The 216,455-nt window shown below is 74.0% G+C and carries 182 protein-coding genes, 1 tRNA gene and 3 pseudogenes; 84 read left to right on the top strand and 102 right to left on the bottom strand.

Annotation, left to right across the window (positions count from 1 at the left end; translation table 11 throughout):
• Positions 1 to 91: 91 nt before the first annotated feature.
• The 10 genes from ABWI07_RS20960 to ABWI07_RS20915 form a co-directional block, all read right to left on the bottom strand.
• Positions 92 to 1,249, bottom strand: a complete 1,158-nt coding sequence (locus ABWI07_RS20960) for a 4-hydroxybenzoate 3-monooxygenase (protein WP_149258613.1) — start codon at positions 1,247 to 1,249, stop codon at positions 92 to 94.
• Between the two features lie 51 nt (positions 1,250 to 1,300).
• Positions 1,301 to 2,113 carry an IclR family transcriptional regulator gene (locus ABWI07_RS20955; RefSeq protein ID WP_235036691.1) on the bottom strand — a complete coding sequence of 271 codons (813 nt, stop codon included), beginning with the start codon at positions 2,111 to 2,113 and terminating at the stop codon, positions 1,301 to 1,303.
• Positions 2,114 to 2,141: 28 nt separating this feature from the next.
• Positions 2,142 to 2,531 (bottom strand): 4-carboxymuconolactone decarboxylase, encoded by a 390-nt coding sequence (pcaC, locus tag ABWI07_RS20950; RefSeq protein ID WP_200841785.1) that lies wholly within the window; start codon positions 2,529 to 2,531, stop codon positions 2,142 to 2,144.
• Positions 2,528 to 3,301: a 3-oxoadipate enol-lactonase gene (gene pcaD, locus ABWI07_RS20945; RefSeq protein ID WP_353819545.1), complete on the bottom strand. Its 774-nt coding sequence runs from the start codon at positions 3,299 to 3,301 to the stop codon at positions 2,528 to 2,530. The genes pcaC and pcaD overlap by 4 nt, the downstream gene beginning before the upstream one ends.
• Positions 3,298 to 4,518, bottom strand: coding sequence for a 3-carboxy-cis,cis-muconate cycloisomerase (gene pcaB / locus ABWI07_RS20940; protein ID WP_353819544.1), 1,221 nt, complete (start codon positions 4,516 to 4,518; stop codon positions 3,298 to 3,300). The genes pcaD and pcaB overlap by 4 nt, the downstream gene beginning before the upstream one ends.
• A complete protein-coding gene (gene pcaG, locus ABWI07_RS20935) occupies positions 4,508 to 5,071 on the bottom strand; it encodes a protocatechuate 3,4-dioxygenase subunit alpha (RefSeq protein ID WP_149258614.1) in 564 nt (187 codons plus the stop codon). Before pcaG ends, pcaB begins: the two co-directional genes overlap by 11 nt.
• Positions 5,071 to 5,796: a protocatechuate 3,4-dioxygenase subunit beta gene (pcaH, locus tag ABWI07_RS20930; protein ID WP_268843219.1), complete on the bottom strand. Its 726-nt coding sequence runs from the start codon at positions 5,794 to 5,796 to the stop codon at positions 5,071 to 5,073. The genes pcaG and pcaH overlap by 1 nt, the downstream gene beginning before the upstream one ends.
• A gap of 80 nt (positions 5,797 to 5,876) precedes the next feature.
• Positions 5,877 to 6,863, bottom strand: a complete 987-nt coding sequence (locus tag ABWI07_RS20925; protein WP_200841787.1) for a sigma-70 family RNA polymerase sigma factor — start codon at positions 6,861 to 6,863, stop codon at positions 5,877 to 5,879.
• 99 nt (positions 6,864 to 6,962) lie between these two features.
• Complete coding sequence (locus ABWI07_RS20920) at positions 6,963 to 8,048, bottom strand: zinc-dependent alcohol dehydrogenase family protein (RefSeq protein WP_353819543.1); 1,086 nt, start codon at positions 8,046 to 8,048, stop codon at positions 6,963 to 6,965.
• A gap of 13 nt (positions 8,049 to 8,061) precedes the next feature.
• Positions 8,062 to 8,559, bottom strand: coding sequence for an XdhC family protein (locus tag ABWI07_RS20915; RefSeq protein ID WP_149258618.1), 498 nt, complete (start codon positions 8,557 to 8,559; stop codon positions 8,062 to 8,064).
• 179 nt (positions 8,560 to 8,738) lie between these two features.
• On the opposite strand from ABWI07_RS20915, the gene ABWI07_RS20910 reads away from it, so the two are divergent.
• Genes ABWI07_RS20910 through ABWI07_RS20900 form a run of 3 tightly spaced genes read left to right on the top strand, consistent with a single transcriptional unit; the run spans position 8,739 to position 10,849 of the window.
• On the top strand, positions 8,739 to 9,293 hold the full coding sequence (locus tag ABWI07_RS20910) for a universal stress protein (protein WP_160160876.1): 555 nt from the start codon (positions 8,739 to 8,741) through the stop codon (positions 9,291 to 9,293).
• A gap of 60 nt (positions 9,294 to 9,353) precedes the next feature.
• Complete coding sequence (locus ABWI07_RS20905) at positions 9,354 to 9,995, top strand: adenylate kinase family protein (RefSeq protein ID WP_149258620.1); 642 nt, start codon at positions 9,354 to 9,356, stop codon at positions 9,993 to 9,995.
• The gene (locus ABWI07_RS20900; protein WP_353819542.1) at positions 9,992 to 10,849 is read left to right on the top strand and encodes a 1-aminocyclopropane-1-carboxylate deaminase/D-cysteine desulfhydrase; all 858 of its coding nucleotides are present in this window, start codon (positions 9,992 to 9,994) and stop codon (positions 10,847 to 10,849) included. The genes ABWI07_RS20905 and ABWI07_RS20900 overlap by 4 nt, the downstream gene beginning before the upstream one ends.
• Before the next feature lie 42 nt (positions 10,850 to 10,891).
• On the opposite strand, the gene ABWI07_RS20895 is transcribed toward ABWI07_RS20900, so the two are convergent.
• The 4 genes from ABWI07_RS20895 to ABWI07_RS20880 form a co-directional block, all read right to left on the bottom strand.
• On the bottom strand, positions 10,892 to 11,965 hold the full coding sequence (locus ABWI07_RS20895) for an acyl-CoA dehydrogenase family protein (protein WP_353819541.1): 1,074 nt from the start codon (positions 11,963 to 11,965) through the stop codon (positions 10,892 to 10,894).
• Positions 11,962 to 13,155, bottom strand: a complete 1,194-nt coding sequence (locus ABWI07_RS20890; protein WP_353819540.1) for an acyl-CoA dehydrogenase family protein — start codon at positions 13,153 to 13,155, stop codon at positions 11,962 to 11,964. The genes ABWI07_RS20895 and ABWI07_RS20890 overlap by 4 nt, the downstream gene beginning before the upstream one ends.
• Positions 13,156 to 13,341: 186 nt before the next feature.
• The gene (locus ABWI07_RS20885; RefSeq protein ID WP_353819539.1) at positions 13,342 to 13,758 is read right to left on the bottom strand and encodes a nuclear transport factor 2 family protein; all 417 of its coding nucleotides are present in this window, start codon (positions 13,756 to 13,758) and stop codon (positions 13,342 to 13,344) included.
• Positions 13,755 to 14,153 (bottom strand): nuclear transport factor 2 family protein, encoded by a 399-nt coding sequence (locus ABWI07_RS20880; RefSeq protein WP_149258625.1) that lies wholly within the window; start codon positions 14,151 to 14,153, stop codon positions 13,755 to 13,757. Before ABWI07_RS20880 ends, ABWI07_RS20885 begins: the two co-directional genes overlap by 4 nt.
• A gap of 81 nt (positions 14,154 to 14,234) precedes the next feature.
• On the opposite strand from ABWI07_RS20880, the gene ABWI07_RS20875 reads away from it, so the two are divergent.
• Positions 14,235 to 14,828 (top strand): TetR/AcrR family transcriptional regulator, encoded by a 594-nt coding sequence (locus ABWI07_RS20875; protein ID WP_353819538.1) that lies wholly within the window; start codon positions 14,235 to 14,237, stop codon positions 14,826 to 14,828.
• 18 nt (positions 14,829 to 14,846) lie between these two features.
• Here the strand turns inward: ABWI07_RS20875 and ABWI07_RS20870 are convergent, their stop codons facing one another.
• Positions 14,847 to 16,880, bottom strand: coding sequence for a HelD family protein (locus ABWI07_RS20870; protein ID WP_353819537.1), 2,034 nt, complete (start codon positions 16,878 to 16,880; stop codon positions 14,847 to 14,849).
• Positions 16,881 to 17,034: 154 nt separating this feature from the next.
• Here ABWI07_RS20870 and ABWI07_RS20865 point away from each other — a divergent pair, with 154 nt between their 5' ends.
• On the top strand, positions 17,035 to 17,838 hold the full coding sequence (locus ABWI07_RS20865; RefSeq protein WP_149258628.1) for an SDR family NAD(P)-dependent oxidoreductase: 804 nt from the start codon (positions 17,035 to 17,037) through the stop codon (positions 17,836 to 17,838).
• Between the two features lie 108 nt (positions 17,839 to 17,946).
• Positions 17,947 to 18,792 carry an ATP-binding cassette domain-containing protein gene (locus ABWI07_RS20860; protein WP_149258629.1) on the top strand — a complete coding sequence of 282 codons (846 nt, stop codon included), beginning with the start codon at positions 17,947 to 17,949 and terminating at the stop codon, positions 18,790 to 18,792.
• Here the strand turns inward: ABWI07_RS20860 and ABWI07_RS20855 are convergent.
• Complete coding sequence (locus tag ABWI07_RS20855; RefSeq protein WP_353819536.1) at positions 18,725 to 21,940, bottom strand: acetyl-CoA carboxylase family protein; 3,216 nt, start codon at positions 21,938 to 21,940, stop codon at positions 18,725 to 18,727. The two genes, ABWI07_RS20860 and ABWI07_RS20855, sit on opposite strands and share 68 nt — an antisense overlap.
• A 196-nt stretch (positions 21,941 to 22,136) precedes the next feature.
• On the opposite strand from ABWI07_RS20855, the gene ABWI07_RS20850 reads away from it, so the two are divergent.
• Positions 22,137 to 23,369, top strand: coding sequence for an ROK family transcriptional regulator (locus ABWI07_RS20850; protein ID WP_353819535.1), 1,233 nt, complete (start codon positions 22,137 to 22,139; stop codon positions 23,367 to 23,369).
• A 25-nt stretch (positions 23,370 to 23,394) separates the two neighbouring features.
• Positions 23,395 to 23,988 carry a TetR/AcrR family transcriptional regulator gene (locus ABWI07_RS20845; protein ID WP_149258632.1) on the top strand — a complete coding sequence of 198 codons (594 nt, stop codon included), beginning with the start codon at positions 23,395 to 23,397 and terminating at the stop codon, positions 23,986 to 23,988.
• Positions 23,989 to 23,991: 3 nt separating this feature from the next.
• Here ABWI07_RS20845 and ABWI07_RS20840 read toward each other — a convergent pair whose 3' ends face one another.
• Positions 23,992 to 25,425 carry an aldehyde dehydrogenase family protein gene (locus tag ABWI07_RS20840; protein ID WP_353819534.1) on the bottom strand — a complete coding sequence of 478 codons (1,434 nt, stop codon included), beginning with the start codon at positions 25,423 to 25,425 and terminating at the stop codon, positions 23,992 to 23,994.
• Positions 25,426 to 25,597: 172 nt separating this feature from the next.
• On the opposite strand from ABWI07_RS20840, the gene ABWI07_RS20835 reads away from it, so the two are divergent.
• The gene (locus tag ABWI07_RS20835) at positions 25,598 to 26,779 is read left to right on the top strand and encodes an acyl-CoA dehydrogenase family protein (RefSeq protein ID WP_353819533.1); all 1,182 of its coding nucleotides are present in this window, start codon (positions 25,598 to 25,600) and stop codon (positions 26,777 to 26,779) included.
• A 59-nt stretch (positions 26,780 to 26,838) separates the two neighbouring features.
• On the opposite strand, the gene ABWI07_RS20830 is transcribed toward ABWI07_RS20835, so the two are convergent.
• From ABWI07_RS20830 to ABWI07_RS20820, 3 genes are all read right to left on the bottom strand, one after another.
• Positions 26,839 to 27,630 (bottom strand): enoyl-CoA hydratase/isomerase family protein, encoded by a 792-nt coding sequence (locus tag ABWI07_RS20830; protein ID WP_149258634.1) that lies wholly within the window; start codon positions 27,628 to 27,630, stop codon positions 26,839 to 26,841.
• The gene (locus ABWI07_RS20825) at positions 27,627 to 28,592 is read right to left on the bottom strand and encodes an alpha/beta hydrolase (RefSeq protein WP_149258635.1); all 966 of its coding nucleotides are present in this window, start codon (positions 28,590 to 28,592) and stop codon (positions 27,627 to 27,629) included. Before ABWI07_RS20825 ends, ABWI07_RS20830 begins: the two co-directional genes overlap by 4 nt.
• Positions 28,593 to 28,664: 72 nt before the next feature.
• A complete protein-coding gene (locus ABWI07_RS20820; RefSeq protein ID WP_149258636.1) occupies positions 28,665 to 29,480 on the bottom strand; it encodes a gamma-glutamyl-gamma-aminobutyrate hydrolase family protein in 816 nt (271 codons plus the stop codon).
• Positions 29,481 to 30,092: 612 nt separating this feature from the next.
• Here ABWI07_RS20820 and ABWI07_RS20815 point away from each other — a divergent pair.
• Complete coding sequence (locus ABWI07_RS20815) at positions 30,093 to 31,148, top strand: globin domain-containing protein (RefSeq protein WP_353819532.1); 1,056 nt, start codon at positions 30,093 to 30,095, stop codon at positions 31,146 to 31,148.
• A 6-nt stretch (positions 31,149 to 31,154) separates the two neighbouring features.
• Here ABWI07_RS20815 and ABWI07_RS20810 read toward each other — a convergent pair whose 3' ends face one another.
• Positions 31,155 to 31,955 (bottom strand): helix-turn-helix domain-containing protein, encoded by an 801-nt coding sequence (locus tag ABWI07_RS20810; protein ID WP_149258874.1) that lies wholly within the window; start codon positions 31,953 to 31,955, stop codon positions 31,155 to 31,157.
• A gap of 117 nt (positions 31,956 to 32,072) precedes the next feature.
• Here ABWI07_RS20810 and ABWI07_RS20805 point away from each other — a divergent pair, with 117 nt between their 5' ends.
• On the top strand, positions 32,073 to 32,477 hold the full coding sequence (locus ABWI07_RS20805; protein ID WP_149258638.1) for a PaaI family thioesterase: 405 nt from the start codon (positions 32,073 to 32,075) through the stop codon (positions 32,475 to 32,477).
• A 34-nt stretch (positions 32,478 to 32,511) separates the two neighbouring features.
• Here the strand turns inward: ABWI07_RS20805 and ABWI07_RS20800 are convergent, their stop codons facing one another.
• The 3 genes from ABWI07_RS20800 to ABWI07_RS20790 form a co-directional block, all read right to left on the bottom strand.
• On the bottom strand, positions 32,512 to 33,234 hold the full coding sequence (locus tag ABWI07_RS20800; protein WP_235036695.1) for a dienelactone hydrolase family protein: 723 nt from the start codon (positions 33,232 to 33,234) through the stop codon (positions 32,512 to 32,514).
• 70 nt (positions 33,235 to 33,304) lie between these two features.
• Complete coding sequence (thyX, locus tag ABWI07_RS20795; protein WP_353819531.1) at positions 33,305 to 34,102, bottom strand: FAD-dependent thymidylate synthase; 798 nt, start codon at positions 34,100 to 34,102, stop codon at positions 33,305 to 33,307.
• 92 nt (positions 34,103 to 34,194) lie between these two features.
• Positions 34,195 to 34,953, bottom strand: a complete 759-nt coding sequence (locus tag ABWI07_RS20790; protein ID WP_353819530.1) for an SDR family NAD(P)-dependent oxidoreductase — start codon at positions 34,951 to 34,953, stop codon at positions 34,195 to 34,197.
• 60 nt (positions 34,954 to 35,013) lie between these two features.
• Here ABWI07_RS20790 and ABWI07_RS20785 point away from each other — a divergent pair, with 60 nt between their 5' ends.
• The 4 genes from ABWI07_RS20785 to ABWI07_RS20770 all read left to right on the top strand — a co-directional run bounded on the left by ABWI07_RS20785 (position 35,014) and on the right by ABWI07_RS20770 (position 39,064).
• Positions 35,014 to 35,475 carry a MarR family winged helix-turn-helix transcriptional regulator gene (locus tag ABWI07_RS20785; RefSeq protein ID WP_353819529.1) on the top strand — a complete coding sequence of 154 codons (462 nt, stop codon included), beginning with the start codon at positions 35,014 to 35,016 and terminating at the stop codon, positions 35,473 to 35,475.
• Between the two features lie 78 nt (positions 35,476 to 35,553).
• Complete coding sequence (locus ABWI07_RS20780) at positions 35,554 to 37,602, top strand: molybdopterin-containing oxidoreductase family protein (RefSeq protein WP_353819528.1); 2,049 nt, start codon at positions 35,554 to 35,556, stop codon at positions 37,600 to 37,602.
• Positions 37,603 to 37,662: 60 nt separating this feature from the next.
• Positions 37,663 to 38,181, top strand: coding sequence for a DinB family protein (locus ABWI07_RS20775; protein ID WP_353819527.1), 519 nt, complete (start codon positions 37,663 to 37,665; stop codon positions 38,179 to 38,181).
• Positions 38,182 to 38,242: 61 nt separating this feature from the next.
• Positions 38,243 to 39,064: a GrpB family protein gene (locus tag ABWI07_RS20770; RefSeq protein ID WP_353819526.1), complete on the top strand. Its 822-nt coding sequence runs from the start codon at positions 38,243 to 38,245 to the stop codon at positions 39,062 to 39,064.
• 46 nt (positions 39,065 to 39,110) lie between these two features.
• Here ABWI07_RS20770 and ABWI07_RS20765 read toward each other — a convergent pair whose 3' ends face one another.
• A complete protein-coding gene (locus tag ABWI07_RS20765; protein ID WP_200841788.1) occupies positions 39,111 to 39,512 on the bottom strand; it encodes an NUDIX hydrolase in 402 nt (133 codons plus the stop codon).
• 73 nt (positions 39,513 to 39,585) lie between these two features.
• Here ABWI07_RS20765 and ABWI07_RS20760 point away from each other — a divergent pair, with 73 nt between their 5' ends.
• On the top strand, positions 39,586 to 40,839 hold the full coding sequence (locus ABWI07_RS20760) for a DUF1266 domain-containing protein (RefSeq protein WP_353819525.1): 1,254 nt from the start codon (positions 39,586 to 39,588) through the stop codon (positions 40,837 to 40,839).
• 10 nt (positions 40,840 to 40,849) lie between these two features.
• On the opposite strand, the gene add is transcribed toward ABWI07_RS20760, so the two are convergent.
• Positions 40,850 to 41,875 carry an adenosine deaminase gene (add, locus tag ABWI07_RS20755; protein ID WP_200841789.1) on the bottom strand — a complete coding sequence of 342 codons (1,026 nt, stop codon included), beginning with the start codon at positions 41,873 to 41,875 and terminating at the stop codon, positions 40,850 to 40,852.
• 98 nt (positions 41,876 to 41,973) lie between these two features.
• Between add and ABWI07_RS20750 the strand changes: the two genes are divergently transcribed.
• Positions 41,974 to 42,948, top strand: a complete 975-nt coding sequence (locus tag ABWI07_RS20750) for a helix-turn-helix transcriptional regulator (protein WP_353819524.1) — start codon at positions 41,974 to 41,976, stop codon at positions 42,946 to 42,948.
• A 30-nt stretch (positions 42,949 to 42,978) separates the two neighbouring features.
• Here the strand turns inward: ABWI07_RS20750 and ABWI07_RS20745 are convergent, their stop codons facing one another.
• The 4 genes from ABWI07_RS20745 to ABWI07_RS20730 form a co-directional block, all read right to left on the bottom strand.
• Positions 42,979 to 43,383, bottom strand: a complete 405-nt coding sequence (locus tag ABWI07_RS20745; protein ID WP_353819523.1) for a ChaB family protein — start codon at positions 43,381 to 43,383, stop codon at positions 42,979 to 42,981.
• A 73-nt stretch (positions 43,384 to 43,456) separates the two neighbouring features.
• Positions 43,457 to 44,374 carry an SDR family oxidoreductase gene (locus tag ABWI07_RS20740; protein ID WP_353819522.1) on the bottom strand — a complete coding sequence of 306 codons (918 nt, stop codon included), beginning with the start codon at positions 44,372 to 44,374 and terminating at the stop codon, positions 43,457 to 43,459.
• A gap of 69 nt (positions 44,375 to 44,443) precedes the next feature.
• Positions 44,444 to 44,590, bottom strand: coding sequence for a GPGG-motif small membrane protein (locus ABWI07_RS20735; protein ID WP_165959128.1), 147 nt, complete (start codon positions 44,588 to 44,590; stop codon positions 44,444 to 44,446).
• A 258-nt stretch (positions 44,591 to 44,848) separates the two neighbouring features.
• A complete protein-coding gene (locus ABWI07_RS20730) occupies positions 44,849 to 47,014 on the bottom strand; it encodes an anthranilate synthase component I (protein WP_353819521.1) in 2,166 nt (721 codons plus the stop codon).
• Between the two features lie 363 nt (positions 47,015 to 47,377).
• Here ABWI07_RS20730 and ABWI07_RS20725 point away from each other — a divergent pair, with 363 nt between their 5' ends.
• The 11 genes from ABWI07_RS20725 to ABWI07_RS20675 all read left to right on the top strand — a co-directional run bounded on the left by ABWI07_RS20725 (position 47,378) and on the right by ABWI07_RS20675 (position 58,397).
• The gene (locus tag ABWI07_RS20725; RefSeq protein WP_149258649.1) at positions 47,378 to 47,629 is read left to right on the top strand and encodes a DUF3311 domain-containing protein; all 252 of its coding nucleotides are present in this window, start codon (positions 47,378 to 47,380) and stop codon (positions 47,627 to 47,629) included.
• Positions 47,630 to 47,633: 4 nt separating this feature from the next.
• The gene (gene mctP, locus ABWI07_RS20720; RefSeq protein ID WP_353819520.1) at positions 47,634 to 49,244 is read left to right on the top strand and encodes a monocarboxylate uptake permease MctP; all 1,611 of its coding nucleotides are present in this window, start codon (positions 47,634 to 47,636) and stop codon (positions 49,242 to 49,244) included.
• A 169-nt stretch (positions 49,245 to 49,413) separates the two neighbouring features.
• Positions 49,414 to 50,532 (top strand): exonuclease/endonuclease/phosphatase family protein, encoded by a 1,119-nt coding sequence (locus ABWI07_RS20715; RefSeq protein ID WP_353819519.1) that lies wholly within the window; start codon positions 49,414 to 49,416, stop codon positions 50,530 to 50,532.
• Positions 50,529 to 51,479, top strand: coding sequence for a DUF6772 family protein (locus ABWI07_RS20710; protein WP_353819518.1), 951 nt, complete (start codon positions 50,529 to 50,531; stop codon positions 51,477 to 51,479). The genes ABWI07_RS20715 and ABWI07_RS20710 overlap by 4 nt, the downstream gene beginning before the upstream one ends.
• 14 nt (positions 51,480 to 51,493) lie before the next feature.
• On the top strand, positions 51,494 to 51,832 hold the full coding sequence (locus ABWI07_RS20705; protein WP_353819517.1) for a hypothetical protein: 339 nt from the start codon (positions 51,494 to 51,496) through the stop codon (positions 51,830 to 51,832).
• Between the two features lie 11 nt (positions 51,833 to 51,843).
• Positions 51,844 to 53,358: an ABC transporter substrate-binding protein gene (locus ABWI07_RS20700; RefSeq protein ID WP_353819516.1), complete on the top strand. Its 1,515-nt coding sequence runs from the start codon at positions 51,844 to 51,846 to the stop codon at positions 53,356 to 53,358.
• On the top strand, positions 53,355 to 54,416 hold the full coding sequence (locus tag ABWI07_RS20695) for a LacI family DNA-binding transcriptional regulator (RefSeq protein ID WP_353819515.1): 1,062 nt from the start codon (positions 53,355 to 53,357) through the stop codon (positions 54,414 to 54,416). The genes ABWI07_RS20700 and ABWI07_RS20695 overlap by 4 nt, the downstream gene beginning before the upstream one ends.
• A complete protein-coding gene (locus ABWI07_RS20690; RefSeq protein WP_353819514.1) occupies positions 54,416 to 55,342 on the top strand; it encodes an ABC transporter permease in 927 nt (308 codons plus the stop codon). Before ABWI07_RS20695 ends, ABWI07_RS20690 begins: the two co-directional genes overlap by 1 nt.
• Positions 55,343 to 55,391: 49 nt before the next feature.
• Complete coding sequence (locus ABWI07_RS20685) at positions 55,392 to 56,270, top strand: ABC transporter permease (protein ID WP_353819513.1); 879 nt, start codon at positions 55,392 to 55,394, stop codon at positions 56,268 to 56,270.
• A gap of 25 nt (positions 56,271 to 56,295) precedes the next feature.
• Positions 56,296 to 57,330 (top strand): ABC transporter ATP-binding protein, encoded by a 1,035-nt coding sequence (locus ABWI07_RS20680; protein WP_353819512.1) that lies wholly within the window; start codon positions 56,296 to 56,298, stop codon positions 57,328 to 57,330.
• A complete protein-coding gene (locus ABWI07_RS20675; protein WP_353819511.1) occupies positions 57,327 to 58,397 on the top strand; it encodes an ABC transporter ATP-binding protein in 1,071 nt (356 codons plus the stop codon). Before ABWI07_RS20680 ends, ABWI07_RS20675 begins: the two co-directional genes overlap by 4 nt.
• Here the strand turns inward: ABWI07_RS20675 and ABWI07_RS20670 are convergent.
• From ABWI07_RS20670 to ABWI07_RS20605, 14 genes are all read right to left on the bottom strand, one after another.
• Positions 58,382 to 58,777: a phosphomannose isomerase type II C-terminal cupin domain gene (locus tag ABWI07_RS20670; protein ID WP_235036696.1), complete on the bottom strand. Its 396-nt coding sequence runs from the start codon at positions 58,775 to 58,777 to the stop codon at positions 58,382 to 58,384. The two genes, ABWI07_RS20675 and ABWI07_RS20670, sit on opposite strands and share 16 nt — an antisense overlap.
• Positions 58,774 to 59,430 (bottom strand): TetR family transcriptional regulator, encoded by a 657-nt coding sequence (locus ABWI07_RS20665; RefSeq protein ID WP_353819510.1) that lies wholly within the window; start codon positions 59,428 to 59,430, stop codon positions 58,774 to 58,776. The genes ABWI07_RS20670 and ABWI07_RS20665 overlap by 4 nt, the downstream gene beginning before the upstream one ends.
• A gap of 125 nt (positions 59,431 to 59,555) precedes the next feature.
• Positions 59,556 to 62,450, bottom strand: coding sequence for a M36 family metallopeptidase (locus ABWI07_RS20660; RefSeq protein WP_353819509.1), 2,895 nt, complete (start codon positions 62,448 to 62,450; stop codon positions 59,556 to 59,558).
• 335 nt (positions 62,451 to 62,785) lie between these two features.
• Positions 62,786 to 63,532: an ATP-binding cassette domain-containing protein gene (locus tag ABWI07_RS20655; protein WP_149258656.1), complete on the bottom strand. Its 747-nt coding sequence runs from the start codon at positions 63,530 to 63,532 to the stop codon at positions 62,786 to 62,788.
• On the bottom strand, positions 63,529 to 64,560 hold the full coding sequence (locus ABWI07_RS20650) for an ABC transporter permease (protein WP_200841790.1): 1,032 nt from the start codon (positions 64,558 to 64,560) through the stop codon (positions 63,529 to 63,531). The genes ABWI07_RS20655 and ABWI07_RS20650 overlap by 4 nt, the downstream gene beginning before the upstream one ends.
• A 16-nt stretch (positions 64,561 to 64,576) precedes the next feature.
• Complete coding sequence (locus ABWI07_RS20645; protein WP_149258657.1) at positions 64,577 to 65,710, bottom strand: sugar ABC transporter substrate-binding protein; 1,134 nt, start codon at positions 65,708 to 65,710, stop codon at positions 64,577 to 64,579.
• A 1-nt stretch (position 65,711) separates the two neighbouring features.
• Complete coding sequence (locus ABWI07_RS20640; RefSeq protein WP_353819508.1) at positions 65,712 to 66,872, bottom strand: aldose epimerase family protein; 1,161 nt, start codon at positions 66,870 to 66,872, stop codon at positions 65,712 to 65,714.
• A gap of 48 nt (positions 66,873 to 66,920) precedes the next feature.
• Complete coding sequence (gene araA, locus ABWI07_RS20635) at positions 66,921 to 68,441, bottom strand: L-arabinose isomerase (RefSeq protein WP_353819507.1); 1,521 nt, start codon at positions 68,439 to 68,441, stop codon at positions 66,921 to 66,923.
• A gap of 11 nt (positions 68,442 to 68,452) precedes the next feature.
• The gene (locus tag ABWI07_RS20630) at positions 68,453 to 69,127 is read right to left on the bottom strand and encodes an L-ribulose-5-phosphate 4-epimerase (RefSeq protein ID WP_149258660.1); all 675 of its coding nucleotides are present in this window, start codon (positions 69,125 to 69,127) and stop codon (positions 68,453 to 68,455) included.
• Positions 69,127 to 70,782, bottom strand: coding sequence for a ribulokinase (gene araB, locus ABWI07_RS20625; RefSeq protein WP_353819506.1), 1,656 nt, complete (start codon positions 70,780 to 70,782; stop codon positions 69,127 to 69,129). The genes ABWI07_RS20630 and araB overlap by 1 nt, the downstream gene beginning before the upstream one ends.
• A gap of 40 nt (positions 70,783 to 70,822) precedes the next feature.
• Complete coding sequence (locus ABWI07_RS20620) at positions 70,823 to 71,812, bottom strand: LacI family DNA-binding transcriptional regulator (protein ID WP_149258661.1); 990 nt, start codon at positions 71,810 to 71,812, stop codon at positions 70,823 to 70,825.
• Between the two features lie 238 nt (positions 71,813 to 72,050).
• Positions 72,051 to 73,280, bottom strand: coding sequence for an acyl-CoA dehydrogenase family protein (locus ABWI07_RS20615; protein ID WP_353819505.1), 1,230 nt, complete (start codon positions 73,278 to 73,280; stop codon positions 72,051 to 72,053).
• A 109-nt stretch (positions 73,281 to 73,389) separates the two neighbouring features.
• Positions 73,390 to 74,373, bottom strand: a complete 984-nt coding sequence (locus ABWI07_RS20610) for a glucosyl-3-phosphoglycerate synthase (RefSeq protein ID WP_200841791.1) — start codon at positions 74,371 to 74,373, stop codon at positions 73,390 to 73,392.
• Between the two features lie 155 nt (positions 74,374 to 74,528).
• Entirely contained in the window at positions 74,529 to 75,965 is a 1,437-nt protein-coding gene (locus ABWI07_RS20605) for a helix-turn-helix domain-containing protein (protein WP_149258664.1), read from the bottom strand.
• Between the two features lie 150 nt (positions 75,966 to 76,115).
• On the opposite strand from ABWI07_RS20605, the gene aceA reads away from it, so the two are divergent.
• The 5 genes from aceA (at position 76,116) to ABWI07_RS20580 (ending at position 81,852) form a co-directional block, all read left to right on the top strand.
• The gene (aceA, locus tag ABWI07_RS20600; protein ID WP_149258665.1) at positions 76,116 to 77,399 is read left to right on the top strand and encodes an isocitrate lyase; all 1,284 of its coding nucleotides are present in this window, start codon (positions 76,116 to 76,118) and stop codon (positions 77,397 to 77,399) included.
• A 238-nt stretch (positions 77,400 to 77,637) separates the two neighbouring features.
• Entirely contained in the window at positions 77,638 to 79,155 is a 1,518-nt protein-coding gene (locus tag ABWI07_RS20595) for a M1 family metallopeptidase (protein ID WP_149258666.1), read from the top strand.
• A 105-nt stretch (positions 79,156 to 79,260) separates the two neighbouring features.
• Positions 79,261 to 80,049: an ABC transporter permease gene (locus ABWI07_RS20590; protein ID WP_149258667.1), complete on the top strand. Its 789-nt coding sequence runs from the start codon at positions 79,261 to 79,263 to the stop codon at positions 80,047 to 80,049.
• Positions 80,042 to 80,860, top strand: coding sequence for an ABC transporter permease (locus ABWI07_RS20585; protein ID WP_235036698.1), 819 nt, complete (start codon positions 80,042 to 80,044; stop codon positions 80,858 to 80,860). The genes ABWI07_RS20590 and ABWI07_RS20585 overlap by 8 nt, the downstream gene beginning before the upstream one ends.
• Positions 80,860 to 81,852 carry an ABC transporter ATP-binding protein gene (locus ABWI07_RS20580; protein ID WP_235036699.1) on the top strand — a complete coding sequence of 331 codons (993 nt, stop codon included), beginning with the start codon at positions 80,860 to 80,862 and terminating at the stop codon, positions 81,850 to 81,852. The genes ABWI07_RS20585 and ABWI07_RS20580 overlap by 1 nt, the downstream gene beginning before the upstream one ends.
• On the opposite strand, the gene ABWI07_RS20575 is transcribed toward ABWI07_RS20580, so the two are convergent.
• Together ABWI07_RS20575 and ABWI07_RS20570 are read right to left on the bottom strand one after the other, a co-directional pair.
• Entirely contained in the window at positions 81,801 to 82,466 is a 666-nt protein-coding gene (locus tag ABWI07_RS20575; RefSeq protein ID WP_353819504.1) for a response regulator, read from the bottom strand. The genes ABWI07_RS20580 and ABWI07_RS20575 overlap by 52 nt on opposite strands.
• Positions 82,463 to 84,091 carry a sensor histidine kinase gene (locus ABWI07_RS20570; RefSeq protein WP_149258669.1) on the bottom strand — a complete coding sequence of 543 codons (1,629 nt, stop codon included), beginning with the start codon at positions 84,089 to 84,091 and terminating at the stop codon, positions 82,463 to 82,465. The genes ABWI07_RS20575 and ABWI07_RS20570 overlap by 4 nt, the downstream gene beginning before the upstream one ends.
• Before the next feature lie 158 nt (positions 84,092 to 84,249).
• Between ABWI07_RS20570 and ABWI07_RS20565 the strand changes: the two genes are divergently transcribed.
• The 3 genes from ABWI07_RS20565 to ABWI07_RS20555 all read left to right on the top strand — a co-directional run bounded on the left by ABWI07_RS20565 (position 84,250) and on the right by ABWI07_RS20555 (position 87,174).
• A complete protein-coding gene (locus ABWI07_RS20565) occupies positions 84,250 to 85,095 on the top strand; it encodes an ABC transporter ATP-binding protein (protein ID WP_200841792.1) in 846 nt (281 codons plus the stop codon).
• Entirely contained in the window at positions 85,085 to 86,044 is a 960-nt protein-coding gene (locus tag ABWI07_RS20560) for an ABC transporter permease (protein WP_200841793.1), read from the top strand. The genes ABWI07_RS20565 and ABWI07_RS20560 overlap by 11 nt, the downstream gene beginning before the upstream one ends.
• Before the next feature lie 74 nt (positions 86,045 to 86,118).
• Positions 86,119 to 87,174: an ABC transporter substrate-binding protein gene (locus ABWI07_RS20555; protein WP_353819503.1), complete on the top strand. Its 1,056-nt coding sequence runs from the start codon at positions 86,119 to 86,121 to the stop codon at positions 87,172 to 87,174.
• A gap of 98 nt (positions 87,175 to 87,272) precedes the next feature.
• Here ABWI07_RS20555 and ABWI07_RS20550 read toward each other — a convergent pair whose 3' ends face one another.
• Positions 87,273 to 87,743, bottom strand: a complete 471-nt coding sequence (locus ABWI07_RS20550; RefSeq protein ID WP_149258671.1) for a hypothetical protein — start codon at positions 87,741 to 87,743, stop codon at positions 87,273 to 87,275.
• A gap of 179 nt (positions 87,744 to 87,922) precedes the next feature.
• Between ABWI07_RS20550 and ABWI07_RS20545 the strand changes: the two genes are divergently transcribed.
• The 5 genes from ABWI07_RS20545 to ABWI07_RS20525 all read left to right on the top strand — a co-directional run bounded on the left by ABWI07_RS20545 (position 87,923) and on the right by ABWI07_RS20525 (position 92,717).
• Positions 87,923 to 88,657, top strand: coding sequence for a hypothetical protein (locus ABWI07_RS20545; protein ID WP_353819502.1), 735 nt, complete (start codon positions 87,923 to 87,925; stop codon positions 88,655 to 88,657).
• A gap of 4 nt (positions 88,658 to 88,661) precedes the next feature.
• Positions 88,662 to 89,387, top strand: coding sequence for a hypothetical protein (locus ABWI07_RS20540; protein WP_353819501.1), 726 nt, complete (start codon positions 88,662 to 88,664; stop codon positions 89,385 to 89,387).
• Between the two features lie 176 nt (positions 89,388 to 89,563).
• Positions 89,564 to 90,973: an aldehyde dehydrogenase family protein gene (locus tag ABWI07_RS20535; RefSeq protein WP_353819500.1), complete on the top strand. Its 1,410-nt coding sequence runs from the start codon at positions 89,564 to 89,566 to the stop codon at positions 90,971 to 90,973.
• Between the two features lie 103 nt (positions 90,974 to 91,076).
• The gene (locus tag ABWI07_RS20530; RefSeq protein ID WP_149258674.1) at positions 91,077 to 91,826 is read left to right on the top strand and encodes a hypothetical protein; all 750 of its coding nucleotides are present in this window, start codon (positions 91,077 to 91,079) and stop codon (positions 91,824 to 91,826) included.
• A gap of 36 nt (positions 91,827 to 91,862) precedes the next feature.
• Positions 91,863 to 92,717: a helix-turn-helix domain-containing protein gene (locus ABWI07_RS20525; protein WP_149258675.1), complete on the top strand. Its 855-nt coding sequence runs from the start codon at positions 91,863 to 91,865 to the stop codon at positions 92,715 to 92,717.
• 12 nt (positions 92,718 to 92,729) lie between these two features.
• On the opposite strand, the gene ABWI07_RS20520 is transcribed toward ABWI07_RS20525, so the two are convergent.
• The 3 genes from ABWI07_RS20520 to ABWI07_RS20510 all read right to left on the bottom strand — a co-directional run bounded on the left by ABWI07_RS20520 (position 92,730) and on the right by ABWI07_RS20510 (position 95,151).
• Entirely contained in the window at positions 92,730 to 93,059 is a 330-nt protein-coding gene (locus ABWI07_RS20520) for a DMT family transporter (protein WP_149258676.1), read from the bottom strand.
• The gene (locus ABWI07_RS20515) at positions 93,059 to 93,928 is read right to left on the bottom strand and encodes an LLM class flavin-dependent oxidoreductase (protein WP_200841794.1); all 870 of its coding nucleotides are present in this window, start codon (positions 93,926 to 93,928) and stop codon (positions 93,059 to 93,061) included. The genes ABWI07_RS20520 and ABWI07_RS20515 overlap by 1 nt, the downstream gene beginning before the upstream one ends.
• A 74-nt stretch (positions 93,929 to 94,002) precedes the next feature.
• Complete coding sequence (locus ABWI07_RS20510) at positions 94,003 to 95,151, bottom strand: RsbRD N-terminal domain-containing protein (protein WP_149258677.1); 1,149 nt, start codon at positions 95,149 to 95,151, stop codon at positions 94,003 to 94,005.
• A gap of 127 nt (positions 95,152 to 95,278) precedes the next feature.
• Here ABWI07_RS20510 and ABWI07_RS20505 point away from each other — a divergent pair, with 127 nt between their 5' ends.
• Complete coding sequence (locus ABWI07_RS20505) at positions 95,279 to 96,073, top strand: class II aldolase/adducin family protein (protein WP_353819499.1); 795 nt, start codon at positions 95,279 to 95,281, stop codon at positions 96,071 to 96,073.
• Here the strand turns inward: ABWI07_RS20505 and ABWI07_RS20500 are convergent.
• Positions 96,042 to 96,587 carry a MarR family winged helix-turn-helix transcriptional regulator gene (locus ABWI07_RS20500; RefSeq protein WP_353819498.1) on the bottom strand — a complete coding sequence of 182 codons (546 nt, stop codon included), beginning with the start codon at positions 96,585 to 96,587 and terminating at the stop codon, positions 96,042 to 96,044. The genes ABWI07_RS20505 and ABWI07_RS20500 overlap by 32 nt on opposite strands.
• A 56-nt stretch (positions 96,588 to 96,643) precedes the next feature.
• Here ABWI07_RS20500 and ABWI07_RS20495 point away from each other — a divergent pair, with 56 nt between their 5' ends.
• Entirely contained in the window at positions 96,644 to 97,045 is a 402-nt protein-coding gene (locus tag ABWI07_RS20495; RefSeq protein WP_149258680.1) for a VOC family protein, read from the top strand.
• Here the strand turns inward: ABWI07_RS20495 and ABWI07_RS20490 are convergent.
• On the bottom strand, positions 97,039 to 98,472 hold the full coding sequence (locus ABWI07_RS20490) for an ATP-binding protein (protein ID WP_353819497.1): 1,434 nt from the start codon (positions 98,470 to 98,472) through the stop codon (positions 97,039 to 97,041). The genes ABWI07_RS20495 and ABWI07_RS20490 overlap by 7 nt on opposite strands.
• Positions 98,469 to 100,115 (bottom strand): NAD(P)/FAD-dependent oxidoreductase, encoded by a 1,647-nt coding sequence (locus ABWI07_RS20485; protein ID WP_353819496.1) that lies wholly within the window; start codon positions 100,113 to 100,115, stop codon positions 98,469 to 98,471. Before ABWI07_RS20485 ends, ABWI07_RS20490 begins: the two co-directional genes overlap by 4 nt.
• A gap of 131 nt (positions 100,116 to 100,246) precedes the next feature.
• On the opposite strand from ABWI07_RS20485, the gene ABWI07_RS20480 reads away from it, so the two are divergent.
• Entirely contained in the window at positions 100,247 to 101,302 is a 1,056-nt protein-coding gene (locus tag ABWI07_RS20480) for a Gfo/Idh/MocA family oxidoreductase (RefSeq protein ID WP_353819495.1), read from the top strand.
• A 13-nt stretch (positions 101,303 to 101,315) separates the two neighbouring features.
• Here the strand turns inward: ABWI07_RS20480 and ABWI07_RS20475 are convergent.
• A pseudogene (locus ABWI07_RS20475) lies at positions 101,316 to 102,550 on the bottom strand (RNA-guided endonuclease InsQ/TnpB family protein).
• Between the two features lie 274 nt (positions 102,551 to 102,824).
• On the opposite strand from ABWI07_RS20475, the gene ABWI07_RS20470 reads away from it, so the two are divergent.
• Positions 102,825 to 102,953 (top strand): hypothetical protein, encoded by a 129-nt coding sequence (locus ABWI07_RS20470; protein ID WP_268843220.1) that lies wholly within the window; start codon positions 102,825 to 102,827, stop codon positions 102,951 to 102,953.
• A 246-nt stretch (positions 102,954 to 103,199) separates the two neighbouring features.
• Here the strand turns inward: ABWI07_RS20470 and ABWI07_RS20465 are convergent, their stop codons facing one another.
• The 7 genes from ABWI07_RS20465 to ABWI07_RS20435 form a co-directional block, all read right to left on the bottom strand.
• Positions 103,200 to 104,222 carry a coiled-coil domain-containing protein gene (locus ABWI07_RS20465; RefSeq protein WP_353819494.1) on the bottom strand — a complete coding sequence of 341 codons (1,023 nt, stop codon included), beginning with the start codon at positions 104,220 to 104,222 and terminating at the stop codon, positions 103,200 to 103,202.
• A gap of 197 nt (positions 104,223 to 104,419) precedes the next feature.
• Complete coding sequence (locus tag ABWI07_RS20460; protein WP_149258685.1) at positions 104,420 to 104,860, bottom strand: HNH endonuclease; 441 nt, start codon at positions 104,858 to 104,860, stop codon at positions 104,420 to 104,422.
• A 25-nt stretch (positions 104,861 to 104,885) separates the two neighbouring features.
• Positions 104,886 to 104,956 (bottom strand) — tRNA-Asn (locus tag ABWI07_RS20455).
• 92 nt (positions 104,957 to 105,048) lie between these two features.
• Entirely contained in the window at positions 105,049 to 106,047 is a 999-nt protein-coding gene (locus ABWI07_RS20450) for a GNAT family N-acetyltransferase (RefSeq protein WP_149258686.1), read from the bottom strand.
• A gap of 79 nt (positions 106,048 to 106,126) precedes the next feature.
• On the bottom strand, positions 106,127 to 107,113 hold the full coding sequence (gene meaB / locus ABWI07_RS20445; RefSeq protein WP_353819493.1) for a methylmalonyl Co-A mutase-associated GTPase MeaB: 987 nt from the start codon (positions 107,111 to 107,113) through the stop codon (positions 106,127 to 106,129).
• A gap of 56 nt (positions 107,114 to 107,169) precedes the next feature.
• Complete coding sequence (gene scpA, locus ABWI07_RS20440; RefSeq protein ID WP_353819492.1) at positions 107,170 to 109,392, bottom strand: methylmalonyl-CoA mutase; 2,223 nt, start codon at positions 109,390 to 109,392, stop codon at positions 107,170 to 107,172.
• Positions 109,389 to 111,212, bottom strand: coding sequence for a methylmalonyl-CoA mutase family protein (locus tag ABWI07_RS20435; RefSeq protein ID WP_149258689.1), 1,824 nt, complete (start codon positions 111,210 to 111,212; stop codon positions 109,389 to 109,391). The genes scpA and ABWI07_RS20435 overlap by 4 nt, the downstream gene beginning before the upstream one ends.
• 224 nt (positions 111,213 to 111,436) lie before the next feature.
• Here ABWI07_RS20435 and ABWI07_RS20430 point away from each other — a divergent pair, with 224 nt between their 5' ends.
• Positions 111,437 to 111,646 carry an HGxxPAAW family protein gene (locus ABWI07_RS20430; protein WP_149258690.1) on the top strand — a complete coding sequence of 70 codons (210 nt, stop codon included), beginning with the start codon at positions 111,437 to 111,439 and terminating at the stop codon, positions 111,644 to 111,646.
• 2 nt (positions 111,647 to 111,648) lie between these two features.
• Entirely contained in the window at positions 111,649 to 111,831 is a 183-nt protein-coding gene (locus tag ABWI07_RS20425; RefSeq protein WP_149258691.1) for a hypothetical protein, read from the top strand.
• Positions 111,832 to 111,870: 39 nt separating this feature from the next.
• On the opposite strand, the gene ABWI07_RS20420 is transcribed toward ABWI07_RS20425, so the two are convergent.
• Positions 111,871 to 111,999, bottom strand: coding sequence for a hypothetical protein (locus tag ABWI07_RS20420; protein ID WP_268843221.1), 129 nt, complete (start codon positions 111,997 to 111,999; stop codon positions 111,871 to 111,873).
• Between the two features lie 188 nt (positions 112,000 to 112,187).
• Between ABWI07_RS20420 and ABWI07_RS20415 the strand changes: the two genes are divergently transcribed.
• Both ABWI07_RS20415 and ABWI07_RS20410 read left to right on the top strand, forming a co-directional pair.
• Positions 112,188 to 113,276, top strand: a complete 1,089-nt coding sequence (locus ABWI07_RS20415; protein ID WP_149258692.1) for a carboxylate-amine ligase — start codon at positions 112,188 to 112,190, stop codon at positions 113,274 to 113,276.
• A 213-nt stretch (positions 113,277 to 113,489) separates the two neighbouring features.
• A complete protein-coding gene (locus ABWI07_RS20410; RefSeq protein WP_149258693.1) occupies positions 113,490 to 114,437 on the top strand; it encodes an anti-sigma factor RsbA family regulatory protein in 948 nt (315 codons plus the stop codon).
• 7 nt (positions 114,438 to 114,444) lie between these two features.
• Here the strand turns inward: ABWI07_RS20410 and ABWI07_RS20405 are convergent, their stop codons facing one another.
• Complete coding sequence (locus ABWI07_RS20405; protein WP_353819491.1) at positions 114,445 to 115,362, bottom strand: phosphotransferase; 918 nt, start codon at positions 115,360 to 115,362, stop codon at positions 114,445 to 114,447.
• Complete coding sequence (locus tag ABWI07_RS20400) at positions 115,283 to 116,230, bottom strand: DMT family transporter (protein WP_149258694.1); 948 nt, start codon at positions 116,228 to 116,230, stop codon at positions 115,283 to 115,285. The genes ABWI07_RS20405 and ABWI07_RS20400 overlap by 80 nt, the downstream gene beginning before the upstream one ends.
• An 80-nt stretch (positions 116,231 to 116,310) precedes the next feature.
• Between ABWI07_RS20400 and ABWI07_RS20395 the strand changes: the two genes are divergently transcribed.
• Positions 116,311 to 117,225 carry a LysR family transcriptional regulator gene (locus tag ABWI07_RS20395; RefSeq protein WP_149258889.1) on the top strand — a complete coding sequence of 305 codons (915 nt, stop codon included), beginning with the start codon at positions 116,311 to 116,313 and terminating at the stop codon, positions 117,223 to 117,225.
• Here the strand turns inward: ABWI07_RS20395 and ABWI07_RS20390 are convergent.
• Positions 117,220 to 117,750 carry a DUF2269 domain-containing protein gene (locus ABWI07_RS20390; protein ID WP_149258695.1) on the bottom strand — a complete coding sequence of 177 codons (531 nt, stop codon included), beginning with the start codon at positions 117,748 to 117,750 and terminating at the stop codon, positions 117,220 to 117,222. The two genes, ABWI07_RS20395 and ABWI07_RS20390, sit on opposite strands and share 6 nt — an antisense overlap.
• Before the next feature lie 260 nt (positions 117,751 to 118,010).
• Here ABWI07_RS20390 and ABWI07_RS20385 point away from each other — a divergent pair, with 260 nt between their 5' ends.
• From ABWI07_RS20385 to ABWI07_RS20365, 5 genes are all read left to right on the top strand, one after another.
• Entirely contained in the window at positions 118,011 to 118,454 is a 444-nt protein-coding gene (locus tag ABWI07_RS20385; protein WP_149258696.1) for a DoxX family membrane protein, read from the top strand.
• Positions 118,455 to 118,515: 61 nt separating this feature from the next.
• The gene (locus ABWI07_RS20380) at positions 118,516 to 119,145 is read left to right on the top strand and encodes a GNAT family N-acetyltransferase (protein WP_353819490.1); all 630 of its coding nucleotides are present in this window, start codon (positions 118,516 to 118,518) and stop codon (positions 119,143 to 119,145) included.
• Positions 119,146 to 119,434: 289 nt separating this feature from the next.
• Positions 119,435 to 120,211 carry an SAM-dependent methyltransferase gene (locus ABWI07_RS20375; protein WP_353819489.1) on the top strand — a complete coding sequence of 259 codons (777 nt, stop codon included), beginning with the start codon at positions 119,435 to 119,437 and terminating at the stop codon, positions 120,209 to 120,211.
• A gap of 201 nt (positions 120,212 to 120,412) precedes the next feature.
• The gene (locus tag ABWI07_RS20370) at positions 120,413 to 121,717 is read left to right on the top strand and encodes an acyltransferase family protein (protein ID WP_353819488.1); all 1,305 of its coding nucleotides are present in this window, start codon (positions 120,413 to 120,415) and stop codon (positions 121,715 to 121,717) included.
• Between the two features lie 119 nt (positions 121,718 to 121,836).
• Positions 121,837 to 123,000, top strand: a complete 1,164-nt coding sequence (locus ABWI07_RS20365; RefSeq protein WP_160160877.1) for a PucR family transcriptional regulator — start codon at positions 121,837 to 121,839, stop codon at positions 122,998 to 123,000.
• Positions 123,001 to 123,007: 7 nt separating this feature from the next.
• On the opposite strand, the gene ABWI07_RS20360 is transcribed toward ABWI07_RS20365, so the two are convergent.
• From ABWI07_RS20360 to ABWI07_RS20350, 3 genes are read right to left on the bottom strand one after another with little or no spacing between them, the layout of a single operon-like run.
• On the bottom strand, positions 123,008 to 123,907 hold the full coding sequence (locus ABWI07_RS20360) for an alpha/beta hydrolase (protein ID WP_353819487.1): 900 nt from the start codon (positions 123,905 to 123,907) through the stop codon (positions 123,008 to 123,010).
• An 11-nt stretch (positions 123,908 to 123,918) separates the two neighbouring features.
• Positions 123,919 to 124,803, bottom strand: coding sequence for a DMT family transporter (locus ABWI07_RS20355; RefSeq protein WP_149258701.1), 885 nt, complete (start codon positions 124,801 to 124,803; stop codon positions 123,919 to 123,921).
• Complete coding sequence (locus tag ABWI07_RS20350; RefSeq protein ID WP_353819486.1) at positions 124,803 to 126,893, bottom strand: bifunctional phosphatase PAP2/O-acyltransferase family protein; 2,091 nt, start codon at positions 126,891 to 126,893, stop codon at positions 124,803 to 124,805. Before ABWI07_RS20350 ends, ABWI07_RS20355 begins: the two co-directional genes overlap by 1 nt.
• Before the next feature lie 231 nt (positions 126,894 to 127,124).
• On the opposite strand from ABWI07_RS20350, the gene pfkB reads away from it, so the two are divergent.
• From pfkB to ABWI07_RS20315, 7 genes are all read left to right on the top strand, one after another.
• A complete protein-coding gene (pfkB, locus tag ABWI07_RS20345) occupies positions 127,125 to 128,063 on the top strand; it encodes a 1-phosphofructokinase (RefSeq protein ID WP_149258703.1) in 939 nt (312 codons plus the stop codon).
• A gap of 63 nt (positions 128,064 to 128,126) precedes the next feature.
• Positions 128,127 to 129,281 (top strand): mannitol-specific PTS transporter subunit IIC, encoded by a 1,155-nt coding sequence (gene mtlA, locus ABWI07_RS20340; protein WP_149258704.1) that lies wholly within the window; start codon positions 128,127 to 128,129, stop codon positions 129,279 to 129,281.
• Positions 129,281 to 129,598, top strand: coding sequence for a PTS sugar transporter subunit IIBC family protein (locus ABWI07_RS20335; protein ID WP_353819485.1), 318 nt, complete (start codon positions 129,281 to 129,283; stop codon positions 129,596 to 129,598). Before mtlA ends, ABWI07_RS20335 begins: the two co-directional genes overlap by 1 nt.
• Positions 129,591 to 130,073 carry a PTS mannitol transporter subunit IIA gene (locus ABWI07_RS20330; protein WP_353819484.1) on the top strand — a complete coding sequence of 161 codons (483 nt, stop codon included), beginning with the start codon at positions 129,591 to 129,593 and terminating at the stop codon, positions 130,071 to 130,073. Before ABWI07_RS20335 ends, ABWI07_RS20330 begins: the two co-directional genes overlap by 8 nt.
• Positions 130,070 to 131,110, top strand: a complete 1,041-nt coding sequence (locus ABWI07_RS20325; protein WP_149258707.1) for a zinc-dependent dehydrogenase — start codon at positions 130,070 to 130,072, stop codon at positions 131,108 to 131,110. Before ABWI07_RS20330 ends, ABWI07_RS20325 begins: the two co-directional genes overlap by 4 nt.
• Positions 131,111 to 131,121: 11 nt before the next feature.
• A complete protein-coding gene (locus ABWI07_RS20320) occupies positions 131,122 to 131,400 on the top strand; it encodes an HPr family phosphocarrier protein (protein WP_149258708.1) in 279 nt (92 codons plus the stop codon).
• Between the two features lie 66 nt (positions 131,401 to 131,466).
• Complete coding sequence (locus tag ABWI07_RS20315; RefSeq protein WP_149258709.1) at positions 131,467 to 132,228, top strand: DeoR/GlpR family DNA-binding transcription regulator; 762 nt, start codon at positions 131,467 to 131,469, stop codon at positions 132,226 to 132,228.
• A 73-nt stretch (positions 132,229 to 132,301) separates the two neighbouring features.
• On the opposite strand, the gene ABWI07_RS20310 is transcribed toward ABWI07_RS20315, so the two are convergent.
• Genes ABWI07_RS20310 through ABWI07_RS20290 form a run of 5 tightly spaced genes read right to left on the bottom strand, consistent with a single transcriptional unit; the run spans position 132,302 to position 137,082 of the window.
• A complete protein-coding gene (locus ABWI07_RS20310; RefSeq protein WP_149258710.1) occupies positions 132,302 to 133,612 on the bottom strand; it encodes an ABC transporter substrate-binding protein in 1,311 nt (436 codons plus the stop codon).
• Positions 133,530 to 134,720 carry a branched-chain amino acid ABC transporter permease gene (locus ABWI07_RS20305; RefSeq protein WP_353819483.1) on the bottom strand — a complete coding sequence of 397 codons (1,191 nt, stop codon included), beginning with the start codon at positions 134,718 to 134,720 and terminating at the stop codon, positions 133,530 to 133,532. The genes ABWI07_RS20310 and ABWI07_RS20305 overlap by 83 nt, the downstream gene beginning before the upstream one ends.
• Positions 134,721 to 134,724: 4 nt before the next feature.
• Positions 134,725 to 135,603 (bottom strand): branched-chain amino acid ABC transporter permease, encoded by an 879-nt coding sequence (locus tag ABWI07_RS20300; protein WP_149258712.1) that lies wholly within the window; start codon positions 135,601 to 135,603, stop codon positions 134,725 to 134,727.
• Positions 135,603 to 136,310: an ABC transporter ATP-binding protein gene (locus ABWI07_RS20295; protein ID WP_149258713.1), complete on the bottom strand. Its 708-nt coding sequence runs from the start codon at positions 136,308 to 136,310 to the stop codon at positions 135,603 to 135,605. Before ABWI07_RS20295 ends, ABWI07_RS20300 begins: the two co-directional genes overlap by 1 nt.
• Entirely contained in the window at positions 136,303 to 137,082 is a 780-nt protein-coding gene (locus ABWI07_RS20290) for an ABC transporter ATP-binding protein (protein WP_149258714.1), read from the bottom strand. Before ABWI07_RS20290 ends, ABWI07_RS20295 begins: the two co-directional genes overlap by 8 nt.
• A 238-nt stretch (positions 137,083 to 137,320) precedes the next feature.
• Here ABWI07_RS20290 and ABWI07_RS20285 point away from each other — a divergent pair, with 238 nt between their 5' ends.
• Complete coding sequence (locus ABWI07_RS20285; protein WP_149258715.1) at positions 137,321 to 137,923, top strand: TetR/AcrR family transcriptional regulator; 603 nt, start codon at positions 137,321 to 137,323, stop codon at positions 137,921 to 137,923.
• 29 nt (positions 137,924 to 137,952) lie between these two features.
• Here ABWI07_RS20285 and ABWI07_RS20280 read toward each other — a convergent pair whose 3' ends face one another.
• Together ABWI07_RS20280 and ABWI07_RS20275 are read right to left on the bottom strand one after the other, a co-directional pair.
• Positions 137,953 to 139,599: a long-chain fatty acid--CoA ligase gene (locus ABWI07_RS20280; RefSeq protein WP_235036704.1), complete on the bottom strand. Its 1,647-nt coding sequence runs from the start codon at positions 139,597 to 139,599 to the stop codon at positions 137,953 to 137,955.
• A gap of 231 nt (positions 139,600 to 139,830) precedes the next feature.
• Positions 139,831 to 140,838: a PP2C family protein-serine/threonine phosphatase gene (locus ABWI07_RS20275; protein WP_353819482.1), complete on the bottom strand. Its 1,008-nt coding sequence runs from the start codon at positions 140,836 to 140,838 to the stop codon at positions 139,831 to 139,833.
• Between the two features lie 288 nt (positions 140,839 to 141,126).
• Here ABWI07_RS20275 and ABWI07_RS20270 point away from each other — a divergent pair, with 288 nt between their 5' ends.
• Positions 141,127 to 141,990: a CE1 family esterase gene (locus tag ABWI07_RS20270; RefSeq protein WP_353819481.1), complete on the top strand. Its 864-nt coding sequence runs from the start codon at positions 141,127 to 141,129 to the stop codon at positions 141,988 to 141,990.
• A gap of 66 nt (positions 141,991 to 142,056) precedes the next feature.
• On the opposite strand, the gene ABWI07_RS20265 is transcribed toward ABWI07_RS20270, so the two are convergent.
• The 4 genes from ABWI07_RS20265 to ABWI07_RS20250 form a co-directional block, all read right to left on the bottom strand.
• Positions 142,057 to 142,263 (bottom strand): MbtH family protein, encoded by a 207-nt coding sequence (locus ABWI07_RS20265; RefSeq protein WP_149258718.1) that lies wholly within the window; start codon positions 142,261 to 142,263, stop codon positions 142,057 to 142,059.
• Between the two features lie 15 nt (positions 142,264 to 142,278).
• Complete coding sequence (locus ABWI07_RS20260; protein ID WP_353819480.1) at positions 142,279 to 143,544, bottom strand: lysine N(6)-hydroxylase/L-ornithine N(5)-oxygenase family protein; 1,266 nt, start codon at positions 143,542 to 143,544, stop codon at positions 142,279 to 142,281.
• Between the two features lie 14 nt (positions 143,545 to 143,558).
• Positions 143,559 to 144,578 carry an iron-siderophore ABC transporter substrate-binding protein gene (locus ABWI07_RS20255; protein WP_200841798.1) on the bottom strand — a complete coding sequence of 340 codons (1,020 nt, stop codon included), beginning with the start codon at positions 144,576 to 144,578 and terminating at the stop codon, positions 143,559 to 143,561.
• A 69-nt stretch (positions 144,579 to 144,647) separates the two neighbouring features.
• Positions 144,648 to 156,695 carry a non-ribosomal peptide synthetase gene (locus ABWI07_RS20250; RefSeq protein WP_353819479.1) on the bottom strand — a complete coding sequence of 4,016 codons (12,048 nt, stop codon included), beginning with the start codon at positions 156,693 to 156,695 and terminating at the stop codon, positions 144,648 to 144,650.
• Between the two features lie 85 nt (positions 156,696 to 156,780).
• Between ABWI07_RS20250 and ABWI07_RS20245 the strand changes: the two genes are divergently transcribed.
• The 5 genes from ABWI07_RS20245 to ABWI07_RS20225 all read left to right on the top strand — a co-directional run bounded on the left by ABWI07_RS20245 (position 156,781) and on the right by ABWI07_RS20225 (position 160,967).
• Entirely contained in the window at positions 156,781 to 158,082 is a 1,302-nt protein-coding gene (locus tag ABWI07_RS20245; protein ID WP_353819478.1) for a salicylate synthase, read from the top strand.
• Between the two features lie 24 nt (positions 158,083 to 158,106).
• A complete protein-coding gene (locus ABWI07_RS20240; RefSeq protein WP_149258721.1) occupies positions 158,107 to 158,889 on the top strand; it encodes an Fpg/Nei family DNA glycosylase in 783 nt (260 codons plus the stop codon).
• Positions 158,890 to 158,952: 63 nt separating this feature from the next.
• On the top strand, positions 158,953 to 159,432 hold the full coding sequence (locus ABWI07_RS20235; RefSeq protein ID WP_353819477.1) for a macro domain-containing protein: 480 nt from the start codon (positions 158,953 to 158,955) through the stop codon (positions 159,430 to 159,432).
• Positions 159,433 to 159,537: 105 nt separating this feature from the next.
• Positions 159,538 to 160,167, top strand: coding sequence for an exonuclease (locus tag ABWI07_RS20230; protein ID WP_353819476.1), 630 nt, complete (start codon positions 159,538 to 159,540; stop codon positions 160,165 to 160,167).
• Between the two features lie 68 nt (positions 160,168 to 160,235).
• Positions 160,236 to 160,967, top strand: coding sequence for an isochorismatase family protein (locus tag ABWI07_RS20225; RefSeq protein ID WP_353819475.1), 732 nt, complete (start codon positions 160,236 to 160,238; stop codon positions 160,965 to 160,967).
• A gap of 46 nt (positions 160,968 to 161,013) precedes the next feature.
• On the opposite strand, the gene ABWI07_RS20220 is transcribed toward ABWI07_RS20225, so the two are convergent.
• Together ABWI07_RS20220 and ABWI07_RS20215 are read right to left on the bottom strand one after the other, a co-directional pair.
• Entirely contained in the window at positions 161,014 to 161,793 is a 780-nt protein-coding gene (locus ABWI07_RS20220; RefSeq protein WP_353819474.1) for a DUF6069 family protein, read from the bottom strand.
• 5 nt (positions 161,794 to 161,798) lie between these two features.
• Positions 161,799 to 162,797 carry an RNA polymerase subunit sigma-70 gene (locus tag ABWI07_RS20215; protein ID WP_353819473.1) on the bottom strand — a complete coding sequence of 333 codons (999 nt, stop codon included), beginning with the start codon at positions 162,795 to 162,797 and terminating at the stop codon, positions 161,799 to 161,801.
• 310 nt (positions 162,798 to 163,107) lie between these two features.
• Here ABWI07_RS20215 and ABWI07_RS20210 point away from each other — a divergent pair, with 310 nt between their 5' ends.
• Positions 163,108 to 163,689, top strand: a complete 582-nt coding sequence (locus ABWI07_RS20210; protein ID WP_353819472.1) for a DUF6939 family protein — start codon at positions 163,108 to 163,110, stop codon at positions 163,687 to 163,689.
• Between the two features lie 390 nt (positions 163,690 to 164,079).
• Positions 164,080 to 165,741 carry a TROVE domain-containing protein gene (locus ABWI07_RS20205; RefSeq protein WP_353819471.1) on the top strand — a complete coding sequence of 554 codons (1,662 nt, stop codon included), beginning with the start codon at positions 164,080 to 164,082 and terminating at the stop codon, positions 165,739 to 165,741.
• A gap of 38 nt (positions 165,742 to 165,779) precedes the next feature.
• Here the strand turns inward: ABWI07_RS20205 and ABWI07_RS20200 are convergent, their stop codons facing one another.
• From ABWI07_RS20200 to ABWI07_RS20175, 6 genes and pseudogenes are all read right to left on the bottom strand, one after another.
• Positions 165,780 to 166,403: a GyrI-like domain-containing protein gene (locus ABWI07_RS20200; protein ID WP_353819470.1), complete on the bottom strand. Its 624-nt coding sequence runs from the start codon at positions 166,401 to 166,403 to the stop codon at positions 165,780 to 165,782.
• A complete protein-coding gene (locus ABWI07_RS20195) occupies positions 166,387 to 166,980 on the bottom strand; it encodes a PadR family transcriptional regulator (RefSeq protein WP_353819469.1) in 594 nt (197 codons plus the stop codon). The genes ABWI07_RS20200 and ABWI07_RS20195 overlap by 17 nt, the downstream gene beginning before the upstream one ends.
• A gap of 95 nt (positions 166,981 to 167,075) precedes the next feature.
• Entirely contained in the window at positions 167,076 to 170,657 is a 3,582-nt protein-coding gene (locus ABWI07_RS20190) for a protein kinase domain-containing protein (RefSeq protein ID WP_353819468.1), read from the bottom strand.
• Between the two features lie 54 nt (positions 170,658 to 170,711).
• On the bottom strand, positions 170,712 to 174,266 hold the full coding sequence (locus ABWI07_RS20185) for a serine/threonine-protein kinase (protein ID WP_353819467.1): 3,555 nt from the start codon (positions 174,264 to 174,266) through the stop codon (positions 170,712 to 170,714).
• A 105-nt stretch (positions 174,267 to 174,371) separates the two neighbouring features.
• Positions 174,372 to 175,940, bottom strand: coding sequence for a (2,3-dihydroxybenzoyl)adenylate synthase (locus ABWI07_RS20180; RefSeq protein WP_353819466.1), 1,569 nt, complete (start codon positions 175,938 to 175,940; stop codon positions 174,372 to 174,374).
• A 35-nt stretch (positions 175,941 to 175,975) separates the two neighbouring features.
• Positions 175,976 to 176,083: pseudogene (locus ABWI07_RS20175) on the bottom strand (aspartate 1-decarboxylase); the annotation flags it as partial.
• A 73-nt stretch (positions 176,084 to 176,156) separates the two neighbouring features.
• Between ABWI07_RS20175 and entS the strand changes: the two are divergent.
• Positions 176,157 to 177,401: an enterobactin transporter EntS gene (gene entS, locus ABWI07_RS20170; protein ID WP_353819465.1), complete on the top strand. Its 1,245-nt coding sequence runs from the start codon at positions 176,157 to 176,159 to the stop codon at positions 177,399 to 177,401.
• A 12-nt stretch (positions 177,402 to 177,413) separates the two neighbouring features.
• Here entS and ABWI07_RS20165 read toward each other — a convergent pair whose 3' ends face one another.
• Genes ABWI07_RS20165 through ABWI07_RS20155 form a run of 3 tightly spaced genes read right to left on the bottom strand, consistent with a single transcriptional unit; the run spans position 177,414 to position 182,828 of the window.
• The gene (locus tag ABWI07_RS20165) at positions 177,414 to 180,776 is read right to left on the bottom strand and encodes a non-ribosomal peptide synthetase (protein WP_353819464.1); all 3,363 of its coding nucleotides are present in this window, start codon (positions 180,774 to 180,776) and stop codon (positions 177,414 to 177,416) included.
• Between the two features lie 52 nt (positions 180,777 to 180,828).
• Positions 180,829 to 181,845, bottom strand: coding sequence for a FecCD family ABC transporter permease (locus tag ABWI07_RS20160; RefSeq protein WP_235036706.1), 1,017 nt, complete (start codon positions 181,843 to 181,845; stop codon positions 180,829 to 180,831).
• Positions 181,842 to 182,828: a FecCD family ABC transporter permease gene (locus tag ABWI07_RS20155; protein WP_353819463.1), complete on the bottom strand. Its 987-nt coding sequence runs from the start codon at positions 182,826 to 182,828 to the stop codon at positions 181,842 to 181,844. The genes ABWI07_RS20160 and ABWI07_RS20155 overlap by 4 nt, the downstream gene beginning before the upstream one ends.
• A gap of 190 nt (positions 182,829 to 183,018) precedes the next feature.
• Here ABWI07_RS20155 and ABWI07_RS20150 point away from each other — a divergent pair, with 190 nt between their 5' ends.
• From ABWI07_RS20150 to ABWI07_RS20125, 6 genes and pseudogenes are all read left to right on the top strand, one after another.
• Positions 183,019 to 183,693 (top strand): TetR/AcrR family transcriptional regulator, encoded by a 675-nt coding sequence (locus ABWI07_RS20150; protein WP_235036707.1) that lies wholly within the window; start codon positions 183,019 to 183,021, stop codon positions 183,691 to 183,693.
• Positions 183,686 to 184,588, top strand: coding sequence for an ABC transporter ATP-binding protein (locus ABWI07_RS20145; protein WP_353819462.1), 903 nt, complete (start codon positions 183,686 to 183,688; stop codon positions 184,586 to 184,588). The genes ABWI07_RS20150 and ABWI07_RS20145 overlap by 8 nt, the downstream gene beginning before the upstream one ends.
• Positions 184,585 to 186,222: an ABC transporter permease gene (locus ABWI07_RS20140; RefSeq protein WP_353819461.1), complete on the top strand. Its 1,638-nt coding sequence runs from the start codon at positions 184,585 to 184,587 to the stop codon at positions 186,220 to 186,222. The genes ABWI07_RS20145 and ABWI07_RS20140 overlap by 4 nt, the downstream gene beginning before the upstream one ends.
• Positions 186,223 to 186,337: 115 nt before the next feature.
• Positions 186,338 to 186,733 carry an STAS domain-containing protein gene (locus ABWI07_RS20135; RefSeq protein WP_353819460.1) on the top strand — a complete coding sequence of 132 codons (396 nt, stop codon included), beginning with the start codon at positions 186,338 to 186,340 and terminating at the stop codon, positions 186,731 to 186,733.
• A 78-nt stretch (positions 186,734 to 186,811) separates the two neighbouring features.
• A pseudogene (locus ABWI07_RS20130) lies at positions 186,812 to 187,171 on the top strand (oxygenase MpaB family protein); the annotation flags it as partial.
• Positions 187,172 to 187,184: 13 nt separating this feature from the next.
• Positions 187,185 to 187,814: a TetR/AcrR family transcriptional regulator gene (locus ABWI07_RS20125; RefSeq protein ID WP_149258739.1), complete on the top strand. Its 630-nt coding sequence runs from the start codon at positions 187,185 to 187,187 to the stop codon at positions 187,812 to 187,814.
• 31 nt (positions 187,815 to 187,845) lie between these two features.
• Here the strand turns inward: ABWI07_RS20125 and ABWI07_RS20120 are convergent, their stop codons facing one another.
• The 7 genes from ABWI07_RS20120 to ABWI07_RS20090 form a co-directional block, all read right to left on the bottom strand.
• Positions 187,846 to 189,612, bottom strand: coding sequence for a sensor histidine kinase (locus ABWI07_RS20120; protein ID WP_353819459.1), 1,767 nt, complete (start codon positions 189,610 to 189,612; stop codon positions 187,846 to 187,848).
• Positions 189,613 to 189,913: 301 nt separating this feature from the next.
• On the bottom strand, positions 189,914 to 190,588 hold the full coding sequence (locus tag ABWI07_RS20115; RefSeq protein ID WP_149258741.1) for a response regulator transcription factor: 675 nt from the start codon (positions 190,586 to 190,588) through the stop codon (positions 189,914 to 189,916).
• Entirely contained in the window at positions 190,579 to 192,384 is a 1,806-nt protein-coding gene (locus tag ABWI07_RS20110) for a sensor histidine kinase (protein ID WP_149258742.1), read from the bottom strand. Before ABWI07_RS20110 ends, ABWI07_RS20115 begins: the two co-directional genes overlap by 10 nt.
• Before the next feature lie 118 nt (positions 192,385 to 192,502).
• Positions 192,503 to 193,180: a GntR family transcriptional regulator gene (locus ABWI07_RS20105; RefSeq protein ID WP_353819458.1), complete on the bottom strand. Its 678-nt coding sequence runs from the start codon at positions 193,178 to 193,180 to the stop codon at positions 192,503 to 192,505.
• A 162-nt stretch (positions 193,181 to 193,342) separates the two neighbouring features.
• A complete protein-coding gene (gene dinB / locus ABWI07_RS20100; protein WP_353819457.1) occupies positions 193,343 to 194,518 on the bottom strand; it encodes a DNA polymerase IV in 1,176 nt (391 codons plus the stop codon).
• Positions 194,519 to 194,660: 142 nt separating this feature from the next.
• A complete protein-coding gene (locus tag ABWI07_RS20095; RefSeq protein ID WP_353819456.1) occupies positions 194,661 to 197,585 on the bottom strand; it encodes a glycoside hydrolase family 48 protein in 2,925 nt (974 codons plus the stop codon).
• Positions 197,586 to 197,695: 110 nt separating this feature from the next.
• Positions 197,696 to 198,733: a LacI family DNA-binding transcriptional regulator gene (locus ABWI07_RS20090; protein ID WP_235036710.1), complete on the bottom strand. Its 1,038-nt coding sequence runs from the start codon at positions 198,731 to 198,733 to the stop codon at positions 197,696 to 197,698.
• Between the two features lie 295 nt (positions 198,734 to 199,028).
• Here ABWI07_RS20090 and ABWI07_RS20085 point away from each other — a divergent pair, with 295 nt between their 5' ends.
• Together ABWI07_RS20085 and ABWI07_RS20080 are read left to right on the top strand one after the other, a co-directional pair.
• Positions 199,029 to 200,522, top strand: coding sequence for a cellulase family glycosylhydrolase (locus tag ABWI07_RS20085; protein WP_149258745.1), 1,494 nt, complete (start codon positions 199,029 to 199,031; stop codon positions 200,520 to 200,522).
• A gap of 43 nt (positions 200,523 to 200,565) precedes the next feature.
• Positions 200,566 to 202,281: a glycoside hydrolase family 6 protein gene (locus ABWI07_RS20080; RefSeq protein ID WP_353819455.1), complete on the top strand. Its 1,716-nt coding sequence runs from the start codon at positions 200,566 to 200,568 to the stop codon at positions 202,279 to 202,281.
• Positions 202,282 to 202,430: 149 nt separating this feature from the next.
• Here ABWI07_RS20080 and ABWI07_RS20075 read toward each other — a convergent pair whose 3' ends face one another.
• The 4 genes from ABWI07_RS20075 to ABWI07_RS20060 all read right to left on the bottom strand — a co-directional run bounded on the left by ABWI07_RS20075 (position 202,431) and on the right by ABWI07_RS20060 (position 206,753).
• The gene (locus ABWI07_RS20075; RefSeq protein WP_149258747.1) at positions 202,431 to 203,498 is read right to left on the bottom strand and encodes a lytic polysaccharide monooxygenase; all 1,068 of its coding nucleotides are present in this window, start codon (positions 203,496 to 203,498) and stop codon (positions 202,431 to 202,433) included.
• Between the two features lie 143 nt (positions 203,499 to 203,641).
• Positions 203,642 to 204,469, bottom strand: coding sequence for a carbohydrate ABC transporter permease (locus ABWI07_RS20070; protein ID WP_149258748.1), 828 nt, complete (start codon positions 204,467 to 204,469; stop codon positions 203,642 to 203,644).
• Positions 204,466 to 205,455, bottom strand: a complete 990-nt coding sequence (locus ABWI07_RS20065) for a carbohydrate ABC transporter permease (RefSeq protein ID WP_149258749.1) — start codon at positions 205,453 to 205,455, stop codon at positions 204,466 to 204,468. Before ABWI07_RS20065 ends, ABWI07_RS20070 begins: the two co-directional genes overlap by 4 nt.
• Positions 205,452 to 206,753: an extracellular solute-binding protein gene (locus ABWI07_RS20060; protein WP_149258750.1), complete on the bottom strand. Its 1,302-nt coding sequence runs from the start codon at positions 206,751 to 206,753 to the stop codon at positions 205,452 to 205,454. The genes ABWI07_RS20065 and ABWI07_RS20060 overlap by 4 nt, the downstream gene beginning before the upstream one ends.
• A gap of 246 nt (positions 206,754 to 206,999) precedes the next feature.
• Between ABWI07_RS20060 and ABWI07_RS20055 the strand changes: the two genes are divergently transcribed.
• Positions 207,000 to 210,446 carry a glycoside hydrolase family 3 N-terminal domain-containing protein gene (locus ABWI07_RS20055; protein WP_149258751.1) on the top strand — a complete coding sequence of 1,149 codons (3,447 nt, stop codon included), beginning with the start codon at positions 207,000 to 207,002 and terminating at the stop codon, positions 210,444 to 210,446.
• Positions 210,443 to 211,966 (top strand): glycoside hydrolase family 43 protein, encoded by a 1,524-nt coding sequence (locus ABWI07_RS20050; protein ID WP_353819454.1) that lies wholly within the window; start codon positions 210,443 to 210,445, stop codon positions 211,964 to 211,966. Before ABWI07_RS20055 ends, ABWI07_RS20050 begins: the two co-directional genes overlap by 4 nt.
• Here the strand turns inward: ABWI07_RS20050 and ABWI07_RS20045 are convergent.
• Positions 211,963 to 213,168: an ROK family protein gene (locus ABWI07_RS20045; protein ID WP_353819453.1), complete on the bottom strand. Its 1,206-nt coding sequence runs from the start codon at positions 213,166 to 213,168 to the stop codon at positions 211,963 to 211,965. The two genes, ABWI07_RS20050 and ABWI07_RS20045, sit on opposite strands and share 4 nt — an antisense overlap.
• A gap of 89 nt (positions 213,169 to 213,257) precedes the next feature.
• On the opposite strand from ABWI07_RS20045, the gene xylB reads away from it, so the two are divergent.
• Complete coding sequence (gene xylB / locus ABWI07_RS20040; RefSeq protein WP_149258754.1) at positions 213,258 to 214,640, top strand: xylulokinase; 1,383 nt, start codon at positions 213,258 to 213,260, stop codon at positions 214,638 to 214,640.
• A gap of 10 nt (positions 214,641 to 214,650) precedes the next feature.
• Positions 214,651 to 215,808, top strand: coding sequence for a xylose isomerase (gene xylA / locus ABWI07_RS20035; protein WP_200841800.1), 1,158 nt, complete (start codon positions 214,651 to 214,653; stop codon positions 215,806 to 215,808).
• Positions 215,809 to 216,455 lie beyond the last annotated feature (647 nt).

Raw genomic sequence — 216,455 nt, 5'->3', positions numbered from 1 at the left:
TGGTCTTCTTGGTCGTTGATCCATCTACCGGAGACCTCACTCATCTCCAGACACGACATGCCGACCTGGGACAAGACTTCCTAAACACGGCCTAGTCGAGGGGAAGGCCGGTGTAGTTCTCCGCCAGCGAGGTCATGGCGGCCTCCGAGGAGACAACGTAGTCCAGGTGGGAGCGCTGGAGCCGGCGCTCGAAGGCGGTCGCGGCCGGGTCGGCGTGCAGCAGCGTGGTCATCCAGTACGAGAAGTGCTCGGCCCGCCACACCCGCCGCAGGCACGCGTCGGAGTAGCCGTCCAGCAGCGCGTGCGATCCCGAGGCGTACCGGTCGGCGAACGCCCGCGCCAGGACGGTCACGTCCGACACCGCCAGGTTGAGTCCCTTCGCCCCGGTCGGCGGGACGATGTGGCCCGCGTCCCCGGCGAGGAACAGCCGGTCGTGCCGCAGCGGTTCGGCCACGAAGCTGCGCATCGGCGTGATCGACTTGTCGGTGACCGGGCCCTCGCGCAGCCTCCAGCCGTCGTCCGTCGCGAACCGCGCCGCCAGCTCGTCCCAGATCCGGGCGTCGGGCCACGCGGCGATGTCCTCGTCCGGCGGCACCTGGAGGTAGAGGCGGCTGACGTGCGGCGAGCGCAGGCTGTGCAGCGCGAACCCGCGGTCGTGGTTGGCGTAGATCAGCTCGTCGGTGGAGGGCGGGACGTCGGCGAGGATCCCGAGCCAGGCGAAGGGGTAGTCGCGCTCGAACGTCCGCAGCCCCGGGACCGCCGGCCGGCTGACGCCGTGGAACCCGTCGCAGCCGGCGATGTAGTCGCAGTCGAGCGTGCGGGTCCGCCCGCCGCTGCGGAAGGTCACACTCGGCGCCGAGGCGTCCAGGGCGACGACCTCCGCCTCGAAACGCACGTCGCCGCCGTCGGCCAGCCGCCGGGCGACCAGGTCCTTGACGATCTCGGTCTGCGCGTAGACGGTCACGGTCCGGCCGGTGAGCCCGGTCAGCGGGATCCGGTGCCCCGCGCCGCCGAACCGCAGCTCCAGCCCGTGGTGGACGAGGCCCTCGCGGTCGAGCCGCTCCCCCGCGCCGCTCTCGCGCAGCACGTCGGTCGTGCCCTGCTCCAGCATCCCGGCCCGCTGCCGATGCTCCACGTAGTCGCGGTCGCGCCTCTCCAGGACGACCGAGTCGATCCCCTGGAGGTGGAGCAGGTGCGACAGCAGCAGTCCCGCCGGGCCTCCGCCGATGATCGCGACCTGGGTACGCATCGATCCTCCTCGTGTGGGTCCGCCCGCATGTTCGCGGACGTCACCGCAGGTTCAGGCGCCGGAATTCCGCTCAGCGGAAAAGCTTTCCGAGTGTCCGCTCCAGTGCGCGGCCACGTCCCGGGACAGGGCGCGGACCGCGGTGGTCAGCGGCGGCAGCAGCCGCCGCAGGTCGGCGCTGCGGGTGCTCGACACCAGCGACATCGCCGCGACCACCTCGCCCGCGCCGTCCCGCACGGGGGCGCCGACCGACGACGCGCCGAGCGTCATCTCGTCGCGGGTCACCGCGTAGCCGGAGCGGCGGACCTGCTCGACGCAGCGCCGAAGCTCGGCCGGGTCGGTGATGGAGCGCGCCGCGTACCGGGGCAGCTCACCGGCCAGGACCTCCTCCCGGACCGCCGGCGGCGCGAACGCCAGCAGCACCTTCCCGACGCCGGTGGTGTGCAGCGGCAGCGTCGCGCCGACCTGGGTCACGACCGGCACCGACCGCGTCCCGCGCAGCCGCTCCACGATCAGCACCCGCGCGTCGCGGAGCACGCCGAGCTGGACGTTGTCGTGGGTGGCCTCGTACAGGTCCTCCATGTGCGGGAGGGCCAGCTCCCGCAGGCCGGTGACCGCCGGGGCCTGGCTGCCGATGCGCCACAGCCGGGTGCCGATGCGGTACGTGCCGTCCGGGACCCGCTCCAGGAACCCGCCGCCGACCAGCTCCCCGACGAGCCGGTGGCCGGTCGCCAGCGGGAGGCCGGCGCGGCGGCAGATCTCGCTCAGGTTGAGGCGGACGCCACCCTGCGCGAAGGCGTTGAGGATGGCCATCACCTTGCCCGCCACGCTGACCGGCCGCGCGCGTTCCGCGCTGTCGTCTCCCACGTGGCCCCTCCGCCCGGGCTCACGCCCGTCACCGGTCTTCGCTGAGCACCCGCTGGGCTACGGCGAACGCCGAGTTCGCGGCGGGCACTCCACAATAGATCGCCGTCTGCAGGAGCACCTCCCCGATCTCGTCGGGGGTCAGGCCGTTGCGGAGCGCGGCGCGCACGTGCATGGCCAGCTCGTCCAGGTGGCCGCCCGCGACCATGGCGGTCAGCGTGATGCAGCTGCGGGTCCTGCGGTCCAGGCCGGGGCGGCTCCACACCTCGCCCCACGCGTAGCGGGTGATCAGGTCCTGGAAGTCGGCGGTGAAGGCGTCCTTGCGGGCCTCGGCGCGGTCGACGTGGGCGTCGCCGAGCACCTCGCGCCGCGTCCTCATGCCCCGCTCGTGCCGCTCCCCGTCGGACAGGCGCTCGCTCATCGGCGGGATCCCTTCCAAGTGCGGTCCAGGTGCGCGGTGATCGCCTCGGTGACCTCGGCCGGGCGCTCGGCGTTCGCCAGGTGCCCGGCGCCCTCGACCACCGTCAGGACGGCGCCGGGGATGCCGGCGGCGAGCCGGTCGGCGTGGCCGCGCGGCGGGGTCGGGCCGTCCTGCGCGCCGGCGACCACCAGGGTCGGCGCGCGGATCTCGCCGAGGCGCGCGGTCGCGTCGAACGCGGCCAGGGCGTCGCAGCAGCCCGCGTAGCCCTCGGCGCCGGTCGCGCGCAGCATCGCCGCGTAGGGCTCCGCGCCGGTGAAGGACGGCGTGAACCAGCGTCCCGGCGCCGTGTCGGCGACCGGGCCGACGCCCTCGCGGCGCACGAGCGCGGCGCGCTCGTGCCAGGCGGCCGGGTCGCCGAAGCGCGGGGAGGTGCAGCACAGGACCAGGCTCGCTACGCGGTCCGGGGCGCGCAGCGCGAGGGCCGTCCCGACCGCGCCGCCGAGCGAGACCCCGGCGTAGGCGGCCCGGTCGACGCCGAGGCCGTCCAGCAGCGCGGCGACCCCGTCGGCGAGGTCCTCGACGGTGAACGGGCCGCCGGGCGGGGGCGCGCCGCCGTGGCCGGGGAGGTCGTAGCGCAGCACGCGCCAGCCGCGGGTCAGCGCGGGCATCTGCGGCAGCCACAGGTCCGTGGTGGTGCCGAGGGCCGGGCCGAGGACGACGACGGGCGCGCCGTCCGGCCCGTCGAGGCGGTACTGGGGTACGGCGGTCATGTGCGGCTCCTGCGGTACGCGTCGAGGGCCCGGCCGACGAGGACGGCCGCGGCGCCGGTCCCGGGGTCGTCGCCGAGGACGTCCAGGAGGTCGTCGAGGTCGGCGCGCATCCGCTCGGCGGACACCTCCAGGCCCTCCAGCAGCTCGGCGGCCGTCTCGGCGGCGCCGCCCGTCAGCCGCAGGCACTCGCGCAGCGGCTGCCACTCGGCGTGCCACTCCCCCGCGGGCCGCTCGTGCGGCGCGGCCTGCGCGGCGAGGACCACCTGGACCTGGGCCGGGACCTGCAGGGCGGCGGACCGGACCAGCGCCGACAGCGCCGGGTTGCGCTTGTGCGGCATCGACGACGAGCCGCCCCTTCCCGCCCCCGCCGCCTCGGCGGCCTCGCCGACCTCGCTCTGCGCCAGCAGCCAGACGTCGGTGGCGATCTTGCCGAGGGCGCCGGCGGCCACCGCCAGCGCCGCCGCGAGCCCGGCGACCGGCGTCCGGCGGGTGTGCCACGGCAGGACGGGGCAGGCCAGCTCCGTCTCCCGCGCGTAGGCGGCGACGAGGTCGAGCGCCCGGTCGCCGAAGGCGTCCAGGGTCCCCGCCGGGCCGCCGAGTTGGACGGGCAGCGGCACCGCGGCGAGGCCCTCCCGGGCCTCCAGGCAGCCCATCAGCCAGCCCGCCGCCTTGGCGCCGAACGTCGTCGGCAGCGCCTGCCGGCCGAGCGTGCGGGCCGGCATGGGGGTGTCGCGGTACCGCGCCGCGAGCCCGGCCAGCGCGTCCAGTGCCCGGTCGAGGTGGGCGAGGACGACGCGCCTGGCGCGGGCCGCGACGAGCATGGCGCCGGTGTCGGCGATGTCCTGGCTGGTGGCGCCCTTGTGCACGTGCTCGCCCGCGGGACCCGCGAGCGCGCGCAGGTCGGCGACCAGCGGCACGACTGGGTTGCCGGAGCCGCGCGCCCGGCGGGCGATGCCGGGCAGGTCGAACCGGTCCGCGTCGGCGGCGGCGGTGATCGCCTCCGCGGCGGGGCCGGGGACGAGACCGAGCCGGGCCTGCGCGCGGGCGAGCGCCGCCTCCGCGTCGAGCATGGCCGTCAGGTAGGCGAGGTCGCTGGTGGCGGCCTCGGCCTCCGTCCCCGCCCGGACGGGCGACAGCAGCCCCGCGTCCGGCGCCGGGCGGCGGCCCTCCGCGGAGCCGTGCGCGCCGGGCGGCGGCACGTCCTCGTCAGAAGGCAAGGAACACCGTCTCCCGGTCGCCCTGGAGGCGGACGTCGAACCGGTACTCCCGCTCGCCCTCGCGTTCGGCGACCAGCGTGGCGCGCCGCTCCTCCGGGACGGCGCCGAGCAGCGGGTCGCTCGCGCGGGCGGCCTCGTCCTCGGGGAAGTACAGCCGGGTGAAGACCGGCTTGAGCAGGCCGCGGGCGAAGACCAGCACGGCGATGTAGGGGGCGCCGCCGCCCACCGCGCCGGGCTTGACGGTGCTGAACCAGTAGCCCCCGGCCGCGTCGGTGCCGCACCGGCCGAAGCCGGAGAAGCCGTGCCCCTCGCGCACGATGCCGCCGGGGCGCCGCGCGATCTCGCCGTTCTCGTCTGCCTGCCAGATCTCCAGCAGCGCGTCCGGCACCGGCTGCCCCGCGCCGTCCAGGACGCGCCCGCGCACCCGGATCGCGTCGGGACGCCACGGCGGGACCACCTGCGGGCCCGCCTCGTACGGCAGCGCGTACCCGAAGAAGGGGCCGACCGTCTGCGACGGCGTCATGGCCGAGGGCGGGAGGGAGGGCGTGCTCATCAGGCCTCCGTCGGGGTGTCGCCGAGGACGATGTCCCACTGGTAGCCGAGGGCCCACTCCGGTGTGGTGGTGTCCAGGTCGAACCGCGAGACCAGCTTCCGCCGGTCCCGCTCGTCGGGGATCGACTGGAAGATCGGGTCGTGGGCGAACAGCGGGTCGCCGGGGAAGTACATCTGGGTGACCAGCCGCTGGGTGAACGCCGTGCCGAACACCGAGAAGTGGATGTGGGCGGGCCGCCACGCGTTGTGGTGGTTGCCCCACGGGTAGGCGCCCGGCTTGATCGTGACGAACCGGTAGCGGCCGTCGTCGTCGGTGAGGCAGCGTCCGGCGCCGGTGAAGTTGGGGTCGAGCGGCGCCGGGTGGACGTCGCCGAGGTGGTTGTACCGCCCCGCCGCGTTGGCCTGCCATACCTCCACGAGGGCGCCGCGTACCGGGCGGCCCGCGCCGTCGAGGACGCGGCCGGCCACGACGATCCGCTCGCCGAGCGGCTCGCCCGCGTGCTGGACGGTGAGGTCGTGGTCCCGCCGCCCGAGTTCCTGGTGGCCGAAGACCGGGGAGGCCAGCTCGACGCTGTCCGGGCCGAGCTTCGGCATGACCAGGTCCTGCGAGGGGGCGCGGAGCACGGTGCTCTTGTACCCCGGGTACAGGTACGGCGGGTGCGTCATGCCCTCATCCCTTCTGCTCAGCCTTCCCCATTCCCACTCCGCGGGGGGACGTCGCACCATCCCCGCGGTCTCCACCCTCGCAGCCGGCCCGGCGCGCACCGTCTCGCGGCTTCCGCCCAGTGGAAGGGCAAGGGCAGGGCTCAGAGGGCTTCGGGCAGACCGAACAGCGGGAACAGGCTCGTGTCGAAGAACACCGAGACGTGCGCGACGCCGTCACCGGTGATGGACAGCACCTGCAGCTGGTAGGCGCTGTGCACGCCGTCGGCGTCGCGCTTGTAGAGGCCGAAGGCGGGCTGCCCGTTCGCGGCGGCGGGGACCATCCGGATGTCGCCGGGGCCGGGGCTGCACTGCGCCCTGATGAGCCGGACGGCGGTCTCGGCGCCGACGAACCACTCGGGGAAGGGCGGCATCTCCCAGATGACGTCCTCCTTGAACAGCTCGATCAGGCCGCCGATGTCGGCGTCCTCGAACGCCTTCGCATAGCGCTCCAGGAGGTCGCGCTGCCCGGGGTCGGTCGGCTCGACCAGCTCGTCGCGCAGGGGCGCGTTCTCCTCCAGCTGCGCCCGCGCCCGCTGGAGCGCGCTGTTGACCGCGGCGGTGGAGGTGTCGAGCAGCTCGGCGACCTCGGCGGCCCGCCACTTCAGGACGTCGCGCAGGATCAGCACGACCCGCTGCTTGGCGGGCAGGTGCTGCAGCGCCGCGACGAACGCCAGCCGGGTGCTCTCGCGCGCGGTGACGATCGTCGCCGGGTCGGCGGCGTCCGCGCCGAGCAGGGCGTCGGGGGCGGGCTCCAGCCACGGCACCTCGTCCGAGGCCACCACGGGCCGCTCGGGCTCCTCGCTCGGCGCCCCGAGCCCGGACGGCATCGGCCGGTGGCCGCGCTGGTCGATCGCGGTCAGGCACACATTGGTGGCGATCCGGTACAGCCAGGTGCGCAGCGACGACCGGCCCTCGAAGCCGTCGTAGGAGCGCCACGCCCGCAGGTAGGTCTCCTGGACGAGGTCCTCGGCGTCGTGGATCGAGCCGAGCATCCGGTAGCAGTGCGCCAGCAGCTCCCGCCGGTAGGGGTCGGCGAGGGCCAGGAAGTCGCGGTCCGTCTCTATGGTGTTCGGCATGGTGGTCGTCACCTCTGCTGGGCGGCATCGCCGTGGCGGCGAGGGCGGCGGGCGCCACCGCCTCCGACCGTAGGCGGGCCCACCGACAGAACACGTGCGTCCCTTCGGATCCTACGCGCGAAGCCCGTGACCATGGCCGGAACCGTGGTCGGAAGACCGCCGCCGCCAGGGTTCGATCACCGTGATGCCCGCGCCGGACATCCCGGCGAGGGCGGCCGGAGCGTCCTCCAGCGCCAGGACGCGGCCGACCAGCAGGTCGGGGCGCAGCGTCCCGGCGCGGACCAGCTCCATCATCGGGCCGTAGGCGTGGGCGGCCATCCCGTGGCTGCCGACGATCTCCAGCTCCCAGCCGATCACCCGCTCCATCGGCAGGTCGGCGCGGCCCGCGCCGGGCGGCAGCAGCCCGACCTGGACGTGCCGGCCGCGCCGACGCAGCGACCCGACCGAGGCGCGCGCCGTGGCGGGGCTGCCGAGCGCGTCCAGCGACACGTGGGCGCCGCCGTGGGCGGCCTCGCGCACGGCCTCGGCCACGTCGTCATGGGCGGAGGCGTCGACGACGGCGGCCGCGCCGCACCGGCGCGCCAGCTCCAGCGCCTGCGGCGACACGTCGACGGCCACGACCCGCGCGCCGGCCGCCGCGGCGACCATGACGGCCGACAGCCCGACGCCGCCGCAGCCGTGCACCGCGAGCCACTCGCCCGCGCGCACCCGGCCCTGCGCGAGGACGGCGCGGAACGCGGTGGCGAACCGGCAGCCGAGCGCGGCCGCGGTGGTGCAGGCCATCTCGTCCGGGAGCCGGACCAGGTTCACCTCGGCGGCGTCGATCGCGACGTACTGCGCGAACGACCCCCAGTGCGTGAAGCCGGGCTGGGTCTGGGCCTCGCAGACCTGCTGGTCGCCCGCCGCGCAGGACGCGCAGCGTCCGCAGGCGCACACGAACGGGACGGTCACGCGGTCGCCGGGCCGGAAGCCGGCGACGCCCGCGCCGGCCTCCTCGACCGTGCCCGCCAGCTCGTGCCCGGGGACGTGCGGGAAGGAGCGGATGTCGGGGTCGTGGCCCTGCCAGCCGTGCCAGTCGCTCCGGCAGACGCCCGTGGCCTCGACCCGGATCACCGCGCCGCCGGGCGGCACCCGCGGGTCGGGCAGCTCGCGGATCTCCAGGGGGCCGCCGAAGGAGTCGTAGGCGACCGCCTGCACTAGGGCGCCCGCACTAGAACTCGAAGCCGCCGGGGCGGCCGTTCCGGTCGGCGATCAGTCCGGCCAGGGTCGCGACGGCGATCTCGGCGGGGGTCCTGGAGCCGATGTTCAGGCCGATCGGGCGGTGCACGCGGGCGATGTCGGCCGCCGGGACGCCGAGTTCGGTGAGGGCCGGGATGTGCGGGGCGGGATGCCGCGGGTTGCCCATGACGCCGACCCACCGGACGGGCTGGGTCAGCACGTCGCGCAGGACGGGCCCGAGCTCGGGCCGGTGGTGGTCGGTGACGACGACGTCGGCGGTGGCGTCCAGGGGCGGCAGGTCGGCGGTGCCGTCGCGGTCCTTGTCGGGGTCGACGAGGAACGTGCGGTAGCCGAGGTCGGCGGCGTAGCGCAGGAGGTGGTCGGCGACGGGGCCGGCGAACACCGCGACCAGGGTCCGCTCCCCCGTGTCGGGCTGGACGTCGCCGTGCGCGACGGCGCAGGAGGAGTCGTGCTCGTGCGGTGCGGCCATACCCGAAGTCTGCCCCGCGCGGCGCCGGATGGTCCAGGGGCCACGCCCTCGCCCGCCGGCTCGCCGCGGTCCGCCGGAGAACCGCCGCGAACCGCCGCCGCGGAAACGTGGAACTCGCGCGTAGGAACGGGTATGCCTTCTGTCTAGACTGCTGTCACCCGGCGGCCACAGGAGGGACCGTGATCGCGAGACCGGAGGGCGGGCCCCGCGTCGTGGTGGGGGTGGACGACTCCGCGGGCGCGCGCTGCGCCCTCTCCTGGGCGATCGGCGAGGCGCGGCTGCGCCGGCTGCCGCTGCTGGTCGCCCACGCCGCGCCGCTGCCCCCGCACGTGTCGGCCGCGGGCCAGCTCGGCTGCGGGATCACCGAGGCGCTGCGCGCCTCCGGAGCCGAGCTCGTCGCCCGGCTCCTGGCGGAGGTGTGCGGCGGCCCGCCCGAGGGCGTGGACATGACCGCCCTGGCCCTCGTCGGGGAGCCCGGCGCGACCCTCGTGCGACTGGCGGGCGACGACGACATCCTGGTCGTCGGGCGTGGGGACCGGGGCCCGTTCTCGCGGCTGCTGCGGCCGTCGGTGCGCCTGCACTGCGCCCGCAGGGCCCGCGCGACCCTGGTGTGCGTCCGCCCGCCCGCGTTCGACACGCTGCTGGAGAGCCTGGCGGTGCGGGACGAGTCGCCCGAGAGCGTCCCCGACTCCCGTTTCCGGCGCCTCGGCCGCCGCCTGCGCCTCCCCCTCTGACCGCACCCCCGCCGACCGCGCCTCCACCGCCGACCGGGACGGCGCGCATAGGCTCTCCCCATGCGCAAGTACGTGATCATCGGTGCTGCCGGCAGCGGCAAGGGGACGCAGTCGGGGCTGCTCGCGCGCGATCTGGACATCGTCCACATCAGCGTCGGCGACATCTTCCGCTGGCACGTCAAGAACCACACCAAGCTCGGCGCGCAGGTGCGGCGCATCATGGCGGCCGGCGAGCTGGTCGGCGACGACCTCGCGGAGAGCGTCGTGCGGGAGCGGCTGGCCCAGCACGACTGGAACTACGGGTTCGTCATCGACGGGTTCCCGCGCAGCCGGCGGCAGACGGAGTTCTTCCTGGAGAGCTACGACATCGACGGCGTGATCCACCTGGACCTGCCGGACGACGAGGTCCGGCGCCGGGTGCTGGCCCGGCGGCTGTGCGCCGAGTGCGGGATGGACTACAACCTGATCGCGGACCGTCCGACGCAGGAGGGGCGCTGCGACGTGTGCGGGGGCAAGCTCGTGCCCCGGGAGGACGACACGGAGGAGGCGCTCACCGAGCGGCTGCGCGACTTCCACGAGAGGACCGACCCGATCCTGGAGCTGTTCGGCCGCAAGGAGTACGTGGTCACCGTCGACGCGCGGCCGGGCATCGAGGAGGTCCAGCGGACGCTCCGCGAGAGGCTCGGCCTGCCGATGCCATGACCCCTCCTCCCGAGCCGGCCTCCCCCGTGGTGGAGCTGGCGGACGAGCGGGCGGCGCGCCGGGGCCTGCGGCTCTTCCTGAAGCGCGACGATCTCGTCCACCCGGAGCTGCCGGGCAACAAGTGGCGCAAGCTCCGGCACAACATCGGGCCCGCGCGCGAGCACGGGACCCTCCTGACCTTCGGCGGCGCCTACTCCAACCACATCCGCGCCGTGGCGGCGGCGGGCGGGATCCACGGGTTCGCGACCATCGGCGTGATCCGCGGGGAGGAGCACCTGCCGCTGAACGCCTCGCTCGCGCACGCCGAGCGCATGGGCATGCGCCTCACCTACATGGACCGCACCACCTACCGGCGCAAGCACGAGCCCGACGTCGTCGAGGCGCTGCGCGAGCGGTGGGGCGACTTCTACCTCCTGCCCGAGGGCGGGAGCAACGCGCTCGCCGTCCGGGGCTGCGCCGAGCTGGGCGCGGAGGTCCCGGGGTTCGACGTGGTGTGCTGCCCGTGCGGGACGGGAGGGACGCTGGCCGGGCTCGCCGCCGGCCTGGCCCCGGGCCAGCGCGCCGTCGGGTTCGCGGTGCTCAAGGGCGGCTTCATGACCGCGGAGGTGGCGCGCCTCCAGCACGAGGCCTACGGCGGGCGGCGCGGGGACTGGAGCGTCGAGGACGGCTTCCACTTCGGCGGCTACGCGCGGACGACCCCGGATCTGGACGCCTTCGCCGACGACTTCGCCCGCCGGCACGGGGTCGTCCTCGACCGGATCTACACGGCCAAGATGATGTTCGGCGTGCTCGCGCTGGCCGAGCGCGGCGCGTTCCCGGAGGGCGCCCGGATCCTGGCGGTCATCACCGGCTAGGCGGACGGCCCCGTGTCCGGGGCGGGGCCGTCCGTCCCGGCGTCAGGCCGGAGGCAGGTCCACCAGCTCGGCGAGGGCCGCGCGGTGCCGGTCGGGGGTGCCGAGGGCGATGGAGTCGGCCTTGGCGCGCTTCAGGTAGAGGTGCGCCGGGTGCTCCCAGGTGAAGCCGATGCCGCCGTGCATCTGCACGCACTCCTCGGCGGCCTTCACGGCGACCGCCGAGCAGTGCGCCTGCGCGACGGCGACCGCGACCGGCGCGTCCGCGTCGTCCGTGGCGACGCAGGACGCGGCGTGGCGGGCGACCGCGCGGGCCTGGGTGATCGAGGTCCACAGGTCCGCGAGCCGGTGTTTGAGGCCCTGGTAGGAGCCGACCGGGCGGCCGAACTGGTAGCGCGTCTTGACGTAGGCGACGGTGTCGTCCAGGCAGCGCTCGGCGAGCCCGAGCTGCTCGGACGCCAGCATCGCGGCGCCGGTCCGCAGCGCGGCGGTGACGGCGCCGGTCCCCTCGGCGACACGCCGCGCGGGGGCGCCGGAGAAGGCGAGGTCGGCGAGCCGGCGGGTCATGTCGAGCGAGGTGGCGGCGGTGCGGCGGGCGTCGGCGGCGTCCACCGCGTACAGGCCGTCGCCGGCCGGCACGAGGAGCACCTCGGCGGCCATGCCGTCGGCGACGCTGGTGACCTCGCCGGTCAGCGCTCCGTCCGCGACCCGGACCGTCGCGGGGACGTCGCCCGGCGCGGCACTGAACGGCACCGCCAGGACCGCGACGGCCTCCCCGGCGGCCAGCCGCGCGAGCAGCTCCCGCTCCCCGGCGGCCTGCAGCGCCGCCGTGGCGATCACGGCGCTGGTCAGGAACGGGACGGGCGCGGCGGCCCGGCCGAGCTCCTCCATCACGACGGCGGTCTCGCGCCAGGTGGCGCCGGCGCCGCCGAGCTCCTCGGGGACCGGCAGCCCCGCGCAGCCGAGCCCGCCGGCGACGGCCCGCCACAGCGGCGCGTCGTAGGGCTCGTCCTTCTCGGCGCCGGCGAGGACGGAGGTCCAGGGCGCCTTGTCGTCCAGCACCTGCCGGACGCTCGCGCGCAGGTCGTTCTCGATCTCCCCGTACAGCAGGTCGCTCATCTGGGCAGGTCCTTCCAGGCCACGTCCTTGTCGACGCGGATCTCGCCGGGCAGGCCGAGGACGCGCTCGGCGATGATGTTGCGCAGGATCTCCGAGGTGCCGCCCTCGATGGAGTTGCCCTTGGCGCGCAGGTAGCGGTAGCCGGGCGAGCGGCGGGTGAAGTCGACCTCGGTGGGGCGGCGCATCGTCCAGTCGTCGTAGCGCAGGCCCTCCTCGCCGAGCAGCTCCAGCTCCAGGCCGGACACCTCCTGGTTGAGCTTGGCGAAGGCCAGCTTCGCGCCCGACCCCTCGGGGCCGGGCTGCCCGGCGGTGAGCTGCTGGCGCAGCCGCTCCCCGGTGAGCCGGGCGGCCTCGGTCTCCACCCACGCGCGCAGCAGGGCGTCGTGCAGGCCGGGGGTGCGCAGTTCGGGGCGGTCCCGCCAGAGCGCGGCGACGACGCCGATCATGCCGCTCTCGCGCGGCATGGCCTGGCCGCCGATCGCGACGCGCTCGTTCATCAGCGTCGTGGTGGAGACCTGCCAGCCCTGCCCGACCTCGCCGAGCCGGTGCTCGTCGGGGATCCGGACGTCGGTGAGGAACACCTCGTTGAACTCGGCCTCGCCGGTGATCTGCCGCAGCGGCCGGACCTCGACGCCCGGCGCGGTCATGTCGCAGACGAAGTAGGTCATGCCGCGGTGCTTGGGGACGTCCGGGTCGGTGCGGGTGACGAGGATCGCCCAGCGCGCCTCGTGCGCCATGGACGTCCACACCTTCTGGCCGTTGACCGTCCAGGCGTCGCCGTCGCGGACCGCGCGGGTGCCGAGAGCGGCGAGGTCTGAGCCGGCGCCGGGCTCGCTGAACAGCTGGCACCACAGCTCCTCGCCCGTCCACAGCGGGCGCAGGAAGCGGCGCTTCTGCTCCTCGGTGCCGAAGGCGAGGATCGTCGGGGCGGCCATGCCGAGCCCGATGCCGTTGCGCTCGGGGTGGTTGGTGGGGGCGCCGGCCTCGGCGAAGGCGCGGTCGACGGCGGGCTGCAGGTGCCGCGGCGCGCCCAGCCCGCCGAGCCCCTCGGGGTAGTGGACCCAGGCGAGCCCGGCGTCGAACCGGGCCCGCAGGAACTCCAGCGGCTCGGTCGCCGAGGGGTCGTGGCCGGCGAGGAACTCGCCGACCAGCCGGCTCAGTTCGCCGGCGTCGGGCGGTGCTGTGCTCACGGGGCCTCCGCGCGGGGCGTGGGTGGCGGCGGCCACCCGGAACGGCACATACCAACCGGTCGGTATGGCGAGTCCACCCTAGGAACGGCCGGGACGGCCAGTCAACCGCCCGCGCCCGGCGGTTCCGGACGACTCTCCCCCGGCACGGCATGTCCGCACCGGGTCCCGCTCGGCCCGTCCCCCGGCTCAGCCGTCCCGCATCGCCCGCGCGAAGGCCGGATGGTCGTGGTAGTCGCGGGTCTCGGCGATCAGCCCGTCGCGCACCCGCAGCACCTGGATGTTGGCGACCCGGAACGCGCGGCCCGGGGGGACCACGCGGCCGTCGTAGCCGAACTCCGCGACGATCACCTCGGGGTCGGCGGTCTCGTGCACCACCACGTCGCGGGCGCGCAGTTCGAGGGGCCCCCGCGCGGCGGCGCGGAAGTGCCGGTCTATCTCTGCGCGCCCCTCCAGGCGCGGCGGCGCGGGCGGGAGGGCGAACGGCTGCTCGACGACCGCGTCCTCGGCGTAGAGGACGGCGAGCTCGTCCCAGCGCCCGGCCGAGATGCCCGCGCTGAGCCGCGCGAACACCTCGCGGGGGGTCGGGGCGCCCGGAGCCGTCACGCCATCGCCTCCTCGAAAGCGCGGTGGTGGGCGTAGTCGCGGGACTCCACGATGTGCCCGTCGCGCACCCGCAGGACGAAGATGTTCGGCACGACGAACTCCCGCCCGTTCTCGGTGTTGCGGCCCGCGTACTCGAACTCCGCGATGATCACCTCGGGGTCGGCGGTCTGGTGCACCACGATGTTGCGCGCCTGCATCTCCACCGGCAGCGTCTCCAGCCGGGCGAAGTGCCGGCGCAGCGCCTCGCGGCCCTCCAGGCGCGAGGCCGGGTGGGCGAACGGGTGCACGACCACCGCGTCCTTCGCGTAGAGCTGCGGCAGCCCCTCCGGCCGCCGCGCGATGATCCCGTCGATCAGCCGCTGGAAGACGGCCCGGGGGCTGGCGAACTCTGACATGCGATCTCCCCTACAATCGGAGTACGTGCTCCGGATGAGAAAATACGGAGCCGATACTCCACTTGTCAACGGAAGGCCGCGATGACTGCACCCGCCTCCGGCAGACCGCTGCGCGCCGACGCCCTGCGCAACCGCGCCAAGGTCCTCGCCGCGGCCGAGGAGGTCTTCGCCGTCCAGGGGACCTCCGCCCCCACCGAGGAGGTGGCGCGCAAGGCGGGCGTCGGCATCGGCACGGTGTTCCGGCACTTCCCCACCAAGGAGTCGCTGCTGGAAGCAGTGCTCGTCGCGCTGCTGGAACGGCTGGCGGCCGAGGCGCGGGAGTTGCGGTCCGCGGCCGACCCGGGAGCCGCGTTCTTCGGCTTCTTCTCCCGGGTGGTCTCGCAGGCGGCGACCAAGCAGGCCGTCACCGAGGCGCTGGCCGAGGTCGGCGTCGACGCCCGGGAGGCCACCGGGCGCGCCGGGCCGGGCCTGAGGGCCGCCATCGGGGTCCTCCTCGAACGGGCGCAGGACGCCGGCGCCGTCCGGGCCGACGTCGGCCCCGGCGAGGTCATGGCGCTGCTGGCCGGCATGTCCTACGCCGCCGGACGCGCCGGGGCCCGCGACGACGTCCTCCGCATCGCCTTCGACGGGCTGCGCCCGCGGGAGTGCCGGGACCGGGCGGCGGGCCGGACGTAGGGGCCGCCCGGCCGCCGGCTACGGTTCCGCCAGCTCGGCGGGGAGGTCGGCCTCGTGGAGCACGGTCAGCGTGGTGACGGCGCGGGTCAGCACCACGTACAGGCGGGCGAGGCCGCGCGCCTCGGCGGCGGCGATGGCGGCGGGCTCGGCGACGACCACATGGTCGTACTCCAGGCCCTTGGCCAGGGTCGCGGGCACCACCAGCAGCCGTCCGGTGCCCTCGGACTCGGGCCCGAGGACCTCGTGCTCCAGCCCGGCGGCCTCCAGCGCCGCCTCGTGCTCGTCCGCCCGCGCGTCCGGGACGATCAGGCCGACCGAGCCGGGGCGGGCGAGGGCGGCGCGCGCGGCCTCGGCCGCCCCGGCGACGACGTCGGGGACGCGCCGCACGGTGAGCGCCCCGGCGCCGGGGCGCAGCGAGCGCGGCCGCTCCAGGTCGGGCGCGACGTGCGGGAGCAGGCGGGCGGCGAAGTCGAGGACGGTCCCCGGAACGCGGAACCCGAGGGTCAGCTCGGTGACCTGCCCGTCCTGCCCGAGGTGGGTGAGGACCTCCTTCCACGAGCGCGCCGACCACGCGGTCGTTCCCTGCGCGAGGTCGCCGAGGACGGTCGCCGAGCCCGTCGCGCAACGGCGGCCGAGCGCCCGCAACTGCATGGCGGACAGGTCCTGCGCCTCGTCCACCACCAGGTGGCCGAGCGAGGCGGTGCGCTCGATGAGGTCGTTCAGCTCGTCCAGGAGGGCCCGGTCGGCGGCGGTCCACTTGGCGGAGCGGTGCGAGCGGGCGGCCTTGCCCCGCAGGAGGACGGCCTGCTCGTCCTCGTCCAGCACCCCCTTCGCGGCCCTGCGCAGCAGCTCGGCGTCCGACAGCAGCCGGTGCAGGACCTGCTCGGGGGTCACCTTCGGCCACACCGCGTCGAGGACCTGCCTGACCGGCCTGCTCCGCGCGACCTGGTCCTGGACGCGGTCGTCGGGGGCCTCGCCGCGCCGCTCCATCCGCACGAGGACCTGGTGCGCGAGCCGCTGCGCGAACGCGGCCCGGCCCGCGCCGTAGCGGGTCGTCCCGCGCAGCGCGGCGGCGGTCTCGCGGATCTCGTGGTCGGCGAGCCGGTATCGCGCCGCGCCCCGGGTGACGACGAGCCCCTCCTCCGGTTTGCGGACGTGCAGCCACAGCGCCTTGCGCAGCACGTCGGCCATCCGGGCGTCGCCCTTGAGGGCGGCCGTATCCGCGGGCTCGCCGGCCAGCGGCGGGCCGAGCAGGTCGTCGATGGTGGCCTGCTCGACCCGGACCTCGCCGAGCGCGGGCAGCACCGCCGCGATGTAGGCGAGGAACGCGCGGTTCGGTCCGACGATGAGGACGCCGGACCGCGACAACCGCTCCCGGTGCGTGAACAGCAGGTAGGCGGCGCGGTGCAGCCCGACGGCCGTCTTGCCGGTGCCGGGCGCGCCCTGGACGCAGACGCTGCGGGGCAGGTCGGCGCGGACGATCACGTCCTGCTCGGGCTGGATGGTGGCGACGATGTCGCGCATCGGGCCGGTCCGGGGCCGCTCGATCTCCTCGGTCAGGATCCGGGACGGGCCCGTCCCCGGCGGCGTGCCGCCACCGTCGAGGGGCTCGTCCTCGAACGCGGTCAGCTCGCCGGCCCGGAAGCCGAAGCGCCGGCGCAGCCGCCAGCCCATCGGGTCCGCCGGTCCGGCCTGGTAGAAGGCCCGCGACACGGGGGCCCGCCAGTCCAGGACGAGGGGCCGCCCCTCGTCGCCGTCGTGGACGTGCCGCCGCCCCACGTACATCACGGCGGGGAGGTCGGGGCCGGCCTCGCCGCCGCGGTCCATCCGGCCGAAGAACAGCGGGGTTCCGGGGTGGTCGGCGAGCGCTCTGACCCGCTGGTCGAGGAGCGACTCGAGGAACTGCTTGGAGACCCAGTCGGCGGCGACGTCGGCGCTGAGGCCTTCGGCGTGCTCGCGCATCCGGCGCAGCGCGGCGCGGGACTCGGCGAGGTGGGCGCGTTCGGCTGCGAGGACCGCGGTTTCGGAAGGGTCGGCGGGCTCGGCGGGCATGCGGACAGACCTCCGGCTGCGAGGGTGGTGGGGGGCGAAACCCACGACCTTACCGATCCGGAGCGGGCGGCGCTGGACATTTCACGGGACGCGCTTCCGGGGGCGGCGGCGCTGCGCCTTGCCGGTGGGCGCGGGGTGTGTGACGTTGGTACGCATGGCGACTCTCACCGGACGGTCCGCTCTGGTCACGGGAGCCTCGTCGGGCATCGGCGCCGTGGTGGCGGAGGCGCTCGCCGCCGCCGGGGCCCGGGTCGGCCTGGTGGCGCGGCGCAAGGACAGGCTCTCGGAGGTGCTGTCCCGGTGCCGCGAGCACGCCCCGGAGTCGGCGATGTGGGCGGCCGACCTCGCCGACCTCGACGCGGTCGCCGACCTCGCCGCGGAGGCCGAGCGCGAGCTCGGCGGCGTCGACGTGCTGGTCAACAACGCGGGGATGCCGAAGCGGCGCCGCGTCCAGGACCTCTCGGCCGCCGACGCCGACGAGGCGATGCGGCTCAACTACCTGTCCCCCGTGCGGCTCACGCTGGCGCTGCTGCCCGGCATGCTCGCGCGCGGCGGGGGGCACCTGGTGGCGGTCGGCTCGGTCGCGGCGCGGCTCGGCCCGCCGCACGAGGCGGCCTACTCCGCGTCCAAGGCCGCGCTCACGGCGTTCTGGGAGAGCATGGCGGTCGACCTGGACGGGACGGGCGTGGGGGTCCACGTGATCCAGCCCGCGCTCATCGCCGGGACGGAGCTGTTCACCCTCCCCGGCAACGAGCCGCCGCTCAGCGACGTGTCGGACGCCCTGCCGCCGCAGGAGGTGGCCGCTGCCGTGCTGGAGGTCCTGGAGAGCGGGCGGTTCGAGCGGTACGTGCCCGACTGGTTCGGCGAGATGGCCTCCGGCAAGGCCGCCGACGTCGAGGCGTTCGTCGCCGGGGTCAAGGAGTGGACCCGCGACCGCCTGGCGACGCACCCGTCCTGACCCGCGGCGCCCTGACCCTCCGCGGTCCGTTGCCGCCGCCCGCGCTCCCTCAGTAGGGTGTGGCCTCCCAGTGATCCACATCACACGAGGCGCGAGGGGGCGGGTGCCATGGCCGCTGCGCGGGGCCTGCGGGTGCGCGACGTGACGGTCCGGTTCGGGCGGCTGACGGCGGTCGACGGGGCGGGGCTCACCGTCCCGTCCGGCGCGGTCACCGGCCTCGCCGGCCCGAGCGGCGCGGGCAAGACGACGCTCTGCGACGTGATCACGGGGCTGCGGCGCCCGGCGGCGGGGAGCGTGCTGCTGGACGGCGCCGACCTGACCCGCAGCGCGGCGCGGGAGCGGGCCCGGCGCGGCATCGCCCGCACCTTCCAGCAGACGGGCGCGGCGGGCGCGGCGACCGTGCGCGAGAGCGTCCAGGCCGCCGCGGCCAGGCACGCGATGACGCGGGAGCACCCGGGCCGCACGGCGCGGGACCGGTGGCGGCGCCGCTGGGACGCGCGCCGCGGCGCGGGCGCCGTCGCCGCCGCCCTCCTCGCCCGCCTCGGCATCGAGGACCATGCGGACACGCCCGTCCGCGACGCGCCGCCCGGCGTCGCCGGGCTGGTGGACCTGGCGCGGGCCCTCGCCGCCGAACCGGCCGTGCTCGTGCTGGACGAGCCGTGGGCGGGCCTTCCGGTGCGGCACGCGCGGGCGCTGGAGGTCTTGCTCCGGGACCTGGCCGAGGAGGGGCTCGCGGTGCTGGTCGTCGAGGAAGAGATCGAGGCCCTGCTCGGGGTGTGCGACGTCCTGCACGTGCTCGACGGCGGCAGGATGATCGCGGCCGGCCCCCCGGCGGAGGTGCGGGCCGATCCCCGGGTGCGCGACGCCTACCGCGCCGGCCCGGACCTCACCACGTGTCGATCCACGGGCGGGGACGGTCGTCGGCCGGCGGTGCGGCGGCCAGCACTGCGGTGATCCACCGCCGCGTCTCGGCCGGGTCGATGACGTCGTCCAGCTCGAACACCGTGGCGGCGTGGAGCGCCTTGCCGTACTCGTAGGCGGCGGCGACCATCTGCTCGAACATCGCCTGCGGGTCCTCGGCGGCTTCCAGCTCCTTGCGAAACCCGAGCCGGACGGCGCCCTCCAGCCCCATGCCGCCGATCTCACCGGTGGGCCAGGCGAGGGTCGCGAGCGGCGCCTTGAACCCGCCGCCCGCCATGGCCTGCGCGCCGAGCCCGTACCCCTTGCGGAGGACGACCGTGACGATCGGGACGCGCAGGTTGGCGCCGATGACGAACAGGCGGCTGAAGTGCCGGACGGTGGCGGTGCGCTCGGCGTCCGGGCCGACCATGAAGCCCGGGGTGTCGCACAGCGACACGACCGGCAGGCCGTGCGCGTCGCACAGCTGCAGGAACCGGGCGGCCTTGTCGGCGGCGTCGCGGTCGATGGCGCCGCCGAGGTGCGCCGGGTTGCTGGCGATCAGGCCCAGCGGGCGGCCCTCGATCCGCATCAGCGCGGTGATGATCCCGACGCCGAACGCCCGGCGCAGCTCCAGCACCGACCCGTTGTCGGCGAGGTGGGCGACGGCGCGGCGGACGTCGTAGGCGCGCATCCGGTTCTCCGGGACGACGTGCCGCAGGATCCGCTGGTCGTCGCAGGTCCAGTCGTCCACCGGGCCCCGGAAGTAGGACAGGTAGCGGCGGGCCGCCCGGACCGCCTCGGCCTCGTCGTCCACCACGATGTCGATGACGCCGTTCGGTTCCTGGTCGCCGACCGGGCCGATCTCCTCGGGCGTGAAGACGCCGAGGCCGCCGCCCTCGATCATGGCGGGGCCGCCCATGCCGATGTTGGCGTCGCGGGTGGCGACGATGACGTCGCAGCAGCCGAGCAGGGCCGCGTTCCCCGCGAAGCAGCGCCCGCTCGCGATGCCCACCGACGGGACGGCGCCGCTGAGCCGCCCCATCGCGTGGAACGTCGTCACGTCCAGGCCGGAGACGGCGGTGGTGTCGGTGTCGCCGGGGCGTCCCCCGCCGCCCTCGGCGAACAGCACCACCGGCAGGCGGCGGCGGTGGGCGATGTCGAGCATCCGGTCGGTCTTGCGGTGGTTCTGGTGGCCCTGCGTCCCGGCGAGGACCGTGTAGTCGTAGGACATGACGACCGCCTGCGCGCCGTCGACGTCCCCGATGCCGCAGACCATGCCGTCGGCGGGCGTGCGCTCGATGAGGTCGTCCAGGGAGCGGCGCTGCCGCTGCGCGGCGATGGCGAGGGCGCCGTACTCGACGAACGTGCCGGGGTCGCACAGGTCGCCGATGTTCTCCCGCGCGGTGCGGCGGCCGCGCGCGTGCCGCTTGGCGACCGCCTCGGGGCGGGCGGCGTCGAGCCCGGTCTCGTGGCGGCGCAGTGTTTCGGCGAGGTCGGCGCGGATGAGGTCCAGGTCGGCCGCCCCGTCCTCGGCGGCGTGGTCGCCGCCCGCCTCGGCGGGCTCGGTGAACAGCAGCGGCGCGCCCTCGGCGACGGTCTCGCCGGGCGCCGCGGCAAGAGCCCGGACGATGCCCGCCTCCCCCGCGCGGACGACGTGCTCCATCTTCATGGCCTCGAGGACCAGCACCGGCGCGCCCGCCCGGACGAGGTCGCCTTCGGACACCTCCACGCTCACGACCGTCCCCTGCATCGGCGCGGGGACGGCGACCGTGCCGGGCGGCGCGTCCGGGGCGGCCGGCGCCTGGGGCGCTCCGGCGGCCGGGGCCGTCTCGACGTAGTACCGGCGGTGCTCGCTCTCCAGCAGTTCGGGCAGGTGGTCGGCGACGAAGGACGTGCGGGCCCCGCCGGCGGTGAATCCGGGGTGGCGCAGCACGCCCTGCAGCAGCGGGATGCTCGTGGCGACGCCCGCGATCTCGAACTCGCCGAGCGCGCCGTGGGCTCGGGCGGCGGCCGAGGACAGGTCCTCGGCGCGGGCGATGACCTTGGCGAGCAGCGGGTCGTAGCGCGGGCTGGTGCGGTAGCCGGCGTACCCGTGGGTGTCGACGCGCACGCCGGGACCGGACGGCGGCGCGAACGCGGTGAGCGTCCCGGCGCTCGGGCGCGGCGTCCCGTCCGCGGCGATCGTCTCGGCGTTGACGCGCACCTGGACGGCGCAGCCGGTCGCCGGCGGCGGCGCGGCCAGGCCCACCCCGGCGAGGTCCTCCCCCATCGCCAGCCTGATCTGCGCCTTCACCAGGTCGACGCCGGTGATCTCCTCGGTGACGGTGTGCTCGACCTGGAGCCTCGGGTTGGCCTCCAGGAACCAGAACTCCTCGCCGTCGACGAGGAACTCGAAGGTGCCGAGCCCGGCGTAGCGGACCCGGGCCGCCAGACGCAGCGCGGCGTCCAGCAGCGCGTCCCTGACGGCTCCGGGCAGCGCCGGCGCGGGGGCGATCTCGATCAGCTTCTGGTGGCGGCGCTGGACGCTGCAGTCGCGCTCCCACAGGTGGGTGACGGCGCCGGACCCGTCGCCCGCGACCTGGACCTCGATGTGGCGCGCGCTCGGCACGTGCTTCTCGGCGTACAGCTCGCCGCTGCCGAAGGAGGCGAGCGCCTCCGACCGGCACCGCTCGTAGGCGTCCGCCACCGCCGCGGGATCGGTGACGACGCGCATGCCGCGCCCGCCGCCGCCCGCGAGCGCCTTGAGCACGACGGCGCCGTGCTCGCGGGCGAACGCCTCCGCGCCGGCGGGACTCACGGCGCCGGGCGTGCCGGGGGCCACGGGGACGCCCGCCTCCCGTGCCAGGCCGCGCGACGCGGTCTTGTCGCCGAACAGCTCCAGCAGCGCCGGCGGCGGCCCGACGAAGGTGAGCCCGGCCGCGGCGCAGCCGGCGGCGAAGCCCGCGTTCTCGCTCAGGAAGCCGTAGCCGGGGTGGACGGCGGTGGCGCCGGCGTCCTTGGCGGCGGCGATGAGCGCGTCCGCGTCGAGGTATCCCGCGGCGCCCTCGCCGGGCAGGACGCGCGTCTCGTCGGCGCGTCTGGTGTGCGGTGAGGCCGCGTCGTCGCGGGTGCGCACGGCGACCGTCCGCAGCCCCAGCTCGGCCGCGGCCCGGACGACCCGCAGCGCGACCTCTCCCCGGTTGGCCACAAGGATCCCGCCCACCCGGCCTCCTCACCTCGCCTGAGCCGGTCGGCCCTCACTCTAGAGAGCGGGGCGCGGGGGGCCGCGCCCGGATGCCCCGGCGCGCGCGGACGACGGGATCGGGGCCTGTTCCCCACCGTCTTCCAAGCGGACATAATGGCGGGTCACGACCTGGGAGGCCGCGGGGAGGCGACCTGCCGCGGGACGAGGGGGGCCGATGCCGGAACGGCGCCGGAGGACCGTGCGCGACCTGCGCCGCGCCAACCGGTCGGTGCTGCTGCGGCGGCTGTACTTCGACGGGCCGCTCAGCCGCCAGGACCTCGCCCGCGAGACCGGGCTCAGCCCGGCCTCGGTCAGCAACGTGGTCAGCGAGCTGATCGGCGCCGGGCTCGTCGTGGAGGCGGGCAGCGTCGAGTCCGACGGCGGCCGACCGCGGGTGCTGCTGAAGGCCGCGGCCGGGTACGGCCACCTCGTCGGCGTCGACGTCGGCGAGACGCGCGTGGTGGTCGAGCTGTTCGACCTGGCGCTGACCCGGCTCGCCAAGGCCGACCTGCCGCTCGGGGACGGCGGGCACGACGAGCGCGCCGTCGTCCGGCACATCCTGGACGGCCTGCCGGCGGTGATCGACGGCGCGTCGGTCGACCCGGCGTCCGTCATCGGGGTCGGCGTGGGCGTCCCCGGCGTGGTCGAGCACGGCCCGGAGGCGGTCGTGCACTGCCAGACCATCGGCTGGGACGGCGTGCCGCTGGAGCGGATGCTGCGCGAGGGCACCCGCCTGCCGCTGTTCGTCGACAACGGCGCGACGTCGCTCGGCCAGGCCGAGATGTGGCTCGGCGCCGGGCGCGGGCACCGCGACGCCGTCGTCGTCCTCATCGGCTCCGGGGTCGGCGCCGCCGTGATGATCGACGGCTCGCCGTACCGGGGCGCGGCGGGCAGCGCGGGCGAGTGGGGCCACACGACGTCCCGGGTCGGCGGCGCGCGGTGCCGGTGCGGCTCCCGCGGCTGCCTGGAGGCCTACGTCGGCGCGACCGCCCTGCGGGAACGGTACCGGGCGGCGGGCGGCCCGGCCGGGACGGGCGAGGAGGCGGCCCTCACCGCGCTGCTGGCCGACCCGTCCGCGGCGGCGGCCGCCCTGCGCGACGACGTCGCCGAGCACCTCGGCGCGGGCATCGCCGACCTGGTCAACCTGTTCGGCCCGGAGAAGATCATCATCGGCGGCTGGGCCGGGCTGCTGATCGGCGGCCGGATGCTGGACCGGATCACCGCGGCGGCCGCCGCCTACGCGCTGCGGCACCCGTTCGCGCGGACCTCCGTCGACCTTTGCCGCCTCGGTCCCGAGGCGGTCGCCGTCGGCGCGGCCACCCTCCCGCTCGCGCACCTGCTCGACGGCGGCGACCCGGCGGGCGCACAATGGCCCGGCGGCGGCCCGCGGGGGATAATGGTCTTCTGACCAGCACCCTGGAGGGCGACGACACATGGGCACCGCCGGCCGTTCCGTGCGCGAATCCCTGCTGGACGCCGCGGCAGACCTCCTGGTGGAGCGCGGCTACCGCGCCGTCCGGATGCGCGACGTCGCCGCCGCCGCCGGGGTCAGCCGGCAGACCGTCTACAACGAGTTCGGCGACAAGTGGGGCCTCGCGCAGGCGGTCGTGATCCGCGACAACGAGCGCTACCTCGACGGCATCGACGCCGTGCTGTCCGAGCACGACGACCTGTACTCCGCGGTGGTCGCCGCGGTGGTGTTCTCGCTGGAGACCTCCGCCGACGACCAGCTGAAGAAGGCGGTGCTCACGGGCGCGGGCGGCGACGAGATGCTGCCGCTGCTCACCACGCAGGCGGAGCCGGTGCTGTTCGCCGCCAGCGCCCGCATCGCCGAGCACGCCCTGCGCCAGTGGCCGGATCTGGACCGGGAGGCGCTCACCGAGATCGCCGACGCGGCGGTGCGCCTGACGATGAGCCACATCATGCTGCCGTCCGGGCCACCGGAGGTGTTCGCCCACTTCGTCGCCCGCATGGTGACCCGCTACATGGCCGCCACCGCGCGGCCCTCGGTCCGCGACGGCGGGTGACGGTCAGGGGACGTCGCTCCGGATGTGGACGACCTTGACCGCGGTCATCTCGTCCAGGAGCCCGGGGCCGTAGCCGAACCCGTGGCCGCTGGCGCGGCGCGGGGTGGCGGCGCCGCCGGGAGCGCCGCCGAACACCGCGTTGATCTTCACGGTGCCGGCGTCCAGCGTGCGCCAGGCTGCCTGCGCGTGCGCCATGTCGCGGGTGAGGACGGTCGCGGCGAGGCCGTAGCGGGAGCGGCGCGCGGCCTCCAGCGCCTGCTCGAACCCGGCCACGGTGCGCACGGGCGCGACGGGGCCGAAGGTCTCCTCCGCCATGACCGCCATGTGGTCGGCGCAGCCGGCGAGCACGGTCGCCGGGTAGAAGCAGCCGGGTCCCCCGGGCAGGCGCGCGCCGGTCAGGGCCCGCGCCCCGTCGGCGAGGGCCTTCTCCACCTGCTGGTGGACCTGGGTGCGGTGGCGCTCGTCGACGAGCGGCCCGAGCTCCGTGGACGGGTCGGCGCCAGGCCCCATGCGCAGGTCCCGCGCGCGGGCGGTGAGCGCGTCCAGGAACGGCTCGGCGACGGCCTCGTGCACGTAGACGCGCTCGACCGAGGTGCAGATCTGGCCGGCGTTGGCGAAGCAGCCGAGCGCGGCCTGCTCGGCGGCCCATGCCGGGTCGACGCCGGCGTCCACGATCAGGGGGTCGGCCCCGCCGTTCTCCAGGACGGTCCTCGCGCCCCTCCGGGCGGCCAGTTCGGCGATGCGGCGGCCGGCGCGGGTGGAGCCGACGTGCGCGACGACGTCGGCGCCCAGGTGCCCGGCGAGGGCCTCGCCGACCGCGCCGCCGCCGGTGACCATGTTCAGGACCCCGTCGGGCAGGCGCCCCGCGATCAGCTCGGCGAGCATCGCGCCGGTGTGGGGCGTCCGCTCGGACGGCTTGTGGACGACGGTGTTGCCCGTCGCCACGGCCGCGCCGACCAGGCCGCAGGCGATCGCGACCGGGTCGTTCCACGGCGTGATCGCGGCGACGACGCCCCACGGCTCGCGGACCATGAAGTCGGCGGCGTCCCGACCGCCCTGGAGGCTGCGCCCGCCGTGCAGCGGGCCCAGTTCGGCGTACTGGCGCAGGGTCCCGATGCCGGCCTCCACGCCGCCGAGGGCGTCACCGGTGGGCTTGCCCATCTCCGCGGTCACCAGGGCGGCCAGCTCGTCCATGCGCTCCTCGACCGCGCGCGCGGCCGCGTGCAGCGCCGCGCCCCGCTCGGCGGCCGGCACAGCGGCCCAGCCGGGCGCGGCGCCGCGGGCCGCCGCCACGGCCGTGTCCACGTCCGCCGCCGACGAGGCCGCCACCACCCCGAGCGGTTCGCCGGTCGCCGGATCGGTCACCGTGAACGTCTCGTCCCCGGTCCCCTGGCTCCACCGTCCGCCGGCCAGCATCCACCTGTCGCGCGGCCGCATGGCCTCCCCTTCCCGTCGTCGGATCCCTCCGCCGGTCCCCCGGTGCCGAGGTCCCCGTCTCGCCTACCCCGCGAAGCGGCGTTCATGACCACCCCTCGTCAGTGACCACTTACTTCGGTCGGCTACCGTGAGCCGGGCGAGAGTCGACGAGGGAGCTTGCGAGGGAGGCGCGATGGACTTCGACCTGCCGGAGGGCGCGGCCGCGGTGCGCGAGGGCGTGCTGGCGGTCGCCGGGAAGTACGACCAGGACTACTGGAGCCGGTGCGACGCGGACAAGCGCTGGCCGGAGGAGGTCTGGCGGGAGCTGGTCGACGGCGGCTGGCACAGCCTGGCGGTCCCCGAGGAGTACGGCGGCGGGGGCCAGGGCCTGCTGGAGCTGGCGGTGGCCCTGGAGGCCCTCGCCGAGGGCGGCGCGGGCGGCGCCGCGTCCTTCATGTACCTGCTGACGCCCGCGTTCGGCGGGCTCACCATCGCCCGCCACGGCACCGCCGAGCAGAAGCGCGAACTCCTGCCGAAGATCGTCTCCGGCGAGATCGAGACGTGCTTCGCCGTCACCGAGCCGGACGCGGGCAGCAACGCGATCAACATCTCCACCCAGGCGCGCCGCGACGGCGACTCCTTCGTCGTCAGCGGCCAGAAGATCTGGATCTCCGGCGTCGAGCGCGCCGACCTCCTCGTCCTGGTCACCCGGACGATCCCGGCCGCGGAGGCCCGGCCCCGCACGGCCGGCTTCACCGTCCTGCTCGTGGACGTCAAGAAGGCCGTGGCCGACGGCACGCTGACCTACCGGCCGATCCCCAAGCTCGGCACCAACACCGTCGCGTCCAGCATGGTCTTCCTGGACGGCGTGCGCGTGCCCGCGGACCGGGTCCTCGGCGAGCCCGATCAGGGCTTCGCCGTCCTGTGGGACATCCTCAACCCCGAGCGGATCCTCGCCGCCGCGGGCGGCGTCGGATCCGGCGGGCTGGTGCTGCGGATCGCCTGCGAGTACGCCGTCGAGCGCGCCCCGTTCGGCAGGCCGATCGGCGCGCACCAGGGCATCGCGTTCCCGCTCGCGCGGATCAAGGCGCAGCTGGAGCTGGCGCGGCTGATGACCTACAAGGCCGCCTGGCTCTGGGACCGGGGCCGGCCGTGCGGCTCGGAGGCCAACATCGCCAAGCTCACCGCGGCCGACGCGGCCTGGCAGGCCGCCGACCGCGCGTTCCAGACCCACGGCGGCATGGCGTACTCGCTGGAGTACCCGATCGCCAGGATGTTCCGGGACGCCCGCATTGGCAAGAACATCCCGGTCGCCGAGGAACTCGTCCTCGCCCACATCGCCCAGCACGAGCTGGGGCTCCCCAAGTCGTACTGACCGGGGCCGTGGGCGGTCCGGCCGGCGCCGGGCCGCCCCGGGGACCGCCGGGCCGCGCCTCAGCCGAAGCGGGGCGGGCGCTTCTCCCGGATCGCCGCGACGCCCTCGCGCACGTCCGGGCCGGTGAACCCGAAGAACTCCATCGCCAGGGACGCGTCGAACGTCGGCCCGGCGAGGCGCAGCCAGTTGTTCAGCGCGTGCTTGGTGAACGACAGCGCCTCGGCGGGCCCGGCGGCGAGCCGCCCGGCGATCTCCAGGGCGCGCTCGTGCACCTGCGCGTCGTCCACGCACAGCGAGACCAGGCCGATGCGCTCGGCCTCCTCGCCGGTGAGGACGTCGTTGAGCAGCAGGTAGTACTTGGCCTTCGCGAGCCCGCACAGCAGCGGCCACACGATGGCCGCGTGGTCGCCGGCCGCCACGCCCAGCCGCGTGTGCCCGTCGATGATCTTCGCGGTGCGGCCCGCGACGGAGACGTCGGCCAGCAGCGCGACCGCGAGCCCCGCGCCCACCGCCGGGCCCTGCACGGCGCTGACCACCGGCTTGGAGCAGTTCACCACGTTCATCACGATGTCGCGGGCCTCGCGCATGATCCGGCGGCGGGACGCGTGGTCGGTCATCATCTCCTCGATCATGGCGAGGTCGCCGCCGGCGGAGAACGCCGTCCCCTCCCCGCGCACGAGGACCACGCGCACCTCGTCGTCGGCGTCGGCGTCCCGCCAGATCTCCGCCAGCTCGCGGTGCCCGGTGGTGTCGACCGCGTTCAGCTTGCCCGGCGTGCTGAGCGTGACCCGCAGCACCCCGTCCGCCGCCCAGTCGATCCTCAGCCGCTCGTACGCGTCGTACCGCGTCATGCCGCACTCCCCTGCCGCGAGTGGTCGTCGAATGCCGCGCGCAATCGTCGCACAGCGAACTCCACGGCCTCGGCACCGGCGTCGAAGATCTCGGGCAGCAGGAAGAAGGAGTGCACGACGCCGTCGTAGCGGCGCAGCTCCGCCGGCACGCCGGCGGCGGCGAGCCGGCGGGCGTACTCCTCGGCCTCGTCGCGCAGGATGTCGTACTCGGCGGTGATCACGGTGGCGGGCGCGGCGCCGGCCAGGTCCGCGGCGCGCAGCGGGGCGAGCCGGGGGTCGGACGGGTCGGCGCCGTCCCGGTAGAGGTCCATGAACCGGGCGAGCGACCCGGCGTCCAGCCCGTACCCCGTGCCGTACTCCCGCCAGCTCGGGGTGTCCATCGCCGTGTCGGTCACCGGGTAGACGAGCAGCTGGTGGGCGAGCCGCACCCCGGCGTCCCTGGCCAGCAGCGCGCACGCGGCGGCGAGGTTGCCCCCGGCACTGTCGCCGGCGACCGCGACGGCCCCGTGCCGCACCCCGTACCGGCCGGGCCCGCGCGCCACCGACGAGACGACGGCCCAGGCGTCGTCCACCGCCGCGGGGAACGGGTGCTCGGGGGCGAGCCGGTAGCCGACGCTCAGCACGGCGCACTCCGCCGCGGCCGCCAGGTCGCGGCAGAAGGCGTCCACGTTGTCGACGCCGCCGAGCACCCATCCCCCGCCGTGCAGGTACACGACGGCGGGCAGCGGCCCCCGCTCGGGCGGCTCCGGGCGGTACAGGCGCACCGGCACGGGCCCTCCCGGGCCGGGAACCTCGATGTCGCGGACCTCCGGAAGCTCGCGCCGCTCGACCGGGAACGCCGCGCCGATCCGCTCCCGCATCTCCTCGATCGCGGGCTCGGCGTCCCCGCCCCCTCCCGGCGGCGCGGCCGTCCACGAGGCGAGCAGTTCCAGAAAGCTCACGGTCTGCGGGTGCAGGGGCATGCGGCGGCCTCCGGGGGTCGGCGGGAATCCTCCCCACGGCCTCCCCGGTGGCCCGCCGATCAATCCCCGGCCTCAGCGGCCGGCGGCACCGGCATCGGCCGCCTGCCGCACCGGCGCCGGCGGCGCCGCGGGCGCCTGCCCGCGGCCCGCGGCCTCGGCGACGAGGGCCTCGAACAGCCGCCGGTCGTCTCCTTCCTCGGGGTGCCACTGGACCGCGAGCCCGAAGCGGTGCCCCTGGAGCTCCACGGCCTCGACGACCTGGTCCTCGGCCCACGCGACGGCGGTCAGGCCCTTGCCGAGCCGGCTCACCGCCTGGTGGTGGCAGGTGGGCACGTCGGCCGAGCCGCCGAGGATGCCGCCGATCCGGCTCGTCTCGCTGATCCGCACCCGGTGGGAGCCGACCAGCCCGGCCTGCGGGGCGTGCCCCTTGTGGCCCACCGCCTCCGGCAGGTGCTGGACGAGGGCGCCGCCGCGCACGACGTTCAGCACCTGCATGCCCCGGGAGACGGCCAGGAAGGGCAGATCGGCGGCCACGACGGCGCGGGCGAGGGCCAGCTCGAACCGGTCGCGCTGCGGCTGCGGCGGCCCGGTCTCGTAGTGCCGGAAGGCGCCGTACAGCTCGGGATCGACATCGGCGCCGCCCGCCAGCACGACGCCGTCCAGCCGGGAGACCAGGGTGCCCAGCCCGCGCAGGGTCGCGGCCGGCGGCAGCAGGACCGGGACGCCGCCGGCCCGTTCGACCGAGCGCGCGTACGGCACCGGCAGCAGCGCGGCCTCGCGCACCCAGCTCCCCCAGCGGGCCGGCTCCTGGTAGGCGGTGATGCCGATGAGCGGCGGCGCGCCCTCACCGGCCGCGGGGCGCGGGGCCCCGCACGCGGCTTGCGACATGTGTGTCTCCCCCTCTGCTGAGCACCGGCCGCGGGGGCGGCGGCCGCTATGGGTGATCCGCCTGTCGGCCGCACGTCACCGTGCGTCACCCGCCCCCTCGCGCCGCCCGGCCCCGGGGCCCTCCTCCCGGCCAGCTTGCCGCACGGCACGCACGTCCGCCGTGGAAAGCGGCGAGATCGGCGCACCGCGCCGCCGCGGGCCGCCGCGCGGCCATTGGCGGCGCGCAGCAGGAAACACGAAGAATTCTGAAATCTTCTCCCGGGATAGGGGTTCTTCCTCCCCATCCGACCGGTTCCTCCTGAACGTCGGAACACAGATCCGATACTGATCAGTATGCGTTGACTGCGGCACTTACCGGGAGTCACGGAGAATTGAACCTTCGTTACTGACAGTAGCGATCACGAGGCTCTTCGCGAGCAATCCATTGAACACCTGCGGAGATTGGTGAGAGAATCTCACCGAGTCGGGCAGCGAACGCGCACGGATCGACCGTCGCACCCGCCGTCCGGCCGCCGGAAACAGCCCGAAGGGAAGGCGTGCCGCCGAATGCCATCGGAAACTCGCGTGATCAAAGAATGCTTCGCACGCCTCGAGGCCGACCCGGCGGGCGCCATGAGCTTTTTCTACGGCCGCCTTTTCGCGGCCCGGCCCCGACTGCGGTCCCTGTTCCCGCCCGCGATGGGCGGCCAGCACGACCGGTTCTTCCACGCGCTCAGCCGGATCGCGTGGAGCCAGGACAACCCGGAGGAACTCGCCCGCCACCTCGAGGGCCTCGGGCGCGGCCACCGCAAGTACGGGGTGCTGCGCGAGCACTATCCGGACGTCGAGGAGGCCGTGGTCGCGACGCTGCGCACCTTCGCCGCCGACGTCTGGACGGCCGAGGCCGAGACCGCCTGGCGCACCGCCTACCGCTCCGCGGCCGAGGCCATGGCCGGCGCGGCGGAGCGGGACGCCGCGGACGCCCCGCCGTGGTGGGTCGCCGAGGTCGTCCGGCACGACCGCCGCGCCTTCGACCTCGCCGTCCTCACGCTGCGCCCCGAGCGCCCCCTGCCGTTCGCGCCCGGGCAGCACGTGAGCGTGCAGTCGGCCCGCTGGCCCCGGGTCTGGCGGCCCTACTCGATCGCGAACGCGCCCCGCCGGGACGGGACGGTCAGCCTGCACGTCCGGGCCGTTCCCGCCGGATGGGTGAGCGGCGCGCTGGTCCGGCACACCGGGCCGGGCGACAGCGTGCTGCTGGGCCCGCCGGAGGGCGCGATGACCCTCGACCCGGACTCGGACCGCCCGCTCCTGCTGATCGGCGGCGGCACCGGCCTCGCCCCGGTGAAGGCGCTGGCCGAGCAGGCCGTCGCCTCCGCCCCGGACCGCGACGTCCTGCTCGTCGTCGCGGCCCGCACCGAGGACGGCCTCTACGACCTCCCTGGGCTTCGGCTGCTGGAGTCCGCCCACGCCCGGCTCCGCGTCGTCCCGGTGGTCTCACGCGAACCCGCGCCCGGCGCGGTCGCCGGCCGCGTGCCGGACGTCCTGCCGCGGATCGTGGACGGCGCCGCCGGCCACGACGCCTACGTGGCCGGCCCCGCCCCGCTCGTCCGCGGGGCGGTCTCCGCCCTGCAGCGGCTGGGCGTGCCGCTGACGCGCGTCCACCACGACCTGCTCACGGCCGGCGACTGACGCCCGTCACAGGCCGGCGCGCTCCCGCAGGAACCCGGCCGTCTTGGCGTCCGCCGGGTAGAACGACTCGATCGCCAGCTCGGCCACGGTGATGTCGACCGGCGTCCCGAAGGTCGCGATGGTGCTGAAGAACGACAGCTCGCGGCCGTCCACCCGCATCCGCAGCGGGACGAAGACCTCGTGGTCCGCGGGCGGGGCCATCGCCTCCCCCACGTCGCCGGGGAAGCTCCGCAGCTCCCGGTACAGCTGGGCGAGCGACGCGTCCGCGGTCAGGGCCACATGGCGCCGGACGCGGTCGATCATGTGGGCGCGCCACTCCGCCAGGTTCAGGATGTTCTTGGCCATCCCGTCCGGGTGCATGCTGAGCCGCAGCACGTTCAGCGGCGGCTCCAGCAGCTCGGGCGGGGCGCCCTCCATGAAGAACGCCGCCGCGCCGTTCGCGTCGATCAGGTTCCAGAACCGGTCCACCACCACCGCCGGGTAGGGCTCGTGGCCCTCCAGGACCTGCCGGATCGCGGCGCGGACCGTGTCCATCTTCGGTTCCTCGATCGGCGTCTCGTCGAACACCGGCGCGTACCCGGCGGCCACCAGCAGCAGGTTCCGGTCGCGCAGCGGCACGTCCAGGTGCTCGGCGAGCCGCAGCACCATCTCCCGGCTCGGCGCCGAGCGCCCCGTCTCCACGAAGCTCAGGTGCCGCGTCGACACGTCCGCCTCCGACGCCAGCTCCAGCTGGCTCAGCCTGCGCCGCTGCCGCCACGCCCGGAGCTGGTCCCCGATCGGCCGCACGTCGCTCAACCCCGTCGTCATCGTCGTCACGGCACGACGCTACCGACACCCGGGTCAGGCCCGCGATTACGTCCGGGGTAATGGACGCGGTGCCGCCGGATCACCAGGGTGGGTTCCGACACCGCCGGAGGAGGCTTCATGACGACCGGGCTCACCCCCGACCAGCTGACCGACGCCATGCCGTTCGCCCGCGCGCTCGGCGTGGAGATCGACACCGCCGGACCCGAGGAGGTCACCGGCCATCTGGACTGGGCCGCCGACCGCTGCACCGCGGGCGGCGTCATGCACGGCGGCGCCCTCATGGCGCTGGCCGACACGCTCGGCGCGGCGTGCGCGTTCCTGAACCTCCCGCCCGGCGCCTCCACGACGACGCTGGAGTCCAAGACCAACTTCTTCCGCGGGGTCAGGGAGGGGCGCGTCCAGGGCGTCTCGCGCCCGCTGCACACCGGCCGGACCTCGATCGTCGTCCAGACCGACCTGCTCGACGCGACCGGGCGCCGCGTCGCCCAGGTGACCCAGACGCAGGCCGTACTGGGGCCCTGATCCCGGGGAGGACAGGGCGCCACGGCAAATGCCTTTACGTTGTAGATTTTTTAGCGAGATGCTCGGCGAAGAAGGCGAGGATGCGCGCCCAGCCGTCCGGGGCGTTCTCGCGGCCCTTGCCGAACCCCATGACGATCTTCGCGACCGGGCCGAGCGGGGGCGGCGGGGTGAGCCCGGTGAGGAACCCGTGCCCGGTGCCCGGGTACTCCTTCACGTCGTGCGGCACGCCGGCGGCCGTGAGGGCGCGCTCCAGCCGGCCGGCGGCGCCCCGCAGCGTCGGGTCGGCGGCCCCGTAGCTGCCCACGATCGGGCACGCGCCCCGCAGCGACTCCTCCGGCCGGCGCGGCAGGATCCCGTAGTTGGCCGCGGCGGCCTTGAAGTCGTACTTGGCCGCCGCGACCAGCGCGAACCCGCCGCCCATGCAGAACCCGCACACTCCGACGTCGCCGGTGCAGTCGTCCCTGCCGGCGAGCCACGCGCGGGTGGCCTCGATGTGGTCGTAGGTCGGCCCGCGCTGGGCGCGCATGTCGCGCATCGCCTTGGCGACGCAGCGCACCCAGGGGGCCCCGTTGTAGAGGTCGGGCAGGACGGCGAGGTAGCCGTTCGCGGCGAACCGGTCGGCCTGGGCGCGCATGTCGGCGTTCGCGCCCATCGCCTCGAACACGATCACGACGCCCGGCCAGGGCCCCTCGCCGTCGGGGACGGCGAGGTACCCCGGCAGCTCGCCGGCGCCCATCGGAATGGAGATGTCAGACATAGCGTCCAATACTCCCCCAGGCGGGCCGGGCGCGCCTAGACCCGAGGCGGCCGGTGCGGGATGTGCGGGATCAGACCTTGCGCCACTGCGGCACCCAGGTGCCGTCCTCGACGACGTAGTCGCCGAACAGGTCCGGCGCCTCCGTGCGCATGACCTCGCCGATCTTGCCGAAGAGCAGCCGGATCTCCTCCTCCGCGCCGGGCGCGGTGCGGTTCTCCAGCGTGTGGCGAAGGGTCCGGACGTTGGCCGTCCAGACCAGGCCGGTGCCGACGCCCTCGGGGGCGAAGCGGCGCATGAACGAGGTCTTGTGCTTCTTCTCCTTGAACGGCACGCCCTCGTCGTCCAGCCCGAAGTGCGCGGCCATCCAGCCCTGGAACTCCTCCATCTGCTCCAGCATGGCGGTGGCGCGCTTCATCAGCTCGGTGTCCTCGCGGGCCCACTCGGGGAACCAGAACGGGATGTCCTGCAGCCGGACGAACCGCAGCGACTCCTGCGAGATGGCCACGCCGGGACGGTGCCGCACGAGCTCGTGGGTCAGCACCCGGCTCACGTTGTGCAGGACGAAGCTGAAGCTGACGTGCTCCAGCACCGAGCCGTGCAGGCTGCGCAGGATGTTCTCCAGGTACTGGCCGGAGTCGGTGCGGATCTTGGTGACATTGGGGTTGAGGCCCGGTTCCCAGGAGCGGTAGCAGAGCCGGCCCGCGAACTCGGCCAGGTTCTGCGGGTCGTTCAGCTCGTCGTCGAGCTCGCCGCGGTCGAGCCGCTCCAGCCAGCTCTCCCCGCCCACGTCCCGCAGGTACCGCGCGACCTCGTCGTAGTCCAGTTCGGGCCGCGCAACGAGGTACACCTCGGGCTCGACGCTCTTCACTCTCGTTCCCCCTACGTGCTCGTTTCCGTCGCTCCTTAGGAAACCACCCCGGCTCCCCCGCCGCGACACGGGGACCTGGGGGCGCCGAGCGGTCAGCGGGTCAGGTTCCGGCCCCCCGCCACGGAGAGGACCTCGCCGTTGACGTGCCCGTTCGCGGCCGAGCCGAGATAGGCCGCCGCCGAGGCGACGTCCTCGGGGGTGCAGATGCGGCGGGTCGGCGTCTTGGCGGCCTCGGAGTCGACGGCCTCCTGCCCGAGCCCGGCCGTGGTCAGCACCCGCTCGGTCAGGGTGAAGCCGGGGCGGACGACGTTGGTGAGGATTCCGTGCCGGGCCTCTCGGACTGCGAGCACCTTCGCGGCCGTCTCGAGCGCGCCCTTGGCCGCGGGGTAGGCCACACCGGCGGGCATCGGCTGGTCGACCACGTCGGAGGAGACCAGCACCAGCCGCCCCCACCCGGCACTCCTCATCCCGGGGAGGACGGCGTCGACCAGCGCCAGCGGCCCGACCGCGTTCGCGGTGAGGCCGTCCGCCAGGCTGTCCCACGTCTCCGGAGCCCACGTCGGCCAGGAGACGGCGTTGGCGATCAGGACCGCGATGCCGCCGAGCTCCCGCTCGACCTGGTCCACCGCCGACCGGATCGCCTCCTGATCGCGCTGGTCGATCCGGACCGCCGCCCCCTTCCCGCCCTCCTGGACGATCGAGTCGACGAGGGCGCGGGCGCTGTCCTCGCCGCGGTGCCAGCCCGCGGCCACCAGGGCGCCTTCCCGCGCGAACGCCCTCGCGACCGCGCCGCCGATGGCGCCGGACGCCCCCGTGACCAGGACGACGCGGCCCTCGAGTCCGAGATCCATTGCCCCTCCAATAGTTAGCCGACTATCTATTAGCCGACTATACACAAGTAGGGTGGAGGCGTGGATGCCGGCGAGGTGATGCGCGTCAACCGGGCGCTGAACAAGATGAGCAAGCTGTACCGCGCGGCGAAGGCGCGCAAGCTCGCCGCGCTCGGACTGCACCCGGGGCAGGACGTGCTGCTGTGGATCCTGGCGCAGGAACCCGAGGGGATGACGGTCTCGGAGCTGGCGGCGAGCCTCGGCATCGAGCCGCCCACCGCGACCCGCAGCCTGGCCAGGCTGGAGGGCGGCGGATGGTTCCGGCGCGAGGCGGTCCCGGCCGATCGCCGCCAGGTCCGGATCGTGGTCACGGAGGCCGGGCACGAACTCGTGCCCGGCATCGAACGGGCATGGGCGGAGCTCGCCGAAGAGGCCATGGGAGAGGCGGGCGCGGACGAGCGCGAGGCCGCGCTCACCGCCCTTGAGCGCGCCAATGACCGGCTGCGAGGCCTCGTCGGAGAAGGCGTCCTCGCAGAGGAATGAGCCCTGCCGCTCCGTCGTGCCTGGGCACGGCGGGGTGTGGCGCAGACTTGAGAAATTCGTCCAGCTTGGGGAGGTCCGATGCCATCGGAGTCGACCGTGCTCGGAGCCTGTCCGCTGGACTGCCCCGACGGGTGCTCATGGGTCGTCACCGTGCGGGACGGGACCGCCGTCCGGCTGCGCGGCAACCCCGACCACCCGTACACGCGCGGGGCCCTGTGCGCGAAGGTGAACCGGTGGCTGGAGCGCGCCGCACAGCCGGACCGCATCCTGCATCCGCTGCGCCGGGTGGGCGCCAAGGGCGAGGGGCGGTTCGAGCGCATCGGCTGGGACGAGGCGCTCGACGAGATCGCCGCGCGGCTGGAGGACGTCGTCCGAGAGCACGGCGGAGAGGCGGTCTGGCCCTACTGGGGGACGGGGACGCTCGGCTACCTCCAGGGCCTCGAAGGCTATTCGGGCCGGCGGTTCTTCAACGCGCTCGGCGCCTCGGCCCACGACGCCAACATCTGCTCGGCGGCGGGCAACGCCGGGATGGCCGAGGCGGTCGGCTCGCCCGGCGGCATGGACCCCGAGGACCTCGCGCACGCCCGGCTGGTCCTGCTGTGGGGGACGAACCCCCTGACGAGCGGCCACCACGTGTGGAAGTTCGTCCAGGACGCGCGGAAGGCGGGCGCGCACCTGGTCGCGATCGATCCGGTGCGGACCCGGACCGCGCGCCAGGCCGACGAGCACCTGGCGCCCCTGCCCGGCACGGACGGCGCGCTCGCGCTCGGCCTGCTCAACGTCATCGTGGGCCTCGGCGGGCAGGACGTCGGCTTCCTGGCCCGCCGCACGCTCGGCTGGGACGAGTTCGCCGCCCGGATCGCCGAGTACACCCCGGACCGGGCCGCGCGCATCACCGGCGTCCCGGCGGACCGCATCGTCGCGCTCGGCGAGCGGATCGCCCGCACCCGCCCCACCGCCATCCGGGCGACGCAGGGCCTCCAGCGGCACTCCGGCGGCGGGGCCGCCCTGCGGCTGATCTCCGCCATCCCGGCCGTGACCGGCGACTGGGCGCGGCGCGGCGGCGGGGTCGCGTTCTCCACGTCCGGGCACGTGAAGCTGAACAAGGCCGCGCTGTGGCGGGACGACCTGCGCCCCGGCCCGGTGCGGACGCTGTCGATGAGCCGGCTGGGCGAGGGCCTGCTGGACGTCCAGGACCCGCCGGTCAAGGCCCTGTTCGTCATCGCGGCGAACCCCGTCGGCAGCACCCCGCACCAGAACAAGGTGCGCAGGGGTCTGGCCCGCGACGACCTGTTCACCGTGGTCCTGGAGCAGTTCCCGACCGACACCGCGGACTACGCCGACATCGTGCTGCCCGCGACGGCCCAGCACGAGCACGCCGACCTGCACGAGGGCTACGGGCACCTGTACCTGACGTGGAACGAGCCAGCGGTGGCGCCGCCCGGCGAGTGCCTGCCGACGACCGAGACCTTCCGCCGGCTGGCGCGCCGGATGGGCCTGGAAGAGCCGGCCCTCTACGACTCCGACGAGAGCCTCGCCGAGCAGCTGCTGGCCTCGGACCACCCGTGGATGGCCCGGATCACGCTGGACCGGCTCCGCAAGGAGGGGTTCGTGCGCATGTCGGTCCCGGACCCGTTCCTGCCGTACGCCGACGGCTTCCCCACCCCGTCGGGGCGGTTCGAGTTCCGCTCCCCCGCCGCCGGGCTCGCCGGATACGTCCCGCCCGCGGAGGTCGCCGACGCCGAGCGGGCCGAGAGGTACCCGCTCGCCCTGGTCTCGGCGGCGTCGCACGAGTTCCTCAACACCCAGTTCGCCAACAACCCGGAGCTGAGGCGCCGCTCGGGCGGCCTCACCGTCCGCCTCCACGAGGACGACGCGAGGGCGCGGGGCCTGGGCGACGGCCAGCGCGTCACGGTCGCCAACGACCGGGGCGCCTTCGAGGCCGTCCTGAAGGTCACCGACGAGGTCCGCCCCGGCGTGGCGGCGACCGCCAAGGGCCACTGGGCCAAGCTCTCCGGCGGCGCCAACCCCAACGCCGTCGTCGACGAGCGCGACACCGACCTCGGCGGCGGCCCCGTCTTCCACGACACCCGCGTAGAGATCACCGCGATCCCGCCCGGGTCGTGAGCGCCGCGGAGGCGATATTCCGTGGACCACCGGCTCGCCCGTGGGAGAGGATTTGCGCCCATGGCTTGGACTGCACCCGCCGTGGAGCGCGGCGACTTCCCCACCAGCGGCGGCGAGCGCGCGTCCCTGGAGGAGTACCTGGACTTCCACCGTGCGACCCTGATGCTCAAGTGCGGCGGGCTGACCGGTGAGCAACTCGCGTCGAGGCCGCTGCCGACCACGGGCCTGACCCTGCTCGGGCTCGTTCGGCACCTCGCGGAGAACGAGCGCTGGTGGTTCCGTCGCAGGTTCGGCAAGCAGGACACGCTAGGGGACCTGTACTGCTCGGAGGAGCACCCCGACGGCGACTTCGACCTCGGCACCGCCGCCGGCGCGCAGGAGGACTTCGCCGTCTACGCGCGGGAGGTCGAGCTGGCCCGGCAGACCACGAGGGACCGGTCCCTGGACGAGGAGTTCCCGGGCAGGGACGGCACGCTGACGCTGCGCTGGGCCTACCTCCACATGATCGAGGAGTACGCCCGCCACAACGGCCACGCCGACCTCCTCCGCGAGGCCATCGACGGCTCCACCGGCGAATGAGAAGCCCGCGACGACAACGCCCGCAAAAGGCACGCCGCCGAAACGCCCCGAAGGAGGCGGCGTGCTCAAGGTAGCCGTCACCGGCCCCGACGACATCGCCGTGCGGCACGTATTCGAGCGGCTGGAAGAACTCGCGGCCGACGAGTCCGCCGCCGTCAGGGTGACCCGGCCCTCCGCCACCGAGGCGGCCTCCTGCCATCTGGTGATCGGCGTGGACGGCGCCGACGACCCGAAAGTGGACGCCTGGGTCCCGGGAGCCGGTGGACGGGAGGAGATCGACGACCTGTGGCGCCGGCGGATCGCGCCGTTCGCGCTCAATCTCGCCCGGCGCAGGCGCGCCCCCCGGCTCCAGAAGGCGGTGGTGGTCGACCCCGATCCGTCCTGGCCTGCTCAGGCGGACCGACTCATGAGACGGCTCGCCGCGGTGCTGGGAGACCGCGCCCGGCGGATCGACCACATCGGGTCGACCTCGGTGGCCGGGTTGCCGGCCAAGAACATCATCGACCTCCAGGTCGTGGTGGATGACCTGGATGTCGCGGTCGCCTGTGCCGCGGCGAGTCACGACGCAGGGTTCGTCCATGTCGTCGGCCCGTTCTATGGCATCGACCGGCACGGGGCCCACCACGACGAGCAGGTCGCGGTGGACGCCGATCCGTGCCGGCCGGCCAACGTCCACTTCCATCCCGCCGCGTCGCCGCTGTGGCGGGAGATGCTGCTGCTCCGGGACTGGCTCCGCGCCGACGAGGGCCACCGGGAGGAGTACGCGTCGCTGAAACGCGCGCTGGCCGGGCGGACGGATCACGACGTCGACGACTACGGCCGCGACAAGATGCCGTGGATCGGTCGGGCCCTCAAGCGGGCCGAGGGCTGGGCGTGCCGTTGACGGCGGTCGGGGTCGATTGGTCGGGCTGGGGCCCGCCCCGGCGGGGTCAGTGGAGGCGGCCGGTCTCGTGGAGGTGGTCGAAGATGATCTGGTCGACCGGGGACACCCGGGCGCGGTCGGCGTGGGTCAGCCAGACGACCTCGGCGATCTCGCTGGACGGCGTCGGGCTGCCCTGGTGGTCGGCGGTGTAGCAGGTCATCCGGACGGTGACGCCTTCGGCGTGGCCGTGCGCCTGGGCCTGGAAGGTGCCCAGGTGCGCGGCGGTGGCGGGGACGATCGCGACGGCGAGCTCCTCGTCGATCTCCCTGACCAGGGTGTCGAGGTCGCTCTCGCCGGGTTCGCGCTTGCCTCCGGGCAGGTAGTAGACGTCCTTGCCCCGCGATCGGGTGCTGAGGATCCTGCCGTCCTCGAGGTGGATCCAGGCGATCTTGTCGATGAGGGTGCTCACCGGTCCATCCTGTCGTGCCGCGAAGGCGGGTGTCATGATCTTCGCGGCCGGTACGGTGTGGCCGGGAGGGATCATGACGTTTCAGGGCGATGCCGGGGCGCTCGAACGTGCCAGGAAGTACGAGCGGCAGGGGCGGGCCGAGGAGGCCGCGGCCGCCTACGCCGGCGCCGCCGAGGCCATGGAGGCGCGCGGCGACCGGGCGTCCGCCGCGGCGGCGCGGGCCCGGTACGCGCGGGCGCTCGCGGCCGCGGGACGGACCGGCGAGGCCCAGCGCGTCCTCGACGTCCTCGACCGGGCGGCCGCGTCGCTGCCCGCCGGGGTCCGGGCGGGCCTGGACGCGCAGGCGGCGCACGTCCTGGCCGCCGCGGGGCGGACCGGCGAGGCGGCGCGGCGGGCCTGGGCGGCGATGTCGGCGTTCGGGGCGTCGCAGGACCCCAAGCGCGCCGGCGCGGCCGGCGTCCACGCCGCGCGGCTGATCCTGAAGGACGCGGGGCCGCGCGGGGCGCTGCGTCCGCTGCGCGAGCTGCTGGCGCAGATGCCGCCCGGCGGCGAGGCGTACGGGCAGGTCGCGAGCCTGCTCGCGGACGCCGAGCGGCGCCCCGACCGCGACCACGACATCCTCGTCACCGACCCGGACGGCGCCGCGTGGGGACGGCTCGCCGCGGCCCTCGCCGTGGGCGCGCACCTGGCCGTCGGGAACGGCGTCGCCTGGAACACGCTCGCCGGCGACGACGGGAGCTCCCGCGACGACCGGGGGCTGCTGGAGCGCGACTGGGGCATCACCGACACCGAGGGCTGGCGCGAGCAGATGGACGCGCTGCTCGACGCCCGCAACAGCGACCCGGCGATCCAGATGGTGCTCGACCGGCGCGGGAGGGGCACCGACCGGAGGGCGTGGGAGGACGCGATCGTCGCCTGGTGCCGGGAGCGCGACATCGCCGAGCCGACCGTCCGGGAGGTCGTGGAGCTGTCCGGGACGGTCCTGCGCTACGAGGCGCGGTTCCGGGCGGACGGCCTCCTCCCGCCGGACGGCCGGGTCGAGAGCGTCTACGGCTACGACTTCGGGCGCGCGGTGAACATGGCCCGCTGGGGCCTGAACGCCGGGTACTGCGACGCCGAGGAGGCCGAGAAGTGCGTCCTCACGGCGGGGCACCGCGCCCACCAGGTGTACGCGTCGTGGCGGGAGTTCTCCGCCGGGTACGTCCTCGGCCGGATGCTGCGGTTCGACGAGGGCGAGTTCGGCGAGTGGTACGAGCGCTCCCTCACCGGCCACCGCGTCCTCGCCGAGGACCCCGGCAGCCCGTGGCGGCGCATGGCCTGGGGCTGAACCGCCGGGCTCAGCCCAGCGCGTCGATGTCGGCGATGACCGCCTTGCGTCCCTCGCCGTCCAGCGACGAGGCCTCCACGGCGTTGCGGGCCAGGGACGCCAGTTCGGCGCGGCCGAGCCCGAACGCCTCGGCGGCGACGCGGTACTCGCCGGTGAGGGTCGTGTTGAACATCGGCGGGTCGTCGCTGTTCAGGGTGACGAACAGCCCCTCCTCCAGCATCCGCGGCAGCGGGTGCGCGGCGAGGTCGGCGACCTGGCCGGTGCAGACGTTGGAGGTCGGGCACACCTCCAGCGGCAGCTGCGTCTCGCGCAGGTGGGCGACGAGGCGGGGGTCGTCCAGGCAGCTGGTGCCGTGGCCGATGCGCTCGGCGCCGAGGCCCTCCAGGGCCTCCCAGATCGTCTCCGGGCCGGTCATCTCCCCCGCGTGCGGGAGGCTGCGCAGCCCGGCGGCGCGGGCCGCGGCGAACGCGTCGCGGAACGCGTCCCGGTGCGGCGGGCGGCACTGCTCGATGCCGCCGATCCCGAACCCGACGAGCGCCTCCGGCGGATGCCGCAGGGCGTGGTCGAGGGTGCCGCGGGCGCCGTCGGCGCCGAACTCGCCCGGGATGTCGAAGATGTAGGCGACGCGGATGCCGAGCCGGTCGCGGGCCTCGCGGGCGGCGAGGTCGAGCGCCTCGGTCACCGCGGGCATCGGCATGCCGGCCCGCTGGTGGGTGTAGGGCGTGACGGTCAGCTCGACGTACCGGACGTTCTGCGCGGCGAGGTCGCGGGCGACGCCGGACACGAGGGTGCCGACGTCCTCGGGCGTCCGGACCAGGCTGGACACCGACTCGTACACCTCGGCGAAGTGCGGGAAGTCGCGGAACTCGTAGAAGGCGCGCAGCTCGCGCTCGTCGACGGGGACGGGCCCGTCCGGGTGGCGGCGGGCGAGCTCCAGGACGGTCGGGACGGAGGCGGAGCCCACGAGGTGGACGTGGAGCTCGACCTTCGGGAGGGCGTCGATGAACGCCGCGATGCTGGTGTTGTCGGTAGGCACGCCGCGAAGCTAACAGCGATCCGACCTGCCGGAACAGGCGAACCCGCCGAACCTCCCACGAAATTGTCAGAAACCCCTCCGTTCGGCAGGATGGTCCCGTGCGCGCCGCCCGACTGATCTCCGCCGTGCTCCTGCTGCAGTCGCGGGAGACGATGACGGCCGGCGAGCTGGCCCGCGAGCTCGAGGTGTCCGAGCGCACCGTGTACCGGGACATGGAGGCGCTGTCGGCGGCCGGGGTGCCGGTCTACGCCGACCAGGGCCGCGGCGGCGGGTACCGGCTGCTCGGCGGGTACCGGACGCGGCTCACCGGCCTCACCCGCGAGGAGGCCGAGGCGCTGTTCCTGTCCGGGCTCCCCGGCCCGGCCGGGGACATGGGGCGGGCCGACGCGCTCGCGGCGGCCGAGCTGAAGGTCCTCGCCGCGCTGCCGAGGGCGCTGCGGGACGCGCCCGCCCGCGCGAACCAGCGGTTCCACCTCGACGCGCCGGGCTGGTTCGGCGAGAGCGGGCCGCCGCCGCTGCTGCGCGACCTCGCCCGCGCCGTGTGGGACGACGAGACCGTGGAGCTGCGCTACCGCCGCAAGGGCTCCGAGGTCGTCCGGACGGCCGAGCCGCACGGGCTCGTCCTCAAGAACGGCACCTGGTACCTGGTCGCGCGGGTCGGCGGCGCGCACCGCACCTACCGGGTGGACCGCGTCGCCGCCGTCCGCCCCACCGGGGAGTTCTTCCAGCGCGACGAGGACTTCGACCTCGCGGAGCACTGGCGCGGGCAGGCCGCCGCCTTCGTGCGGTCGATGCTGCGCGAGGAGGCCACGGTGCGCCTGTCCCCCGCCGGCATGCGGATCCTGCGGTACGCCGTCCAGCCGCACGCGGCCCAGGAGGCGGCCGCGGCCGCCGGCGAGCCCGACGAGCGGGGATGGGTGGTGACGACGCTGCCGGTCGAGTCGACGGTCGTCGCGGCGTCCGAGCTGATGCGGCTCGGGGCGGAGGTCGAGGTGCTCGCGCCGCCGGAGCTGCGGGAGCGGATGGCCGACAACGCCGCCCGGCTCGCGGAGCTGTACCTGCCGGCGGACTAGCCGCCGCGGACGCGGCCCCGCCGGCGGCGGCTAGTCCTGCTTGCGGGCGATCGCCTCCGCCAGCTCCGCCTTGGTCATCTTCGAGCGGCCCTGGACGTCGAGGTCGGCGGCGCGCTCGTACAGCTCCCGCTTGCTGCTGCCCTCGTAGTCCACGCCGCCGAAGCTCCTGCCCTTGCCGCGGCGCGCGTCGGGGTTCTTCGCCCGCGGGTCCGACGGCCCCTTGCGCCCCTTCGGCACCCACCGGTCGCCGCGCTTCTCGAACTTGTGCTTGAGCGCCGAGTAGGCGGTGCGGTGCGCCCGCTCCCCCTCGCCGTAGGTCTCGACGGCGGAGTCGTGGGCCTTGGCGAAGGTCTCCTGGGCCTCCTTCGGAGAGCGCTGGAGCGTGCCGGGAAGCTCACCCTTGCGCGGCTCGCCGCTCTTGTTCGTCATCGGCATGGCTCCTCCTTTCGCCTCTCTCCACGCCGATAACCGGTCAGCGCGCCCTCAAACCGGCGGCCGGGCCCCGCCGCTACCGGTAGCCGGTGACGTCGGCGGGAAGGCCCGCGCCCTGGACCTCGACGATGTAGCGCCAGGCGTCGGGGCGGCTGCCGTCCACGTCGGTGAACCCGTAGACCTGGGCGAGGCCGCCGCTGGACAGCGACGCCCCGTTCCAGCGGGCCCGGTCGGGATCGGCGGCGAGGGCCGCGACGGCGCGTCCCACGAACGCCGGCGTCTCGGAGATCGCGAAGTGCGGGGTCGTCTTCGTGGCGTCGAGCCAGTTCTCCTCGGTGACGCCGTAGTTGTCGAGCATCGCCTCGGAGCGGAGCCATCCCGGCGTCAGCGAGACGGCCGTCGCGCCGTACGGGGCGATCTCCACCGACTGGGCGAGCGCCATCCGGATGACGGCGCTCTTGGCGAGGTCGTAGAACAGGCCGCATTCCTTGCGGTAGGCCGCGTTGTACTCGGCGGTCCCGTCGGTGACCTCCACGACCAGCCCGCCGGGCTCGCGGATCAGCAGCGGCAGGGCGTGGTGGCTGGTGATGGCGTGGGTGTCGACGGCCAGCCTGAGCATGTGCAGGCCGTCCTCCAGGGACTGCTCCCACAGCGGCTTGCCGAACTGGAAGAGGCGGTCGCCGCCCCACACGTCGTTGACGAGGACGTCCAGCCGGCCGCGCTCCTCGTCGATGCGGCGGACGAGGGCGGCGACCCGCGCCGGGTCGAGGTGGTCGACCTGGACGGCGACGCCCTCGCCGCCCGCGGCGGTGACCAGCTCGGCGGTCTCCTCGATCGTCTCGGGACGGTCCATCTCCGACCGGTGGGTCCGGGTGGACCGTCCCGTCACGTACACGGTCGCGCCCGCGGCGCCGAGCTGGACGGCGATGCCCCGTCCGGCCCCGCGCGTGGCGCCCGCGACCAGTGCGGTCTTTCCCTTCAGTGCACGGCTCATGGGGACGATGCTGGCACCGAAACCTGACAGGTCACGTCAGGGTTTCGTCCCGGTCGGCCGCGTTTTCGGTCAGGTGAAGATGCTCACCCCGCCGGGCCCGACGAGCAGCCCGACGACGATGAGGACGATCCCCCACAGCAGGTCGCGCCGCGCGAGGATCACGTAGATGCCGGCGATCACCAGGATGACCGCGATGAGCCACAGGATTGTCATCATGGCCCCCGGCGTCCCCCCAGAGAACGCCAAGAAACCACCATCTCGTTGTGGATGACCGAATTACCCGTTTTGGTGTCGGGGGGAGGACGGGCCTCCCCCCGACGCCGGGATAACGGCGATCACCCGCGGCGCGGAAGGCGGCGCGGTGTGGCCGGGGACAAGTCTTCCGTCGCGGCGGGGGCCGCGACAGGAACCTCAGGACCAATTCCCGCCAAGGATTCCTAGTGCTTCGGAACTAGTGGGCCCCGTCCCAGGTCCTCAGCCCTGGGGACGGCACAGGCGCAGGACGTTGGCGACGATGCGGTGCCCGGCGCCCCCGGCCGCGGTGAGGATCGACTCCGGATGGAACTGGACGGCCCAGCGCCGCCGCTCGGGGTCCTCGATCGCCATGACGACGTCCCCGGTCAGCGCCGTGACCTGGAACCCCTTCACCCCGTCGGGCGTGGCGTGCAGCGAGTGGTAGCGGGCGGCGGTGAAGTCGTCCGGCAGCCCCTCGAACAGCTCGCCGCCCGTCACCTTCACCTGGCCCGGCTTGCCGTGGGACGGCTCCGGCAGCAGCGCCAGCTCGCCGCCCGCGTGCTCGACCATCGCCTGCAGCCCGAGGCACACGCCGAAGACCGGCAGGCCCCGGGCGCCCAGCTCGTCCAGCAGCGCGCGGGTGCCGAAGTCCTGCGGGCGCCCGGGCCCCGGCGACAGCACCACCAGGTCGGGCGCGTACTCGTCCAGCATCCGCACCGGGAAGCCGTGCCGGAGGGTCACCACGGAGGCGCCGTGCTGCCGGAAGTAGTCGGCGAGGGTGTTGACGAACGAGTCCTCGTGGTCGACCAGCAGGACCGTGAGGCCCTCGCCCGGCTGCGCGGGGGGCGGGGCCTCCTGCGGCGCGGCGGTCCCGGCCCCCTTCCGCGCGGCGGCGAGCGCGCTCAGCAGCGCGCTGGCCTTGAGGTGCGTCTCGCGCTCCTCCTCGTCCGGGTCGGAGTCGTAGAGCAGCGTGGCCCCGGCCCGGACGGTGGCGACGCCGTCGCGGATCTGCGCGGTCCGCAGCGTGAGGCCGGTGTTCATCGAGCCGTCGAAGCCGACGAAGCCGACCGCGCCGCCGTACCAGCGGCGGGGCGAGTCCTCGTGGTCCTCGATGAACTGCATCGCCCACGCCTTGGGCGCCCCGGTGACCGTCACCGCCCACATGTGGGTGAGGAAGGCGTCGAGCGCGTCGAAGCCCGGCCGCAGCCGCCCCTCGATGTGGTCGACGGTGTGGATCAGGCGGGAGTAGATCTCGATCTGCCGGCGGCCGAGGACGCGCACGCTGCCGGGCACGCAGATCCGCGACTTGTCGTTGCGGTCCACGTCGGTGCACATGGTCAGCTCGGACTCGTCCTTCGCCGAGGACAGGATCGTGCGGATCTGCTCGGCGTCCTCCAGGGGGTCGCCGCCGCGCCTGATGGTCCCCGCGATCGGGCACGTCTCGACGCGGTCGCCGCTGACCCGGACGAACATCTCCGGCGACGCGCCGACCAGGAACTCGCCCTCGCCGAGGTTGAACAGGAACTCGTACGGCGCCGGATTGGACTCGCGTAGCCGCTCGAAGAACGCCGCGGGCGCGTCGCAGCGCCCGTACATCGCGTGGCCCGGCGTGACCTCGAACAGGTCGCCCCTGACGAACTTCTCCTTGGCGTCGCGCACCATCTGCGCGTACACGCCGGGGACGGGCTGCGGCGGGAGGTCCCCGCGCCGCCGCACCGGCGTCGCCCCGGTGTCGCGCGGCAGCCCCGCGGTGCCCGCCCCGCCCACCTCGAACTCGTAGGAGATCCGGTGCGAGGTCTCGCGCTTGCGGTCGACGACGACCATCTCGTCGGGCAGGTGCAGGACGAGGTCGCGCTGGTCGTCAGGTCGCTCCAGCCGGGTCCGCAGCGGCTCGAACTGCAGCGACAGGTCGTACCCGAACGCCCCGTAGAGGCCGAGGTGGGGGTCGTCGCAGCGGAACAGGTCGACGACGGCGCGCAGCGCGCTGAAGACGGTCGGCCGTCGGCTGCGCTCCTCCTCGGCGAAGAACTCCTCCGACTCGGGGACGAAGAGCTCGAACAGCCCGGGCTCGTCGGCCCGCACCTCGCCGGCGGCGCGCAGCGCGCCCGCCAGGGCCGGCAGCAGGACCCGGCCGCGCCCGTTCAGCGGCCGGACGGCGACCGTCCGGCCGCGTGCGACGATCTCCAGGCAGGGGTCGGCGTAGGCCATGTGCCAGCGGCTGTAGCGGCCCGGGTACTCCATGCCGGAGCTGAGCACGCCGCCGCGCCGCTCCCCCACGGCGGCGACGAGGGCGTTCAGCACATCGGACTTGCGCTCGGAGTCGACCGGGGTCGCCGTACGGCTCACCCGTACTCCCCCGGCCGTGACGAACTCGCTGGTCAGCGGCTGTCGTGAGACGGTCTCCACCGCGGTGGCCCCTCATGTCGGGCCCCCACCGGGCGGCGAAAACGCGAAACGACCGCCGGGTGAGGGCGGTCGCCTGGTCTGGAACATGCGCGAACCGGCACCGCCTCAGCGGCGCCACCACCACCGGGAGGCTGGGGTTCGCATGCGGCGAGGTTACCACGGACGCATGCGCGAGGGTCTGCTCGCACGCGGAGACCGGCTCCTACCTGGCCCTTCCTGAGCTGGAACGATCCATCGAACTCGTGCCGAAGCCGATATCAGGCTGTGACCAGCGGGTGTGTAGGCTCGCCCGGCCGCACCCCCGGCACGGTGCCGCCTCGCGATCCGGGCGGGCCGTGCGCGGGCAAGACGAGGAGGACCCCCATGACTCCCGACGACTCCCGGGAACCGACTCCGACCCAGCCCCCGCCGCCGGGCTCCGACCGCACCGATCGGAGTCCGTGGAACTGGCTGCTGATCATCCCCGTGGCGATCCCGCTGCTCACCCTGCTCTACAACAGCGACAAGCCCCGCCTCGCGGGCTTTCCCGCCTTCTACTGGATCCAGCTGGCCTTCATCCCGCTGGGCGTCGCCTGCACCGTCCTCGTGTACCAGATGACGAAGAAGCGGGGCTGAGCCGATGGCACGCGACCACCTCACCGAGATCATCGTATTCGCGGTCCTGTTCCTGCTGGTCAGCGGGATGGGCTTCGTCGCCGCCCGGTGGCGGCGGCCCGACTCCATGCACAGCCTGGACGAGTGGGGCCTGGGCGGCCGCAGCTTCGGCAGCTGGATCACCTGGTTCCTGATCGGCGGCGACCTCTACACCGCCTACACGTTCGTGGCCGTCCCGGCCCTGGTGTTCGGCGCGGGCGCGGCCGGCTTCTTCGCCGTCCCGTACACGATCGTGGTGTACCCGCTGGTGTTCCTGGTCCTGATCAAGCTCTGGTCGGTCTCGCACGTGCACGGCTTCGTGACGCCGGCCGACTTCGTCCGGGCCCGGTTCGGCTCCCCGACACTGGCGCTCGTCGTCGCGATCACCGGCATCGTCGCCACGATGCCCTACATCGCGCTGCAGCTGGTCGGCATCGAGGCGGTGCTGAAGGCGATGGGCGTGAACGGGCACTGGCCGATCATCATCGCGTTCGTGATCCTGGCCGCCTACACCTACCAGTCCGGGCTGCGCGCGCCCGCGCTGATCGCCTTCGTCAAGGACGTGCTGATCTACCTGGTCATCATCGTCGCGGTGCTGTACATCCCGGCCAAGCTCGGCGGCTGGGGCGACATCTTCGACGCCGCCAAGGCCAAGTTCGACAAGACGCCCGCGCCCGGCGACGGCATCACCATCGCCGGAAGCGGCCAGCTCAACTACGCGATGCTGGCGCTCGGCTCGGCGATGGCGCTGTTCCTCTACCCGCACAGCATCACCGGCGTGCTGGCCAGCAAGAACCGCAACGTGATCAAGCGCAACATGGCGGCGCTGCCCGCCTACAGCTTCGTGCTGGGCCTGATCGCGCTGCTCGGCTACATGGCCATCGCCGCGGGCGTGAAGCCGGTCAGCACGGGCGGCAAGCCCGACACCAACACCGTGGTCCCGCTGCTGTTCGACCACATGTTCCCCGACTGGTTCGCCGGCGTGGCGTTCGCCGCCGTCGGCATCGGCGCGCTGGTCCCGGCCGCGATCATGTCGATCGCGGCGGCGAACCTGTTCACCCGCAACATCTACAAGGAGTACATCAAGCGGGACGCCACCGCGAAGCAGGAGGCCACGGTCAGCAAGCTGGTCTCGCTGATCGTCAAGGCGGGCGCGGTCCTGTGCATCCTCGCGCTCGACCCCGAGTTCTCCATCGACCTGCAGCTCATCGGCGGCGTCATCATCCTGCAGACCCTCCCGGCCGTCGGGCTCGGCCTGCTCACCCGCTGGTTCCATCGCGGCGCCCTCATCGCCGGCTGGGCCGCCGGCATGGCGGCGGGCCTGTGGATGCTGTACCAGATCCCGAACCCGGTGAAGGGCAAGGAGCACTTCGGCGGTTCGGCCTACCCGCTGAGCGACCTCGGCCTGGACACCAAGACGACGATCTACACCGGCATGCTGGCGCTCGCCGTCAACGTGGTGGTCGCGGTCGCCGGCACCCTGGTCTGCCGGGCGGCCAAGCTCGCGGACGGCGAGGACGCCACGCGCGCGGCGGACTACCTCGCCGACGAGGGCGACCCGAGGGTCAAGGACCTGGAGCTCAGCTCCAGCACCTGATCCCGCCCGGCCACGGGCCGGGCACGGCGACGGCCCGGTCGTCCGCTCACGCGGACGGCCGGGTCGTCTTCGTTTCGGCTCTTGACAGCTGGAGGGGTGAACAATCATGGTGTGTGAACGATCACGTTAACGTTAATGTGACGCCCCCGACAATGGAAGGGCCCCTCGCATGCGGACCCCGCGTCCCCCCGCCCGTCCCCCCGCCCCGCCACTCGCCGCCCTGACCGCCGCCCTCGCCGCCGCGGCCCTCCTCGTCCCCGCCGCGAGCGCGCACGCGGCCGAGGGCCCCCGCGCGCACCGCAAGCTCGACCTGCGGATCGCGACCTACAACACCTGCGGGCACGGGTGCCTGCCGACCAAGCAGGCCTGCGTCGACACCATCGGCCGCGACTGCGCCACCAAGCTCGAGCCCTGGGCCGACGGGCGCGCCGCGCGGGTCGCCGACGACATCGTCCGGGCACGCGCCGGGGTCGTCGTCACCCAGGAGATCGGCAACAACGCCACCCCGACGCAGCCCGGCGTGGACGTGGAGTCGTTCCGCGCGCCGCTGACGGAGGCGATGCGCGCCCGCGGCTACGCCGAGGCGCCCGCCGACTACGCGGGCACCAGGCACCCGCAGGAGGGCTACCCGCTGAAGTCCGGCGCCGGGCGCTTCACCTACTACGACGCCCGCCGGTTCTCCCACCTGGACGAGCGCGGCCGGCCGCTCCCCCACGACCTGCTGTGGCTGCCGGACTCCACCGAGATCTACGGCAAGACGATGACCTGGAACACCCTGCGCGACCTGCGCACCGGGTTGCGGTTCGTGGTCGTCGACATGCACCTGGAGTACCGCAAGAACGGCGCCACCGACCCCAACGGCTGGACCAAGAACTGGGACGAGGTCCGCTACCTCGACGCGCGCCGGACGGCCGAGTACCTCACCCGGGACAACGCCCACACCCGGCGGCTGCCGATCGTGTTCGCCGGGGACATGAACTCCGCCTCGAAGGAGGACGGCCACAGCGCCTACGACGCGTTCTCCGACGCCGGCTACGCCGACTCGTTCGAGGCCGCGCCCGCGAACCGCCGCACCGGCGCCGAGTACGCCTCGTTCAACGGCGGGAAGATCCCGCTGCCGAGGTCCGCGGACAAGATCGACCACATCTTCGTCCGGAACGGCGCGCGCGTCCTGCAGTGGACGCTCGTCCCGCAGACCACCGCCCAGGCCGGCGAGCCCCGCGACCTGCTGCGGTCCGACCACAACATGGTGCACGCCACCGTGCGGATTCAGGAGCCCACCCGATGACCGTCCCCGCGAGCGAGCGGTCCCTGGCCGACCACCTGCGCCGGGCCGACCCCGCCCTGTCGCGCTTCAACCCGCTGGACCGGATCCTCGTCCACGACGACTTCAACTCCGGCACGCACGGCTGGATCGAGCTGCTCGGCAACTACGACGGGCACGGAAACCTTGACACCGTCGACGACCACATGCGCGACTTCCGGCCGCCGCAGCTCAGCTCCTGCAACTTCTTCGACGTCGGCACGCACGGCGCGATGTCCGGGACGTACGCGCTGAAGGTCGCGACGCGCCCGCTGGCCGGGCACACCGGCGTCGCGATCCGGCGGCTCACGATGGCCGGGCGGGGGCGCGTGCAGTTCGAGGCGTACCTGACGTTCAAGACCGAGGCGGCGTCGGAGGAGAACCAGGCGGCGCACAAGGCGGGCGCCGGGGAGTGGGACGCGAACCTGCACCCGTCCGAGCAGCAGTTCGGCGCGTTCACCATCGCGACCGACATCTGCGACGGCGTCCGCTACCACTGCGTCGCCCGGTACCTCAACACCGACCTGGAGAACCGGCTGCGGCGCGAGTGGGTGTACCCGACGGTGCCCGAGCCGACCCCGCGCGAGCACTTCGAAGGCAAGATCAAGCTGCCGCCGACCGCGGACTTCACCGCCCCGGACCCGGACCACTGGAAGCCGTTCGGCGGCCCGCAGGAGCTCTGCTACAACGAGGTGCCGACCAAGGTGAACTGGCACTACGTGCGCTGGCTCATCGACACCGGCACGCGCTCGAACATCGAGCTGCAGGTCAACGACACCGTCTACGACATGCGCGACGTGCCGGTGCCGCCGTACGAGGAGGAGTACGGCTCCCTGCGGAACCTTCTGAACTTCTACGTCTCGGTCAGGACGCACACCGACGTGCGCAACTTCCTGTACCTGGACTCCGTCCTGATCTCGGTCGACTGGTGAGGAGCCCCCTGAGCATGCGCGAGTCGTTCACGGCGGTCCTGGAACGCAACCGCACCCTCGCGGGCGCCTTCACGACCGAGCCGTACGAGGCGGCGTGGGCCGCGGAGGCCCGCTGGTTCGTCCGGACGCTGGAGCGGACCGGGACCGGCGCGCTGATGCGGGTCACCACGCAGGTCTCCCCCGACGGCCTGCACTGGTGCGACCTGGAGCCCGAGCGGGAGGTGGCCGGCGACCTCGTCACCTGGGAGTCGTCCGGCTTCGGCGGCTGGCTGCGGCTGAAGGGCGCCGTCGAGGGCGACGCCGGCGGCGAGGCGTCGGCGAAGGTCATGATCTACCTCGCGCTGAAGAGCTGAGAGGAGCCGTCATGGACGTGCGCAGGCGCGAGTTCCTCGCCCTGACCGGCCTCGCCGCCTCCGCCGTGGCCCTCGGCGGCTGCGCGGCGCCGGGGGCTGCGGCCGCGCCGGACGGCTCGCTGCGCGCCGCGTTCGGGCAGCCGGTCACCGACCTCGACCCCTACAACGCGGGGACGGCGGTCGACGAGGCGTCGCTGATCGTCAAACGGCTGGTCTTCGACACGCTCGTCCGGTACGAGGGCGGGCGGCTCGCGCCGGGCCTCGCGACGTCGTGGCGGCGGACCGACGACACGACGTGGGTGTTCGACCTGCGGCCCGGCGTCCGCTTCCACGACGGCGGCGCGCTGACCGCGCGGGACGTCGTCGCCTGCGTGGAGCGCACCAAGGCCGTGAAGTCGGCGCAGTCGGCGCTGTGGGCCACGGTGAAGTCCGCGCGGGCCGACGGCGACCACCGGGTCGTGTTCGTGACGGACGGCCCGATGGGCACCCTGCCGGTGAACCTGACGCTGCTGTTCGTCGTGCCGGCCGGCCGCGTGGCCGACCCCGCCCAGAAGCGCCGCCCGGTGGGCTCGGGGCCGTTCCGCGTCACGGGGTTCACCCCGTCGACCAGCGTGGAGCTGGCCCGGTTCGACGGGTACTGGGGCGGCCGGGCCGGGACGCCCGGCATCTCGATGCCGTTCATCGCCGAGACCTCCAGCGCGATCACGGCGCTGCGCAACGGGGACGTCGACCTGCTGTGGCCCGTCCCGTCCGACCAGCTCGGCGAGGTGCGGGGGCGGCGCGGGGTCGGGGTGGAGACGGTGCCGAGCTGGACCTACTACCTCACGTGGTTCAACTGCGGGCGCAAGCCCTTCACCGACCCGCGGGTCCGGCGGGCGATGTGGCAGGCGCTGGACATGGAGGAGATCGTCGGGAGGCTGTTCGGCGCGGGCGCGGAGCGGATGCGCGCGCCGATCCCCTCGACCGTCTTCGGGTACGCCGAGCAGCCGCCGTACCGGCACGATCCGGGCGCGGCCCGCGCGGCGCTGCGCGACGCCGGGCTGGCCGGCGGCTTCGAGACCACGATGATGTGGTTCGACGCCACCGGCCCCCTCGCCCGGGAGCTGGCCCAGTCGATGATCTCGGCGTGGGCGCGGATCGGGGTGGAGGTCAGGCCGCAGAGCATCGAGAAGGCCCAGTGGCTCCAGCGCCTCAACTCCCTCGACTGGGACATGGAGCTGCAGACCAACACCGTGACGACCGGCGACGCCGCGTTCACCCTCGGCCGGCTGTACACCTCCAAGGCCGACCGGATGGGCTACAAGAACCCCGGGCTGGACGCGGTGCTCGCCGAGGCGGGCCAGGCCGCCGACCCGGAGCGGCGCGAGGAGCTGTACGGGCGGGCCTGCGAGACGATCTGGAACGACGCGGTCGGGATCTTCCCCGCCGCGCTCACCACCGCCTACGGGGTGCGGACCGGGCTCACCGGCTTCACCCCGGCCGCGAACAACCAGCCGGACCTGTCCACGGTCAGGAGGACCCCATGACACCCCGCCGCAGGGCCACCCTGCGGGACATCGCCGCCGCTCTCGACCTGTCGGTCAACACCGTGTCCCGCGCCCTCGCCGGCAAGGACGCGGTCAGCCCCGAGACCCGCGAGCGGGTCCGGGCCGAGGCCGAGCGCCTCGGGTACGTGCCGAACACGATGGCGCGGTCCCTGGTGCAGGGCAACGCGATGACCCTCGGGCTGGTCATCACCAACCCGTCCAACCCCTTCTACACGCGCCTGATCAGCTCGATCGAGGAGCGCGGCCGGGTCCGCGGCTACTCGCTGATGCTGATGGTCACCGAGGACAGCGTCGGCAACGAGCGCCGCGTCGTCGACGAGCTGATGCGCTGGGGCGTGGACGGCGTCCTCGCCGTGCCCGTCCAGCACGGCATCGACCACTGGGACCGGCTCCGCAAGTCGGGGACGCCCGTCGTCCTGCTCAACCGCGACCTGCCGGGGCTCGACACCGACCTCGTCGGCGTCGACTACTACGACAGCGCCCGGCGGGCCACCGAGCACCTCGTGGCCGGGGGCGCCCGCGACCTGTACCTGGTCGAGGAGGACCTGGACATCTCTCCCGTGGCGGAACGCGTCCGGGGGTTCCGGGCCGTGCTGGACGAGCACGGCATCGCGGTCCGCGACGACCACATGGTGAAGGTGCCGACCCGGCGCCGCGAGAGCAGTTCCCAGCCGTGGGACCCGGTCGACTCCTACGAGATCGGGCGGGACCTCGCCGCCCGCATCGAGCCGGGCGCCGCCGTCCTGGCCGGCAACGACTACTTCGCGCTCGGGGTGTACCGGGCGTTCACCGAGCACGGGCTGAGCATCCCCGGCGACGTCCGCGTCGCCGGGCACGGCGACCACCCGTTCGCCGCCTACCTCGCCCCGCCGCTCACCACCGTCCGGCTGCCGGCCGCGGACGTCGGCGCCACCGCGGTGGACCGGCTCCTCGAACGGATGTCGGGCGAGTCCGCCGCGGGCTCGCCGCGGCAGACCCTGCTGCCCGCGGAACTGGTCGTCCGCGACTCGTCGCGGCCCGCGAACGGAGGCGGCTGATGGGACGGTTCCTGCTGAGGCGCGCCGGGCAGGCCCTCATCGTGGCGTGGGGCGCCATCACGGTCGTGTTCCTCGTCGTCCGCGTCGTCCCCGGCGACCCCGCGACGCTGATCCTGGGGCCGGACGCCGGTCCCGCCCAGCTCGCCTCCGTCCGCGCCGACTTCGGGCTGGACGACCCGCTCTGGCGGCAGTACCTCGCGCACATGGGCGAGATCCTGCGCGGCGACTTCGGCGACTCGTGGCGGCTCGGCGGCGGCGCGATGGGCGCCGTCCTCGACCGGTTCCCCGCCACCCTGGCGCTCGCCGCGCTCGCGCTGGTCATCACCCTCGCCGCCGGCTACCCGCTCGGCATGCTGTGCGCGCGGCGGCCCGGCCGGATCCTCGACCTGCTGGTCTCCACGGGCTCGCTGGTCGGGCAGGCGGTGCCGTCCTTCTGGCTCGGCATCGTGCTGATCCTGCTGTTCGCCCGGCAGCTGAACTGGCTGCCGAGCACGGCGGGCGGCGGCCCGGAGGCGGTGATCCTGCCCTCGGTGACGCTGGCGCTCCCGTTCGTCGGGTGGCTGGCCCGGCTCGTCCGCAACGGCGCGCTGGAGGAGAGCGGCAAGGACTACGTCCGCACCGCCCGCGCCAAGGGCACCGGCGAGGGCGCCGTGATGTACGTGCACGTGGCGCGCAACATCGCGCTGCCCGTCGTCACCGTCCTCGGGCTGCTGATGGGCAACTTCATCGCCAACGCGGTCATCATCGAGGTCGTGTTCTCCTGGCCTGGCATCGGCTCGCTCATGGTGGACGCGATCACCAACCGCGACTACGCCGTCGTCGAGGCCGCGATCGTCACGATCACGGTTTCCTACATCGCGCTGAACCTCCTCGTGGACGTCCTGTGCGTCGCTCTTGATCCACGACTCACCCCGGAGAACGCATGAGCGCAGCGAACCAGGGGGCGTGGGGGATCGTCCCCCACAAGGAGGACGCATGAGTGCCATCGCTCCCGCCGCGATCCCGGTCCCCGCGGTCCGGCGGCGGAGGAGGCTGCCCGCGCGGGCGTGGGCGGGCCTCGGGATCGTCGGGCTGTTCGTCCTGGCGGCCGTGTTCGGGCCGATGCTGATGCCCTACGACCCGGTCGCGACGGACCTGCCGCACCGGCTGCTGGCGCCGGGGTCCCGGCTCGGGGACGGGTCGGTCGCCTGGCTCGGCACCGACCAGGTCGGGCGGGACCTGCTGACGACGCTGCTCGCCGGCAGCCGCGTGTCGCTGCTGGTCGGCGCCGCCACCGTGCTCATCGGCGGCGCGGTGGGCCTGGTGGCGGGCCTGGTGTCCGGCTACTTCGGCGGCTGGACCGACGCCGTCCTGTCCCGGTTCGGGGACGTGCAGCTGGCGTTCCCGTCGATCCTGCTCGCCATCCTCATCGCCGGGGTCCTCGGCCCGAGCGTCACCAACATCGTGATCACGCTGGCGGTGACCCGCTGGGTGATCTTCGCCCGGGTGGTGCGGGCGTCCGCGCTCGCGACGCGGGACCTGGAGTTCGTCGACTCGGCGCGGGTCCTCGGCGCGGGGCACGCGCGGATCCTGTTCCGGCACGTGCTGCCGTCGTGCTGGCAGCCGCTGCTGGTCGCGGCGACCGTGCAGATCGGCCTGGTCATGGTGGCGGAGGCGTCGCTGAGCTTCCTCGGCCTCGGCATCCCGCCTGACCAGGCGTCGTGGGGCGCGACCGTCTCGGCGGGCCGCGACTACCTCGGCTCGGCGTGGTGGATCTCCACGATGCCGGCGCTCGCGCTGGCCGCCGTCGTGACCGGCGTCGGCCTCGTCGGCGACGCCTTCCGCGACCTCACCGACCCGCGCTCCCAGCTCTGATGGCGCACATCCCATGGAGGCGCACATGACCGTTCCAGCCGTCGATCACGCGCACGCTCCGGCCGCCGGGGAGGTGGCCGCGGAGCTGCGCGACGTCCACATCGGCTTCCGCTCCGGGCGGCAGGTCACCCCGGTCGTGCGGGGCGTCGGCCTGCGGCTGCGGCGCGGCCGCGTCCTCGCCCTGGTCGGCGAGTCGGGCAGCGGCAAGAGCCTGACGTCGCTCGCGCTCATCGGGCTGCTCCCGCCCGGCGCGGAGGTCACGTCCGGCGCCGTCGTCCTGGACGGCGAGGACACGGCCGGGTTCTCCGCCCGGCGCTGGCGCGAGACGCGCGGCAGCCGCGTCGCGATGGTCTTCCAGGATCCGATGGCGGCGCTGAACCCCGGCTTCGCCGTCGGCGCCCAGATCGCCGAGCCCTTCCGGCGGCACCTCGGCCTCGGCCGGCGGGAGGCCCGGGAGCGGGCGGTCGCGCTCATGCGCGAGGTCGGGATCGCCGACGCCGAGGGCCGCTACGGCGACCACCCGCACGAGTTCTCCGGCGGCATGCGGCAGCGCGCGGTGATCGCGATGGCGCTGGCGCTCGGCCCGTCGGTCCTGCTCGCCGACGAGCCGACCACCGCGCTCGACGTCACCGTGCAGGCGCAGATCCTGCGGCTGCTCGCGCGGCGGCAGCGGGAGGCCGACCTCGCGACGCTGCTGGTCTCGCACGACCTCGGCGTCGTGGCGCGGGTCGCGCAGGACGTCGCGGTCATGTACGCCGGGCGGATCGTGGAGCGCGGCCCGCTGGACGCCGTCTACACGCGTCCCGCCCACCCGTACACGCTCGGGCTGCTGGAGGCCGTGCCGGACGCCGGCTCGGGCGGGCGCCTCAAGCCGATCGAGGGCGTCCCGCCGGACCCGCGGCACCGGCCCGGCGGCTGCGCCTTCCACCCGCGCTGCCCGTTCGCGACCGAGAGGTGCCGCACCGACGACCCGCCGCTCACCGAGGACGGCGACCGCGCCGTCGCCTGCCACCACTCCGCGGAGGTCGTCGCCTCCCGGCCCAGCGAGGAGCCCCGATGACGGCCACCGCCCAGGACACCGAGGTCGTGCTCAAGGTCAGCGGCCTGGAGGCGGGGTACGAGCGCACCGGCCGTCACGGGTTCGGGCGGCGGCGGGTGCCCGTCGTCGCCGGGATCGACCTGGCCGTCCGGGCGGGACGGACGCTCGGGGTCGTCGGCGAGTCCGGCTGCGGGAAGTCGACGCTGGCGCGGGCCGTGGTCGGGCTGCGCCCCGCGTTCGCCGGGTCGATCGAGTTCGCGGGCGCGGACCTGGCGTCGGTGCCCGCCCGGCGGCGCCGCAGGATGAGCCGCGACCTGCAGATGGTGTTCCAGGACCCCTACACCTCGCTGAACCCGCGGATGACCGTCGCCGCCGTGATCGCCGAGGGCTGGCGCGTCCATCCCGGGATCGTGCCGCGCGACCGGGAGGACGCCGAGGTCGCGCGGCTGCTCGCCCTCGTCGGGCTCAGCCCCGAGCACGGGCCGCGCCACCTGCACCAGCTGTCGGGCGGCCAGTGCCAGCGGGTGGCGATCGCCCGCGCCCTGGCGCTGCGGCCGAAGCTCCTGGTGTGCGACGAGGCCGTGTCCGCGCTGGACGTGTCGGTCCGCGCGCAGATCCTCAACCTGATGGCCGACCTGCAGGCCGAACTGGGCGTGGCGTACCTGTTCATCTCCCACGACCTGGACGTGGTCCGGCACATCGCCCACGACGTCGCCGTCATGTACCTCGGGACGGTCGTGGAGCAGGGCCCGGCCGCCGAGGTGTTCGGCGACCCGCAGCACCCCTACACGCGGGCGCTGCTGTCGGCGGCGCCGTCCGTCCGCGACCGGCCGGACGACGGCGCCGGGGAGATCGTGCTGCGCGGGGAGGTGCCGTCCCCGGCCGAGCCGCCGAGCGGGTGCCGGTTCCGCACCCGCTGCTACATGGCGGCCGACGTCTGCGAGCGGGAGACGCCGGCGCTCGTCCCGCGGGGCGGGCCGCCCCAGGCGGTCGCCTGCCATTTCGCCGACGGCGCCGGGACCACGGCCCCGCCCCGGGAAGGGTCGGAGCCGGACGGGCGGGCCGGGACGGATCATGCGCGGCCGTAGGCGTCCTCGAGGCGCTCGATGTCGTCCTCGTCGAACCGGCCGAAGGCGATCTCCATGACGCGCACGGCCGGGCCGTCCGAGCCGAGCCGGTGGGTGTCCCCGGCGCGGATCAGCACCCGCTCCCCCACCTCCGGCAGGATGCGGCGCCCGGCCACCTCGAACACCGCGCCGGGGTCGAGCGCGACCCACAGCTCGTCGCGGTCCCGGTGCCGCTGCAGGCTGAGCCGCTGCCCCGGCTCCACGTGGATGATTTTCACGGTGGACGGCTCGTTGAGCGTGAAGCGCTCGAAGCGCCCCCAGGGGCGCCGCTCGGTCCGCACGTCGGGCTCGGGCCGCGCCTCGCTCTGCGCCTGGGTCTGCACGTCGGTCTGCACGGTCACCTCGGGAATCGTGGGTCGTCGGACAACTGGGGGCCGCGGGCCTCGGACGCGGCGGCGGGCAGCCCGCCGAGGACGAGGTCGACGAGGCCGTCCACGACGGCCTCGCGCGGCACGTCGTCGGAGTGGTCGAGCCACCAGTCGCCGGCCGTCTGCACCATGCCGACGATCGCGTGCCCCCACACGTAGGCGCGGGTGCGGTCCGCCATCTCGCCCTCGGCGATCATCACCTCGGCCAGCTCCCGGCTCACGTCCCGGATCATGGTGCTCATCGCGCTGTGCGTGGCCGTGTCCTCGGCGCTCGCCCGGTGCATGAGGAACCGGTAGAGGTTGAGGTTCTTGGAGATCGTCGCCAGGTAGGTGTCGATGGTGGAGCGGGTGCGGTCGCGGATCGGGTCGCCGCGGGAGAACTCGTCCCGGATCCCCTCGATCAGCTTGCGCGTGTGCCGCTCGGCCAGCGCCTGGTAGAGGCCGCTCTTGTCGCCGAAGTGGCGGTACAGGATCGGCTTGCTGATCCCGGCCTCCGCGGCGATCGCGGCCATGGACGCCTCGGGCCCCTCCCGCTGGATGACCCGGTCGGCGGCCTCCAGCAGGGCGCGGCGGCGGCCGGGATCACGCCGTGATCCGGGCCCCGGCCGGCCCGCCGTACTCGTCATGGACAGCACGGTATCCGGGGGTGTTACCCGGTGACAACACCGGCTGGCCTGGGCGGTGAGGCACACCCGCCGGGCAGGGCGAAGCGGGGGGCGGATGTCCTCCGCCCCCCGCCTGGCCGGTCCGCCTACCGGGCGAACGCCTGGAGCTCGGCGGCCCGGACGATCCCCGCCCTCGGGCTCGCGGTGGCGCAGTCGGTGCCGGAGCGCGGGTCGTTGTCCTGCTCACCCGCGTAGGTCGGCGCGCCGGTGCACTGGCTGGAGACCACCTCGAACCGCAGGTGCGTCGCGGTGACGTCCCGCAGGTCGAACGAGCGCATGATCAGGTCGGGTGCCGTGGGCCGCGGCCGGTCGGCCGGGAAGGCGTCGGACGGGCTGGTGTAGACGGTGCGGTACGAGGCCGCCTGAGCGCAGTCGGCCTTGGAGGCGTCGCAGGCCAGCAGCCGGAAGGCGCGCAGCGCCGTGAACCGGTTCTGCGTGCCGCCCGCGCCCTCCGGGTCGTCCGCCACCGACGGCCGCAGCATCGCGCTGACCTGCACCCGGCCGACCCTGACCGGACGGTCGCCGGCGAGGTCGACGGTGACCTGGCGCCCGGCGACGGGGGCCGTCACCGACTGCCAGTTGGTCGCCTCCGTCTCGTCCAGCAGCGCGGCCTGGGACGCGCCGTCGCCGGTCGCCGTCGCGCCGTTGGCGCCCGCGGCCTCGTTGCGGGACATCACGACCGGCAGGGTCCGCTGGGACGCGCCGATCGAGGCGGTGAACCTGCGGTGCCCGAAGCCCGCGCCCACCGCGACGAAGGAGTACCGGCCCGGGGTGAGCGCGACGGTGTCGCCGAGCGGGGTCGCCGGGTCGGTGTCGGCGACGGGGACCGCGCGGGCCTCGTAGTCGCCCACGTACAGGCGGACCTTGCCTCCCTTGGCGTCCCCGAGCGGCGTGAGCCGCACCTGGGCGTTGCGCGACAGGGGCGAGGCGAAGCTCGGCGTCGCGTCGGCGTCGGCGGGGCCGTTGCTGGCGGCGTCCTTGCCGAGGCCGTGCTCGGCGAAGACCTTCCACATCATCTCGTGGTCCTTGCCGCCGAAGCGCATGGTGTCGGCGGCCAGCAGGGCGTTGCGGTGGTCGACGTAGCTGACGGCGCCGCCGGCCATGAGCAGCAGCGCGTCGAACGACACCTGCGCCCACCGCCGGTTGCCGGGGCACTTCGCGACCGGCACGGCCCCGTCGGCGCACTTGCGCTGGAGCGCGTCGCTCCCGGCGCCGTACCGGCGGACGAACGCCTGGCGCAGGTCGAACTGGGTCGCGGTCCAGATCTCGCCGTCGGCGTGGACCTGGGTGCCGACCAGGTCGTAGCCGAGGTCGGCGTAGTTCAGCGGGCTCCGGCTCATGTCGTAGTTGCGGATCCCGGCACGCCGGTCGCCGGTGACGTACCCGCCGACGACGTACGGCGTCTCGCCGGGCTGGCGCAGCCCGTACTCGTTGAGGTACTCCATGGCGAACAGGTCGGAGGTGCTCTCGTTCATCGCGCCCGCCTGCGGCCCGCTCCACCCGGCGTCCGGCCCGGCGATCATGCGCCCGGAGATGGCGTGGGTGTACTCGTGCCCGATGACGCTCATGTCGAAGTCGCCGTCGGTGCAGGGCGGGTAGAACGAGCCCGCGACCGGCTGCCACAGGTACATGTTGGTGATCGCGGGGGTCCCGTCCGGCGGCGTGATCTGGTTGGCGTTGTCGCGGACGGTCGGGAACCGCGCCCCGGCCTGCGCGTTGCCCTGCTCGGGGTCGCCGCCCCGCCCGCCGCGCTCACCGTTGTCGGCCTGCATGTTCCAGGCCGACTCGGTGAAGCCGAGCCGGTAGGACCAGTCGTGCATGCGGTTGTGCTGGACGAACAGGTTCGAGATGGCCGCTTCCAGGTCCGCTTCCTGCGGGCTGTCCAGCGTCGCGGGGTCGCACTTGCTCGTGTGCCACTGGTTGGTCCACGGATAGGTGTAGTTCCGGTCGGGCCTGGGAGCGCTGGTGCGGGTCCCGACCGTGAAGGGATCACTGCTCGCGCGGTTCTCGTACGTCCTCGCCGAGTTGCCGACGCTGGTCGTGCTGGACGCGCCGGTCGCGGGGTCGACGTCCCAGGGACGTCCGCTGGAGGGGTCGCCCCCGACGGGGGCGCACCCCGCCGCGGGGGCGAAGCACCAGGTCTGCCTGGTGTCGCGGGACGAGTAGTCGCCGGACGGGGTCGCCGGGAACACCGCCCAGCGCGGGTTGTCGCTGTCGTGGTCGACGAGGTTCTCCCGCACGAGCACCGAGCCGGTCCGGGCGTCGACGTAGGAGGTGACGGCCTTCGGCTCGGCGCCGGAGCCGTCGATGAGGGTGACCTGGTAGGCGCTGCGGACGCCCTCGGCGGTGGGCACCGCGACGAGCCGCGCCTTGCGCGGGTCGCCGGCCGACGCCCTGATGCCCGCGTCCCGCCCGGCCGCGGCCACCGCGTCCTTCTGGGAGAGCGTGGCGGGCGCCGGGGCGGCGCCGTCCCGGGACAGGGTCGAGGTGACCGAGACGACCTCGCCGCCGGACACGCCGACCGCCACCAGCCCGTCGTAGCCGGCGGGCAGGCCGCCGAACCGCTGGCGCAGCAGCACGGCCGCGCCCTCACCGATCGGGTTGACGGCGACCTTCTCCAGCGCGCCGACGGCGGCGGCGTCGAGGCCGAACAGGTCCCGGTGGCCGGCCAGGTACGCGCGGGCGGCCTTCTCCGGGTCGCCGGGCAGGCCGCCGGCCAGCGGTCCCGCGCCGGTCACCGAGGCGGGGGTGCCGAGCCTGTTCCACCGCACGGTCACGCCGCGGGCCGCGTCCACCTGGCGGCCCGTCGGGGCGAGGCGCCCGGGCCGCGCGTCCTTGTCGGGGAGTTCGGCGTGCTCCCCGGGCGCCTTCGGGCGGGGAGGCGGCGGTTCGGCTCGTCCGGGGACCGCGAGGCCGACTGTGAGGAGTGTTCCGGTGGCCGCCAGCGCGGTCGCCGCGGTCCAGCGTTTCCTGGGCACCATTGCCTCCTGGAGGCGGGCCGGAGGGCCCGGTCTCGGGGGGATCGGCCGGAGGGGTCGCCCGGCCGATCTAGAGACAAGCAGCGCCTACGCCACTCAACTATGGCGAATCACGACATTTACCAACTGCCACCGCGCAGCGTTCTTCGCCCTTGACACCGCCGGTTCCCCTTGAGCCCCACGTGGGACGCCCCGCGCATCTCCGGGCGGCCGCCGCGCGACCGTCCGCCCAGGTGACCACGGCTGGCCACCGCCCCGCACCGGACCCTCGCGCTCGCCGCCGGGACATGCGGCGCGGACGCCTTCGGGCCGGACCGGGCGGCCCGGCCCGAAGGCGCCTACAGCCCGCGGCTGCGGCGGTAGTCGGCCACGACCAGGTCGGTCAGCTCCTGGAGGGACGTCTCCGACGTGGGCTTGTCGAAGGCGATCCGGCCGTGCTGCAGGAGGTTGACCCGGTCGCAGACGTCCAGGACCTGGGCATAGTTGTGCGCGATGATGATGATCGAGACCTCGCCGCGCTCCTTGAGGTCGCGGACCAGGTCGAGGATCATCGTGCCCTCCTTGGCGCCCATCGCGGCCAGCGGCTCGTCGAGCAGCAGGATCCGGGCGTCGGAGTACACCGAGCGGGCGACCGCGATGGCCTGCCGCTGGCCGCCGGACAGCTTGGCGACCTCGACGTCCACCGACGGGATCCGCACCCCCATGTCCGCGAGGTGCTCGGCGGCGCGCCGGCGCATCGCGCGGTTGCTGAGCAGCGGCCAGCGCACCAGCTCCCGGTTGAGGAACATGTTGTGGTAGACGCTGAGCTCGTTGACCAGGGCGAGGTCCTGGTAGACGGTGTCGACGCCGAGCGAGCGGGCGTGGTCCACCGAGCGCAGGCTCACCTCGGTGCCGTCGATGAGGATGCGGCCGGTGTCCGGACGCTGGAAACCACTGATGATCTTGATGAGGGTGGACTTGCCGGCGCCGTTGTCGCCGATCAGGCCGAGCACCTCGCCCTTGCCCAGGCGCAGCGTGACGTCGGCGAGGGCCTCCACGCCGCCGAAGCGTTTGCCGATGTTCTCCACCCGCAGCGCGTCGCTCATGAGCGCCCCGCCCTTCGCAGCCGGGCCAGGTGGACGTTCAGCACCATCGAGATGATGATCGCCGACCCGAGGATGATGTTGAACGGGTTCGCGCTGATCCCAATGAGGTTGAAGCCGTTCTGCATCTCGGCCAGCACCAGCGCGCCGAGCAGCGCGCCGATGACGGTGCCCGAGCCGCCGGCCAGGGCGGTGCCGCCGATGACCGCGGCCGACACCGCGATGAACATCGCGTTCGCCCCGCCCGAGCTCGGGTCGATGGACCCGACCCGGAAGGCCTCCAGGATGCCGGCGAAGGCGCCGAGCGCCCCGGTGAGCATGAAGTTGCCGATCTTGACCCGGCCGGTGCGGATGCCCGCCTCGGCGGCGCCGAGCGGGTTCCCGCCGGTCGCGACCGTGTGCAGGCCCCACCGCGTGCGGGTGAGCACCAGGTGGAAGAAGACGACGATCAGCAGGCACCAGGTCAGCTCGGCCCAGGGGGCGCGCCCGAACCAGCCCGCCAGGCCCTCCGCCGCTTCGGGTATCTGCGCCGGGTACGCGTGCGAGGTGGTGAGCATGATGCCCTGGACCAGGAACATCGAGCCCAGCGTGGCGACGAACGATGGGACCCTCAAGACGACCGTCACCAGCCCGTTGCCCAGTCCGATGAGCGCGCCGGCCAGGATCGCCAGCACGATCGCGATGATCGGGTAGACGCCGGAGAAGTCGACCATGTAGTGCATGAGGAAGGGCGCCAGCGCGAAGACCATCCCGACCGACAGGTCGATCTCGCCGCTGACGAGCAGGAACACCTCGCCGACCGCGATGATGGCGTAGGGCGCGGTGCCCTGGGACACGTTGACCAGGTTGTCGTGGCTCAGGAAGACCGACTTGGCGGTCTGGAAGTAGATCAGCAGTCCGAGCGCCACCAGGAGGATGGTCGCCTCCCGGCGGCGGAGGAAAGCGTCGGTGGCGAGGGCGGGCAGCCCCCGGGCACGCCGCGGTGGCGTGCCCGGGGTCGCCGCCTTGTCCCGTACGGTGCTTTCGCTCACTCCGTGCTCCTTCTCGTCAGACGTGAGCGATGGGACCCGACCGCGACACCAGCTGCTGGGCCGTGCTGGAGCCCTCGTACCGGGTCTTGGTGGTGAGGTACGGGCCGACGTTCTCCTTGCTGACGAAGGTCAGGCCGGTGTTGGTCATCGGGGGGAAGACCAGGCCGCCGGACAGCTTGTAGAACCACAGGGCCATCACGGGCAGGAACCCCTGCAGGTAGGGCTGCTGGTCGATGGTGAAGTCCAGGTCCCCGGACTTGACTGCGCTCAGCGTGCCCGGGGTGAGGTCGAACCCGCCCGAGACCACGCCCTTGCTCTTCAGGCCGTACTTCTGCATGACCTTGCCGATGGCCTCGGTGGAACCGGCGTCCACCGCGAACATGCCCTTGATGTCCTTGTGGCCCTGGGCGTACGCGTCGACGGTCGAGAGCTCCTTGGGCACTTCGGCGCCGGTGGCCACCGAGGTGAACTTGATCGGCTTGCCGGAGGCCTTGATGGCGTCCTGCGCGCCGTCGATGCGCGGCTGGATGTTGAGCGAGCCCGGGGTGGCGATGAAGCCGACCGCGTCGCCCCCGGACATCAGCCCCGCGATCTTGGCGCCGAGCTGGTAGCCGGAGGTGTACAGGTCCTGGCCGATGTAGGAGAGCCGGCTGGTGCCGGGATCGTCCTTGGCGCCGTCGGCGTTGTAGGAGACCACCGGGATCCCGGCCTTCAGCGCGTTGTCCACCGGCTGCCGGAAGGCGGTCTTGTCCACCACGGCGACCGCGATCCCGTCGGCCTTGCCGGAGATGGCCGCGTTGGTGGCGCTGACCATCTCGGGGACCGCCGAGTTCTGCGAGCCCGTCCACTGGAACGAGGCGCCCAGCAGGGCGCAGGCGTCCTGCGCGCCGTACTGCGTCGGCGTGAAGAACGGGTTCGTCGTGACGTGGTTGATGAACACGAACTTCCAGTTCGGCGTCTTCGGGAACTGCCCGGGCCCGCCACTGCCCGAGCCCGAGCTCTTGTTGTCCGAGGAGCAGGCGGCCAGCAGCGCCGACGCCGCCGCCGTCGCGCTGACCAGGCCGGCGCCGCTCAGGAGCCGGCGCCGGGTGGGCTCGGGCAGGCCGAGGGTGTCGACGGCCTCTTCGACCGCGGGATCGATGCGCGTCATGTCAGGCTCCGAACTGGTAGACGGTCGAGGATCGGTAGACCTGTCCGGGCTTCAGCTCCGTCGAGGGGAAGCCCGGCTGGTTCGGCGAGTCGGGGAAGTGCTGGGTCTCCAGCGCGAACCCGTCGCCCTGCCGGTAGACGCGGCCGCCGGTGCCGACCAGCGTGCCGTCGAGGAAGTTGCCCGAGTAGAACTGGAGACCGGGCTGGTCGGTGGAGATGGACAGGGTCCGGCCGCTCGCCGGGTCCTTGACGCGCGCGGCGGTCTTCCAGCCGGACCCGTCGAGGACGAAGTTGTGGTCGTAGCCCTGGCCGTAGAGGAGCTGGTCGAAGCCGGTGCGGATGCGGGCGCCGATCGCGGTGGACCTGGTGAAGTCCAGCGGGGTGCCGCGCACCGGGGCGATCTTTCCGGTCGGGATGAGCTCCGACGAGCCGACGGGGGTGTACCGGGAGCCGTTGATCTGGAGCCGGTGGTCGTAGACCGTGCCGCTGCCCTCGCCGGACAGGTTGAAGTAGGAGTGGTTGGTGAGGTTGACGACGGTCGCCTTGTCGGTGGTGGCGCGGTAGTCGAACCGGATGGCGTTGCCGCGCGTGACGGAGATGGCCACGTCGGTCTTGAGGGTGCCGGGGAAGCCCTGGTCGCCGTCCGGGCTGGTGTGGGACAGCCGGAGCGCGACGTTGCCGCCGGCGGTGTCCGGGGTCGCGGACCAGACGCGCTGGTCGAAGCCGGTCGTGCCGCCGTGCAGCGTGTTCCCGTTGTTGTTGGTCGTCAGCTGGTACGTCTGCCCGTCGAGCGTGAACCGGCCCTTGGCGATGCGATTGCCGTACCGGCCGATGAGCGCGCCGAAGTACGTGCTGTTCTTGGTGAGGTAGTCCGACAGGGTCGGGAAGCCCAGCGTGATGTTGGCGAGCCTGCCGTGCCGGTCGGGCGTCTCGATGGTCTGGATGATGCCGCCGTAGGTGATGACGCGGATGCGCGTCGACCCGTTGGTCATCGTGTAGCGCCAGATCTTGGTGCCGTCGGGCATCGTGCCGAACAGGTCCTTGGCGATCCCGGCCTTCAGGTGCCGGTCGGACGCCGTGGAGGAGGGGGCGAATCCGCCGATGGCGGCGCCGGCGAGCGCTGCCAGCGCGGCCAGCCGTACTGCGAAGCGTGATCTGGTCATGGGACGGGTTTCCTCACAGATCTCGTGGGGTGGGGGGTGTCCTGGCGGCTAGAAGCCCTGCGCCAGGCGGTGGTACGCCTGGTTCCAGCGCATCTCGCGGCGGAACCGGGCGACATCGGTGTCGCGGTCGACGACGAGCAGCTCCACACCCGTCATCTCGGCGAGATCGGCCAGGATCTCGGTGGTGACCGCCTGGGACAGCACCGTGTGGTGCGGTCCCCCGGCCGACAGCCAGGCCTCGGTGGAGGTGCGGAAGTCCGGGCGGGGCGCCCACACGGCCCGGGCCACCGGAAGCCGCGGCAGCGGCTCCGGCGGCCCCACCAGGTCGATCTCGTTGGCGACCAGCCGGAACCGGTCGCCGAGGTCGGTCAGCCCGACGACGAGACCCGGTCCGGGCGCCGCGTCGAACACGAGCCGGACCGGGTCCTGCCGGCCCCCGATGGCCAGCGGATGCACCTCGCAGCTCGGCACGCCCGCGGCGATGGAGGGGCAGACCTCCAGCATGTGGGCGCCCAGGATGAGCTCCTGGCCCGGGACGAGGTGGTAGGTGTAGTCCTCCATGAAGGAGGTGCCGCCGGGCAGTCCCGCGGCGGCGCTCTTGAGGGCCCGCAGCAGCAGGGCCGTCTTCCAGTCGCCCTCCGCGCCGAAGCCGAGGCCGTCGGCCATCAGGCGCTGCACGGCGATGCCCGGCAGCTGCCTGAGGCCGCCGAGGTCCTCGAAGTTGGTGGTGAACGCCTGGTAGGACCCGGCGGCGAGGAAGTCGCGCAGCCCGAGCTCGATCCGCGCGGCGTCGCGCAGCGCCGTGTGGCGTTCGCCGCCGGACCGCAGCTCGGGGGCGACGGCGTAGGCCTCCTCGTACTCGGCCGCGAGGCCGCCGACCCGGTGGTCCGGTACCGCGTCGACGGCCGCGACGAGGTCGTTGACGCCGAACGCGTTGACCGAGGCGCCGAACCGGATCTGCGCCTCGACCTTGTCGCCCTCGGTGACGGCGACGTCCCGCATGTTGTCGCCGAAGCGGGCGAGCCGCAGCGTCCGCAGGTCGGCGGCGCCGCGTGCGGCCCTGACCCAGGACCCGATCCGCGCGCGGACCGCGGGGTCGTCGGTGTGCCCGGCCACCGTGGTGCGCGCCATGCCGAGCCGGGTCTGGACGTGGGCGTGCTCCCGGTCGCCGTGCGCGGCCTGGTTGAGGTTCATGAAGTCCATGTCGATGCTCGCCCACGGCAGCGCCGCGTTCGCCTGCGTGTGCAGGTGCAGCAGGGGCCGGAGCAGCGCGTTCAGCCCGGCGATCCACATCTTGGCGGGCGAGAACGTGTGCATCCACGTGATGACCCCGACGCAGTCGTCGTCCGCGCCCGCCTCGAGCATCGTCCGCCGGATGGCCTCCGGGTCGGTCAGGACCGGGCGCCACCGCACCGCCGCCGGGATGCCCTGATCCTCGTCCAGCGCCTGGGCGATCCGCCGTGACTGCTCGGCGACCTGGCGGAGGGTGTCCTCGCCGTACAAGGACTGGCTTCCGGTGAGGAACCAGACGGTCGGTGCCATCGCGTGGCCGCTCCCTTCGTTCGTCATGGACTCGCTCGTCATGGACGCTGTCCGTAGGCGTTCCGGTAGCGGTCGTGGAGGCGGTCGATGTCCTCGGGCCGCAGCGGGACGGGATCGCCGAGCTGGCGGGCGAGGTGCACCGCCCGCGCCGCGTCCTCGCACATCACCGCGGCCTTGACCGCGGCCCGCGCGTCCGCGCCGATGGTGAACACGCCGTGGTTGCGCATGATCACCGCCGGGGAGCGGTGGCCGCGCAGCGTGCCGACGATGCCGCGCCCGATCGAGTCGTCGCCGATGGGCGCGAACGGGCCGAGCGGGATCTCCGCGCCGAACTCGTCGGCCATGGCGGTCAGGACGCAGGGCACCGGCTCCCCGCGGGCGGCCCAGGCGCAGGCGTACGCCGAGTGGGTGTGCACCACCCCGCCGACCTCGGGCATGTGCCGGTAGACGTAGGCGTGCGCGGCGGTGTCGCTCGACGGCCGCAGGTCGCCCTCGACGACCGCGCCGTCCAGGTCGCAGACCACCATCGCGTCCGGGGACAGGTCGTCGTAGGAGACGCCGCTGGGTTTGATGACCATCAGGTCGTGCCCGGGGACCCGGGCGGAGACGTTGCCGGCCGTCCACACGACCAGCCCGTACCTGACGAGCTCCGCGTGCAGGTCGCTGACGGTCCGCCGCAGCGCGCGGACCTGCTCGGCGGGCGTACCGGGCATCAGAGGTCTCCCTTCGAGCCGAGCGCGTCGTCGCGCAGCCGGCGCAGCCGGTGCAGGACCGCGCTGCTCGCCTCGCCCCGGGCGGCGAAGTGGTCGTGCAGCTCGCGGTACTCCGCGTAGAGGAGGTCATGGGCCCCGGCCCTGGCCGGGTCCGGCGTGTAGGCCGCGGTGACCACCCGGCCCATCGCCGCCGAGGCCTCCGGCACGTCCCGGTAGGCGCCCGCCGCGACCGCGGCGTGGATGGCGGCGCCGAGCGCCGGCGCCTGGTCGGAGGCGGCGATCGAGACCGGCCGGCGCAGCACGTCGGCGTAGATCTGCATCAGCGCCGCGTTGCGCTTCAGCCCGCCGGCGACGACGAACTCGCCGATCGGGATCCCGGCCGCTTCGAAGGCCTCGACGATGACGCGGGTCCCGTAGGCCGTCGCCTCCATGAGCGCGCGGTAGACCTCCTCCGGCCGGGTGGCCAGGGTCATCCCCACGACCACGCCGGACAGGTGGTGGTCGACCAGGACCGACCGGTTGCCGCCCATCCAGTCCAGCGCGACCAGCCCGTGCGAGCCGACGGGCGCGGAGGCGGACGCGGCCGCCAGCTCCTCGTGGTCGCGTCCGGTCATGCGGGTCCACCAGGCGAAGACGTCGCCCACCGCGCTCTGGCCGGCCTCGTAGCCGTAGGCCCCGGCGGTGATGCCGCCGTCCACGACACCGCAGATCCCCGGCACGTCCGCGAGGACCGCGCTGTTGACCACGTGGCAGGTCGACGTCCCCATGATCGCCAGCAGCCTCCCGTCCTCGACCGCGCGGGCGGCCGGGGCGGTGACATGGGCGTCGACGTTGCCGGCGGCCACCGCGACGCCCTCCGGCAGCCCGGTCAGGCGGGCCGCCTCGGCGGTCAGCGTCCCCACCCGCGACCCCAGCGGGGAGAGCGGATGGGCCAGCCGGGTGGCCGCGAAGTCGGCGAAAGCCGGGTGGAGGGCGGCCAGGTAGTCGGCGGAGGGGTAGGCCCCGTCCTGGTAGATGCCCTTGTAGCCGGCCGTGCAGGCGTTGCGCGTCTCGCGGCCGCACAGCTGCCAGACGATCCAGTCCGCGGCCTCGATCCAGCGTTCCGTCCGACGGTAGGCGTCCGGATCCTCCTCCAGTACCTGCAGCGCCTTGGCGAACTGCCACTCCGAGGAGATCCGGCCGCCGTACCGCTTGATCCACTTCTCCCCGCGCTCGTGCGCCAGCGCGGTGATGCGGTCGGCCTGCGGCTGGGCCGCGTGGTGCTTCCAGAGCTTGGGCCAGGCGTGCGGCCGGTCGGCCAGGTCCGGGAGCTCGCACAACGGGGTGCCGTCCGAGCGGACGGGGAGCACCGTGCAGGCCGTGAAGCCGGTGGCGATCCCGATGACGTCGGCCGGGTCAACCCCGGCCTCCGCGATCGCCGCGGGCACGGCGGTGCGCAGCACCGCCCGCCAGTCCTCGGGGTTCTGCAGCGCCCAGTCGGGCGGGAGCGGCTCCCCCGTGCCGGGCAGCTCCCGCTCGATCACCGCGTCGGCGTAGTCGTGGACGGCGCCGCCCAGTTCGGCGCCGTCGGCGACCCGGACGACGACGGCCCGCCCGGACAGCGTGCCGAAGTCGACGCCGACGACGCAGGCGTCCGGCGGGATGTTAGCGCTCACAATTTCCTCGTCAGCAAAGTCGGGGAGGGCATCGGTCGGGTCAGGGACGCGGGGTCGGCCGGGCGCTGGACCTGACCACCAGCTCCGGCGGGATCAGCACATTTCCCGGCGGCCCCGAGGGTTCGTTCAGCCGCTGCACGAGCAGTTCCAGCGAGCGGCGGCCCAGTTCGCCGAAGTCCTGGCGCACCGTGGACAGCGGCGGGATGAAGTAGGCGGCCTCCGGGATGTCGTCGAAGCCGACCAGGCTGACGTCGTCGGGGACCCGGCGGCCGGCCTCGTGCAGCGCGCGGAGCACGCCCAGGGCCATGTGGTCGTTGGCGCAGAACACCGCCGTGACCTCGGGGTCCTCCGCGAGCCGCCGGCCGGCCTCGTAGCCCGACCGGGCGCTCCAGTCACCGGAGAGCATCTCCGGCACCGGCGCGCCGGCCTCGGCCAGCGTGGCCCGCCACCCCTCGGCCCGGCCCACCGCGTCGAGCCAGGATCCGGGTCCCGCGAGGTGGTGGACCGTGCGGTGGCCGAGGTCGAGCAGGTGGCGGGTCGCCGCCACCGCGCCGGCCCGCTGGTCGATGGCCGCCATCGGGACCCGCGCGGTCAGCCCGCACCCGGCCCCCACCAGCGGCACGAGCCGGCCGGCCTGCGCCAGCACGTCGTTCGTCGAGGTGTGCGGGGCGATCACCACGACGCCCTCGACGGCCTGCTCCGCCAGCCGCCCGACCGCGTCCAGCAGGGCCCGCCGCGTGATCGCGCGCAGGCTGACGATGCTGACGAAGAAGTCGGCGTTGCGGGCGGCCTGCTCGATGCCGTGCAGCATCGACGCCGGCCCGTAGAGCGTGGATTCGAAGCTGATCACGCCGAGCGTCCTGGAACGCCTGGTCACCAGGGTCCGGGCCGCCGGGTTCGGCCGGTAGCCGAGCTCAGCGATCGCCGCCTGCACGCGGGCGCGGGTGCGCGCCGAGACGTTCGGATGGTTGTTGACCACCCGCGACACCGTCTGGTGCGACACCCCGGCGAGCTGGGCGACGTCAGCCATGATCGGAGGATTCGGCGGTCCCTGTTGCGACAACGTCTCCTCCTCTGCGATCGCGCCGGCGCCCGGGGGGCGTTGCGTAGGTCGATTGTGAGCGTGAACAATTCCACCGTCAACCCCTCGAAGCGATCACTTCCCCCGAGGCACGATCCGGCCAGCGAAGGGCCCGGCGCCGGCGATCCCGAAGTCACTGATCACCGATGCCGGGCCCGGACGTTCCCGCTCCGACGCGGAAAGGCGCCTAGCGCACGGGCAGGCCGGTGACGGTGCGGCCGATGACCAGGCGCTGGATCTCCGAGGTGCCCTCGAAGATCGTGAAGATCTTGGAGTCGCGGTGCATGCGCTCGACGGGGTACTCGCGGGTGTAGCCGTTGCCGCCGAGGATCTGGATGGCCTCCTCGGTGACGTGGACCGACATCTCGCTGGCCATCAGCTTGGCCATCGAGCCCTCGGCGTTCTGGAAGTCCTTGCCGGTGCGCGCCATCCACGCGGCCCGCCACACCATCAGGCGGGCGGCGTCGAGGCGGCACTTCATGTCGGCCAGCTTGAAGGCGATGGCCTGGAAGTCGCCGATCTTCTTGCCGAACTGCTCGCGCTCCTGCGCGTACTGGAGGGCGTACTCGTAGGCGGCGCGGCCGACGCCGAGGGCCATCGCGCCGACCGACGGGCGGGTGGTCTCGAACGTCTTCAGCGCGGCCTGGCCCTTGGAGCTCTTGCCCTCGCGGGTGCGCGCGATGCGCTCGTCGAACTTGTCCTTGCCGCCGACGATCAGGTGGGAGGGGATCCGGACGTCGTCCAGGATCACCTCGGCGGTGTGGGAGGCGCGGATGCCGTGCTTCTTGAACTTCTGGCCCTGCCGCAGGCCCGGGGTGCCCGGCGGGACGATGAAGCTGGCCTGGCCGCGGCTGCCGAGCTCGGGGTACACCGAGGCGACGATGACGTGGACGTCGGCGATGCCGCCGTTGGTCGCCCAGGTCTTGGTGCCGTTCAGCACCCACTCGTCCTTGGCCTCGTCGAACACGGCGCGGGTGCGGATCGAGCCCACGTCGCTGCCGGCGTCGGGCTCGGAGGCGCAGAAGGCGCCGAGCTTGATGTCGTCGGTGGTGCCGAACATCTGCGGCACCCACTCGCTGACCTGCTCGGGCGTGCCCACGGCGGCGACGGACGCGGCGGCGAGGCCGGTGCCGACGATCGACAGGGCGATGCCCGCGTCGCCCCAGAACAGCTCCTCGAACGCCACCGGGATGCCGAGGCCGGTCGGCTCCAGCCACTGGGTGGCGAAGAAGTCGAGGGAGTAGATGCCGACCTTGGACGCCTCCTGGATGAGCGGCCAGGGGGTCTCCTCGCGCTCGTCCCACTCCTCGGCGGCGGGGCGGATGACGTCCTTGGCGAACTCGTGCACCCAGTCCCTGACCTCGCGAACGTCCTCGCTGGGCTCCAGCGAGAACGGCGTCTGCTCCGCACTCGTCATGATTAATTGACCCTCTCTCCAATATCGCCTGTTACCAACGGTAGCACCATCTGGAGTTACCGCGGGTAACACATCGGGCGGAGGCGCCGCGCGGGAGCGGCGGAGGCCGCTAGCCGCAGCCCGGCGAGATGGATCGAGCGGCGCTGTAGCCGGGGACCTCGATCATCGGCGGGCGCTCCCCCACGGCCACGTCGGCCGTGCGGGCGTCGTGCCCGTCCGCGGCGCGCCGGAACCTGGTCAGCCCGGTGGAGGGGGCCGCGAGGGGGATCATCCGGCCGTGCCGCTCCAGCCGCGACCAGGCGGTCAGCATGATCTGGCCGGCCATCGCCCCGAGCGCCTCGGTCGACTGGTGCGTGTGGATCCGGCGGCCCAGGTCGACCTGCGCGATCGCGTCGAGTCCGGAGTCCTGGTGGACGTCCAGCAGCAGGCCGAGCTCCACGCCGTAGCCGGTCACGAACGGCAGCCGCTCCAGCAGCGCGCGGCGCCCCGCGTACTCGCCGCCGAGCGGCTGCATGACGCCGGCCAGCAGGGGCCAGTGGAGGTTGATCAGGGGGCGCGCGACCAGCTCGGTCACCCGGCCCCCGCCGCCCTCGACGCGCCGCTCCCCCTCGACCAGCGGCCGGTCGTAGCAGCCCTTGACGTAGCCGACGGACGGGTCGGTCAGCAGCGGGCCGAGCAGACCGGTCACGTAGGAGGAGGTGAACTCGCGCAGGTCGGCGTCCACGAACACGATCAGGTCGCCGGACGTCACGGCGAGGGACTTCCACAGGGCCTCGCCCTTGCCGGACATGCGGCCCTGCTCCGGCAGGACGGCGTCCTGCGCCACCACCTCGGCGCCGGCCGCGGCGGCCACGGCGGCGGTCCGGTCGGCGGAGCGGGAGTCGACGACGACGATCTCGTCCACCAGCGGGATCCGCTCGACCAGGTCGGTGCGGACGGCCGCGACGATCGCGCCGACGGTCGCCTCCTCGTCGCGCGCGGGCAGCACGACGCTGATCCTCGTCGCGCCCTTGGCGGCGAGCAGGAGGCGCGGCGGCCAGTCCTCCGCCGCGCTCGTACGGCGGGCCAACCACGACGCGACCTCGGGCAGCACGCGCTCTCCCTTCCGTGTGGGGCGACCGGGACCGGGCGTCCTGCGGCCGGTGTCCCCTCCCCTACCAGGAAACGCCGGATCCCCCCAGATCATTCACCGTTCGCGCCGCGATCGGCGAACCGACCCGAAGGTTTAACGGCGCCACAACACGCCCGTCACTCGGCGGCGTGCCGGTCCAGGAACTCGTAGACGTCAGCCTCGTCGACGCCGGGGAACGCTCCCGGCGGCAGGACCGACAGGACGTGCGAGTGCGCGCGCGCCGACGGCCACGCCATCCCCTCCCACCGGTCGGACAGGGCCTTCGGGGGCCGCTGGCAGCAGTCGCCGTCCGGGCAGGCCGACCTGACCCGCCGGGTCGTCTCCCGGCCGCGGAACCACCGGGAGTCCTCGAACCGGACGCCCAGCGTGATCGCGAAGTCGCGCTCGTGGCTGGGGTCGATGTGCGACAGGCACCAGTACGTCCCGTTCGGGGTGTCGGTGTACTGGTAGTAGACGGAGTAGCGGTCCGCGGCGCCGAACACGTGCCGCCCGGCCCATTCCCGGCACATCCGCTGGCCCTCGATCGCGCCGTCCTCGTCCTGCGGGAAGGCCAGGCCGTCGTTGGCGTACGCCTTGTAGATCGTGCCGTTCTCGTCGTTCTTGGTGAAGTGCAGTTGGAGGTCGAGGTGGTGGGTCGCGACGTTGGTGAAGCGGTGCGCGGCCATCTCGTAGGAGACGGAGAACACGTCGGCCAGGTCCTCCACCGACAGCTCCCGCGCGGCCTTGGCCTCCTGCAGGAACGGGACGACGGTGCGCTCGGGCATCAGGATCGCGGCGCCGAAGTAGTTGGCCTCGACGCGCTGGCGCAGGAAGTCGGCGAAGTCGCGCGGCTGGTCGTGGTCGAGCGCGATGTGCCCGAGGGTCTGCAGCAGGATCGTGCGCGGCGTGTGCATGCCGAGCTGCTCGCGCTCCAGGTAGATCCGCCGGTTGCGCAGGTCGGTGACCGACCGGACCGAGCGGGGCAGGTCCTGGACGTACTGCAGGCTGAAGCCGAAGTGCCCGACCAGCGTCATCAGCAGCCCCTGCGACACCGCGCCGCGCCGGTACCCGACCGCGTCGAGCGTCTGGGACGCGACGCGCTCGATGTCGGCGAAGTGGTTGCCGCGCTCGTGCATCTGGCGGCGCAGCTCGGCGTTGGCCTTGCGCGCCTCCTCGGGGCTCGCGGTGGGCTTGGTGCGGCTGCGTTTGAGCTCCCCGTACAGGGCGAGGATGTGCTCGATGACCTCGTTGGGCATCCGCTTGCCGACCTTGAGGTGCGACAGGCCGAGCGTCCGGTACAGCGGGTCGCGCTGGGCCTCCTCCAGCTGGATCTCCAGCTGGGCGCGCCGGCTCGGGGGCTGGCGGCGCAGCAGCTCCTCGACCGGGCACTCCAGCGCGGTGGCGAGGGCCTGCAGCAGGGAGAGCTTGGGCTCGCGCCGCCCGTTCTCCAGCAGGGACAGCTGGGACGGGGCGCGGCCGACGCGCTCGCCGAGTTCCGACAGGGTCAGGCCTCGGGCGCGCCGCAGATGGCGGAGGCGCTGCCCGAACGTGACGAGATCCACGTCACTCGTCAAGTTGAGGGGTTCTTCTGTCCGCAAGGTCGTCACCGCTTCATCATAGCGGAAATTTCGCACTTCTTCTGTTACTCGCCAGTTCATAACGGGGTTGCGGTCCGGGCATAGTCGTGAACGAGCACCCAGGGGACGACACGGAAGGGCAAGACGATGAGCGCAAGTCGCCTCAAGGGCGCAGCCGAGGAGCTGCAGCGACAGTGGGAGACCGACCCGCGGTGGAAGGGCGTCGAGCGGACCTACACGGCCGAGGACGTCGTCCGCATCCGCGGTTCGGTCCAGGAGGAGCACACCCTCGCGCGCCTCGGCGCGGAGCGGCTGTGGAAGCTCCTCCACGAAGAGGACTACGTCCACAGCCTCGGCGCGCTGACGGGTCTGCAGGCCGTCCAGCAGGTCAAGGCGGGCCTGAAGGCCATCTACCTGTCCGGCTGGCAGGTCGCGGCGGACGCCAACCTGGCGGGCCAGACCTACCCGGACCAGAGCATCTACCCGGCGAACTCGGTCCCGGCCGTCGTGCGCCGGATCAACAACGCGCTGCTGCGCGCCGACCAGGTCCAGTGGGCCGAGGGTGAGGGCGACACGCACTTCCTCGCCCCGATCGTGGCCGACGCCGAGGCCGGCTTCGGCGGCGTGCTGAACGCCTTCGAGCTGATGAAGGGCATGATCGCCGCCGGCGCCGCGGGCGTGCACTGGGAGGACCAGCTGGCCTCCGAGAAGAAGTGCGGCCACCTCGGCGGCAAGGTCCTCATCCCGACCTCGCAGCACATCAAGACCCTCAACACCGCCCGCCTCGCCGCGGACATCTCGGGCGTGCCGTCTCTGATCATCGCGCGGACCGACGCCGAGGCCGCGACCCTGATCACGACGGACGTGGACGAGCGCGACCGCGAGTTCATCACCGGCGAGCGCACCGCCGAGGGCTTCTACCGCGTCCGCAACGGCATCGAGCCCTGCATCGCCCGCGCCAAGGCCTACGCGCCGCACTCCGACCTCATCTGGATGGAGACCGGCACCCCGGACCTGGAGCAGGCCCGCAAGTTCGCCGAGGCCGTGAAGGCCGAGTACCCGGACCAGATGCTGGCCTACAACTGCTCGCCGTCCTTCAACTGGAAGGCGCACCTGGACGACGCGACCATCGCGAAGTTCCAGCGCGAGCTCGGCCACATGGGCTTCAAGTTCCAGTTCATCACCCTGGCCGGGTTCCACGCGCTCAACTACGGCATGTTCGACCTGGCGCACGGCTACGCCCGCGAGGGCATGACGGCCTACGTCGACCTGCAGGAGCGCGAGTTCGCGGCGGCCGAGAAGGGCTTCACCGCGGTCAAGCACCAGCGCGAGGCCGGCACCGGCTACTTCGACATGGTCAGCACCGCGATCAACCCCGAGTCCTCCACGACGGCCCTGAAGGGCTCGACGGAGGAGGGCCAGTTCCACTGACCCTCGCCGGCCGGCGCCGCCGGCCCCGCTCTCCGGCCTGATCCCCAGGACCCCGAAGGCCCCCGCGTCCCTACACCCGCGGGGGCCTTCCGGTGTCCCGGGACACGTCGCGCCTCCTTTCCCGCCTCTGTGGTCCCTCCTTACGTTCCGGCCACATTCGGCAATGGACCTCGACAAGCGCCGCCGGAGGGGCGCATCGTGAGCCCCGCCAGTCGATCTCTCTGAGAGAGGACCCCTGATGGCGCGTCACCCCCGGTCCATCCGCTCCCGGGCGATCCCCGGAAGGATGCTGCCGCTCGCCGTCGCCGCGGTGAGCGTCGTCGCGCTCGCGCCCGCCGCCGCCGCCGACGGGCCCGCACACCAAGGACGCTTCACCCCCGGCGCACCCGGTGTCGGCGACTCCTACTTCCCGCTGGAGGGCAACGGCGGCTACGACGTCCGGCACTACTCGCTGGACCTGAGCTACGACCCCGACTTCGACCAGCTCGACGGCACCGTGACCGTCACCGCGCGGGCCACCCAGAACCTGTCGCGGTTCGACCTCGACCTGTCCGGGATGGACGTCGACAAGGTCTGGGTCGACCGGCGCCGGGCCCGCTACGAGCGGCACGGCCAGGAGCTGGTCATCACACCGCGCCAGGGCCTGCGGAAGGGGCGGACCTTCACCGCCGTCATCAGGTACGGCGGCGTGCCGCAGACCATCGTCGGCTCGCCGATCGTGTTCGGCTCCCCCTACGGCTTCCTGCACACCCCCGACGGCGCGTTCGTCGGCGGCGAGCCGAACGGCGCCAGCACCTGGTTCCCCGTGAACGACCACCCGAGCGACAAGGCCACCTACGACTACACGATCAGGGTGCCGGAGGGCCTGACGGCCGTCGCCAACGGGCGCCCGACGGGGCACCGCTCCGCCGTCGCCGCCTTCAGCCGCCGCGCGGCCAAGACCCGCGCCGAGGTCTTCACGTGGCGCGAGGACAGCCCGATGGCGAGCTACCTCACCACGATCGACATCGGCAAGTGGACCGTGAAGCAGGGCCGCACGCCCGGCGGCGTCCCCAACTACACCGCCGTCGACCCCGAGCTGCTGGCGAACCAGCCGGACGCGGTGAACTTCTTCTACGACACCACCAGCGAGGTCACCGACCTCTGGTCGAAGACGTTCGGGCAGTACGCGTTCTCCAGCACCGGCGCCATCGCCGACGACGCCCGCTTCAACGGCCAGCCGCTCGGGTTCTCCCTGGAGACGCAGAGCAAGCCGGTGTACTCGGCCGTGCGCAGCACCGGCACGATCGCGCACGAGCTGGCGCACCAGTGGTACGGCGACGCGGTCTCGCCCGCGCGCTGGAAGGACGTGTGGCTGAACGAGAGCTTCGCCACCTGGTCCGCGTGGTACTACACCGAGGTGCACGGCGGCCGGTCCGTGCACGACGCGGCCCGCGCCACCTACGCCGCCCGCCCCTTCCCCGACCGCGAGGGCCGCCCGTACTGGTCGGTGCTCACCGCCGACCCGCAGCGCGACACCATGTTCAACGACCGCGTCTACAGCGGCGGCGGCATGATGCTGCAGTTCCTCCGCGAGAAGATCGGCGACGAGAAGTTCCTCACGCTGCTCCGCACGTGGTACGCCCAGCACAAGTACGGCAACGCCAGGACCGAGCAGTTCACGGCGCTGGCCCAGCAGGTCGCCGGGCAGGACCTGAGCGGGTTCTTCAAGGACTGGCTCTACTCCCCGGTCAAGCCCGACATCCCGCAGGGCTGACCCTCCCCCGCCCGTGGACCGGGCCCCCGGCGCGCCAGGCCGGGGGCCCGGTTCTGTGCGAAAGTACGTGGTCGGAGCCGCGCCGCCTGTCTAGGCTTCCGGCAAGTGGGCGTTCTTCCGTGGGTGTGGTGGTACGGGTTCCGGCGCCACGCCGCCTATCCGCTCGGATCCCTCACCGAGTCGCTCACCAACACGATGTTCGGCTTCATGCGCGCCTACGTCCTGCTGGCGCTCTGGGAGGTCCGGCCGTCCCTCGGCGGGTACGCGGCCGCCGACGCCGTGACGTTCTGCTTCGTCACCCAGGCGCTGATCGGGCCGGTGCAGGTCTTCGGCGGGATGGAGCTGACCGAGCGCATCCGCAACGGGGACGTCGCGATCGACCTGCACCGGCCGGCCGGGCTGCAGGGCTGGTGGCTGGCGCACGACCTCGGCCGCGCGGCGAGCTCGCTGGTGCTGCGCGCCGGGCCGCCGCTGGTGGCCGGCGCACTGGCGTTCCCGTTCCGGTGGCCCGCCCCGGCGAACCTGGCGGCGTTCGCGGTGGCGCTCGTCCTCGCGACGATCGTCAGCTTCGGGCTGCGCTACCTGGTGGCGATGGGGATGTTCTGGCTGCACGACGACCGCGGCCTGAGCGCCGTCACCCTGGTCATGTCGCTGTTCTTCTCCGGGATGATCCTGCCGCTCGTCGTGTTCCCCGGCCGCCTCGGCGAGATCGCCGAGGCGCTGCCGTGGTCCGCGCAGATCCAGGTGCCGGCCGACGTGTTCCTCGGCCGGTACGACGGCGCCGGGCTGGCGGGCGCGCTGGCGTTCCAGGCGGGGTGGGCGGCCCTGCTGCTCGGGGCGGGCGCGCTGGCCACGCGGGCGGCCCGGCGGAGGCTGGTGGTGCACGGTGGCTGATCCCGCGGTGACCGGCGCGCTGCGCGTGTACGGGCTGCTCGCCTGGACGTGGATCCGGGCGGCGGCGCAGTACCCGGTGTCGATGGTGCTGCTCGGCCTGGCCACGGCGGTGGTCTCCGTGCTGGACGCCGCCGCGATCATGGTGCTGTTCTCGCGGGCGCCGCGCATCGCCGGGTTCGGCGTGTACGAGGTCCTGTTCCTGTACGGCACGTCGGCCCTGTCGTTCGCGCTGTCCGACATCGTCCTCGGGACGACCGAGCGGCTCGGGGCCCACGTGCGGGAGGGGACGCTCGACGCGATGCTGGTGCGCCCGGTGAGCCCGCTGGTGCAGATCGCGACGGAGGGGTTCACGCCCCGGCGGCTCGGCAAGCTCGTCCCGGCGGTGCTGGTGCTCGCGTACGCGCTCGGCCGGCTGGACGTCGCCTGGACGCCTGGCCGGCTCGCGATGGTCCCGGTGATGGTGCTGTCCGGGGCTGCGATCTTCGGCGGGCTGTGGGTGCTGACGGCCGCGGTGCAGTTCGTCCTGGTCGACAGCCACGGGGCGAGCAAGTCGGTCACCTACGGCGGCGCCTTCCTCACCCAGTACCCGATGACCATGTTCGCCCGCGACCTGGTCCGCGGGGTGACGTTCGCCGTGCCGCTGGCGTTCGTCAACTGGCAGCCCGCGCTGTACGTCCTGGACCGGCCCGATCCGCTCGGGCTGCCGGACGCGGCGCGGTTCGCCTCTCCGGCCGTCGCCGCCGCGCTGTGCGCGGCGGCGGCGACGGCGTGGCGGGCCGGCCTGCGGCACTACCGATCGACAGGGAGCTGATGGCGGTGCCGATGATCGAAGCCGAGGACGTCGTCAAGTCGTTCACCGTGCGGGCGCGCTCGGGCGCCCTGCGCCGGACGCGGCGGCGGGTGCGCGCGGTGGACGGGGTGTCGTTCACCGTCGAGCGGGGCGAGTTCGTCGGCTACCTCGGCCCGAACGGGGCGGGCAAGTCGACGACGATCAAGATGCTGACCGGCATCCTCACCGCGTCGTCCGGCACGCTGCGGGTGTGCGGGCTGGACCCGTCGCGGCGCCGCACGACGCTCGCGCGCCGCATCGGGGTGGTGTTCGGGCAGCGGACCACGCTGTGGTGGGACCTCCCGCTGCGCTCCAGCCTGGCGCTCGTCCGGCGGCTCTACCGCGTCGAGGCGGCCGCGCACCGGGCCCGGCTCGCGGAGCTGACCGCGCTGCTGGAGCTGGAGCCGTTCCTGGACACCCCGGTCCGGCAGCTCAGCCTCGGCCAGCGGATGCGGGGCGACCTCGCCGCGGCACTGCTGCACGACCCGGAGCTGCTCGTCCTGGACGAGCCGACGATCGGCCTGGACGTGGTGAGCAAGGCGACCGTCCGCGACTTCCTGGAACGCGTCAACGCCGAGCGCGGCACCACGATCCTGCTGACCACGCACGACCTCGGCGACATCGAGCGGCTCTGCCGCCGCGTCATGATCATCGACCACGGCCGGCTCGCCTACGACGGGGGGCTGGACGAGCTGCGGCGCACCGTGGACGCCGACCGGACGCTGGTCGTGGAGCTGGCGCGGCCGGCCCCGCCGATCACCTTGGACGGGATCGAGGCCGAGCGGGTGGAGGGGCCGCGGCAGTGGCTCCGGCTGCCGAACGCGGCGAACGCGGCCGCCGTCGTCGCCGCGCTGGCGCGCGACCACGAGGTCCGCGACATCTCGCTGCGCGAGGCGGGCATCGAGGAGGTCCTCGCCGGCCTCTACCGCGGCGACCACGCGTACTGGTGCTCGGGGCGGCCCGTCGCGCCGTAGCGGAGCGTCACCACGACCCGCCCGGCCTCGGCGAGGGCCGCGAGGTAGCGCTGCGCGGTGGCGCGGGAGATGCCGACCTGGTCGGCGATCTCGGCCGCGGACCGCGGCTCGTCGGCCCGCCGGAGCGCGTCGCTGACCAGCCGCGTCGTCACCGGCGACTGGCCCTTCGGCGCGGGGGTGCGGGCGTGCAGCGGCGCGTACAGGGCGCGGACCGCGCCGTCGAGGGCCGCCTGCGACAGCTCGCTCTCGCCGGACAGCGCCTCCCGGTACCGGGCGTAGGCGGTGAGGCGCTCGTTCAGCGCGGCGGCGGTGAACGGCTTGACCAGGTAGTGCAGGGCGCCGTGCCGGAACGCCTCCCGCACGGCGCGGGGGTCGGCGGCCGCCGTCGCCATGATGACGTCGGCGTCGAGCTCGGGCAGCAGGCTGAGGCCCGAGGCGTCCGGCAGGTAGACGTCCAGCAGGACGAGGGCGGGCCGCAGTTCGGCGGCCATGGCCCTGGCCTGCGCGGCGCTGTGGGCGAGCCCGGCGACCGCGAAGCCCCGCAGCGCCGCCACGAATCCGGCGTGGACCTGCGCGACGCGGAAGTCGTCGTCCACCACCAGCACGTCGATCATCGCACCGCCTCCGCGCCCAGCACCCCGGGGAGCCGGGCGACCGCCACGGCCCCGCCCCCGTCCGGCCCGCCCGTTCCCGCGTCCACGAAGGTCACGTCGCCGCCGCGGGCGCGGGCGGTGCGGCGCGCGAGGCCCAGCCCGAGCCCGCGCGAGCGGCCCGCCGCGGTGTCGCGGGTGGAGACGCCGTCGTCGAAGACGGCCTCGCGGAGCCCGTCCGGCAGCCCGTCGCCGGAGTCGGTGACGGTGGCGTGCAGGTCGGGGCCGTCGCCGAGCAGCTCGACCTCGACGCGGGCGGGCCGGCGCCGCCCGAGCCGCGCGGCCTCGACGGCGTTGTCGACGAGGTTGCCGACGACGGTCGTCACGTCCAGGGGGTCGGCGACGCGGCCCGGCACGTAGCTGCCGGCGCCGATGTCGAGCCGGACGCCCTTCTCGGCCGCGACGGCCGACTTCGCCGACAGGAAGGCGCGCAGGTACGGGTCCGAGACGGGGTCGGGCAGGTTGTCGGGCGCCGGGGCGCGGCGCGCGGCGTCCTCCATCAGCGTGCCGATGTAGTCGGCGGCCTCCTCGCTGTGGCCGAGTTGGAGCAGGCCGGACAGGGTGTGCAGCCGGTTGGCGTACTCGTGGCGCTGCGCGCGGAGCGCGTCGAAGAGCGTGCTGACCGAGTCCAGCTCGCGGGCGAGCGTCTCCAGGTCGGTGCGGTCGCGCAGGGTGACGACGGCGCCGAGGTCGCGGCGGTGCCTGCGGACCTCCCGCCGGTTGACGACGAGGACGCGGTCCCCGGCGGTGACGAAGAGGTTGGTGGCGTCGCGCCGCCCCGTCAGGACGTCCCGCAGCGCGCCCTCCGGGGCGAGGCCCCCGGCGGACGCGCCGCGCTCCGGTGCGACGCCGAGCAGCCGGGACGCTTCGTCGTTGCAGACCGCGACCCTGCCCGCGCTGTCGACGGCCACGACGCCCTCGCCGACGCCGTGCAGCACCGCCTCCCGCTCGTGGACCAGCTCCACCAGCTCGTACGGTTCGAGGCCGAGCGTCTGGCGCTTCAGCCTGCGGCCGATCGCGGCGGACGCGACGACGCCGAGCAGGACGGCGCCGGCGACGAACAGCGACATCTCGCGCAGCAGGCGGCCGAGCTCCCGGTCGATGGCGCGGGCGTCGAACCCGACGCTGACCTCGCCGAGGATCCGCCCGCCCGGCCCGTACAGCGGCACCTTGCCGCGCGCGGACAGGCCGAGCGTGCCGCGCTCGACGCGGACGACCTCCCGCCCGGCGAGGGCGTCGGAGGGGTCGGTGCTCACGTGCCGGCCTAGCTCCAGCGGGTTGGGGTGGGACAGGCGGAGGCCGCGGCCGTCGGTCACCACGACGAACAGCGCACCCGTCCGGACCCGCACCCGCTCGGCGCGGTCCTGGACGAGCCCGCCGGGATCGTCCACCGCGACCGCCGCCGCGATCTCCGGGTCGGCGGCGACGCTGCGCGCCACGGTGAGCGCCCGCTGGCCGTACTGGTCGCGCAGCCGGCCGTCGAGCATCCAGGCGACCAGCCCGTACCCGAGGACCGCCACGACGACGACCACGCCCACCTGCAGGATCAGCACCTGGCGGGCGAAGGAGATGCGGGGCCGGACGGACATGACGTGCACCGTAGACCATGCCGGCCCGGCCGCCCAGACCCCGCGTGAGCAGAACGCGCAGAACCCCGGCTAACGCGCTTAACGTGGGGATTCGCGGCTTGCGAGCACATCGCGGGCAAGGGTTCCGGTGACGCGCGCCACATTCGTACGGTGCCGCCGTGTCCACATCAGCAGCACCCAAGCGAGAAGGCTCCGAGCGAGCCGCCGGACCAGTGATCGAACTGGCCGGCGCCACCAAGCGCTTCCGGTCGGCGGGCGGCGTCCACACGGCGGTCAGGGACCTCCACATGTCGGTGGGGCCCGGCGAGTTCGTCGCCGTGGTCGGCCCGACCGGCTGCGGCAAGTCCACCACCCTGTCCCTCGTCTCCGGGCTGGAGCCGGCGTCCGAGGGCCGCGTCCTGGTCCACGGCCGGCCCGTGGACGGGATCCCCGACGGCGTCGGCTACATGTTCCAGAACGACGCCGTCCTGCCGTGGCGGTCCGTCCTGGACAACGTGGCGGCGGGCCCCCGCTACCGGGGCGCGTCCAAGCGCGAGGCCCGCGACCGCGCCCGCGACTGGGTCGCGCGCGTCGGCCTCGCCGGGTTCGAGGGCTACTACCCCCACCAGCTGTCCGGCGGGATGCGCAAGCGCGTCGCGCTCGCGCAGACCCTCGTCAACGAGCCGTCCGTGCTGCTCATGGACGAGCCGTTCTCCGCGCTCGACGTGCAGACCCGGGGCCTCATGCAGGACGAGCTCCTGCGCCTGTGGTCGGGGTCCGGCGCCGCCGTCGTGTTCGTCACGCACGACCTGGAGGAGGCGCTCGTGCTGTCCGACCGGGTCGTGGTCATGACCGCGGGCCCCGCGACGATCAAGGGCGTGTTCGACGTGCCGCTGGAGCGGCCGCGCGACGCCGAGGAGGTCCGGCTCACCGGCGGGTTCCTCGAGATCTACCGCGAGGTGTGGGACTCGCTGCGCGAAGAGGTCCAGATCACCCGCGAGAGAGGGGCCGGCCATGCCGCGTGAGACGAAGACGCATGAGACCGAGACACGCGAGGCGAGCGCGCGCGAAACGGAGACCGCCCCGGCGGCGGCCGCCGGCGAGCCCGGGCCGGCGCCGGGCGCGTCCGGGCCGGGCGACCAGGGCGACCGGGCGGCGATCGCGCGGCTGCGCACCGCCGGGCTGCGCCGCACCCTCGGCGTCACCGCCGTCCGGGTCGCGCTCGTGGCGGCCTGGCTGGGCTCGTGGGAGCTGGCCGCGCGGAGCTGGATCGACCCGTTCTACTACTCGATGCCGTCGAAGATCTGGGAGCGGCTCGTCGACTGGTTCACCGAGGGCACCTCGCAGGGGTCGATCTGGGAGCAGATCTCGGTCACGCTCCAGGAGGCCGTCGCGGGCTTCGCGCTCGGCGCGGCGGGCGGCGTCGTGCTCGGCATCGTGCTCGGCCGCAGCCGGTTCCTGGCGGAGGTCTGCGCGCCGTTCATCAAGGCCGTCAACGCGATCCCGCGCATCATCCTGGCCTCGCTGTTCATCATCTGGTTCGGGCTCGGCATGCAGTCCAAGATCGCGACGGCGTTCGTGCTGGTGTTCTTCGCGGTCTTCTTCAACGCCTTCCAGGGCGCCCGCGAGGTCGACCGGAACCTGGTCAACAACGCGCGGATCCTCGGCGCGGGGCGGCTGCAGGTGCTGTGGACGATCGTGGTGCCGAGCGCCACCTCGTGGATCCTCGCCTCGCTGCACTCGGCGTTCGGCTTCGCGATCATCGGCGCGGTCGTCGGCGAGTACACCGGCGCCGACAAGGGCCTCGGCCTGCTCATCAACCACGCCCAGGGCACCTTCGACGCCGCCGGGATCTACGCCGGGATGATCATCATCACGGTGCTGGCGCTGCTCGCCGAGTACCTGCTCACGCTGTTGGAGGGCCGGCTGCTGCGCTGGCGCCCCGCCGCGTCCGGGCACGACGTCCAGATCTGACGCCGCGCCTTCCCGCCCCTCTCCTCCCCACCCCTCCTCCTTCCCACCCCTGTCGCACGACCAGGAGAACCGTCATGCCCAGCACCTCCGTCCGGGCCGGCGCCGCCGCGCTCGCCGCCCTCACCGCCCTGTCGGCCCTGTCCGCCTGCCGCGACTCCCGCGCCGGGTCCGGCGGGGACGGCGGCTCCGGCGGCACCGTCAAGATCATGATCGGCGGCATCGACAAGGTCATCTACCTGCCCGCCAAGCTCACCGAGCAGCTCGGCTACTTCAAGGAGCAGGGCCTGGACGTCCAGCTGCTCACCGAGCCCGCCGGGGCGCAGGCCGAGAACGTGCTCATCTCCGGGGACGTCCAGGGCGTCGTCGGCTTCTACGACCACGCCATCCACCTCCAGACCAAGGGCAAGTGCGTCCAGAGCGTCGTGCAGATGGCGGACGTGCCCGGCGAGGCGGAGATGGTCTCGGCGTCCAAGGCGGGCTCCCTGACCTCCCCGGCCGGGTTCAAGGGCAAGAAGCTCGGCGTGACCAGCCCGGGATCGTCCACCGACTTCATCACCCGCGCGCTGGCCGTGCGCAACGGCGTCAAGACGTCCGACTACACGACGGTGAAGGCCGGCGCGGGCCAGACGTTCATCTCCACGATGGAGAACGGCGGCATCGACGCCGGCATGACGACCGACCCGACCATCGCCAAGCTCGTCAGCACCGGCAAGGCCAAGGTCATGGTCGAGATGCGCACCGAGGAGGGCACCCGCCGGGCGCTCGGCGGGCTCTACCCGTCCAGCTCGCTCTACATGGACTGCGCGTACGTGAAGGCGCACGGGGAGACCGTGCAGAAGCTCGCCAACGCCTTCGTCAAGACGCTCGGCTGGATCAAGCAGCACAAGCCGGCGGAGATCGCGGCGAAGATGCCGAAGGACTACGCGGGCGGGGACCCGGCGCTGTACGAGAAGGCGGTCGGCGACTCGATCAGCATGTTCAACGGGGACGGCGTGATGAAGCCGGACGCCGCCGAGAACGTCCTGAAGGTGCTGGCGCAGTTCTCCCCCGAGGTCGCGGAGAAGAAGGACGAGATCGACCTGGGCAAGACCTACACCACGCAGTTCGTCACCAAGGCCAAGCAGGGCTGAGCGCAGTGCCGGGGTGAACGCAGTGCCGGGGTGAACGCCCCGGCGGAGCCAGCCGGACGCGGTGACGCGGGCCGGGCCTCGCGCGGAGGCCCGGCCCGTCAGCGCCCCCGGGTGGAGTAGAAGTCGACGCCGCCGTCGTCCTCGCGGTGGCCCGAGCCCCAGCGCCGCGGCGCCCAGGTGGGCATCAGCAGCGCGAACCCCATCATCCCGTAGATCCCCGAGCCGAGCAGCATGCGCAGCCCGAAGTCCATGTCGCCGGCCGGCGGCACCTTGCCGGGCAGGTCGAGGGCGCGGCCGGGGTCGGCCAGGAAGTAGGCGGACGCGCCGAGCAGCGCCAGCGCGGGCACGAGCGAGACCAGCGGCGACGCCCACCGCGCGACGATGACCACGCCCATCACCAGGCCCACGGCGGCGAGCAGGGCGAACGCGCCGTAGATGCGCGTGCGGTCGGTGATCTCCTGCCCGGTGCCGTCGAAGGACTGGCCGGCCTGGACGTACCCCCAGGCCGCGCCGTACAGCAGCGCGGGGGTCAGCAGGACGCCGAGGACGAAGCCGAAAGCATGGCGCACCGCGCATCACTTCCATTCGAACGCGCCCGCCGCAGGGCGCGGGTTCCGGTAGCGCCTCAATCACAACACGCGCATCGGCGGCGGCGCAGGATATCCGTGCCGTTTTATGACGGTTTGTTTTGAACGCCATTGAACGGGCATCGCGGTCTCATTCGATCCGCAGCACGTTGGAGGAAACAATGTCGACCGCGATTTGGGTCATCGTCGCCCTTGTGGTCGTCGCCGTTCTCGCCGCGGCCGGGTACCTCGCCTGGACCCGGTCCCGCACGGCGCGGCTCAAGCGGCGGTTCGGCCCGGAGTACGACCGGGTCCTGGAGCGCCACGGCGGCCGCGCGGCCGCCGAGCGGGAGCTGCGCTCCCGCGAGCAGCGCCACGAGGAGCTGGAGCTGCGCGACCTCGACCCCCGGCGCCGCGAGGAGTACCGCGAGCAGTGGGTCCGCGTCCAGGAGCGCTTCGTCGACTCCCCCGAGGCGGCGGTCGAGGAGGCCGACCGGCTCGTCACGGTGGTGATGGGCGAGCGGGGCTACCCGACGCACGGCTTCGAGGAGAAGGTCGCCCACCTGTCGGTGGAGCACGGCCAGACGCTGGAGCACTACCGGCGGGCCCACACGATCAGCGGACGGGCGGCGACCAAGGAGGCGTCCACCGAGGACCTGCGCCAGGCCATGGTGCACTACCGCGCCCTCTTCGAGGAGCTGCTCGCCCCGCACGGCGAGGCCCGCCACGAGAAGGGCGGACGGCACACCGCGGAGCACCGCGCGGCGAACCCTGCGGAGCACCGCGCGGCGAACCCCGCGGAGCACGCCGAGCGGCGCGCCGAGGAGCGCGCCGGGGAACACGCCGGGGAACACGCCGGAAGGCACGCCGCCGCGCCCGCCGGGCACCGCGGCGACGACCGAGACATGAGGAGCTGACCCGATGGAGCACAGGCGACCCGAGACCGGTACGCCGGCGTCCGGCGGGCCGCTCGCCGGCGAGCGGGCACGCGCCGCCGGAACGGCGGACCCGGGAGTGACCGACGACCTGCACGTGGCCGGGCCCGGGCCGGCCGCGTCCGGTACGCAGGCCCCGGAGACCGCGCCCGACACGGTTCCGGACCCGATCCCGGCCCGGCCCCCCGCCGGGACCGCGAACCCGGCCAAGCCCCCCGCCGGGACCCCGAACCCGGCCAAGACCCCGGTCAAGGACGCGGGCGCGATCAAGACCCCCAGCCAGGAGGCGAACCAGGCCAGGACCCCCGTCAAGGACACGAACCCGGCCACGGCGACCACCCGGGACACCGACCCGTTCGGGACGCCCGTCCAGGGCGCGGAGCCGAAGCACGCCGCTCCCCGCGGGCCGGGCGCGGCGCCGGGGGCCGCATCCGGCGGCGCCCCCGAGAAGCTTTTCGACGCCGCCGAGGCCGGGCGGCTCCGGGAGCGGTGGCACGAGGTGCAGGCCGCGTTCGTCGACGACCCCGGCGAGTCGGTGCGCAAGGCCGACGGCCTGGCGTCCGAGGCGGTCGACGCCCTCGCGCGCTCGCTCGCCGCGCAGCGGCGCTCGCTCACCGAGGAGCTGGACGGCGGCGGGCAGCCCGACACCGAGCGGCTCCGCCTGACGCTGCGCCGCTACCGCGACCTCCTGGACCGCATCTTCGCCGCCTGACCCGACCCGCCCACGGGCGCCCCCGCACCCAGCGGGGGCGCCCTTCGCGGTCCGGGGGCGGCGACCGCCCACGTGGCCGGCCCCGCCGCCTCCCGAGATCGCCCCACCGCTCGTCAGGAAGCCGGTGAGGGTGAATACTGAATCCCGTTCGGTAACCCCGTGAGCGGAGGACCAAGGTGTCCGAGAACTTCTCGATGACCATCGACGGCCGGGCGGTGACCGCGCCCGGCACCTTCGGCGTGATCGATCCGGCGACCGGCGAGGTGGCCGAGCAGGCGCCCGACGCGTCCCGGGAGCAGCTCGACGCCGCGATGGCCTCGGCGCAGGCCGCCTACGCCGAGTGGCGCCGCGACGAGTCCGCGCGCCGCAAGGCGCTGCTCGCGGCGGCCGACGTCATGTTCGCCAGGTCCGAGGAGATCGGCCGGATCCTCACGCTGGAGCAGGGCAAGCCCCTGGCCGACGCGACCATGGAGGTCGTCGGCGCCGGCGTGTGGCTGAAGTACTTCGCCGACCTCGAACTGCCCCGCGAGGTCATCCAGGACGACGCCAACGCCCTGGTCGAGGTCGTGCGCCGCCCGATGGGCGTGGTCGCCGCGATCACCCCGTGGAACTACCCGCTGCTCCTCGCGATCTGGAAGCTCGCCCCCGCGCTGCTCGCGGGCAACACGATGGTCCTCAAGCCGTCCCCCTTCACCCCGCTGTCCAGCCTGAAGCTCGGCGAGGTGCTGCGCGACGTCCTGCCGCCCGGCGTGCTGAACGTCGTCACCGGCGGCGACGAGCTCGGCGCCTGGATGACCGGGCACGAGGTCCCCCGCAAGATCAGCTTCACCGGCAGCGTCGCGACCGGCAAGCGCGTCGCCGCCGCGGCCGCGCCGGACCTGAAGCGCGTCACGCTGGAGCTCGGCGGCAACGACCCCGCCATCCTGCTGGACGACGCCGACCCGGCCGCGGTCGCCGACCGGCTGTTCGGCGCCGCGTTCCAGAACAACGGGCAGGTCTGCTCGGCCATCAAGCGCGTGTACGTCCCGGAGGCGCTGTACGGGGACGTGGTGGACGCGCTCGCCGAGCGGGCGAAGGCCGCCCGGGTCGGCAACGGGATGGATGAGGGCGTCCAGTACGGGCCGATCAACAACCGGCCGCAGTACGAGCGGGTCGGCGAACTCGTCGCCGACGCGCTGGCCGGCGGCGCCCGCGCGGCGGCGGGCGGCAAGCCGATCGACGGGCCCGGCTACTTCTTCGAGCCGACGATCCTCGCCGACGTCGCCGACGGCACCCGGATCGTGGACGAGGAGCAGTTCGGCCCGGCCCTGCCGGTCGTCAAGTACACCGACCTGGACGACGCCCTCGCCCGCGCCAACGGCACCCACTTCGGGCTGTCCGGCTCGGTGTGGGGCGCCGACGCCGACCGGGCCGCGGAGGTGGCCGGGCGGCTCGAGTGCGGCACCGCCTGGGTGAACACCCACCTCGCCCTCGCCCCCCACCAGCCGTTCGGCGGCTTCAAGTGGAGCGGCGTCGGCGTCGAGAACGGCCCCTGGGGCCTGTACGGGTTCACCGAGCTCCAGGTGATCCACCGCTCGAAGGGCTGAGCGGGTCCGCCCTGACCGGGTGCGGTCCGGCGGCCCGCCGCCGGACCGCACCCGTCCCCGGTACGTTCCACATGTCCCACCGACCGCGGAGGAGCCGGACAGGATGCAGACCTGGGACGTCATGCGGCAGGACGACCTCGGCAACGTCTTCCGCGTCGCGGCGCACGACTCCAGGATCTCCGCGCTGGCACAGGCCATCGTCCTTGAGAGCGGCGTCCGGCACAGGCAGATGTACTGGGTGGACGGCCCGCCGGGGCCAGCCGTGCGCACCAACCGCGACCTGTACCTGGTGTTCCTGCACCTCGGCCAGGACGCCAGGGCGGCGTCGTGGTCCCTGTCGGCGTTCCTGCGCTCGCTGTGGAAGGTCGGCGCCGTGCTCGCCGACCAGGCGCGGCTCGAGCCGGACGACGTGGCGGCGATGTTCGCCGCGGCCGCCGCCACGTCGCCGGCGCCCTTCGACCCCGCGTGGAGCGGCAGGGACCTGTCGCTTCCCGGCGACGAGCCGGAGGGGTACGCCGACTGGGAGCGGGTCCTGCTCTCCCAGATCGCCGACCTGGAGGACTTCCTGGCCGCTCCCCCGGGCCCGCAGGCCCGGTTCGGCGTGGAGGCGCCCCGGCCGCCCGGCTCGGGGGCCCGCGCCACCCCGTCCCGCTGGTGCAACTTCGACCCGGCGACGTACCTGGAGTGCGCGGTCGCGGGCAGCCTCGGCGGGTGGGACGCCGCCGACGGCGCCCGCGCGCCGCTGCCGACCGGGCCCGGCGAGCCGCCGGCCCGCTCCCCCGTCCGCACGATCACCGCGATGAGCTGGGCCGACCTGGCCCGCGTCGCCGTGTGCGGGCAGATGTACGAATAGCCCGCCCTGTCACCCCGGCGTGGTAGGACTGGCTCCATGGGCGACAGGCCGGTCGAGTTCGGCGACCGGGGCGGCTGGTGGCTGGCACGGGGCCGCCCCCATCCGGCGCTGCGCCCGTTCCTGCGCTCCTATGACGGCTACTGGGAGACGGAGGCCGTGCCCACCCGGATGCGGACCCTGCCCACCCGCACCACCGTGGTGATCCTCAACCTGGGGCCCCCGCTCCACCTGGCGGTCCCCGACCCGGGAGTGCGCGACCGCGCGTACGGGTCGTTCGTCGCGGGGATGCACGACGGCCACGGCATGTACCTCAGCCCCGGCGGGCAGCGCGGCATCCAGCTCGACGTGACGCCCCTCGGCGCCTACACGCTGCTCGGCGTCCCGATGGCGCGGCTCACCAACGCCGCCGCCGACCTGCCCGACCTGCTCGGCCGGGAGGCGCGGACGCTGGTCGAGCGGCTCGGCGACGCGCCGACCTGGCAGGCGCGGTTCGACATCCTGGACGCCTTCCTGCTGCGCCGCCTCGACGCCGGCCCGGTCCCCGACCGGGAGGTGGTCCGGGCGTGGCGGCTGCTCACCGGCGACCCCGCCGTGTCCGTCGCCGGCATCGCCGCCGACGTCGGCTGGAGCCGCAAGCACCTCACCCACCGGTTCCGGGAGCAGGCGGGGCTGCCGCCCAAGGTGATGGCGCGGGTGCTGCGCTTCCAGCGCGCCGTCGAGCTGCTCCTCGGCGGCGCCGGGCTCGCCGAGGCCGCCTTCGCCTGCGGCTACTACGACCAGGCCCACCTCAACCGGGAGTTCCGCGCCCTGTCCGGCTGCACGCCCACCGAGCTGGTCGGCGGCCGGCTCGGGCAGCAGCGCGTCCCCGCGCCGGCCGACGTCCCCGCCTGACCCGGGCCGCGGTCAGTTCTGGTGCACGCCTCCGCCCAGGTTCATCACGATGACGCCGAGCACGATGATCACCGCGCCGGCGACGGTCACCGGCTTGACCGGCTCGTCGAACAGCAGGACGCCGCCCGCGAACGCGCCGATCGTGCCGAGCGCGGACCAGATGGCGTACACGGGCCCGACGTTCAGCGACGTCAGCGCCCTGGCCATGAAGACGAACGAGATCAGGTACCCGGCCACGACGATCAGCGACGGCACGAGCCGGGTGAACCCGTCGGAGGCCCGCATCGCCAGCGTCGCGGCGACCTCGAAGGCGATCGCGAGGCCGAGCAGCACGAACGGCATCAGCGGGCCTCGCCGTACTCGGCGGCGACCGCCTCGAAGACCTTCATGTCCGCGTCGAACGGCGAGCCGGGGCGGGGCCAGTGCAGCGCGATCTCGGTGATGCCGAGCTCGCCGTAGCGGCCGGCGAGGTCGGCGAACGCGCCGGGCGACTCCAGCCAGGGCTCCTCGTTGAAGCCGGTCAGCAGGACGAGGTCGGCGAGGTCGCGGCCCTCGGCCGCGCACGCCGCGCGCAGGGCGTCCAGCCGGGAGCGGACGATGCCGTAGGGCTCGTCCCCCGCGCCGTGGGCGCTGGTCACCCAGCCGCTGCCGTGCCGGGCGGCGAGCCGCATCCCGCGCGGCCCGTCCCCCGCGATGACGAGCGGCACGCGGGGCCGCTGGACGCAGCCGGGCTCCTGCACGACCTCGCGCGCGGTGTAGTACTCCCCCTCGAAGGACGTCTCGGGATCGGTCAGCAGGCGGTCGAGCAGCGCGACCCATTCGGCGAAGCGGGAGGCGCGCTCGCCGGGGCTCCAGTCGGCGCCGCCGAGGACCCCGGCGTCGGACGCGCGGCGCGTGCCGCCCGCCCCGACGCCGATGGTCAGCCGCCCGCCGCTGACGTGGTCGATCGTCTTGATCGCGTGCGCGGCCGGCACGGGGTGCCGGAAGTTGGGCGAGGTCACCAGCGTGCCGATGCGGATCCGGGAGGTGACCGCCGCGGCCGCGGCGAGCGTCGTGTACGCGTCGTACCAGGGCGTCGTGCCGCGCCAGGCGATGTGGTCGTACACCCACGCGTGCCGGAACCCGAGCTCCTCGGCGCGCCGCCACAGGTCCCCGGCCTCCGGCCAGGACCGCATGGGCCACATCACGGTGCCGATCCTCGGTGCCGTCACCGGTTCCTCCGTTCTCCCCCTGACGTCCCACCGCGGAAACGTCCCCCCAATAGATACAGGCCGCCGGGGACAGATCAGGTGCCGGGCCCCGCGAGCCACCGGTGCAGGGCCCACCACCAGTTCGCGGTGCGCGACACCGCCGCGCCCCCGGCGGGGTCGAGCAGCGGCCGCCCGGTCAGCTCCTGGAATCGGCGGATCCGGTACTTCACGGTGTTGCCGTGGACGTGCAGCGCCGCGGCCGTCGGCTCGATCCGGCCGCCGTGGTCGAGGTAGGCCAGCGCGGTACCGGCCAGTTCCCGGTGGAAGGGGTCGCCCGGGTCGAGGCCCGCCAGGAGCGCGGCGGCGAGCAGGCCGCCGAGCTCCGGCTCGGCCTCGGTGGCGGTGAGCAGCGCGAGGTCGGCCAGCTCCCGCATCCCGGTGAGCCCCGCCGCGGCGCCCGCGCGCAGCGCCCGCCGTCCGAGCGCGTACATCGGGGCGACGGCGCCGGGACGGGCGGGCGGCGCCGCCACCAGCAGCGGGCCCGACGGCCCGGTGACCCGGTCGCGCGGGCCGGGGAGCCGGGCGACCAGCGCCGCGAGCCGGCCGTCGACCAGCCCGCACAGGCCGGGCCCGGCGGCGGTGAGCGCCGCCTCCAGCCGCCCCGCCACGGCCGGGTCGCTGACGTCGGACACCACGCAGTGGTAGGCGGCCCCGGGGTCGAGCGGGGCGAGCACGGGGACGGCCTCCCCGTGCAGCAGCTGCCGGAGCATCTGGAGCCGCTCCTCGCGGGCGGTCCGCGCCATCTCCAGCTCGGCGACCCGGTGCGCGTGGACCATCCGCTGCACGAGCGCCGTGGTGATCTCGTCGATGCGGGTCACGCCGTCCAGCAGCGCCGCGTCCGGGACGCCCATCCGGCGCCCGTCGGCGACGAGGGCCCGGACGAGGTGGGCGCGGCCCGCCTGGAAGCCGTCCAGGAACGCCGCGACCGGCACGCCCTGCCGGGCCCGGTCCGAGCCGAGCCGCTCGGCCGCCGCGAGGACCTCCTCGCTCGGCTCGCCGTCCTCAAGGGCGGCGAGCACCCCGCGGACGAGGGCGCGGGTGTGCCGCCTGGTCTCCTCCTCCGGCAGCGCGGCCACCAGCTCCGACCGGCCGCGCGCGGCGCGGACCGTCGCCTCCAGCAGCACCGGGTCGTCGGTGTGCTCGATCAGCAGCCGCAGGAAGCGGTCGCCCGCGCCGGGGTCCATCACCCCATTGTGCTCCGCCGTTGTCCCTTCCGGACAACCGGGCGTGCGGGCGTTGGGCGCCCCCGGTCTAGCCGGGAGGCCGGACCATGGTGTTCGGTGGTCGGGAGACGAGCCCAAGGAGTGCCCGATGTCCGACGAGGAAGAGTTCCTGGAGAAGCTGCCGACCGACCTGATCTTCCGGCTGCCGCCCGCGTTCGACGACGTCGCGGACGAGCGCCGGCACCGCAAGGAGCGCCTCGCCGCCGCGCTGCGGATCTTCGGCAGGTTCGGCTTCGAGGAGGGCGTGGCCGGGCACATCACCGCCCGCGACCCCGAGCGCACCGACCACTTCTGGGTCAACCCGTTCGGCATGTCGTTCAAGCACATCCGGGTCAGCGACCTGATCCTGGTGAACCACGAGGGCAAGGTCGTGGAGGGCCGCTACCCGGTCAACGAGGCGGCGTTCGCGATCCACTCGCAGGTGCACCAGGCGCGCCCGGACGTGGTGGCCGCCGCGCACAGCCACTCCACCCACGGGCGGGCGATCTCGGCGCTCGGCCAGAAGCTCGAGCCGATCACGCAGGACGTGTGCGCGTTCTACCAGGACCACGGGCTGTTCGACGACTACACCGGCGTCGTCACCGACCTTGAGGAGGGCAAGCGCATCGCCGCGGCCCTCGGCGGCCACAAGGCCGTCATCCTGCGCAACCACGGCCTGCTCACCGTCGGCGACACCGTGGACGCCGCCGCGTGGTGGTTCATCACGATGGAGCGCTCCTGCCAGGTCCAGCTCCTGGCGAAGGCCGCGGGGCAGGTCGTGCCGATCGAGCACGACAACGCCGTCCTCACCCACGAGCAGATCGGCAACGACCTGGTCGGCTGGATCAACTACCAGCCCCTCTACGACCAGATCACCCGCGAGCAGCCCGACCTGTTCGAGTAGGCGGCCCCTCCCCCGGCCCCGGCGCCCTCGGCGGCGCCGGGGCCTTCGCGCGCTCCGGGCGCGCCCGCGGATCGTGGTGGGCGAGCAGGACGCGGGCGATGCGCTCCAGCGCGGCCCGGTCCCCGGGGGTCAGCGGCTCCAGCAGTTCGGCGTCCAGCTCGGCCGCGCGGCGGGTGACCTCGTCCAGCTCCGCGCGGCCCTCGGCGGTCAGCTCGACCACGTAGCGGCGGCGGTCGGCCGGGTCGCGCTCCCGGCGGACGAGCCCGGCCCCCTCCAGCCGCCCCACGACCTCGACGAGGTCGCTCGGGTCGATGCGCAGCCGGACGCCCAGGTCGCGCTGGGAGGCGGGCGCGGCGTCGTCGAGCGCGGACAGCACGGCGAAGTGCCAGAGGCCGAGCCCGTGCTCGTCCATCATGCGGCCCATCCGCACGCGCCCGGCCCGCCCGACCTGGGCGAGCACGAACGTGGTGATCCCGAGCAGGCGGGGCGGCAGCGGCCCGGCGGTCTCCTCCATCCCCCTATTGTAGGGTTGCTCCAATCATTGGTGACCACCCACGAATGGGAGACGGTATGGACGCGCTGTATCCGCGCCTTCTGGTGGACGACTTCCCCGCCTGCGCCCGCTTCTACGAGGCGGCGATGCGGGCTCTGCTCGGGATCGAGCCGGTCAAGCTGCTCCCGGAGGCCGAGTACGCGAACTGGGACCTGCGGGGTGAGGCCGTGCTGGTCGTGATGGGACGCGCCCGGATGGCGAAGGCGGTCGGTACCGCGGACCTGCCCGCGCCGTCCGGGCAGGACGGCGCGATGCTGGTCCTGCGCGTGGCCGACGTGGACGCGGCGGCCGGGACGCTCCGCGGGCTCGGCGCCGCGCAGGTCGCCGGGCCGCGGGACCGCCCCGAGTGGGGGCCCGGGCTGCGCACCGCCCACCTGCGCGACCCCGGCGGCAACCTGCTGGAGCTCCAGTCCTACTGAGCGGTCTCCTCGCCCGGCTCTCCGGCGGGCTCGGTGAGCGGGAGCAGGACCTGGAAGCGGGTGTCGCCGGGAAGCGACTCCACCCGGATGTCGCCGCCGTGCCGGCCCGCGACGATGCGCCAGGAGATGTCAAGGCCGAGGCCGGTGCCCTGCCCCACCGGCTTGGTGGTGAAGAACGGCGTGAAGATCCGGCCGAGGTCCTCCTCGGGGATGCCGACCCCGGTGTCGGCGATCTCCACCAGCGCGCAGTCGTCCTCGCGGGCGGTGCGGATCGTCAGCGTGCCGCTGCCCTGCATGGCCTGCAGCGCGTTCACGATCAGGTTCGTCCACACCTGGTTCAGCTCGGCTGCGTAGACCGGGACGGGCGGGAGCGTCTCGTCGTAGACGGTCTTCACCGTCACACCGTCGCCGAACTTGCGCTTGAGCATGGTGAGCGTGCTGTCCAGCAGCTCGCGCAGGTCGGTGCGCTGGTAGGGGGCGCGGTCGAGCTGGGAGTACTGGCGGGCGGAGTCAAGCAGCGCGGTGATGCGGCCCATCGCCTCGGAGATCTCCGCCTGGAGCTGGGTCACCTCCATCACCTCGGCCAGCCAGCGCATCGCGGCCGGCAGGTGCCCGCCCGCCGCGCGCTCGACCTCCTCGGCCTGCTCGATGCCGATCCCGGCGGCCACCAGGCCGGGCGCTAGCTCCCAGGCGTCCTCGACGCCGTGCTCCTCCAGCCAGTCGCCCAGCTCGTCCTCGGCGTCGCTGACCTCCAGCGGGCTGCGGCGCCCGCCCGGTGCGGCGGGCAGCGCCGGGCGCAGCGCCACGAGCGCGCTCAGATGGGTGCAGTCGACGCCCTGCGCGGCGAGGTCGGCCAGGCTCTTCTGCGCCCCGATCAGCCGGTCGCCGAGCTCGGCGCTGGCCCGCGCCGCTGCGGCGGCCGGGTTGTTCAGCTCGTGGGTGAGGCCCGCGGTGATCGTGCCGAGCGCGGTGAGGCGCTCGCGCTGGTCGATGGCCCGCCGCGCGTTGGTCATCCCGAAGAAGACGCCCTCCAGCAGGTGCGTGGCCATCGGGAACCACTTGCGGACCATCTTGCCGAACTTGTACGCCGGCAGCACGAAGAGCCGCGAGGGGCGCGTCGCGCGCAGCGAGTGCTGGTACCGCTGCTCGATCTTGTCGCCCAGGTACGCCTGCACGGCCCCGCCGTAGGTGCCGGGCCGGTCGGTCCGGCTGACCTGCGCCACGTGGCCCCGGACGTTCTGGGTCATCACCATCTCGCCGTCGAGCAGCACGTACAGGAACTCGGCGGCGTCGCCCTGGGCGCAGATGATCCCGTCCTGCGGGTAGTCGGCGACCGTCCCGCAGGCCGAGAGCCATCCCAGCTTCTCGTCGTCGAGGTCCTCGAAGAGGAACAGCTCCCGGAGCTGCTCCGGTGACGCGGTGTTCATGCCTGCTCCAGGTAACGGTGGACCAACGCGACGGCCATCGCGCCGTCGCCGACCGCGGACGCCACCCGCTTCATCGACTCCGAGCGCACGTCGCCCGCCGCGAACACCCCGGGGACGCTGGTCTCCAGGTGGTAGGGCTGGCGGGTGAGCGGCCAGCCGACGGGGCGGCGGCCCCCGCCGACGAGGTCGGGCCCGGTCAGGACGTAGCCGCGCGCGTCGCGCTCGACGAAGCCGTCCAGCCACTGCGTGCCGGGTTCGGCGCCGATGAACACGAACAGCCAGTTCGCGTCGATGGTCTTCTTGCCGCCCGGCCAGGCGAACGTGAGCCGCTCCAGCCGGCCGGCGCCCTCCGCGGCGCACACCGTCTTGCCCGTGTGCACCTCGATGTTGGGCGTCGCCGCGATCTGCTCGACCAGGTAGTGCGACATCGACTTCGCCAGGCTGTCGGCCCGGACGACGATGTGCACCCGCTTGGCGTACTTCGCCAGGTGCACGGCCGCCTGGCCCGCGGAGTTGGCGCCGCCCACGACGGCGACCTCCTCGTCCGTGCACGACGGCGCCTCGGTGAGCGCGGCGCCGTAGTAGACGCCGCGCCCGACGAAGTCGTCCACGCCCTGCGCGTTGAGGCGCCGGTAGGAGACGCCGGTGGCGAGGATGACGGCGTGCGCGGCGATCTCCGTGCCGTCCGCCAGCCGCGCCACCCGGGCCGTGCCCCGCGACTCCAGCGCGGTGACCTCGCCGGCCTGCAGCAGCTCGGCGCCGAACCGGTCGGCCTGGCGGCGGGCCCGGTCGGCGAGCTGCGCGCCGCTCACCCCGTCGGGGAACCCGAGGTAGTTCTCGATGCGGGAGCTCTGCCCGGCCTGGCCGCCGAGGGCGCGCCGCTCCACCACCACGGTCTTCAGGCCTTCGGACGCGCCGTACACGGCGGCGCCGAGCCCGGACGGGCCGCCGCCGACGACGATCAGGTCGTAGAAGTCGGTGGACGGGGTGCTCGGCAGCCCGACGGCGGCGGCCAGCTCGGCGTCGGACGGGGCCGACAGCACCGTCCCGTCGGCGGTGACGATCAGCGGCAGCTCGGGGCAGTCGGCCGCGGTGACCAGCTGGGCGCCCTCCGGGTCGCCGTCCATCAGCCAGGTGTAGGGCACCTGGTGGCGGGCGAGGAAGTCGCGGACCTCGTAGCAGCGGGACGACCAGCGGTGCCCCACCACCCGCAGCTCGCCCGGCGGGCGCCGTTCGACCCGCGCCCAGGCGTCCAGCTGCTCGTCGATCACCGGGTAGAACTTCTCCTCCGGCGGGTTCCACGGCTTCAGCATGTAGTGGTCGAGGTCGACGTCGTTGATCGCGCGGATCGCCGCGTCGGTGTCGGCGTATGCGGTGAGCAGCACCCGGCGCGCGAAGGGGAACAGGTCCATGGCGCGCTCCAGGAACTCCACGCCGTCCATGCCGGGCATCCGGTAGTCGGCGAGCAGCACGGCCGTGTCGTCGCCGCGCAGCCGCAGCTCGCTCAGCGCCTCCAGGGCCTGCCCGCCCGACTCGGCGCGCACGATCCGGTACGACTCGGCGTACCGGCGGCGCAGGTCCCGCGCCACGGCCCGGGACACGCCCGGGTCGTCGTCGACGGTCAGCAGCACTGGTTTGGACAACGCGTCCCCCTCGTTTCAGCACATCCGCGAGCAAAAGCCTACGTGGATCCGGCGCCCGTTCGCCGGACCGGATCCGCCGACGGGGGCCCCGCCGCCCGGACGCCGCCGCGCCATCGGCCATGATCGGGGACATGGACCTGCGTGTTGCGCTGATCGGATACGGCACCGGCGGCTCGGTGTTCCACGCGCCGCTGATCTCGTCGGTGCCGGGGATGCGGCTGGCCGCGGTCGTGACCGGCGCCCCGGAGCGGCAGCGGGCCGTGCGGGAGCGGTACCCGGAGGCGGAGGTCCTCGACACCGTCGACCGGCTGTGGGGCGCGTCGGGCGCCTGCGACCTGGTGGTGGTGACGGCCCCGAACCGGCAGCACGTGCCGCTGGCCCGGACCGCGCTGACCTCGGGCGTCCCCGTCGTCGTGGACAAGCCCGTCGCGGCCGCGGCGGCCGACGCCCGCTCCCTCGCCGCGCTGAGCGCCGTCCGCGGGCTGCCGGTGTTCCCCTTCCACAACCGCCGCTGGGACGGCGACTTCCAGACGGCGCGGCGGCTCGTCTCCGCGGGCGCCCTCGGCGACGTCCGGCGCTTCGAGTCCCGCTTCGAGCGCTGGCGGCCGGAGGTCAGGGAGAGCTGGAAGGAGAGCACCGACCCCCGCGACGCGGGCGGCATCCTGTTCGACCTCGGCTCGCACCTCATCGACCAGGCGATCGCCCTGTTCGGCCGCCCGGAGAGGGTCTACGCCGAGATCGACACCCGCCGCGCCGGGGCGACGGCGCCCGACGACGTGTTCGTGGCCCTGACCCACCCTGGCGGCACCCGGTCGCACCTGTGGATGAGCGCCACCGCCTCGCACCTGGGCCCGCGCTTCCGCGTCATCGGCGGCAAGGCCGCGTACACGGTCTCGGGCATGGACGTCCAGGAGGAGCAGCTCCGCGCGGGCCTCACCCCCAAGGACCCCGGCTACGGCATCCCCCCGACCGGGTCCGGCGGCCTGCTCGGCACGCCGGGAGAGGAGGCCCCGGAGCCCACCGCCGCGGGCGCCTACCACGACTTCTACGCGAGCGTCCTGCGGACGCTCCGGGACGGCGCGCCGCCCCCCGTCACCCTCGCCGACGCCATCACCGGGCTGGAGGTCATCGAGGCCGCCGCCCGCTCCGCCCGCGAGTCCGCCGTCGTCGACCTCGGCGACCATTGACATCCTCTCCGTCCTAAAGGACGGAGATTCCCTCCACGCTGCGTGGGGTCCGCGGGGCGTCCGGGTGGGTTACCGCTTCGCCGCGCGGTGCCGCCATCGCTGGTGGTCTGACCCGCGCTCCACGGTCGTTTCGGCTCTCCGCCCGTCCGGCGGCGAGTATGTTCAGCGCCGCGTTCACGTCCCGGTCGTGGGCTGCTCCGCAGGGGCAGTCCCACGCCCGGACGTCGAGCGCGATCTTGTCGTTGATCCGGCCGCATGCCGAGCACATGCGGGTGGACGGCAGGAACCTGTCCACCCTGCCGAAGGTGCGCCCGTACCGGGCGGCCTTGTACTCCAGCATGGCGGTGAAGGCGGCCCATCCGGCGTCGTGGACGCTCTTGGCGAGCCGGGTCCGGCCCAGACCGGCCACGCACAGGTCCTCGACGTACACCGCTTGGCTGTCGCGGATGATCGCCGTGGACAGCTTGTGCTGCCAGTCCCGCCGGGTATCGGCCACCCGCGCATGCGCCCGCGCGACCTTGACGACGGCCTTCCCGCGGCGGTTCGAGCCCTTCTGCTTGCGCGACAGGGCCCGTTGCAACCGCTTGAGCTTGCGAGCGGCGCGGCGCAGGAACCTGGGCGCGGTCACCTTCGTGCCGTCCGACAGCACGCGAAGTGCGTCAGCCCCAGGTCGATCCCCACCTCGTGATCCGAGGACGGCAGCGGCTCCTGCGGGCCGGTGTCCACGACGAACGAGGCGAAGTGGCGTCCGGCCGCGTCCCAGATCACGGTGACCGAGCTGGGAGCCGACGGCAGCGGCCGCGACCACCGCACCCGCACCTCGCCGATCTTGGGCAGCCTGAGCCGGCCGTTGTCCAGCACCTTGAACCGGGAGTTGCGGGTGAACCGGATGCTCTGCCGGTTGTCCTTGCGCGACCGGAACCGGGGCGGGGCCACCTTGCGGCCCTTGCGCTGCCCGCTGATCGAGGCGTAGAAGTTGCGGTAGGCCGCGTTCAGGTCGGCCAGGGCCTGCTGCAGCACCACCGCCGACACCTCACCCAGCCATGCCCGCTCGGGGGTGACCTTGGCTTGGGTGATGACCCGCTTGGACAACTCGGCGTCCGACGGGTACGGCAAGCCCTGCTCACGGGCGTCCAGCCGTGCGCGCAGCCCGTCGTTGAACACCACCCGTGCGCACCCGAACGCCCGAGCCAGCGCGATCTGCTGACCAGGCGTTGGATACATGCGGTAGTTGTATCGTAACTGCACACCCGCACCGTACTGGCCTATGACCGAACTCGAAGGCATCCGCACCGACAGAAACCGCGTCGTTGCGATGCACGTGCACTTGGTCTTCGTGACGAAGTTCCGGCACGCCGAGCGCCGTCAAGCGGTACATCGAGCAGCAGAATCGTCCCGGTCAAGGCACTGCCCGGGCCATGACGACCCTCCCAGCGCGGGCCTTCCCCCGGCCTGAAGGCCGGAGCACTGGCCCGCATGCCGGTAGCGCGCCTCGGCGACCACGCCGGTGCAGGATCTGGGAGTGATGCGGGCCATCGGCATGCGGTACGTGCGCACGTACTACCCGCAGTTCGACGATCCGCTGCCGGACGCGCACCTCGGCGAGGTCGAGTACGAGATGACCCGCACCATGTGGGAGGAGATGCCCTGAGGCGGCGGCACCCGGCCTCGGCGGGGTGTAGTGGGCCCACTTGCCACCGGCGATCGAGGCCCAGCGGTCGGTGGAGCCCGGGTGCAGACCGAGGAGCTTGCCGATCACGGGCGGTGGGAGCTGGCGGGCGTATTCGAGCAGGTCGCCATCCCGCCATGGGGCGAGGTGTGAGAAGTGGACTCCCAGCCAGGCCAAACGCCTTCTTCAACGGTGCGAATAGCGCATCAGATGCTATTCGTCCCCTTATCAGAGGACGGAGACGTGGACGTGGTCGAAGTGGTTCTGGGTGACGCTGCCGCGGTCCTCCATCTGCCGCCAGCCGCCGCTGCCGCGCATGTCGTAGATGCGCTGCTTCCAGATGACGTACTTGATGCCGAGGCGGGACGCGTTGTCGATGACGTACTGGGCGACGCGGTCGCCGTGCGCCTGGGCGGAGGCGCTCGGCATCTTGCCGCCGGTGCTCTCCATGAAGTCGCAGGCCCGGCCCGAACCGTGGTCCTGGGGGTCGCCCGGGCGCGAGCAGCCGATGGTGGGGAACGCGCCGAACTTGCCGTCGATCTCCTGCAGCGCGGTGCGCATCCGCGCGGTCATCGAGTTGCCGACGATCGGGGACTTCGTGCCGCTCGCCCCGTCCGGGCGGCCGCCGCCGCCGGGGACGCTGGTGCGGGTCACCTCGGGCTTGTACTTGGCGAGCAGCTTCTTGACGCGGGCGCGCTGGCCCTCCAGGTCGTCGATCTCCTTCTTGACGGCGGCCAGCTTCTGCCTGGCCGTCGCCTGCGACTGGACCGCCTTCGCGTTCAGCGCCTCCAGGCTCTGGATGCGGCGGCCGTTGTTGCGGGTGATGTGCTCGATCACGGCGGCGTCGCGGACGGCGGCGCCCGGCTCGGCCGAGGAGACCATCGGGATCACGTCGAGGCGCCCGGTCATGTAGGTCGTGGAGGCGATGCGGGCCACGTCGACGCGGGCGGCGTCGTACTCGCGGCCGGCCTTCGTCGCGTCCGCGCCGGCGCGCTCGGCGGCCTTCTTCGCCTCCTCGAGGGAGACGAGCTCGCCCCGGTACTCCTTGGAGAGCTTCTCCGAGCGCGCCTTGAGCTTGGCGTACTCCTTCTTCAGGTCCTTCGGCTCCTGCGGGAGGCTCGCCGCGCTCCCGGACACCGGCGGCAGGGCCGCCGAGACGCCCGCCGCGAGGGCCAGCGCCGCGAGGCGCTTCGCCGTCCTGCGCCCGCGCGGGGGGCGGGGCGTCCTGCCGGGGGGATCGAGGGCCGCCACAGATCTCTCCTAGATAACAAAGCTCAAGATTGGCGGCACGCTACCACAATCGCCCGAATTGCCTCACAAGCTTCACAAAACACATAGAGTCACGCGCGGGCTACCGGCGGCCCCGGCCCCGGACGGCCCAGGGGCCGGACCGCGTGGCGCGGTCCGGCCCCTCCCCCGGTGGCACCGGACGGATCCAGCGCCCCCCGTCACGGCCCGACGAGTTCCTCCCAGCGCGGCACCCGCGGCTGCGACAGCAGCCGCAGGCCGGCCTCGGCGAGCGTCCGGTCGCCCTTGCGGTTGTTGCACCTCCCGCACGCCAGGACGGTGTTCTCCCAGGTGTCGCCGCCGCCGCGGGACTGCGGGTGGACGTGGTCGATCGTGTTGCCGCGCTTCCCGCAGTAGCAGCAGCGGCCGCCGTCGCGCAGGTAGACGCCCCGCTTGCTCCAGGGCGGCCGCCTGCCGTGCCTCCAGCGCATCGCGACGTAGCGGACGAGCCGCAGGACCCGCGGCACCGGGAAGCGGCCGAAGGTGCGGCCCTCCTCGGCCTCCTCCACGACGGCCACCTCGCGCACCAGCATGCGGATGGCGTGCCGCAGATCCACCCTCTGCATGGGCTCGTACGACGCGTTGAGGACGAGCACGTTCACCGTGTCACCTCCCTGGCCCGTGCCGCTCCCCCGTCAGGATTCGAACCTGGATATCCGCATTAACAGTGCGGCGTTCTGCCGTTGAACTACAGGGGAATGCTTCGGCAATTCTCCGCCTTCCGGGCATTTCCCGGAAGACCTCCTTGAGAATGCCCATCGGCGGGGCCCGGAGGCAACGTGTTTTCCGGTCAGGAACCGGTGGCGGGGAGGGCGGACACCGCGGCCTGGTACTCCAGGGACTCGCGCTCCAGGCGGAAGCCGAGCTCCTCGTTCACGGCGAGCATGTGGGCGTTGTCGCCGGAATTGTCTGTTTCGATTTCCCGCACCCCGGGGCACTCCTCCCCGAGCCAGCGCAGCATCGCGGCCTTCACCCAGATGCCGAGGCGCCGGCCGCGGTGCTCGGGCAGCACCGCCGTGTCATACTGCGCCGCGCGCCCGGCGCACCCCGCCGGCACCACGACCTCGGTGAACCCGGCGATGACGCCGCCGGACAGCGCCGCGACGGTGTACAGGTCGTCGCCGCGCTTGGCGACGATCTCGGCCATCTCGCGGACGCGGTGGGCGTCCCACGGCGACCCCTCGTACTCGGCGAAGTCCGCCATGGCGTGCTTGGCGCGGGCGAGGGCGTCGGCGTGCTCGTCCGGCACCGCGCCCTTCCAGCGCACGAGCCGGTACCCGGCGGGCGCCTCCGCCAGCAGCCGCGCCACGCGCTCGGCGGGGACCTCGTCCAGCCGCAGCAGCATGCCGCGCAGGGTCAGGACGCACTCGAAGCCGTGCGACTCCAGGAACGGGACGGCCGGGGTGCCCGCGAGGACCTGGGCGATCACGCTGGAGCGGCCGTCGGCACGCAGGCCGGCCGCGGCCGCGGCGAGCAGGCGGCCGCCGAGCCCGCGCCGCCGGTGCTCGGGGCGGACCTGGATGTCGATCTCGCCGGGCCGGTCGGCGCCCGGCTCGCCGGGCAGCCGCAGCGCCGCCACCGCCACCAGGGCGCCGCCCGCCCCGGGGCCGCCGGCGGCCGCCCACAGCCGCTGCCGCGAGCCGGCCTCCGCCCCGAGCAGCAGCCGCGCCGTCCGCTCCGGGTCGGGCGCGGGGTCGCCGGCCGGCTCGGCCGCGTGGACGGCGGCGAGCACCGAGTGCCACTCCCGGATCTGCGCGTCCGTCGGATCCTCGAGCGCGATGACGTCCATCCGACTTTTGTACCTGATCCCCGCCCGCCGCGACCGGGACCTGGCACAACCCATGGTTTCGGACGTACGGGAACCCGGCTCAGCGGTCTCGCGAGAACGCCTCCAGGATCCGCTCGGCGGCGAGCGCGGGCGTCAGCGCGCCGTCCGCGACCTCCCGCTCCAGGCCGGGCGCCAGCTCCCGGACGCCGGGATGCCCGCGCAGGTCGGACAGCAGGCGGTCGCGGACCAGCTCCCACGTCCAGCCGACCTGCTGGCGGCGGCGCCGGGCCTCGAGCTCCCCGGACTCACGGAGCCGGTCCTGGTGCTCGACGAGCGCGCCCCACACCTCCTCCAGCCCGGTGCCCTCCTTGGCGCTGCACGTCAGGACCCGCGTGCTCCGGACGCGCTCGTCGCTGCGCAGCAGCCGCAGCGCGCCCGCCAGCTCGCGGGCGGCGCGCTCGGCCTCCCTCCGGTGCTCGCCGTCGGCCTTGTTCACGGCGATGACGTCGGCCAGCTCCAGCACGCCCTTCTTGATCCCCTGGAGCTGGTCGCCGGTGCGGGCGAGGGTGAGGAACAGGAAGGAGTCGACCATCTCGGCGACGGCCGTCTCGGACTGCCCGACGCCGACCGTCTCGACCAGGACGACGTCGTACCCGGCGGCCTCCATGACCACCATCGCCTCGCGGGTGGCCTTCGCGACGCCGCCGAGCGTCCCCGCGGTGGGCGAGGGCCGGATGAACGCGCCCGGGTCGGTGGCGAGGCGCTGCATGCGGGTCTTGTCGCCGAGGATGCTGCCGCCCGTCCGTGTGGAGGACGGGTCCACCGCGAGGACCGCGACCTTGTGGCCCTCCCCCGTCAGCCGGGTGCCGAGCGCGTCGATGAACGTGGACTTGCCGACCCCGGGCACGCCGGTGATCCCGACGCGGCGGGCGCCCCCGGCGTGCGGGGTCAGCTCGACCAGCAGCTTCTGCGCCAGCTCCCGGTGGTCCGGGCGGGCCGACTCCACGAGCGTGATCGCCCGCGCGATCCACGCCCGCGACCCGTCCCGCACCCCGGCCGCGTAGTCGTCGACGCCCGGCGCGCTCACCGTGCTCCTTCCGGTTCCGCCTGGTGCTCCACGGCGCCGTCTCCGCCCGGCACTCCTCAGGCGCTCTCTGGCGCGGCGTGGCCGAGCCGCTCGGTGAGCTCCTCCAGCAGGCCGGCCGCCGCGTCCGCGAGGACGGTGCCGGGCGGGAAGATCGCCGAGGCGCCGGCCGCGCGCAGCTCGTCGAAGTCCCCGGGCGGGATGACCCCGCCGACGACGATCATGATGTCGTCGCGGCCCAGCGCGGCCAGCTCCTCGCGCAGCGCGGGGACCAGCGTCAGGTGGCCGGCGGCGAGCGAGTTGACGCCGACGATGTGCACGTCGGCCTCGACGGCCTGCAGGGCCACCTCGGCGGGGGTCTGGAACAGCGGGCCCACGTCGACGTCGAAGCCGAGGTCGGCGAACCCGGTCGCGATCACCTTCTGCCCGCGGTCGTGGCCGTCCTGCCCCATCTTGGCCACGAGGATGCGGGGCCGGCGGCCCTCGGCCTCCTCGAACGCGGCGGTCGCGGCCCGCGCCCGCTCGATGCCCGTCACCTGGCCCGCCTCCTCCCGGTACACACCGGAGATCGTACGGATCTGCGCCGCGTGACGCCCGTAGGCCTTCTCCAGTGCGTCGGAGATCTCGCCGACGGTCGCCTTGGCCCGGGCGGCGTCGATGGCGAGCGCGAGCAGGTTGTGCTCCAGGTCGTTCGGGCGGGTGCCGTTCTCGGCGGCCTCGGCGGCGCGGGTGAGCGCGTCCAGCGCGGCCCGCGTCGCGGTCTCGTCGCGCTCCTCGCGCAGCCGGCGCAGCTTGTCGATCTGCTGGGCGCGGACGGAGGCGTTGTCGACCTTGAGGACCTCGATCTCCTGCTCGGTGTCGGGGCGGTACTTGTTGACGCCGATGACCGGCTGCCGCCCCGAGTCGATGCGGGCCTGGGTGCGGGCGGCGGCCTCCTCGATGCGCAGCTTGGGCAGCCCCTCGTCGATCGCCTTCGCCATGCCGCCGGCCTGCTCGACCTCGGTGATGTGGCCCCAGGCGCGGCGGGCTAGGTCGTAGGTGAGCCGCTCGACGTAGGCGCTGCCGCCCCAGGGGTCGATCGTGCGGGTCGTCCCGGACTCCTGCTGCAGGAGCAGTTGGGTGTTGCGGGCGATGCGGGCCGAGAAGTCGGTCGGCAGCGCGAGCGCCTCGTCCAGCGCGTTGGTGTGCAGCGACTGGGTGTGGCCCTGCGTGGCGGCCATGGCCTCGATGCAGGTGCGGGCGACGTTGTTGAACACGTCCTGCGCGGTCAGCGACCAGCCGGACGTCTGCGAGTGGGTCCGCAGCGACAGCGACTTCGGGTTCCGCGGCTCGAACGTCTTCACCAGCCGCGCCCAGAGCAGCCGCGCGGCGCGGAGCTTGGCGACCTCCATGAAGAAGTTCATCCCGATCGCCCAGAAGAAGGACAGGCGGGGCGCGAACGCGTCGATGTCGAGGCCCGCCTCGCGTCCGGCGCGGATGTACTCGACGCCGTCGGCGAGCGTGTAGGCGAGCTCCAGGTCGGCGGTGGCCCCGGCCTCCTGGATGTGGTAGCCGGAGATCGAGATGGAGTTGTACTTCGGCATCCGCTGCGAGGTGAACGCGAAGATGTCGGAGATGATCCGCATGGACGGCTGCGGCGGGTAGATGTAGGTGTTGCGGACCATGAACTCCTTGAGGATGTCGTTCTGGATGGTCCCCGCCAGCGCCTCCGGCTTCACCCCCTGCTCCTCCGCGGCGGCGATGTAGAGCGCGAGGACGGGCAGGACGGCGCCGTTCATGGTCATCGACACGCTCATCCGGTCCAGCGGGATGCCGTCGAAGAGCTGCCGCATGTCGTAGATGGAGTCGATCGCGACCCCGGCCATGCCCACGTCGCCGGACACGCGCGGGTGGTCGGAGTCGTAGCCGCGGTGCGTGGCCAGGTCGAAGGCCACCGACAGGCCCTTCTGCCCGGCCGCGAGGTTGCGGCGGTAGAACGCGTTGGACTCCTCGGCTGTGGAGAAGCCGGCGTACTGCCGGATCGTCCACGGCTGGGTGGCGTACATCGCCGGGTAGGGGCCGCGCAGGAACGGCGCGATGCCCGGATAGGTGCCGAGGAAGTCGAGCCCGGCCAGGTCGTCGCCGGTGTAGAGGGGCCTGACGCCGATGCCCTCCGGGGTGTCCCAGGTCTGCGCCTCGGGGGCGGCGCCGGTGGCGCCCTCGACCGCGGCGCGCCACCGCTTGGCGGCCTCGTCGGCGGGGGGCGCGGTCCCGAGCTCGACCTCGGTGAAGTCGGGGATCATTCGTTCACTCCCAGATCGTGGAGGGTGGTCTCCAGCACCTCGATCGCGTCGCACCCGGCGTACACGCGGGCGTCGACCCCCTCGTAGGTTCCCTTACCCGCCAGCCAGACCTTCACCGCGCCCGCGGCGCGCAGGATCCGCGCGGCCTCCGCGGCCTGCTCCCCGTACAGGGCGTCGCTGGAGCAGAGGCAGGCGACGGCGGCGCCGGACGCCCCGAACTCCTCGGGGGCGCCCGCGACCGTCTCGATCCCGCCCGCCTGGAAGAGGTTCGCGGCGAACGACGCGCGCGCCGTGTGGACGGCGATCGGCCCGAGCGTCGCCAGGAAGACCTTCGGGCGGGCGCCGGTGGCCCGCGCGTGGGCGTCGGAGCGGTCGCGCAGCGCCTCGAAGTCCTGCGCGTAGGCGACGACCGGGAGGCCGCCGCCGGGCGCCGGCGGCGCGGGGTCGCGCGGGGGAAGGGTCTCGCTCAGGTTCGGGAACTCGCTGACGCCGGTGAGCGGCGCCTTGCGCCGGGCGATGTCCTTCCGGCGCCGCTCCCAGGTGGCGGCGAGGCGGCGGGCGACCAGGCCCGAGTCGAGCGCGGCGGCCAGTCCACCGGCCTTCTCGATCTCGGTGAACCAGGTCCAGGCCGCCTGGGCGATCCCCTCGGTGAGGCTCTCGGCGTACCAGGAGCCGCCCGCCGGGTCGACGACGCGGGCGAGGCTCGACTCCTCCAGCAGCAGCGTCTGGGTGTTGCGGGCGATGCGGCGGGCGAAGCCGTCCGGCAGGCCGAGGCGGGCGTCGAACGGCTGGACGGTGACCGCGTCCGCGCCGCCGACCCCGGCGGCGAACGCCGCGACGGTGGTGCGCAGCATGTTCACCCACGGGTCGCGCCGGGTCATCATCGCCGACGAGGTGACCGCGTGGACGCGCGCGGCGGCGCCCTCGGCGGCGCCGCTGACCTCCGCGACCCGCGCCCACAGGCGGCGCGCCGCGCGGAGCTTGGCGATCGAGGCGAACTGGTCGGCGTTGACGGCGAGGCGGAACTCGATCTGCCCGAACGCCTCGTCCACGCTCAGCCCGGCGCCGGTCAGGGCGCGCAGGTACGCGACGCCGGCCGCCACGGCGGCGCCGAGCTCCTCGGCGTCACCGCCGCCCGCGTCGTGGTACGGGGTCCCGTCGGCGACGACCGCGCGCAGCTTCGGGAAGTCGCGGACGCAGCGCGCGGCGAGCCCGGCGGCCTCGTCCAGCGATCCGGCCGTCCCGGTGCGCGCCGCGAGGCCGAGCGGGTCGGCGCCGAGGTTGCCGGCGGCTTCGGCCGCGTTCCCCCGCTCGGTGACCAGCGACAGGAACGCCTCCGCGGCCTCGCCCGCCGCCGCGCCCGCGTCCAGCACGACGGGCGCCAGGTCGAGCAGGACGCCCCGCAGCGCCTCGGGGAGCGCGGACACGGGCATGCCGCCTTCGCCGAGCCGCAGCCAGAGCGAGGTGGCGCCGTTCTCCAGGTCGGCGAGCACCGCGTCCCGGACGACGGCCGGGTCGGGGTGGGCGTGCAGCTGCCGGACGTCCCATCCCGCGATGCCCTCCCCGTCGGGGCGCACCTCGCGCACGTAGGGCGCCAGTCCGGGACGTCCCGGCGGCGCGTCGTCGCGCGTGTAGAGCGCGGCGATCGGCACTCCGTCGTACGACTCGCGGGTCAGCAGACCCTCGATCTCGTCGAGGGGGGTGTCCTCGCCCGCCGCGCCGGACTTGCGCAGCACCCCCTTCACCATCTCCCGCCACCGGTCGCGGTCGGCCGTGGGGAAGGCGGCGGCCAGTTCGAGTTCCTCAGGCGGCACCGTCATGCCTGGATCGTAGGCGAGCGGCCGAATCCGGCTCGAAACCGGGTCCCGCTGACCAGTACGCGGGACCGGGGCGCGGCCGGAGTCCCCGCGCGCCCGGGCCGGCGGTGCCCGCCGCCCGCCCCGGCGATCTCCGGGTACCCCGAAAGGCCCTGTGGCGAGGGGCGTTGCTAGAGTTCGGCGTCGTAGACCCCAACCCCCGAACCATGCAGAGGGAAGACGAACGCATGTCGACTGGCAGCCACGCCGGGCGCCCCAGGTCCTGGGTCGCCGTGGCCATCATCTTCGTCGGTTTCGCCATCGGCGGCGTCGGCATCACCCTGGGCCCCGACTGGGTCGTGTTCGGGGTCGGCGCCGCGGTGACCGTGATCGGCGGCATCATCGCGCTGGCCGTCGACATCATGACCGACGTCGTCGTCGACGAGCCCCGGCAGTAGCGGTGTTCGGCCGGCCGCCCATCGAGGAGCGGATCGCCGCGCGGCAGCGCGAACGCGGTCCGCTCAAGCCGGGGTCCGTCTTCCCGCACGGCCCCGCCAAGATGCTGTTCTTCTTCGGCATCGGCGTGGTCGTCGTCACGCACCTCATCGCGCTGTCGATGTACTTCGTGGACCCCGGCCCCTGACGGCGCCGGGAGCCCGTGCGGCATGCGCCGGGGCCCGTCTCAGCGGCCGCGATCCGAGCCGTTGGGCGGGCCCTTCCGCTTGTCGCCGAGGTAGAACAGCCCGACCATGAGGAACACCGCGACGGCGGCCAGGATGACGAGCACGCCGATCGGAGTCGACCCGTACACCGGACCTCACCTCCCCTTCCCTCGCTGCGCCTGACCGCACCATGCCCGCTCAGCGCCGGGTCAAAATAGGGCCAAGAGTCCCTTTTCCCCCTATTCCGGACCGTCCGGCAGGTGCGGACGCCGCGGCGGCGACGTACTTTCGAGGGGACCGTGGCCGCCTGCGTCGCCCCCGAGCCCGAGGTGGTGGGATGGCCCTGCGATTCGGAATCGAGGAAGAGTACTTCGTCGTCGATCCCGTCTCCCGTGAGGTCGCCCCGCGCGCCCCGGCGGTGGTGCGCCGGGCGGAGCCGGCGCTCGGCGAGCGCACCTCCACGGAACTGGTCGCCTACCTCGCCGAGGCCAAGACCTCGCCGTGCGACGACCTGGACAAGCTGGACGAGCAGATCCGCTCGATGCGGGCGGTGATGGCCGCCGCCGCGGCGGCCGAGGGCGTCCGGCTCGCCGCGACCGGGACGCCCGTGCTGGGCGACCTCGTGCCCGCCCCCATCGGCCGCGGCGCCCGCTACGCCGAGAGCCTCGCCGTCTACCGGGGCCTGGACGACGAGCAGAGCATCTGCTCGTGCCACGTCCACGTCGAGATGCCGGACCGCGAGCGCGCCGTCCAGGTCAGCAACCACCTGCGCCCCTGGCTGCCGACGCTGCTGGCCCTCACGGCGAACTCCCCCTACTGGGCCGGGCGCGACACCGGCCACGCCTGCTGGCGGGCGCTGGCCTGGGCGCGGTGGCCGGTGGCGGGACCGCCGCCCTACCTCGCGTCCGCCGGCCACTACGACGACCTCGTCGGGACGCTGCTGGAGTGCGGCGCCCTGATGGACACCGGGACCATCTTCTGGGACGTCCGGCCGTCGGCGCGGCTGCCCACGCTCGAGGTGCGGCTCGCGGACGTCGCCTCGACCGCCGACGAGGCGGCGGTGTTCGCCGCGCTGGTCCGGGCGCTGGTCCAGGTGTCGTCCGACGCGGTGGACGCCGGCGAGCGGGCTCCCGACCCGCCCCAGGAGATGCTGCGCGCGGCCTACTGGCTGGCGGCGCGGCACGGGCTCGCCGGGCGGGGCGTGGACGTGCGCACGGGCCGCCCCGCGGACTTCGGCGCGCTGGCCGGCGACCTGCTGGCGCACGTGCTGCCCGCGCTGCGCTCCGCCGGGGACCTCGACGCCGTCGCCCGCGGCCTCCGGCGCCTCGCCGCGGACGGGACCGGCGCGGAACGGCAGCGCCGCGCGTACCGCAGGCGCGGCCGGCTGACCGACGTGGTCGACGCCGTCCTGCTGCGCGACCGCTGACCCCGTCCCGCAGAGCGGGCGGTGACGGCCCCGAACGCGATTGGTCCGGAATTCGTCTGTTTTCGAGGTCCACTTCGCGGGTACCGCCGATTCGGACCAAGGATTCGGCTGACCTCGGGGGACGTCCGCATGACCCTGCTCGCACGGCTTCCCGCCAGCGCGTACCCTCGATCGGATGCACGCGACGGCAGGACCATACGGAGCGACCCCGCGATGAGGCTCGGGCCCGGCAGGACGGGCGCGCCCCGCGCGGACGCCTTCGTCCACCAGGCGCTCTTCTACCACGGCGACGAGGAGTACCTCGCGGGCACCCTGCCGTTCATCCGCGCCGGGCTCGGAGCGGGCGAGCCGGTGGCCGTGGCGGTGCCGGGCGACCGCCTGGCCCTGCTCCGCGGCTCTCTCGGCCTCGCCGCCGCGAAGGTGACCTGGCTCGACATGGCGACGGCGGGCCGCAACCCCGGGCGCATCATCCCGGGCGTGCTGCGGCGCTTCGCCGACCGGCACGCCGGAGGCCGGGCGCGGATCATCGGCGAGCCGGTCTGGCCCGGCCGCTCGGCGACCGAGTACCCCGCCTGCGCGCAGCACGAGGCCCTGATCAACCTGGCCTTCGCGGGGCGCGAGGCGAGCATCCTGTGCCCCTACGACACGGCGCGGCTGGCCCCGGTGGCGGTCGCCGACGCCCGCGCCACCCACCCGGTCGTGATCGACCGGCACGGCGAGCACCCGAGCGGCGACTACGCGCCGCACCGCGTCATCAGCGACTACAACCTCCCGCTGCCCGAGCCGGCCGAGGCGGTCGCGATGAGCTTCGACCTCGACGCGCTCCCCGTGGTCCGCGAGTTCGCCTGCTACTGGGGCGAGCGGTTCGGCCTCGGCGCCGCCGCCGTCGGCGACCTCGAGCTCGCGGTGAACGAGCTGGCCGCCAACTCGTGCCTGCACGGCGGCGGCGAGGGCACCGCGCGGCTCTGGACGGAGGACGGGCACGTCGTCTGCGAGGTCCGGGACGCCGGGAACATCAGGGATCCGCTCGCCGGGCGCCGCCCGGCGGACATGAGCCCGCACGGCGGCCGGGGCATCCTCATGGTCAACCACCTCGCCGACCTCGTCCGCGTCCACACCGGGCCGGACGGCACCGCGATCCGCGTCTACATGCGCCCCTGAGCCCGGCTCAGCCGACGGCCCGGCCGATCCCGGCCAGCGCCTCGGCCAGCAGCGCCTCCCGCCCGGTGGACGCCGCGTACTCGGCCAGCGTCGCGGCGAGGTTCAGCGCCAGGGCGCGCGCGGCGGCCTCCTGGTCCACCGGGACCGGCCCGTACTCCGCCAGGAGCGCCTCCCGTGCGGCGCCCGCGAACCCCGCGTAGGCCAGCGACAGGTCCACGGCGGGGGCGGCGAGGCAGACGTCGCCCCAGTCGATCACTCCTGCCGCGTGCCCGTCCGGGGTGAGCAGGAGATGCCGGACGTGCAGGTCGCCGTGGACGACCACCGGGTCGCCGCCCGGTGCGCCCCAGCTTTCGGCCGCGGCCAGGAACTCCCCGACGGCCGGATCGCGCTTCCACAGCCCGCGGGCGGCGAGGGCGTCGAGGCGGTCGTACGTCCGCGACGCGCGCTCGGCGGGGTCGGCGCGCCCCATCGGATCGAGGGGCAGCCCCTCCCCCGCCTCGCGGGCCAGGGCCGGGTCGTGCAGGGTCCGCAGGAAGGCCCCGGTCTCGGCGGCGAGGACGACCCGCCGCTCGTCCGGCGGCCGGACGTCGGCGAGCTCGCGGCCCGGGATCCGCCGCCCGCCCCAGAACGGCCAGGGGAAGTCGTCCGACGGCTCCCCGACGAAGCGCGGCACGGGCACCGGCAGCGGCAGCCGCCGGGCGAGGACGGGCAGCACCGCGATCTCGCGCTCGACCCCGGCGATCGCCATCTGCCGGCGCGGGAAGCGGAACACCCAGTCCCCGCCGACGAGGAAGACGGTGTTGTCCCAGCCGGCGGCGAGGCCCTCCACCGGGGCGCCGCGGAGCTCAGGGAACCTCCGCCCGATCAGGGCGCCCGCCAGTCCGGCCGTGACCTCGCGCTCGGGAGCCCACTCCGGAGTCGTCACGCGGAGCAACGCTACCCCTGCCGGCCAGCCGGACGGCGGCGACGACGAGGGCGCAGCCGGCGATCTGCGCGGCGCCGGGCCGCTCGCCCAGGACCACCGCGCCGAGGGCGACCGCCAGCACCGGCTGGAGGAGCAGGAGGGTCCCGGCGACGTCGGCGCCGAGCCGGGGAAGCGCCGCGCCGATGAGCACCCAGCCGCACACCTGCCCCGTCATGGCCAGCGCGGCGAGCCAGCCGAGCGCGGGCCAGCCCGGCGCGGGGTCGACGCCCTGCCACGGCCCGCCGACCGCGAGCGCGGCCGCTCCCGCGCCGAGCGTCGACAGCAGGACGGGCTGCGCCCGGTGCTCCTGGCCGCGCCCGGCGACGCGGGTGAGGAAGAGGTAGCCGCCGTAGGCCAGCCCGGCGCCCAACCCGAACAGCGATCCGAGGACCGGGTCCGTCCCTCCCGTGCCGTGCCCCGCGAGACCGCCGGCCAGCGCGACGCCGGTCAGCATCACCGGCACGGCCGGGGCGAAGGCGCGCGAGGGCCGCTCCCCGAACACCGCGAGCGCCAGCAGCGGCACCACGACGACCTGCACGTTCACCAGGACCGTCGCGATCCCCGCGCCGACGCCGTCGATCGACGCGCCCCACAGCACGAAGTCGGCGCCGAGCAGCACTCCCGCGAGCACGTCGACGCCGCCCCGGCGCCGCGGCCCCGCCCGGCGCCGCTCGCGGAGTGCGAGCGGCGCCAGCACCGGCAGCGCGAGCGCGCACCGGAAGAACCCCGCCGTGCCGGACGAGACGCCGGACAGCCGGAACAGGATCGCCGACAACGAGATGAACGCGGCTCCGGCGATCACGAGCAGCCGCGGATCGGTCCTTCGCACGCCCCCACGCTGCCGTCACTCGATCAGTTAGCACAAGCGAATGTTCGTAAGCGAAGATCGGTAGCATCGCTACCGTGACGATGAACCTGGAGCGGCTGCGCGCCCTGCACGCGGTGTCCGTGCACGGCTCGATCGCGGCCGCCGCGGAGGCCATGCACGTGACGCCCTCGGGGGTGTCGCAGCAGCTCGCCAAGCTGGAGCGCGAGACGGGCCACCGCCTGCTCGAACCGCGGGGGCGGGGCGTCCGGCTCACCCGGGCCGGGCACGTCCTGGCAGGGCACGCCGAGCGCGTCATGGCCCAGCTGGCGGCCGCCGCGGCCGAGCTCGACGGGCTGCGCGAGGCCGTCGTCGGGCCGCTGCGGCTCGGCTCGTTCGTGACGGCGGCGCGCTCGGTGCTGCCCGCCGCGCTCACCGCGCTGCGCGAGCGGCATCCCGGCATCGCCCCGACCCTGCTGGAGGGGGAGAGCGAGCACATCCTGCCCGCCCTCGCGCGCGGCGACATCGACGTCGCGGTCGTCGAGAGCTGGGACACCTTCGTCACGCCGTTCCCCGCGTCGGTGTCCAACGTCCTGCTGGCGTCCGACGTCATCGACGTGGCACTCCCGGCGGGCCACCCGCTGGCCCGGCGCCGCGCGGTCGGCCTGGACGAGCTGGGCGGGACGCGCTGGGCCGCGTGGACGGCGGGCGGGACCTGCGAGCGGCAGCTCGTCCAGACGCTGCGCGAGCACAACGTGGAGCCCGACATCGCCTGCAACGTCGCCGACTACCCCACCCAGCTGGCCTTCGTCTCCGCCGGCCTCGCCGCCGCGCTCGTCCCCCGGCTCGGCCGCGACCCCGTCCCGGACGGGGTCCGCATCGTCGCGACCCGGCCCGCCGTCCGCCGCAAGGTCCTCGCGGCGTGGCGGACCGGGTCGGACCGCCCGGCGGTCCGGGCGTGCGTGGAGGCGCTGCGGACGGTCGCCGAGCGGCTGCCGGACGGGCGGGCGGCCTCATGAGCGGGCGCGCCGCCCGCCGACCCGGCCGCGGGGCTTGAACACCGAGAGGGCGGTGGCGGTGAGCAGCATGACGACCTGGCAGGAGACGACCGCCACCTGCCACCACTGCCGTCCGGCGGACGGGTCCGCCCCGCCCGCGGCGGCGTCCGCCATGGCCTCGGGCGTGAACAGCAGCATCCCGGCGAGGATCACCGCGATCAGCAGCACCAGCTTGGCCAGCACCCAGTAGTGCCGTGCCAGGCCCCAGGCGCTGCCGGTGGCGAGCGCGACGCCGGTGGCGAGGGAGGTGAGGCTGAGCGGGATGCCTCCCCCGAACACCAGCACGCTCATCAGGCGGTAGGCGGAATGGGCGAGCGTCCCGTCCGAGGTCAGCGTCGCGGTCAGGTTCAGCAGCACGAGGCCCCACACCTCCCCCAGCAGCGCGACGGAGGCGACCACGTGCACGACGGTGACGGTCTTGCGGACCGGCGGCCCCGGCCGCCACAGCTGCCCCGCGGCCGCCGGCCGCGACTGGACGGTGGACATTGAACGCTCCCGGCTCTCTCGACGACGCACCGATCGTGCGACGGCGGCACCGGCGCCGTCGTCGGCCGCCCGGAGGCTTCCCCGCTGCCCCGCGCGGAGCATCCGCGGGCGGGCGCCTGCTCCCCGCGTGGTAGCCCGCCCCGCGCGGCGGCTCGCCTCCGCGCGAAGGCAGGCCGAGACTTGACCCGGCCATCAGGTGGAGGGGACGGCCGGCGGGAATGATGCCCTGCGCCCGGTCTTCCGATCGCTAATGGGGAACGATGCGTCTTCTAGCCCGCGCTCACCAGATGCCCGTCCGGCTGGCCGTCGGCGCGTTCGTCCTGAACTCCGGCCTGTCGAAGCTCCAGGACCTGGAGGGGGCCGCCGAACAGACCCACGGGACGGCGAAGACCGCCTACCCGTTCCTGGAGTCGAAGGACCCGAAGGACTTCACCCGCATGCTCGGCAGGGCGGAGGTCGCACTCGGCACCGCGCTGCTGGTCCCGCTCGTGCCCTCCCTGCTCGCGGGGGCCGCGCTCACTGCTTTCTCCTCTGGGCTGGCCGGCCTGTACCTGCGGCTGCCCGGCATGCGGCAGGGGCGCGGGCTGCGCCCCTCCCCGCAGGGCATCCCGCTCGCGAAGGACACCTGGCTGGTCGGGATCGGCGTCTCGCTCGTCCTGGACGACCTGGCGGCGGCGCGGGCGGAGCACTGCGCCCGCGCGTGACGCCTCCTTGACGCGGGGCCGCGCGCCGGTGAGGATCAGCGCGTCCCCGAGGAGGCCGCGCATGACGACCGAGCCCCGCCCGTCACCCGCCGTCCGCACGGCGGCCGACGCCGACGCCGACACGCTCGCGGCCGTCCTCGGACGCGCCTTCGACGACGACCCGGTCTGGCGCTGGCTCCTGCCGGACGACGCCACCCGCGTACGGCGGATGACCGCGCTGTTCGGGATCCTGCTGCGCCGGGTGCACCTCCCCCACGGCGCCACCGAGGCCGCCGGGCGCGGGAACGCGCCGGAGGCCGCCGCGCTGTGGGACCCGCCCGGTCGGTGGAGCGTGCCCCTGCGGCTGCAGGCGGCCCACACGGTGCCGCTGCTGCGCATCCTCGGCGCGCGGACGCCCGCCACCCTCCGCACGCTCGGCGCCATGGAGAAGCACCACCCGCCCGAGCCGCACTGGTACCTGGCGGTGCTCGGCACCGATCCCCCGGCGCAGGGCAACGGCCTCGGCGCCGCCCTGCTGCGCTCGCGGCTCGACCGCTGCGACGCCGAGGGCCTGCCCGCCTACCTGGAGTCCTCGAAGGAGCTGAACGTCCCCTACTACGAGCGGTTCGGCTTCCGGGTGACGCGCGAGCTGCCGCTGCCGGGCAAGGGGTGCCCGCCGGTCTGGCTCATGTGGCGCGACCCCGAGCGCTGACCCCGGGGGCTCTCCACCGCGGCCCGGCATCTCCGGTTAAGTGGTTGTCATGGCCAGAAAAGGCCAATTGTCAGGAATGTCCATGCGGCGAGAAAGGCCCGCCCCGCGGCAGTCCGCCGCAGACCCCGCGCGGGCGCGCGCCAAACCCGGTTGGCCCGATGCGGCCACGCGCGCGGCGGGTTTCGGCCCGACCACCGGACGCGGCGGCCCCGGACCCGGCCCGCGGGCCTACCGTCGCAAGTGAGCCATTGCACCGACCCCCTCTGGTGAAGGCGACAGGTGAAGCACCATGCCCATGGTCCGCGCGAGGGCGCCGGAGACGCCGCTCGCCCTGCACAGGCCGGGTCCGGCACGCGTGCACGACTACCTCCTCGGCGGCAAGGACAACTACGCGTCCGACCGGGACCTCGCGCAGCGGATCCTGCGGGTCCTGCCGCAGGCCGCGGGCGCCGCCCGCGCCGCCCGCGCCTTCCTCGCGGACTCCGTGGCGCTGCTCGCCGGACGCGGCGTGCGGCAGTTCGTCGACCTGGGCTGCGGCCTGCCGAAGGCCGACAACGTGCACCAGATGGCGGCGCGCCGCACCGGCGGCACCCGCGTCGTCTACGTCGACCACGACCCGCTCGTCATCGCGCACGCCCGCGCCCTGCTCATCGACGGCGGGAACCTCGCGGCGCTGCCGGCCGACATCCGCGACCCCGGCGCGATCATGGACAGCCCCGAGGTCCGGCGGCTGATCGACCCCGCCGAGCCGGTCGCGCTGGTGTTCTCCAGCGTCCTGCACTTCGTCCCCGGCGCGAAGGACATCGTCGCCGGGCTCGCGGCGGCGACCGCGCCCGGCAGCGCGCTGGTCGTCTCGCACGCCACGGCCGACTTCGCCCCCGGCGCGGTCGGCGAGGCCGCGCGGCTCTACCGCGAGGCGACCTCCCTCCCGGTGCGTCCGCGGGGCGGCGCCGAGGTCGCGCGGCTCCTCGGGCCGTTCCGCCCGCTGCCGCCCGGAGTGACGCCGCTCGCCGCCGACGGGCCCGCGAGCGAACCGGTCATGTACGGCGCCGTCGGCATCCGCTGAGCGCGGTTGTGGGGTTGCTCACACCCATTCGGTCCGCCGTCCGGCCCGGCGGCCGCCTCCGGTTCGCCGCGGCCGCCCTGCTCCCGACGCTCCTCCGGCGTCCGGACGCCGTGACGCTGTGTCAGCGAGAGGAACCGCGATTCAGAGAAATCTCATTTGCCCGTTAGAAACGGTAACGGTTCGGCCCCTATCGTGGCCCGGATGCCGACGAACATCCTCACCCCTCCGGACAAGACGATCGGCGCTCCCCCGGCGCGGGCGCCCCGCATGGGCTGGCTGGACGCGCTGCGCGGCCTCGCCGCACTGGTGGTGGTGTTCGAGCATTCCCTGGACGTGCTGCTGCCCGAGGTCCGCCGGGCCACCGGGCCGTGGTTCGACTTCGGCCGGTACGGGGTGTTCGTGTTCTTCCTCGTCAGCGGCTACGTGGTGCCGTTCTCGCTGGAGCGGCGCGGCAGCGTCCGGCAGTTCTGGGCCGGGCGGTTCTTCCGGCTGTATCCGGCATGGGGCGTGGCGGTGGCGCTCGCGCTGGTGCTCGGGGCGGCCGGCCTCTCCTACGGGCTGCCCGCGCCGATCGGCGACCGGCCCTGGGCGTCCGCGCTGGCGCACCTGACGATGCTGCAGGACCTGCTGGGCGTGCCGAACGTCGTCAACGTCTTCTGGACGCTGTCCTACGAGATGGTCTTCTACCTCCTCGTGACGGCGATGTTCGTCGCCGGCGTGCACCGCGCCAGCGCCCGGGTGGCCCTCGGCTTCGGGGTGGGCGCGGCGATCCTGGGGGTCGCGCTGCCGTCCGGGCTGCTGGCCTCCCGATGGCCGGGCGGGACGGTCCTGGCCGCCGCGCTCCTGCTCGCCGGCGGGCTGGCCGCCATGGTCAGCCGGAACCGCGGGCTGCGGCGGGCGGGCGTCGCCGTGGTGGCCGCGCTGGCCCTCGTCCTCCTGGTGCTGAACAGCCGCATCGGCGCCATCGAGAGCCTGTGCATCATCGCCACCATGTTCGCCGGGACCGCGATCCGCGGCATCCAGGACGGGCGCCTCCGGCCCGGCCGCGCCGCCGCGATGGTGGCGATCGTCCCCGTCCTGACGCTGGCGGCGGGCATGCGCGCGCCGACCAGCTGGGCCCTGCACGCCAACCCGAACCCCCTCGGCCTGGACTGGTCCATCGCCGTGGGCGCCGCGTGGCTGACGTTCCTGGCCGGCCTCGCCCTGCGGAACCTCGCCATGCCGCGGGTCCTCGTGTGGCTCGGCCTCGTCAGCTACTCGGTCTACCTGCTGCACCCGCTGGTCATCCAGGCGGTCTGGCACGCCGCCGGACGCGAGACCTGGGGCCTGTCGGCGCCGGTCCGGGCGGCGTGGGGCGTGGTGCTGCTGGCGACCGTCCTCACCTCGGCGGCGCTGGCCCACCGCTACGTCGAGCGCCCCGCCCAGGACCTCGGACGCCGCCTGACGGCGCGGCGGCGCTCCCCCGCCCCCGCCCCCGCCCCGGCGCCGCAGCCGGCCACGTCCTGACCGCCGGCCCTGACCGCCCGGTCGGGGGCGGCACGGGTGATGACAGGGTGCGCTTTCTTGCCTAGGGTGATTCGCCCGAGCCCACCCCGCCGATCGGACAACGGATGACAGAAGGGCCGATGCCCGCCGAGCTGCCCGACGTGCTGCGGCAGCACCTCCAGGCCGCCGTGGACGAGATGGAGCGGGAGATCCGCGACCAGGTCCCCGAGTACGCCGGCGCCGACGGGGGCGAGTACGCCCGGAGGGTGGAGCGGACGGTCAGCGACACCGTCGCGTTCTTCGTGGACTCCGTCGACCACCCGACCGCGGACGCGCGGAAGATCACCGAGATGTACATGCGGCTCGGCGAGGAGGAGGCGCGGCAGGGCCGGAGCCTGGCGGCGCTGCAGAACGCGATGCGCGTGAGCAGCCAGGTCGCCTGCCGCCGGTTCATCAAGGACGCCTACCGGCTCGGCTGGTCGCGCGAGACGCTGGGCCGGCTGACCGACTCGCTGTTCATGCTGCTGGCGCGGGTCGCCGACGCCGCCGCACAGGGCTACGCCCGCGAGCAGGGGCAGCTGGCGACCGAGCGGGAGCGCCGCCGCGACCGGCTCCGCGACCTGCTGGTCGCCGAACCGCCGCCCGGGCACGAGGCGATCGCCGACCTGGCGGTAGCGGCCCGGTGGGAGCTGCCGAAGAGCATCGCGCTCGTGGCGCTGCCCTCGGGGGCGCCCGCCGGGGCCCGGATCCTGCCGCCCGCCGTGCTCGCCGACTGGGAGGCGCCCGTCCCCTTCCTCGTGGTGCCCGACCCGGAGGGCCCCGGCCAGGACCGGCTGTGGCCGGCACTGCGCAGGCTCGGCACGGCGGCGGTCGGCCCGACCGTCCCGGTCGGGCAGGGCGCGGTCTCGCTGCGCTGGGCCCGGCACGCCCTGACGCTGGCGGAGCGGGGCCTGCTTCCGGCCGGCGGCCCCGTCCGGTGCGTGGACCACATCGCGTCGCTGGCCACCCTCACGGCGGACGAGCTCGTCGGCGCGACCGCCGGAGCCGTGCTCGGGCCGCTGCTGGAGCTGCCGCCCGCGCGCCGGCAGCCGCTCGCCGAGACGCTGCTGACCTACCTGCAGTGCGGCGACAACGCGGTGATCGCCGCCGAGCGGCTGCACATCCACGAGCAGACCGTCCGGTACCGGCTGCGCCGCATCACCGAGCTGACCGGCGGCCGGTTCACCGAGCCGGACGGCCGCCTCGACCTCATGCTGCTGCTGAGCTGGCTGGTGCGGACGGGCCGCGCCGAGCGGACGGCGTGACCGGCGGTCAGCGGGCGGCCAGGCGGTGCCCGAGGAACGCCAGTTGGGGGCGGAGCCGCCGCCGCCAGTACGCCGCGTCGTGGCAGCCGCCCTCCAGCCCGCCCTCGGGCCGGACCCGCTCGCGGAACTCGCGCACCCGGTCGGCGAACGGGTCGCTCGTCCCGCAGTCGACGCGCAGCGGAACGCCCTTCAGCTCGTCCAGCGCGCGGAAGACGTCGTTGCGGTCGTAGTCGGCGGCTCCGTCGAACGAGCGGCGGTTGGCGGCGATCGCGTCCTCGTAGGAGCCGAACAGGGCCGGGGACGCGGCGACCACGGCGGCCGTGCGCGCGGGGCCGAGGCGGCGGGCCAGCAGGAGGGCGCCGTAGCCGCCCATCGACCAGCCGATGGCGCCGACGCGGTCGGTCCAGGCGCCGCGCTCGCGCAGCCGCGGCAGCAGCTCGTCCACGACCATGCCGAGGGGGTCGTCGCCGCCGGCGCGGGGGTGCCAGTAGGTGTCGCGCCCGCCGTCGACGCTCACCAGGGCGAACGGGGGGACCCCGCCGCGCGCGACGGCGTCGGGCAGGTAGTGGTCCAGTGCCAGGTTCCGCACGAGGGACGAGCCGGTCTCACCGGTGCCGTGCAGCGCGACGACCACCGGCAGGCCGCGCAGCGGCCGGTTCGCGGCGGGCGGGACGATGGTCGCGGTGACGGTCGTGCCGCGGCGGGCGGAGCGCCACGTCACCGGTTCGACTTCGACGGACGCGGCGGGCGGCGCGGGCGCGTCGCCGCACCTGCCGAGCGCGCGGTCGAGCCGGACCTTTCCGGGAAGGACCTCGTTCTCCACCAGCGCGTAGGCGGTGCCGCCCGTGGCCGCGACGGCGCCGATGCCGCCGAGCCCGCCGAGGACGAGGGCGCGTCGGGTGATCAAGGGATGTCCTTTCAGGAGGGTTCGGGCACCGTATCGCCCTCCCGCGCCGCGTGCGCGGACCGCGACAGCAGCGCGACGCCTCCGGTGAGCAGGAGCACGCTGCACGACAGGGCCGTGAACGCGGCGGCCGTCCGGGGCGGCAGCGTCTGGAAGGCGAAGGCGGCCACCAGGTAGGAGGCGATGGGGTTCGTCATCGTCATCGCGGTCATCGCGGCGGGCAGCGACCCGGCCGCGAACGCCCGCTGCTCGAGGACCAGGCCGAGCAGCGTGCTGCCCGCCAGCGCGTAGCCGGGCCAGTCCACCGCGGTGGCCGCGACGCCGCGATCGACCAGGTCGGCGGTGGTGAGCTTGATCAGCACGGCGGTCGCCGCGAAGCACAGGCCGGCGCAGACGCCGAGCAGCGCGGCCCGCACCGGGCCCTTGCGCAGCCACGCCGCCCGGGACAGCAGGAGGACGACGGGCGCGGCGACGAGCCCGGCGAGGAGGATCCGCGGCCTGGAGGGCTCGCCCTGGGGCGGGATCGCGCCCGGCACCGTGAACAGGACGGCGAGGCCCGCGGACACCGCGATGCCGCCGAGCAGGTCCAGCCGCGCGGGGCGGCGCCCCGTGCCGATCGTGCCGAGCGCGATCGTGAAGACCAGCTGGGTGACCAGCAGCGGCTGGACGACGGCGGTCGACCCGAAGTGCAGCGCGACGGCCTGCGCGCAGAACCCGGCGAGGTTGACCCCCCACCCGGTCAGCCACACCGGGTCGCGGACCAGCCGGCGGATCAGCCCGTGGGCGGCGGACGCGTCCGATCCGCCGTGCACCGCCCGCCTCGCGGCGCGGTACTGCAGCGCCGCCGCGGCGGCGAACAGCAGCGCCGCGAGCAGGCTGAAGCCGATCGCCCAGGCCATCAGGCCGTCCCGCTCTGCGCGCCGCTGCCGGCGCCCGCCGCCTCCACGGCCGCGGCCAGCCGCGCGAACGCCCGCTCCAGTCCGTCCGGCAGCCGCGCCGACTCGGGCAGGATCCCGGGCTCGCCGGTGACCGAGACGTGCAGCGCCCCGTTCCAGCTCAGCGCGCCCACGGCGAACGGCACCCCGTCGGCGAGCGGCAGGATCGGGTGGACGTCCCCGAGCGGCGCGCCCGCGAGCGACATCGGCAGCGGCGGTCCCGGCATGTTGGACACGATGCCGCCGAAGAAGCGGGCGCGGTAGGTCCGGCGGGCCGCGCGGGCGTGCAGCGGCGGCGGCAGCGCGCCCATCAGGCGCATCGCGGCGGTGCTCGCGGGCGCCCGGCCGGATCTGCGGCGCCGTTCGGCCGCCGCGTGCACGGCCGCGAGGCGGTCGCGGGCGGGCATCGGCCCGACCGGGACGTCCAGCCGCAGCGCGGCGGTCAGGTTGCCGGGCACGGCCGTTCGGCCCCGGCCGGGCGGCGCGGGCACGCGCAGGGTCATCGGCACGGCGGCGCGCAGGGGGCGGCCGCCGGGCCGCTCGCCGCGCCCGTCCAGCACGTCCGCGAAGGTCTCGCCGACGAGCGCGAGGAGCACGTCGGTGACCCGGACGCCGGCCGCGCGGGCGACGTCCCGGACGCGGTCGAGCGGCAGCGAGGCGGTGCCGAAGACGCGCTCGGGGCCGAGGGCGCCGGTGACGGACACGGTCGGGGCGGTCCCGTCGAGGCCGAGCAGGACCAGCCCCGGCAGGACGGTGGCGGCGCGCGCGAGCCCCCGGGGGCCGCGCTCCGGCACCGCCTCCGGGAGGCGGGGTTCGAGGATGCCGCGCAGGATGTCGACGACGCCGATCCCGTCCGCGACGGCGTGGTGGAACAGCACCACGACGGCGTCCCGGCCGCCGGGTCCGCCGCGGACGAGCCAGAACCGCCACAGCGGCAGGTCGCGGTCGAGGGGCTCGGCGATCAGCCGGGCGACGAGGCCGTTCAGGGCGGCGCGCCCGCCGGGCGGCGGGAGGTCCACCTCCTGGACGTGCCGGCCCAGGTCGACGGCGCCGGCCTCCACCCAGCGCGGACGCCGCAGGACGCCGCCGGACCGCACCCGCTGGGTGAGGCGCGGCAGATGGGGCAGCCGCTCGCGCATCAGCGCGCGCACCCGCTCGGCCGAGGGGCCCGGGCCGTCGAACTCGGCGACGCCGCCCACGACCTGCGGGACGTTCTCGCTCTCGACGTACAGGAAGAAGGAGTCGGCGGCGGCGATCCGCTGCCGCGTCCCGGGGGCCCGCCCGGTGCCGGCGTCCGGCGGGCGGCGCGCGCCCGCGAGGCCGGCGCGCAGCCGCTCCGCGCCGGCGGCGGCCGGGATGAGCAGGAGCCCGCCGGGGATGTCCACGACGTAGTGCGCGGCGGTGGAGACGATCACCAGTCCGGTCACGACCAGGTGCAGCGCGCAGAGCCAGGTGAGGACGGCGCCGCACCGGGCCCGCAGCGCGGCGGCCCCGATCCAGGCGACCCAGCCGATGTGCAGGCTCGGCATCGCCGCGTAGGGGTTCGCCCCCGCGGACACCATCTCGGTGCCCCAGGTGGCGGGCGGGTGGTGCGTCGCGATGACGTCGGTGTAGCCCTCGCCCGGCAGCAGCCGCGGCGGGGTCGTGGGCCACAGCGCGAAGCAGCAGATCGCGATCAGCGTCACCCAGATCAGCGTGTTGCGCGCCCACGCGTACGCCGGGTCCCGCCTCCACCACAGGTAGGCGAGGAATCCGAAGGTGCCGATCACGTATGTCGTGGCGTACTCCCACGCGGCGACGGCCCCGAGCCGCCCGTGCCGGGCGAGCAGGTCGTTGAGCGCGCGTTCGGCGTCCAGGCGCGCCCAGCGCTCGAAGTCGAGCAGCGCGCGCCCGTGCGCGTCGCTGGCGGCGCGGTCCCCGCTGAACGCGTGTGTGAACACCAGGTACACCACCAGGACGGCCAGCGCGGCGGCGATCTCCCGCGCGGCCGACGCGGCCCGCCCCCCGTCCCGCTCGTCCCCCGTCCCGGACGCGACCGCCTCGCTCCGGACCACGACGCCCCTCCCGCCTCGCGCATCGCACCGCCCACCACAGATGATCCTGCCCACCGATGGACAAGACGACCATGACCCGGCCCGTTCTTCCCGCGTCCGCCCCCGCCCTCGGCCCCGCTCGCCGGATTTCGGGCCCCGCCCCCTCTTGACCCCGGCGGCAAACAGAACTAAAACAAAGAAAATCAAACTCAAACAGAAGGGAACCCACATGGAGCCGGGAGCGCGCGGCGCATGATCGTGACGGTGACGCTCAACCCCAGCCTCGACCGCACGATCGAGGTGGACGTGCTGACCCGCGGCGCGGTCATCCGGGCCCGGTCCGCACGGCTGGACCCGGGCGGCAAGGGCGTCAACGTGTCCCGCGCGCTGCTGGCCAACGGCGTCGGGTCCGCCGCCGTGGTCGCGGTGGGCGGCGCGGACGGCGACCAGCTGCGCCGGCTGCTGGAGACCGAGGGCCTGCGGGTGCACGCCGTCCGCGTCGGCGGGCGGACCCGGTCCAACGTCACGATCGTCGAGCCCGGCGGCGTCGTCACCAAGCTGAACGAGCCCGGCGGCCCCCTGTCGCCCGGGGAGCTGGACGAGGTCGGCGCCGCGGTGGCGGCCGCGGCCGGCTCCGCCAGCTGGATCGTCGGCTGCGGCAGCCTGCCGCCGGGCGTGCCGGACGGCACCTACGCGCGGATGTGCCGCCGGTTCGCGGCGGGCGGCGTCCGCGTCGCGGTCGACACCAGCGGCCCGGCGCTGCGCGCCGCCGTCGCCGCCGCGCCCGACCTGGTCAAACCGAACCGGGAGGAGCTCGCGGAGGCCGCGGGCGGCCCGGTCGACACCGTGGCCGACGCGGTCGAGGCGGCGGAGCAGTTGCGGGCGTGGGGGGCCCGCGCCGTCCTGGTCAGCCTGGGCCCGCAGGGCGCGGTGCTCGTCGACGGCGACGGCGTGCTCACCGGCGAGGCGCCCGTCGCCCGCCCGCGCAGCACCGTCGGCGCGGGCGACGCCCTGCTCGCCGGGTTCCTCGCCGCCGGAGCCCGGGGCCCCCGCGCCCTCGCCGAGGGCCTCGCCTGGGGCGCGGCCGCGGTGCGGATGCCGGCGAGCCGGATGCCCGGCGCGGACGACGTGCGGCGCGACATCGTCCGCATCCACGCGCGCCCCGACCTCGCCCGGCCCCTCCTCACCTGACGCCTCCTCCCCCCGCCCCCTACGAGCAGGACCCACCCCACCCTCGATCGACAGGAGGCCGAGATGGCCACCACCTACACCCCCGAGCCCGCCGGAAGCGGGCTCCGAGCGCACGTCCAGCGGCTCGGCGGCAAGATGGCCGGGATGGTGATGCCGAACATCGGCGCGTTCATCGCCTGGGGCCTGATCACCGCCCTGTTCATCCCGACCGGCTGGCTGCCGAACAAGGATCTCGGCGAGCTGGTCGACCCGATGATCAAGTTTTTGCTGCCACTGCTGATCGGCTACACCGGCGGCCGGATGGTGCACGGCCAGCGCGGCGCCGTCGTCGGCGCGGTCGCCACCGTCGGCATCATCGTCGGCGCCGACGTGCCGATGTTCCTCGGCGCGATGATCATCGGCCCGCTCGCCGCGTACCTGCTCAAGCTTTTCGACGGCCTCGTCCAGGACCGGGTCCGGGCCGGGTTCGAGATGCTGGTCGACAACTTCTCCGCCGGGATCATCGGCGGCGCCATGGCGGTCGCGGGCAACCGGGTCATCGGCCCGGTGATGAACACCTTCACCGAGTGGGCGGGCGACGGCGTCAGCCGGCTGGTCGACCACGACGTGCTCCCCCTCACCTCGCTGGTCATCGAGCCCGCGAAGGTGCTGTTCCTGAACAACGCCATCAACCACGGCGTGCTCAGCCCCCTCGGTGTGCAGCAGGCCGCCGAGCACGGCAAGTCCGTGCTGTTCATGCTGGAGTCCAACCCAGGCCCCGGCCTCGGCGTGCTGCTCGCCTACTGGTTCTTCGGGCCGCGGCGGCTGCGCCCCTCAGCCCCGGCGGCCATCATCATCCACTTCTTCGGCGGCATCCACGAGATCTACTTCCCCTACATCCTGATGAAGCCGCGGATGATCCTCGCCGCGATGGCGGGCGGTGTCACCGGTGTGTCGATCTTCGTCGCGACCGGCGCCGGGCTGGTCGCGGTGCCGTCGCCCGGCAGCATCTTCGCCTACCTCGCGGAGACGCCCCGCGGCGTCGGGACGTGGATCGGCGTCTACACCGGCCTGTTCGCCTCCGCCGCCGTCTCCTTCGGCGTCGGCGCCGCACTGCTCGGCTTCGGAAAGCTCGCCGAGCCGCGCACCGAGGGCGCGGACGGCGAGGATGCGGAGACCGCCCCGGACGCGGAGGCCGGCGAGGAGGCCGCGGACGCCAGGGAAACGACCGCCCACTGATGGAAGGCACACCCACGATGAACGGCAAGGACATCCGCAAGCTCGTCATCGCCTGCGACGCCGGGATGGGCAGCAGCGTCATGCTGGCCGGGCAGCTCCGCAAGGCGCTGAAGAAGAACGACGTGACGGTCGAGCACACGCCCGTCGACAGGATCCCCGCCGACGCCGACGTGGTCGTCTGCCACACCGGCCTCGCCGCCCGCGCCCGCCGCGGCGCCGGCGGCACCCCGGTGGTCGCGTTCGATGTCTATCTCGGCGACCCCGCCGTCGACCGGCTGGTCAAGGCGATCAAGGACGGCGGCGAGATCGGTGTCTGACGGCGCCGCCGGCCTGCTCGCTCCCGAGGCGATCCGGCTGGACGCGCGGGCCCGCGGCCGCGACCACGCCATCCGCGTCTGCGGGCAGGTACTCGTCGACACCGGCGCCGTCGAACCCGCCTACATCGACGCGATGCTGGAGAGAGAACGCTCGATCTCCACCTATCTCGGCGAAGGGGTCGCGATCCCGCACGGCACGTCCGTGGGCCGCGACCTCATCCACCGCGACGCGCTCGCCGTGGTGAGGTTCCCGGACGGGACGGACTGGGACGGCCACCCCGTCACCGTCTGCATCGCGATCGCCGCGCGCGGCGACGGGCACATGGAGATCCTCGCCGAGCTGGCCCAGGTGCTCATGGACCCGGTCCGGGCACGGACGCTCCGCGAGGCCACCGAGCCCGGGCAGGTCCTCGCCCTGCTCGCACCGCAGGAAACGCAAGAACCGCAACCGACAGAACAGGAACATCCCGTATGAAGGTCGCCCGTTTCTACGCTCCCGGCGACATCCGCCTGGAGGACGCGCCCGAACCGGCGCCCGGGCCCGGCGAGCTGAAGATCCGCGTCCGCAACTGCTCCACCTGCGGGACCGACGTCAAGATCTCCCGGTTCGGCCACCACCACATCGTCCCGCCGCGGGTGATGGGCCACGAGATCGCCGGCGAGGTCACCGAGACCGGGCCGGGCGTGGAGGGCTGGGCGGCGGGCGACCGCGTCCAGGTCATCGCCGCGATCCCGGACGGGACGTGCTCGGAGTGCCGCCGCGGCCGGATGACGGTCTGCACCGCGCAGGAGTCGATGGGATACCACTACGACGGCGCGTTCGCCGAGTACATGGTCGTCCCGGCGAAGGTGCTCGCGGTGGACGGGGTGAACCGGATCCCGGACGGCGTGTCGTTCGCCGAGGCGTCGGTGGCCGAGCCGCTCGCCTGCGTCCTCAACGGCCAGGAGCTGGCGCGGGTCGGCGAGGGCGACGACGTGGTCGTGTTCGGCTCCGGCCCGGTCGGCTGCCTGCACGTGCGGGTCGCCCGGGCCCGCGGCGCCGCCCGGGTGTTCCTCGTGGAGGTCAACGCCGAGCGGCTGCACCAGGCCGCCGCGATCGTGAAGCCGGACGCGGCGATCGACGGGAGCGCCGCCGACGCCGTCGAGGAGATCCTCGAACGGACCGGCGGGCGCGGCGCGGACGTCGCGATCACCGCCGCCGCGTCCGGCGCCGCGCAGGAGCAGGCGCAGCGGCTGGTGGCGCCCGGCGGCCGGGTGAGCCTGTTCGGCGGGCTGCCCAAGGACGCCCCGGTCATCTCCGTCGACGCCAACCGCGTCCACTACCGGGAACTGTCCCTGGTGGGCGCGAACGGGTCGAGTCCCGCGCACAACGCCCGCGCGCTGGAGCTGATCGGGTCCGGCCGGGTGCCCGTGGAGGACCTGATCACCCACCGGCTTCCGCTGGACGCTCTGCACGACGCCCTGGACCTGGTCGTCCGGGGCGCCGCGATCAAGGTCACCATCGAACCGTGAGGGAGACGGCCATGGCCGAACGGAACGTCGTCATCGCCGCGGCGCAGGGACTGCACGCCCGCCCGGCGCAGCTCTTCGTCCAGGCGGCGGCGCGGCAGCCGGTGCCGGTGTCCATCCGGGTCGGGAACGGCGCGCCCGTCCCGGCGAACAGCATCCTCGGCGTGCTTTCGCTCGGCGCGCGCCAGGGCACCGAGGTGATCCTGGCCGCCGAGGGCGACGGGGCGGGAACCGCGCTCGACGAGCTCGCCGGCCTGCTCGCCCGCGACCTGGATGCCGAACAGCCCGCTTGACCGTCCCGGGGACCCGGCAGAATGAACGCGCACCGGAACGCAGACGGAACGGATGGGACGACGGTCATGTACGCCGAGGAACGGCAGCAGGCGATCCTTGCGCTGGCGCGCTCGAAGGGCCGGGTGGACGTCGTCGCGCTCGCCGAGGAGTTCTCGGTCACGACCGAGACGATCCGCCGCGACCTGACCGTGCTGGAGCGGGCCGGGACGGTCAGGCGCGTGCACGGCGGCGCGATGCCCGTCGAGCGGCTCGGGTTCGAGCCGGAGCTGGCGGCGCGGGACGCGGTGATGACCGAGGAGAAGCAGCGCATCGCCAAGGCGGCGCTGGAGGAGCTGCCCGCCGACGGGTCGATCATCGTGGACGCCGGCACGACCACCGCCCGGTTCGTCCAGCTGCTGCCGACGGACCGCGAGCTGACCGTGATCGTGAACTCACCGCCGCACGCCGCGGTGCTGGCGACCCGCCCCAACCTCACCGTGATCATCCTCGGCGGGCGGGTGCGCGGCCGCACGCTCGCCACGGTGGACGACTGGGTGCTGCGCCCGCTCGCCGACCTGTGGGTGGACGTGGCGTTCATGGCCACGAACGGCTGCTCGGTCGAGCGCGGGCTGACGACCTCCGACCAGGCCGAGGCCGCGGTGAAGCGGGCGATGATCGCCTCGTCGCGGCGGCGGGTGCTGCTCGCCGACCGCACCAAGATCGGCCATGACCACCTCGTACGGTTCGGCGGCCTCGCCGACATCGACGTGCTGATCACCGACACCGGGCTGGACACCGACCTCGCCGCCGACCTCGCCGCCGCCGGGCCGGAGGTCGTCCGCGCCTGAGGGGGCCGGAGCCCTCGCCGGCGTCCGGCCGCCGTCCCGCGCGGGAGGGGCGCGGGACGGCGGCGGGGGCGCGTCAGCCCGCGGCGGGGACGCCGTTCGCGGGCGCCTGCGGCTGCGGGGCCGTGTAGGGCTGGATCGGCCCGTCACCGTCGTCGGTCGTGAGCGGCTGCCCCTGCGGCACGACGTTCTGGCCCTTGATCGTGCCGATCACCGCCCCGGTGTACCCGGCGTGCGACTGCGCGCTGTAGGCGAACGGGACGACGCCCGGCCCGGTGAAGTGCGACTTCTCCAGCGCCTCGACGACGCCCTTGCGGGTCGGGTTCTCGCCCGCCGCCTGGAGCGCCTGCACGAAGGTGTAGGCGACCGACATGCCGTAGACGATGTTGCCGTTGAACGGCAGCTTCGGGATGTACTGGTCGTGGATCTTCTTGAACAGCGCCGTCCAGCTGTTGGCGGTGTCGCCGGGCGCCGCCAGGTAGCCGTCGGTGACCATGCCCTGGATGAGCGGACTGCCCTCGACCTCGCTGCCGCCCTTCTTGGCGAAGCTCTCCAGCAGCCCGGTGAGGGTGATCGGGTCGGACCCGACGTTGCTGACGACGAACGTCGGCTTGTAGTTCAGCTTCAGCGCGGCGAGCCGGAACAGCGCCGTGTAGGTGGGGATGCTGAACAGCACGACGACGTCCGCCTTGGACTGGGCGATCGCCTGCGCCTGCGCGCCGATGTCGGTGCCGCCCGGCTGGTAGGACTGCCGGGACACGACCTGGTCCTTCGGGATGTACTTGTCGAGGCCCTTCACCCCGTCCTGGCCGAAGTCGTCGTTCTGGAAGAAGTAGGCGACCTTCTTCCCCGCGAAGGTCTTCTTGACGTGGTCGCCGAGGATCTTGCCCTCGCGGATGTAGTCGACCTGCCAGCCGAACGTCTGCGGGTGCTTGTCCGGCTGGTCCCAGCAGCCGCAGCCGGACGCGACGAAAAGGTCCGGGACGCGCTGGGCGTTCAGGTAGTCGACGACCTTGGAGTGCGTGGGCGTGCCCAGCCCGTTGAAGATCGCGAACACCTTGTCCTGGAGGACGAGCTTCTGCGTCACGCTGACGGTCTGCGTCGGGTTGTAGCCGTCGTCCACGTACTTGTAGACGATCTTGCGCCCGTGCACGCCGCCGTTCGCGTTGACGTAGTCGAAGAACGCCTTGGACGCCGCGGAGTTGGCGCTGTAGCCGGGCGCGGCCGGCCCGGTCAGCGGCTGGTGGCTGCCGATCGTGACGGTGGTGGCGGTCACGCCGGGCGCCGACCCGCCGCCGCCTCCGTCACCGCCGCAGCCGCTCGCCGCGACCGCCAGCGTCGCCGCGGTCATCAGGGCGAGCGCCCGCCTGGTCCGGGGTCGCTTCATCTGCTCCTCCTGAGTGCGTTGTGGTGGGCCCCGATGTGTCCCTTGGCGCGGGACCGTGCGACCCGGGAGCCAGGTCGCGCCTCGCGCGTGCACGGCGCCGGACGGCGCCGCCGATGTCGCGGAGCCCTCCCTGGACGCCGCGCGGGAAGGCCAGCGTCACCGCGATGAGGACGAGGCCGTAGATGGCGAGGGGCAGATTCGACGCGATGTTGTGCGAGAGGCCGGACGAGGACGACAGGTCCGCCGCCCAGGTCGGCACGTAGACCAGGATCAGCGCGCCCCACACGGCGCCCGGCAGGGTGCCGAGCCCGCCGATGATGATGGCGGCGATGAGCTGGAGGGACAGCGTGAGCGGGAACGCGCCAGGCGCCGCCAGCGTGGCGACCAGGGCGAGCAGCCCGCCGGCGAGCCCGGCGCAGGCCGCCGAGACGACGGTCGCGGCGATCCGCACCCGGGCCACGCGGACCCCGCTCAGCGCGGCGGCGATCTCGTCGTCGCGGCCGGCGCGCAGCGTCCGCCCGAACCGGCCGCCGGTCAGGTTGGCGAGCAGGAACAGGGTGGCGACGGCGCCGAGGCAGCAGATCCACGCCTGCCAGCGCTCCAGCGGGAACGCGGCGCCGAGCGCCGCGGGCGGGACCGGCGGAGCGATCGTCAGCCCGTTCTGGCCGCCGAGCGCGCCGGCGAGCGGCTTGTAGTTGGCGAGGCCGGGCAGCCCGACGGCGAAGGCGAGGGTGGCGCCGGCCAGGTAGGGGCCGTGCAGCCGCGCGGCGACGGCGCCGACCACCGTGCCCGCGACCGCGGTGACGCCGGCCGCCGCCGCGAGGACCGCCGCGAGCGGCCAGCCCCAGTGCCCGATGACCAGCGCGGCGGTGTAGGCGCCGACCGCCATGAACGCGCCGTGCCCGAGGGAGATCTGGCCGCCGAGCCCGGTCAGCACCGTCAGGCCGGCGACCGCGCAGGTGAGGTAGGCGGCCTGCGCGATCTGCAGGTCCCGGTAGGGGCCGGCGGCCGTGGTCAGCAGGTACAGGACGGCGATCGCGAGCAGGGCGCCGGACGTGTGCCGGGCCAGGGTCGAGCGGCGCAGGACGCCGCGCACAGGCGCGGTCATGGGATCACACCCTCCGTCCGGTGCTCGCGGCGAACAGGCCGTTCGGTCTGATCATCAGGACGGTGATGAGGGCGGCGAGCGCCCCGAAGGCCACCAGGTCGGAGCTGAGGTAGCCGGACACGTAGCTGAGCGCGCAGCCGAGCAGCAGCCCGCCGGTGACGGCGCCCGCGGGGCTGTCCAGCCCGCCGATCACGGCGGCGGTGAACCCGAAGACGAGCATCGCGTCGAACTGGGAGGGCCCGACGAACACCGACGGGGCGATCAGCACCCCGGCGAGCGAGCCGACGAGCGCGGCGAGCGCCCATCCGAGGGTCAGCATCCGGCCGACGCGCACGCCCTGCAGGCGGGCGATCTCGGGCGCGAAGGCCGAGGCGCGCAGCCGCAGCCCGAGGTCGGTGCGGACGAACAGCAGCGTCAGCAGCACCATGACCGCGGCGACGGCGCCGATGACGAACAGGTCGAACGGGGACAGCTGGAGCCGCGTCCCGCCGACGGACAGGCCCTTGATGGTGAGGGCGGGCGGGTAGGAGTGAGGCGTGTCGCCCCAGATCATGCCCGCGGCCGCCTGCAGCAGCACGAGCAGGCCGAGCGTGACGATGACGGCGTTCAGCGGCGGCTTGTTCTCGACGGGGCGTACCACGACCCGTTCGACGACCGCGCCCAGCACCAGCCCGGACGCGAGGGCGGCGCCGAGCGCGAGCCAGTAGGAGCCGCCGGCGTCGATGACGCTCCAGGCGAGGAACGTCGTGAACATCAGCATGCCGCCCTGGGCGAAGTTCACGACGCGGGTGGAGCGCCAGATCAGCACCAGCGCGAGCGCGACGGCCGCGAACACCGCCCCGGAGGTGATGCCGACGAGCGTGAGATTGATGAAGCGCACCATCAGAACCCCAGGTAGGCGTGGCGGAGACGGTCGTCGGCGGCGAGGACGGCGGCGGCCTCGTCCGCCACCACGGAGCCGAGGTCGAGGACGACGGCGCGGTCGGCGACCGACAGCGCGCTGCGCGCGTTCTGCTCCACGAGCAGCACGGTCCGGCCGTCCTCGTCGCACAGCCTCCGCAGCACGGCCATCAGCTGGGCGACCACCCGCGGCGCGAGGCCGAGGGACGGCTCGTCCACCAGCAGCAGCCGCGGCGCGCCGGTCAGCGCCCGGGCGAGCGCGAGCATCTGCCGCTCGCCGCCGGACAGGGTGGCGGCGGTGCGGGACCGCCGCTGCGCGAGCGGCGGGAACAGCTCGTACATGTCGGCGATCCGCCGCGCGAGCGCCGCCCGGTCGCGCCGCCACAGCCCGCCGAGCCGCAGGTTCTCCTGCACGGTCAGCTCGGTGATGACGCCGCCGTTCTGCGGGACGTGCGCGACGCCGAGCCGGACGACCTCCTCGACCGGCAGCCCGGTGATGTCCGCGCCGTCCAGCTCGACCCGCCCCGAGCGGGGCCGCAGCAGCCCGGAGACCGCGCGCAGCAGCGTGGTCTTCCCCGCGCCGTTGGCGCCGAGCACGGCGGTGACCGAGCCCTCCGCGACCGACAGGTCCACGCCGCCGAGCGCGCGGACGGCGCCGTAGGAGACGGTGAGGTCCTTCACCTCAAGCACCGGCGACCTCCTCGCCGAGGTAGGCGTCGAGGACGGCCGGGTCGTCGCGGACCCGGTCGGGCGGCCCGCTCGCGATGACCTTGCCGAAGTCGAGCACGACCACCTGGTCGCACACGCTCATCACGAGGTCCATGTGGTGCTCGACGAGGACGACGGCGGGCCCGCCGCGCAGCCCGCGGATCAGCTCGGCCAGCTCGTCCATCTCGGCGGCCGACAGCCCGGCGGCGGGCTCGTCCAGCAGCAGCAGGTCGGGCTCGGCCACGAGCGCGCGGGCCAGCGCGACCCGCTTCTGCACGCCGTAGGGCAGCTCCCCCGGCGGCCGCGCGGCCTCGCCCGCCACGCCCAGCTCCGCCAGCCGGGCCATGGCCCGCTCGCGCAGGGCCGCCTCGTCGCGGTCGGCGCGCGGCAGCGCGAACAGACCGGACCAGAACCCGGCCCGCGCGTGCGGTTCCGCGCCGACCATCACGTTCTCCAGCACGGTCAGCCCCGGGAACAGGCCGAGCCCCTGCAGGGTGCGCGCGATGCCGAGCCGGGTCAGGTCGTGGGGGCGGTGCCGGCGGAGCGCGCGGCCCCGCCAGCGGACCTCGCCCGCGTCCGGGCGGACGAAACCGCACACGACGTTGAAGAGCGTCGTCTTGCCTGCGCCGTTCGGGCCGATCACCCCGGTGACGCGGCCCTCGGTCGCCGTGAGCGACACGCCGTCCAATGCGACCAGCCCGGCGAAGCGGACGGTCACCTCTCGCAGTTCCAGGATCGTAGAAGAGCCGGACATGTCGCCTCACCTCGCCGATGAATCAGCGCGAATCCCCCGAGGCCGAAAATGCACATACCGACTGGTCGGTTCCATGAAGATAGAATCACCGGGCGCTCCGGTCAACAGGCGATTCGCACTCGTCCGAGGCCCGCCGCGGCGAATCCCCGCCCGGCGGTAGGCTGATCGGCGTTCTGCGGGCGGCCGCGCCGGGGCGGCACGAGACCCCGGGGGACTCCCGGACGGCGGAGGTGGAGTGATGACGCAGGCGCCCGCGGGCCGGATCTCCGGCACCCTGCCGCTGCCCGACCGGCTGCTGGCCGTGGCGGTCCGGATGTTCGCCGAGAAGGGCTTCGAGAGCACCTCGGTCCAGGAGATCGTGAACGCCGCCGGCGTGACCAAGGGGGCGATGTACCACTACTTCGGCTCCAAGGACGACCTCCTCTACGAGATCTACCACCGGCTCCTCGGCCTGCAGATGTCCCGGCTGGAGCAGATCGCGGACGGTCCCGGCACGGCCGCCGAGAGGCTCCGCGCCGCCGCCGTCGACGTCCTCAACACCTCGTTCCTCTACCTGGACGACTTCACCGTCTTCTTCCGCTCGACGCACCTGCTCTCCCGCGACCGCCGCGAGGCCGTCCGCGCCGAGCGGCGCCGCTACCACGAGCGGTTCCGCGCCCTGGTCGAGGAGGGCCAGCGCGAGGGCACGTTCCGCACCGAGACGCCCGCCGACATCGCCGTCCACTTCTTCTTCGGGACCGTCCACCAGATCGGCGCCTGGTACCGCCCGGGCGGCCGCCTCAAGACGGCCGCCATCAGCGAGCACTACGTGGACCTGTTCCTGCGCGGCCTGGAAAAGTAGCCGCGGGACCGGCGGGCGGCCCGCGGGCGTCAGCGGTCCACGTGGTGGATCTTGAGCGCCGCGTCCCGGTGCCGGGCGCGCAGGGGCTTCTTGTCGAACTTGCCGACCGTGGTCTTCGGGATCTCCTCCAGGAACGTCCAGTACTCCGGGACCTGCCAGCGGGCGACCTTGTCCGCGAGGAACGACGCCAGCTCCCCGGCGTCGGCCTCGGCGCCCTCGCGCAGGACGACGCAGGCGAGGGGGCGCTCGTCCCAGCGGGCGTCGGGGATGCCGATGACGGCGGCCTCTGCCACGGCGGGATGGGCCATCAGGTGGTTCTCCAGTTCCACCGAGGAGATCCACTCCCCGCCCGACTTGATGACGTCCTTGGCGCGGTCGGTGATCTGGAAGAAGCCGCGGTCGTCGATGGTGCCGATGTCGCCGGTGCGCAGCCAGCCGTCGTCGAACTTCGCGGGCGCCGGGTCGCGGTGGTAGGCGCCGGTGATCCACGGCCCGCGCACCTCGATCTCGCCGACGGACTCGCCGTCCCAGGGCAGCTCGGCGCCGGAGTCGTCCACGATGCGCATCTCCACGCCGGCGGCGACGCGGCCGGACTTCAGCCGCCAGTCCATGTCCTCCTCGGTCCCGGGCTCGACGCCGGGCGGCGGGAACGCCATGCCGCCGAGCGGGCTCGTCTCCGTCATGCCCCAGCCCTGGATGATGCGCAGCCCGTACCGCTGCTCGAAGCGCTCCAGCAGGACCCGGGGGGCGGCGGCCCCGCCGGAGGTGCCCGCCCGCAGCGACGACAGGTCGATCTCCTCCCGCTCCCCGAGGGCCAGGATCGCGTTCCAGATCGTCGGGACGGCGGACGCCAGCGTGCTGCGCTCCGCGGCGATGAACCGCGTGAGGTGCTCCGGCTGCATGAACGGGCCCGGCATGTGCAGCGTGGCCCCGGACAGGAACGCCCCGTACGGCAGTCCCCAGGCGTTGACGTGGAACATCGGGACGATGGTGAGGACGCGGTCGGCCTCGGTGATGCCCACCATCGACGCCGACTGGACGGCCATCGCGTGCAGGAACGTGGAGCGGTGCGAGTACACCACGCCCTTGGGGTCGCCTGTGGTGCCGCTGGTGTAGCACATGGATGCCGCGGACCGCTCGTCCACCTCGGGCCAGGCGTAGCCGGGCTCCTCCGCGGCGAGCAGCTCGTGGTAGCGCAGGACGGGTGCGCCGTTGCCGTTGGCCTCCAGGGGCGAGGCGTCGCCGTCCCCGACGACCACGAACGCCTCGACGGCGGGGAGCTCGCCCACGACGCGCGCCAGGAGCGGGACGAGGCTGTCGTCGACGATGACGACCTGGTCGTCGGCGTGGTTGATGATGTGCGAGAGCTGCTCGGGGAACAGCCGGATGTTCAGCGTGTGCAGCACCGCCCCCATGGCGGGCACCGCGAAGTAGGCCTCCAGGTGCTCCTGGTTGTTCCAGCAGAACGTCGCCACCCGGTCGCCGGGACGGACGCCCAGCCTGGCCAGGGCGGACGCGAGCCGCTCGGCGTTGCGGGCGACCTCGGCGAAGGTCGCCCGCCGGGGCGGGCCGCCGCCCGTCCACGTCACGCACTCGCTGCGGCCGTAGACGCGCGCTCCGTGCCGCAGGATCGCGGCGACGGACAGCGGAAAGTCCTGCATCGTGCTGAGCATCATGGCAATTCTCCGAGAGGGCCCGCGACGGCGAGAGGAACGGCCGGACCGCACGAATTTCCGCACATACCGACCGGTCGGTTCACCATATTTTCACCACCGCCCCGCCGTCAACGACCCGCCGTCCGGGGCAGGAGGCCCGCGAGGCCGGGCGGTTCCGCGGCCACGCGGGCGCCGGCCTGAGCGCCCCCGCGGGCCGCACGCTTCCGGTCCCCCTCCGAACACCGCCCCGGGTCAGCGGCGCCGCAGCAGGAGCATCGCGGCGTCGTCGGCGATCGGGCCGCCGACGTACCGGGTCAGGTCGTCCTGCAGCTCGTCGAGAGCCGTTTCGGGATCGGGCGCGGCGAGGACGCCCGCTCGCTCGAGCAGTGGGAAGAACACGCCACCGGAGTCCCGCGCCTCCACGACGCCGTCGGTGTAGAAAAGGATCTGATCTTCGGGGGCCATGGTCAGGCAGTGGACGGAATCGGGCTCGTCGACCAGGGCGCCCAGCCCGAGCGGTGGAGCGGCCACCGGCGGGTCGAGCGTCCGGACGACCCCGTCGGGACGGACGAGCAGGGGCGCGGGGTGGCCCCGGTTGAGCAGTGTGACGCCGTTGTCCTGGAGTTCGGCGAGCACCGCGGTGACGAACTGCTCGCTCGTCAGGTGCCGGGTCAGCGCCTTCTCGATCCGCGCCGTCACACCGGGCAGGTCGGGCTCGTCGTACGCGGCCTCCCGGAAGGCCCCCAGGACCACCGCCGCCGTCTCCACGGCGTCCAGCCCCTTTCCCTGGACGTCGCCGACGATGACGCGGACGGCCTCGGGCGTCATCGCAACCTCGTACAGGTCGCCCCCGATCGTCGCCTGCGCCGACGCCGAGACATAGCGGACCGCCATGCGGAACGGGCCGACACGCCGCGGAACGGGCCGCAGCAGGACGCGCTGAGCCGCCTCGGCGACCGAGCGCACATCCGCCAGTTCCCGTTCACGGCGCACGCGGTACGCGCTGGCGAGCATGCTCGCCGCGATGACTCCGCTGATCGAGGCGAACGTGAGGTTGTTGCTCCGGGTCCCCAGCACTCGGTCGTACAGCCCCAGGACCGTGCAGAGGGTCAGCGCGAGCACGCCCACGGCCGCGGTGCGGCGCACACTCGCCGACAGACTCGCGAACGCAGGCCCGAGAGACAGGAGCGGCAGGTAGCCCACGCTCGGACCTGCCAGGACGTCGACGATCGCGACGATGGCCATCATGGCGAACGGCAAGGAGTCGAGAAAGACTCGGCCAGCGCGATCGGCCCCAGGTCGCATCCTTGTCATTCCCGTTCCGGTCGGCGCAGTCCAAAGTCGGTCCCCACGGTCGCGAAGGCACCCACCACCTCATCCCCCGGACTCCGGCGATGACACCGGCGCGCGGGAGCGCGCCGCCGAGGGCGCGGCGGCGCGTCCCGCCCGGCGCCGGGCGACGACCTGCGCGGCAGACGCCAAAAAACGCCGGTCTTTTCTGCGCGGAGGTGCGTAGCCGGGCGGGGCGCGGCGGGGTTGGATCACGCTATGAAGATCGCCGCGCGGGCGGCGATGATCGTGGCGGTTCTCGCGGCGCTCATCGCCCACCCCCTGCCCGCCGGAGCGTTCGAGGACGCCCCGGGAACATCGAGGCACACCATTCCCATGGGCGACTGGAACCGCCCCTACCTGCTGCACGTCCCGCCGGGCCCCGAGGCCCGCACGCCGCTGCCGCTCATCGTGGCGCTGCACGGCGGCCTGAACGACTCCGAGTACGTCCGCAAGCAGAGCGGGCTCGACGAGGTCGCCGACCGGCACGGCTACGCCGTCGCCTATCCCGACGGGCTCCTCGGCACCTGGAACGCGGGCGCCTGCTGCTGGTTCGCCCGGTGGACCGGCGTCGACGACGTCGCGTTCCTCGACAAGCTCATCGACACGCTGGTGCGGCAGGGCGTCGCCGACCCCCGCCGCGTCTTCGTCACCGGCTTCTCCAACGGCGGCGGCATGGCGTACCGGTACGCGTGCGAGCGCGCGGAGAAGGTCGCCGGCATCGCCGTGGTGTCGGGCGCTCTGGCCATCGGCTGCACGCCGAAGAAACCGGTGTCGGTGCTGGCGTTCCACGGGACGTGGGACCCGTCCGTCCCCTATGACGGCGGCGGGAACATGGACGCGGACGTCCATTTCCCGTTCATCCCCGTCCGGCTCCTCATGGAGTACTGGCGGTGGGTGGACAAGCTGCCCGCGCTGTCGCAGCCGGTGCCGGACGGGCCGGACGACTGCGTCGGCACGGGCCCCGGCCCGGTCGTCGTCGCGCTCTGCACCAGGCAGCGCGGAGGGCACGAGTGGCCGGACTACGCCAGCGAGCTCATGGCCGGGTTCTTCGCGGACCGGCCGTCCCTGCCGAAGCCGTGAGCCCGGGCTGAACGCGGGCGTCCCGCTCCAGAGCCCGGGGCCGAGACGCCGTGACCTGTGGGGAGGTCACGGCGTCTCGGCCGCCAGGCTCCGCGGGCGGATGTCCTTCCAGTTGTCCACGACGTACCCGATGCAGTCGGACCGCGACTCGGGGCCGTGGACCGTTGTCCACCCGGCGGGGACGTCGGCGAACGCCGGCCACAGGGAGTGCTGGCCCTCGGCGTTGGCGAGGACGAGGAACGCCCCGTCGGGGTCGTCGAACGGGTTCGTCATCGGCTTTCCCTTTCTCTAGACGCCGGGGGCGACGCGGGCGGAGCGCCGCGCCATGGACCGGACGATCTCCCCGGTGCGGACGGCGGTCATGGACAGCAGCGAGGAGGCGATCCCGTGGCTGTGCTCGGTGGCCCCCTGCAGATAGACGCCCCAGGCGGGGCCGGGCTCGGTGGCGATGCGGTAGTCGCGCCCGACGACCGGGCGCCCGTCCGGGCCGGTGCGGCAGTGCGCGCCCGCCTCGCCGAGCAGGTCGAACGGGTCGCGTTCGCGGTAGCCGGTGGCGTAGACGACGGCGTCGGCGTCCAGGGCCGTGACCTCGCCGGTGGGCAGGAACGCGACCCGGACCCGCAGTCCGCCGGGGCCGTCGGCGACGTCCAGGACGCGGGAGGCGTTGAGGATGCGCAGCCGCTCGGCGCCCGCGACCTTCTCGGCGTAGGCGCGCCGGTACAGCTCGTCGATGAGGTCGAGGTCCACCACGGAGTAGTTGGTGTTGCGCGAGTACTCGAACAGCATCCGCTTCACGTCGCCGGGCGCCGCGTAGTAGTGGTCGACGGCCTCGGGGTCGAAGACGCGGTTGGCGAAGGGGCTGTCGTCGGCGGGCGAGTACCCGTACCGCGCGAAGACCGCGCACACCTCGGCGCGGGCGAGCGTGCGGTGCAGGTACTCGACGGCCTCGGCGGCGCTCTGCCCGGCGCCGACCACGACGATCCGGCGGGGCTCCCAGTCCCCGCGCTCGCCGAGCCGGGTGAGCAGGTCCTCGGTGTGCCAGATCCGCTCCCCCGGCCGGACGCCCTCCGGCAGGACGGGTTCGAGCCCCGCGCCGATGACGACGTCGCGGGCGAGGTGCGTCTCCAGCTCGTCGCCCTGCCGCACGACGACCTCCAGGGCCTCGTCGTCGTGGGGGCGCAGGGAGACGACCTCCGCCCCGTAGCGGACGCGGTCCTCGAACGCGGCGGCGGCCCATTCGAGGTAGTCGTGGAACTCCAGCCGCGTCGGGAACATCGTCTTGTGGTTGACGAAGTCGACGAGCCGGCCCCGGGCGTGCAGGTAGGCCAGGAACGAGTAAGGGCTGGCGGGGTTGCGCAGCGACACCAGGTCCTTGAGGAAGTGGACCTGCATCGTGGCGCCGTCGATCAGCATCCCGCGGTGCCAGCCGAACGCGGGCTGCTTCTCGAAGAACACCGCGTCGGCGCCGCCGTGCTCCTCCTCCAGCGCGGCGGCGAGCGCCAGGTTGGACGGGCCGAACCCGATGCCGACCACGTCGCGGACGGGGGTGTGCATGCGCTCCTCCGGCATCAGGCGGGCTTCGCCGCGCTCGCGGCCTTGGCGATCTTCGGGACGACCTGGTCGACCACGTAGGGGACGGCGAGCGGGGTGGGGGTGCGCAGCGGCCAGAACGACTTCAGGTCGAGCGGCACGTAGGAGCCGCGCTCGACGGCGCCGAGGCCGGCGAACAGCCGGTTGGCCTCGATCTTCTTCTGGGTGGCGGGGTCGTCGTTGTAGTGGCTGATCAGGACGTCCACGTCCAGGACGGAGACCTTCTCCAGGCTCAGCTCGGCGGCGAACCCGTCGCCGGGCAGCCTCCTCAGCGACTCCGGGAGCGTCATGCCGAACTGCTGGAGCAGTTTCACGCTCGTGTCGGCGCCGGACTTCATCACGCCGATGTTGCCGTTGGGGAAGACGCTGGTGAACGCGAACTCCTTGCCTTTCAGCTCGGGGTGCCTCGTCTTCACCTGGGCGATCTTCGACTCCACGTCGGCGACGAGCCTCGTTCCGTCCTGGGGGCGGCCGATCGCGGCGGCGACCTGCCGGGTGATCTGCTGCCAGGAGTCCTCGGCGGGGCCGGTCTGGTAGGCGAGCGTCGGGGCGAGCTTGGAGAGCTTGCCGTACTCCTTGTCGATGGCGAAGTCGCCGGCGGCGAGGATCAGGTCGGGCCGCAGCGCGGCGATCTCCTCCAGGTTGAATCCCGCCTCACCGGCCTTGAGCAGCTTGGGCTTCTCACCGGTCAGCCTGGGCGCGCTCCAGGGGGCGAGTCCGTCGGGCTGGACGCCGGTCAGCTCGGCCATGCCGACGGGCGTGACGCCGAGGGCGAGCAGCGCGTCCTGGTCGACCTCGCCGAGCGCGACGATCCGCTTCGGCGCGGACTCGACCTCCGCGGAGCCGAGCTTGTGGGTGACGGTGACGGGGAACGCCCCGGCCGCGCCGCCGGAGCCGCCGGGGCCGCCGGCGGGTTCGTCGTCGCCGCAGGCGGCGGCCGTGGCGAGACCCAGGACGAGCGCGGCGGCGACGGCCAGGCGCCGCATCAGGGTGCGCATAGCGGACCTTCCATGTTCGAGGGGAGGCGGGAGGGCGTTGATCAAGAATTTTAGGTTAGCCTTACCTAACTAGACAATGCCCGGGCCGGTATGAGCCGCCTCACTTCCGGCGGGTCCGAGCCGGGCGAGCAGCCCCGCCGCGGTCGGGGCGGCCATCAGGTCCGCGATCCTCAGGTCCGCGCAGCCGGGCTCGCGCCTGATGCGCCGCACCAGCTTCATCGCGAGCAGCGAGTGCCCGCCGAGGTCGAAGAAGTCGTCGTCCGGGGCGACCTCGGGAACGCCGAGTTCTCCGGCGAAGATCCGGCACAGGACCGCCTCCCGTCCGTCGTCCCGGCGCGCCGCCTCCGGGGCCGCCTCGGCGGTCACGGTGCGGGCGGTCAGGACGGCCGGCAGCGATCCGACCCTGACGCCGGGATCGTCGGCGACGGCCCCGAGCAGCGCGATCAGGCCGTCCGCCAGCGCGGCCGCCGTGGCGCGGTCGAACAGGTCGGCGGAGTGGTCGAGGACCAGCCGGAGCCCGTCCGGTCCCTCCCGGAAGATGAAGTCGAGGTCGAACTTCGCCGCGCCCGGCCCGAACAGCGCCTCCCGCTGCTCCAGTCCCGGGAACCGCACGTCGCCGGCGCCCTGGTTCTCGTACCCGACCATCACCTGGAACAGGGGGTTGCGGCCGGGCACGCGGCGCGGGCGCAGCGCCTCCACGACCGCCTCGAACGGCAGGTCCTGGTGGGCGAGGCCGGCGAGGCCGGCCTCCCGGACGCGGGCGAGCAGCTCCGCGAACGTCGGGTCGCCGGACACGTCGGCGCGCAGGACGAGCGTGTTCACGAAGAAGCCGACGAGGTCCCGCGCGGCCTCCTCCGTGCGCCCGGCGACGGGGCTGCCGAGGGGGATGTCGTCTCCCGCGCCCATGCGGTGCAGCAGCGCGGCGACGGCGGCCTGGCAGACCATGAACACGCTGGCGTTCGCCTCCCGCGCGACGCGCCTGAGCCGGCCGGTGAGGCCGGGCGGCAGGTCGGCGGTGAGGGTGCCGCCGACCTGCCCGGCGGTGGCGGGGCGCGCCCGGTCCACTGGCAGCGGGATCTCCTCGGGCAGGTCCGCGAGGGTCCGCGCCCAGTGGTCCAGCTGCCGGGCGTGGACGCTGCCGGGGTCGGCCGGGTCGCCGAGGAGCTCGCGCTGCCAGAGGGCGTGGTCGGCGTACTGGACGGGCGGCGGGGCCCAGGCGGGCTCCTTGCCGTCCAGCCGGGCCGCGTAGGCCTCGGCCACGTCGCGCGCGAACGGCCCGAACGACCATTCGTCGAACGCGATGTGGTGGAAGACGGCGAGCAGCAGGTGCTCCCGCTCGCCCTCCTGGAACACCACCACCCGCAGGGGGATCTGTTCGGCGAGGTCGAACGGCCTGGCGATGACGTCCTCGGGCGCGCAGGTCGCCACCTCCAGGACGGGTTTCGCCTCGTCGGGGGCGAGGATCCGCTGGTAAGGCACGCCGTCGTGTTCGGCGAAGACCGTCCGGAGGCTCTCGTGCCGGGCGGTGACGTCCCCGATCGCCGCCTCCAGGGCCGCGAGGTCGAGGCCGCCCCGCAGCCGGACCGCGAGGGGCAGGTGGTAGGCGTCGCGGGGCCCGTCGTCCTCGCGGAGCAGCTGGTCGAGCATCCACAGCCGCCGCTGGGCGGACGACAGCGGCACCCGCTCGGGCCGCTCCCGCGGTTCCAGGACGGGCCGGGCCCGCGACTCGGCGCCGCGGTGCAGGCGCCCGGCCAGTTCCGCCACGGTCGGCGCCTCGAACAGGTCGCGGATGGCCAGTTCGGCGCCGAGCACCGCCCGCGCCCTGCCGACGAGCCTCGTCGCGAGCAGCGAGTGGCCGCCGAGGTCGAAGAAGTCGTCGTCGATCCCGGCGCCGGGCGCGTCCAGGACCTCGGCGAACAGCGTGCAGAGCAGGCGCTCGACGGGGGTGCGCGGGGCCCGTCCCGCGCGGCGCGGGGCGTCCTGCCCGGGGCCCGGGAGGGCGCGCCGGTCGAGCTTGCCGTTCACCGTGAGCGGCAGCGCGTCCAGCGTCATGATCGCGCTCGGGACCATGTGTCCGGGCAGGCGCGCCCGGAGGCTCTCGCGGACCCGGGCGGCCAGCACGCCGTGGTCGCGCGCGGCGACCGGGTCGTTCGCGTACGAGGCGGGCGCGCGGCCGGGCTCGGCCGGCGGGCACGCCGCTCCCCCGCCGAACACGGCGTCGTAGCGACCGGGCTCGTCGGACGGCGTGAGGACGGCGTCCGGGAACAGTCCGTGCAGCGTCTCGGGCTCGATCCCTTCGGGCGCCGAGGTCAGCGCCGCGCGCGCCTCGTCCGCGGAGGCCCCCTCCCGCAGCGCCCGCAGCGCCGCGGCCTCGCCCGACGACCTCGGGTCGGGGATCCCTCTCACCCGCAGCGGCCCGGCGGGCCTGTCCCGGAGGTCGTCGAGGGTGGTCCAGTCGACGGCCGGCGTCGGCGGGGCGGGGGCCGCGTCCTTGCGCAGGACGACGTCGTAGCGGTGGCGGGTCAGTTCGTTGTGGCGGGTGCCGCGCTTGATGAGGACGTCCACGCGGGCCGGGACGTCGAGCGCTGCGAAGAACGCGGGGTCGAGGAGGAGCTCCTTCTCCAGGCGGACGGCGCGTTCGATCGAGTCCAGGTCGCCTCCGCCGCGCCCGAGCTGGACTGCGGCATGCAGGCAGCGGACCGTGCGCAGGTCGCGGACGTCTCCGACGAACAGCGCGCCGCCCGGGGCGAGCAGGCGCATCGCCTTGGCGACGACGTCCTCCAGGTAGGCGGCGCCGGGGAAGTACTGCACCACCGAGTTGATCACGATGGTGTCGAAGTACCCCTCAGGCAGGCCGTCGGTGTCGTGGGCGGGCCGGCAGCTGAGGCGGACGGGCGAGCCCGGGCCCGCATCCTGCCAGTCACGGGACGCCGGCCCTCGGGTGCCTCCGCCGAGGTCGGCGTGGAGCTTGGCGATGACCGGCTCGGAGAAGTCGGTGCCCCAGTACTCCTCGCTCCGGGGGGCCAGCCGGGTGAGGAGAAGGCCCGCGCCGACGCCGATCTCCAGGACGCGGCGGGGACCGAGCGCGCGGACGCGCTCGACGGTGGTCTCCCGCCACTCGCGCATGTCGTCCAGCGGGATGGGCGCGCCGTCGTAGCTGCTGTCCCACCCCGCGAACTCCTCGGCGTGGACGACCGTGCCGACCTCGGTGTACTCGGTGTCGTAGATCTGCCGCCACTCGGCGAGCTGCTCTTCGGCGGCGCCTTCGCGGGAGCCGTCGGGGACGATGTAGCCGATGAGGCGCTTCACGCCGGGGACACCGGTCTCGGCCGCGACGACGGCGGCCTGCCCGACGCCGGGCTCGGCGGCGAGCGCGGTCTCGATCTCTCCCGGTTCGACCCGGTAGCCGCGGATCTTCACCTGGTCGTCGGTGCGGCCGAGGAAGTCGATGTCGCCGCCGTCGCGCACGCGCACGAGGTCGCCCGTCCGGTACATGCGGGATCCGGGCGGGCCGAACGGGTCGGCGACGAAGCGCTCGGCGGTCAGGTCGGCGCGGCCGAGGTAGCCGCGCGCCAGTCCGGCGCCCGCGATGTACAGCTCGCCGGGGGCGCCTGGCGGGACGTGCCGCAGCCAGGCGTCCAGGACGTACCCGCGGGTGTTCCAGATCGGCCTGCCGACGGTCGGGGTGGCGCTGTCCCCGGTGCCGCCGCCGAGCGTGTTGATCGTGTACTCGGTCGGGCCGTAGAGGTTGTAGCCGAGGACGCCCTCGGCGCGGGCGAGGCGCTCCCACACCGCCGCCGGGACGGCCTCGCCGCCGAGGAGGACGAGGGGCGGCCGGTGCCCGCCGTCCAGAAGGCCCTCCTCCAGGAGCTGCTGGGCGTAGGTCGGCGTCACGTTGATGACGTCGATCTCGTGCTGCCGCAGGTAGGCGGTGAGGGCCTGGGCGTCGCGGCGGAGGTCCTCGTCGCAGACGTGGACCTCGTGGCCTTCGATGAGCCAGAGGAGCTCCTCCCACGACATGTCGAAGGAGAACGAGACGGTGTGGGCGATGCGGAGGCGGCGCCCCGCCGACGCGACCACCGGGTCGAAGATGTTGGCGCGGTGGTTGAACTGCATGTTGGTGAGGCCGCGGTAGGGCGTCACCACGCCCTTGGGCCGCCCGGTGGAGCCCGAGGTGTAGATGACGTAGGCGGGGTGGTCGAGCCTGCCGGACGTGCCGGGCGCGAACCCGGGGACTTCGTCTGGCGCCAGGTCGTGGCCGGGCTGCGCGGCTAGGGCCTGCGCGGTCGCGGGGTCGTCCAGCGCGAGGGTGGCGCCGGAGTGGGTGAGGCCCGCGGCGATGTCGCGGTGCGAGACCAGGCAGACCGGTGCCGCGTCCTGGAGCATGTAGTCGAGCCGGTCGGCCGGGTAGTCGAGCTCCAGCGGCAGGTAGGCGGCACCCGTGCGCAGGACGGCGAACAGGGCGACGACCATCTGCGCCGAGCGCGGCATGGCCAGCGCGACGACCTTCTCAGGACCCGCGCCGTGGGCCAGCAGGAGCCTGGCGAGCCGGTTCACCTCGGCGTTCAGCTCGCCGTAGGTGAGGCGGACGTCCGGAAGGGAGACGAGCGCGGGGTCGCCGGGCCGCTCGGCCGCGCGCTGGGCGAGCAGTTCCGCGACCGTCAGCTCGGGGACGGGATGGCGCGCGTCGTCCCAGTCGCGCCGGAGCCGGTCGTGCTCCTGCGGGACGAGCAGGTCGAGTCGGCTGCACGGGGATCCGGGCGCCTCGGCGAGCCGCCGCAACACCTGGACGTAGCGGTCGGTGACGCGCTCGGCCTCGGCCTCGGTGAACGCGTCGCCCCGGTACATGACGCGCAGCCCGGCGTCCGGCTCCACGACCATGGTGATCGGGTAGTGGGTGGCGTCGCGGACCTCGCGTCCGAGGACCCGCAGGCCGCCGTCCGGGCCGAAGGCGCGGTCGGTCGGCATGCCCGGGAAGTTCTGGAAGACGAACAGCGTGTCGAAGAGGGTGCCGAGCCCGGTGGCGCGCTGGACGTCGGCGAGCGCGACGAAGGAGTGGTCGAACAGGTCGGACTGCGCCGCCTGGACCCGGTCGAGGACCGTGGCGAGGGCGTCCGCCGGGCCCGCCTGCACGCGGACGGGGACGGTGTTGAACAGCAGGCCGACCATCGACTCGACGCCGTCCACGTCGGGGTGGCGTCCGGACACCGAGGCGCCGAACACGACGTCGTCGCGTCCGGTGAGGCCCATCAGGACGAGGCCCCAGGCGGCCTGGAAGACGGTGCCGGTGGTGACGCCCCTGTCCCGGGCGACCTCGTCCAGCCTTTCGGCGAGTCCGGCGGGCAGCTCGCGGCGCACCTCGCCGGCGCCCGCGAGGTCGGCGGGCGCGCCGACCAGGCCCGGCCGGACGAGGGCGGGCTCGTCGAAGCCGTCGAGCGCGCGGTGCCAGGCGCCGGTCGCGGCGTCCCTGTCGCGGCCGTTCACCCAGTCGAGGAACGCGCGGAAGGGCGCGACAGGCCGGCGGGCCTCGGCGGCGGCGTCGGTGTAGGCGTCGAGCAGCGAGGTGACGAGCAGGCCGCCGGACCAGCCGTCCAGCAGGATCAGCTCGGAGGTGAGGACCAGCCGGTGGTCGTCCTCGGCGAGGCGGGCGAGGGCGAACCGGATCAGCGGCGGCGCGGCGGGGTCGAACGGCTCGGCGCGCTGCGCGTCGACGAACGCCTCCAGGTCCCGCGGGGGCACGTCGGCGTGCGTCCACGGGGTCTCGAAGTCGTCCGGGACGAACTGGACCGCGCGGTCGCCGTCCGTCCGGAACCCGGCGCGGAGGTTGGGGAACTTCTCCAGCGTGGCGCGCGCCGCCCGCGCCATCCGCTCGGGGTCGACCGGGCCGGACAGCGCCACCACGGCCTGCTGCACGTAGATGTCACGGCCCTCGCCCGCCAGCATCAGGTGGTAGAGCAGGCCTTCCTGGAGCGGCGAGAGCGGAAGCTCGCCCGCCGGGCCCGCCGCCTGGGCCGTCTTCTTCCCTTCGGAGGGCGCGGCGGCCCGGGCGAGGGCTTCCACGGTCCGCAGCCGGAAGACGTCCCGCACGGTGAACGACAGGTCGGCGCGGCGTGCTCGGGCGACGAGGAGCGCCGCGCTGATGCTGTCGCCTCCGGTGCGGAAGAAGTCGTCGTCGGCGCTCACGGCGTCGCGGCCGAGGACGCTCGCCGCGAGCCGGGCGAGGACGCGTTCGGGCTCGGTGGCGGGGGCGCGTCCGCCGGGCGGGCGGCCGGGCTCGGGGAGGGCTCGCCGGTCGACCTTGCCGTTCGGGTTGAGGGGGAGCTCGTCCAGGACCACCAGTTCGGCGGGGACGAGGTAGTCGGGCAGCAGGGCGCGCAGCGGGGCGTCGAGCGCCTCTGCCTCGACATCGCCCGTGACGTAGCCGATCAGGCGGGATCCGTGCGCGGTGACGGCGGCCCGCCGCACGCCCGGCAGCGCGGCGAGCGCGGCCTCCACCTCCCCCGGTTCGATCCGGAAGCCGCGGATCGTGATCTGGTCGTCGGCGCGGCCGAGGAAGTCCAGTCCGCCGTCCGGGCGGCGCCGGACGCGGTCCCCGGTGCGGTAGAGGCGGGAGCCGGGCGGGCCGAAGGGGTCGGCGACGAAGCGCTCGGCGGTGCGGGCGGGGTCGCCGAGGTAGCCGCGCGCCAGCCCGTCGCCCGCGAGGTACAGCTCACCGACGGGGACCTCGCGGAGCGCGGCGTCGAGGACGTGGGCGCGGGTGTTGTCGATGGGACGCAGCCCGCCCGCCTCGGCGACGAGGCTGTCCCCGGCGGCCTCCGAGCACCCGTACAGGTCGACCAGCCGCGCCGGCACCTGGTCCGCGAGCGCGGTGGGCAGTGCCTCGCCGCTACTGATCCACGTGGTCACCGAGGTCGGCAGGCCGTTGTCGACGAGCGCGGCCAGCAGGCTCGGGACGAGCGTGACGAGGCCGATGCCGTGGCGGTCGATGAAGTCGGCGAGCGCGACGGCGTCGGCGGCGGTCTCCTCGTCGGCGATGACGACGGTGTCGCCCGCGGCAAGGCCGCCGAGCAGTTCGGTCGTGCCGTCGATGAAGGCGGGCGAGCTCTTGGCGGCGCGGATGCCGGGCGCGGCGAGGCCCGCGCCCCAGGCGAGCCGGTTGGCGAGGGCGCGCTGGGTTCCGGCGACGGCCTTCGGCCTTCCTGTCGAGCCGGAGGTGAACACGACGTAGGAGGTGTGGCCGGGGTGGACGTCCGGACGTGCGCGGCGGGGGGCGTCCGCCGGCGGCTCGTCGCGGCCGAGGACCAGCAGCGGCCGGACGGCGTCGAGCATCGCCGCGACGCGGGCGGGCGGGTACGCCAGGTCGATCGGCAGGTAGGCGGCGCCCGTCTTGAGCACGGCGTAGAGCGCGACGGCGAACTCGTCCGAGCGGGGCAGCGCGAGCGCGACGACCTGCTCGGGGCGGGCCCCGGCGGCGGCGAGCCGGTCGGCGAGCGCTTCGGCGCGGCGGTCGAGTTCGGCGTAGGTGAGGGCGGCGTCGCCGAACACCACGGCGGTCTTGTGCGGGGTCCGCGCCACCTGCGCCTCGATAAGGCCTGCGGCCGTCAGGGCCGGGAGGGCGCGCGCGGTGTCCGGGTGCTCGACGGGCGCGCCGAGCGAGGACAGCCTGCGGCCGGGATCGGCGGCGACCCGGTCGAGCAGCGCGCCCAGGTCGTCCATGAGCCGCTCGACGGTCGAGGCGTCGAACAGGTCGGCCGCGAACGCGGCGAACCCCTCGACCTCGACCTCGCCCTCCGCGAAGTACAGGTCGAGGTCGAACTTCACACCGCCGGTCTCCGGCAGGAACGGCTCCGCGCGCACGCCGGGCAGCGCGAGCCGGACGTCGTCCAGCCGCCGGTGGACGACCATGACCTGGAACAGCGGGCTGCGGGCGAGGGAGCGTTCGGGGGCGAGCCGGTCCACGACCCGCTCGAACGGGACGCCGGCGTGGGAGAACGCGGCGAGGTCGGCGGACCGGACCCGGTGGAGCAGCTCGGCGAACGTCGGGTCGCCGGACAGGTCGGTGCGCAGCACCAGCGGGTTGACGAAGACCCCGACGAGGCCGGCGAGGTCCTCGTCCGCGCGTCCCGCGATCGGGGAGCCGAGGGCGATGTCGTCGCCCGCGCCGGACCGCTGGAGCAGCGCGGCGACGGCGGCGTGCAGCACCATGAACACGCTTGCGCCGGCCTCGCGGGCCAGGCGCCGCGCCCCCGCCGCCGGGAGCCGGAACGGCACCAGCCCGCCGCGCCGGCTCGCCTCGGCCGGGCGCGGCCGGTCGAGCGGCAGGACCGTCTCCTCGGGCAGCCCGGCGAGCGCCTCCGCCCAGAAGTCGAGCTGCGGCGCCGTGGCGGGGGCGGCTTCGCGCTGCCAGGCCGCGTAGTCGGAGTACTGGACGGGCAGGGGCTCCCAGCCGGGGCCCCGTCCGTCCCGGCGCGCCTCGTAGGCGCGGGCGAGGTCGGCCAGCAGCGGGGTGAACGACCACTCGTCGGCGGCGGCGTGGTGCAGGAGCAGGATCAGCGACCATTCGGCGTCGCCCGTCCTCACGAGGGTGCCGCGGACGGGGAGGTCGCGTCCGATGTCGAAGACGTGGGCGGTGGCGGCCTTCTCGATGGCCGCGCGCCCTTCCGGCGTCTCGCCCCGCGCGTCGAGCACGGCGAGGCGCACGGGGACGTCCGGGTCGAGGACGCGTTGCACGGGCAGGCCGTCCGGCCCCTCCACGAGGAGGGTGCGCAGCGCTTCGTGGCGGGCGACGACATCGGCGAACGCCTGGTCGAGGGCGTCCTCGTCGACCGCGCCGTGCAGGCGGATGCCGAGCGGCAGCGAGTAGGACGCGGACGGGCCGCGGAGCCGCTCCTCCAGCCAGAGGCCGCGCTGCGCCGCCGAGGCGGGGACGGCCTCGGGGCGCGCCACGTCGCGGACGCGGACGGTGCCGGTCGCGACCAGGCGGGGCGCGAGCGCGGCGACGGTCGGCGCTTCGAACACGTCCGCGATGGTCGGCTCCGCGCCGAGCACGGCCCGGGCCCTGGCCGCGAGGCGCGCCGCCAGCAGCGAGTGCCCGCCGAGGGCGAAGAAGTCGTCGTCGATGCCGACCCCCTCGACGCCGAGCAGCTCGGCGAAGATCGCGCAGAGGGCGGCCTCGCGGGCGTCGCGCGGCGCCCGTCCCGACACCTCGGCCTCGGGGGCGGGCAGCGCGGCGCGGTCGAGCTTGCCGTTGACCGTCCGGGGCAGTCCGTCCAGCGCGATGAGGGCGGAGGGCACCATGTACTCGGGCAGCGCCCTGGCGAGCGCTTCGCGCAATCCGGTCTCGTCCAGCCCCTCGGCGGGGACGTAGTAGCCGACCAGCCGGGGGTCGCCGGGGCGGTCCTCCCGGACGGCGACCGCGGCCTGCGCGACGCCGGGCTGCGCGGCGAGCACGGCCTGCGCCTCGGCGGGCTCGATCCGGAAGCCGCGGATCTTCACCTGGTCGTCGGTGCGGCCGAGGTACTCCACGGACCCGTCGCGGGCGCGGCGCGCGAGGTCGCCCGTCCGGTACATGCGGGATCCGGGCGGTCCGAACGGGTCGGCCACGAAGCGCTCGGCGGTGAGGTCGGGGCGTCCGGCGTAGCCGCGGGCGAGCTGCGCGCCCGCCAGATAGAGCTCGCCTGGGACGCCCGGCGGGACCGGGCGCAGGCGGGCGTCCAGGATGTGGGCGCGGGTGTTCCAGAAGGGGGTGCCGATGCCTTCCGCGGGCAGGTCCGCGGAGGTCGCCCAGATCGTCGCCTCGGTCGGCCCGTACATGTTGGTGGCGAGCGACGCGGACCCGGCCAGCGAGGCGGCGAGCGCGGGCGGCAGCGCCTCGCCGCCGACCAGGACCCGGAGGCCCGTGAACGCGGCCGGGTCGAGCGTGCCGAGCAGCGACGGGGTTCCCTGGACGACCGTCGCGCCCGCCAGGAGCCTCGCGAGCGCGGCCGGGTCGCGGACGGTGTCGCGGGCCGCCAGGACGACCGTCGCCCCGCTGGTCAGGGGAACGAGCAGCTCAAGGGCGGCGATGTCGAACGCGATGGTCGTGACCGCGACCAGCCGGTCACCGGTGCCGAGGTTCAGCCGGTCGCGGGTGGTGAGCAGGAAGTTCGCGAGCGCGCGGTGCGGGATCGCCACGCCCTTGGGGCGGCCGGTGGAGCCGGAGGTGTAGATGACGTACGCGAGGTCGTCCGGGCGCCGGATCGGCGTGCGCGTGTTTCCGGCGTTGCGCCGAGAGCCGTCGAGGACGAGGAGGTCCGTCCCGTCCGGGAGGAGCGGCGCGGTCTCGCCGGTGACGATCGCGCAGAGCGGCCCGGCGTCGTCCAGCATGGAGGCGAGCCGGCCGGCGGGGTGGTCGAGGTCGAGCGGCAGGTAGGCGGCGCCCGCCTTCAGGACGCCGAGCAGGGCTGCGACGAGATCGGGCGTGCGCGGCAATGCGAGCGCGACGACGGTCTCCGGCCCGGCGCCTCGGGCGCGCAACTCCGCGGCGAGCGCGGACGCCCGTTCCTCCAGGTCGGCGTAGGTGAGTGCGGTTCCGCCCGCCTCGACCGCCGTGGCACCGGGTGTCCGTGCCGCCTGCTCCTCGAACAGCGCGACGGCGTCGGTCGCGGGCAGGGCGCGGTCGGTGGCGTTGGCCTCAGCGATCAGGGCGCGCTCCCCCGCGCTCATGACCTCCAGCGCGCCGATCGGCCGGTCGGGGTCGGCCAGCGCGTCGCGGAGGAGCGTCTCCAGGTGGGCGAGCAGCGCGTCGATGCGCTCGTCCTCGAACAACTCGCGCCGGAACGTCGCCTCGACCGTCATTCCCTGCGGCCGGACGAAAGCCTCCAGCGACAGGTCGAAGTGCGTGGTGCCGTTGTGGACGTGCGTCCAGCTCGACGTGATGCCGGGCAGGTCCAGCTCGCCGATCTCCTGGGCGAGGAAGAGGAGCATCGTGTCGAAGAAGGCCGAGCGCCCCCGTCCGCGCGCGGGCCGCAGTTCCCGGACGAGCCGGTCGTACGGCAGCGCCTGGTGCGCGAACGCCTCGGTGACCGTGCGGCCTACCCGGCGCAGCGCCTCCCGGAACGTCGGCGCCCCGGACAGGTCGGCGCGCAGCACGAGCGTGTTGCCGAAGTTTCCGACGAGCCGCTCCACCTCGGCGTGCTCGCGGTTCATCGCCGACGACCCGACCGCCACGTCCTCGGCGCCGGTGTAGCGGTGCAGCAGGACCGCGTAGCCGGCGGTCATCACCATGTACGGGGTGAGGTTCTCCTCGGCGGCGAGCTTCCGCATCCCCTCGGTCACGGCGTCGTCGAAGCGGCGCGCCCGCCGTCCCCCGCGCTCGGACACGACCGCGCCGCGCGGCCGGTCGGCGGGCAGGTCGAGCGGAGCGGGCGGCGGATCGAGGTGCTCGCGCCAGTACGCGAGGTCGTCCTCGGCGGGGGGCCGCCGCTGCTCCCAGTCGGCGTAGTCGGCGTACTGGACGTCCAGCGAGGGCAGTCTGCCGGGCTCACCGGCGAGGGCGGCGCGGTAGAGCGCGGAGAGGTCGCGTGAGAGAGAACCCCAGGTCATGCCGTCCCAGGCGATGTGATGCACGACGAGGACCAGCGCGTGCTCGTCCTCGCCGAGCCTGAGCAGCTCCAGCCGGATCGGCCGTCCGGCCCGCAGGTCGAACGGGACCGCGGCCAGCCGCGCCGCCCGCTCCTCGGCGTCCGCACAGGCGACGGGCGGCAGGTCGAGCGAGTCGTCCTCGGTGACGATCTGCACGGCACCCTCGCCGGGCGCGTCCGCGTAGACGGTGCGGAGGACGGCGTGCCGCCGGATAAGCCCCCGCAGCGCCTCGCGGAGAGCCGTTGCGTCGAGCGGCCCGGACATGCGGATGAGCAGGCAGACGTTGTAGGCGGGACTGTCCGGGAAGGCGCGGTGGTGCAGCCACATGCTCTGCTGCGCGTGGGACAGGGGAGCCGGTCCGTCCGCTCCGCGAGGGGCGAGCCGGGCGGTGTCCGCGCCCAGGCCGGCCTCGGCCATCATCCGCCGCATCAGTTCGCGTCGCCGCGCCGTCGTCTGCTCCTGCACGCTCAACTCTTCCGTCGTCGGCTCCGCCATAGCGAATTAGGTTAGCCTTGCCTAAGAAAATCATGCAAGGTTAGCCTTACCTAAGTTCGACCTCCGGCCGCGAAAGGGAGCCGCCTTGTCCACTGGTCTGCCGAACCCCGCCGAGCCGGTCGTCGAGCACTCCTCGGCACCGCTCGCCCTCATGGCCCGCCTGGCCGGATCGGGCCTGTTCAGCGACTACGTCGTGTACGAGCGGCCCGGCTCATGGACGTTCGCGGGGGGCATGCTCGCCGAGGTCGTCCTCGACGCCGACGCCGTCCACGCCCACTGGCCGGGCCGGGCCCTCACCAGCCGACCCTGGACGGGCCGTCCCGCCGACGCGCTCCGCGAGACCTTCGCCGACGCTCCGCTGCCCGCGTGGAACGCCTACGGCTGGATCGCGTTCGAGTCCGCCGCTCCTCGCCCCACCGGCCGGCTCGCGCACCTGATCGTCCCCCGCACCGAGGTACGGGCCGAGCACGGCCGCGTCACCGTCACCGGCGTCGACCGGACCGACATCGAGCAGGTGACCAAGCTCCTGGCCAAGCCGGACGGCCACCCCGTCGGCGAGCCCTCCCCCGTCGACGTCCGCGTCGGCGGCGACCCCTACCGCGCGCGCGTCGCCGAGGCCGTGGCCGACATCCACGCGGGCCGCTACCAGAAGGTCATCGTGTCGCGCCGCCTGGACGTCCCCCACCCGGTCGACGTCGTCTCGACCTACGTCCGGGGCCGCGAGGCCAACACCCCGGCCCGCTCGTTCCTGCTCGACCTGGGCGGCTTCCAGGCCACCGGGTTCAGCCCCGAGGTGCTCGCGAGCGTCGACCCGGCGGGGCACGTCATGACCCAGCCCCTCGCCGGCACCCGCGCCTTCGGCCTCGGCGCCGACACCGACGCGCGCACCCGCCGCGACCTGGAGACCGACCCCAAGGAGATCTACGAGCACGCCGTGTCCGTCCGCACCTCCCAAGAGGAGCTGTATCGGGTGTGCGAACGGGAGAGCGTCCGTGTCACGGGCTTCATGACGGTGAAGGAGCGCGGGACCGTCCAGCACCTGGGCTCCAGTGTCAGCGGCACCCTCTCCCCCGGCCGCACCGCATGGGACGCCCTGGACGCCCTCTTCCCCGGCGTCACCGCGTCCGGCATCCCGAAGCCGGAGGCGATCGAGGCCGTCACCCGCCTGGAGGAGCGCCGCGGCCTGTACTCGGGCGCCGTCGTCACCGTCTCCCATGACGGCGCGCTGGACTCCGCCCTCGTCCTGCGCGCCCTCTACGCCGAGAACGGCCGCGCGTGGCTGCGCGCGGGCGCCGGGATCGTCAGCGCCTCGACCCCCGACCGCGAGTACGAGGAGACCTGCGAGAAGCTCTCCAGCATCGCGCCCCACGTCGTCGCGCAGACCTGAGCCGGCGGCGGGTAGGGACCCGCCATGCCGGAACTTCCAGACGTCGAAGGCTTCCGCCGGGTGCTCGCCGAGCACACCGGCAAGCGGATCGCCTCGGTATCGGTGCTCGACTCCGGAGTCCTGCGCGGAGTCACCGCCCGGCGCCTGGACACGGCGCTGCGCGGCCACCGCTTCGAGGAACCGCACCGCCACGGCAAGTGGCTGCTGGCCCCGGCTCATGGCCCGGTGCTGCTGCTCCACTTCGGCATGACGGGCTCGCTCACGTGGCACCACCCGGACGAGCCCCGCCACCGCCACGACCGCGTCATCTGGAGGCTCCCCGACGGCGAACTGCGCTTCCGCGACATGCGCAAACTGCAGGGCGTCCACCTGGCCGCCAGCACCAGAGAGGCGGACGAGACCCTTGAGAACCTGGGCCCCGACGCCCTGGACTTCTCCCGCAACGCCTTGGCGGCCGCCCTCTCCCACCACCGCGGCCGTCTCAAGACGACCCTCACCGACCAATCGGTCATCGCCGGCCTCGGCAACCTCCTGGCCGACGAGATCTGCTGGCGGGCCCGCATCAACCCCCTGAGCCCCGCCCGCGCCCTGACCACCCCCGAGGTCGCCGCTCTCCACCGAGCAATGCGCCGAGTCCTCCGCGACTCCATCAAGGCGGAACGCGTCCCACCCCGACCAACCTGGCTGACCGGCGCCCGAGACGCCAAGCCCCCCGTCTGCCCACGCTGCGGCACCCCCTTGGAAGCCCGCCGCCTATCCGGCCGCAGAACAACCTGGTGCCCCACCTGCCAACCCATCGAGCCCTGACGAGCCGGCCGCCCAGGCGGCTTGACCAGCCGGTTCGTCGGAATGCCGGATATCGTGGCGATCATGGCGCAGATCCGCTACCTCCAGGGCGACGCGACCTCCCCGCAGGCCAAGGGCCCCAAGATCATCGCGCACATCTGCAACAACCGGGGCGGATGGGGCAAGGGCTTCGTCCTGGCGATATCCAGACGCTGGCCGGAGCCCGAAGCGGCCTACCGGCGCTGGCACCGCGACCGCGCCACCAACGACTTCGAACTGGGCGCGGTCCAGCTCGTCCAGGTCCGACCCGACATCTGGGTCGCCAACATGATCGGCCAACACGGCATCAAGACCGGCCGAAGCTCCGGCCCGCCGATCCGCTACCAGGCAGTGGAGCAATGCCTCCACCGGCTGGCCGCACGGGCCATCGACCTCGAAGCGACCGTCCACATGCCCCGCATCGGCTGCGGCCTGGCCGGCGGACGATGGGACCGCATCGAACCCCTCGTCATCAACCAGCTCACCGAACCCGGCATCTCCGTCACCGTCTACGACATGCCATAGGCCCGCTTGTCGGGCTTGGGCAGCCCGGCTCTCCATCCCGCCTAGGGAGTGGATCGCTGCTCGACATGGTAAGAAGTCTGTTCTGGAACGGGACGGGGAACGCCGATGAGCAGGTGTGAGGTTTATTTTTCGGTTGACGTGGAGGCCGATGGGCCGATTCCGGGGCCGTATTCCATGTTGAGCTTCGGCATGAGCGCATGTGGAAGCTTCGACGGGGACGAGTTCAGGCCGGTGGATCCGGCCGAGACCACGTTCTACGCGGAGCTGAAACCGATCAGCGACGCCTACGTCCCGGAGGCATTGGCGGTCAGTGGCCTGGATCGCGACCGCCTCGCCGTCGAGGGGCGCGATCCGGGCGAGGCCATGAACGCGGCCGCTGACTGGGTGACCGCGGTGGCGGCATCGGCGGGTGGGTCGCCGGTATTGGTGGCGTATCCGCTCGGCTTCGACTGGATGTTCCTGTACTGGTACTGGACGCGGTTCGCTGAGGCCGGATCCCCTTTCGGACACTCCCGGCACATCGATCTCAAGACCGCTTACGCCACCAAGGCCCGCAGTCCGATCATTCGCTCGACCAAACGCCAGATGCCCGGCGAGCTGCTGTCGGACCGCCCTCACACGCATAATGCGCTGGACGACGCGATCGAGCAGGCCGAGCTTTTTCACAATCTGGTCCGCTGGGCCGGGCATCCGCGTCGGCAAGGCAAGGACCTTGGCGGAGTGATGGGAACCTGACCCCCTCAGGGAGAATGCGGAAGCGCGCTGAGGCCGGCGAAGGACCCGCCCGTCTCCATGGCGCGGGCGTGCCGGAGATCGAGGAGGCCGTGCTGTCGGAGGTCGGGGTGCGGCAGCACGAGTGGCGGATCGAGGCCCGGGAGTACGCCCGGCATGAGCGCCGCCGTGGCCGTCGCTTCGCGTTCACGCGGCTCGTTCCGGCTCGGACGGCGTTGGTGGTGATCGACATGGTGCCGTTCTTCGTCTCCGACAACCCCTACTGCCGGGGGATCGTGCCCAACATCGGCCGCCTCGCCGATGCCCTCCGGGCGGCGGGCGGCACGGTCGCCTGGGTCCTGCCCGCGGTGGGCGAACGCACGGCGGTGGCCGACGAGTTCTTCGGGCCGGAAACGGCCGAGAAGTACCGTACTTCCGGCGGCGTGGGCCCGATGACCGAGCGCCTGTGGCGTGACTTCGTGGTCCATGCCGATGATCTGCTGGTGGAGAAGTCCGCGGCCAGCGCCTTCTTTCCGGGGCGCTGCCCCCTTCCCGACCTGCTGGAGCAGCGCGCGATCGACACCGTGCTCATCACCGGCACCGTCACCAACGTGTGCTGCGAGTCCTCGGCACGGGACGCGAGCACTCTCGGACTCCGGGTCATCATGGTCGCCGACGCGAACGCGGCACGCCGCGACCAGGACCACAACGCCACCCTGCACACCGTCTACCGCTCCTTCGGCGACGTCCGCCCGACGTCCGAGGTGCTCACCATGATCGGATCAGCGCCCGCCGACGGCGCGAACCGGCGGCGGGGCCCGTAGTCCGCAGACCGTTGGTGTTCCAGGCCCGCAGTCGGACGGTGTCACGTCATGGCCGGGCGCGGACGTCGCGCGGCCGTCCGGGTGCCCCTGCTGAACGGAGGCTCCGCGCCAGGGTGGGGATCATCACCGTCGCAGCGACGAGGTGCAGCCCCAGGAGTGCGGTGATGGTGGCCGTGTCCGCCCCGGAGAGGAAGGGCGGGACCAACGAGATCGCGGTCAGCGACACCGCCGTCCACACGAACCGCTCGGCGGGGCGGGCGCTCCAGCGAAGAAGAGCGGCGGCGATGACGATGCCCACGACCGAGAAGAAGCCGGTCACCACGGCGAACCCGGGCAACGGGATCGACTCGCCGCCGGCGGGGAGCTCGAAGTCGACGCCGGCGGCCTGGGCAAGCGCGGCGGCGAGGGTGGTGGCCACCATCGCCGCGAGCGTGGCGATGAGGCCGGTGACGGCGAGCCTGCGGAGTCCGCGGGTGTGGCCCGTCCGACCCGGTGCCGGGTCTGCGACGACCCCGGTGTCATTCATGGCGTTCATGTCATTCTCCGTCATTCGGTGGCTGGCGTAGGGGTGGGTTGACTGGCGTGTGACGGTCCCGGCCTTAGGGGTGACGACGCGTACCCTCGCCGTGCGGCGGCCGGGGTTCCGCAGGGCGCGGACGCCGGTGCCCCGGAGCCAGAACCCGGCGTCGCGTCCGAGTACCGGTCCGGGCTCACCCCCGCGCAGTTCCAGCTGCACCCGCCCGTGGGTGACGACGCCGAACGCGTCGCACCAGTCCGCCGCGGCCACCGCGACACGTGCGCCGCCGCGCAGCGTGAGCGTCCGCACCGGGACTACTCCGTGCCGTCCGCCGGCAGGCGCTCGGGCAGCTCGAGCCGCGCGAACCGGTCACCGTGGAACGTGACGAGCTCGCTGATCGCCCCGCCGGTGATGCGCAGCACGTCGAGCGTCAGCGGCAGGTACGCGCCCTCCCGCTCCTGCCAGAGGTAGAAGGCGACGGCGGGCTGCCGGTTCACCGAGGTCTGGACGGCGCGCAGGCCCTCCAGGCGCTCGAAGCCGTCCTCGATCCAGTCGTTCACCACCTTGTCGCGGCCGACGAGCAGGCCCGGCGTGGGCGGCATGGAGAAGCGCACGTCGTCCCGAAGCAACGCGGCGAGCCCGTCGACGTCCGTGGCCACGCTGGCGTCGGTGAAGCGGCGCACCAGCTCGCGCGTCCCGGCGTCCCCCTCCCCGCCGGTCCAGTCCTGCCGCTCGGCGGGCAGGTGCTCCCGCATCCCGGCGCGGGCCCGCTGCAGCGCGCTGTTGACGGAGTTGACGGAGTCCCCGAGGAGCTCCGCGACGTCCTTGGCCGGCCAGCCGAGCACGTCCCTCAGGATCAGCACGGCCCGCGGGCGGGGTGCGAGGTGCTGGACGGCGACCAGGTACGCCAGCTCGATCGTCTCCCGCGCGACGGCGACGGCCTCCGGCTCGTCCGCGTCGCCCGCGGGCAGCTCGTCGAGCAGCCGGTCCGGATAGGGCTGCAGCCACGGCACCTCGCCGCCCGTCGCCGGCTCCGGGCGGCGCTTGGCGAGCAGGTCCAGGCAGGCGTTGGTGGCGATCCGGTACAGCCAGGCCCGGAACGTCGACCGCCCCTGGAAGGTCTCCCGCCGCCGCCAGGCGCGCAGGAACGTCTCCTGCACGGTGTCCTCGGCGTCCTCGAACGATCCGAGCATCCGGTAGCAGTGGACGTGCAACTCCCGCCGGTGCCGCTCCGCCAGCCCCGAGAACGCCGGCTCGTCGACCTCGCCCAGCCCGCTCACGCTCACCTCCGCCGGCCGCGTGTCCGCACTCATCACGTCATCCTTCCCTCTCGTCGTGTTCCGTCATAGGTGTGACGGGTGCGGCCGCGAGAACTCATCACCGGGGTCTGCCGGTGCGGGGCGAGTCGGCGGCAGCGGGGCCGCCACTGGCGGCGGTGGGTGCGGATAGGGGGTAGCTCAATCGGGAGAGCACTTAGACCCGGTGGGCGCAACCACATCCGCCCTCCCCCACACGAGCCGGCCGCTCCCCACAACAACGCGGCGGGCCGGGTGGGCTCGGTCCTGTTTGTCAGTGGCATCGGGGATGCTGGCGGCTCATGTCAGCGAGACAGGGAGCCTCCAGTTGTCGATCCGTGTTGTCGGCCGTCGCCGTGGGATGGTGTCGCTGAGGGCGGAGTTTCCAGGCGCGGAGTTCATCGATGTGACCTCCAAGGCGCCGGAGCCGTGGGTGCGGTTGAGTCCGCTCTACCCGCACGGCGGCATCCCGGTCCCCTACTGCGACGGCGTGACCAGTCAGTCCGTGGAAGGGATCTGGCAGGCTCTCAAGGTCTTCGACGGGTCCGATGTCGACCCCGCGAAGCTCGAGATCACCACGATGAAGGGGTTGAAGCGGACGGTGCGTCGACACGGCCCTGTCAAAGGCCACCGCACCGGCCTGCACGGCGACCGACTTCTGTCCTATGAGTCAGCCAGGCGCCGGATCTACCTGCCGGCTTACCGGTGGGTTCTCGAACACCGCGTCGCCGATCTGGTGGAGCGGCTCCGCGAGAAGAAGGATGTCGTGCTCCTCGACTACACCACCAACGGCGACGTCACCGATCCCGCCAGCCCTCTTTCCCACGCCGCGCTCATCCAACTGCACATAGAGGGGCGCTGGCCGCGAGAAGGCGACGCGGATGCCGCCGGCGCATCAGCGACGGGATGAGCGGGCCCGCCGATATTCGAATGCGAACGGATCCGGGGCGGGCTACCTTTTGATCAGCGCGTCGGGCCCGGTGCCCGCACGGGTCGAAGGCCATCGGTTATCTCTTTCCAACAGATGCAATCCGGTGGTCGTTTCCACATCCGTGCCGGCACCCGGCCCTACGGGTCGGGCTATACGCATATGGGAGGGCGGGTCGAAGTCCGCCGGTTATCGTAATCCAAGGGTCGCAGGTTCGAATCCTGCCCAGCCGACGAAGTCGGCTGGTGGCGCAGTCAGGCAGCGCATTGGGCAAAAACCCGGCGGGCGCAACCACATCCGCCCTCCCCTATGCAGGCCGACCGCTCCCCCACATCCGCCCCACCGGCGGGTCGAAACTCCTGGAGGCCCCTAATGGCCCGTGACCCTCTCGCTTCGGTGTCCACCGTCGACACGCCGCAGAGCCGGCCGATTCCCGGCCGCGAGACCGAGCAGGTCCGCAACAACGCCGGCGGCTACGGGTTCGCCAAGGACCTGTGGACCCGGCTGGAGGACTTCCTCATCCTCGGCACCACCGGCGGCACCTACTACGTCGGTGAGGACAGGCTCACCGCCGACAACGCGCAGGTCGTGTTCGACGCGATCGCCGCGGACGGTGTCCGGGTCGTCGACCTCGCGACGGAGATCTCTACTGCGCGTCCGCCTCGGGCTCCGAAGAACCGTCCCGCGCTGTTCGTCCTGGCCGCCGCGGCGGCGCGCGGGGACGCCGACACGCGGCAGGCCGTGAAGGCGTCGCTGGCGCAGGTCGCGCGGACGACGGACCACTTCGCGACGTTCTTCGGGTACTGGAAGAACCTCGGCGGCAAGGCCACCGCCGGCGGGACCGCGCCGGTGATCGGGCGCGCGATGCGGACCGCGCTCGCGTCGTGGTTCCTCAAGGGCGACGTCGACCAGGTCGCGTGGCGGGTGTGCAAGGCGCGCCAGCGCAAGACCCCGTCCGGGGAGGCGTTCGCGCTGCGGGACGCGCTTCGCATCGCGCACCCCAAGGCCGACTCACCGGCGCGGCGCGCCCTGTTCGGGTGGATCGCTGGGAACGTCTCCGACGAGGACGTGCGGACGCAGGTGCCCTCGGTGGACGCGTTCCTTACGGCGCAGGCCGTCACCAGCCCGGTCGCGGCGATCGACGTCGTGCAGGACCGGGGCGTGCCGTGGGAGTTCCTCCCCGACGCGGTTCTCACCGACCCGGGCGTGTGGGACGAGCTCGTCGACACGATCGGGATGACCGCGCTGATCCGGAACCTGTCCCGGATGACGCGGATCGGGACGCTGACCCCGATGGGCGACGCGACCCGCCGCGCCGCAACCCGGCTCACTGACGCCGACGCGCTCGCGAAGGCCCGGATCCACCCGATGGACCTGTTCCTCGCTCTGCGCGTGTACGGGGCCGGTCACGCGCAGCCGAACCCGCGCGCCGACGTCCAGCGCTGGTCGCCGGTGCCCGCGATCGCCGACGCGCTCGACGAGGCGTACGAGCTGTCGTTCGGGCACATGGAGCCGTCCGGCCGGCGGCTGCTGATCGCGGTCGACTCGTCCGGGTCGATGTCGTGGGGCGGCGTGCGCCACGGCGGGACCACGCTGGGGTCCTGCTACGAGGTCGGCAACGCCATGGCGGTCATCCTCCACCGCATCGAGGGCGGCGACTGCCACGTCATCGACGTCGACACCGCCGTGCACGCCTCCAGGGTGACCGCGCGCACCAACCTGCGCGAGATCGGCTCGTGGCGGCCCAGCGGCGGCGGCACCGACCTGTCACTGCCGTTCCAGTGGGCGCAGCAGCAGCGCCTCGACGTCGACGGGGTCGTGGTCTTCACCGACAACGAGACGTGGGCGGGCCGGCAGCACCCGTCGCAGGCGCTCGCCGCCTACCGCAGGGCCGTGAACGGCGACGTGCGGGTCGTGCTCGCGGCGATGGCCGCGAACGGGCACACCATCGGCGACCCTCGCGACGAGGGCGTGCTGAACATGGCGGGCCTGGACGCGTCGCTGCCGATGGTCGTGAACGGCTACTTCCGTTGAGGTTCCGGGGCAGATGGCGATCTGCCCCGGAGGCCGCATCAGTCCGCCGCCTGAACGGGCTGCCGGAGGACGGTCTTGAACTTGGCGGGCTCGGTCCGGCGGTGGTCGCCGAGGTAGACCTCGTGATGGTGCCCGGACATCCGCAGGTTGTGGGCGGCGAGGTACTCGTGATGGAGCCTGGCGAGTGCAGGGCCCTCATCGTCGTAGGGTCCGACGTGCAGGAGTTGGGCGCAGGTGCCCTCCTTCAGGCTTTCGCGGCGGACCTCGGCGATCGCCGGCAGGCCCTTCTTCGCCAGCGCGGCCCGCTTGGCCTCCTCGATGAAGTCGTCGCTGATCCAGTCGGGCTGGCTGATGAGCATGCGCCATTGCCAGGCGCCCTTCTCGCGGGTGACGAACACCTCCGGGTCGTCGGACCACCACAGCCCTTCGAGCGGCCCGACGACGAAGTCCCGGCCGAGGTCGGCCTTGCTGGCGAACTTGATCGTGTAGGCGACGGCGTAGAGCGCCTCGACGGCGCGGGCGTAGCCGGCGCTGGTGTTGGGGTCGCCGCTTCCGTCGGCGGCGATGAACCGCTGCGCGGGCACGTCGACCAGCGCCCAGTCGGTGTTCTTCGGCGCGTAGCACTGCTTGAGTTCTCGTTTGATGTCATAGCGGGTCGTCATGGCCGTCTGCCTTTCTGGCTCGGGGCTCGGTGGTGGATCGGTCGTCGGCTCCGGCCGCCCGGTAGTCGGCCAGCCACCGCTGCTCGACGGCCAGCTGGCCCAGCGAGTAGTCGAAGATGGCGCGGACGAAACCAGGCATGCCGGGTTGAGCGTCGCGGGCCGCTCTGATGGCGGCCATCCGCTCCGCCAGGGCGGCGGCGCGCCGGTCGAGCGCGGCCCGCAGGCGCTCGGGCGGAACGACCGGCTGGTTGGCCAGCCCGACCAGGAGGGGCGGGAACACCGGCCGGAGTTCGGCCACCGCGGCCTCGGCCGCCCTCGCGCACGCCTCGCGGCCCGCGGATGTGGGCTCGTACACGCGGCGCGCCTTTCCCCGGACGGGACGCGGCGCGTCGACCTCGGTGATCAGCCCGCGGTCGCGGAGCCGGGTCAGCAGGTAGTAGATCGAACTGAAGCCGATCTCGGTCCACTCGCGCATGCCCCGGGCGGTGATGACCTCGTCCAGCTCGTAGCCGTACCTCGGCTTCTCCACGAGCAGGCCGAGCAAGGTCAACTCAGCTGGCGTCAGGTCTGCGGCCACCTGCTTACTCTAGTACTAGAATAGAGGGCGATCGGTCGCTTCCCTCTGCTGCTCTCCGTCAGGCGTGCTGGGGCGCAGACCTCGATGGGCGCTGTTCAGTCACCTGCGGCGGGCGGGAAGTCGAAGTCCCACGCCATCTCCCACACCCACATGCCCGACCCGAGGTCGGTGGTGGCCAGCAGGGTGCCGTCCCGGCTGAGCGCCGCGCTGTAGAGCGTCGCGCCATGGCCTTCCAGGGTGCGCAGGCAGCGCCCGGAGCCGACCTCCCACACCCGGACCTGCCGGTCCTCGCCGGTGACGGCGAAGGTCCCGTCGGCACTGAGGGCGAACACGCTGAGGAGGTTCGGGATCGGCAGGGCGGTGACGATCTCGCCGGTGCCGGTCCGCCACACGTGCAGCGCGTTCTGGTCGGGGGACGCGCCCAGCCTGCCGTCGGCGCTGAAGGCGACGGGGGTGTCCATCCCACCGCTCGCACCCTGGCTGCGGAAGGAGTACCGGAGGTCGCCGGTGCCCACGTCCCACGCGCCGACGAACAGGCCGTGGGAGACGAACAGGGTCCGGCCGTCCGCGCTGAAGTCCAGGCGCTCGTCGCGCGGACGCGACCGCAGCGTCCACGCGGGGCGGTCCTCCCCCAGCGGCCACAGATGGATCTCGTTCTCGTCGAGCGGGCCGCCGAAGCGGTTCGCCTCCGGGTGCGTGCCTCCGTGCGTGGCCGCGAACCGGCCGTCCGGGCTGAGCGCCGCCGCGTGGACGCTGCCGCCGTGCGCCCGCCACGCGTGCAGGATGCTTCCCGCGGGCAGGTCGCGGAGGCGGAGGCCGCCGGTCCGGTCGCCGATCAGGATGCGGTCGCCCACCGGGTTCACCGCGAACGCGCTGATGGCGCCGAACTCGTCGGTGAACAGGCGCTTGACGCCGGTTTCGAGGCTCAACTGGCGGATCGTGCCCGAGGACGTCAGGACCAGGAGCAGCATCCCGTCCACGCCGAACCGGATGTCCCTGGCGGTTCCGCCCTCGCCTCGGTCGAAGGTGTGCAGCCGCTCCCCTGCGGCGACGTCCCAGACGTCCACCTCACCGGTCCAGCGGCCGGTCGCCGCGATGAGACCGTCCTCGCGCAGGGCCAACGTCGGGGGCTGCGTGAACTCGCTGTGCCCGTCGTAGGAGTACAGCGGCGACGCGCTGAGCAGGGTGGACCTGCGGCCGTGCTCGCCCACCCGCGCCCACGCCGCCCGCAGGTCCGGGTGAAGGCCGAAGCCGGGCATCCGCTGGGCGGACCTCAGCGCCTCCGCCGCGGCCGAGTGCCGGCCCCGGCTCGCCAACTCGTCGGCGCGGTCCACCAGATCGCGGAACACGTCGTCCGCGCGGGTGAGTTCGCCGGCCGACCGCGGCCGCGCGTAGTACCACGGGGCCTGATAGCCGCCGGTGGGAAGCGAACGCACCGCGATGCGCCCCCAGGGCAGGCCGACCACCGCCGCCCGGCCGTCCGCGCTGACGTCGATGGAGCACGCCCAGCGGGCGTCGGACGGCAGTTCCCGGTCGATCGTGCGCAGGCAGCGGCCGGTCGAGGCCTCCCACACCTGCACCTGCGAGCCGCCGTCCGCCGAGGTCACCACGGTCGGCCCTGCCGCGGCGAGCGCGACGTCCTCCACGTGCCGCCATGCGTGCGGCACCTCGCTGACCACGGCGCACCGCCGCGCGTCCCACAGGGTGAGCGGCCCCTGCCACCAGGCGACCACGGCGTATCGAGCGTCGGCTGACACGCCGCCGACGTCCATCGCGCTGGTGTGGACGGGACGGCCGTACAACGTCCCTCTGGCGGGCCCGGCCAGCATGCCGGCGCATTGTTCGCTTCCCACGTCCCACGAGCGGACGGTGCAGTCATGGTCCGAGCCGAACGACGCGGACAGGGCTCTGCCGCCGTCCTGGCTCAGCGCCAGAGATGTGACGGGTCCGGCATGTCCGCGCAGAGCGGCGACGCAGCGCGCCTCGCCGGTCTCCCACACCTGGATCGTGCCCTGCGCGGACCCTGTCGCGACGTATCGGCCGTCGCCGCTCACGGCCACGGTCTGGACATCGTTCACCGCCGGCCGCCTCCGCAGCCGCCGGCCTCGCTTGAGATCCCACAGGTCGACGGTGCCGTCCTCCAGGACGGCGGCCCCGAGCGCCCCGGCCGCGTCCATCGCCAGGGCGGCGACCGGCTGCCCGCGCCTCGCCAGTGTGCGCTGTCGCCGGCCGGAATCCGTCGCCCACAGAAGCAGCCTGCCCGTCCGATCGCCGGACAGGACGAGGCCGCCGTCCGCACTGATCGCGACCGCGGAGATGTCGTCCTCCACGCGACGTGGGCCTTTCCGGGCCCGCGGGTCGAGGTCGGCACGGATCTGCGGCGGGCGGCGCTCCCACTCGGCCAGCGCCTCGGCGGCGTCCGGGGAGGCGGGATCGGCCGCGACCGCCTCCCGCAGCAGCTCACCGGCCGGCTCGTCCTCGTGCCGCTCCAGTTGCACCGCACCCAGGAGAAGGGCGCCGTAGCCCGCCCGGCCGGCTCCGGACGCGGCCAGCGCGGCCTCGATGTTGGAGACGACCTCCTCGCCGGTCTCCTGGCCCGCCCGCCATCGGTGCAGGCCGAAATTGTAGACCGACGGCAGGTGGTACGGGTCGGTGCCGATCGCCCGCCGCCACAACTCCTCGGCCTCCTCGGTCCGGCCGAGGTCCAGGAGCGAGAGGGCCTGGTTCGACAGGCCGTCCGACAGCAGCCGCGCCGCCTTGGGCGCGGGCCGCTCGTAGTCGGCGCCGAGGACCTCGCGGTACGCCTCGACGAGCGTCGCCGCCAACTCCCCGAAATCGGCCGGACGCGCCGCCGGGTCCTTGGTGAGGCACCGGCGCAGCACGGTCACCACCGCCGGCGGGACCGGCACCGGCGTGTCGTCGTCCAGTACGGCTTCCAGCGCCTCCCGAGCGGCCTGGCCGCGGCGCGTCGGCAGCCGTCCGGCGAACATCTCCAGCACGGTCACCGCCCACGACCACACGTCGGTCGCCGCGGTCAGCCGGACGTCCCGGTCCCCCGCGGCCGCGGCCGCCTGCTCCGGGGAGCAGTACGCGGGCGTCATCCCGCCGAAGGTGACCGTCTCCGGACGGCCTCCAGGCCGCGCCGCCTCGCCGTTCCCCGCTCGGGCCTTGGCCAGGCCGAAGTCGGTCACCTTCGCCGTGCCGTCAGCTTCCAGCATCACGTTCGCGGACTTGACGTCCTGGTGGACGAGCCCCGCCTCGTGTGCGTGCTCGAGCCCCCACGCCGTCTGCACGGCTATGTCGAGGATGCGGGCCAGCGCCGCCTGCCGGCCGCCCGCGTACAGCTCTCCACTGCTCACGGCCTGAGCCAGGTTGCCGCCGTCGACCCATTCCGCGAACACCCGGGGCACGCCCTCGATCGTGCGGACATAGGCGCAGGCGACCGTGTGCGGGTGCAACCCGAGCCCGATCCACGTGCCGGCCTCGGCCTCGAAGTAGGCGCGGTCCTCCGGGGTCCGGACCAGCTCGGGTCGCGGCGTCTTCACGGCCATGTCCACCCGCCAGCCGCGATGACGCACCCGATGCACCACCCCCATCCCGCCGCTGTGCACCACGCCGAGCACCTCGTACAGGCCGAGCACGACCTCTCCCGGCACCCACTCCCTAGTCGCCTCCATGGCGTCAGTCTGCGCGATTCCCGCGCGGTCCGCGTCCTGGAACCGTGGGCGGGCTCATCGGGGGCAGGTGGGGCGGTAGTCCAATGCGGGGAGGGCTTGGCGCCATTCCTTTTCTGTCAGGCCGCCGGTGGTGTTCTGGCAGAGGGCCGCCTTCGTCAGGGCGGGGGCCAGGTCGTGGGTCAGGACGGTGCCGGCCTCGGCGGCGCTGGTGAGGGTTCTTCCGTCTTCGGAGAACGCCAGGGCGCCGATGGCGGTCTGGTGGCCGGTCAGGGGGAGCGCGTACGGGCGGCCGGATTCGACCTCCCATAGGCGGATCTGGCCCAGCTCGTCGCCGGTGGCGAGCAGGGTGCCGTCCGGGGAGAGCGCGGCGGCCCTGACGTAGCTCTTGTGGCCGCGCAGGACCAGGCCGCGCGAGCGGAGCGTCCTGCCGTCGGTGAGGAGGACCTTCTGGTCCGTCTCGGCTCCCTCGGCGCTCACGATCGTGTGTCCGTCGCGGCTCATGGCGAGGACGGTGAGGAGGGACGTGTCGTCGGTTCGGGCGAGGACCCGGCCGGACGGGTACTCGATCAGGCCGGACTGGCCGTCCGTCATCACGGCCTTTCCGTCCGGGCGGAACACGATCCGTTTGACGAAGCTGTCGGCGGACGACGGCAGCGCGCGGATCTGCCGGAATGTCTTCAGATCCCAGAACTGGAGTTCTCTGGCGGTGCCGCGGCGGACCAGGAGCGCCAGGCCTCGGCCGTCCGGGGAGAGCGCCATGGCCTGGATCGCGTCGGTGGGCTGCGGCAGCGTCACATCGCCGAGCTTCGTGTACTTCCCGGCGTCGGTGACGGTGACCGTGCGGGCGTTCTTGTAGATGGCCAGCCGGGCGCCGTTGGCGCTGATGGCCAGGTCGTTGCCGTTGCCGGAGTACTCGTAGTCGGACGCGAGGTTGAACCCGCCGTTGGCGGCCCGCTTCCGCCGCACGTCCCAGAAGGGGACCTTGGCTCCGCTGCGGTACGCCATCGTGGAGGCGTCCGCGGACATGGCCAACTGCTGGAACAGGCCGCTGCCCTGGACGACCTGGGTGCTCACGAATGTGCTGATGTCGAGGGACGACACCTGGCCGGTCGCCGGCTCGATGCAGCGGAGCGCGCGGTTCTCGACGAAGCGGACCAGGGCGCAGTCGGCGGACGGCGCGTAGCGGACGACAGGCTGCGCGGGCGCGGACTGGTTGGCGCCGCCGTACTGGAGCCGCCACAAGGTCCTCGCCTGCGCCAGGTAGCGGCCGTCCTGGCTGAAGGCCAGGCTGGAGAGCGTCTTGGCCGGCCCGAGCCTGGCGAACGGCTCGTCCGCGCCCAGCTTCCAGACCAGGATCTCGGTCTCCTTGCCCGTGGCCGGGGCGTGCGCCACGGCGAGCAGCGAGCCGTCCGGGCTCACTTTGGCCGCGCTGACGTACCGGCCCTTGAGCGCCCGGTTGAGGCGGGGCAGCGCGATCGCCGTCCTGGCCGCCAGCTGGTCGACGTGCACCGCGCCCTGGGGCGTGACGCCCGCGACGATCTGGTCGCCCGCGTCGGCCGCGAGGATCTCGGCGCCGCCCTTCGGGCGCGTCCAGCTCAGCGGGACCTGCCGGAGAGTGCGCAGGTCCCAGACGGTGCGGGCGTCGCGGTCGCCGGCGAGCAGGAGGTGCCCGGACGGGCTCAGGTCGATGCCGTCGAAGACCGTCGCGTTGGCGCCGATCCTGCCGATGGGCAGCCTGCCTCGCTCCTTGCCGGACGAGGTGTCCCAGACGCGGGCCGTTCCGTCGTCCGCCCAGGTGACCATGGTGCGCGCGTCGTCGGTTACGACGAGGTCCACGGCGCCGGCTCCGGTCATCCCGAATTCGTGCAGCTCGGCGTGGGTGTCGATGTTCCAGAGGCTGGCCTTTCCGGCGTCCACGACGGCGAGGACGCGCCCGTTCGGAGACGGCTGGCGCCGGGTCGTCGCGCTCACGCCGGGCGGCATGAAGACGTCGCTCTCCCACTGGTACCGCAGCGCGACCAGCGCCTCCCTCGTCTCCTTCGTGTCGGAGAGGGAGCCGGCGGCGATGGCCAGCCTGCGAGCCGTCCTCGGGTCGGACTTGCGGACGGCCATCGCCACGGCCGCGAGGCGCCGCGCCTCGGCGTCGTCGCGCTGCCGCGCCACGGTGCGGCCCTGCTGGAAGACGAGCACGCCCGCGACGAGCGTCACCAGCAGCAGGACGGCGAGGACCCCGGAGACCGCCGTCCGCGCGGTGGACCGGCGGCGGACCGCCGCGCGCCCGGCGTCCAGGAACGCCTGCTCCAGCGTGTTCGGCCGCAGCGCGCGGCCGCCGCCCACGGCCCAGGTCATCGCCCGTTCGAGCCAGGTCCCCTGGAGGAGGTCGCCGGCCTTGCGGCCGTGCTCGTCCCACAGCCGCGCGCCCTCGGCGAGCTCCTGGTGGACGTCCAGGCCCGGCCGTTCGGCGGCGGCCCAGTCGCGCAGCCGCGGCCAGGCGCGCAGCAAAGCCGGTGAGGCGAGGGTGAAGCGCTGCCCGTCCCAGGTGAGCAGCCCCGCCCCCGTGAAGGCGGACAGGACGGCGTCGATCACGGGCTCCGGCGTGCGGCCGTCGCTGAACTCGGCGCGCGCCGCCGGGCGGACGAGGTCGTCCACGGCCGCCGCCATCCGCAGCAGGATCTGCGGGACGGCCTGCTGCGCCGCCGGGTCGAGGCTCCGCATCACCGCCTCGGCGCGCTCGCCCAGGGCAGGGGGCGCGGCCTTGGGCATGCGGACGGCCCGGGCCTCCCGTTCGCCCTGTTCCAGGAGGTCGGCGTCGGGTCGCCCGCCGAGCAGGCCGAGGAGCAGGCCCGGCGCGTCCGGGCGCCGGTCGGGGTCCTTGGCCAGCGCGGCCTCGACCATGGAGCGCAGCCGCTCGGGGACGGCGGAGGTGTCCGGTTCGGTGTTCAGGACCGAGTGCATGAGCTTGGGGAGGGTCTCGCCGCCGAAGGGCGCGCGGCCGGACGCGGCGAACAGGACCGTGGCGCCCCAGGCCCAGATGTCCACGGCGGGCCCGGGGCTCTTCCCCCGGAACACCTCGGGCGGCATGTACCGGGGCGTGCCCTTCATCCCGGTCGCGCTCTGCTCCATGTCCTCGGTGCGGGCGATGCCGAAGTCGATGACGCGGGGGCCGTCGGGTCCCAGCAGCACGTTCGCGGGCTTCAGGTCGCGGTGGACGACACCCGCCCGGTGGACGGTGGTCAGCGCGGTCGCGATCCCGACCGCCAGCCGGTACAGGTCGTCCGACTTGTAGGGGCCGTCCTCCTCCACCGCCTGCTGGAGGGTCGGGCCCGCGACGTACTCGCTGACGACGTACGGGGGCGCATGGTCCAGGTCGACGGCGAGGACCCGCGCCGTGCAGAACTGCGAGACGCGCCGCACCGCCTCGATCTCGCGGACGAACAGGTCGCGCTGCGCGCCGGAGTGGTCGCCGTGCAGCGTCTTGACCGCGACCCGGGCGCCGTCCGGCCCGTACCCCTCGTAGACGACGCCCTGCCCGCCGGTGCCGAGCCGCCCCGCGAGAAGGTAGTCGCCGAGCCTGGTCGGATCACCGGGTCCCAGTGGTTCGGGGGCCACAGACGTCTCCTCATCCTAATAAACATGATCGTCTATTAGGATGCCGCGCCGGTCGGCCGCGTTCGCGGGAAACGGTGAACAGCCGTCGACGAAACGGCGACGGTCTCACCGGAGGCGGGCGGCGAGCGCCTTCTTGCTGATCTTGCCGACCGGCGTCCGGGGGAACGCGGCGACGGTCTCCAGGCGGTCGGGGAACTTGTAGGCGGCGACGCCGCGGGCGCGCAGGAACTCCTTGGCCTCGCGCAGCCCGGGGGCCTTCTCCCCCTCCCTGACGATGAGGAAGGCGCAGGTGCGCTCGCCCATGACCGGATCGGGAAGGCCGACCACGGCGGCGTCGTGGACCGCCGGGTGGACCAGGAGGTGGTTCTCCAGCTCCGCGGCGGAGATCTTGTCGCCGCCCCGGTTGATCTGGTCCTTCTCGCGGCCCTCGACGATGAGGTGGCCGGACGGCAGCCGCCTGACGAGGTCGCCCGTGCGGTAGAAACCGTCCCGGGTGAAGGAGCGGGCGTTGTGTTCGGGGGCGCGGTAGTAGCCGCGCAGCGTGTAGGGGCCTCGGGTCAGGAGTTCGCCCACTTCCCCGGGGGCGACCTGCTTGCCGTCCTCGTCGACGATGCGGATCTCGTCGGCCGGGGAGAGGGGGCGGCCCTGGGTTCGTTCGATCAGGTCGCGGGGGTCGTCCAGGCGGGTGTAGTTCAGGAGGCCCTCGGCCATGCCGAAGACCTGCTGGACCTGGCAGCCGAGCGCGTCCGGCACCTCCGCCGCGCGTTCGGCGGCGAACTTGGCGCCGCCCACCTGGAGGAGTTCGAGGGACGACAGGTCCTCGTCCGACCAGGTCACCGCGTCCAGCCAGAGGAGGGCGATCGGAGGGACGACCGCGCAGACCGTGGCGCGCTCGCGTTCGATGAGCGGGAACGCCTCGTCCGGGGCGCCGGAGGGCGAGAGGACGACCGTGCCGCCCGTGGCGAAGACGCCGAGGATGCCGGGGCAGGCCAGGGCGAAGTTGTGCGCGGCCGGGAGGACGACCAGGTAGACGGTGTCGCGGCCGAAGCCGCAGAGCTCCGCGCTGGCCTCCAGGTTGTAGACGTAGTCGCGGTGCGTCCGGGGGATCAGCTTGGGGAGGCCGGTGGTGCCGCCGGAGAGGAGGAGGACGCCCACGTCGGACGGCGCGGGAGAAGGCACCGACACCGGTTCGGCGTCGACGGAGGCGAGCGGCACGAACTCCTCGGCCTCGCCTTCGACGATCACGTGTTCCACGGGGAGCGTGCGGGCCAGGTCGCGGTAGTCGAAGTCGCCGTCGCGGTCGGCGCAGATGTAGGCGCGGGCCTCGGACAGCTCGCACAGGTAGCGGATCTCGCTCTCGCGGTGCGCGGGGAGCGCCAGGACGGGGGCGGCGCCGATCCGGACGAGGGCGAGGAACGCGACGACGAAGCCCGCGGTGTTCGGAAGCTGGACGACGACGCGGTCTCCGCGGCGGAGGCCGAGGGCGAGGAGGCCGGCGGCGGTGCGGGCGGCGCGGGCGTCCAGGTCGGCGTAGGTGAGGCGGTCGGCGCCCGCGACCAGTGCGGGTGCCGCCGGGTCGCCGCGCAGGACGTCGCCGAGGAGGCGGTCGGTCCAGTGGCCCTCGGCCGTGTAGCGGGCTTCGAGGTCGGCCGGCCAGGGGGTGAAGCCGTCCACGCTCACCGCCCCGCGAGCTGGGCGGGCGCGCCGGGGGCGGGCTCGGACGGGTCGGCGTCGATCGTCGGCGAGCCCACGTGGCGCGGGCCCGCCTGGGTGACGGTCGCCCGGTGGATCTTCCCGTTCATCAGCGTCCGCTGCACGGCTCCTCTTCCTCACGATCAATTTAGGTTAGCCTAACCTTAGCTACTCGATCGGCAGAGGAGAACCCCGAGGATGCTCCGGCGACTGGTCATCGACGTCGGGCCGCTGCGCGACAGCCGGCCGTTCCGCAACGTGTTCGTCGCCCGCACCGTCTCGGTCTTCGGGATCGGCATGCTTGCGGTGGCCATTCCGGTGCAGGTGTACGGCCTCACCGGGTCCACCGCGCATGTAGGCGGGGTCTCCGCCGCCGAGGGGCTCGCGCTGCTCGCCGGGTTCCTGTGGGGCGGGGTGCTGGCCGACCGGCACGACCGGCGCCGGCTGATGCTGCGGGCGCGCGCGGCGGCCGGGATCGGCTTCCTCCTGCTGGCGGTCAACGCCTTCCTGCCCTCCCCCTCGCTGGCGGCCCTGTACCTGCTGGCGGCGTGGGACGGGCTGATGACCGGCGTCAGCATCACCGCGCTGCTGGCCGCGACGCCGGCGCTGGTCGCGCCGGACAAGCTCGTCGCGGCGGGGGCGCTCAACGCGCTGACCGTCCGGCTCGGGTCGATGGCCTCCCCCGCGCTCGGCGGGCTCGTGGTGTCGGCGTTCGGCGTGGGCTGGAACTACGCGGCGGCGGCCGCCGGGACGCTCGGCACCCTCGGGCTGCTGACCGGCCTGCCGCGCCTCAAGCCCGAGGCGGCGAGCACGGAAGCCGACCCGCTGAAGGCCGTCTGGAACGGGTTTCGCTTCGTCGCCTCGCATAAGGTCGTCGGCTCGCTGATGCTCCTCGGGCTGCTGTTCATGGTCGCGGGCGGTGTCCCCGTCCTGATGCCGGCGTTCGCGAGCCGGAGCCTGGACGGCGGCGCCGCCACGGTCGGGCTCCTGTTCGCGGCGCCGGCCTGCGGCGCCGTCCTGGCCTCTCTGACGAGCGGCTGGGCCGGGCGGGCCCGGACGCCGGGCCTGGCACTGCTCGCCGCCTCCGTCTCCGGTTTCGTCGCGCTCGCGTGCCTCGGCCTGGCCCGCCACCCGGCGCTCGCCGTGGCGATCCTGTTCGTGTACGGGTTCGTCCAGTCGGTCGAGGAGATCCTCCGGTACGGGCTGATCCAGTCCCATACGCCCGACTCGCATCTCGGGCGGGTGAACGCGCTGTGGTCGGCGCAGGAGACGGGCGGCGGCGCGGTCGGGTCGCTCGGCGCGGGAGCGCTCGGCCGGTACCTCGCCCCGGGCGCCGCCATCGTCCTCTACGGGACGGTCAGCGCCGTCCTCGCGCTGGCGCTGGCCCTGACGCTCACCGGGCTCCGGACCGCGACGCTGCGGCCGGAGCCCGAGCCCGGCTGACCCTGACCGGGCTCACCCGAGGCGAGCGGTGAGCTCCTCCTCGGTCATGGCCTCGACCTCCAGCCAGATGGCGGCGACCGCCTCCAGGCGTCCCGGCGTCTCCTCCAGTTCGGTGAACCGGCGGCAGATCCGCGCGACCGTCCGCTCGGCGAACAGGACGCGGACCGGCAGCGCCGTCGTGTCGAGCGCCTCGCGCAGCCGCGCGAGCACGGTGGTGGCGAGGACGGAGTCGCCGCCGAGTGCGAAGAAGTCGGCGTCCGCGCCGACGCGTTCCCTCCCCAGCACCTCGGCGACGATCCGGGCCAGCACCTTCTCCAGGGCCGTCTCCGGCTCGGCGTGGTCCGCGGCCGCCTCGCCGGCCTCGGCGGAGGCGAGGGCCGTGAGGGCCTCGCGGTCGACCTTGCCATTGGCGGTGAGCGGCAGGTCGTCCACGCGCACGAGCAGTTCCGGGACCATGTGCGGGGGCAGCAGGTCGCGGACGCGGGCGAGGACCGCGTCCCGGTCGGTCCCGGCGGGCGCCGCCACGGCGGCGGCGAGTCGGCCGCCGGCGAGGAGCGCGGCGGCGCGCTCCACGGCGGGATGGTCGCGCAGCGCGGCCTCGACCTCGCCGAGCTCGATCCGGAAGCCGCGCACCTTGACCTGGTGGTCGCGGCGGCCGAGGAACTCGATGGTCCCGTCCGGGCGGTAGCGGGCCAGGTCGCCGGTCCGGTACCAGCGCACCCCCTCGTGGACGACGAACCGGTCGGCCGTCCGGTCGGGGTCGCCGGCATAGCCGTCCGCGACGCCGGCGCCGCCGATCCACAGCTCACCGGCGACCCGGTCGGGGCGGTCGCGGCCCAGCACGTCCACCACCCGGCACGCGACCCCGCGCAGCGGCACCCCGTACGGGACGGCGTGCCAGTCGGCCGGGACCTCGCCCGCGACCTCCTGCACCGTCGAGTGGATCGCCGTCTCGGTCGTCCCGCCGAGCGCCGCGAAGCGGCAGCCCGGCGCGCGTTCCCGCAGGAGCCCGGGCAGGTGCGTCCCCACCCAGTCCCCGCCGAGCAGGACGAGCCGCAGGCTCTCCGCCGGGCCGGCGCGCAGCAGCATCTCCAGGACGGACGGGACGCAGTTCAGGACGGTCACCGACCAGCGCCGCAGCAGCTCGCCCCACCGGGCGGCGTCGCGCCGCTCGTCCTCCTCCGGGAGGACGACCGCGCCGCCCGCGTGCCAGGCGGCGAACAGGTCGAACACCGACAGGTCGAAGTCGAGCGCCGACACCGCGAACGTGGCGTCGTCCTCCCCGATCGCGAACCGCTCGACCAGGTCGCCGATGGTGTTCATCGCCGCGCCGTGGGAGACCTCCACGCCCTTGGGCTCCCCCGTCGACCCGGAGGTGAACAGCACGTAGGCGACCTGGTCGGGGCGCGCGGCGACCGGTGCCGCCAGCGGCTCGCGGCCCGCGACGCGGCCCGGAGTGAGCGAGGCGGCGACGCGGGCGCCCGCGCGGATCCGGGCGCGCCGCGCGTCCGGCTGCTCGGGACCGATCGGGACGTAGGCGGCGCCGGCCGCGAGCACCCCGAGCGCGGCGGCCGCCTGGTCCGGTCCTTTCGGGAGCTCGATCGAGACCCGGTCGCCGGGGCGGACGCCTTCGGCCGCCAGCGCCGAGGCGATCCGCAGGGCGCGGTCGGCGAGCTCGCCGTAGGTCATCGTCCCGTCGTCGCCCCAGTGCAGGGCGGGCGCGTCCCGCCGGCGGGCGGCGTGCGCGAAGAACCCCTCGGTCAGCGTGCGTTGCGGGGGGGCGGGCGTGGCGTTCAGCCTGTGCCTGACGCGGAGCTGGGCGGGCGGGGCGGCGATGCCGAGGGGCGCGTCCCAGTCGGCGCCGGGGGCGGCGAGGCGGGTGATCGCGGCGGTGTAGGCGCCGAACATCGCCTCGGCGACGCCGTCCGGGAACGCGGGCAGGCGCACGTCCCAGTTCAGCAGCAGGCCGCCGGACACCTCGGTCACCTGCGCGTCCAGCAGCACCTGCGGGCCCTGCGAGATGATCCACGCGGGTTCGCCGAACAGCTCGCGGACGCGGTCGCCGAACAGCTCCCCGAGATTCAGGGCGCTGGTGTAGACGATCGGGGCCAGCACCTGCTCGCCGCGGAGCCGCGACAGGTCGCGCAGCACCTCCAGACCCGAGTAGTCGCCATGCGCGCCCGCCGTGTGCAGGTTCGCCTGCAGTGCGCGGGCGCGGGCGACGAACGGGAGGTCCTCGGTGAGGTCGGCCTCCAGCAGGACGGACCCGGTGAAGTCGCCGACGACCTTGTCGACGTCGGGGTGGACGGGCTCGCGGTGGAACAGCGGCAGGTTCAGCAGGAACCGCGGCGCCGCCGACCAGGCCCCGATCACCTCGGCGAACACGGCGGCCAGCGCCATGGCGGGCGTGACCCCCTCGGCGTGCGCGCGGGCGATGAAGCGGTCCTTGTCCGCCGGCGGCAGCCAGTGGTGCCGGCGCTCGACGCGGTCCCCCGGCTCCGGGACGACCGGCAGCTCCGGCGGCCCGGGCAGGCCGGCGAGCCGGTCGGCCCACCAGCGGCGGTCCGCGGCGCGGGCCTCGGCGCGGGGGTCGTCGGCGAGGTAGCGCGCGTAGCCGTAGCGGATCGGCGCGAGCGCCTCGCCCTCGTACAGCGCCGCGAGGTCGGCGAGCATGACGCGGTAGCTCATCGCGTCGGCGGCGACCATGTCGACGTCCAGGTGGAGGCGCGCGGCGCCGCCGGGGAGGAGGCTCAGCCGGGCGTCGAAGACGCGGCCGTCCTCGATGGGGAGCCGCTGCCGCGACATCTCGTCCCGGACGCGCTCCAGCTCGGCGCCGGGGTCGTCCGACGAGCGCAGGTCGTGGACGGTGACGAGCGGCCCGGGACGCTCGGGGAGGATCCGCTGCGTGCCGTCGTCGCGGACGGCGGCGCGCAGCATCGGGTGCCGCCTCGCCAGCGCGCCCACGGCCGACTCGAAGCGGGACGGGTCGATCGGGCGCCCGTCCAGCTCGACGTACAGGTGGGCGGCGACGGAGCCGAGCTCCTGGCCGGAGTCGCGGCCGATCCAGTACGCGTGCTGCATGAGCCCGAGCGGGAAGGGGCCGTCCGGTTCGACGGCGTCCGCGCCGACGTCCGGGAGGGGTCCCGCCGCCGCCTCGACCTGGCCCTTGTCGGCGAGCAGGTCCCACCACCCGGCGAGCGTCGGACGTCCGGCCAGCTCGGCGAAGCGGATCTCGATGCCGCGGCGCCGGAGCCGGCCGGTGAGCTGCATGAGCCGGATCGAGTCCATGCCCAGCTCGATGAGGTTGTCGTCCGCCTCCGCGCGCTCGCCCAGCACCTCGGCCAGCGCGGCGTGGAGCTCATCCCAGGTCAGCACGGAACTCCCTTCAAATTAGGTAAGGCTAACCTAATTAAATGGGATCTCTCCGTCAACGCCGGCCGGCGGAGGCCAGCAGCCAGGCCAGGTAGCCCCCGCCGAGGACGCCGGTGACGACGCCGACCGGCACCGCGACCGGCAGGTGCAGCGCGACCAGGTCCGCGCTCGCGAGCAGCGCCGCCCCGGTCAGCGCGGCGGGCAGCAGCTGCGCGCCGGGCCGCCGCGTCAGCCGCCGGGTGAGCTGCGGCGCGGCGAGCGCCACGAACGGGACGGGCCCGGCCGCCGCGGTCGCCGCCGCGACGAGGCCCACCCCGGCGACGGTCAGCAGCGCCCGGGTCCGCTGGACGGGCACGCCGAGCGCCCGCGCGGCGTCGTCGCCGAGCTCCCCCATGCCGAGCGGCCGGGCCAGGAGGAGCGCCGCGGGGACGAGCACCGCCAGCGCGAGCGCGAGCGGGACGGCCTGGTCCCAGTCGCGCCCGTTCAGGCTGCCGGTCAGCCAGAACGCGGCCTCGTACGCCTCGCGCAGTTCGGCGCGGGTGATGAGGTAGGAGTTGAGCGCCTCCAGCATCGCCGCCGCCGCGACGCCGATCAGCACCAGCCGCATGCCGTGCACGCCGGTCCCCCGGCGGTAGGCGGCCAGGTACACCGCCAGCGCGGTCAGCACCGCGCCCGCGACCGAGCTGGCGGCGATCGCGAAGGCGCCGCCGCCGAACACCAGGATCTGCAGCAGCGCGCCAGTGGCCGAGCCGGTGGTGAAGCCGATGAGGTCGGGGCTGCCGAGCGGGTTGCGGGAGATGCTCTGGAAGACCGCTCCGGCGAGGCCGAGCGCGAGGCCGGCGAGCAGGCCGGTGACGGCGCGCGGCAGGCGCAGGGTCGTCACGATGAACGCGGTGGCCCGGTCGCCCTCGCCGAGGAGGACGCGCACCACGTCCGGCGGCGCGATGGGGAACTCCCCCGAGCCGACGACGAGAACGGCGGCGCAGACCGCGACCGCCGCGACGACCCCGCATACCGCCGCCGTCCGCGGCTCCCAGCGCAGCGACATCCCGCCCGCACGCACGACCCTCACAGCTCGCGCGTCCTTCCCCTCCGTACCATCACCGCGAACAGCGGCGCTCCGAGGAACGCGGTGACGATGCCGGTCTCCAGCTCTCCCGGCGCGACGACGCGGCCGATGATGTCCGCGCCGAGCAGCAGGACGGGCGCGAGCAGCAGCGAGCAGGGCAGGACGAGCCGCTGGTCCGGGCCGACCGCCGTCCGGACGGCGAACGGGACGGCCAGCCCGAGGAACGCGATCGGCCCGGCCGCCGCCGTCGCGGCGCCGCACAGCAGCACCACCGCGAGCGCCGCGAGCGCCCGGGTCCTGCCGGGACGGGAGCCGAGGGCGCGGCCCGCGTCGTCGCCCAGGCCGAGGGCGTTCAGCGGGCGGGCGAGCGCCAGCGCGAGCACCGTCCCCGCCAGGACGAACGGCAGGACGCGCAGGAGGACCTGCACGTCGCGGCCGCCGAGGGTGCCGACCTGCCAGAACCGGAAGCCGCCGAAGGTGTGCGGGGTGAACAGCATGACCCCGGCCGTCATCGCGCCGAAGACGGCGTTGACGGCGGCCCCGGCGAGCACGAGCCGCGCGGGCGACGCGCCGCCGCGCCCCCGGGCGCCGATCACGTAGACGAGGCCCGCCGCGCCCGCCGCGCCCGCGAACGCCGCCCACACGTAGACGAGCACGTCGTCCGCGCGGAACGCGCCGATGACGAGGACGACCGCGAGGGCCGCGCCGCCGTTCACGCCGAGCAGGCCCGGCTCGGCGAGCGGGTTGCGGGTGAGCGCCTGCATCACCGCGCCCGCCAGCCCGAGCGCCATGCCGACGGCGACGCCGAGCAGGGTGCGGGGCAGCCGCAGCTCATGGACGATCAGTTGCGCCCGGGAGCCGCCGTCCGGGGAGAACACGCCGGGGAGCACGTCGGCGAGCGGGACGTGCCCGGCGCCGATCGCGAGGCTCGCCCCGACCGTCACCGGCAGCGCCGCCGCGAGCAGGACCGTCCACCACAGGCGCACGCCGCGCGCCCGGCCCCGCCGTTGCGGACTTCTCGGCGGGCGTCGCAGCACGGAGGGCGGCACGAGGTAAGGCTAGCCTAAGCTAACTCGCCTCTCAATGCCCCCTCCGCCTCCCTCGACGCCAATCACAATATGCGTGTATGGTATACATGAATATTGGAACTTGAACACTTGTATTGGAGGTGTGCGGATGGCGAGGACCGGCCGGGACGGCGGCCCGGCGCCGGAGGACCTGACGGCGCGGGCCCGGATCCGGGACGCGGCGCTGCTGCAGTTCGCCGAGCACGGCATGAAGGGCGCGACGTTCCGCGGGATCGCCGAGACCGCGGGCGTCTCGGTGGGGCTCGTCCAGCACCACTTCGGATCGAAGGAGGAGTTGCGCGAGGCATGCGACGCCTACGCGCTCGACATGGTCCGCGAGCTCAGCTCGACGTCCGGCGGCGAGGCGATGGCGGACCCCGCGTTCGTGGCCGCGACCGTCCAGGCGGACCTGCCCGTGCGGCGCTACCTGGCCCGCGCGCTCGTCGACGGCTCGGAGGCGGCGAGCCGGATGTTCGACGACCTGGTCGCCACGACCGAGCGGTACTTCGCGGACCCGCCGCCGGGCGTCGCAACGCCCACCACCCGCGACGTGCGCGCCTACTCCGCCGCCGTCGTCGCGATGACGACCGGGATGGAGGTGCTGCACCAGCACCTCACCCGGGTCCTCGGCGCCGACACCTTCACCCCCGAGGGATCGGTGCGGCTGCGCCGCGCGGTCCTGGAGATCTTCGACGACCGGCTGCTCGACCCGGAGTTCGCCGCGCGCGCCCACGCGGCGATGGACCGGTACGAGGCCGGCCTCAAGGGAGACGACGATGAATGACGTGGTCCGGGCCGACGGCCTGGTCAAGACGTTCGGCCGGACGCGCGCGCTCGACGGCCTCGACCTGCGCGTGGCGCCCGGAGAGGTGCACGGGTTCCTCGGCCCGAACGGCGCCGGGAAGTCCACGACCATCCGCGTCCTGCTCGGCCTGATGCGCGCCGACTCCGGCGCCGCGAGCCTGCTCGGCGGCGCCCCCTGGCGCGACGCCACCGCCCTGCACCGCCGCATCGCCTACGTCCCGGGCGACGTCACGCTGTGGCCGAACCTGTCCGGCGGCGAGGTCATCGACCTGCTCGGGCGGCTGCGCGGCGGGCTCGACGGGGGCCGGCGCGACGAGCTGCTCGACCGCTTCGAGCTCGACCCGAAGAAGAAGGGCCGCGCCTACTCCAAGGGCAACCGGCAGAAGGTCGCCCTCGTCGCGGCGTTCGCGTCCGACGCGGAACTCCTCATCCTTGACGAGCCGACCTCCGGTCTCGACCCGCTCATGGAGGAGGTCTTCCAGGAGTGCGTGCGGGACGAGAAGCGCGCCGGGCGCACCGTCCTGCTGTCGAGCCACATCCTCAGCGAGGTGGAGGCGCTCTGCGACCGCGTCACCATCATCCGCAAGGGCAGGACGGCCGAGACCGGGACGCTCGACGAGCTGCGGCACCTGACCCGAACGTCCATCCGCGCCGAGCTCGCCGGCGCGCCGGACGGCGTCCCGCTGCCGGGGGCGCACGACGTCCGCATCGACGGCACCACCATCGAGTTCCAGGTCGACGCCTCCGAGCTGGACGCCGCGCTCAAGGAGCTCACCCGGATCGGCGTCCGGACCCTCACGAGCCGGCCGCCCACGCTCGAGGAGCTGTTCCTGCGCCACTACGAGGACGACCTCGCCCGGGGGGCCGCGTCATGACCGCCACGACCCTGCGCGCCCCCGCGCGCGCCGCCGGCCGCGGCGGCGGGCTCACCGGCGCCGGCATGCTGCTGAAGATCTGGCTGCGCCGCGACCGCGTCATGATGCCGGCCTGGATCTACGCGCTGACCGCGCTCGTCGCGAGCACCGTCTACAGCTTCAAGCACGAGTACGGCACGGCGGCCGCACGCGAGACCTTCGCGCGCGGCATCGGCGACAACCCCTCCACGCGGATCCTCTACGGGCCGGTCCTGAACGACGGCAGCGTCGCGGGGCTCAGCGCATGGCGGGTCGGCGCGACCGGCGCCGCGGTCACCGCGGTCATGTGCGTCCTGCTGGTCGTCCGGCACACGCGCGCGGAGGAGGAGGCCGGCCGGCTGGAGCTCGTCGGCGCCGCCGCCGTCGGACGCCGCGCGCCGCTCACGGCGGCGCTCCTGACCGCCGTGACCGCCGCCGGCACCCTGGCGGCCGCGGTCGCGCTCGTCATGGTCCTGTTCGGACTGCCGGCGGCCGGTGCGGTCGCGTTCGGCCTGTCCTGGTTCGGCGCCGGGCTGGTGTTCTCCGGGGTCGCGGCGCTCACCGCCCAGCTCGCCGAGACGTCCCGGCTGGCGAACGGCCTGGCGTTCGCCGTCCTCGGCGCGGCCTACCTGCTGCGCGGCGCGGCCGACGCGGGCTCGGCGCACTGGCTGTCGTGGCTGTCGCCGATCGGCTGGGCGCAGCGCCTGCGCCCGTGCGCGGGAGAGCAGTGGGCCGTGCTCCTGCTGCCCCTCCTGGCGTTCGCGGTGCTGGTCGCCGCCGCCTACCTGCTGACCGAGCGGCGCGACCTCGGCGCCGGGATCCTCGCCCCCTCCCTCGGCCCCGCGCACGCCCCGCCGTCCCTGCGCGGCCCGCTCGCCCTGTGGTGGCGGCTGCAGCGCGGGTCGGTGCTCGGCTGGTCCGCCGGAGTCCTCGTGTACGGGCTGGCCATCGGCGGCGTCGCGGACGGCGTCGGCGACCTGGTAAACGGCAGCGACGCCGTGCTGGACGACATCCGCAAGATGGGCGGGCAGCAGGACATCGCGGACGCGTTCCTCGCCACGGCGATGGGCCTCATGGCGCTGTTCACCGCCGCCTTCGCGGTGCAGAGCGTCCTGCGGCTGCGCGCGGAGGAGAGCGCCGGGCGCCTGGAGCCCGTCCTCGCCACCGCCGTCGGCCGCACCCGCTGGGCCCTCGCCGGGCTGGCCGGCACCGTCGCGGGGACGGTGGTCATGCTCGCCGCCACCGGCCTGGCCGTGGGCCTGGTCCACGGAGTCCGGTCGGGCGACCTGGCGGGCCAGCTCCCGCGCCAGATCGGCGCGGCGCTCGCCCAGCTCCCCGCGGTCTGGGTCGTCGCCGCCGCGGCGGTGCTGCTGTTCGGGGCGCTTCCCCGCGCGACGTCCGCCGCCTGGGGCGTCCTCACCGTCTTCCTGCTCCTCGGGCAGGTGGGGCCGCTGCTGGGCCTCCCGCAGGCGGTCATGGACCTGTCCCCGTTCACCCACACCCCGAAGCTGCCCGGCGGCGACCCCGACCCGCTCCCCCTCGCCGGGCTCACCGCGGTGGCGGCCGCCCTGGCGGCGGCCGGACTGGCCGCCTTCCGCCGCCGCGACGTCACCTGATCCCGGCGGTCGGCGGCGGTTCCCGGGCGGGCCCCGGCAGGCCCGCCCAGGAACCCCGCATGACCTCCCCTTTCATGGGTACTCCGCAGTCTTGCGACTACGGAAGGTGATCACCATGCCCCTTGGCCCCGGCGACCCGCCGGAGGGAACCCCCATCGACCCGTTGCGGATCCACAGCGACATCCGCGGCCCCTGCCTGCTGGTCGAGGCGGAGGGGGAGCTCACCCTCCTGACGTCCGACACGCTGCGCGAGCACGTCCTCGCCGACATGCGGGCCATGGGCGGCCCGCCGCTGGTGGTGCTGGACGTCGGGCGGGTGAGCTTCTGCGACTCCTCGGGACTGAACGCGATGATCACGCTGTGGAAGGCCGCGCACGGGTCCGGGGGCGAACTCGTCCTGGCCCGCCCGGAGCGCCGGTTCCGCACGATCATCGAGCGCAGCGGCCTGGACCGGCACCTCATCGCCCACCGGACCCCCGAAGAGGCCCTCGCCGCCCTGTCCGCCCGCTGAGCCCGCCCGTCCCCCTCCCCGGGCCGGGCCCTTGCCGCAGGATCCATACGGTGATACGAACCGGACGGCCCGGCCGCCTTCCGCGCCTACTTCGACGGCATGGTCCGGGACCGGCTCGAGCGCAACGCGACCGTCGAGCTGCTCAAGCGGCTCGACCGCGTGCCCCTGCCCCCGCCCGCGTCCTGGCCGCTCCCGAGGGCCGCGTGGACGGGGCTCGCGCTCCCCCCGACGCGGCTGCTGCGCGCGACGGGCATCGCGGCGCTCCCGCCCCTCCTGCGCGAACGCTTCGGCCTGCGCTGGACGGCGTTCGACCAGCGCCGTTTCGACCTCTTCGCGCGGGGCGTCCGCCTGGCCCACGCCGCCACGCCGGCCCCGCCGCACGGTTCCCCCGCCGCCGCCCGCGCCATACGCGCGGCCCGGCGGGCGCGCGGCGGCTAGAGTCGGCCGCACGATGACGAGCGACGACGAACTCCTGCGGAGCCTGCTCACCGGCGGCCCGGAGAGCGAGCCGCAGACCGACCGCATCCTGGACGCCGCACTGCGGTCCTTCGAGACCTACGGTCCGCGCCGCACCACCATGGACGACGTCGCGCGCGAGTCCGGCCTCGGCCGCGCCACGATCTACCGCCGCTTCCCCACCAAGGGCGACCTCGTCACCGGCGTCCTGCTGCGGGAGGCGCGGCGCTTCTTCGCCGAGCTGGACGAGGCCGTCGCGGCGCTTCCCACCCTGGAGGAGCGCATAGTAGAAGGGTTCGCGGTGACCCTGCGGATCAGCCGCGAGCAGCGGCTCATGACCCGCCTCATGGTCGTCGAGCCCGAGCTGTTCCTCCCGCACGCCACGGTCAAGGCGGGCCCGCTGCTCGCCGCGGCCCGCGGCTACCTGGCCGGCCGGCTGCGCACCGCGCAGCGCCTCGGCGACGCACCGGCGGACGTCGACCCCGAGGTCGTCGCGGAGATCCTGGTCCGCCTCACGCACTCGCTCGTCCTCACCCCGGACGGCCACATCCCCCTCGACGACACCGGCGCCCGCGCCTTCGCCCGCCGCTACCTCCTCCCGATCGTCCGCAACACCCCCTCCTGACCGCGCCGCGAGACCCGCGCCCCGGCAGGGCTCACGGGGTCTCGGTGGACGGGAGGACGATGCGGACGGTGGTGCCCTCGCCGGGCGGGCTCTGGACGGTGACCCGGCCGCGCAGGGCGCCGACGCGGTCGGTGAGGCCCGCCAGGCCTCCGCGCGGGCGCGGGGCGGCACCGCCGACGCCGTCGTCGCGGACCTCGGCGGCGATCCCGTCCGGTCCCGGGCGGACGGTCAGGTGGATCGCGTCGGCGCGGGCGTGCTTGACGGCGTTGGCGAGGGCCTCGCAGAGCGCGAAGTAGAGGGTCGACTCGACCTCCGGGGGGAACCGGCCGGCGGGCAGGTCGAGGCGGACGGGCAGGGGCGTGCGGGCCGCGACCAGCTCCATCGCCGGCCCCAGCCCGGCGTCGGCGAGGATGGCCGGGTGCATGCCGCGGGCCAGGGCCTCCAGTTCGGCGACCGCCTCGGCCAGCTCCCGGCGGCAGGTGCGGGCCTGCTCCCGGGCCCGCGGGTCGGCCGCCGCGTCCTCCAGCCGGGCGAGCATCTCCTCCAGCGCGTGCAGCCGCTGCTGGGCGCTGTGCTTCAGGTCGGCGGCGAGCCGCTCGCGCTCGGCCGCCTGGACGCGCACCAGGCGCTCGCGCGCCTCGCGCGCCCGTTCCAGGTTGGCCTGCGCGGCGGCCTGCAACCGGACGGTCTCCAGCGCGCGGCCGCCCGCGACCAGCGCCGCGTCGACGAGCGCCCCGTGGTCGCGGAGCGCGGCGGCGAGGTCGACGGTGGCGAGTGGCTCGCCGCCGGACGTGCGGACCTCGTGCCGCCAGCGGCCCTCCGCGCCTCCGGGCGCGTCGCGCATGCGGCGGCCGTCCACGTCGACGTAGCCGCCGTCGGCCCACATCCACAGGTCGAGGGCGTCGTCGCCCAGGACGGTGCGGAGCGCGTCGCGGACGCGCGGCACCGAGAGGGGGGCGACGAGCAGCCGCTGCATCCGCTCGGCGACGGTCAGCTCGGCCAGCCGGGCGCGCAGCGCGGTACCGAGGAACGCGAGCGGCAGCACCGTGGCGAAGACGCCCTGGAAGAGGTAGACCTCCAGTACCTCCGCCAGGTCCACGTCCCTGCCGACGAGACTGTGCTGGACCGCGAGAGCGCCGGTGACTCCGAACGTCACGGCGACCGCGACGGGGACGGCGAGCGCGCGGTCCAGCCGCCCCGCGCGCGGCAGGCGGGCCGTCAGGATCACCACCAGGGCGCCCGCCAGCACCGTCATCGCGGCGGTCATCCCGCGCTGGACGTCGTGGAACACCGCGTGCTCGGGACGCAGCGCCGGCCACGCCGCCGACGCCGCGAACCCGTTCCACGCCGGCCGGGAGACGGCGCACAGCAGCGCCTGGCCGCCGAACATGATCAGGGCGGCGGAGCCGGTCCACAGCCGCGCGGCGGCGCCGTCCAGCCGCCCGGCCGGGTACAGCAGGACGCCGACGCCGATCGCGACGAAGAACGCCGACTGGGCGAACACCGACACCAGCGGGGCCGCGCCGGTGTTCCAGGCCGCCGCCCAGGTGACGGCCCACGCCGCGGCGGCGGCGACGAACGCCGCGCCGGTGCGGTCGGCCGTCCGCCCCGCCGCGAACAGCCCGCCCGCGACGGCGAACCCGCCGCAGCACAGGAGGGTGACCGCGGCGGCGGCGGGCTGGGCGCGCCAGTGCGGCCAGCCGCAGGCCAGCGCCGCGACCGCGACCGCCCCGCCCGCGGCGAGGGCGCGGCGGACCCGCGCGCCGAGCCACGGCGGCCACCGGGGGACGGGCCTCACCGCGATCCTTCCGTGTCGTCCCGGGAAACCACCGTCCCGGACGGGGGTTTTCCCGGATGTGCGCGCGGGGCGGCACCGGGAGCATGGGCACGTGGCGGGACGGCCGCGTCGAGGACCCGTGCACGGGCCCGCGGCGTCTCGCGGTGGCGTGCGGGGGCCACCACCGGGGTCACCTGACGCGACCGGACTCGCACGGACAGTATCCCCACCGCCGCCGCGTAAACGCGAGGGTCCGTTATTCGATCGATGCGCGGGACGCGGGCGCACGCGAGTGACGCGGGCCGGGTGTGTCCGGTACCGGTCAGCGGGTCTCGGCGGCGCGCAGCCAGGTCAGGACGGCGAGCACCCGCTTGTTGCTGTCCTGGGGGCCGGGCGGCCCGCCGGGCGAGGTGATCTTGAGCTTGCCGAAGATGGCCCGCACGTGGTCCTCGACGGTGCGGGCGGACAGGTGCAGCCGCCTCCCGATGCCGGCGTTGGAGTGCCCCTCCGCCATCAGCGCCAGGACCTCCCGCTCGCGCCCCGACAGCCGGGCCAGCTCCTGCTCGCGGTGCCGCGCCTCGACCAGCCTGGTCACCACGTCGGGGTCGATGACGACCTCGCCGCCGACGACGCGCTCCAGCGCCGAACGCAGGTTCTCCACGTCCGTGACGTGGTCCTTCAGCAGGTACCCGACGCCGCGCGGCCTGCCGCGGAACAGCTCCATCGCCTGCGGGGTCTCGTTGAAGGCGGACAGGACGAGGACGCCGAGGCCGGGGTGGCGCTCCAGCAGCCGGCGCGCCGCGACGACGCCCTCGTTGGTGAAGGTCGGCGGCATGTGCAGGTCGAGGATCGCGGCGTCGGGCGGGTCGTCGGCGACGCGGGCCAGCAGCTCCTCGCCGGACCCGGCGGACGCCACGACCTCGATCCCGACCGTGGTGAGCAGGGTGACCAGGGCCTGCCGGAAGATCCCGCTGTCCTCCGCCACGGCTACTCGCATGGGAGGTCCATCCTTACCGTCATGCCCGCGCGGGGGCCGCCGCCGACTTCCACCTCACCGCGCAGGGCCCTGATCCGGCCGGACGTACCGGCCAGTGCGGCGGCGGGATCGGCGGAGCCGGCGCCGTCGAGTCCGACCTCGGCGACGACGCGTCCGTCCTCCTCGCCGACCCGCACGAGGATCCGGGTCGCACGGGCGAGGTCGACAGCGTACGACAGCGTCTCGCAAAGCGCGGTGTAAAGCGTGGACTCGACCTCTCGGGAGAACCGCCGCGGCGTGACGTCGAGCGCCACCCGGGTGCCGAGCCGCTCGGCGACGACCTCCAGCGCCGGGCCGAGGCCGTCCTGGACGAGCAGCGCCGGCTGCACCTCGCGCGCGAGCGTGCGCAACTCGGCGAGGGCCTGCTTCAGCTCGGCGCGGCACGTGCGGGCGTGCTCCTTCACCGCCGGGTCGCCGGTGACGGCCTCCAGCGTGCCGAGCATCGCGCCGAGCGCCAGCAGCCGCTGCTGCGCGCCGTCGTGCAGGTCGCGGGCGAGGCGTTCGCGCTCGGCGGCCTCGGCCCGGACGAGGCGCCGGTAGGCGGCCCTGACCTGCTCCAGGCCCGCCTGCACGCCGGCCTGCAGCCGCGCGGTCTCCAGTGCCCGGCCGCCCGCGACGAGCGCGGCCTCCACGAGGGAGCCGTGGTCGCGGAGCGCGCCGCCGAGCTCGACGACCGCGAGCGGCTCCCCGGCGGCGCCCCGCACCCGGTGCCGCCAGCGCCCTCCGTCGCCCGCCGGACCGCCGTCCTCCAAGCGCTCCGCGCCGTCGGCCTCCGGGTCCAGGTCGACGGGACGCCCCGCGGTGTCGACGTAGGTCTGCTCCGTCGGCGCCCAGAACCACAGCTCCAGCGTCGGGTCGTGCAGGACGTCGCGCAGCGCGTCGCGGACCCGTTCGACCGACACCGGGGCGGTCAGCCGGAGCATCCGCCCCGCGACGGCCAGCTCGGCGATGCGCAGCCGCAGCCCCGAGGCCAGCAGGGTCAGCGGGACCAGGACGACGATCGCGCCCTGGACCACGTAGACGTGCAGCAGGTCGTCCAGCGGGATCGACGGCTCCATGGTGGGCTTCTGGGTGAGCGCCGCCGAGACGCCGACGAACCCGATCGCGACGGTGACGGGCAGCGCGAGCAGGCGCCGCATCCGCCCCATCCGCGGCAGCCGCAGCGCGAGGACGACGAGGAACGCGAGGGCGAGGAAGAGGTACAGCCCGGCGGAGACCCGCAGCACGGTCTCGAAGGTCTCCAGGTCGGGGTAGAGGGCGGGCCACCAGACCGACTCGCCCCGGAACGCGGCCCATTCCGGCTCGGACGTGACCCACATCGCCGTGGGGCAGCCCCACAGGATCACGCACGCCATGGCCGTCCAGATCCGGTCGGCCAGGTACTCCAGCCGCCCGCCCGGGTAGAGCAGGACGCCGACGGCGAGCGCGAGGTAGAAGTCGGCCTGCGCGTAGGGCGACATGATGGGCCCGAAGGTCGCGTCCCAGCTCGCGGCCCAGTTGACCGCCCAGAACACCGACGCGGCCGCGAACAGCAGCCCGGTGCGGCGGGTGCGCGGCCCGGTCGCGAGCAGCACGCCCACCACGGCGATGGCGGCGCAGCTCACCAGCGTGATCGCGGCGGCCGCCGGATGGTCCCGCCAGTAGGGCCAGCCCGCGAGGAGCGCCAGCCCCGCGACCGCCGCCCCGGCGACGAGCGCGCGCCTCGTCTCCGTCCCGAACCACGGCGGCGACCTGCGCCTGCGTGGCGCGGAAATCACCACGACCATCCTTTCCATGCTGGTGCCTCGGTCCGCATCCTGCCACCGCGAACCCACGGGGCGCCGGTCCGTGCTTTCCCGGACCCGGCACGGCCGCGCGCCGCGCGCCGGCCCCCGGTCACTCGTGCGGCGCGGCGTGCGCGCCTTGGAGGGTGACGGCGGCGTTCCTGTGGGCGCGGGCGACGCGCTCGGTCTCGGCCGGGTCGCCGCCTTCGACGATGAGGTCCAGGATGCGGCCGTGCTCGACGACGGAGCGGCGGGCGCGGCCGGGGAGGCAACCGAAGGACGAGCGGCGCATGTGGTCCAGCCGCGTCCACTCGGCCTCCAGCAGGGAGCGCAGGTGCGGGTCCGGGCAGTGCTCGTAGATCGAGAAGTGGAACTCGCGGTTGAGCGCGGTGAACGCCGCCGGGTCGAACTGCTCCAGCGCCTCGGCCATCCTGTCGTTGATCTCGCGGGAGGCGGCGACGTGCCCGGCCGTCATGCGCGGCGCGGAGATCGCGGTGGCGTAGCCCTCCAGCCGGGCGAGGACCTGCAGCGTGTGCTCGACCTGCTCGGCGTCGAAGACCGCGACGCGGGCGCCGACGTTGCGCACCACCTCCACCAGCCCGTCGGACTGGAGCCGGCGGAGCGCCTCCCGCAGCGGGATCGTGCTGACCCCGGCCTCCTGGGCGAGCTGGTTGATGACCAGCCGGTATCCGGGAACGTAGATGCCTTCGAGGATGCGCGACCGCAGCAGCCCGTAGCAGAACTCGACCTTGCTCTCCCTGGTCCGGTCCTGCTTCTTCGCGGCAGCCAACCCGGTCCTCCTCGTCCTCGGGCCGCGCTCCGGACGCGCCCGCCGGCCCGGTCGCCGCGACCCGCCCGTCCGCCCCGCCGCAGGCGCGCGGGCCGTCCGGGTTCCTCGTGTCGGCTCATCATTGTCCCCGACGGCCAAGACCGGAAAGACCTTCACGTTCGTTCAGTCGGGCGGCAGCGGCGCCGCGATGCCCTGGTCGCGGCCGAGCAGCACGCCGCGGGTGATGGCGGACGAGCCGAACCGGTCCCGGACGCCGTCGACCGCCTCGTCCACCGCCCTCGCCTGGTCGAACGGCAGCGCGAGCTGGACGGCGCGGTCGTCGTGCAGGTTGCCGAGCGAGAGGCCGATCAGCGTCAGGCCGCGGTCCTCGATCATCGGCGTGGCGGCGGCGAGCAGGCCCCGCGCCGCCGCCAGGACCATGGGCGTCTCGGCGGTCGCCTGGGCCAGCGTGTGCGAGCGCGTGACCCGGGCGAAGTCGCCGAACCGCAGCCGGAGGGTGACCGTCCGGCAGACGCGGCGGGCCTTGCGCAGCCGTCCGCCGAGCCGGTCGACGAGCCCGACGAGCAGCACGTCCAGCTCAGCCGCCGTGCGCCGGCGCCGCCCGAGCGCCCGCTGCGCCCCGATCGACCGGCGCCGCACGCCCGTCCGCACCGGGCGGGGGTCGCGGTTGTGCGCCAGCGCGTACAGGTGGCGGCCCGCTCCCGGGCCGAGCATCGAGGCCAGCGTGGACTCCGGCATGTCGGCCACGTCCCCGACCGTCCGCACGCCGAACCCGGCGAGCTTGGCGGCGGTCGCGGGCCCGACGCCCCACAGCCGCCGCACCGGCAGCGGGCGCAGGAACTCCAGCTCGCCGTCCGGCGGCACCACCAGCAGCCCGTCGGGCTTGGCGACGCCGCTGGCGACCTTGGCGAGGAACTTGGTGCGCGCGACCCCCACCGTGATCGGCAGGCCGACCTCCTCGGCGATCTCGCGGCGGAGCCGGACCGCGACGTCCACCGCCGGGCGGCGCAGCCCGTCGGCATCGAGGAACGCCTCGTCGATCGACAGGCCCTCCACCAGCGGCGTCGTGGCCCGGAACACCGCGAAGACCGCCTTGCTCGCCGCGGTGTAGGCGCTCATGCGCGGCGGGACGACGACGGCCCGCGGGCACAGCCGGCGCGCCTGGCCGCCGCTCATCGCCGTCCGCACGCCGCAGGCCTTGGCCTCGTAGCTCGCCGCCAGCACCACGCCCGTTCCGACGATCACCGGCCGCCCCCGCAGCGCGGGGTCGTCGCGCTGCTCGACCGACGCGTAGAACGCGTCCAGGTCGGCATGCAGGATCGTCGCGCCACCGGACACGAACATATGTTCGCATGCCCGCCCGCCGGCACGCGATACGGGGTGGGCGGGAGATCCGGCCGTCGCTCCTGGTGGCGGGCCCTTTGGACGGGCAGAGGGCCCGTCGCGGCAAGCGTCGCGACGGGCCCTCGTGCGATGGGTGTCACTCGTTGAAGAGGCGGCCGTAGTCGGCCATGGCCAGGGCTATGTCCGCCTGGGCCCAGAAGCGGTGGTAGGTGAACACCGGCACCGTGGAACTCTGGCCGCTGGCGTACGCCCACACGCGCGCGTAGTCGGGGTCGCTCTTGTAGAAGGAGCGGATGGACATGAACGTCGAGCTGGAGTTGATCGGGTCGCCGTTCGGCATCTTGCCGCTCCAGCCGGAGGGGATGTAGACCGGGTCGGCGATGCGCTTGTAGTCGGACTTGCTCTCCTGGACGGAGACGCCCTTCGCGTCGGTGTGCTTCCAGATGGCGTCGAGCAGGTCCTTGGCGGTCTGCTTGGCGTCGGCGTCACCGGACTTTGCGGCGTAGTACGCCAGGGTCTTGGCGTACGCGGCGGCCACGCCGACGTCGTCGGTGTAGTCCTGCACCGAGACGTGCAGGCCGGTGTTCGCGGCCGGCATCCCGGTGGCCGACGACCAGTTCGCGTCGGGCTGCCCCGTCCACTTGAGGGTGGACGGGATCTTGATGCCGCCCGTGGACGGGTCGACCGTCGTCTGCGACAGCGCCCAGGAGACCCACTTGTCGAGGATCGCCTTGGCGGACGCGTCGCCGGTGACCTGGTAGTACTCGGCCACGCGCTCCATCGACCACGCCTGGAAGCCGAACCACTGGTTGCTCGGCGGGTCGTGGTAGACGGGCTGCCAGTCGTAGGCCATGCCGAAGAACTCGGTCAGGCCGGTCGGGGGCGTGCTGTAGCTGCCCTCCCAGCTGTTGGTGACGCCGCCGGCGATCGCGCCCTCGGCGGACTGCAGCCACTTGTAGAGCTGGAGCTGCCGGGTGAGGCTCTTGTCCCAGTCGGCCTTGGCCGTCGCGCCCTTCGGCGCGAGCGCTGCGTCGTTCACCAGGGCGTAGGCGGCCAGGGGGTTCTGGTAGCCGAAGTGCGAGGCGCCGTCGCCGATGCGCCACGACCATCCGGCGTTCGTGTCCGTGGCGCCGCCCCAGGCGTAGTACCAGGACAGCAGGTAGTGCTCGCTGTCCTTGCCCGACCCGGCGGGGCAGGACGTGGGCGAATGGCAGTCGCCGATCTTCTTGAAGTACTTGTCGAAGAACGAGTAGCGCAGGTAGTCGCCCATCTTTCCGGCCTTGGCCACGGTGGCCGAGACGTCACCGGAGTTGCCTTGCTCCTTGGCCCAGGCGTTCGCCCAGTACGCGGCCTGGATGGCGCGCGCGTCGGCGTCCGGCGCGTCGGTGAACTTCCACTGCTTGGCGTAGGAGGAGTCCTTGATGAACAGGTCGAGGTAGCCGTTGGTGCCGCCGAACGCGAACTTGTCGCACGTCGGCTGCGGGACGGTCTCGAACACCGACTCCTGCGCTCCGCGCTGGTAGGTGTTGATGTAGGAGGGGCCGTCCGCGCTCGGGCCGTTCTCGCAGCCGCCGCCGGGCGTGTTGCCGTACCCGTAGACGTTGTCCACGTCCTGCAGCCAGTGCATCCCGTAGATGTCGTCGGTGCCGTAGGCGGACTTCAGCTCGCTCGCGATCGGGTCCTGCCCGACCGGGACGCTCCCGTCGATCTGCGACGGGTAGTCGCTCACCTCGGGGTGCTCGGAGGCGTAGGTGGCGGGCTTGGAGGCGTTGTAGAAGGAGTTCGTCGGCTGGTCCGCGTGCGTCGGGATCATGTACTTCTCCATCAGCGCCCAGGAGGCGTTGAAGGGGGCCCAGTTCTGCGTGACCTTGCCGTACATGGCCTCCAGCCAGATGAGGTAGCTGTAGGCCTCGGACGTCGTCTCGTGCCCGTGGTCGGGGGCTTCGACCATGAACGTCTCCACCGAGTGGTACGGGATGCCCTCGGGGCTGAAGTAGCCGTTCGCCGGGTCCTTGATCTTGTTGTACTGGTCGAGGAACCGCTGGGTGTAGACGTCGCCGGAGGTCGCCACCTCGGTCGCGGTGACCTTGGCCGCCGTGTAGCCGGAGGCGGCGGAGGTGAACGTCGCCTGGCCCGTCCCGGAGGCGTCGGCGCTGATCGTCACGTTCTGGGCGGTGGACCAGTTCTGCGGCGTGAAGGTCAGCGTCCCGCCGCCGGTCACCGACAGGCCGGAGTTGCCCGCCGTCCGGGTCGTCGTCACGGTGACCGTGCCGGAGGGGGCCTCGGACAGCTTCACCGCGTAAGTGGCCTTCGCGCCCTGCGCGACGGTCAGCGCGGTGGGGCTCGCCACGACGCTCGCCGCGGCGGTCACCGTGACGCCCACCGGCGCGGACTCGGCCGTCCCGCCGTTGCTGTCGGTCACCTTGGCGTAGATCGAGTAGGAGCCGGCCGCGGTCGGGGTCCAGGTCAGGCCGTACGGCGCGGTGGTGTCGGCCGCGCCGAGCGACCCGTCCTGGTCGAAGAACTCGACCTTGGACACGGTCGCGCCCGACCCGGCCGCCGCGGTGGCGGCGATCGGCACCGCGGCGCCCACCGAGTACGTCGCGCCGGCGGACGGGCTCGTCAGCGCGACCGTCGGGGCGGACGAGCTCTGGTTGCACGGCGTGCCGTTGAGGCTGAACGCGGTGGGGTCGGTGTTCGTCCCGCTGTAGGTGAACTGCGCGCCGACGTTCAGCGAGGCGCCGGACGCGAGCGTCCGGTTCCAGGTCTCGTTCTCGACGGTGACCTGCTGGCCCGACTGCGACCACTTCGCCGACCAGCCGTTCGACAGCTTCTGGTTCCCCGAGTAGGAGTACGTCAGCTTCCAGCCGTCTATGGCGTCGCCCTGGTTGGTGATGTCGATGCCAGCCGTGAACCCGTTGCCCCAGTCGTTCTTCTTGTAGACGACCTTGCACGACGCGGCGGCGGCGTGCGCCGGGGCCATGACGCCCAGGCCGCCGCACAGCAGCGCCAGCGTCGCGCCCACGGCCGTGAACGCGCGCCATCGTTGACGTCTTCTCACCTGGTGTTCCTTCCTGTCGCGCCCGGTGCCCGGGCATGGCGTGCCGCACCACCGGCGGAGCGCGGAGGCGGCGGTGGCGTGGAGGACGGTGCGGCGTCAGCCCGGAGCCGTCAGCCGGACTCCCTGATGATCAACTTGGTGCGCAGCACGACGCCGCGCTCGGTGTTCGGCCTGCCGCCGGTGCAGGCGCGCAGCTCGCGCGCCAGGCGGGCGCCGAGGTCCTCGGCCGGCTGCCGGACGGTCGTCAGCCGGGGCCGGACCTGCTGGGCGACCGGAGCGTCGTCGAACCCGACGAGCGCCACGTCGTCCGGGACGCGGCGGCCCGCCCGGCGCAGCGCACTGAGCGCGCCGACCGCCATCTGGTCGGACGCGGCGAGCACCGCGTCGACGTCCGGCCGGCGTTCCAGTAAGCGGCGCATCGCCCGCTCGCCGGACAGCCGGCCGAAGTCGCCCTGGCAGACCAGCCCGTTGACGCCCATCCCGGCCTCGCGCGCCGCGATGCGGTAGCCGGCGAGCCGGTCGACGGCGGCGCCCATGTCGGCGGGTCCGGCGATGGTGCCGATCCGGCGGCGGCCCGAGGCGAGCAGGTGCCGGACGGCGGCGTGCGCGCCGCCCCGGTTGTCCACGTCGACGTACGGCAGCGCCACCTCGTCGAGGGGGCGGCCGGCGAGCACCACGGGAGCGCCGGCGGCGGCCTGCACGAGCGGGGCGACCTGGTCGCGGCGGGCGCCGACGAGGAGCACGCCCTCGGCCCGGCCGCCGCGCAGGTAGCCGGTGGTCGCCCGCCACTCCTCCGCCCGCCCGGCCATGAGGACGACGAGCGGGGCGCGGCCCCCGAGCTCGCGGCGCACACCCCAGAGCAGGCGCGCGAAGAACGGGTCGCCGAGGACGCGGCAGCCGTCCTCGCAGACGACGGCGGCGATGGTGCCGGAGGACTCCCGGTCGGGAGAGCCGCTCCGGCGCCGGACGTAGCCGAGCCGCTCGACCGCCTCCTCGACCTGGAGGCGGGCCGCCTTGCTGACCCGCGCCGAGCCGTTCAGCACGCGGGACGCCGTGGCCGGCGACACCCCGGCGAGCTGAGCGACGTGGGCGAGGGTCGGCGGGCGGTCGGGGAGGGCGGGGTCGTGCGGGGGGTGGATGACGGTCACGCTGATGGCACTCCCTTCGGGGGTTCCCGGCCTTTCGAGGGGGTGGACCGGGTCGGGGAGTAGTGGGAGCGCTCCCAAGAATCCGATCGGACGCCGATCGTGTCAAGAGGCGAGTGAAGAACGGATTACGGGCCGCCCGCACCCGCCCTTCACCGCGCACGCAAAGCGCCGTGAAACTTCGTGAAAGGAATGGAACAAGGCTTCCCCGCCGCGTCCGAGGCGTTCTACGTTCACCGCAGTCCAAGGAGTGGGAGCGCTCCCAAGGTACGACGTCCGACGTGAAGGCGGAGATCCCATGAGATCGCTTTCCCCCCGCACCGCCGCGGCGGCCGCGCTGGCCGGCGCGCTCTGCGCGGCGGGCTCGCTCGTCGCGGGCGCCGGGTCGGCGCTCGGCGCGGCGCCGGCCCGCGCCGCCGTCGCCTGCGAGGTCGGCTACACCGTCGACGACTGGGGCACCGGCTTCACCGCCGCCGTCACGATCACCAACCGGGGACCGGCGGTGGACGGCTGGACGCTGACGTACTCCTACACCGGGAACCAGCGCCTCACGAACGGCTGGAACGGCCGGTGGACGCAGTCGGGCGGGTCCGTCACGGTCGCCAACGAGAGCTGGAACGCGGCCATCGCGACGGGCGCGTCCGTCCAGGCCGGCGCGCAGTTCTCCTACAGCGGCGCGAACGCGGCGCCCACCGGCTTCGCGGTCAACGGAACGGCCTGCAACGGCGGCGGCGAGCCGACCACCGAGCCCCCCACCACTCCCCCGCCGGGCGGGCCCGCCCCCAAGCTGAAGGTCTCCGGGAACAGGTTCGTGGACGCCGGAGGGAACACGGTGCGCCTTCGCGGGGTGAACCGGTCCGGCGGCGAGTTCGCCTGCGTCCAGGGCAACGGGATCTGGGACGGCCCGATGGACGCCTCCTCCGTCGCCGCGATGAAGACCTGGAACGTCAACAGCGTCCGGGTGCCGCTCAACTCCGACTGCTGGCTCGGCCTGGACAACGTCGATCCCGCCTACCGCGGCACCGCCTACCAGAACGCCGTCGGGAATTACGTCGCGGTGCTCGAGGAGAACGGCATCACGCCCATCCTCGAACTGCACTGGAGCCGCGGGTCGTGGACCGGATATGACAGCCATTGCCAGACCGCCGCCGCGGAATGCCAGAAGCCCATGCCGGACGCCCAGTACGCGCCGGAATTCTGGAAGCAGCTGGCGGCCGCGTACAAGGGCGACACGGCCGTCGTGTTCGACCTGTTCAACGAGCCGTATCCGAACAACCTCCAGACCATGGACTACGCCCAGTCGTGGAAGTGCTGGCGCGACGGCGGCCCGGCCTGCACGGGCCTGACCTACGAGGCGGCCGGGATGCAGGACCTCCTCGACGCCGTCCGCTCCACCGGCGCGCAGAACGTCGTCATGGCCGCGGGCAGCAGCTACTCCAACGACCTCGGCCAGTGGCTCGCCCAGAAGCCGTCCGATCCCACCGGGAACCTGGCGGCCGCCTGGCACTCCTACAACTTCAACTACTGCAAGGACGCGTCCTGCTGGGACCAGCAGATCGCCCCCGTCGCCGCCCAGGTCCCGCTCGTCGCGGGCGAGATCGGCGAGAACACCTGCGGCCACTCCTACGTCGACACGCTGATGGCCTGGCTGGACGCGCACGGAGCCTCCTACCTCGGCTGGACGTGGAACACCTGGGACTGCTCCAGCGGCCCCTCGCTGATCAGCTCCTACGACGGCACCCCGACCGCGTACGGCGCCGGACTGCGCGACCACCTGCGGTCCGCTCCCTGACCCCACTGGCAGAACCCCACCCCCACCAGATGGAGGAATCCGAATGAAACACCCCTCCGCGCGCAGCGGCCGCGGCGCCAGGCGCGGCCTGGCGGCCGCCTCGGCGGCCGTCCTGCTCGCCTCAGGCACGGTCGCGCTGGCCCAGGCCCAGGCCAGCGCGGCCGCCGGCTGCAAGGTCGACTACACCACCAACGACTGGGGCAGCGGGTTCACCGCCTCCGTGACGGTCACCAACCTCGGCGACCCGATCACCAGCGGCTGGACGCTGGAGTGGGACTTCGCCGGCAACCAGCAGGTGACCTCGGGCTGGAACGGGACGTTCACGCAGTCCGGCAAGCACGTCACCGTGAAGAACCCGAGCTGGGCCCAGACGCTGGCGACCAACGCGTCCGTCAACCCCGGCTTCCAGGGCACCTACTCCGGCAGCAACCAGGCACCCGCGCAGTTCAAGCTGAACGGGACCGTCTGCGACGGGTCGACGGGCCCGACGGACCCGCCCACCGACCCGCCGCCGGGCGACCGCGTCGAGAACCCCTACGCTGGGGTGAAGGCGTACGTGAACCCCGACTGGTCGTCCAAGGCCGCGGCCGAGCCCGGCGGCAGCGCGGTCGCGAACCAGCCGACGGGGGTGTGGCTGGACCGGATCGCCGCGATCGAGGGCACGGGCGGCGCCATGGGCCTGCGCGCCCACCTCGACAAGGCCCTCGACCAGGGCGCCGGGGTGATCCAGCTCGTCATCTACGACCTGCCCGGACGCGACTGCTCCGCGCTGGCGTCCAACGGCGAGCTCGGACCGGACGACCTCGACAAGTACAAGTCGCAGTTCATCGACCCGATCGCGCAGATCCTCGGCGACGCCAAGTACGCCGGCCTGCGGATCGTCACGGTCGTGGAGATCGACTCGCTGCCGAACCTGATCACCAACGCGGGCAGCCGGCCGACCGCCACCGAGGAATGCAACGTGATGAAGGCCAACGGCAACTACGAGAAGGGCGTCGCCTACGCGCTGCAGAAGCTCGGCGCCATCTCCAACGTCTACAACTACCTCGACGTCGGCCACCACGGCTGGATCGGCTGGGACGACAACTTCGGCCCGACCGCCCAGCTGCTCGCCACCGTCGCGCAGGCGTCCGGCTCGAAGAGCAACGTCGCCGGGTTCATCACCAACACCGCCAACTACGGCGCCCTCCAGGAGCCGTACTTCACCATCGACGACACCGTGAACGGCACGTCCGTCCGGCAGTCCAAGTGGGTCGACTGGAACCGCTACGTCGACGAGCTGTCCTACGCGCAGGCGTTCCGGCAGGAGCTCGTCAAGGACGGCTTCGACTCGGGCATCGGGATGCTGATCGACACGAGCCGCAACGGCTGGGGCGGCGCGAACCGCCCGACCGGCCCCGGCCCGAAGACCAGCGTGGACGCCTACGTGGACGGCAGCCGGACCGACCGGCGCATCCACCTCGGCAACTGGTGCAACCAGGCCGGCGCGGGACTCGGCGAGCGTCCCAAGGCGGCCCCGGCCGCCGGCATCGACGCCTACGTGTGGATGAAGCCCCCCGGCGAGTCGGACGGCGCCAGCAAGGAGATCCCGAACGACGAGGGCAAGGGCTTCGACCGGATGTGCGACCCCACGTACACCGGCAACCCGCGCAACAACAACAACATGAGCGGCGCGCTGCCTGACGCCCCGCTGTCCGGGCACTGGTTCTCCGCCCAGTTCCAGGAGCTGCTCAAGAACGCCAACCCGCCCGTCCAGTAACCGCCACCAGGGAAACGGCCCCGTGACACGCTCCTGTCACGGGGCCTCTCCTTGTCCGGAGGGCGGTTCCCTCTCTTGGCGCGTCCCATGAATGGAAGCGGCCCGCGGCGCCCCCTGTCCGGCGCCGCGGGCCACGTTCCGCTCGGGCCTCAGGAGGTCATGCAGTGCGGTTCCAGTGCGGTAGGCGAGGTCGGCGCCTTCACCGTGAACCCGAACGTGGTCGACGCGCCCACGGCGAGAGAGCCGTTGTAGGCCGCGTTCTTGACCGTGACGTCGGGGCCGGACTGCGTGAAGCTTCCGTTCCACAGGCTGTCGACCGTCTCGCCGTTGGCGAAGGTGAAGTGGGCCATCCAGCCGGCGAGCGGGAGCGTGCCGGTGTTGGTGACCGTGATCTCTCCCTGGTAGCCGCCGTTCCAGCTGCCGGTGGAGCGGTAGCCGGCCTTGCAGACCTTGCCGGGGTCGCCCGGCGGGTCCGTGGGCGGGTCGGTCGGGCCGCCGCCGTCCTCGCCGACGCCGGTCACCTCGCCGTTGCCGCCGTCGAAGACCACGTCGGAGCAGCCGTAGAACGTCTCGTTGCTGTCCGAGCGCTGCCACACGGTGTAGAGGATGTGGCGCCCGCTCTTGCCGGACGGCAGCCTGGCGTTCCAGTGGTAGTAGGCGTCCTCGTTGCCGGGCGAGCCGACGCTCGGCGGGTCGGTGACGCTGTAGAACGGCTGGTCCTCCAGGTCGTCCCAGCTGAGGGGCCGGGTCGGGCTCCAGCTGTCCTTCGTGACGTAGGTGCGGAACGTTCCCGGATGGGCCGCCCACTTGTTGTACCGGAACTCGATCTCGCCCCCCGAGGTCAGGTGCGTGACCGGCCAGTCGTCGCGGGCGAGGTCGTAGCCGCTGAAGTCGTAGACGACCGCGCCGCCGCTGCACAGCTTCCCGTCCGGGATGAAGCCGCGGGTGCGGCCGGCCCCGTCCGAGCGCAGCACGGCGAACCAGTTGTAGAGCGAGTTGGGCCCGCTCTGCGCGACCGCCGCCGCGCAGGCCGGGTTGTGCGGGACGATCTGCCCGGTCGGGCTCAGGCCGTCCTTCCAGCACAGGTAGGTGCGGCTGCCGGGCACCATCATCGCGCCGTGCGCGGACGCCGGCGCGGCCGTCAGCAGCGCACCGGCGATCATCGCGGGGCCGAGCACCGCCCCCGCGGCCAGTGCCCTTCGTCGTCGCTTGCCCATGTTCCTCCCGTCACCGGGCCGAGGAGAGTGCTTTCCAGCGGAAGCTAACTCCGCGCCGCAAGGCCCGTGAACGGGCCTTTCAGGCTTTCATCGGCCGCCGGGACGGGACCCGGCCGGGTGCGCCGCGGGCGCGCCCGCGGGGTTCAGCCCTTCGTCGCGCCCGCGGTGAGCCCTCCGATCAGCTGGCGCTCGGCCACGGCGTAGAAGGCGATGGCGGGCACCATCGCGAGCACGATGTAGGCGATGACGAGCGCGTAGTTGGTCGAGTACTGGCCCTGGAACTGCTGGATGCCGACCGGGATCGTCTGCCACTTCGGATCGGCCAGCACCAGGAGCGGGAGGAAGAAGTTGTTCCAGCTCGTCACGATGGCGAGGACCGACACGGTGCCGAGGGCGGGCCTCGCCATGGGCAGCAGGATGCGCCAGAAGAACCCGAAGCGGGTGCAGCCGTCCATGATGGCGGCCTCCTCCAGCTCGGCCGGGATCGTCCGGAAGAACGAGCGCAGGATGATGATCGTGATGGGCAGCGCGAACGCGGCCTGCGGCAGGATGATGCCGAGCGGGTTGTCCAGCAGGCCGAACGAGCGCAGCAGGACGAACAGCGGGAGCACCGCCACGGCGGGCGGGAACATCAGCCCCGCCGCGAACAGCGTGAAGAAGAACTCCCGGCCCCGGAAGGCGTAGCGGGCGAACGCGAACGCCGCCAGCGCCGCCGCCGCGACGGTGAGCAGCGTGGTGGCCACGGCGATCATCACGCTGTTGGCGATCTGCCGCCAGAAGTCGCCGGACGACAGGATGCCGGTGTAGTTCGACACCCGCCACGGCGAGGGCAGCCCGATCGGGTCCGTGGTGAGGTCGCCCGTGGTCTTGAAGCCGGAGACGACCGCGTACAGCAGCGGGACGACGATGAAGGAGCCGAGCACCCACACCAGGGTGTGCCGGGACGCGCTCCGCGCGATGCCCGCCCTCATCGGCGGCCTCCCGCGGAGGTGACGGCGCCCTGCAGGTCGCGGCGCAGCGCGTAGCGCTGGTAGAGCAGGGAGAAGACCATGCTGATGAGGAACATGGCCACGCTGATCGCGCTCGCGTAGCCCATCTGGTACCGCTTGAAACCGAACTGGAACATGGTGACGGCCATCGTCTCCGTGGAATTCGTCGGCCCGCCGGTCGTGGTGACCCACACGAGGTCGAACAGCTGGATCGAGCCGATGACGGACAGGAACACGCTGATCCGCAGCGTCGGCCCGAGGAGCGGCAGCGTGACGCTGCGGAACCGCCGCCACGGCCCGGCCCCGTCGATCGAGGCGGCCTCCAGCACCTCGCCGGGGATGCCCTGCAGCCCGGCGAGGTAGATCATCATGTGGAAGCCGAAGTACTTCCAGGTCTGGACGGCGAACAGGGTGGGCAGCGCGGTGCTCGGGTCGGAGAACCACGTCCCGGCGAGGTTCCCGACGACCGGCAGGCCGCCGACGAGCCGGTCGGCGAGACCGGTCTCCGGGAGGAGGATGATGCCGAACAGGACGCCGGCGATCACCTCGGAGAGGATGTAGGGCGCGAAGAAGACCGCCCGGTAGACCGCGCGGCCGCGCATCCGCTGGTTCAGCAGCACGGCGGTGCCGAGCGCGATCGGCAGCTGGATGACGATCGACAGGACGACCAGGACCAGGCCGCGCCACAGGTCGCCCCGGAAGACGGGGTCGCCGGCGAGCTTCCGGTAGTTGCCGAGCCCGGCGAAGTCCTCGGGCCGGCCGAAGCCGCCCCAGGTGAAGAAGCTCGTGTAGAACGCGACGAAGATCGGGATCAGCACGAAGAAGAAGAACAGCAGCAGCGCCGGCAGGAGGAACCAGGTGGCGGACATCCAGCCGCGCAGCCGCCCGGCCGGCGCCCCGCGGGCCCGCTTGCGCGGGGCCCGCGCGGCGAACCGCGGCCGGTCGTCGGTCGTGGCGGACAACGTCATTGGCTCTTGGCCGCCTTCGTCACCTGCTGCGCCACCTCGTCGGGCGTCTTCTTGCCGCCGACGAGGGCCGCGACGCTGTCGTTGACCTGCTGCCCGACGGCGGGCGGGAAGGCCTGGTCCAGGTAGAGCTGGAACCCGCTGGAACCGTTCAGCGCCTGGGCGACCTGCTTGCGGTTCTCGTCGCCGAGCGCGCTCTCGGCGCCCTTGACGACCGGCATGAAGGCGCCGGAGGAGACGAGCTTGCGCTCGTTCTCGTTGTTCATGAGGAAGGCCAGGAAGTCCAGCGCCTCCTTGGGGGCGTTCTTGCTGAGCGCGTGCCCGTTACCGCCGCCGAACACGTCGGTGACCGAGCCCTGTCCCCCGTCGACGGTCGGGAAGGGGAACCAGCCGAGGTCGTCGCCGATGCCCTTGCCCGAGGCGTCCTTCTGCACCGCGGGCGCCCACTGCCCCATCAGCTCCATACCGGCCTTGCCGGAGCCCATGGTGGCGGCCTGGCCTCCTGGCGTGTCGTAGCCGGCGTTCTGGAATCCGCTCTGGAAGGGCTGCAGGTCGACCAGTTCCTTGAGGTGCTGCCCGGCCTGGACGAACGCCGGCGCGTTGAAGTCGTTGCCCTTCGCGGCCTGCTCCATGGCGGCCATCCCGCCGACGCGCATCGCCAGGTAGGCCCAGTAGTAGTGGCCGGGCCACTTGTCCTTGCCGGCCAGCGCGATGGGGGTGACCCCGGCGCCCTTGAGCTTGCGGACGGCGTCCAGGAACTCCGCCCAGGTCTTCGGGGGCTCCTTGATCCCGGCCTTCTCGAAGTGCCGCTTGTTGTACCAGAAGCCCACCATGCCCATGTCGTACGGGACGGCGTAGGTCTTGCCGTCGAACTGGTACGGCTTCTGCGAGACCGGGGTGATGGTGCCCAGCAGGCTCGCCCCGTCCTTGTCGAGGCTCTTGACCAGCCCCGCGTCGATCTGCTGCTTGAGCACGCCGCCGCCCCAGGTCACGTAGACGTCCGGCAGCTTCCCGGAGGCGACGAGCGCCGTCATCTTCGACTTGTACGCCTCGTTCTCCAGGTTGGTGAGCTTGATCTTGACGTTCGGGTGCGCGGCCTCGTAGGCCTTGGCGATCTGCGGATAGAGCGACTTGGACGGCTCGGTGGTCGCGATGTCCATCCACTCGACGGTCACCTTGCCGCCTCCCGACCCGGAGTCGCCGTCGCCGCAGGCGGCGAGCATGGGCGCGGCCGTGGCCAGCACGGCGCCCGCGGAGACCGCGGTGAGGAAGGAACGGCGCGACAGCGGTGGAATGCCCATGGGTGGCCTCCTGGATCGGGGGTGGGCTCGGCCTGGAGCGGGTGGGGCGAGGACGCTCGTTCGAAACTTTTCGAAATGCTTCGAAGCTCGCCGTTGCCGTGGAACTCTAAGAAAGCGGCTCTCCAGGGTCAAGACTTCCGCGGCGAAAGACCGGAATGAAACCGGTGGAAGGTTCGGTACGGGGGCTAGGAGAGTTCGAAACATTGCGATACTGTTCGCAATCGTTTCCCCGGGGAGGAGTGAAGCGTGCCCGTGCGCACCACCGACGAGATGCCGGACCGGCCGTCCCGGCCGACGCTGGCACTGATCGCGTCCGAGGCGGGCGTCTCCCCCGCCACGGTCTCCAAGGTCCTGAACGGCCGCACCGACGTCGCCGCCGCCACCCGCGAGCGCGTGGAGGCGCTGCTGCGCCGCCACAACTACCCGGGCCCCGGCGGCACCCGGCGCGCCCGCAGATCCGGCCTGATCGACCTGGTCCTGGCCGGCCTGGACAGCCCGTGGGCGGTGGAGATCCTGCGCGGGGTGGAGGCCGAGTGCGCCGAGCACGGCGCCGGCGTGGTCGTCTCGCTGGTGCGCGAGGACGACGCCCGCCCCCCGAGCTGGCAGAACCTGCCCGCGCTGCACCACAGCGACGGGGTCATCCTGGTGACGTCCCGGATGACCCCGCGCCAGCTCCAGCAGCTGGAGCGGGCCGGAGTCGGCCTCGTCCTGGTGGACCCGGTGAACATCCCGGACACCGGGATCGCCAGCGTCGGGGCGACCAACTGGGCGGGCGGGCTCGCCGCCACCGAGCACCTCATCGGGCTCGGCCACCGCCGCATCGCGATGATCGGCGGACCGGCCGGCATCCTCTGCACGAAGGCCCGCGTGGACGGCTACCGGACCGCGCTGGAGCGCGCCGGGATCGAGGTCGACAAGGACCTCGTCCGGTACGGCGACTTCCACCACCGCGGCGGCTACGCCCGCACCCGCGAGCTGCTGGCGCTGCCCCGGCGGCCCACCGCGGTCTTCGCGGGCAGCGACGAGCAGGCCATGGGCGCCTACCAGGCGGCCCGGCTCGCCGGGCTGTCCATCCCCGAGGACCTCAGCGTCGTCGGCTTCGACGACCTGCCGACCTGCGAGTGGCTGTCGCCGCCGCTGACGACGGTCCGGCAGCCGCTGGAGGAGATGGGCCGCGTCGCGGCCCGCACCCTGCTCCAGCTCCTGGACGGGCGGCCGCCGCTGGCCCCCCGCGTGGAGCTGGCCACCGACCTGCGCGTCCGCGCGTCCACCGCGCCGCCGCCCGCCCGCGTGAAGCCGGCCACCGACCTGCGCGTCCGCGCCTCCACCGCATCACCCCCGCCTCCCCGCCTGGTCGTCCCACCCGGAGGAACGATGACCGAAGCCGCCCCCGCCCCGAGCACGACCCGCGGCCCCTGGCAGGACCGCGGCCTGCCGGTCGCCGAGCGGGTCGCCGACCTGCTGGCCCGGATGACTCCCGAGGAGAAGGCGGGCCAGCTCGCCGGCTTCTGGGCGATGCCCGCCGAACCGGGCGAGCCCGTGGCGCCGATGGAGGACGACTCCCACGAGGACGCCCCGCCCCTGGAGGAGATCCTCGACCGCGGCCTCGGCCAGCTCACCCGCGTGTTCGGCACCGGGCCGGTCGCGGCGGCCGAGGGCGCCGCCCGGCTCCGCGAGCTCCAGGCCCGCGTCGCCGCGGGCAACCGGTTCGGCATCCGGGCGATCGCGCACGAGGAATGCCTCAACGGCTTCATGACGTGGGGCGCCACGGTGTTCCCCAGCCCGCCCGCGTGGGGCGCCACCTTCGACCCCGAGCTGGTCGGCGAGATGGCCGCCGCGATCGGGGCGAGCATGCGGGCGGCCGGCGTCCACCAGGGCCTCGCGCCCGTGCTGGACGTCGTCCGCGACGCCCGCTGGGGGCGGACGGAGGAGTGCATCGGCGAGGACCCGTACCTCGTCGGCGTCCTCGGCACGGCCTACGTGAGCGCCCTGGAACGGTCCGGCATCGTCACCACGCTCAAGCACTTCGCCGGGTACTCCGCGTCCCGCGCCGGCCGGAACATGGCGCCGACGCCGATCGGCCCGCGCGAGTTCACCGACGTCGTGCTGGAGCCGTTCGTGATGGCGCTGCGCGACGGCGGCGCCCGCTCGGTCATGCACTCCTACACCGACGTGGACGGGATGCCCGCCGCGGCCGACGAGCGTCTGATGACCGGCCTGCTGCGCGAGGAGCTCGGCTTCACGGGCGTCGTCGTCGCCGACTACTTCGGCATCTCGTTCCTGCAGAGCCGGCACCGGGTGGCGGGGTCGCGCGGCGAGGCCGCCGCGCTCGCGCTGCGCGCCGGGATCGACATGGAGCTGCCGACCGTCCGCTGCTACGGCGAGCCGCTGATCGAGACGATCCGGCGGGGCGCCCTGCCCGAGGAGCTGCTCGACCGCGCGGCCGGCCGCGTCCTGACCCTCAAGGCCGAACTCGGCCTGCTGGACGGGCCCGCCGGCGAAGGCGACGGGGCGGACCCGGACTTCGATCCCCCCGGGCACAGGGACCTGGCCCGGCGGCTGGCCGAGGAGTCGGTCGTCCTGCTGGCGAACGACGGCGTGCTGCCGCTGCGCTCCGGCTCCGGGGTGGTGCTGGCGGGGCCGCTCGCGGACGACCCGTTCGCGATGCTGGGCTGCTACACGTTCCCGAGCCACGTGGGCCGCGAGCACCCGGAGCTGCCGCTCGGCGTGCCGATCCCCACGCTGGCGGACGCCCTGCGCGCCGATCTGCCCGACGTGCGGGTCGCCGCCTCGGGCGACGTGTTCGTCACCGACGCCGACATCGAGGCGGCCGTGGCGGCGGCGCGCGACGCCGAGGTGTGCGTCCTCGCCCTCGGCGACCGGGCCGGGCTCTTCGGCCGCGGCACGTCCGGCGAGGGCTGCGACGCCGAGACGCTCGCGCTGCCCGGGCGGCAGGCCGAGCTGGCCGCGGCGGTCCTGGACACCGGCACGCCGACGGTCCTGGTGATGCTGACCGGGCGCCCGTACGCGATCGAGTCCCTGGCCGACCGGGCCGCCGCCGTCGTGCAGGCGTTCTTCCCCGGCGAGGAGGGCGGCGGGGCCGTCGCGGGGGTCCTGTCGGGCCGGGTCGAGCCGTCGGGGCGGATGCCGATCAGCGTGCCGCGCCGCGCGTCCGGCCCGCCGGTCACCTACCTGCGGTCGCTGATGGACGGCGGGCACGACTGGAGCGTGGTCGACCCCCTCCCGCTCTACCCGTTCGGCCACGGGCTGACCTGGACGTCGTTCGAGTACGAGGACCTGCGCGCGGACGAGCGGGCGGCGACCGACGGGGCGGTGACGGTCAGCGCGGTCGTCCGGAACACCGGGGAGCGGGCCGGGACGGAGGTCGCGCAGCTGTACCTGTCCGACCCGGTCGCGTCGGTGGTGCGGCCCGCGCGCTGGCTCGCCGGATGGGCCAGGGTGCGGCTGGAGCCGGGAGAGGCGGCGCGGGTCGGGTTCCGGGTGCACGCCGACCGGACCTCCTTCACCGGCGCCGGCCTGCGGCGCATCGTCGAGCCCGGCGCCATCGAGGTCGCCGTGGGCCGGTCGAGCGCCGACCTGCCGCTGCGCGGCTCGTTCACGCTCGACGGGCCCGTCCGCGAGCTCGGCCCGGACCGGGTCCTCACCGTCCCGGTGGAGGTGACGCCGCTGTGACCGCGTTCCGCAACCCCGTACTGCCGGGCTGCCACCCCGACCCGACGGTCTGCCGCGTGGGCGCCGACTTCTACCTCGTGACCTCGACGTTCGAGTGGTTCCCCGGACTCCCGGTGTTCCACAGCCGCGACCTCGTGCACTGGCGCCAGGTGGGGCACGCGCTCGACCGGGCCGGCCAGCTGCCGCTGGACGGGGTCCCGGCGTCCGGCGGGCTGTACGCGCCGACCCTTCGCCACCACGACGGGACCTTCTACCTGGTCTGCACGCTCGTGGACGGGACGCGGTGGTCCGGGCACTTCGTGATGACCGCCTCCGACCCGGCCGGGCCGTGGTCGGAGGCGCACCGGCTGGACGGCGACGGCATCGACCCGTCCCTGTTCTTCGACGACGACGGCCGCGCGTGGTGCACCGGCACCCGGCCGACGGGGCGGTACGAGGGGCACACCGAGATCTGGCTGCGCGAGTTCGACCCGGCGGCCCTCGCGCTGACCGGCGAGGAGCACGTCATCTGGGACGGTGCGGTGAAGGGGGCGATCTGGTCCGAGGGCTCCCACCTCTACAAGATCGGCGGCCGGTACGTCCTGCTCACGGCCGAGGGCGGCACCGCGCTCGACCACGCGGTGATGGTCGCCCGCGCCGACGCCGTCACCGGCCCCTACGAGGGGAACCCGCGCAATCCGGTGCTGACCCACCGCAACCTCGGCACCGGGCATCCGGTCGTCGGGGCGGGGCACGCCGACCTCGTGGACACGCCGGACGGCGAATGGTGGATGGTCCTGCTCGCGATGCGCCCGCACCACCTCGACCGGTGCGTCCTCGGCCGGGAGACCTTCCTGACCCCGGTCACCTGGGAGGACGGCTGGCCGGTGACCGGCGGGCGGATCGAGCCGAGCCACCCGGTCCCGTCGCTGCCGCCGCACCCGTGGCCCGCCGCCCCGGCATGCGACCACTTCGACGGGCCCGAGCTCGGCGCCGCCTGGAACATGCTGCGGACGCCGCGCGAACGCTGGTGGAACCTGACCGAGCGCCCCGGGCATCTGCGGCTGCGCGCCCGTCCGGAGACGCTCGCGGACGCGGCGAACCCGTCGTTCGTCGGGCGGCGCCAGCAGCACCCCGACTTCGCCGCCTTCACCTCGCTCGACTTCGCACCGGCCGACGAGGAGTGGGCCGGGCTCGCCCTCGTCCAGAACAACGACTTCCACGTCCTGCTGGTGTCGACGGAACAGGGGCTTCGCCTGGTCGAGCGCGAGCGGGGGGTCGAGACCGTGCTCGCCGAGGGGCCCGCCGTGCGAGGAGCCGTCCGGCTGGGCTTCGAGGCGCACGGACGCTGGTACCAGGCGTTCTACGGCATCGCTCCGGGCGAGTGGACGCCGCTCGGCGGCCCGGTGGACGGCGACATCCTCAGCAGCCAGGTCGCGGGCGGCTTCACCGGCGCCTACATCGGCCTCTACGCCACGTCCAACGGCCGGGCGGGCGGCGGCCGCGCCGACTTCGACTGGTTCGAGTACCGCCCGCTCTAGAGGAGCAGCGCGGGGTCGGCGATCACGCGCTGCACGACGAGGCCCGCGGCGCCGAGGACCGCGGCGCCCTCGGCCAGGCCGGAGACCTCGACCGGCGGCGCGCCGCGCCGCAGCGAGCCCGGCCCCGCCGCGAGGACGCCCTCCAGCGGGGGCCGGATCCAGGCGGCGAGCGGGGAGAAGACCCCGCCGAGCACGACGGTGTCCGGGTCGATCAGGTTGACGACCGAGGCCAGGGCGCCGCCGAGCGCGCGCCCCGCCCGGGCCACCGCCTCCAGTGCCGCCGCGTCGCCCGCGTCGAGGCGGTCGACCAGCCGGCCGACCGACCCCTCCGGCCCTGCCGCGGGCCGCGTCGCCGGCAGGCCCGCCGCGCGCAGCATCGCCTCCTGCCCGGCGACCTGCTCCAGGCAGCCGCGCCCGCCGCAGGAGCAGGCGGGGCCGGACGGGTCGGCCACCAGATGCCCGAGCTCGCCGGCGAAGCCGTGCGCGCCGCGGAATACCCGCCCGTCCACGACGATCCCGGCGCCGATCCCGATCTCCCCCGAGACGTGCACGAAGTCGCCGAACCGGGCACCGCCGCCGAACCACAGCTCGCCGAGGGCCGCCAGGTTGGCCTCGTTGTCGTACTCGGCGGGCAACGCGGTCGCCAGGCCCGGCACGCCGGTGACGGGGACGTCCGTCCAGCCGAGGTTCGGTGCGTGCCGCACCACCCCGTTCTCGCGGTCGAGCAGGCCGGGCAGGGCGACCGCGGCGCCGGCGACGGTCAGGCCCTGCCCCGCGGCGGCGGCGACCGCCTCGCCCGCGAGCGCGGACAGCGCGGCGAGGACGGCGCCGGGCTCGCGACCGCGGTTGTCGGAGCTGACCACGTGCCGGTAGCGGACCTGCTTGGCGAGGTCGAGGACGCAGGCGGAGAGGTAGTCGACGTTGACCTCCAGGCCGAGTCCGGCGGCGCCGTCGCCGTGGACGGACACGCCCACGCCGGGGCGTCCGCGCTCCCCCTCGTGCACCGGCGCGCCGTCCCGCACCAGGCCCGCGCCCTCCAGCAGGGAGACGAGGTTGGACACCGTCGTCTTGGTGAAGCCGGTCAGCTCGGCCAGGCGCGCCCGCGTCACGGGCTGGTGGCGGGCCACGTGCTCCAGGACGACGGCGAGGTTCCGCTCGCGCATCGTCGCGTGCCGGACGGGGGCGTTGGCGGACTTCGTCATGGGCAAACCCTAAATGAATCGCGTGTATAGGCAGGGCCGAGACCCTCTGCTAGGTTAATTAGTCCAAGCTCTTTACGAAAGGCGGGACGATGCCCGAAAGCCTGGTCGCGGGCGTCGACTCCTCGACCCAGTCGACGAAGGCCGTGCTGTGCCGCGCCGAGGACGGCGCCGTGGTCGCGACCGCCTCCGCCCCCCATCCGGACGGTACTGAGTGCCACCCCGACCACTGGTGGAGCGCGCTGTCGCAGGTCCGGGAGCTGCTCGAACGCGCCGACGCGGTCGCCGTCGCCGCGCAGCAGCACGGCATGGTCGCGCTCGACGGCGCGGGCGAGGTCGTCCGGCCCGCGCTGCTGTGGAACGACACCCGCTCGGCGCCGCAGGCCCGCGCCCTCGTCGAGGAGTTCGGCGGCGCGAAGGCCTGGGCGGAGCGGACCGGCAGCGTGCCGCTCGCGTCGTTCACCGTGACCAAGCTGCGCTGGATGGCCGAGCACGAGCCGGACCACGCGCGCCGCACCGAGCAGGTCATGCTCCCGCACGACTGGCTCACGCTGCGGCTCGGCGCGTCCGAGCCGGTGACCGACCGGGGCGACGCGTCCGGCACCGGCTACTGGTCCCCCGCGACCGGCGCCTACCTGCCGGACCTGCTGCGCGCCGCGCTCGGCCGCGACGCCGCGACGCCCCGCGTCGCCGCGCCCGGCGAGCGCGTCGGCGAGACCCCCTGGGGCGCGGTCCTCGCCCCCGGCACCGGCGACAACATGGGCGCCGCGCTCGGCCTCGGCCTAGAGCCCGGCGACGCGGTCGTCTCGATCGGCACCTCCGGCACGGCGTTCGCGGTCGCCGGCGAGCCCGCGGCCGACCCGGCCGGGCTCGTCGCGGGGTTCGCCGACGCCACCGGCCGGTTCCTTCCACTCGTCTGCACGCTGAACGCCGCGCGGATCCTCTCGGCCGCCGCCGCGCTGACCGGGGCCGCGCTGGACGAGTTGTCCGCGCTGGCTCTCGCCGCCGAGCCGGGCGCGGGCGGCCTGACGCTGCTCCCCTACCTCGACGGCGAGCGCACCCCCGACCGCCCGGACGCCACCGGCGTGCTCGCGGGGCTCACCACGTCCAACGCGACGCGGGAGAACCTCGCGCGGGCCGCCGTGGAGGCGCTGCTGTGCTCGCTCGCCGACGCCGTCGACCATCTCGCCGCGCACGGCGCCCGGCCGCGCCGCGTCCTGCTGATCGGCGGCGGCGCCCGCGCCGCGGCCGTCCGGACCCTCGCCCCGGCGATCTTCGGGATGCCGGTCACGGTCCCCGAGCCCGCCGAGTACGTCGCGCTCGGCGCCGCCCGCCAGGCGGCCTGGGCGCTGGCCGGGACGCCGGAACCGCCCGCCTGGCCGGCGCCGCCCGCGACCGAGTACACCGCCGACCGCACCGATGCCGGGGTCCGCGCACGCTACGCCGCGCTGCGCGACGCCGCCCCGGAGATCTGAGGAGGAACCCGTGAGCGACTACACCCCCACCCCCGAGGACCGCTTCTCGTTCGGCGTCTGGACGGTCGGCTGGCAGGGCGTCGACGTGTTCGGCCCCGGCACCCGCCCGCCGATGCCCGCCGACCGCGCCGTCCGCAAGCTCGCCGAGATCGGCGCCTACGGCGTCAACTTCCACGACAACGACGTGTTCGACTTCGACGCCACGCCCGCCGAGCGGCAGGGCGCGATCGACGCGTTCAGGAAGGCCCTCGACGAGACGGGCCTCGTGGTCACCACCGCCACCACGAACCTGTTCGGCCACCCGATCTTCAAGGACGGCGCGTTCACCGCCAACGACCGCGAGGTCCGCCGGTTCGCGCTGCGCAAGGTCATGGACAACCTGGACCTGGCCGCCGAGCTCGGCGCCCGCACCTACGTGTGCTGGGGCGGGCGGGAGGGCGCCGAGTCCGGGGCCGCCAAGGACGTCCAGGCGGCGCTGGACCGCTACAAGGAGGCCTTCGACGTCCTCGGCGCCTACGTCGCCGACCAGGGCTACGACCTCCGCTTCGCGATCGAGCCGAAGCCGAACGAGCCGCGCGGCGACATCCTGCTGCCCACCATCGGCCACGCGCTCGCGTTCATCCAGACCCTGGAGCGCCCCGACACCGTCGGGCTGAACCCCGAGGTCGGGCACGAGGAGATGGCCGGGCTGAACTACGCGCACGGCCTCGCGCAGGCGCTGTGGCAGGGCAAGCTGTTCCACATCGATCTGAACGGGCAGCACGGCCCCCGCTACGACCAGGACCTGCGCTTCGGCGCCGGCAACGCGCGCGGCGCGTTCTGGGTCGTCGACCTCATCGACCGCAGCGACTACGACGGCCCGATCCACTTCGACTTCAAGCCGCCGCGCACCGAGGACGACGAGGGCGTGTGGGAGTCGGCGGCCGCGTGCATGCGCAACTGGCTGATCCTGCGCGAGAAGGCCCGCGCCTTCCGCGCCGACCCCGACGTCCAGGACGCCCTGCGCCAGGCCAAGCTGGAGGAACTCGCCCAGCCCACCCTGGCCGACGGCGAGGACTGGCGCTCGGTCCGCGACGCCACCGCCGACGCCGACGCCCTCGGCGCCCGCCGCACCGCCTTCGAACTCCTCGACCAGCTCGCCCTGGAGCACCTCTACGGCGTGCGCTAGCTGTGTCTTCCCAGGGGGGGCGGTGTCTTCCCAGGGGGGCGACCCCCTGGAACCCCCGTTGCGAGCCGGGCGATCCTCACGCCACGGTTTCGGTGTGTTGTGCCCGTGCGGGTTCGTGTCGTGGCGCTGCGGTCGCCCGGCTCGGCGGGTCGGGCGACCTCCAGGCGCCAGAGCGCCTTCCGGCCGCCCGACCCGCGCCGTCGCTCAAGTCCACTCCAAGAGCGCCACAGCTGGCACATCCAAGAGCGTCAAGGTGTGCACGTCCAAGAGGGTTGGACCAAGAGCGTGGGGCGTGGACGGTTCACACCCTCTTGGACTTGGTGCTCAGCTGGGGCGCGGGCAGGCGCGTGGAGCGAGCGCAGCGAGCGGAACGCGCATGCCCGCCGACGCAGGCGACCGCAGCGACGCCGCACACGCCGCAACAGGCACAGCGACCGCGACGGCGGCGTGAGGATCGCCTGCGTCGCAACGGGGGTTCCAGGGGGTCGCCCCCCTGGGTGAACGCAGCGCGGGCAGGCGCGTGGAGCGAGGTCAGCGAGCGGAACGCGCTTGCCCGCCGACGCAGGCGACCGCAGCGACGCCGCACACGCCGCAACAGGCACAGCGACCGCGACGGCGGCGTGAGGATCGCCTGCGTCGCAACGGGG

Origin of the sequence: Actinomadura sp. NPDC000600 (genome assembly GCF_040492135.1) — a bacterium.
Taxonomy (GTDB): Bacteria; Actinomycetota; Actinomycetes; order Streptosporangiales; family Streptosporangiaceae; genus Spirillospora.
The sequence above is the reverse complement of the archived record's forward strand: the minus strand, read 5'-3'. Positions and strand labels throughout refer to the sequence as shown.

What these genes read in the sequence shown, in the direction of transcription:
- ABWI07_RS20900 (WP_353819542.1), top strand. Translation starts at nt 9,992, where the DNA reads ATGACCCCTCCTCCCGAGCCGGCCTCCCCCGTGGTGGAGCTGGCGGAC.
- ABWI07_RS20450 (WP_149258686.1), bottom strand. Translation starts at nt 106,047, where the DNA reads ATGGACGTCATCGCGCTCGAGGATCCGACGGACGCGCAGATCCGGGAG.
- araA (WP_353819507.1), bottom strand. Translation starts at nt 68,441, where the DNA reads ATGACGAACGAAGGGAGCGGCCACGCGATGGCACCGACCGTCTGGTTC.
- ABWI07_RS20495 (WP_149258680.1), top strand. Translation starts at nt 96,644, where the DNA reads ATGGACGCGCTGTATCCGCGCCTTCTGGTGGACGACTTCCCCGCCTGC.
- ABWI07_RS20830 (WP_149258634.1), bottom strand. Translation starts at nt 27,630, where the DNA reads ATGACGCGGTACGACGCGTACGAGCGGCTGAGGATCGACTGGGCGGCG.
- ABWI07_RS20260 (WP_353819480.1), bottom strand. Translation starts at nt 143,544, where the DNA reads ATGCACACCCCCGTCCGCGACGTGGTCGGCATCGGGTTCGGCCCGTCC.
- ABWI07_RS20705 (WP_353819517.1), top strand. Translation starts at nt 51,494, where the DNA reads ATGCGCGAGTCGTTCACGGCGGTCCTGGAACGCAACCGCACCCTCGCG.
- ABWI07_RS20530 (WP_149258674.1), top strand. Translation starts at nt 91,077, where the DNA reads ATGCAGACCTGGGACGTCATGCGGCAGGACGACCTCGGCAACGTCTTC.
- ABWI07_RS20145 (WP_353819462.1), top strand. Translation starts at nt 183,686, where the DNA reads ATGAATGACGTGGTCCGGGCCGACGGCCTGGTCAAGACGTTCGGCCGG.
- ABWI07_RS20490 (WP_353819497.1), bottom strand. Translation starts at nt 98,472, where the DNA reads ATGAACACCGCGTCACCGGAGCAGCTCCGGGAGCTGTTCCTCTTCGAG.
- pcaC (WP_200841785.1), bottom strand. Translation starts at nt 2,531, where the DNA reads ATGAGCGAGCGCCTGTCCGACGGGGAGCGGCACGAGCGGGGCATGAGG.
- ABWI07_RS20640 (WP_353819508.1), bottom strand. Translation starts at nt 66,872, where the DNA reads ATGACCAGATCACGCTTCGCAGTACGGCTGGCCGCGCTGGCAGCGCTC.
- pcaD (WP_353819545.1), bottom strand. Translation starts at nt 3,301, where the DNA reads ATGACCGCCGTACCCCAGTACCGCCTCGACGGGCCGGACGGCGCGCCC.
- ABWI07_RS20150 (WP_235036707.1), top strand. Translation starts at nt 183,019, where the DNA reads ATGGCGAGGACCGGCCGGGACGGCGGCCCGGCGCCGGAGGACCTGACG.
- ABWI07_RS20395 (WP_149258889.1), top strand. Translation starts at nt 116,311, where the DNA reads ATGAACCTGGAGCGGCTGCGCGCCCTGCACGCGGTGTCCGTGCACGGC.
- ABWI07_RS20690 (WP_353819514.1), top strand. Translation starts at nt 54,416, where the DNA reads ATGGGACGGTTCCTGCTGAGGCGCGCCGGGCAGGCCCTCATCGTGGCG.
- ABWI07_RS20570 (WP_149258669.1), bottom strand. Translation starts at nt 84,091, where the DNA reads ATGTCCGTCCGGCCCCGCATCTCCTTCGCCCGCCAGGTGCTGATCCTG.
- ABWI07_RS20760 (WP_353819525.1), top strand. Translation starts at nt 39,586, where the DNA reads ATGACGTTTCAGGGCGATGCCGGGGCGCTCGAACGTGCCAGGAAGTAC.
- ABWI07_RS20525 (WP_149258675.1), top strand. Translation starts at nt 91,863, where the DNA reads ATGGGCGACAGGCCGGTCGAGTTCGGCGACCGGGGCGGCTGGTGGCTG.
- ABWI07_RS20265 (WP_149258718.1), bottom strand. Translation starts at nt 142,263, where the DNA reads ATGACGAACCCGTTCGACGACCCCGACGGGGCGTTCCTCGTCCTCGCC.
- ABWI07_RS20790 (WP_353819530.1), bottom strand. Translation starts at nt 34,953, where the DNA reads ATGGATCTCGGACTCGAGGGCCGCGTCGTCCTGGTCACGGGGGCGTCC.
- ABWI07_RS20500 (WP_353819498.1), bottom strand. Translation starts at nt 96,587, where the DNA reads ATGGAGGAGACCGCCGGGCCGCTGCCGCCCCGCCTGCTCGGGATCACC.
- ABWI07_RS20540 (WP_353819501.1), top strand. Translation starts at nt 88,662, where the DNA reads ATGGAGCACAGGCGACCCGAGACCGGTACGCCGGCGTCCGGCGGGCCG.
- ABWI07_RS20660 (WP_353819509.1), bottom strand. Translation starts at nt 62,450, where the DNA reads ATGGTGCCCAGGAAACGCTGGACCGCGGCGACCGCGCTGGCGGCCACC.
- ABWI07_RS20075 (WP_149258747.1), bottom strand. Translation starts at nt 203,498, where the DNA reads ATGGGCAAGCGACGACGAAGGGCACTGGCCGCGGGGGCGGTGCTCGGC.
- ABWI07_RS20560 (WP_200841793.1), top strand. Translation starts at nt 85,085, where the DNA reads ATGCCGCGTGAGACGAAGACGCATGAGACCGAGACACGCGAGGCGAGC.
- mtlA (WP_149258704.1), top strand. Translation starts at nt 128,127, where the DNA reads ATGGCCACCACCTACACCCCCGAGCCCGCCGGAAGCGGGCTCCGAGCG.
- ABWI07_RS20290 (WP_149258714.1), bottom strand. Translation starts at nt 137,082, where the DNA reads ATGTCCGGCTCTTCTACGATCCTGGAACTGCGAGAGGTGACCGTCCGC.
- ABWI07_RS20200 (WP_353819470.1), bottom strand. Translation starts at nt 166,403, where the DNA reads ATGACGACCCGCTATGACATCAAACGAGAACTCAAGCAGTGCTACGCG.
- ABWI07_RS20850 (WP_353819535.1), top strand. Translation starts at nt 22,137, where the DNA reads ATGCCGGAACGGCGCCGGAGGACCGTGCGCGACCTGCGCCGCGCCAAC.
- ABWI07_RS20695 (WP_353819515.1), top strand. Translation starts at nt 53,355, where the DNA reads ATGACACCCCGCCGCAGGGCCACCCTGCGGGACATCGCCGCCGCTCTC.
- ABWI07_RS20080 (WP_353819455.1), top strand. Translation starts at nt 200,566, where the DNA reads ATGAAACACCCCTCCGCGCGCAGCGGCCGCGGCGCCAGGCGCGGCCTG.
- ABWI07_RS20480 (WP_353819495.1), top strand. Translation starts at nt 100,247, where the DNA reads ATGGACCTGCGTGTTGCGCTGATCGGATACGGCACCGGCGGCTCGGTG.
- ABWI07_RS20725 (WP_149258649.1), top strand. Translation starts at nt 47,378, where the DNA reads ATGACTCCCGACGACTCCCGGGAACCGACTCCGACCCAGCCCCCGCCG.
- ABWI07_RS20845 (WP_149258632.1), top strand. Translation starts at nt 23,395, where the DNA reads ATGGGCACCGCCGGCCGTTCCGTGCGCGAATCCCTGCTGGACGCCGCG.
- ABWI07_RS20840 (WP_353819534.1), bottom strand. Translation starts at nt 25,425, where the DNA reads ATGCGGCCGCGCGACAGGTGGATGCTGGCCGGCGGACGGTGGAGCCAG.
- ABWI07_RS20410 (WP_149258693.1), top strand. Translation starts at nt 113,490, where the DNA reads ATGAGGCTCGGGCCCGGCAGGACGGGCGCGCCCCGCGCGGACGCCTTC.
- ABWI07_RS20810 (WP_149258874.1), bottom strand. Translation starts at nt 31,955, where the DNA reads ATGACGACGGGGTTGAGCGACGTGCGGCCGATCGGGGACCAGCTCCGG.
- ABWI07_RS20430 (WP_149258690.1), top strand. Translation starts at nt 111,437, where the DNA reads ATGTCGACTGGCAGCCACGCCGGGCGCCCCAGGTCCTGGGTCGCCGTG.
- ABWI07_RS20380 (WP_353819490.1), top strand. Translation starts at nt 118,516, where the DNA reads ATGACGACCGAGCCCCGCCCGTCACCCGCCGTCCGCACGGCGGCCGAC.
- ABWI07_RS20070 (WP_149258748.1), bottom strand. Translation starts at nt 204,469, where the DNA reads ATGAGGGCGGGCATCGCGCGGAGCGCGTCCCGGCACACCCTGGTGTGG.
- ABWI07_RS20310 (WP_149258710.1), bottom strand. Translation starts at nt 133,612, where the DNA reads ATGAAGCGACCCCGGACCAGGCGGGCGCTCGCCCTGATGACCGCGGCG.
- ABWI07_RS20085 (WP_149258745.1), top strand. Translation starts at nt 199,029, where the DNA reads ATGAGATCGCTTTCCCCCCGCACCGCCGCGGCGGCCGCGCTGGCCGGC.
- ABWI07_RS20645 (WP_149258657.1), bottom strand. Translation starts at nt 65,710, where the DNA reads ATGACGCGCATCGATCCCGCGGTCGAAGAGGCCGTCGACACCCTCGGC.
- ABWI07_RS20375 (WP_353819489.1), top strand. Translation starts at nt 119,435, where the DNA reads ATGCCCATGGTCCGCGCGAGGGCGCCGGAGACGCCGCTCGCCCTGCAC.
- ABWI07_RS20595 (WP_149258666.1), top strand. Translation starts at nt 77,638, where the DNA reads ATGGCGCGTCACCCCCGGTCCATCCGCTCCCGGGCGATCCCCGGAAGG.
- pfkB (WP_149258703.1), top strand. Translation starts at nt 127,125, where the DNA reads ATGATCGTGACGGTGACGCTCAACCCCAGCCTCGACCGCACGATCGAG.
- aceA (WP_149258665.1), top strand. Translation starts at nt 76,116, where the DNA reads ATGAGCGCAAGTCGCCTCAAGGGCGCAGCCGAGGAGCTGCAGCGACAG.
- ABWI07_RS20805 (WP_149258638.1), top strand. Translation starts at nt 32,073, where the DNA reads ATGACGACCGGGCTCACCCCCGACCAGCTGACCGACGCCATGCCGTTC.
- ABWI07_RS20305 (WP_353819483.1), bottom strand. Translation starts at nt 134,720, where the DNA reads ATGACCGCGCCTGTGCGCGGCGTCCTGCGCCGCTCGACCCTGGCCCGG.
- ABWI07_RS20230 (WP_353819476.1), top strand. Translation starts at nt 159,538, where the DNA reads ATGAGCAGGTGTGAGGTTTATTTTTCGGTTGACGTGGAGGCCGATGGG.
- ABWI07_RS20315 (WP_149258709.1), top strand. Translation starts at nt 131,467, where the DNA reads ATGTACGCCGAGGAACGGCAGCAGGCGATCCTTGCGCTGGCGCGCTCG.
- ABWI07_RS20555 (WP_353819503.1), top strand. Translation starts at nt 86,119, where the DNA reads ATGCCCAGCACCTCCGTCCGGGCCGGCGCCGCCGCGCTCGCCGCCCTC.
- ABWI07_RS20680 (WP_353819512.1), top strand. Translation starts at nt 56,296, where the DNA reads ATGACCGTTCCAGCCGTCGATCACGCGCACGCTCCGGCCGCCGGGGAG.
- ABWI07_RS20905 (WP_149258620.1), top strand. Translation starts at nt 9,354, where the DNA reads ATGCGCAAGTACGTGATCATCGGTGCTGCCGGCAGCGGCAAGGGGACG.
- ABWI07_RS20665 (WP_353819510.1), bottom strand. Translation starts at nt 59,430, where the DNA reads ATGACGAGTACGGCGGGCCGGCCGGGGCCCGGATCACGGCGTGATCCC.
- ABWI07_RS20385 (WP_149258696.1), top strand. Translation starts at nt 118,011, where the DNA reads ATGCGTCTTCTAGCCCGCGCTCACCAGATGCCCGTCCGGCTGGCCGTC.
- ABWI07_RS20960 (WP_149258613.1), bottom strand. Translation starts at nt 1,249, where the DNA reads ATGCGTACCCAGGTCGCGATCATCGGCGGAGGCCCGGCGGGACTGCTG.
- ABWI07_RS20715 (WP_353819519.1), top strand. Translation starts at nt 49,414, where the DNA reads ATGCGGACCCCGCGTCCCCCCGCCCGTCCCCCCGCCCCGCCACTCGCC.
- scpA (WP_353819492.1), bottom strand. Translation starts at nt 109,392, where the DNA reads ATGATCCCCGACTTCACCGAGGTCGAGCTCGGGACCGCGCCCCCCGCC.
- entS (WP_353819465.1), top strand. Translation starts at nt 176,157, where the DNA reads ATGCTCCGGCGACTGGTCATCGACGTCGGGCCGCTGCGCGACAGCCGG.
- ABWI07_RS20915 (WP_149258618.1), bottom strand. Translation starts at nt 8,559, where the DNA reads ATGGCCGCACCGCACGAGCACGACTCCTCCTGCGCCGTCGCGCACGGC.
- ABWI07_RS20735 (WP_165959128.1), bottom strand. Translation starts at nt 44,590, where the DNA reads ATGATGACAATCCTGTGGCTCATCGCGGTCATCCTGGTGATCGCCGGC.
- ABWI07_RS20860 (WP_149258629.1), top strand. Translation starts at nt 17,947, where the DNA reads ATGGCCGCTGCGCGGGGCCTGCGGGTGCGCGACGTGACGGTCCGGTTC.
- ABWI07_RS20125 (WP_149258739.1), top strand. Translation starts at nt 187,185, where the DNA reads ATGACGAGCGACGACGAACTCCTGCGGAGCCTGCTCACCGGCGGCCCG.
- ABWI07_RS20435 (WP_149258689.1), bottom strand. Translation starts at nt 111,212, where the DNA reads ATGACGGTGCCGCCTGAGGAACTCGAACTGGCCGCCGCCTTCCCCACG.
- ABWI07_RS20880 (WP_149258625.1), bottom strand. Translation starts at nt 14,153, where the DNA reads ATGTCAGAGTTCGCCAGCCCCCGGGCCGTCTTCCAGCGGCTGATCGAC.
- ABWI07_RS20300 (WP_149258712.1), bottom strand. Translation starts at nt 135,603, where the DNA reads ATGGTGCGCTTCATCAATCTCACGCTCGTCGGCATCACCTCCGGGGCG.
- ABWI07_RS20895 (WP_353819541.1), bottom strand. Translation starts at nt 11,965, where the DNA reads ATGAGCGACCTGCTGTACGGGGAGATCGAGAACGACCTGCGCGCGAGC.
- ABWI07_RS20675 (WP_353819511.1), top strand. Translation starts at nt 57,327, where the DNA reads ATGACGGCCACCGCCCAGGACACCGAGGTCGTGCTCAAGGTCAGCGGC.
- ABWI07_RS20140 (WP_353819461.1), top strand. Translation starts at nt 184,585, where the DNA reads ATGACCGCCACGACCCTGCGCGCCCCCGCGCGCGCCGCCGGCCGCGGC.
- ABWI07_RS20745 (WP_353819523.1), bottom strand. Translation starts at nt 43,383, where the DNA reads ATGCCGATGACGAACAAGAGCGGCGAGCCGCGCAAGGGTGAGCTTCCC.
- ABWI07_RS20710 (WP_353819518.1), top strand. Translation starts at nt 50,529, where the DNA reads ATGACCGTCCCCGCGAGCGAGCGGTCCCTGGCCGACCACCTGCGCCGG.
- ABWI07_RS20335 (WP_353819485.1), top strand. Translation starts at nt 129,281, where the DNA reads ATGGAAGGCACACCCACGATGAACGGCAAGGACATCCGCAAGCTCGTC.
- ABWI07_RS20615 (WP_353819505.1), bottom strand. Translation starts at nt 73,280, where the DNA reads ATGACGAGTGCGGAGCAGACGCCGTTCTCGCTGGAGCCCAGCGAGGAC.
- ABWI07_RS20630 (WP_149258660.1), bottom strand. Translation starts at nt 69,127, where the DNA reads ATGCCCGGTACGCCCGCCGAGCAGGTCCGCGCGCTGCGGCGGACCGTC.
- ABWI07_RS20815 (WP_353819532.1), top strand. Translation starts at nt 30,093, where the DNA reads ATGAGCTTTTTCTACGGCCGCCTTTTCGCGGCCCGGCCCCGACTGCGG.
- ABWI07_RS20875 (WP_353819538.1), top strand. Translation starts at nt 14,235, where the DNA reads ATGACTGCACCCGCCTCCGGCAGACCGCTGCGCGCCGACGCCCTGCGC.
- ABWI07_RS20285 (WP_149258715.1), top strand. Translation starts at nt 137,321, where the DNA reads ATGACGCAGGCGCCCGCGGGCCGGATCTCCGGCACCCTGCCGCTGCCC.
- ABWI07_RS20800 (WP_235036695.1), bottom strand. Translation starts at nt 33,234, where the DNA reads ATGTCTGACATCTCCATTCCGATGGGCGCCGGCGAGCTGCCGGGGTAC.
- ABWI07_RS20320 (WP_149258708.1), top strand. Translation starts at nt 131,122, where the DNA reads ATGGCCGAACGGAACGTCGTCATCGCCGCGGCGCAGGGACTGCACGCC.
- ABWI07_RS20520 (WP_149258676.1), bottom strand. Translation starts at nt 93,059, where the DNA reads ATGCCGTTCGTGCTGCTCGGCCTCGCGATCGCCTTCGAGGTCGCCGCG.
- ABWI07_RS20190 (WP_353819468.1), bottom strand. Translation starts at nt 170,657, where the DNA reads ATGGAGGCGACTAGGGAGTGGGTGCCGGGAGAGGTCGTGCTCGGCCTG.
- ABWI07_RS20065 (WP_149258749.1), bottom strand. Translation starts at nt 205,455, where the DNA reads ATGACGTTGTCCGCCACGACCGACGACCGGCCGCGGTTCGCCGCGCGG.
- ABWI07_RS20865 (WP_149258628.1), top strand. Translation starts at nt 17,035, where the DNA reads ATGGCGACTCTCACCGGACGGTCCGCTCTGGTCACGGGAGCCTCGTCG.
- ABWI07_RS20655 (WP_149258656.1), bottom strand. Translation starts at nt 63,532, where the DNA reads ATGAGCGACGCGCTGCGGGTGGAGAACATCGGCAAACGCTTCGGCGGC.
- ABWI07_RS20390 (WP_149258695.1), bottom strand. Translation starts at nt 117,750, where the DNA reads ATGTCCACCGTCCAGTCGCGGCCGGCGGCCGCGGGGCAGCTGTGGCGG.
- ABWI07_RS20365 (WP_160160877.1), top strand. Translation starts at nt 121,837, where the DNA reads ATGCCCGCCGAGCTGCCCGACGTGCTGCGGCAGCACCTCCAGGCCGCC.
- ABWI07_RS20355 (WP_149258701.1), bottom strand. Translation starts at nt 124,803, where the DNA reads ATGGCCTGGGCGATCGGCTTCAGCCTGCTCGCGGCGCTGCTGTTCGCC.
- ABWI07_RS20415 (WP_149258692.1), top strand. Translation starts at nt 112,188, where the DNA reads ATGGCCCTGCGATTCGGAATCGAGGAAGAGTACTTCGTCGTCGATCCC.
- mctP (WP_353819520.1), top strand. Translation starts at nt 47,634, where the DNA reads ATGGCACGCGACCACCTCACCGAGATCATCGTATTCGCGGTCCTGTTC.
- ABWI07_RS20370 (WP_353819488.1), top strand. Translation starts at nt 120,413, where the DNA reads ATGCCGACGAACATCCTCACCCCTCCGGACAAGACGATCGGCGCTCCC.
- ABWI07_RS20780 (WP_353819528.1), top strand. Translation starts at nt 35,554, where the DNA reads ATGCCATCGGAGTCGACCGTGCTCGGAGCCTGTCCGCTGGACTGCCCC.
- ABWI07_RS20575 (WP_353819504.1), bottom strand. Translation starts at nt 82,466, where the DNA reads ATGATCGACGTGCTGGTGGTGGACGACGACTTCCGCGTCGCGCAGGTC.
- ABWI07_RS20060 (WP_149258750.1), bottom strand. Translation starts at nt 206,753, where the DNA reads ATGGGCATTCCACCGCTGTCGCGCCGTTCCTTCCTCACCGCGGTCTCC.
- ABWI07_RS20700 (WP_353819516.1), top strand. Translation starts at nt 51,844, where the DNA reads ATGGACGTGCGCAGGCGCGAGTTCCTCGCCCTGACCGGCCTCGCCGCC.
- ABWI07_RS20510 (WP_149258677.1), bottom strand. Translation starts at nt 95,151, where the DNA reads ATGGACCCCGGCGCGGGCGACCGCTTCCTGCGGCTGCTGATCGAGCAC.
- ABWI07_RS20740 (WP_353819522.1), bottom strand. Translation starts at nt 44,374, where the DNA reads ATGAGCCGTGCACTGAAGGGAAAGACCGCACTGGTCGCGGGCGCCACG.
- ABWI07_RS20820 (WP_149258636.1), bottom strand. Translation starts at nt 29,480, where the DNA reads ATGTCGCAAGCCGCGTGCGGGGCCCCGCGCCCCGCGGCCGGTGAGGGC.
- ABWI07_RS20215 (WP_353819473.1), bottom strand. Translation starts at nt 162,797, where the DNA reads ATGAGTGCGGACACGCGGCCGGCGGAGGTGAGCGTGAGCGGGCTGGGC.
- ABWI07_RS20250 (WP_353819479.1), bottom strand. Translation starts at nt 156,695, where the DNA reads ATGGCGGAGCCGACGACGGAAGAGTTGAGCGTGCAGGAGCAGACGACG.
- ABWI07_RS20545 (WP_353819502.1), top strand. Translation starts at nt 87,923, where the DNA reads ATGTCGACCGCGATTTGGGTCATCGTCGCCCTTGTGGTCGTCGCCGTT.
- ABWI07_RS20325 (WP_149258707.1), top strand. Translation starts at nt 130,070, where the DNA reads ATGAAGGTCGCCCGTTTCTACGCTCCCGGCGACATCCGCCTGGAGGAC.
- ABWI07_RS20870 (WP_353819537.1), bottom strand. Translation starts at nt 16,880, where the DNA reads ATGCCCGCCGAGCCCGCCGACCCTTCCGAAACCGCGGTCCTCGCAGCC.
- ABWI07_RS20205 (WP_353819471.1), top strand. Translation starts at nt 164,080, where the DNA reads ATGGCCCGTGACCCTCTCGCTTCGGTGTCCACCGTCGACACGCCGCAG.
- ABWI07_RS20825 (WP_149258635.1), bottom strand. Translation starts at nt 28,592, where the DNA reads ATGCCCCTGCACCCGCAGACCGTGAGCTTTCTGGAACTGCTCGCCTCG.
- ABWI07_RS20580 (WP_235036699.1), top strand. Translation starts at nt 80,860, where the DNA reads ATGGCGGTGCCGATGATCGAAGCCGAGGACGTCGTCAAGTCGTTCACC.
- ABWI07_RS20240 (WP_149258721.1), top strand. Translation starts at nt 158,107, where the DNA reads ATGCCGGAACTTCCAGACGTCGAAGGCTTCCGCCGGGTGCTCGCCGAG.
- xylB (WP_149258754.1), top strand. Translation starts at nt 213,258, where the DNA reads ATGCCCGAAAGCCTGGTCGCGGGCGTCGACTCCTCGACCCAGTCGACG.
- ABWI07_RS20235 (WP_353819477.1), top strand. Translation starts at nt 158,953, where the DNA reads ATGGCGCAGATCCGCTACCTCCAGGGCGACGCGACCTCCCCGCAGGCC.
- ABWI07_RS20685 (WP_353819513.1), top strand. Translation starts at nt 55,392, where the DNA reads ATGAGTGCCATCGCTCCCGCCGCGATCCCGGTCCCCGCGGTCCGGCGG.
- ABWI07_RS20135 (WP_353819460.1), top strand. Translation starts at nt 186,338, where the DNA reads ATGCCCCTTGGCCCCGGCGACCCGCCGGAGGGAACCCCCATCGACCCG.
- ABWI07_RS20270 (WP_353819481.1), top strand. Translation starts at nt 141,127, where the DNA reads ATGAAGATCGCCGCGCGGGCGGCGATGATCGTGGCGGTTCTCGCGGCG.
- pcaH (WP_268843219.1), bottom strand. Translation starts at nt 5,796, where the DNA reads ATGGTGCGACGTCCCCCCGCGGAGTGGGAATGGGGAAGGCTGAGCAGA.
- ABWI07_RS20045 (WP_353819453.1), bottom strand. Translation starts at nt 213,168, where the DNA reads ATGACGAAGTCCGCCAACGCCCCCGTCCGGCACGCGACGATGCGCGAG.
- ABWI07_RS20620 (WP_149258661.1), bottom strand. Translation starts at nt 71,812, where the DNA reads ATGGCTGACGTCGCCCAGCTCGCCGGGGTGTCGCACCAGACGGTGTCG.
- ABWI07_RS20775 (WP_353819527.1), top strand. Translation starts at nt 37,663, where the DNA reads ATGGCTTGGACTGCACCCGCCGTGGAGCGCGGCGACTTCCCCACCAGC.
- ABWI07_RS20835 (WP_353819533.1), top strand. Translation starts at nt 25,598, where the DNA reads ATGGACTTCGACCTGCCGGAGGGCGCGGCCGCGGTGCGCGAGGGCGTG.
- ABWI07_RS20255 (WP_200841798.1), bottom strand. Translation starts at nt 144,578, where the DNA reads ATGCGCACCCTGATGCGGCGCCTGGCCGTCGCCGCCGCGCTCGTCCTG.
- ABWI07_RS20280 (WP_235036704.1), bottom strand. Translation starts at nt 139,599, where the DNA reads ATGATGCTCAGCACGATGCAGGACTTTCCGCTGTCCGTCGCCGCGATC.
- pcaG (WP_149258614.1), bottom strand. Translation starts at nt 5,071, where the DNA reads ATGAGCACGCCCTCCCTCCCGCCCTCGGCCATGACGCCGTCGCAGACG.
- ABWI07_RS20115 (WP_149258741.1), bottom strand. Translation starts at nt 190,588, where the DNA reads ATGCGAGTAGCCGTGGCGGAGGACAGCGGGATCTTCCGGCAGGCCCTG.
- ABWI07_RS20505 (WP_353819499.1), top strand. Translation starts at nt 95,279, where the DNA reads ATGTCCGACGAGGAAGAGTTCCTGGAGAAGCTGCCGACCGACCTGATC.